This window comes from Mesorhizobium loti (assembly GCA_014189435.1).
Taxonomy (GTDB): domain Bacteria; phylum Pseudomonadota; class Alphaproteobacteria; order Rhizobiales; family Rhizobiaceae; genus Mesorhizobium; species Mesorhizobium loti_G.
This window is the reverse complement of the sequence record CP050293.1, coordinates 2,011,666-2,242,351: the sequence shown is the minus strand read 5'-3', so window position 1 is coordinate 2,242,351 and position 230,686 is coordinate 2,011,666. Positions and strand designations below refer to the sequence as shown.

The 230,686-nt window shown below is 62.5% G+C and carries 199 protein-coding genes, 4 tRNA genes, 13 pseudogenes and 1 riboswitch (2 of these 217 running past the window's edge); of the genes and pseudogenes, 93 read left to right on the top strand and 123 right to left on the bottom strand.

Annotation, left to right across the window (positions count from 1 at the left end; all coding sequences use genetic code 11):
* The 6 genes from topA to HB777_10750 all read left to right on the top strand — a co-directional run.
* Positions 1-417, top strand: the 3' end of a protein-coding gene (gene topA / locus HB777_10775; GenBank protein ID QND64345.1) for a type I DNA topoisomerase. 2,220 nt of this gene lie to the left of the window's left edge; the window shows 417 of its 2,637 coding nt (coding positions 2,221-2,637); the start codon falls outside the window, past its left edge; it ends in the stop codon at positions 415-417.
* 6 nt (positions 418-423) lie between these two features.
* Positions 424-2,730: a ribonuclease R gene (gene rnr, locus HB777_10770; GenBank protein ID QND64344.1), complete on the top strand. Its 2,307-nt coding sequence runs from the start codon at positions 424-426 to the stop codon at positions 2,728-2,730.
* Complete coding sequence (locus tag HB777_10765) at positions 2,730-3,176, top strand: DUF983 domain-containing protein (GenBank protein ID QND64343.1); 447 nt, start codon at positions 2,730-2,732, stop codon at positions 3,174-3,176. Before rnr ends, HB777_10765 begins: the two co-directional genes overlap by 1 nt.
* An 86-nt stretch (positions 3,177-3,262) precedes the next feature.
* The gene (locus tag HB777_10760) at positions 3,263-4,003 is read left to right on the top strand and encodes an NUDIX hydrolase (protein ID QND64342.1); all 741 of its coding nucleotides are present in this window, start codon (positions 3,263-3,265) and stop codon (positions 4,001-4,003) included.
* Positions 4,004-4,081: 78 nt separating this feature from the next.
* A complete protein-coding gene (locus HB777_10755; protein ID QND64341.1) occupies positions 4,082-5,260 on the top strand; it encodes an MFS transporter in 1,179 nt (392 codons plus the stop codon).
* Between the two features lie 110 nt (positions 5,261-5,370).
* Positions 5,371-5,829 (top strand): hypothetical protein, encoded by a 459-nt coding sequence (locus HB777_10750; GenBank protein ID QND64340.1) that lies wholly within the window; start codon positions 5,371-5,373, stop codon positions 5,827-5,829.
* A 120-nt stretch (positions 5,830-5,949) separates the two neighbouring features.
* Here the strand turns inward: HB777_10750 and HB777_10745 are convergent, their stop codons facing one another.
* Complete coding sequence (locus HB777_10745) at positions 5,950-6,927, bottom strand: ISNCY family transposase (protein QND64339.1); 978 nt, start codon at positions 6,925-6,927, stop codon at positions 5,950-5,952.
* Positions 6,861-7,136 carry a helix-turn-helix domain-containing protein gene (locus HB777_10740; GenBank protein ID QND64338.1) on the bottom strand — a complete coding sequence of 92 codons (276 nt, stop codon included), beginning with the start codon at positions 7,134-7,136 and terminating at the stop codon, positions 6,861-6,863. Before HB777_10740 ends, HB777_10745 begins: the two co-directional genes overlap by 67 nt.
* A 200-nt stretch (positions 7,137-7,336) precedes the next feature.
* On the opposite strand from HB777_10740, the gene rpmG reads away from it, so the two are divergent.
* Positions 7,337-7,504, top strand: a complete 168-nt coding sequence (gene rpmG, locus HB777_10735; GenBank protein QND64337.1) for a 50S ribosomal protein L33 — start codon at positions 7,337-7,339, stop codon at positions 7,502-7,504.
* Between the two features lie 231 nt (positions 7,505-7,735).
* Positions 7,736-7,948, top strand: coding sequence for a hypothetical protein (locus HB777_10730; protein QND64336.1), 213 nt, complete (start codon positions 7,736-7,738; stop codon positions 7,946-7,948).
* A gap of 327 nt (positions 7,949-8,275) precedes the next feature.
* Here HB777_10730 and ugpC read toward each other — a convergent pair whose 3' ends face one another.
* From ugpC to HB777_10695, 7 genes are all read right to left on the bottom strand, one after another.
* Positions 8,276-9,343, bottom strand: coding sequence for a sn-glycerol-3-phosphate ABC transporter ATP-binding protein UgpC (gene ugpC, locus HB777_10725; protein QND64335.1), 1,068 nt, complete (start codon positions 9,341-9,343; stop codon positions 8,276-8,278).
* Positions 9,344-9,347: 4 nt separating this feature from the next.
* Positions 9,348-10,196 (bottom strand): carbohydrate ABC transporter permease, encoded by an 849-nt coding sequence (locus tag HB777_10720; GenBank protein ID QND64334.1) that lies wholly within the window; start codon positions 10,194-10,196, stop codon positions 9,348-9,350.
* Positions 10,196-11,119: a sugar ABC transporter permease gene (locus HB777_10715; GenBank protein QND64333.1), complete on the bottom strand. Its 924-nt coding sequence runs from the start codon at positions 11,117-11,119 to the stop codon at positions 10,196-10,198. Before HB777_10715 ends, HB777_10720 begins: the two co-directional genes overlap by 1 nt.
* A 237-nt stretch (positions 11,120-11,356) precedes the next feature.
* Positions 11,357-12,634 (bottom strand): sugar ABC transporter substrate-binding protein, encoded by a 1,278-nt coding sequence (locus HB777_10710; GenBank protein QND64332.1) that lies wholly within the window; start codon positions 12,632-12,634, stop codon positions 11,357-11,359.
* Between the two features lie 29 nt (positions 12,635-12,663).
* Positions 12,664-13,851, bottom strand: coding sequence for a hypothetical protein (locus HB777_10705; protein QND64331.1), 1,188 nt, complete (start codon positions 13,849-13,851; stop codon positions 12,664-12,666).
* Positions 13,848-14,582 carry a FadR family transcriptional regulator gene (locus HB777_10700; GenBank protein QND64330.1) on the bottom strand — a complete coding sequence of 245 codons (735 nt, stop codon included), beginning with the start codon at positions 14,580-14,582 and terminating at the stop codon, positions 13,848-13,850. The genes HB777_10705 and HB777_10700 overlap by 4 nt, the downstream gene beginning before the upstream one ends.
* Before the next feature lie 138 nt (positions 14,583-14,720).
* Positions 14,721-15,416, bottom strand: coding sequence for a DJ-1/PfpI family protein (locus HB777_10695; GenBank protein QND64329.1), 696 nt, complete (start codon positions 15,414-15,416; stop codon positions 14,721-14,723).
* Positions 15,417-15,504: 88 nt separating this feature from the next.
* Between HB777_10695 and HB777_10690 the strand changes: the two genes are divergently transcribed.
* The gene (locus tag HB777_10690; GenBank protein QND64328.1) at positions 15,505-16,452 is read left to right on the top strand and encodes a GlxA family transcriptional regulator; all 948 of its coding nucleotides are present in this window, start codon (positions 15,505-15,507) and stop codon (positions 16,450-16,452) included.
* 73 nt (positions 16,453-16,525) lie between these two features.
* Here the strand turns inward: HB777_10690 and HB777_10685 are convergent, their stop codons facing one another.
* From HB777_10685 to HB777_10675, 3 genes are all read right to left on the bottom strand, one after another.
* Entirely contained in the window at positions 16,526-18,082 is a 1,557-nt protein-coding gene (locus HB777_10685; protein ID QND64327.1) for a hypothetical protein, read from the bottom strand.
* A gap of 465 nt (positions 18,083-18,547) precedes the next feature.
* Positions 18,548-19,921, bottom strand: a complete 1,374-nt coding sequence (locus tag HB777_10680; GenBank protein ID QND64326.1) for a PleD family two-component system response regulator — start codon at positions 19,919-19,921, stop codon at positions 18,548-18,550.
* Between the two features lie 33 nt (positions 19,922-19,954).
* Complete coding sequence (locus HB777_10675) at positions 19,955-20,326, bottom strand: response regulator (GenBank protein ID QND68731.1); 372 nt, start codon at positions 20,324-20,326, stop codon at positions 19,955-19,957.
* A gap of 244 nt (positions 20,327-20,570) precedes the next feature.
* Between HB777_10675 and HB777_10670 the strand changes: the two genes are divergently transcribed.
* The gene (locus HB777_10670) at positions 20,571-20,870 is read left to right on the top strand and encodes a DUF3572 domain-containing protein (GenBank protein QND64325.1); all 300 of its coding nucleotides are present in this window, start codon (positions 20,571-20,573) and stop codon (positions 20,868-20,870) included.
* On the top strand, positions 20,867-21,520 hold the full coding sequence (locus tag HB777_10665) for a hypothetical protein (GenBank protein QND64324.1): 654 nt from the start codon (positions 20,867-20,869) through the stop codon (positions 21,518-21,520). The genes HB777_10670 and HB777_10665 overlap by 4 nt, the downstream gene beginning before the upstream one ends.
* Before the next feature lie 12 nt (positions 21,521-21,532).
* Here HB777_10665 and HB777_10660 read toward each other — a convergent pair whose 3' ends face one another.
* Both HB777_10660 and HB777_10655 read right to left on the bottom strand, forming a co-directional pair.
* Positions 21,533-23,080 (bottom strand): hypothetical protein, encoded by a 1,548-nt coding sequence (locus HB777_10660; protein QND64323.1) that lies wholly within the window; start codon positions 23,078-23,080, stop codon positions 21,533-21,535.
* A 106-nt stretch (positions 23,081-23,186) separates the two neighbouring features.
* Positions 23,187-23,762 carry a GNAT family N-acetyltransferase gene (locus HB777_10655; protein ID QND64322.1) on the bottom strand — a complete coding sequence of 192 codons (576 nt, stop codon included), beginning with the start codon at positions 23,760-23,762 and terminating at the stop codon, positions 23,187-23,189.
* Positions 23,763-23,827: 65 nt separating this feature from the next.
* On the opposite strand from HB777_10655, the gene HB777_10650 reads away from it, so the two are divergent.
* Together HB777_10650 and HB777_10645 are read left to right on the top strand one after the other, a co-directional pair.
* Positions 23,828-25,156, top strand: coding sequence for a DNA polymerase IV (locus HB777_10650; protein ID QND64321.1), 1,329 nt, complete (start codon positions 23,828-23,830; stop codon positions 25,154-25,156).
* Between the two features lie 176 nt (positions 25,157-25,332).
* On the top strand, positions 25,333-26,889 hold the full coding sequence (locus tag HB777_10645; protein QND64320.1) for a long-chain fatty acid--CoA ligase: 1,557 nt from the start codon (positions 25,333-25,335) through the stop codon (positions 26,887-26,889).
* A gap of 201 nt (positions 26,890-27,090) precedes the next feature.
* Here the strand turns inward: HB777_10645 and HB777_10640 are convergent, their stop codons facing one another.
* Positions 27,091-27,597: a hypothetical protein gene (locus HB777_10640; protein ID QND68730.1), complete on the bottom strand. Its 507-nt coding sequence runs from the start codon at positions 27,595-27,597 to the stop codon at positions 27,091-27,093.
* A 203-nt stretch (positions 27,598-27,800) separates the two neighbouring features.
* Here HB777_10640 and HB777_10635 point away from each other — a divergent pair, with 203 nt between their 5' ends.
* Positions 27,801-28,682, top strand: coding sequence for a DMT family transporter (locus HB777_10635; GenBank protein ID QND64319.1), 882 nt, complete (start codon positions 27,801-27,803; stop codon positions 28,680-28,682).
* Positions 28,683-28,693: 11 nt separating this feature from the next.
* On the opposite strand, the pseudogene HB777_10630 reads toward HB777_10635, so the two are convergent.
* From HB777_10630 to HB777_10610, 5 genes and pseudogenes are all read right to left on the bottom strand, one after another.
* Positions 28,694-29,498, bottom strand: a pseudogene (locus tag HB777_10630) (ion transporter).
* A gap of 57 nt (positions 29,499-29,555) precedes the next feature.
* The gene (locus HB777_10625; protein ID QND64318.1) at positions 29,556-29,954 is read right to left on the bottom strand and encodes a nuclear transport factor 2 family protein; all 399 of its coding nucleotides are present in this window, start codon (positions 29,952-29,954) and stop codon (positions 29,556-29,558) included.
* Between the two features lie 182 nt (positions 29,955-30,136).
* Positions 30,137-30,514 carry a VOC family protein gene (locus tag HB777_10620; GenBank protein ID QND64317.1) on the bottom strand — a complete coding sequence of 126 codons (378 nt, stop codon included), beginning with the start codon at positions 30,512-30,514 and terminating at the stop codon, positions 30,137-30,139.
* A gap of 301 nt (positions 30,515-30,815) precedes the next feature.
* Positions 30,816-34,343, bottom strand: a complete 3,528-nt coding sequence (gene dnaE / locus HB777_10615) for a DNA polymerase III subunit alpha (GenBank protein ID QND68729.1) — start codon at positions 34,341-34,343, stop codon at positions 30,816-30,818.
* A gap of 102 nt (positions 34,344-34,445) precedes the next feature.
* Complete coding sequence (locus HB777_10610; protein ID QND64316.1) at positions 34,446-36,458, bottom strand: acetyl/propionyl/methylcrotonyl-CoA carboxylase subunit alpha; 2,013 nt, start codon at positions 36,456-36,458, stop codon at positions 34,446-34,448.
* 199 nt (positions 36,459-36,657) lie between these two features.
* Here HB777_10610 and HB777_10605 point away from each other — a divergent pair, with 199 nt between their 5' ends.
* From HB777_10605 to HB777_10580, 6 genes are all read left to right on the top strand, one after another.
* Positions 36,658-37,785, top strand: a complete 1,128-nt coding sequence (locus HB777_10605) for an S-(hydroxymethyl)glutathione dehydrogenase/class III alcohol dehydrogenase (GenBank protein QND64315.1) — start codon at positions 36,658-36,660, stop codon at positions 37,783-37,785.
* A gap of 67 nt (positions 37,786-37,852) precedes the next feature.
* On the top strand, positions 37,853-38,422 hold the full coding sequence (gfa, locus tag HB777_10600; protein QND64314.1) for an S-(hydroxymethyl)glutathione synthase: 570 nt from the start codon (positions 37,853-37,855) through the stop codon (positions 38,420-38,422).
* Between the two features lie 64 nt (positions 38,423-38,486).
* A complete protein-coding gene (locus tag HB777_10595) occupies positions 38,487-38,954 on the top strand; it encodes a YaiI/YqxD family protein (protein ID QND64313.1) in 468 nt (155 codons plus the stop codon).
* Positions 38,955-38,985: 31 nt separating this feature from the next.
* Complete coding sequence (locus HB777_10590; protein ID QND64312.1) at positions 38,986-39,663, top strand: DUF1345 domain-containing protein; 678 nt, start codon at positions 38,986-38,988, stop codon at positions 39,661-39,663.
* Between the two features lie 97 nt (positions 39,664-39,760).
* Positions 39,761-40,642 (top strand): cytochrome b/b6 domain-containing protein, encoded by an 882-nt coding sequence (locus HB777_10585; protein ID QND64311.1) that lies wholly within the window; start codon positions 39,761-39,763, stop codon positions 40,640-40,642.
* Position 40,643: 1 nt separating this feature from the next.
* Positions 40,644-41,435, top strand: coding sequence for a molybdopterin-dependent oxidoreductase (locus tag HB777_10580; protein QND64310.1), 792 nt, complete (start codon positions 40,644-40,646; stop codon positions 41,433-41,435).
* Positions 41,436-41,469: 34 nt separating this feature from the next.
* Here HB777_10580 and HB777_10575 read toward each other — a convergent pair whose 3' ends face one another.
* On the bottom strand, positions 41,470-42,258 hold the full coding sequence (locus HB777_10575; protein QND64309.1) for an Asp/Glu racemase: 789 nt from the start codon (positions 42,256-42,258) through the stop codon (positions 41,470-41,472).
* Positions 42,259-42,477: 219 nt separating this feature from the next.
* On the opposite strand from HB777_10575, the gene HB777_10570 reads away from it, so the two are divergent.
* Positions 42,478-43,758: a D-amino acid dehydrogenase gene (locus HB777_10570; protein QND64308.1), complete on the top strand. Its 1,281-nt coding sequence runs from the start codon at positions 42,478-42,480 to the stop codon at positions 43,756-43,758.
* Between the two features lie 8 nt (positions 43,759-43,766).
* On the top strand, positions 43,767-44,492 hold the full coding sequence (locus tag HB777_10565; protein QND64307.1) for a GntR family transcriptional regulator: 726 nt from the start codon (positions 43,767-43,769) through the stop codon (positions 44,490-44,492).
* A 19-nt stretch (positions 44,493-44,511) separates the two neighbouring features.
* Here the strand turns inward: HB777_10565 and HB777_10560 are convergent, their stop codons facing one another.
* Positions 44,512-45,513 (bottom strand): hypothetical protein, encoded by a 1,002-nt coding sequence (locus HB777_10560; protein ID QND64306.1) that lies wholly within the window; start codon positions 45,511-45,513, stop codon positions 44,512-44,514.
* Positions 45,514-45,805: 292 nt separating this feature from the next.
* Positions 45,806-45,892, top strand: a riboswitch (glycine riboswitch).
* Positions 45,893-46,041: 149 nt separating this feature from the next.
* Between HB777_10560 and gcvT the strand changes: the two genes are divergently transcribed.
* The 3 genes from gcvT to gcvP are packed head-to-tail and all read left to right on the top strand — an operon-like array spanning position 46,042 to position 50,344.
* Positions 46,042-47,142 (top strand): glycine cleavage system aminomethyltransferase GcvT, encoded by a 1,101-nt coding sequence (gene gcvT / locus HB777_10555; protein ID QND64305.1) that lies wholly within the window; start codon positions 46,042-46,044, stop codon positions 47,140-47,142.
* Positions 47,143-47,147: 5 nt separating this feature from the next.
* On the top strand, positions 47,148-47,516 hold the full coding sequence (gene gcvH / locus HB777_10550) for a glycine cleavage system protein GcvH (protein ID QND64304.1): 369 nt from the start codon (positions 47,148-47,150) through the stop codon (positions 47,514-47,516).
* Positions 47,517-47,533: 17 nt separating this feature from the next.
* Positions 47,534-50,344, top strand: coding sequence for an aminomethyl-transferring glycine dehydrogenase (gene gcvP, locus HB777_10545; GenBank protein ID QND64303.1), 2,811 nt, complete (start codon positions 47,534-47,536; stop codon positions 50,342-50,344).
* A 9-nt stretch (positions 50,345-50,353) separates the two neighbouring features.
* Here gcvP and HB777_10540 read toward each other — a convergent pair whose 3' ends face one another.
* From HB777_10540 to cpaB, 10 genes are all read right to left on the bottom strand, one after another.
* A complete protein-coding gene (locus HB777_10540; protein QND68728.1) occupies positions 50,354-51,529 on the bottom strand; it encodes a GGDEF domain-containing protein in 1,176 nt (391 codons plus the stop codon).
* Positions 51,530-51,693: 164 nt separating this feature from the next.
* Complete coding sequence (locus HB777_10535; protein QND64302.1) at positions 51,694-52,164, bottom strand: hypothetical protein; 471 nt, start codon at positions 52,162-52,164, stop codon at positions 51,694-51,696.
* Between the two features lie 141 nt (positions 52,165-52,305).
* A complete protein-coding gene (locus tag HB777_10530) occupies positions 52,306-53,139 on the bottom strand; it encodes a hypothetical protein (protein QND64301.1) in 834 nt (277 codons plus the stop codon).
* Between the two features lie 87 nt (positions 53,140-53,226).
* On the bottom strand, positions 53,227-54,189 hold the full coding sequence (locus HB777_10525; GenBank protein QND64300.1) for a type II secretion system F family protein: 963 nt from the start codon (positions 54,187-54,189) through the stop codon (positions 53,227-53,229).
* A 1-nt stretch (position 54,190) separates the two neighbouring features.
* The gene (locus tag HB777_10520; GenBank protein QND64299.1) at positions 54,191-55,156 is read right to left on the bottom strand and encodes a type II secretion system F family protein; all 966 of its coding nucleotides are present in this window, start codon (positions 55,154-55,156) and stop codon (positions 54,191-54,193) included.
* Positions 55,157-55,160: 4 nt separating this feature from the next.
* A complete protein-coding gene (locus HB777_10515) occupies positions 55,161-56,582 on the bottom strand; it encodes a CpaF family protein (GenBank protein ID QND64298.1) in 1,422 nt (473 codons plus the stop codon).
* Positions 56,579-57,793, bottom strand: coding sequence for a response regulator (locus HB777_10510; GenBank protein QND64297.1), 1,215 nt, complete (start codon positions 57,791-57,793; stop codon positions 56,579-56,581). The genes HB777_10515 and HB777_10510 overlap by 4 nt, the downstream gene beginning before the upstream one ends.
* Before the next feature lie 44 nt (positions 57,794-57,837).
* Entirely contained in the window at positions 57,838-58,107 is a 270-nt protein-coding gene (locus HB777_10505) for a hypothetical protein (protein ID QND64296.1), read from the bottom strand.
* A gap of 4 nt (positions 58,108-58,111) precedes the next feature.
* On the bottom strand, positions 58,112-59,557 hold the full coding sequence (locus HB777_10500) for a type II and III secretion system protein family protein (GenBank protein QND64295.1): 1,446 nt from the start codon (positions 59,555-59,557) through the stop codon (positions 58,112-58,114).
* A gap of 32 nt (positions 59,558-59,589) precedes the next feature.
* Positions 59,590-60,495, bottom strand: a complete 906-nt coding sequence (gene cpaB, locus HB777_10495) for a Flp pilus assembly protein CpaB (protein QND68727.1) — start codon at positions 60,493-60,495, stop codon at positions 59,590-59,592.
* 259 nt (positions 60,496-60,754) lie between these two features.
* Here cpaB and parE point away from each other — a divergent pair, with 259 nt between their 5' ends.
* Positions 60,755-62,815: a DNA topoisomerase IV subunit B gene (gene parE, locus HB777_10490; GenBank protein QND64294.1), complete on the top strand. Its 2,061-nt coding sequence runs from the start codon at positions 60,755-60,757 to the stop codon at positions 62,813-62,815.
* 45 nt (positions 62,816-62,860) lie between these two features.
* Positions 62,861-64,927 carry an FUSC family protein gene (locus tag HB777_10485; protein QND64293.1) on the top strand — a complete coding sequence of 689 codons (2,067 nt, stop codon included), beginning with the start codon at positions 62,861-62,863 and terminating at the stop codon, positions 64,925-64,927.
* On the opposite strand, the gene HB777_10480 is transcribed toward HB777_10485, so the two are convergent.
* A complete protein-coding gene (locus HB777_10480; GenBank protein ID QND64292.1) occupies positions 64,924-66,048 on the bottom strand; it encodes a DUF2336 domain-containing protein in 1,125 nt (374 codons plus the stop codon). The genes HB777_10485 and HB777_10480 overlap by 4 nt on opposite strands.
* A gap of 152 nt (positions 66,049-66,200) precedes the next feature.
* On the opposite strand from HB777_10480, the gene HB777_10475 reads away from it, so the two are divergent.
* A complete protein-coding gene (locus tag HB777_10475; GenBank protein ID QND64291.1) occupies positions 66,201-66,653 on the top strand; it encodes a MaoC family dehydratase in 453 nt (150 codons plus the stop codon).
* A 3-nt stretch (positions 66,654-66,656) separates the two neighbouring features.
* The gene (locus HB777_10470) at positions 66,657-67,538 is read left to right on the top strand and encodes a CoA ester lyase (protein ID QND64290.1); all 882 of its coding nucleotides are present in this window, start codon (positions 66,657-66,659) and stop codon (positions 67,536-67,538) included.
* A 2-nt stretch (positions 67,539-67,540) separates the two neighbouring features.
* Here HB777_10470 and HB777_10465 read toward each other — a convergent pair whose 3' ends face one another.
* The 3 genes from HB777_10465 to HB777_10455 form a co-directional block, all read right to left on the bottom strand.
* Positions 67,541-69,442, bottom strand: coding sequence for a hypothetical protein (locus tag HB777_10465; GenBank protein ID QND64289.1), 1,902 nt, complete (start codon positions 69,440-69,442; stop codon positions 67,541-67,543).
* Between the two features lie 157 nt (positions 69,443-69,599).
* Complete coding sequence (locus HB777_10460; GenBank protein ID QND64288.1) at positions 69,600-70,208, bottom strand: flavin reductase family protein; 609 nt, start codon at positions 70,206-70,208, stop codon at positions 69,600-69,602.
* Positions 70,209-70,793 (bottom strand): nitroreductase, encoded by a 585-nt coding sequence (locus tag HB777_10455; protein QND64287.1) that lies wholly within the window; start codon positions 70,791-70,793, stop codon positions 70,209-70,211.
* A 157-nt stretch (positions 70,794-70,950) separates the two neighbouring features.
* Between HB777_10455 and HB777_10450 the strand changes: the two genes are divergently transcribed.
* Positions 70,951-71,913, top strand: a complete 963-nt coding sequence (locus HB777_10450) for a hypothetical protein (GenBank protein QND64286.1) — start codon at positions 70,951-70,953, stop codon at positions 71,911-71,913.
* 21 nt (positions 71,914-71,934) lie between these two features.
* Here the strand turns inward: HB777_10450 and HB777_10445 are convergent, their stop codons facing one another.
* The 4 genes and pseudogenes from HB777_10445 to thrS form a co-directional block, all read right to left on the bottom strand.
* A complete protein-coding gene (locus HB777_10445; GenBank protein ID QND64285.1) occupies positions 71,935-72,249 on the bottom strand; it encodes a type II toxin-antitoxin system RelE/ParE family toxin in 315 nt (104 codons plus the stop codon).
* Complete coding sequence (locus HB777_10440; GenBank protein ID QND64284.1) at positions 72,239-72,514, bottom strand: type II toxin-antitoxin system ParD family antitoxin; 276 nt, start codon at positions 72,512-72,514, stop codon at positions 72,239-72,241. Before HB777_10440 ends, HB777_10445 begins: the two co-directional genes overlap by 11 nt.
* A gap of 111 nt (positions 72,515-72,625) precedes the next feature.
* Positions 72,626-73,564, bottom strand: a complete 939-nt coding sequence (locus HB777_10435) for a glycerol acyltransferase (GenBank protein QND64283.1) — start codon at positions 73,562-73,564, stop codon at positions 72,626-72,628.
* Between the two features lie 84 nt (positions 73,565-73,648).
* Positions 73,649-75,624, bottom strand: a pseudogene (gene thrS / locus HB777_10430) (threonine--tRNA ligase).
* 246 nt (positions 75,625-75,870) lie between these two features.
* Between thrS and HB777_10425 the strand changes: the two are divergent.
* Positions 75,871-76,707, top strand: coding sequence for an SAM-dependent methyltransferase (locus tag HB777_10425; GenBank protein ID QND64282.1), 837 nt, complete (start codon positions 75,871-75,873; stop codon positions 76,705-76,707).
* Positions 76,708-76,710: 3 nt separating this feature from the next.
* Here HB777_10425 and blaOXA read toward each other — a convergent pair whose 3' ends face one another.
* The 3 genes from blaOXA to HB777_10410 all read right to left on the bottom strand — a co-directional run bounded on the left by blaOXA (position 76,711) and on the right by HB777_10410 (position 78,301).
* Positions 76,711-77,538: a class D beta-lactamase gene (blaOXA, locus tag HB777_10420; GenBank protein QND64281.1), complete on the bottom strand. Its 828-nt coding sequence runs from the start codon at positions 77,536-77,538 to the stop codon at positions 76,711-76,713.
* 147 nt (positions 77,539-77,685) lie between these two features.
* Positions 77,686-78,057, bottom strand: coding sequence for a membrane protein insertion efficiency factor YidD (gene yidD / locus HB777_10415; GenBank protein ID QND64280.1), 372 nt, complete (start codon positions 78,055-78,057; stop codon positions 77,686-77,688).
* Positions 78,058-78,142: 85 nt separating this feature from the next.
* Positions 78,143-78,301, bottom strand: coding sequence for a hypothetical protein (locus HB777_10410; GenBank protein ID QND64279.1), 159 nt, complete (start codon positions 78,299-78,301; stop codon positions 78,143-78,145).
* A gap of 91 nt (positions 78,302-78,392) precedes the next feature.
* Here HB777_10410 and HB777_10405 point away from each other — a divergent pair, with 91 nt between their 5' ends.
* Positions 78,393-79,310, top strand: coding sequence for a LysR family transcriptional regulator (locus HB777_10405; protein ID QND64278.1), 918 nt, complete (start codon positions 78,393-78,395; stop codon positions 79,308-79,310).
* Positions 79,311-79,331: 21 nt separating this feature from the next.
* Here the strand turns inward: HB777_10405 and HB777_10400 are convergent, their stop codons facing one another.
* The gene (locus tag HB777_10400; GenBank protein ID QND64277.1) at positions 79,332-79,829 is read right to left on the bottom strand and encodes a cell envelope integrity protein TolA; all 498 of its coding nucleotides are present in this window, start codon (positions 79,827-79,829) and stop codon (positions 79,332-79,334) included.
* 2 nt (positions 79,830-79,831) lie between these two features.
* A pseudogene (locus HB777_10395) lies at positions 79,832-80,280 on the bottom strand (iron-sulfur cluster assembly scaffold protein).
* Between the two features lie 240 nt (positions 80,281-80,520).
* Between HB777_10395 and folE the strand changes: the two are divergent.
* From folE to HB777_10380, 3 genes are all read left to right on the top strand, one after another.
* Positions 80,521-81,156, top strand: coding sequence for a GTP cyclohydrolase I FolE (gene folE / locus HB777_10390; GenBank protein ID QND64276.1), 636 nt, complete (start codon positions 80,521-80,523; stop codon positions 81,154-81,156).
* A gap of 35 nt (positions 81,157-81,191) precedes the next feature.
* Positions 81,192-81,650, top strand: a complete 459-nt coding sequence (gene hisI / locus HB777_10385; protein QND64275.1) for a phosphoribosyl-AMP cyclohydrolase — start codon at positions 81,192-81,194, stop codon at positions 81,648-81,650.
* A gap of 84 nt (positions 81,651-81,734) precedes the next feature.
* Positions 81,735-82,706, top strand: a complete 972-nt coding sequence (locus tag HB777_10380) for a patatin family protein (protein ID QND64274.1) — start codon at positions 81,735-81,737, stop codon at positions 82,704-82,706.
* Between the two features lie 86 nt (positions 82,707-82,792).
* Here the strand turns inward: HB777_10380 and HB777_10375 are convergent, their stop codons facing one another.
* Positions 82,793-84,250: an MFS transporter gene (locus HB777_10375; GenBank protein ID QND64273.1), complete on the bottom strand. Its 1,458-nt coding sequence runs from the start codon at positions 84,248-84,250 to the stop codon at positions 82,793-82,795.
* A gap of 158 nt (positions 84,251-84,408) precedes the next feature.
* Here HB777_10375 and HB777_10370 point away from each other — a divergent pair, with 158 nt between their 5' ends.
* Positions 84,409-85,380, top strand: coding sequence for a helix-turn-helix domain-containing protein (locus HB777_10370; protein QND64272.1), 972 nt, complete (start codon positions 84,409-84,411; stop codon positions 85,378-85,380).
* Between the two features lie 52 nt (positions 85,381-85,432).
* On the opposite strand, the gene recJ is transcribed toward HB777_10370, so the two are convergent.
* The 8 genes from recJ to HB777_10330 form a co-directional block, all read right to left on the bottom strand.
* Positions 85,433-87,217 (bottom strand): single-stranded-DNA-specific exonuclease RecJ, encoded by a 1,785-nt coding sequence (gene recJ / locus HB777_10365; GenBank protein ID QND64271.1) that lies wholly within the window; start codon positions 87,215-87,217, stop codon positions 85,433-85,435.
* Between the two features lie 176 nt (positions 87,218-87,393).
* Complete coding sequence (locus HB777_10360) at positions 87,394-87,618, bottom strand: hypothetical protein (GenBank protein ID QND64270.1); 225 nt, start codon at positions 87,616-87,618, stop codon at positions 87,394-87,396.
* A 73-nt stretch (positions 87,619-87,691) separates the two neighbouring features.
* Complete coding sequence (gene glpX, locus HB777_10355; protein ID QND64269.1) at positions 87,692-88,675, bottom strand: class II fructose-bisphosphatase; 984 nt, start codon at positions 88,673-88,675, stop codon at positions 87,692-87,694.
* A gap of 204 nt (positions 88,676-88,879) precedes the next feature.
* The gene (locus HB777_10350; GenBank protein ID QND64268.1) at positions 88,880-89,047 is read right to left on the bottom strand and encodes a hypothetical protein; all 168 of its coding nucleotides are present in this window, start codon (positions 89,045-89,047) and stop codon (positions 88,880-88,882) included.
* A gap of 71 nt (positions 89,048-89,118) precedes the next feature.
* Positions 89,119-89,475, bottom strand: a complete 357-nt coding sequence (locus HB777_10345; GenBank protein QND64267.1) for a hypothetical protein — start codon at positions 89,473-89,475, stop codon at positions 89,119-89,121.
* Between the two features lie 138 nt (positions 89,476-89,613).
* Entirely contained in the window at positions 89,614-90,927 is a 1,314-nt protein-coding gene (locus tag HB777_10340) for a homoserine dehydrogenase (protein ID QND64266.1), read from the bottom strand.
* Between the two features lie 45 nt (positions 90,928-90,972).
* A complete protein-coding gene (locus HB777_10335) occupies positions 90,973-92,190 on the bottom strand; it encodes an LL-diaminopimelate aminotransferase (GenBank protein QND64265.1) in 1,218 nt (405 codons plus the stop codon).
* Positions 92,191-92,234: 44 nt separating this feature from the next.
* A complete protein-coding gene (locus HB777_10330; protein ID QND64264.1) occupies positions 92,235-92,738 on the bottom strand; it encodes a hypothetical protein in 504 nt (167 codons plus the stop codon).
* On the opposite strand from HB777_10330, the gene phaC reads away from it, so the two are divergent.
* From phaC to HB777_10315, 3 genes are all read left to right on the top strand, one after another.
* The gene (gene phaC / locus HB777_10325; protein ID QND64263.1) at positions 92,726-94,561 is read left to right on the top strand and encodes a class I poly(R)-hydroxyalkanoic acid synthase; all 1,836 of its coding nucleotides are present in this window, start codon (positions 92,726-92,728) and stop codon (positions 94,559-94,561) included. The two genes, HB777_10330 and phaC, sit on opposite strands and share 13 nt — an antisense overlap.
* A gap of 215 nt (positions 94,562-94,776) precedes the next feature.
* Complete coding sequence (locus HB777_10320; protein ID QND64262.1) at positions 94,777-96,015, top strand: YcbK family protein; 1,239 nt, start codon at positions 94,777-94,779, stop codon at positions 96,013-96,015.
* Between the two features lie 468 nt (positions 96,016-96,483).
* A tRNA-Glu gene (locus tag HB777_10315) sits at positions 96,484-96,558 on the top strand.
* A gap of 805 nt (positions 96,559-97,363) precedes the next feature.
* On the opposite strand, the gene HB777_10310 is transcribed toward HB777_10315, so the two are convergent.
* From HB777_10310 to HB777_10300, 3 genes are read right to left on the bottom strand one after another with little or no spacing between them, the layout of a single operon-like run.
* Positions 97,364-97,768: a pilus assembly protein gene (locus HB777_10310; protein ID QND64261.1), complete on the bottom strand. Its 405-nt coding sequence runs from the start codon at positions 97,766-97,768 to the stop codon at positions 97,364-97,366.
* Positions 97,758-98,198 carry a pilus assembly protein gene (locus HB777_10305; protein QND64260.1) on the bottom strand — a complete coding sequence of 147 codons (441 nt, stop codon included), beginning with the start codon at positions 98,196-98,198 and terminating at the stop codon, positions 97,758-97,760. The genes HB777_10310 and HB777_10305 overlap by 11 nt, the downstream gene beginning before the upstream one ends.
* A gap of 2 nt (positions 98,199-98,200) precedes the next feature.
* The gene (locus tag HB777_10300; protein QND64259.1) at positions 98,201-99,427 is read right to left on the bottom strand and encodes a hypothetical protein; all 1,227 of its coding nucleotides are present in this window, start codon (positions 99,425-99,427) and stop codon (positions 98,201-98,203) included.
* Positions 99,428-103,285: 3,858 nt separating this feature from the next.
* On the opposite strand from HB777_10300, the pseudogene HB777_10295 reads away from it, so the two are divergent.
* Positions 103,286-103,369 (top strand): annotated as a pseudogene (locus HB777_10295) (RNA-binding protein).
* 2,305 nt (positions 103,370-105,674) lie between these two features.
* On the opposite strand, the gene HB777_10290 reads toward HB777_10295, so the two are convergent.
* The 5 genes from HB777_10290 to HB777_10270 form a co-directional block, all read right to left on the bottom strand.
* Positions 105,675-110,687, bottom strand: a complete 5,013-nt coding sequence (locus HB777_10290) for a hypothetical protein (GenBank protein ID QND64258.1) — start codon at positions 110,685-110,687, stop codon at positions 105,675-105,677.
* A 317-nt stretch (positions 110,688-111,004) separates the two neighbouring features.
* A complete protein-coding gene (locus HB777_10285; GenBank protein ID QND64257.1) occupies positions 111,005-111,268 on the bottom strand; it encodes a hypothetical protein in 264 nt (87 codons plus the stop codon).
* Between the two features lie 220 nt (positions 111,269-111,488).
* Positions 111,489-111,785, bottom strand: a complete 297-nt coding sequence (locus HB777_10280) for a DUF982 domain-containing protein (GenBank protein QND64256.1) — start codon at positions 111,783-111,785, stop codon at positions 111,489-111,491.
* Positions 111,786-111,936: 151 nt separating this feature from the next.
* Positions 111,937-112,176: a hypothetical protein gene (locus HB777_10275; GenBank protein ID QND64255.1), complete on the bottom strand. Its 240-nt coding sequence runs from the start codon at positions 112,174-112,176 to the stop codon at positions 111,937-111,939.
* 112 nt (positions 112,177-112,288) lie between these two features.
* Positions 112,289-112,711, bottom strand: coding sequence for a hypothetical protein (locus HB777_10270; protein ID QND64254.1), 423 nt, complete (start codon positions 112,709-112,711; stop codon positions 112,289-112,291).
* Between the two features lie 202 nt (positions 112,712-112,913).
* Here HB777_10270 and map point away from each other — a divergent pair, with 202 nt between their 5' ends.
* Positions 112,914-113,741, top strand: a complete 828-nt coding sequence (gene map, locus HB777_10265; protein ID QND64253.1) for a type I methionyl aminopeptidase — start codon at positions 112,914-112,916, stop codon at positions 113,739-113,741.
* A gap of 33 nt (positions 113,742-113,774) precedes the next feature.
* On the opposite strand, the pseudogene HB777_10260 reads toward map, so the two are convergent.
* From HB777_10260 to HB777_10250, 3 genes and pseudogenes are all read right to left on the bottom strand, one after another.
* Positions 113,775-115,098 (bottom strand): annotated as a pseudogene (locus tag HB777_10260) (HAMP domain-containing histidine kinase).
* On the bottom strand, positions 115,095-115,862 hold the full coding sequence (locus HB777_10255; protein QND68726.1) for a response regulator transcription factor: 768 nt from the start codon (positions 115,860-115,862) through the stop codon (positions 115,095-115,097). The pseudogene HB777_10260 and the gene HB777_10255 overlap by 4 nt, the downstream one beginning before the upstream one ends.
* A 17-nt stretch (positions 115,863-115,879) precedes the next feature.
* Complete coding sequence (locus tag HB777_10250; GenBank protein ID QND64252.1) at positions 115,880-116,737, bottom strand: MipA/OmpV family protein; 858 nt, start codon at positions 116,735-116,737, stop codon at positions 115,880-115,882.
* Positions 116,738-116,990: 253 nt separating this feature from the next.
* On the opposite strand from HB777_10250, the gene radC reads away from it, so the two are divergent.
* The gene (gene radC, locus HB777_10245) at positions 116,991-117,749 is read left to right on the top strand and encodes a DNA repair protein RadC (protein QND64251.1); all 759 of its coding nucleotides are present in this window, start codon (positions 116,991-116,993) and stop codon (positions 117,747-117,749) included.
* 156 nt (positions 117,750-117,905) lie between these two features.
* Here radC and HB777_10240 read toward each other — a convergent pair whose 3' ends face one another.
* Positions 117,906-118,796, bottom strand: a complete 891-nt coding sequence (locus HB777_10240) for a LysR family transcriptional regulator (GenBank protein ID QND64250.1) — start codon at positions 118,794-118,796, stop codon at positions 117,906-117,908.
* Between the two features lie 83 nt (positions 118,797-118,879).
* Between HB777_10240 and HB777_10235 the strand changes: the two genes are divergently transcribed.
* From HB777_10235 to HB777_10215, 5 genes are all read left to right on the top strand, one after another.
* Entirely contained in the window at positions 118,880-120,211 is a 1,332-nt protein-coding gene (locus HB777_10235) for an aspartate aminotransferase family protein (protein ID QND64249.1), read from the top strand.
* A gap of 160 nt (positions 120,212-120,371) precedes the next feature.
* Positions 120,372-121,457 (top strand): extracellular solute-binding protein, encoded by a 1,086-nt coding sequence (locus tag HB777_10230; GenBank protein ID QND64248.1) that lies wholly within the window; start codon positions 120,372-120,374, stop codon positions 121,455-121,457.
* A 93-nt stretch (positions 121,458-121,550) separates the two neighbouring features.
* On the top strand, positions 121,551-122,642 hold the full coding sequence (locus HB777_10225) for an ABC transporter ATP-binding protein (GenBank protein QND64247.1): 1,092 nt from the start codon (positions 121,551-121,553) through the stop codon (positions 122,640-122,642).
* A gap of 3 nt (positions 122,643-122,645) precedes the next feature.
* A complete protein-coding gene (locus HB777_10220; protein QND64246.1) occupies positions 122,646-123,515 on the top strand; it encodes an ABC transporter permease in 870 nt (289 codons plus the stop codon).
* Positions 123,515-124,324, top strand: a complete 810-nt coding sequence (locus HB777_10215; protein QND64245.1) for a hypothetical protein — start codon at positions 123,515-123,517, stop codon at positions 124,322-124,324. Before HB777_10220 ends, HB777_10215 begins: the two co-directional genes overlap by 1 nt.
* Positions 124,325-124,527: 203 nt before the next feature.
* On the opposite strand, the gene HB777_10210 is transcribed toward HB777_10215, so the two are convergent.
* The 7 genes from HB777_10210 to HB777_10180 are packed head-to-tail and all read right to left on the bottom strand — an operon-like array spanning position 124,528 to position 131,840.
* The gene (locus HB777_10210; protein QND64244.1) at positions 124,528-125,454 is read right to left on the bottom strand and encodes an acetamidase; all 927 of its coding nucleotides are present in this window, start codon (positions 125,452-125,454) and stop codon (positions 124,528-124,530) included.
* 23 nt (positions 125,455-125,477) lie between these two features.
* Positions 125,478-126,431 (bottom strand): ABC transporter permease, encoded by a 954-nt coding sequence (locus HB777_10205; protein ID QND64243.1) that lies wholly within the window; start codon positions 126,429-126,431, stop codon positions 125,478-125,480.
* Between the two features lie 4 nt (positions 126,432-126,435).
* Positions 126,436-127,461, bottom strand: coding sequence for an ABC transporter permease (locus tag HB777_10200; GenBank protein QND64242.1), 1,026 nt, complete (start codon positions 127,459-127,461; stop codon positions 126,436-126,438).
* Entirely contained in the window at positions 127,461-128,999 is a 1,539-nt protein-coding gene (locus HB777_10195) for an ABC transporter ATP-binding protein (protein QND64241.1), read from the bottom strand. Before HB777_10195 ends, HB777_10200 begins: the two co-directional genes overlap by 1 nt.
* A gap of 59 nt (positions 129,000-129,058) precedes the next feature.
* Positions 129,059-130,072 carry a BMP family ABC transporter substrate-binding protein gene (locus HB777_10190; protein QND64240.1) on the bottom strand — a complete coding sequence of 338 codons (1,014 nt, stop codon included), beginning with the start codon at positions 130,070-130,072 and terminating at the stop codon, positions 129,059-129,061.
* A complete protein-coding gene (locus HB777_10185) occupies positions 130,072-131,079 on the bottom strand; it encodes a pyrimidine-specific ribonucleoside hydrolase RihA (protein ID QND64239.1) in 1,008 nt (335 codons plus the stop codon). Before HB777_10185 ends, HB777_10190 begins: the two co-directional genes overlap by 1 nt.
* Positions 131,080-131,087: 8 nt before the next feature.
* Positions 131,088-131,840 (bottom strand): cytoplasmic protein, encoded by a 753-nt coding sequence (locus tag HB777_10180; GenBank protein ID QND64238.1) that lies wholly within the window; start codon positions 131,838-131,840, stop codon positions 131,088-131,090.
* A 228-nt stretch (positions 131,841-132,068) separates the two neighbouring features.
* Between HB777_10180 and HB777_10175 the strand changes: the two genes are divergently transcribed.
* Positions 132,069-132,953: an alpha/beta hydrolase gene (locus tag HB777_10175; protein QND64237.1), complete on the top strand. Its 885-nt coding sequence runs from the start codon at positions 132,069-132,071 to the stop codon at positions 132,951-132,953.
* Between the two features lie 40 nt (positions 132,954-132,993).
* Positions 132,994-133,995: a LacI family transcriptional regulator gene (locus HB777_10170; GenBank protein ID QND64236.1), complete on the top strand. Its 1,002-nt coding sequence runs from the start codon at positions 132,994-132,996 to the stop codon at positions 133,993-133,995.
* Between the two features lie 114 nt (positions 133,996-134,109).
* On the opposite strand, the gene HB777_10165 is transcribed toward HB777_10170, so the two are convergent.
* Positions 134,110-134,861 (bottom strand): IS5 family transposase gene (locus tag HB777_10165; GenBank protein QND64235.1). Its coding sequence is split into 2 segments (ribosomal slippage): positions 134,110-134,531 and positions 134,531-134,861, totalling 753 coding nucleotides; the frame shifts between segments, so codons are not numbered across the junction.
* A gap of 326 nt (positions 134,862-135,187) precedes the next feature.
* Between HB777_10165 and HB777_10160 the strand changes: the two genes are divergently transcribed.
* From HB777_10160 to HB777_10130, 7 genes and pseudogenes are all read left to right on the top strand, one after another.
* On the top strand, positions 135,188-136,375 hold the full coding sequence (locus HB777_10160; protein QND68725.1) for a LacI family DNA-binding transcriptional regulator: 1,188 nt from the start codon (positions 135,188-135,190) through the stop codon (positions 136,373-136,375).
* Positions 136,376-136,447: 72 nt separating this feature from the next.
* The gene (locus HB777_10155) at positions 136,448-137,224 is read left to right on the top strand and encodes a cytoplasmic protein (protein ID QND64234.1); all 777 of its coding nucleotides are present in this window, start codon (positions 136,448-136,450) and stop codon (positions 137,222-137,224) included.
* Positions 137,225-137,314: 90 nt separating this feature from the next.
* Positions 137,315-138,085 carry a sugar ABC transporter ATP-binding protein gene (locus HB777_10150; protein ID QND64233.1) on the top strand — a complete coding sequence of 257 codons (771 nt, stop codon included), beginning with the start codon at positions 137,315-137,317 and terminating at the stop codon, positions 138,083-138,085.
* A 34-nt stretch (positions 138,086-138,119) separates the two neighbouring features.
* Positions 138,120-139,106, top strand: coding sequence for a substrate-binding domain-containing protein (locus HB777_10145; protein ID QND64232.1), 987 nt, complete (start codon positions 138,120-138,122; stop codon positions 139,104-139,106).
* Positions 139,107-139,153: 47 nt separating this feature from the next.
* A pseudogene (locus HB777_10140) lies at positions 139,154-140,099 on the top strand (ABC transporter permease).
* The gene (locus HB777_10135) at positions 140,096-141,055 is read left to right on the top strand and encodes an ABC transporter permease (GenBank protein ID QND64231.1); all 960 of its coding nucleotides are present in this window, start codon (positions 140,096-140,098) and stop codon (positions 141,053-141,055) included. The pseudogene HB777_10140 and the gene HB777_10135 overlap by 4 nt, the downstream one beginning before the upstream one ends.
* Positions 141,055-142,371, top strand: coding sequence for an ArgE/DapE family deacylase (locus HB777_10130; protein QND68724.1), 1,317 nt, complete (start codon positions 141,055-141,057; stop codon positions 142,369-142,371). The genes HB777_10135 and HB777_10130 overlap by 1 nt, the downstream gene beginning before the upstream one ends.
* Positions 142,372-142,423: 52 nt before the next feature.
* Here the strand turns inward: HB777_10130 and HB777_10125 are convergent, their stop codons facing one another.
* The 4 genes from HB777_10125 to HB777_10110 all read right to left on the bottom strand — a co-directional run bounded on the left by HB777_10125 (position 142,424) and on the right by HB777_10110 (position 146,912).
* A complete protein-coding gene (locus HB777_10125) occupies positions 142,424-143,701 on the bottom strand; it encodes a cytochrome P450 (GenBank protein QND64230.1) in 1,278 nt (425 codons plus the stop codon).
* Between the two features lie 12 nt (positions 143,702-143,713).
* Complete coding sequence (locus HB777_10120; protein QND64229.1) at positions 143,714-144,916, bottom strand: cystathionine beta-lyase; 1,203 nt, start codon at positions 144,914-144,916, stop codon at positions 143,714-143,716.
* 44 nt (positions 144,917-144,960) lie between these two features.
* Positions 144,961-145,992: an amino acid ABC transporter substrate-binding protein gene (locus HB777_10115; protein ID QND64228.1), complete on the bottom strand. Its 1,032-nt coding sequence runs from the start codon at positions 145,990-145,992 to the stop codon at positions 144,961-144,963.
* A 77-nt stretch (positions 145,993-146,069) separates the two neighbouring features.
* A complete protein-coding gene (locus HB777_10110; GenBank protein QND64227.1) occupies positions 146,070-146,912 on the bottom strand; it encodes an isocitrate lyase/phosphoenolpyruvate mutase family protein in 843 nt (280 codons plus the stop codon).
* A 110-nt stretch (positions 146,913-147,022) separates the two neighbouring features.
* Between HB777_10110 and HB777_10105 the strand changes: the two genes are divergently transcribed.
* From HB777_10105 to HB777_10070, 8 genes are all read left to right on the top strand, one after another.
* Complete coding sequence (locus tag HB777_10105; protein QND64226.1) at positions 147,023-147,928, top strand: LysR family transcriptional regulator; 906 nt, start codon at positions 147,023-147,025, stop codon at positions 147,926-147,928.
* A 118-nt stretch (positions 147,929-148,046) separates the two neighbouring features.
* The gene (locus HB777_10100) at positions 148,047-148,667 is read left to right on the top strand and encodes a cysteine hydrolase (GenBank protein QND64225.1); all 621 of its coding nucleotides are present in this window, start codon (positions 148,047-148,049) and stop codon (positions 148,665-148,667) included.
* A gap of 156 nt (positions 148,668-148,823) precedes the next feature.
* The gene (locus HB777_10095; GenBank protein QND64224.1) at positions 148,824-149,705 is read left to right on the top strand and encodes a cytochrome c oxidase subunit II; all 882 of its coding nucleotides are present in this window, start codon (positions 148,824-148,826) and stop codon (positions 149,703-149,705) included.
* Between the two features lie 21 nt (positions 149,706-149,726).
* Complete coding sequence (gene ctaD, locus HB777_10090) at positions 149,727-151,496, top strand: cytochrome c oxidase subunit I (protein QND64223.1); 1,770 nt, start codon at positions 149,727-149,729, stop codon at positions 151,494-151,496.
* A complete protein-coding gene (locus HB777_10085) occupies positions 151,493-152,197 on the top strand; it encodes a cytochrome-c oxidase (protein ID QND64222.1) in 705 nt (234 codons plus the stop codon). Before ctaD ends, HB777_10085 begins: the two co-directional genes overlap by 4 nt.
* A gap of 13 nt (positions 152,198-152,210) precedes the next feature.
* Positions 152,211-152,930, top strand: coding sequence for a bb3-type cytochrome oxidase subunit IV (locus HB777_10080; protein ID QND64221.1), 720 nt, complete (start codon positions 152,211-152,213; stop codon positions 152,928-152,930).
* A gap of 9 nt (positions 152,931-152,939) precedes the next feature.
* Complete coding sequence (locus tag HB777_10075) at positions 152,940-153,344, top strand: cytochrome C oxidase subunit IV (GenBank protein ID QND64220.1); 405 nt, start codon at positions 152,940-152,942, stop codon at positions 153,342-153,344.
* Between the two features lie 38 nt (positions 153,345-153,382).
* The gene (locus HB777_10070) at positions 153,383-153,856 is read left to right on the top strand and encodes an aminoacyl-tRNA deacylase (protein QND64219.1); all 474 of its coding nucleotides are present in this window, start codon (positions 153,383-153,385) and stop codon (positions 153,854-153,856) included.
* A gap of 56 nt (positions 153,857-153,912) precedes the next feature.
* Here HB777_10070 and HB777_10065 read toward each other — a convergent pair whose 3' ends face one another.
* The 5 genes from HB777_10065 to HB777_10045 form a co-directional block, all read right to left on the bottom strand.
* On the bottom strand, positions 153,913-154,725 hold the full coding sequence (locus tag HB777_10065) for a DUF2189 domain-containing protein (GenBank protein QND64218.1): 813 nt from the start codon (positions 154,723-154,725) through the stop codon (positions 153,913-153,915).
* 492 nt (positions 154,726-155,217) lie between these two features.
* Entirely contained in the window at positions 155,218-156,147 is a 930-nt protein-coding gene (locus HB777_10060) for a protoheme IX farnesyltransferase (GenBank protein ID QND64217.1), read from the bottom strand.
* Between the two features lie 149 nt (positions 156,148-156,296).
* A complete protein-coding gene (locus tag HB777_10055; GenBank protein ID QND64216.1) occupies positions 156,297-156,677 on the bottom strand; it encodes a cytochrome c family protein in 381 nt (126 codons plus the stop codon).
* A gap of 191 nt (positions 156,678-156,868) precedes the next feature.
* The gene (locus HB777_10050; protein QND64215.1) at positions 156,869-157,393 is read right to left on the bottom strand and encodes a hypothetical protein; all 525 of its coding nucleotides are present in this window, start codon (positions 157,391-157,393) and stop codon (positions 156,869-156,871) included.
* 165 nt (positions 157,394-157,558) lie between these two features.
* Positions 157,559-159,031, bottom strand: a complete 1,473-nt coding sequence (locus HB777_10045; GenBank protein QND64214.1) for a trigger factor — start codon at positions 159,029-159,031, stop codon at positions 157,559-157,561.
* Between the two features lie 374 nt (positions 159,032-159,405).
* Here HB777_10045 and HB777_10040 point away from each other — a divergent pair.
* A tRNA-Leu gene (locus tag HB777_10040) sits at positions 159,406-159,490 on the top strand.
* 152 nt (positions 159,491-159,642) lie between these two features.
* The gene (locus tag HB777_10035; protein QND64213.1) at positions 159,643-160,344 is read left to right on the top strand and encodes a class I SAM-dependent methyltransferase; all 702 of its coding nucleotides are present in this window, start codon (positions 159,643-159,645) and stop codon (positions 160,342-160,344) included.
* 104 nt (positions 160,345-160,448) lie between these two features.
* On the opposite strand, the gene HB777_10030 is transcribed toward HB777_10035, so the two are convergent.
* Genes HB777_10030 through HB777_10020 form a run of 3 tightly spaced genes read right to left on the bottom strand, consistent with a single transcriptional unit; the run spans position 160,449 to position 163,620 of the window.
* A complete protein-coding gene (locus tag HB777_10030; GenBank protein ID QND64212.1) occupies positions 160,449-161,894 on the bottom strand; it encodes an aromatic amino acid lyase in 1,446 nt (481 codons plus the stop codon).
* Between the two features lie 26 nt (positions 161,895-161,920).
* Positions 161,921-162,505, bottom strand: a complete 585-nt coding sequence (locus HB777_10025; protein QND64211.1) for a GDYXXLXY domain-containing protein — start codon at positions 162,503-162,505, stop codon at positions 161,921-161,923.
* Entirely contained in the window at positions 162,502-163,620 is a 1,119-nt protein-coding gene (locus HB777_10020; GenBank protein ID QND64210.1) for a DUF2157 domain-containing protein, read from the bottom strand. Before HB777_10020 ends, HB777_10025 begins: the two co-directional genes overlap by 4 nt.
* Positions 163,621-163,855: 235 nt before the next feature.
* On the opposite strand from HB777_10020, the gene HB777_10015 reads away from it, so the two are divergent.
* From HB777_10015 to HB777_09995, 5 genes and pseudogenes are all read left to right on the top strand, one after another.
* On the top strand, positions 163,856-163,996 hold the full coding sequence (locus HB777_10015; GenBank protein ID QND64209.1) for a DUF1127 domain-containing protein: 141 nt from the start codon (positions 163,856-163,858) through the stop codon (positions 163,994-163,996).
* A gap of 49 nt (positions 163,997-164,045) precedes the next feature.
* On the top strand, positions 164,046-164,186 hold the full coding sequence (locus HB777_10010; protein ID QND64208.1) for a DUF1127 domain-containing protein: 141 nt from the start codon (positions 164,046-164,048) through the stop codon (positions 164,184-164,186).
* 572 nt (positions 164,187-164,758) lie between these two features.
* Positions 164,759-166,177, top strand: a complete 1,419-nt coding sequence (locus HB777_10005) for a methylenetetrahydrofolate--tRNA-(uracil(54)-C(5))-methyltransferase (FADH(2)-oxidizing) TrmFO (GenBank protein QND64207.1) — start codon at positions 164,759-164,761, stop codon at positions 166,175-166,177.
* Between the two features lie 69 nt (positions 166,178-166,246).
* Positions 166,247-166,549: a type II toxin-antitoxin system ParD family antitoxin gene (locus HB777_10000; GenBank protein QND64206.1), complete on the top strand. Its 303-nt coding sequence runs from the start codon at positions 166,247-166,249 to the stop codon at positions 166,547-166,549.
* Positions 166,521-166,848 (top strand): annotated as a pseudogene (locus tag HB777_09995) (type II toxin-antitoxin system RelE/ParE family toxin). The gene HB777_10000 and the pseudogene HB777_09995 overlap by 29 nt, the downstream one beginning before the upstream one ends.
* 7 nt (positions 166,849-166,855) lie before the next feature.
* On the opposite strand, the gene HB777_09990 reads toward HB777_09995, so the two are convergent.
* From HB777_09990 to yajC, 6 genes are all read right to left on the bottom strand, one after another.
* Positions 166,856-167,809: a sterol desaturase family protein gene (locus HB777_09990; GenBank protein QND64205.1), complete on the bottom strand. Its 954-nt coding sequence runs from the start codon at positions 167,807-167,809 to the stop codon at positions 166,856-166,858.
* Positions 167,806-168,240, bottom strand: coding sequence for a hypothetical protein (locus HB777_09985; protein QND64204.1), 435 nt, complete (start codon positions 168,238-168,240; stop codon positions 167,806-167,808). The genes HB777_09990 and HB777_09985 overlap by 4 nt, the downstream gene beginning before the upstream one ends.
* An 82-nt stretch (positions 168,241-168,322) precedes the next feature.
* Complete coding sequence (locus tag HB777_09980; protein ID QND64203.1) at positions 168,323-169,165, bottom strand: phytoene/squalene synthase family protein; 843 nt, start codon at positions 169,163-169,165, stop codon at positions 168,323-168,325.
* 1 nt (position 169,166) lies between these two features.
* A complete protein-coding gene (locus tag HB777_09975) occupies positions 169,167-169,613 on the bottom strand; it encodes a hypothetical protein (protein QND64202.1) in 447 nt (148 codons plus the stop codon).
* The gene (locus HB777_09970; GenBank protein QND64201.1) at positions 169,588-172,137 is read right to left on the bottom strand and encodes a protein translocase subunit SecDF; all 2,550 of its coding nucleotides are present in this window, start codon (positions 172,135-172,137) and stop codon (positions 169,588-169,590) included. The genes HB777_09975 and HB777_09970 overlap by 26 nt, the downstream gene beginning before the upstream one ends.
* 51 nt (positions 172,138-172,188) lie before the next feature.
* Entirely contained in the window at positions 172,189-172,500 is a 312-nt protein-coding gene (yajC, locus tag HB777_09965) for a preprotein translocase subunit YajC (protein QND64200.1), read from the bottom strand.
* A 276-nt stretch (positions 172,501-172,776) separates the two neighbouring features.
* Here yajC and HB777_09960 point away from each other — a divergent pair, with 276 nt between their 5' ends.
* Positions 172,777-173,652, top strand: a complete 876-nt coding sequence (locus HB777_09960; protein QND64199.1) for an ATP-binding protein — start codon at positions 172,777-172,779, stop codon at positions 173,650-173,652.
* Positions 173,653-173,751: 99 nt separating this feature from the next.
* On the opposite strand, the gene HB777_09955 is transcribed toward HB777_09960, so the two are convergent.
* The 13 genes and pseudogenes from HB777_09955 to HB777_09895 all read right to left on the bottom strand — a co-directional run bounded on the left by HB777_09955 (position 173,752) and on the right by HB777_09895 (position 189,824).
* On the bottom strand, positions 173,752-175,272 hold the full coding sequence (locus HB777_09955) for a peptidoglycan DD-metalloendopeptidase family protein (GenBank protein ID QND64198.1): 1,521 nt from the start codon (positions 175,270-175,272) through the stop codon (positions 173,752-173,754).
* Between the two features lie 210 nt (positions 175,273-175,482).
* Positions 175,483-176,136: a protein-L-isoaspartate(D-aspartate) O-methyltransferase gene (locus HB777_09950; protein ID QND64197.1), complete on the bottom strand. Its 654-nt coding sequence runs from the start codon at positions 176,134-176,136 to the stop codon at positions 175,483-175,485.
* Entirely contained in the window at positions 176,133-176,891 is a 759-nt protein-coding gene (gene surE / locus HB777_09945; GenBank protein ID QND64196.1) for a 5'/3'-nucleotidase SurE, read from the bottom strand. The genes HB777_09950 and surE overlap by 4 nt, the downstream gene beginning before the upstream one ends.
* Positions 176,891-178,195 (bottom strand): serine--tRNA ligase, encoded by a 1,305-nt coding sequence (gene serS, locus HB777_09940; protein ID QND64195.1) that lies wholly within the window; start codon positions 178,193-178,195, stop codon positions 176,891-176,893. Before serS ends, surE begins: the two co-directional genes overlap by 1 nt.
* Positions 178,196-178,385: 190 nt before the next feature.
* Positions 178,386-179,261, bottom strand: a complete 876-nt coding sequence (gene tatC, locus HB777_09935) for a twin-arginine translocase subunit TatC (protein ID QND64194.1) — start codon at positions 179,259-179,261, stop codon at positions 178,386-178,388.
* Entirely contained in the window at positions 179,258-180,049 is a 792-nt protein-coding gene (gene tatB, locus HB777_09930) for a twin-arginine translocase subunit TatB (protein ID QND64193.1), read from the bottom strand. The genes tatC and tatB overlap by 4 nt, the downstream gene beginning before the upstream one ends.
* Before the next feature lie 29 nt (positions 180,050-180,078).
* On the bottom strand, positions 180,079-180,300 hold the full coding sequence (locus HB777_09925) for a twin-arginine translocase TatA/TatE family subunit (protein QND64192.1): 222 nt from the start codon (positions 180,298-180,300) through the stop codon (positions 180,079-180,081).
* A gap of 169 nt (positions 180,301-180,469) precedes the next feature.
* Positions 180,470-181,237 carry an SMC-Scp complex subunit ScpB gene (scpB, locus tag HB777_09920; protein ID QND64191.1) on the bottom strand — a complete coding sequence of 256 codons (768 nt, stop codon included), beginning with the start codon at positions 181,235-181,237 and terminating at the stop codon, positions 180,470-180,472.
* Entirely contained in the window at positions 181,234-182,034 is an 801-nt protein-coding gene (locus HB777_09915) for a segregation/condensation protein A (protein QND68723.1), read from the bottom strand. Before HB777_09915 ends, scpB begins: the two co-directional genes overlap by 4 nt.
* Before the next feature lie 62 nt (positions 182,035-182,096).
* Complete coding sequence (gene nagZ, locus HB777_09910; GenBank protein ID QND64190.1) at positions 182,097-183,116, bottom strand: beta-N-acetylhexosaminidase; 1,020 nt, start codon at positions 183,114-183,116, stop codon at positions 182,097-182,099.
* A 132-nt stretch (positions 183,117-183,248) separates the two neighbouring features.
* Positions 183,249-186,673 (bottom strand): annotated as a pseudogene (locus HB777_09905) (SPOR domain-containing protein).
* Positions 186,674-186,776: 103 nt separating this feature from the next.
* Positions 186,777-188,534 (bottom strand): arginine--tRNA ligase, encoded by a 1,758-nt coding sequence (locus HB777_09900; protein QND64189.1) that lies wholly within the window; start codon positions 188,532-188,534, stop codon positions 186,777-186,779.
* A gap of 75 nt (positions 188,535-188,609) precedes the next feature.
* Entirely contained in the window at positions 188,610-189,824 is a 1,215-nt protein-coding gene (locus HB777_09895; GenBank protein QND64188.1) for a deoxyguanosinetriphosphate triphosphohydrolase, read from the bottom strand.
* 105 nt (positions 189,825-189,929) lie between these two features.
* Here HB777_09895 and erpA point away from each other — a divergent pair, with 105 nt between their 5' ends.
* The 4 genes from erpA to HB777_09875 are packed head-to-tail and all read left to right on the top strand — an operon-like array spanning position 189,930 to position 191,858.
* A complete protein-coding gene (erpA, locus tag HB777_09890) occupies positions 189,930-190,277 on the top strand; it encodes an iron-sulfur cluster insertion protein ErpA (GenBank protein ID QND64187.1) in 348 nt (115 codons plus the stop codon).
* Positions 190,278-190,279: 2 nt separating this feature from the next.
* Positions 190,280-190,675 carry a glyoxalase gene (locus tag HB777_09885; GenBank protein QND64186.1) on the top strand — a complete coding sequence of 132 codons (396 nt, stop codon included), beginning with the start codon at positions 190,280-190,282 and terminating at the stop codon, positions 190,673-190,675.
* Positions 190,676-190,692: 17 nt separating this feature from the next.
* Positions 190,693-191,487 carry an exodeoxyribonuclease III gene (xth, locus tag HB777_09880; protein ID QND64185.1) on the top strand — a complete coding sequence of 265 codons (795 nt, stop codon included), beginning with the start codon at positions 190,693-190,695 and terminating at the stop codon, positions 191,485-191,487.
* A gap of 53 nt (positions 191,488-191,540) precedes the next feature.
* Positions 191,541-191,858, top strand: coding sequence for a hypothetical protein (locus HB777_09875; GenBank protein QND64184.1), 318 nt, complete (start codon positions 191,541-191,543; stop codon positions 191,856-191,858).
* A gap of 477 nt (positions 191,859-192,335) precedes the next feature.
* Here HB777_09875 and HB777_09870 read toward each other — a convergent pair whose 3' ends face one another.
* The 9 genes and pseudogenes from HB777_09870 to HB777_09830 form a co-directional block, all read right to left on the bottom strand.
* Entirely contained in the window at positions 192,336-193,175 is an 840-nt protein-coding gene (locus HB777_09870) for a sel1 repeat family protein (protein ID QND64183.1), read from the bottom strand.
* Positions 193,162-194,887 (bottom strand): annotated as a pseudogene (gene ilvD / locus HB777_09865) (dihydroxy-acid dehydratase). Before ilvD ends, HB777_09870 begins: the two are co-directional and overlap by 14 nt.
* A 290-nt stretch (positions 194,888-195,177) precedes the next feature.
* Positions 195,178-196,405 (bottom strand): annotated as a pseudogene (locus HB777_09860) (transporter).
* A gap of 393 nt (positions 196,406-196,798) precedes the next feature.
* Complete coding sequence (locus tag HB777_09855; protein ID QND64182.1) at positions 196,799-198,016, bottom strand: transporter; 1,218 nt, start codon at positions 198,014-198,016, stop codon at positions 196,799-196,801.
* 360 nt (positions 198,017-198,376) lie between these two features.
* Positions 198,377-201,160, bottom strand: a complete 2,784-nt coding sequence (locus HB777_09850) for a valine--tRNA ligase (GenBank protein QND64181.1) — start codon at positions 201,158-201,160, stop codon at positions 198,377-198,379.
* 219 nt (positions 201,161-201,379) lie between these two features.
* Positions 201,380-202,205 (bottom strand): annotated as a pseudogene (locus HB777_09845) (DUF2497 domain-containing protein).
* 220 nt (positions 202,206-202,425) lie between these two features.
* Positions 202,426-203,817 carry a TolC family outer membrane protein gene (locus HB777_09840; GenBank protein ID QND64180.1) on the bottom strand — a complete coding sequence of 464 codons (1,392 nt, stop codon included), beginning with the start codon at positions 203,815-203,817 and terminating at the stop codon, positions 202,426-202,428.
* A gap of 181 nt (positions 203,818-203,998) precedes the next feature.
* A pseudogene (locus tag HB777_09835) lies at positions 203,999-204,665 on the bottom strand (protein-L-isoaspartate O-methyltransferase).
* Between the two features lie 90 nt (positions 204,666-204,755).
* Positions 204,756-204,829 (bottom strand) — tRNA-Cys (locus HB777_09830).
* 227 nt (positions 204,830-205,056) lie between these two features.
* On the opposite strand from HB777_09830, the gene HB777_09825 reads away from it, so the two are divergent.
* A complete protein-coding gene (locus HB777_09825; GenBank protein QND64179.1) occupies positions 205,057-205,263 on the top strand; it encodes a hypothetical protein in 207 nt (68 codons plus the stop codon).
* A 25-nt stretch (positions 205,264-205,288) separates the two neighbouring features.
* Here HB777_09825 and HB777_09820 read toward each other — a convergent pair whose 3' ends face one another.
* Entirely contained in the window at positions 205,289-205,546 is a 258-nt protein-coding gene (locus HB777_09820; GenBank protein QND64178.1) for a hypothetical protein, read from the bottom strand.
* A 223-nt stretch (positions 205,547-205,769) separates the two neighbouring features.
* Between HB777_09820 and HB777_09815 the strand changes: the two genes are divergently transcribed.
* The 3 genes from HB777_09815 to HB777_09805 all read left to right on the top strand — a co-directional run bounded on the left by HB777_09815 (position 205,770) and on the right by HB777_09805 (position 207,291).
* Positions 205,770-205,844: transfer RNA gene (locus tag HB777_09815), tRNA-Asn, on the top strand.
* 130 nt (positions 205,845-205,974) lie between these two features.
* Complete coding sequence (locus tag HB777_09810; protein QND64177.1) at positions 205,975-206,721, top strand: hypothetical protein; 747 nt, start codon at positions 205,975-205,977, stop codon at positions 206,719-206,721.
* A gap of 318 nt (positions 206,722-207,039) precedes the next feature.
* Positions 207,040-207,291, top strand: coding sequence for a hypothetical protein (locus tag HB777_09805; GenBank protein ID QND64176.1), 252 nt, complete (start codon positions 207,040-207,042; stop codon positions 207,289-207,291).
* 452 nt (positions 207,292-207,743) lie between these two features.
* Here HB777_09805 and HB777_09800 read toward each other — a convergent pair whose 3' ends face one another.
* Positions 207,744-207,989 carry a hypothetical protein gene (locus tag HB777_09800; protein ID QND64175.1) on the bottom strand — a complete coding sequence of 82 codons (246 nt, stop codon included), beginning with the start codon at positions 207,987-207,989 and terminating at the stop codon, positions 207,744-207,746.
* Positions 207,990-208,209: 220 nt separating this feature from the next.
* On the opposite strand from HB777_09800, the gene HB777_09795 reads away from it, so the two are divergent.
* Entirely contained in the window at positions 208,210-208,641 is a 432-nt protein-coding gene (locus tag HB777_09795) for a cupin domain-containing protein (GenBank protein ID QND64174.1), read from the top strand.
* A 91-nt stretch (positions 208,642-208,732) separates the two neighbouring features.
* On the opposite strand, the gene HB777_09790 is transcribed toward HB777_09795, so the two are convergent.
* On the bottom strand, positions 208,733-209,188 hold the full coding sequence (locus tag HB777_09790; GenBank protein QND64173.1) for a carboxymuconolactone decarboxylase family protein: 456 nt from the start codon (positions 209,186-209,188) through the stop codon (positions 208,733-208,735).
* 282 nt (positions 209,189-209,470) lie between these two features.
* Here HB777_09790 and HB777_09785 point away from each other — a divergent pair, with 282 nt between their 5' ends.
* The 3 genes from HB777_09785 (at position 209,471) to HB777_09775 (ending at position 211,280) form a co-directional block, all read left to right on the top strand.
* Positions 209,471-210,229, top strand: coding sequence for a copper homeostasis protein CutC (locus tag HB777_09785; GenBank protein ID QND64172.1), 759 nt, complete (start codon positions 209,471-209,473; stop codon positions 210,227-210,229).
* Positions 210,226-210,723 (top strand): GNAT family N-acetyltransferase, encoded by a 498-nt coding sequence (locus HB777_09780; protein QND64171.1) that lies wholly within the window; start codon positions 210,226-210,228, stop codon positions 210,721-210,723. The genes HB777_09785 and HB777_09780 overlap by 4 nt, the downstream gene beginning before the upstream one ends.
* Positions 210,724-210,791: 68 nt before the next feature.
* Positions 210,792-211,280, top strand: coding sequence for a hypothetical protein (locus tag HB777_09775; protein QND64170.1), 489 nt, complete (start codon positions 210,792-210,794; stop codon positions 211,278-211,280).
* A 15-nt stretch (positions 211,281-211,295) separates the two neighbouring features.
* On the opposite strand, the gene HB777_09770 is transcribed toward HB777_09775, so the two are convergent.
* From HB777_09770 to HB777_09755, 4 genes are all read right to left on the bottom strand, one after another.
* Positions 211,296-212,318 carry an acyltransferase gene (locus tag HB777_09770; protein QND64169.1) on the bottom strand — a complete coding sequence of 341 codons (1,023 nt, stop codon included), beginning with the start codon at positions 212,316-212,318 and terminating at the stop codon, positions 211,296-211,298.
* Between the two features lie 276 nt (positions 212,319-212,594).
* Entirely contained in the window at positions 212,595-213,392 is a 798-nt protein-coding gene (locus HB777_09765; protein QND64168.1) for a xanthine dehydrogenase family protein subunit M, read from the bottom strand.
* 12 nt (positions 213,393-213,404) lie between these two features.
* On the bottom strand, positions 213,405-215,753 hold the full coding sequence (locus HB777_09760) for a xanthine dehydrogenase family protein molybdopterin-binding subunit (protein ID QND64167.1): 2,349 nt from the start codon (positions 215,751-215,753) through the stop codon (positions 213,405-213,407).
* Positions 215,754-215,867: 114 nt separating this feature from the next.
* The gene (locus HB777_09755) at positions 215,868-216,368 is read right to left on the bottom strand and encodes a (2Fe-2S)-binding protein (protein QND64166.1); all 501 of its coding nucleotides are present in this window, start codon (positions 216,366-216,368) and stop codon (positions 215,868-215,870) included.
* A 266-nt stretch (positions 216,369-216,634) separates the two neighbouring features.
* On the opposite strand from HB777_09755, the gene HB777_09750 reads away from it, so the two are divergent.
* The 4 genes from HB777_09750 (at position 216,635) to HB777_09735 (ending at position 226,090) form a co-directional block, all read left to right on the top strand.
* Positions 216,635-217,819, top strand: a complete 1,185-nt coding sequence (locus HB777_09750) for a hypothetical protein (GenBank protein ID QND64165.1) — start codon at positions 216,635-216,637, stop codon at positions 217,817-217,819.
* A gap of 14 nt (positions 217,820-217,833) precedes the next feature.
* A complete protein-coding gene (locus tag HB777_09745) occupies positions 217,834-219,174 on the top strand; it encodes a hybrid sensor histidine kinase/response regulator (protein ID QND64164.1) in 1,341 nt (446 codons plus the stop codon).
* A 146-nt stretch (positions 219,175-219,320) separates the two neighbouring features.
* Positions 219,321-225,587 carry a hypothetical protein gene (locus HB777_09740; protein ID QND64163.1) on the top strand — a complete coding sequence of 2,089 codons (6,267 nt, stop codon included), beginning with the start codon at positions 219,321-219,323 and terminating at the stop codon, positions 225,585-225,587.
* Positions 225,569-226,090: a hypothetical protein gene (locus HB777_09735; GenBank protein ID QND64162.1), complete on the top strand. Its 522-nt coding sequence runs from the start codon at positions 225,569-225,571 to the stop codon at positions 226,088-226,090. Before HB777_09740 ends, HB777_09735 begins: the two co-directional genes overlap by 19 nt.
* 94 nt (positions 226,091-226,184) lie before the next feature.
* On the opposite strand, the pseudogene HB777_09730 reads toward HB777_09735, so the two are convergent.
* Positions 226,185-226,424, bottom strand: a pseudogene (locus HB777_09730) (response regulator transcription factor).
* Positions 226,425-226,487: 63 nt separating this feature from the next.
* Between HB777_09730 and HB777_09725 the strand changes: the two are divergent.
* Together HB777_09725 and HB777_09720 are read left to right on the top strand one after the other, a co-directional pair.
* A complete protein-coding gene (locus HB777_09725) occupies positions 226,488-227,168 on the top strand; it encodes a transposase (GenBank protein QND64161.1) in 681 nt (226 codons plus the stop codon).
* Positions 227,169-227,280: 112 nt separating this feature from the next.
* Entirely contained in the window at positions 227,281-227,937 is a 657-nt protein-coding gene (locus HB777_09720; protein QND64160.1) for a hypothetical protein, read from the top strand.
* Between the two features lie 179 nt (positions 227,938-228,116).
* On the opposite strand, the gene HB777_09715 is transcribed toward HB777_09720, so the two are convergent.
* On the bottom strand, positions 228,117-228,800 hold the full coding sequence (locus HB777_09715) for a response regulator transcription factor (GenBank protein ID QND64159.1): 684 nt from the start codon (positions 228,798-228,800) through the stop codon (positions 228,117-228,119).
* A gap of 175 nt (positions 228,801-228,975) precedes the next feature.
* Between HB777_09715 and HB777_09710 the strand changes: the two genes are divergently transcribed.
* From HB777_09710 to HB777_09700, 3 genes are all read left to right on the top strand, one after another.
* The gene (locus HB777_09710) at positions 228,976-229,671 is read left to right on the top strand and encodes a fumarylacetoacetate hydrolase family protein (GenBank protein QND64158.1); all 696 of its coding nucleotides are present in this window, start codon (positions 228,976-228,978) and stop codon (positions 229,669-229,671) included.
* 4 nt (positions 229,672-229,675) lie between these two features.
* On the top strand, positions 229,676-230,326 hold the full coding sequence (maiA, locus tag HB777_09705; GenBank protein QND64157.1) for a maleylacetoacetate isomerase: 651 nt from the start codon (positions 229,676-229,678) through the stop codon (positions 230,324-230,326).
* Between the two features lie 113 nt (positions 230,327-230,439).
* On the top strand, positions 230,440-230,686 hold the beginning of the coding sequence (locus HB777_09700; protein ID QND64156.1) for a zinc-dependent alcohol dehydrogenase family protein. 794 nt of this gene lie beyond the right edge of the window; 247 of the gene's 1,041 nt are visible here — the first part of the coding sequence; it begins with the start codon at positions 230,440-230,442; its stop codon lies off the right edge, out of view.

Below are 230,686 nucleotides of genomic sequence, written 5' to 3'. Positions count from 1 at the left end.
GGCACCTATGCCAATCTCGAAAGCATCGAGGATGTGTTCTCGATCGGCCTCAACCGCGCCGTGTCGGTGATCGCCGAGAAACAGTTGAAGGGAAAGGGCGGCCGCAATGGCGGCACTGCCGCTGCGCTGAAGGAGCTTGGCGACCATCCCGATGGCGGCGGCAAGATCGTCGTGCGCGACGGCAAATACGGGCCTTACGTGAATTTCGGCAAGGTCAACGCCACCCTGCCCAAGGGCAGGGATCCGCAGTCGGTGACCATCGAGGACGCACTGGCGCTGATTGCCGAGAAGGAAGCCAAGGGCGGTGGCGGCAAGAAGCCGTTCCGCAAGGCGGCAGCGGCCAAGGCGCCTGCTGCCAAGAAAGCCACAGCCAAGAAAGCGGTCGCCAAGAAGCCGGCCGCGAAGAAAAAAGGGTAGGACAGCGTGGCGCGCAGGATCACCGGTAGGAGCCACGGCGATCCGCGCACCGCCGACACCAGGGCCAAGGTCAAGGACGACTACCGGCCCTCGCGTGACGAGATCCTGCGCTACATCGCCGAAAATCCTGATCGCGCCGGAAAACGCGACATTGCCAAGGCGTTCGCGCTGCGTGGCGACGACCGCATCTGGCTGAAGGACATCCTGCGCGACCTGCAGGACGAAGGCGTCCTGACCAAGGAGCGCAAGCAACTGGCCCGCGTCGGCGCCCTGCCCCATGTCGCCGTGCTCGACATTTTTGGCCGTGACGGCGATGGCATTTTGCTGGCGCACCCGGCCGAGGCCGTGGGCACCGGCGAACCGCCCGTCGTCTCGATCCGCGTCTCGCGTGGCGGCAGCGGCCCGGCGCCCGGCATCGGCGACCGCGTGCTGGCGAAGACCTTTCCGACCAACGAAGCGACCGGCCCCGCCTACACCGGGCGGGTGATGAAGATTTTCGAGAAGCGCAGCGATGCCGTGCTCGGTGTCTTCCGCATTCTGCAGGACGGCACCTTCCGCATCGAGCCGGTGGAACGGCGCCAGCCCGAACTGATCGTCGACAAGGAATTCCAGAACGGCGCCAAGAACGGCGATCTCGTCGAGGTCGAGCCCGCACGGGCCTCTCGCTATGGGCTGCCGAGAGCCAAGGTGCTCAACGTGCTGGGTTCGCTGACCAGCGAAAAGGCGGTCTCGATGATCGCCATCCACGCGCACGACATTCCGCATATCTTTCCGTCCGACGTCATCGCCGAGTCCGAAGCCGTCAAACCGGCGACGCTGGATCACCGCGAGGACTGGTGCGACCTGCCGCTGGTCACCATCGATCCCGCGGACGCCAAGGATCATGACGACGCCGTCTTCGCCACGCCGGATCTCGACGAGAAGAACCCGGGCGGCGTGGTCGCCACCGTCGCCATCGCCGATGTCGCCGCCTATGTGCGCTTTGGCACGGCGCTCGATCGCGAAGCGCTGAAGCGCGGCAATTCGGTCTATTTCCCGGATCGCGTCGTGCCGATGCTGCCCGAGCGCATCTCCAATGATCTCTGCTCGCTGCGCGAGGGGCAGGACCGGCCGGCGCTCGCCGTGCGCATGATCTTCTCGGCCGAGGGCCGCAAGCTCAGGCACTCCTTCCATCGCGTCATGATGAAGTCGGCGGCAAAGCTTGCCTACACCCAGGCACAGGCGGCGATCGACGGCGTGCCGGACGACAAGACCGGTCCGATCCTCGATACCGTGCTGAAGCCGCTGTGGGACGCCTATGCGATCCTGAAGCGTGGCCGCGATGGCCGCCAGCCGCTCGAGCTCGATCTGCCGGAGCGCAAGATCCTGCTCAAGCCGGACGGCACCGTCGATCGCGTCATCGTGCCGGAACGGCTCGATGCCCACAAGCTGATCGAAGAATTCATGATCCAGGCCAATGTTGCCGCGGCCGAGACGCTCGAAGCGAAGAAACAGGAACTGGTCTACCGCGTCCATGACGCGCCATCGCTGGCCAAGCAGGAATCGCTGCGCGAGTTTCTGCAGACGCTTGGCCTGTCGCTGGCTCGCGGTGCGCAGATGCAGCCAAGCCAGTTCAACGGCATCCTGGAACGCGTGCGCGGCGCCGACAATGAAGGCCTGGTCAACGAAGTGGTGCTGCGCTCGCAGAGCCAGGCCGAATATTCGCCCAAGAACATCGGCCATTTCGGTCTCAACCTCAGGCGCTACGCCCATTTCACCTCGCCGATCCGCCGCTATGCCGATTTGATCGTGCATCGCGGACTTATTGCCGCACTCGGACTGGGTCCCGGCGGGCTGACACAGGACGAAGCAGCACGGCTCGAAGATGTCGCAGTGCTGATTTCAGGCACGGAACGCCGCGCAATGGCGGCCGAGCGGGACACGGTCGACCGGCTGATCGCCGCTTATCTGGCGGAGCGCATCGACGACCGTTTCGATGCCCGCATCTCCGGCGTCACCAAATCAGGACTATTTGTCCAATTGCCGCAGTACGGCGCGGATGGTTTCATCCCGGTGTCAACATTGAACGGCGATTACTATATATACGACGAAACGGCCCGCTCCCTGTTCGGAGAACGCTCGGGCAAAGGCTACCAGCTCGCGGACCGCGTCGAGGTCCGACTCATCGAGGTGGCGCCGATGGCCGGCGCGATGCGCTTCGAGATGTTGACCGACCCGAAGCCTTTGCCGGGCTCCAAGCGGTCGTTTCACAAGGCCAAGGGCCGCGCCCGCGCGTCGCAAACGCGACCGGGTTCGCGCGGCAGGAGACGATGATGACAACAGCCATGGAAGAACAGGTTTTCGGCGGAGAACATCACTCGGGCCGGGCCGCACGCCCGCTGTGGACGGCGATAAAGCGCGGCCTGCTCGGCCGCTGCCCGCATTGCGGCGAAGGCAAGCTGTTTCGCGCCTTCACCAAGACCGTCGACACATGCAGCGTCTGCGGCGAGGAACTGCATCACCACCGCGCCGACGACCTGCCCGCCTATCTCGTCATCGTCATCGTCGGCCACATCGTGCTCGGCGCCTTCATGGGTGTCGAGGCGACCTCGACCTTGTCCACATGGCAGCACATCGCCATCTGGGTGCCGCTGACCATCCTTCTGTCGGTCGCGCTGCTGCAACCGGTCAAGGGTGCCGTCATCGGACTGCAATGGGCGTTCTATATGCACGGCTTCGGCGGCGAGCACGACGTGATCGAGCCGCATCCCGGAGCCTGAGTCGCAGCCAAGAATGCGGCCTGGCGCAACATACCGACCGTGAAAGGCCACTTTCGCTTGCCAGAAGTTTCCGCTAGGTCCTGCGCATGGACGGTATGACCAAGGCGGAAGTCGACAAGATCGAGCGGAGCATGATCGCCCATAGCGACCGGCCAATTCGCCCGCGCGACGCGGCAACCCTGATCCTGCTCGACCGCAAGGGCGATGACGTGCTGGTTCTGATGGGCCGCCGCCATGCCGGCCACGCCTTCATGCCGGGCAAGTTCGTCTTTCCCGGCGGCCGCACCGATCCGGCCGACAGCCGCATCCCCGTCGCCGCCGCATTGCACCCGGAGCAGGAAGCCAGGCTGATCGCCGGGCCGGGCCGCACAAGCGCCGCACGGGCCCGCGCCATCGCTCTGTCGGCCATCCGCGAGACCTATGAGGAAGCCGGATTGCTGATCGGCCGCAAAGGCGCTTTCGCCACGCCCAGGCCCGATTGGCAAGGCTTTGCCGAACACGGCGTGCAGCCTTCCCTGGACATGCTGCGCTTCGTCGCGCGCGCCATCACGCCGCCCAATCGGGTGCGCCGCTTCGACACGCGATTCTTCAGCGCCTGGCGCGACGACGTCGCGGTCGAACTGCCCGGTGGCGGCCCGACCAACGAACTCGAAGAGCTGGTCTGGCTGCCGCTTGCCAAGGCCAGGGAAGCCGACATACCCGACATCACCCGAATGATCCTGGACGAGCTGCAAAAGCGCCTCGCCCATGATCCGCTGTTGCGTCCAGGCGGTCCCGTGCCCTTCTACCGGCTTGTCCGCAACCGCTTCACCCGCGAACTTCTCTAGAGCAATTCCAGGAAAAGTGTGACGCGGTTTTCCGTCCGGAATTGCGTAAGATCAAAAAGACAGAGTATTCAGCATCCCATGACGGTCGATACCCAACCACAGGGCGACGAACGCGTACACTGGCTGCCGATGGTGGCGGCGATCTCGTCGATCAGCGTCGTCGGCATCGCCATCGGCCTCGGCATGCCGCTGCTCAGCGTCATCCTCGAAACGCGCGGCCATTCGGCCTCGATGATCGGCCTCAACACCGCCGTCGCCGGCCTCGCCTCGATCGCCGGCGCGCCGCTTGCGACGCCGCTCGCCATGCGCTTCGGCGTCGCCTGGACCATGATTGCCATGATCGCTACCGGCGCGCTGGCCTTTGTCGGCTTCCATTTCGCGCCCGATTTCTGGATGTGGTTTCCGCTGCGCATCGTGCTGCACATCGCGCTGACGGTGCTGTTCATCCTGTCTGAATTCTGGATCAGCACCTCGGCGCCGCCGCACCGGCGCGGCCTTGTCCTCGGCATCTATGCTACGGTTCTGTCGCTCGGCTTTGCCGCCGGGCCGTGGCTGTTCGCCCATCTCGGCAGCTCGGGCTTCAGGCCGTTCGGCGTCATCATCGGTCTGGTGACGCTGGCAGCCATTCCTGTGCTGGCGGCGCGCAACGAGAGCCCGTCGATCGCCTCCGACGGCGAGACCAGCAATTTTCTGCGCTACATCTGGCTGGTGCCGTCGGCGACCGCTGCCGTGCTGGTGTTCGGCGCGGTGGAAACCGGCGGCTTTGCGCTGTTCCCGATCTACGGCAGCCGCATCGGCTATTCCGAAGCCGACGCAGCCCTTCTCCTGACCATGATCGGCCTCGGCAATGTGCTGCTGCAAATCCCGATCGGCATGATCAGCGACCGCGTCAGCGACCGCCGCTATCTGCTGATTGCCTGCGCCACGGTCGGTCTCGTCGGCACCGTCTTCATGCCCTTCTTCGCCCAGAACTGGCATTTGATGGCCGCACTTCTGTTCGTCTGGGGCGGTGTCGTCGCTGCCATGTACACGATCGGCCTTGCTCATCTCGGCTCGCAGCTTTCCGGCCACGAACTGGCGTCGGCCAACGCCGCCTTCGTGCTGTGCTACGGCGTCGGCATGGTGCTCGGCCCGCAAGCGATCGGCATCGGCATGGATGCGTTCGGTCCGTCCGGCTTCGGCTGGTCGCTCGGCCTGTTCTTCGCCGCCTACATTGCCTTGGTCGCCGTCAGGCTGGTCCGCAAGATCCTCCTGTAACGCGACTGCCGTCAGCCCGGCATTCGCATTGGCCGATGACAGGCTGCTGACAGAACCGTGTCAGGAGCACAGGGCTAAAAGGGTGTCCCAAAACACTTGAGGACACTTCCATGATCGACAGCGGCTTTGAAACCACATCGCTACGAATGACACTGCTTCTGCTCGTAACCTTCCAGGCCCCGGCCGCCGATATCGACCGCATCATGGACGCGGTGGTCGCGATAGCGCCGCTGGCCATGGGCAAATATGACCGCAATGCCTATCAGTCGGCGCATGGCATCGAACGCTACAGGCCGCTTGACGGCGCGGCCGCCGGCGCCGAAACGGAATTGCGGCGGCGCCCCGGCACGGTCGAGGTCTCCTTCGAACTGCCGGACGACCAGGCACTGGCCGCCCGCGTCGTCGAGGCGATTTTCCAGGCTCATTCCTACCAGGAACCGGTGATCCGCATTCAGCCGATTCTCGCCAGCCGTTCCAAGGGGCTGGACGACCGCGCCAATCCGAATCGCTGGTGGAACACGACCGGGGACTGGAAGAAGGTGGCGGTGTCAGTGACGCAAACCGCATGATTTCCGCTCACCAGCGGGCTCAGGCGGGTCGCACGAGGCCTGCCGGGCTGTCGGTAGCTAATCAAGTTGTCCGGTTTGGTAGCACATCAATTGTCCGTTTCTGTTTTGCGTCGAAGCGGTTCACGCGGCCTGCCCTGTACGGGAGGTTTCTAGGATTGTAGCGCCGTCAGGCATGTATTGGGCGATGCGGCGCGGCCCATGAAAGATTGCAAGCGTGCCATCCGGGTACTGCCTGATCTTGACCGTGGCTTTGACGAAGTGATGTCGGATCGGACTTTGCGGCAGCTGCAATCGCAGCCGCGCGAAAGCGATTGTGTTGTCGCGGGCAACGACGCGCTCCTCCTCGATGCACAGGATCTGGGCCAATTGGTGCGGGTCGGCGGCGACAAAGGCGCAGTCTCCAACCGTGGCCGGCCTGGCGAAGCGTACATTGTGTGCCGGCAGATAGGTTTGTGCGATGAAGCGGTTTGCGGCCTGGATATCGGTAATGCCGGCCAGCGCCAGCTCCTTGGGCAACCGATCCTGCAAGGTGGAGAACATCCGCTCGGAGCGCCCCCTGGCTTCAGGCGAATAGGCGGGGATATGCTCGATGCCCAGATGCCGCAGCGCTCGCCCGACTTGGGTCAGCCGGCTCTTGTCGACCGCCTCGCCGGCCTTGAGCGTCACGAAATAGTGGCTGCCTCGATCGGTGTAGAAGCTCGACGGCAATCCCTTCGCGACAAAGGTCTCCAGAAGTCCCTGAAAGCTCGATGCCGTGCCTTCCTCCTCGATCAGAAAGGCCGAATAGATCGTGCTCGTGGCGTCGTCCATGGTCACGATCAGATCAAGCATTGGCTGGCTTTCCAGCCAGGCATGCCGGCTGCCGTCCTGATGCAGCATCATCCCTTCGCACGGCTTCCTTTCCCGCTTGCGCCGGTGAGCACCGCGCCGCTTGGCCCGGTCCACCAGGCCCGCCGCGTGAAGCTGCGTCTTGATGAAGGTGTAGCCCCAGCTGAAGTCGTGATCGCGCAGCAGGTGCTCGTGGAAGTGCTTCACATTCCAGCCAAGGTAGCGATGACGATAAAGCTCCAACATCTCCTCAATTGCTTCCGCAGGCACCCGACGCGTCGAAATCTTGCCCAAACGCCGGTCGAGCAACCAGCTTCCCCAGCCTCCTCGTAGCGGTCGCGGTAACGTCGGAATTGCCGCTCCGACATGCCCAGCAACTCACCGGCCTCCATCATCGAAAGATCGCCGCCATTCCAACGGCTCAAAACGTCCCGAAACTTCTGCATTCTCCGGCCCTGTAGCCATGCTGCCCGCTTCATCCCCAGCCTCCATCGGCTGCTGATAAAACCGGACAACTCATCTGCTACCTAATCCGGACAACTCATCTGCTTACGACACACAAGGCCTACCGGGCTTGACTTTCCGGGCGCGTTCTTTATGTGTCGCGCCAAGTTTCCCGCGTCCGGGTGTTTCCCCGTGCTCCAGCGGCCAAAACCCCACGAACAAACGGACTGATATCATGGCCAAAGCCGCAAACATCAAGATCAAGCTTCTGTCGACCGCCGACACCGGTTTCTTCTACGTGACCAGCAAGAACAGCCGCACCAAGACGGACAAGCTGTCGTTCCGCAAGTACGACCCGGTTGCCAAGAAGCACGTCGAATTCAAGGAAACCAAGATCAAGTAATCTGGGTTTTCCCTCTGCAATGCCGAAACGCCGCCCATTGGGCGGCGTTTTCGTTTGTAATCCCTCTGCACCTTCTACCGAACCTCGCCGGACGTTCCGAGCCCGCGCCATCCCACACCCGCGGAGTGTATCGTTTTAATACAATCGCCAATTGGTAGACTCGCACGACGGATAGGCAGTTAGTTTCAGCATCAGGCTAAAGGGGGGAATGCCTCGACCCGGGAGAAAACGATGTCCATTCAAAAAGGTGACTATCGAACCAACAGAGCCGACTTCGCGATTGCCGCGACGCATGGCGAAGTGCCCGCCGAAGACAGCATTCGAGACGAGAGCCTGGCAAGAAGAAAGAAGTCCCTGTGGCTAAAAGAGCGGCGATCAGCCAAGTCGGCCGAGAACCCAATGGACAGCTCGCCGCTGCCTAGAAGAATCCCTCGCGGTTATTAGGCTCCACAGCCGCCTTCCGCGATCGCACCATACCCGCACACCGCCGATTCGCCCATATTTGCAGAGGTCGCCGCTGGTATTGACCTCTCGTATGGCGGCCCTACTTCGTGACCAAATGGCTTCCGTTCTTTTTAGAAGGCGGCGGGACTAAGGTCTTGTGCGCTACACGCAAAGGTCTGAGGGGTCCTGTTAGGTTCCGGAAATGTCTGTTGGACGTTCCATTATTTTAGTCAATCGAGATATAATCTTCCCGTCTATTTCCCACCCGACATCAGCGCCAGATGCGGCCGTTCGTAATCTGCAGGTCTGCCGTCCGGGCTGAATTCCTCAGCCGATGCGATCACCGCTTTTCGGATCGAACAGATGCAGCGACTCCGGATCGGCGGCCAGCCGCACCACGTCGCCGGGCTTCACGCCGGCACGGCCCATGGCAAAGACGCAAAGCTGCTGGCTGGCCAGCTTGACGTAGAACTGCGTCGAAAGCCCGAGCGGCTCCACCACACCCACCTCGCCCTGCAGCGCGCCGTCATCCGCCAACTTGATATGCTCGGGCCGCAGGCCGACGGTGATGGCGTCACTATCCTTCAGCGGCAGGCCGTCCGGCAGCCGCAGCGCCTGGCCATCGGCCAGGACGGCCTCCGAGGTGCCGCCCTTGCGAACCGTCGCCGGCAGAAAATTCATGCCGGGCGAACCGATGAAACCGGCGACGAACATGTTGGCCGGCCGGTCATAGAGATCGAGCGGCGCGCCGACCTGCTGGATCAGCCCGTCATGCATGACGACGATCCTGTCGGCCATGGTCATCGCCTCGATCTGGTCGTGCGTGACATAAACCGATGTCGTCTTCAGCTGCTGGTGCAGCGCCTTGATCTCGGCGCGCATATGGACGCGCAGCTTGGCGTCGAGGTTCGACAGCGGCTCGTCGAACAGAAAGACCTTGGGGTCGCGCACGATCGCACGGCCCATGGCGACGCGCTGGCGCTGGCCGCCGGACAATTGCCGCGGCAGGCGCTGCAGGAACGTGTCGAGCCCGAGCCGCTTGGCGGCACCGTCAACCCTGGCGTCGATCGTCGTCTTCTCCGCCTTCTTCAAGAGCAGGCTGAAGCCCATGTTCTTCGACACGTCCATATGCGGATAGAGCGCATAGGACTGGAACACCATGGCGATGTCGCGGTCCTTCGGTGCGACGTCGTTGACCAGCCGCTCGCCGATGCGGATCTCGCCGCCGGAAGCCTCCTCCAGCCCGGCGATCATGCGCAAGAGCGTGGATTTGCCGCAGCCTGACGGCCCAACCAGGACGACGAACTCGCCATCGGCGATTTCAAGGTCGACAGCGTGCAGGACGCGGACGGCACCATAATCCTTGCGGACTTTTTCGAGCGTAACAGAGGCCATCGATCTATCCTTTGACGGCGCCGGCGGTCAGGCCGGTGACGAGATAGCGTTGCAGGAAGGCGAAGAAGATGCAGACAGGGATAAGCGCCAGGATGGATGCCGCCATCATCTGCCCCCAGTCGACGGCGAACTTGCCGATGAAGGTGAGCAGGCCGACCGCGAAGGTCTTCTGGTCGTCGCTGGAGATCAGCATCAGCGCGAACAAAAGCTCGCTCCAGGCGGCAGTGAAGACGAAGCCGAGTGTTGCGCCCATGCCGGGCAGCGTCAGCGGCACGATCACCTTGCGCATCGCCTGCGCGCGGGTGCAGCCGTCGATCATCGCCGCCTCCTCCAGATCCTTCGGGATGCCGTCGAAGAAGGACTGCATCAGGAAAGTGGCAAAGGCCGTGTTGAAGGCGGTGTAGATGATGATCAGCCCGGTCAGGCTGTTGATCAGGCCGATCTGACCCATCACGCGGTAGATCGGCGGAATGACCATCACCAGCGGAAAGGTCTGGGTCAAAAGCAGCATCAGCGCCAGGGCCGCCTTGCCGCGGAAGGTGAAGCGCGACATGGCATAACCGGCGAGCGTGGCGATGATCGTCACCAGCGCCGCCGTCGAGACCGATACGATGACGCTGTTGAGGAAATAGCGCGGAAAATCGGTGGCCTCGAGCACGGTGACGAAATTCTGCAGCGTCATATGCGATGGCCAGAAGGTGATGCCTTCGGAATAGAGAAGCCGCTCCGGCGTAACCGAGATCTTCAGCGTCCAGTAGATCGGGAACAGGGCAAACAGCACGTAAGCCGCGATTGCCGCGTAGAGGCCGATGCCGCCGAAGACGCGCTGCGAGGTTGAACGTCCTGCGATCATCAGACGTGCCTCACCAGGGTGCGGCGGATGCCGATCAGCGCAATCGCATAGGCAATGAGCAGCACCAGCAGCAGCACGGCCACCGCCGAGGCATAGCCCTTGTCGAGCGACTTGAAGGCGCTGACATAGATGTAGACCGGCACCGTGTTGGTCGAGCCGGCTGGCCCGCCCTCGGTCATGACGAAGATCAGGTCGGCGAAGGTGGCGATCCAGATGGTGCGCAACATCACGGTGATGGCGATGGTCGGCGCCAGGAACGGCAATGTCACCTTGGTGAAGCGCTGCCACGGCGAAGCGCCGTCGATCGCCGCCGCCTCATGCAGTTCCGATGGAATGGATTTCAGCGCCGCCAAGAGCGTGATGGCGAAGAACGGAATGCCGAACCAGATATTGGCGATGATCGGCCCCCACATGGCGGTTGAGGGATCGGACAGCACATTGGTCGGCTCGGCCTTCAGCCCCAATGCAAACAGCCAGTGCGGCAGCGGGCCGATGATCGGATTGAACAGCCAGGCCCAGGTCAGGCCCGACAGGAAGGACGGCACCGCCCAGGGCAGGAACACCAGGGCTTGTACAGCCTTGCGGCCGCGAAACGGCTTGTCGAGCAGCAGCGCCAGGCCAAGGCCGAGGAAGAACTGGAAAAACAGGCTGGCGACGGTCCACCACAACGTGTTGACCAGCGCCTGCCCCAGCACCTGATCCGACAGCATCGCCTCATACTGCCCGAGCCCGACATATTCGGACTTGAACGCGGAGAATTTGCGGAAGGAGTAGCTGATGCCGATGACCAGCGGCACCAAGAGCACCACGACCAGCAGGATGATCGCCGGGCTGAGATACAGCCATGGCTCGATTGCGGCGTGGGATAGCCGCTTGCGACGCGGCTTGCCGGCGGATCGTATTTCGGACACGGCGTAGGTCATTGGCTAAGGATCGGCTCCCTGGAGCGGCGTCGGGGACAGCGTCCTTCTCCCCGTCACTATACGGGGAGAAGATGCCGGCAGGCAGATGAGGGGCAGCGCGAACCTATCGAGGCATAGCGCCGCCCCTCATCCGGCCTTGTTTGTGCAAGTCGTTATCCCAAAACCGCTACGCACTTTTGGGCGACATGCATTCGGGCCACCTTCTCCCCGTGAACGGGGAGAAGGAAGAAGAGGCGCTTACTTCTTGTTCTTCGCCAGCCAGTCCTGCTGTTCCTTGGTCAGGAACGTGGCCCATGCGTCGGCCGCTTCCTTGGCCGTCTTCTGGCCAAGCAGCACTTCCTGAAAATTCTTGATCGCCACCTGGTCGACGAAGTTACCGAGGTTTTCCAGATGCGTCGGCGGGGTCACCATTTCATATTTGGAGGTATCGCTGAGCTCCGTGAACCAGCCCTTGAACTGCTCGGTCTTGAAATGGGGATCCTGGTCGGCGCCGTTGTGGATCGGGACGACGCCGACTTCCTTGGCCCATTCCAGATTGTCCTTAGGCGCCAAAAGCGTCGCCATCAGCTTCCAGGCATCATCCTTGTGCTGCGAGTTGGCAAACATCGCCCAGCCGGCATAACCCAGCGTCGGATATGACTTGCCGCTCGGCCCGACCGGCAATGGCGCCACCGCGAAATCGTCAGCGCTCATCTTGTCGGCGATGCCGAGCAGCGCGTCCGGATCCTGGTTGAGCATGGCGCAGGTGCCGGAATAGAAGCCGGTGACCGTTTCGTTGAAGCCCCAGCTCACCGCATCCTTCGGCGCCAGGCCGTCCTTGTACATGTCGGCCAGCATCTGCAGACCCTTGACCGAGCCTTCGTCGTTGATCGTCGAGGTGCCGTCCTCGTTGAAGTAGCCGCCCTTGCCGGCGGCGATGTTCATGAACATGTGCATGCCGTTGAAGGCGCCCGGCCCGCCGCGCAGGCAGTAGCCGTACTTGCCTGGGAGCGCAGAAATCTTCTTGGAATCGGCAATGAAATCATCGAGCGTCGCCGGCGGGCCATCGAGGCCGGCCTCCTTGAACAGTTTCTTGTTCCAGAACAGCGCGTTCACATAGTAGCCGTACGGGATCATGAACTGGGTGTTGTTGACGGTCGAGCCGAACTGCTTGGCGCGGTCGCCAAGCGTCTTGGCGTCGTCCCACTTGGCCATGTAGGGGCCGAGATCCTCGAGCTGGGCATTGTTGGCATAGAGGCCCATCCAGCGTTCCGGCATTTCGACGATGTCTGGCGTATCGCCGGCCTGCACCATCGTCAGGAATTTCTCGAAAGCCTGGCCCCAGGGCAGCGAGATCAGCTCGACCTTGACGCCCGGATTGGCCGTTTCGAACTCGGCGATCTGCTTCTTCAGGAATTCGGTGCGTGGCGGGCTGGTGATGACTTCGACCATTTTCAGCGTCGAATCGGCCGCAGCACTTCCGGCGGAAATCGCCAGCCCCGCAACGGTGGCAAGCATGATGGTCAGTTTTTTCATGTTCAAGACTCCCATTTTGAACCCGCTTGTTATTTTCTGGCTTTTTCGAAGGCCTGGGCGACATCCGCCCACAGGTCTTCGACACTCTCCAATCCGACATTGAAGCGGATGGTCCGGGGGCTGACGCCGAAGCGCGCCATCGAATTCAGGCCCGGCGTCTGCTCCAGCGACGCCTTGGCCGGCACGACCAGGCTTTCGTGCCCGCCCCAGCTGACACCGATGCGGAAATATTTCAGCGCATCGACGAAGACGGGGATGTCGATATCGTCCGTCACCTCGAAGGAGAACAGACCGGCATAGCCGGCCAGCGTCGCCTTGCCCGGGTGGTTCGAATAGACGGGATGGTTGACCCGCTCGACATTGGCATGCGCCTTCAGCCGTTCGGCGATGGTCAGGCCGCTTTTCATATGATGCGGCAGGCGCAGCGGCAGCGTGCGCAGGCCGCGCAGCAAAAGCCACGCCTCGAACGGCGACAGCTTGCCGCCGAGATACGAATAGGTCTGCTCGTTAATGTGCTTGATATGAGCGGCCGAACCCGCCACGACGCCGGCGACGGTGTCGCTGTGGCCACCAAGGTATTTCGAGGCCGAATGCAGCACCAGATCGACGCCATGCGTGATCGGCTTCTGGAACACCGGCGTCGCCCAGGAATTGTCGATCGTGGTGACGATGCCTTGCTCCTTGGCCAACCGCGTCAGATGCGAGATGTCCTGCAGCTCGAACATCATCGAGGTTGGGCTTTCCAGGTAGAGCAGCTTGGCGCCGGGCAGTGCCGCCGCCACCGCATCCGGGTCGGAACCGTCGACATAGTCGACCTTGATGTTGAGCCGCGGCAACAGCCGCTCGAACAGCCGGTAGGCGTCGCCATAGCAATTGCGCACCGCCACGATGCGCTCGCCCGCACCGACAAAGGCAAGCACCGTGGCACTGATCGCCGCCATGCCGCTGGAAAAGCCGCGCGCGGCCTCTGCGCCCTCAAGCGCTGCCACACGCGCCTCGAACTCCATCACCGTCGGATTGTCGCCTCGCGAATAGATCGGCTGCCTTCGTTTGCCGGCAAAGGTATCCGCCATCTCGGCATAGTTGGCGAAGGTGAACAGCGAGGTCTGGTAGATCGGCGGCACCACCGCACCACCGGGGAACGGTTCGTCATGCGCCAGCAGCGTCGCCGCCTCGGCAAGATAGTCGTGATCGAAACCGGATGGATGCTCGTTCATGTCTGGCTCGAAAGTTTGAGTTTGGCGGCACCGCGCTTGAGATCGTCCTCGACGGTGGCGATCAACTTGAGCGCCTCGGCACGGGCGCCCTGCGGGTCACGCGCGGCGATGCGTTCGTAGATGGTGCGGTGATAGGGAAAGCTGGCATGGCCGAAGTCGCGCACGCCGAGCGGATGCTCCCAGAAGCGATGGAACAATTCGTACATGGCGGCGATGATCTGCTCGAACAGCGGATTGCCCGAGGCCCGGTAGATCGCCTGGTGGAACTCCCAATCCTCTTCCGACGACATGCCGTCGCGCGTGCGGAACGCCTGCTCCATGATGTCGAGCTTGCGCGCGATTTCGGCGATGTCGGCCTGGCTGGCGCGTTCGGCGCAAAGAGCGGCGGCCTCCGCCTCCAGCGCGCGGCGGATCTCCATCGTCTGCATCAGGCTGGTGAAATCATTGCCGCCCGCCAGCGTCAGCGGCATGTGCAGCATGTCGGGCGAGACGGCCGCCTTGAGATAGGTGCCGCTGCCTTGCCGGCGCTCGACAAGACCGAGCCCTTCCCAGCGTGTCAGCGCCTCGCGCACCGTGTTGCGGCTGACCTTCAGCCGCTCGGCCAGAATACGCTCGGTTGGAAGCCGCTCGCCCGGCCGCAAGGCCTCGGCGCGCACAAAGCCCACCAACGCCTTCAGCACGGCGTCATCGCGCGCCGTCGTCTGAATGGGTGGCAGGCTGTTCTGGTCCACAAATCCTCCCCGAAACGCACAAGTGGTCCAATGGTCCAACCAATTCTGCACGGACGGAGAGACGTGTCAACAGCCGAAACGAGGACGAGCCGACCGGCGCGCCTTGGCGCCGTTCGGCCCGTCAGTTCAAGCTTGGCTTCAGGCCGGCGTAACGGCTGCGCGCGTGGCGCGCCAGCGCGCGAACATGTCCTCGCGAACCTGCCTTGAACTCGCGAGCCGACGCTTTGCTTCCGCCAGGACGGCAGGCGAAGCCTGTGCGGGCGTGCCAGATTGGAACGGAGGAGCCGGGGCATATTCGAGCGAGAGCTGCACCGTTTCGGCCTCGGTCCGACCGAGAAGCCTGGCGACCAGGGCGAGACCGAAATCGATCCCCGAGGTGACGCCGCCGGCGGTTATCAGGTTTCCGTCCTCGACAATTCGCTCGTCGACTGGAATGGCGCCGAACTCGGCGAGGAAATCATGCGCGTACCAATGCGTCGTCGCCCGCTTGCCTTTGAGCAGGCCGGCGGCGCCGAGCACCAGGGCGCCGCTGCATACCGAGGTGACATAGCGTGCCTGCGCTGCTCGTGCTCGCACGAAATCGAGGACGGTCCGGTCCTCCAGCAGCGGATTGACGCCGCCTCCACCTGGAATGCACAGCACATCGAGAGGAGGGCAATCGTCGAAGGTCACCGTTGGGTTGAGCGACAGCCGCGTCGACGACATCACTGGATTGCGATCGTTCCAGATCAATTCCACCTCGGCGCCCTTTGCCGATGCCAGGACTTCATAAGGGCCGGTGAGGTCAAGCTGCTGGACATTGGGGAAGACGAGGATGCCGAAACGAAGGGTCATGGAACTCTCCATAGGTTGACTCCAGCCAATCTAAGGCATGATGCTTTGGCACGATTGCCAATCACCCCTCGTTTCAAGCCATATCGCCATGCGCCATATCGAAATTCTTGCCTATCCCGACATCCAACTCCTCGATGTCAGCGGGCCGCTTCAGGTTTTCGCCAGCGCCAACGACTTCAGAACGCAGGCCGGCGAACCAGCTCCCTACGAGGTCGCGGTCGTCGCCGCCTCGCCGCGGATCAGGACATCGGCCGGCCTCGTGCTGGAGGCAGCGGCGCTGCCGATGCACGGGCTGGAGATCGACACGCTGATCGTGCCTGGCGGATGGGGCGTCAACGCGGCCTGCGAGGATCCCGAACTCCTCCAATGGGTCATCGGCCGCTCGCACGACGCCACGCGAACCGCTTCCGTGTGCAGCGGCGCCATGCTTCTGGCGACGGCAGGACTGCTCGACGGCCGGCGTGCGGTCACACACTGGGGACGCTGCGCCGAGTTCGCGCGGCGCTTTCCAGCGGTGCGCCTCGAACCCGACCCGATCTTCATCCGTGACGGCAATGTCTGGACGTCGGCAGGCGTGACGGCGGGCATAGATCTCGCCCTTTCCTTCGTCGAGGCCGACCTTGGCCGGCGCGTGGCGCTTGCGGTGGCGCGCGAGCTGGTGGTCTTCCTGAAACGACCCGGTGGTCAGGCGCAGTTCAGCCAGACGCTCAAGCTGCAACAAGGCGACGAACGCTTCGACCGCCTGCATGGCTGGATTCAGGACAATCTGGACGGCGACCTTTCGCTGCCGAACCTGGCCGAGCGCGCCAATATGAGCCCGCGCAGTTTCTCCAGGCACTATCGGGAGGCGACGGGCCGCACGCCTGCGCGCGCGATCGAGGAGATCCGGATCGAGGCGGCGCGACGGATGCTGGAACGGGGCCAGGCGGTCAACCAGACGGCCCGCCGCTGCGGCTTCGGATCGGAAGAGACGATGCGGCGCGGCTTTCTACGCGTCCTCGGCACAAACCCGCGCGATTATCGCGAACGCTTCTGATGCAGAGGCCTGCGGCACCATTCCTGGTCTAAAAGCGTATCGCGATCAGGAGATCGCGCCAGCCCGCTTTGATCTAACTCGCGGCAGGCTGTCCGAACCAGGTAGTCAAGGCCTCAGCCAGCCCCTCTCGGCTTCCCACCCCAACCCAAGCCACATAACCATCGGGGCGGATCAAGACGGCGTCGGGCGCGGTGACCGTTCCGAGAGCCGGGAGCTCCCAGGCACTGGCATACAAGGCGTCGATCTGCCGGACCCGGTCGGCCCAAAGCGCGATGTCGAGTCTGCCGGGCTCACCGAGGTTGAGGAGCAGCGGCCGCGCGTCGTGCAGCAAGGTGAAGAGCCGCAGCGGCCCGTTGGCGGTGACCAGATCGAGGTCGGGCATTCGCCGCCCAAGCAGGGGATGCCCCTCGCCGAGGTCGTAATGGACACCCAGGCCCGACATCTCGGCGGCGATCCGTTTGCGGGGCTCCTCCATGCCAAGCAACTCGGCAAAGATGTCGTTCAATGCCTTGGTGCGGTCATCCACGCGACGAAGCGCAACCTGTGCCATCGCGTTGCGCAACACGCGGGCGGCAATCGGATGACGCTCGGCGTGATAGCTGTCTAGGAGGCCTTCCGGTGATATCCGCTTGACCACCTGGGCCAGTTTCCACCCCAGGTTCACCGCGTCCTGCGCGCCAATGTTGAGCCCCTGTCCGCCCATTGGCGGATGGATATGCGCGGCGTCGCCGGCCAACAGGACGCGTCTGTCGCGATAAGCGGCGGCCTGTCGCGTCATGTCCGTGAACCGGGAGAGCCAGGTCGGGTTGTGGACCCCATAGTCGGTGCCGTAGACCGCGACGAGCGCCTCGCTGAGATCGCGCAACGTCGGTTCGCCTCCGATGGTCAGTTGCCTCTCGGTCAGCACGACACCGACCCGGCCGCCCTCCTCGATCTTGCCTATCGCATGGATACCGTGGGCGTCGCTGCGAAAGCCCCATGCCGGCTCTTCCGACATCTCGACCTCGGCAATCATCCAACTCATCGTCGGATCCTGTCCAGCGAACTCGATGCCCGCCGCCTTTCGAATTACGCTGCGCCCGCCGTCGCAGCCGACGAGATACTGCGTCCGCAATCGTTGGCCATCGGACAGTTCGGCATCGACGCCGCCATCATCCTGCGCGAAACCCGTAACGTCCTGTCCGCGATAGATCGGCACCTGCAACCCGCTGATCCAGTCGGCCAAGATCCGCTCGATATGGTTTTGCCGCAGCGCCAGCAGATAATTGTGCCGCGTGGGAAAATCGCTGATGCCCAACCGGATCATGTGGAAGCCCACGGACGGCGATGTCTGTCCCTGCGAGAGGAAACGATCGGCGATTCCGCGCTGGTCGAGCACCTCGATGGTGCGGGCGTGCAGGCCGCCTGCGCGCAAGCCGATGAGTTCCTGGTTCGGGCGCCGCTCGACAATGGCAGCATCGATGCCCGCCAACGCCAGTTCGCCTGCCAGCACCAGCCCCGTTGGACCGCCTCCGGCGATCACCACCGCATGATCTGAGATCACCATCGTCACTCCCGTTTTGCGAACCTTGGTTTGGGTCGTGGTTTTACGGGAGGAACCGGGTCTTGCCGCAAGCCCGTTGTGCGCCATATGTATGAAGTGGAGAGGGTACCCTTTCCCGCATCGCTGGCTGCCACGAACAAGCTTCTCGCACGGTGACAGCGTACGGAACGGCCATCGCCGTCGTGTCCCAAAACGATATCCGGATTTTCACACGCAAAAACGCAGAGGCTTCCGTGCTTTGGCACGGAGCTCTGATGTTCGTTTGGAAAGAAGGGGGCCGGTCGGCGTTTGGCAGCGGTACGAGGAGGCCACTAAGTGCCAGCGCCGGCCGGCCGACCCCACGGACCCAGGAGATGCGGCGGACCTGAGCATCATGGGGTATTCTGGGGATCGGAGCCGGCTGTCTATCCTCGTGCCGGCTTCGTCTTGGCCTGCACACTTGCGCAAGAGCATATGAAAATCAACAGTTTCTTAACCAAGGCTCGCGAATCGCTTGGATTAAGGTAAACGGGTAACCCTGTCGGGTTGACAGGATAATCAGGCTTGGAACCGTTACGCCGCCTTGGCGACGACGCGGTTGCGGCCGCCGCTCTTGGCTTCGTAGAGCGCGAGGTCGGCACGCTTCATCAGCGCCGCCACCGTATCCACGCCCTTGAGCACCGACGACACGCCGACGCTGACTGTGACTTCGATCGTCTTGCCGTCCTGGCCGATGGCAAAAGGCGCCTGGGCAATTTCGGCGCGAATGCGTTCGGCCACCTTCTCGGCCACCGCGCCCTCGGTGTCCGGCATCACCACGACGAATTCCTCGCCGCCAAAACGGCAGGCAAGGTCGATACCCCTGACATTCTTGCGCAGCCGCCGCGCAAATTCCCGCAACACTTCGTCGCCGCCGTCATGGCCGTGCGCGTCGTTGATCGATTTGAAACGGTCAAGGTCTGTGATCATCACCGACAGCGGCCGGCGCCGTGCCACGGCGCGATCGAACAGCGTCTGCAGATGGCTGTCGAGATAGCGGCGGTTGTGCAGCCCGGTCAGGCCGTCGGTCACCGCCATTTCGATGGTCTGGGTGACGCTGGCGCGCAGCTGGTCGTTGTAGCGCTTGCGGCGCACCTGGGTGCGCAGCCGTGCCGTCAGCTCCTGCTGGTCGATCGGCCGCATCAGATAGTCGTTGATGCCGAGTTCGAGGCCGCGGATGATGCGTTCCTCCTCGCCCTCATCCGCCAAAAGAATGATCGGCACGAAACGGGTGCGATCGAGCGAGCGCAACTGCGAACAGAGCCTGAGCGGATCGAAGTCGGCGAACGCGGTCGAGATCATCACGCATTCATAGGACGTCTCGGCGGCCTGGAAGAAGCCGGCATGCGGATCGCTGGAGACGTCCAGGTCGGCGCGGTCGCGCAGCATCTTCTGGACGCGCTCGACGGATGATTTGCGCTCATCGATCAAAAGCACTTTCGGAATCGTGTCCTCGGACGCGAAATTGCGGCTCAAAAGCTCTTCGATGCCGATGTTGCGCGTCGTCGAGGCGCGCAGCCGCAATTCGTCGGTCAGCGACTTCAGGCGGACCAGGCTCTTGACGCGCGTCATCAGCTGCAGGTCGTTGACCGGCTTGGTCAGGAAATCGTCGGCGCCGGCCTCGAGCCCGCGTACGCGGTCGGAAACCTGGTCGAGCGCGGTGATCATCACCACCGGAATGTGCGATGTCGCCGGATCGCTCTTCAGCCGCCGGCAGACTTCGAACCCGTCCATATCAGGCATCATCACGTCGAGCAGCACGACATCGACCTTGCCGTTCTCGCAGGTCTCAATCGCATCCGGCCCGTTGGTGGCCGTCAGCACTTCGAAATATTCGGCCAGCAGCCGAACTTCCAGCAGCCGCACATTGGCAGGGATGTCGTCGACGACGAGGATCCGCGCAGTCATTTCACAAGGCTCCGGCTCGGCTGAAAAGATACATCACGCATCACCCAGATAGGATTTGATGGTTTCGATGAAACGCGGCACCGAGATCGGCTTCGAAATATAGGCCTCGCAGCCACCCTGGCGGATGCGTTCCTCGTCGCCCTTCATCGCAAAGGCGGTCACCGCTATGACCGGGATGACGTGCAGCTCGTCGTCCTCCTTCAGCCATTTGGTCACTTCAAGCCCCGACACTTCAGGCAGTTGGATATCCATCAGGATGAGATCCGGCCGGTGCTGGCGCGCCAGATCGAGCGCTTCCAGACCGTTGCGGGTGCGCACGGTCTCGTAACCGCTTGCCTCGATGAGGTCCCGAAAGAGCTTCATGTTGAGCTCATTGTCCTCGACGATCATGACCTTCTTCGGCATCGATATCCCGTCCCGGTCGTCCTTCCGTTCGAAGGCGACCGTCATGCGCCCATGTCTAGACGCACCAAACCCTGCTTCACTTTACGGCAATATGATTGACGAAACGGAAATCCGCGGCTGGAAAACAGCGCAAATTCCACCTCGTCCCTACGCGTCCAAAGGGCGCGCCACGCTCTAATGGCTTGCCGCTAGCAGCTCTTGCCATTACTGCGGGAGAGACTCATTCCACACACCGAAGGTAGTGATGGCAAACGCAGCGTCAATGCGCGAAGAAGCGGAATCGATTGCCGTGAAGGCCCTGGGCTTCGTCGCCTCCGATCCGGAGTTGTTGCCGCGCTTTCTGGCAATCACCGGCATAGAGGCGCATTCGATCCGCAAAGCCGCGAGTGAACCGGGGTTCCTGGCCGGTGTCCTGCAGTTCATTCTCGCCCACGAGCCGACGCTGATGCGCTTTGCCGAGGAAACCGGCACGCCGCCGGCCGCTGTCGGCAAGGCCTTGCGGTCGCTGCCGCTGGGCGACGACAACCACGAGCATTCGACATGAGCGATGATCCCGAAACCGCGCGCCAGATCGAGGAACTTGCGGCCGACGACCGGCCGCTGCTGGTGCTCGACGTCGACGACGTCGTGCTCGAATTCATCCGCCCGTTTCCGAATTTCCTCAAGGCGCGCGGCTTCGGCCTGACGCTGGCCTCCTTCCGGCTGACCGGCAATATTGCCGAGACGGCGAGCGGGCGCCTGATCGAACAGCCCGAAGTCACGGCGATCCTAGGCGATTTCTTTGACGCGCAAGCCGACTGGCAGAGCGTCACCGACGGCGCGGCAGAGGCCCTGGCAGGGCTCGGCGACCGCGCGGAAATCATCTTGCTGACGGCCATGCCGCACAGACACCGTGCCGTGCGTCGTGCCCATCTCGATGCCCTCGGGCTAAACTACCCGCTTCTGACCACCGAAATGGCCAAGGGACCGGCAGTGGCCAAGCTGCGCGGCAAGGCCGCCAGGCCGGTGGTCTTCGTCGACGATCAGCCCCACAATCTGGCGTCGGTGCGGGGATCGGTCGCCGACGCCGAACTCATCCACCTGATGGCCGACAATTCGTTGCGCGCGTTCCTGCCGCCGGTCCCGGATGATGTCATCGTCGTCGAGGACTGGCATGAAGCCGCGCCGAAGATCGCGAGCGCGCTGGGGCTCTAAAGCCCCTAGCCCTTAAGGGTTCAGTTTCGCCCCTGCCCCGCCATTGTCGCTACCGCTGGCGTCTCCACCGTCATCGTCCCCGCTGTCACCATCATCCACGCTGTCGTCCACGGCCGGATCGGCGGGCTTCAGCATGACGCCGTTGACGGTGACCGAACCATCGGCCATGGCATTGACGATCCATTCCAGCCGGCCGTCAGGCAGTGTCTTGCCAAAACCTTTCGCCATGAGGGCGACAGGCACATATTGCGCCACCTCCGGTTCCGACTTTGCCGCCTCCTGCAGGCCTTCGATCATCTTGTCGAAGCCGGTGACATCGACCGTCACCTTTCCTTCGGGCTTTTCGCCGGGGAACGTCATCTCGCCTTCCAGCGCGATCTCCGTGTCCTTGTTCTTCATGGTGCTGTGGCCGAGGACGACCTTCGGCGTCTTGGCCATGAAGTCGGCTTTGAGCTGCTCGCCGAATTCGGCCGACAGCGGCGGATCCTGATTGAGATCAAAGGCTTCAATCGCCTTCTTCGCCATGCTGTCGAGGTCGATATTGGCGCCGCCGAAGTTCAGGTCGATATCGGTGGGCAGCAGCGCGACGCTCCAGCTCGGCACAAGCTGCCGCGGCACGGTCAGCCCCGACGCCTTGATGCCATAGGTGATCTTGCCGTTCTGGGCGACGCCGTCGGTGGCGAACGCAGTGCTGAGCTGGGTGGCGCCGAAATTGCCGACCGGGCTTTCCACCGCGAAATCCTTGAAGCCATAGGTTCCCTCGACACGCTCCCAAAGCGGCAAGGCGGCGAGCAGAAGCGATTTGAGCTGCGCCTGGTTGGCCTTCAGCGTCGCTTCGTTTTCATTGGCCACGGCAAATGCCAGGAGATCGAGCAACGGCCTTGTCCGCACGCCCTTGCCGCTGGCTTCGACCGACAGTTCCGGCGATTTGAGGGTGACCGGGAATTTCAACCCGCTCTCCGGATCGTCGAAATTGATCGCTTCGACAAAGCTCGACACCTTTTGCGAGGTCGTGAAATCGACGCCGCCGGTCGCGGACTTGGTCGCGGCAATGGTCGCGGTGCCGGCCCCGGTGCTGGCTTCCATGTGCTGCTTGGCATCCTTCGATGCCATGGTCATGCCGGCCATCGAGCTGGTGCCGCTGGTGAAGGCCGCCAGATTGGGATCGTAGACGCCCGAGCCCTTGCCGTCCTTGATCGAAAACTGCGTGCTTTGCAGCCCCTCGGGCCCGTTGAAATCGAAAGAGGCGCTCTGCGAAAAATCCATCGAGACATCCCAGGCCCCATCGCTGCGCGGCTTGACGATCAGCGCGTAGGGCGCAAAGTCGAATTTCAGCAGCTTCTGGTCCGGGAATGATGCGGCAAGCGCCTTGAAATCAAACAGTATCTTGTAGGCGCCGCCTTCGAGCGAAACCTTCAAAATGCCTTTGTCGATCGCCTGCTTGCCGACATAGCGGGACAGGTCATCGGACAATTGCTTCGCACCCTGGCTGTCGACGGTCTGACCGAGAGCAGGTGCACTCAACGCAAGAAGGAACACGAATGGCAGGGCACGGTTCACGCGAATTCTCCGTTTTGGCCTTGAAGGAACGCTTCGTTCGTCTGGTATGAAATTACCACTGCAACCGCAAGGTGAGATCAACAAGGCGCCAGTGCGAAAAGACTCGTCAAAGCACCAGCCGCATCAGTGGCCGGCCCGCCTTGCGTTCCACAAGCCTCTCGAAACCAGCCTTCTCGAAGACCCGCGACGAGCCGACGAACAGGCCGATCGAACGTGAATCGCGCGACAGGTTTATCGGGCAGGCCTCGACCAGCCGCGCGCCGTTCTGGCGGGCGAAATCGATGCCGCTTTCGACGAGGCGATGCGTGACGCCCCTGCCGCGCGCCTTGCTGCGGATGAAGAAGCAGGAAATCGCCCAGACGGCCGGATCCGCGGCGTCGGCAGGATCGACCGGTGCCGACCCCCTGCCCTGATTGTTCCATTCGGGCACGTCGGCGCGCGGTCCGATCTGCATCCAGCCGACCGCCTGACCATCCTCGAATGCCAGCAAACCCGGTGGCGGACCGGCTTCGATGCGCGCCTTGATATGGTCCTTGTTGCGTTCCCGGCTGCTCTCGCGGCGCACCGCCGGTGCCAACCGGAAATGCGTGCACCAGCAGCCGTAGCAGGCGCCCTGCTTGCCGAACAGGTCCTCGAATTCAGCCCAAAGCTCAGGCGTAAGCGGCGCTATGGTCGTGCTCATGAGTTCTCCCCAGGCCAGCCTTGTCGCTGGCCTTGCACTGTCGTACCATTGCTTCTGTTCTCTTTATGTTCGCAGCGATGGCGGCCCCTGTCAACAATCCCGATCACGGTTTTTGCCGCGACTGCCTGACGTTTCAGCGCAGCCAGACGCGCCGCTGCGAGCGCTGCGGCAGCCCCCGGCTTGCGCGTCATGCCGAACTCTACCGGCTGCATCTGGCTCATATCGATTGTGACGCCTTTTATGCGGCGATCGAAAAGCGCGACAATCCGGCGCTCAAGGACAAGCCGCTGATCATCGGCGGCGGCAAGCGCGGCGTCGTCTCCACCGCTTGCTACATCGCGCGCATCCAGGGCGTGCGCTCGGCAATGCCGATGTTCAAGGCGCTCGAAGCCTGCCCCGAGGCGGTCGTCATCAGCCCCAACATGGAAAAATACGTGCGCGTCGGCCGCGAGGTGCGCGCCATGATGCAGGCGTTGACGCCGCTGGTCGAGCCGCTCTCCATCGACGAGGCGTTTCTCGACCTCGCCGGCACCGAACGGCTGCATGGCCTGCCGCCGGCGGTGGTGCTGGCGCGCTTTGCGCTGGCGGTCGAGAAGGAGGTCGGCATCACCGTTTCGGCCGGCCTGTCCTATTGCAAGTTCCTCGCCAAGATAGCCTCGGACTTCCGCAAACCGCGCGGCTTCTCAGTCATCGGCGAAGCCGAGGCGGTCGGCTTCCTGGCGGCGCAGCCGGTGACCATGATCTGGGGCGTCGGCAAGGCGTTCAACGCCACGCTGGAGCGTGACGGCATCCGCACCATCGGCCAGTTGCAGCAGATGGATCGCGGCGACCTCATGCGCCGTTACGGCACGATGGGCGACCGGCTCTACCACCTTTCGCGCGGCGAGGACGTCCGCCGCGTCGATCCCGACCAGGACGCCAAGAGCGTATCGGCCGAAACCACCTTCGACACCGACATCGCGTCGCTGGACGAGTTGGTCGCGGTGCTGAGGGGCCTTTCGGAAAAAGTCTCGGCACGGCTGAAAAAGTCCGGCATTGCGGGGCGCACCGTGGTGCTGAAGCTGAAGACCCAGGATTTCAAGCTGCGCACGCGCAATCGCCAGCTCGGCGACCCGACCCGGCTCGCCGACCGCATCTTCCAGACCGGAGTGGAGCTGCTGCGCAAGGAAACCGACGGCACGAAATATCGGCTGCTCGGCATCGGCGTCAGCGACCTCTCGGACGATGACAAGGCCGACCCGCCCGACCTGGTCGACGTCCAGTCGCGCAAGCGCGCCATGGCCGAAGGCGCCATCGACACCCTGCGCGACAAGTTCGGCCGCAAGGCGGTGGAAACCGGCTACACCTTCGGCAAAGGCCGCGATGCCCACCCGCCGGAACCGCTGGAGGACTGAGGCCTTCAGATGCGCCGCAAGTCGATCCGGCTCATATCGATCTGGCCCATTATGACGTTCTTGCCGATCCGGGATCGGCGCCAGTAGCAGTTACCGAGGCGATTGTGGCAGTGCCTTGACCTCGGCCTTTCGCCGTTGTTTGCTGGCGGGCCTGATGATCGATCCGGGGGTGGTCCATGTCTATCGCTGGCATTCTCGATCGGGCAGCCCGGATTGCACCGAACGCGGTTGCGATTGCACACGGACCCCGCGCGCTTCACACATATGCGGCGCTGAAAGCCCGCTCAGAGGCAATTGCCGGATTCCTCAAGAACCGGCTGAATCTGGCCGCAGGCGAACGCGTCGCACTCCTGATGAAGAATGCGCCCGAGTACGTCGAGGTGATGTTCGGCATCTGGAAAGCAGGCTTGGTCGCCGTGCCGATGAACGCGAAGCTGCATCCCCGGGAAATAGCCTACATGCTGGAGCATTCGGGCACGACGGCGGCATTCGTGACGGTCGACCTTGCCGGCGCGCTTAACGAGGCGGGGCGCTCTGTCCCGAGACTAAAGAGCATCATCGACGTGGCGAGCAGCGAGTACAGCGATGCACTGAAATGCGAAGCGATCGAAGGCCGATGGGCGGCCCTTCCTGAAGACCTGTGCTGGCTCTTTTACACGTCAGGTACCACCGGCCGTCCGAAGGGGGCTATGATCACCCATCGCAACATACTGGCAATGTCCGCCAGCTACTTCATTGACATCGACATGATTGCGCCGGGCGATTCGATCCTGCACGCAGCACCCATGTCGCACGGCTCGGGGCTCTACATCTTTCCTCATGTGTTGGGCTTGGCTACTCAAATCATCCCCGAATCTGGCGGCTTCGATCCGCTGGAGATTCTTGAACTGGCTAAGGTGCATCAGAGACTCAGTCTTTTCGCGGCGCCGACCATGGTGCACCGGCTCGTCAATCATCCGGCAATTGGCGACTCGGATCTGTCGGGGTTGAAAACGATCATCTACGGCGGCGCGCCCATGCTGGTGGAAGACGTCAAGCGCGCCCTGGATGTGCTGGGTCCGCGCCTCGCGCAGTTGTACGGCCAGGGGGAGGCCCCAATGTGCATCACCGGGCTCGCCAAACGTTTCTACGCCGACCGCTCGAACCCCAGGTGGGAGGCGCTGATCGGATCGGCAGGCTTCCCGCAAGCTGTCGTCGACTGCGCGGTGATGGATGCAGACGACCGGCCGCTGCTAGCCGGCGAGATGGGCGAGATTTGCGCGCGTGGCGAGTCGGTGTTCGCCGGCTATTGGCAGAACGAGGAAGCTAGCGCGGCCGCGCTACGCAACGGCTGGCTGCATACGGGCGACGTCGGGGTCATGGACAAGGACGGGTTCCTGACACTGCTCGACAGATCGAAGGATCTGATCATCTCCGGCGGCAGCAACATTTATCCTCGGGAAGTCGAGGAGGTGCTGCTGAAGCACGAGGCCGTCTCTGAAGTTTCGGTTGTCGGCCGCCCTCACGCCGAGTGGGGAGAGGAGGTTGTCGCCTTTGTCGTTGCAAGGCCCGGCAGCAACCCGACAGCAGCCGAACTTGACGCCTTGTGCCAAAACCATATCGCACGCTTCAAGCGGCCGAAGGCTTACCGATTCCTCGCCGAGCTGCCGAAATCAAGCTATGGGAAGACCTTGAAGCGCGAACTGCGCGACATGCTGGCGGAGGAGACTTGGCGCGACACTGCGGTGAATTAATTCCAGGCCGCAGGATGACGCTCTCGACAGTGAGGATGATCAGCCGGATGACGGCGGCCCAGTCGAATGCGGCGACTAGCGGTTGCGATAAAGGTCGCGGCTTGCGAGATAGCGCGCATGGCACCTGCCCCCTCGCCCGCAACGTCATCCATTACACCAGCTAGGCGGCCTGGCTCGCGCTGATTCAGGTCAGGCCATCCGTCAGGTGCGCGTCAGATCGATCCTGCTCGTCACCACGCTCTTGCCGGTTTTCGGATCGGTATCGATAACCGTCAGCCGGATACCGTTCTCGCCTCGCTTCTCGACCGTCATCTGGGCCTTGCGGTCACCGTTGACTTCCTTGGCCCAGCGGATGCCAAGATTGATCGCGTTGCCCGAACGGCTGCCGGTCAGCTGTGCCGGCCCGGTACGAGAGCCGACATAAATGCCGCTGTATTTCGCACCCGTGACCTTCAGATTGGCACTGATGGCCCGCGACACCACCACGAGACCGCGGCAATTGCCATCCAGCGAGAGCGAGGTTGAGGTCGCGTTTGACTTGAAGCTGCAAGATACACCAACGTTCGGCACATCCGTGGTTACCTGGACAGTACCCTTGCCGGCGAAATTGCCCTTGAACGACTGGAGAAATTTGGTCTCGTCGGCATGTGCCGCGCCTGCTCCAAGCAATAGAACGCCAGCAAGCGCGAATTGCGCGAATGATCTCATCGAAGCTCTCCTCGTCAATCTTGGAAACAGCGGGACGGCCTGCAACACGATGCACGGCTGAATATCGGGACTTAACGCCCTTTGCCGTGGCAGGTTCCGCTCGCCACATGACTGTTTTTGCAGCATCCAGCCGTTGCGACTGGCCCAGAAGAAGGCAACGGCTAGCGATTGCGGCAGAGGCCCTGGCCTGCGACATAGCGCGGATGGCACCTGCCCCCTCGATTCCAAAGGCCGCGTTCTGGATGGCGCTGTCGATTGCCTCGTTCCTGGCGATGTCGGTCGCCGGCCGCGCCACGACAGCCGAGCTCAACGTCTTCCAGGTGCTGGAACTGCGCTCGGTGATCGGCTTTTTCATCCTTCTGCCGCTGGTGATGACGAGCGGCGGCTTTCCAGCCATGCGCACGCAGCGCCCCGTCGCCCATATCGCCCGCAACATCATCCACTATACCGGCCAGGCGGCCTGGCTCTACGCCTTGACGCTGATCCCGCTGGCCGTGCTGATCTCGATCGAATTCACCACACCGATCTGGACGGCTATCCTGGCGGTGATTTTTCTCGGCGAAAGGCTCTCGCGGCCAAGGCTCGCAGCGATCGTGCTGGGGCTGATCGGCGTGGTGATCATCGTGCGCCCCGGAGCCGGCTCGGTCGATCCGGGACATCTCGTCGTGCTCGGCGCCGCCGTCTGCTTCGGCATCTCGGTGGTCACGGTCAAGTCGCTGACGCGGACGGAGAGCGTCGTGCGCATTATCTTCTGGATGCTGATCATCCAGTCTGTGGTCGGCCTGGTTCCGGCGCTCTGTACGTGGCGCAACCCGCCGCTGGCGCTATGGCCATGGATCGTACTGATTGGCTTCACCGGCATGTCGTCGCATTTCTGCATGGCCCGCGCGCTTGGCTATGCCGATGCCACCGTCATCTCGCCGATGGATTTCCTGCGCGTGCCACTGTCGGCGCTGATCGGCTGGTTGCTCTATAGCGAGCAGATCGACGCCTTCACCGCCGGCGGCGCGCTGCTGATCCTGATGGGCAATTTGCTCAACCTTCAGCGAAAGGCGATAAGGCCGGCCGACGTGGCAGCGTCGTAACACCGCGCCGGTCAGTTCCCGTCGTCGGGTATGTTGAGAAGATGGCCGCACGCCTTGCAATGCACGGCATCCGGCTCATGCCGCTGCAAGCCGCATTGCGGACAGGGAAAGAACACCTTGGACGGCCGGAAGATCGCCTGCGCCAGCCTGACGAACAGCGATATGCCGATGATCATGGTGACGATTGCGGTCAGCTTGCCGGCTATGCCGGGCAGCACGATGTCGCCGAAGCCGGTCGTCGTCACCGTTGCAACGGTGAAATAGAGCGCGTCGATGTAGTTTTCGAGGCCGGCGCCGGTGCGGAAGAAGAAGGTGTAGACGAAGCCGGTGATGACAAACAGGAACGTCAAAAGGTTGATGACAGCGTGGCTGGCCTCGCGCCACGGCCTCAGGCCGCGCATCTCGAAATGCCGCCAGAGCGAACCGCTGCGCGACAGCGACCACAGCCGCAGGATGCGCAGGAAGGCGAGATTGGCGAAAGCCGTCGGCATCAGCAACGTCAGCAGGATGAAGACATCGACCCAAGACGTCGGCTGCTTCATCAGCCGCAGCATGTCGTTGGAGGCGAGCAGCCGGGCAACCAGGTCGGCGGCGACGAGAGCGGCCGCCGAATAGTCGAGCCAGAGGAATGACGGCTTGTCCTGGAGAACCGGCGTCGCGATGAAGAAGGCAATGATGGCGAGGTCGATGACGACAGCCACCAGCTGGAACCGGAAAGCGGCCGGCGTGCGCCCATGATAAAGCTTGCGCAGCCGGTTTGCGCAGCCGCGTCATCGCCGAATTTTCCTGCAATCCGTCCTTGCCCGCCATTTTCATGAGGATTGCGTAGCGTCCGCAGCCAAGGCCGTCCAGTGGCTTAAGCTGCGGGATCCCTCAGCCTTGCACCACTGTGCCATCTGGTCCGACAAGACCCCAGGCGGTGGCGGTATCGTAGAAGAACTGTTCCTTGGCGATGCGATCACCGCGCCACTGCTGAAGCGCCACCTCTTCCAGGCGCCTGACGGTGCCGTCCTTGTCGATCCTGTCGAACGTCCAGCGGATAGCGACATTGTCGCCGTCGACCAGAAAAATCTGGACCGGATGCGTATGCATCTTCTGGATCCGTTCCAGAACCGATTGCTCCCGTGCCATCAGCGCTTCCCTGCCGCTGCGCGGGGCGCCGAGATTCTCCTGCATGGTCGCATCGTCATGGTAGAAGTCGGCGATCGCCGTGACATGGCTGCCTTCGACCACTTCCTTGAGGAAGGTTTCAACGCGTTCGCGGCTGGGCATGGGACAAGTTCCTTTGTCGGCTAGCGGCGCGGCCGCAGCGCTGATTTTAAGGTGGATTTCGAAGAACCAGTTTCACGGTCTTTCGAGCGTGTTCAGGGCATGTGGTGCAAACCAGCTCCACTTCAACCACGCCCGGTGTCCTGGCCCTATTGCGCACGACGTCAGGCCTAGCTAGCGCAAACTCAATCCGCGATGTGCTGGCCGACATCTATGCGATTGCCGTCGGGATCCTCGAAGACGAAAGCGCGCAAGCCGTAGTCATGATCACGCAAGCCCTTGACGATGCGAAGACCGTGCGCCTTGCAGACATCGTGCAAGGCGTTGACGTTCTCGACCATCATGTGCGCGACATTGAAATGCGCCGCGCGGTGATCCTTCTGCAAGGTCAAATGCAGTTCGGCGTCGTCACGTTTCAGGATCATGAAGCCGACCGGATCGCCATTCTCGAATGTCTTGGAAAAACCGAGCACGCCACAATAGAAGGCGATGGCCCTTTGCATGTCACGGACAGGCAGCATGGCGGCAACACGTCCGAAACGGATGGAGCTTGTGTCGTTCATCGTAACCTCGAAAGATTCGGAAGCCTCGCCTGCTGCATGGACGGTGCCATATCAGCAGTTCCGGTTCCTGATTATCGGTTCGATGAGACGGTGCCCACGGGATTAAAGGTATAGACGGTTTTGCGTGCCGGTAAACAGGTTCGCCTGAAGGACCGACCAAGGTGTGTTGAGATTCAGGTCAGGCCGAGTCGAAAACGGTGGGTTTCGAGAACCGGAGCGGAGCGGACGTCTGGGTCCGTGAGCACCGGAAGCGCAGAAAACCATCGTTTGCAGGCCGGCATCACCTGAATATCAGCACAGCTTACACCAGTTCCACTTCGACCACGCCGGGCACCGCGCGCATCGCCGAGGCGATCTGTGGCGAAATACGGTAGCGGTTGGGCAACTCGATCTCGATTTCCCCCTCGCCCTCTTCCTTGATCAGCACGAAACTGACCTGCCCCTCGCCCCTTACAGTCAGTTGGCCGGCCAGCGTGTTGATCGGCGTGGCGTTGCGGACGAAAATGCGCAGGGCCTTCTGGATACGGCTTGCCTCGTCCTCCAGCGATTGTACCGAGTTGATGCGCAGATTGACGCCTTCCGGCCTGTCCTCGGCCGCAACCGTGATAACGACGGAGCGGCCGGCCTCGAGCAGGTCGCGGTACTGCGCAAGTCCTTCCGAAAACAGCACGGCTTCGTACTGACCGGATGTATCGGAAAAGGCGATGACGCCCATCTTGTTGCCGGTGCGCGTCTTGCGCTCCTGCTTGGATGTCACCGTCCCGGCCAGACGTCCTGCGGCGGCGCCGCGCTTGACGGCCGCCGAAAACTCCGCCCACGTCTGCACCCGCATCTTCTGCAGGGCCGCCTTGTACTCGTCGAGCGGGTGTGCCGAGAGATAGAAGCCGACCACCTGGAATTCACGGTGCAGCCGGTCGGCGGCGAGCCACGGGTCCGTCGCCGGCAGATTGAGCGCCTGCGACTGCGCGCCGAGCGAGGCGCCGAAGATGTCGTGCTGGCCGGAAACCGCGTTCTGCTGCGCCAGCGACGCCAGCCCCATCATGCGTTCCACGCCCGCCATCATCGACGCGCGGTCGTGGCCGAAGCAGTCGAGCGCGCCGGCCATGATCAGGCTTTCGAAGACGCGCTTGCCGACGATCTTGGGATCGACCCGCTCGCAGAAATCGGCGAGGTTCTTGAACGGCTTTGCGCCACGCTGAGCAACGATGTGCTCCACCGCCGCGTCGCCGACGCCCTTGAGCGCTGCCAGCGAATAATAGATGCGGTTCTCGCCGACCTCGAAGGCACGGAAGCTCGATATCACCGACGGCGCCAGAACCTCGATGCCGAGGCGCAGCGCGTCCTGGCGGAAATCGGCGAGCTTGTCGGTGTTGCCCATGTCGAGTGTCATCGACGCCGCCAGGAACTCGACCGGATAATGCGCCTTGAGATAGGCGGTCTGGTACGAGACGACCGCGTATGCCGCGGCGTGCGATTTGTTGAAACCATAGTCGGCGAACTTGGCCAGCAGGTCGAAAATGAAGTCGGCTTGCGGCTTGCCGACGCCACGCTCGACCGCGCCGGAGACGAAGCGCTCGCGCTGCTTGTCCATCTCGGCGCGGATCTTCTTGCCCATGGCGCGGCGCAGCAGATCGGCTTCGCCGAGCGAGTAGCCCGACAGCTCCTGCGCGATCTGCATCACCTGTTCCTGGTAGACGATGACGCCTTGCGTCTCCTTCACCAGATGGTCGATCTTGGGATGGATCGACGCCATCTCCTCCTCGCCATGCTTGCGGGCGTTGTAGGTCGGGATGTTCTCCATCGGCCCCGGCCGGTACAGCGCGACCAGCGCGATGATGTCCTCGATGCAGTCGGGCCGCATGCCGATCAGCGCCTTGCGCATGCCCGCACTTTCCACCTGGAACACACCAACCACCTCGCCGCGCGACAGCATGGCATAGGTGTCAGGATCGTCGAGCGGGATGGTCGCCAGGTCGATCTCGATGCCGCGCCGGCGGATCAGCTTCACCGCCGTTTCCAGCACCGTCAGCGTCTTCAGGCCGAGGAAGTCGAACTTTACCAATCCGGCCTGCTCGACATATTTCATGTTGAACTGGGTGACCGGCATGTCCGAGCGCGGATCGCGGTACATCGGCACCAGTTCCGACAGCGGCCGGTCGCCGATGACGATGCCGGCGGCGTGGGTCGAGGCGTGGCGGTAGAGGCCTTCCAGCTTCTGCGCCATGTCGAGCAGCGTCTGGACGATCGGCTCCCTCTCGGCCTCTTCGGCAAAGCGCGGCTCGTTGGCGATGGCGTCGGCGAGCTTGACCGGATTGGCCGGATTCTGCGGCACCATCTTGGAGAGCTTGTCGACCTGGCCATAGGGCATCTGCAGCACGCGGCCGACGTCGCGCAGCACGGCGCGCGCCTGCAGCGTACCGAAGGTGATGATCTGGCCGACCTGGTCGCGACCGTATTTCTGCTGGACGTAGCGGATGACCTCCTCACGTCGATCCTGGCAGAAGTCGATATCGAAGTCGGGCATCGACACGCGGTCGGGATTGAGGAAGCGCTCGAACAGAAGCGAGAAGCGCAGCGGATCGATGTCGGTGATGGTCGTCGAATAGGCGACCAGCGAGCCTGCGCCCGAACCGCGTCCCGGCCCGACCGGAATCCCTTGCGCCTTGGCCCATTTGATGAAGTCGGCAACGATCAGGAAGTAGCCGGGGAACTTCATCTTGGTGATGATGCCGAGCTCGAAATTCAACCGCTCGCGATATTGCTCGACCGTGTAGCCGGCTGTCGGGCCATGCGCGGCCAGCCGCGCGTCGAGCCCCTCATGCGCTTGGCGGGCCAGTTCGTCGGCTTCCGCCTGCACGGCAGCCTCATTGTCGGCGACATCGCCGCCGGTAAAGCGCGGCAGGATCGGGTTGCGGGTCTTCGGGTAGTAGGAGCAGCGCAGCGCGATCTCGACCGTGTTGTCGATCGCCTCCGGCAGGTCGGCAAACAGCCTGGCCATATCGGCCTGGCTGCGCAGGAAATTGTCCGGCGATAGCCGGCGGCGGTTGTCGACTGCAACGACCGACCCCTCGGCAATGGCGATCAGCGCGTCATGCGCATCATAGTCGTCGCGGGCCGAGAAGAACGCCTCGTTGGTGGCGACCAGAGGCAGTTCATGCGCATAAGCCAGGTCGATCGAGGATTTCTCGATCACGCGGTCATAGCCGGACACCCGGTCAAGCTCGACATAAAGACGGTCACCGAACATCGCCTTCAGGGTCAAAAGCCGTGCTTCGGCCAGATCGCGGCGGTCTTCCTTGAGTGCAATGCCGATCGGGCCGCGCGGCCCACCGCTGAGGCAGATCAGCCCGTCACAATAGCCTTGCATCATTTCGGTGGTCAGGTGCACGGCCTCGCCTGGCGGCGTTTCGAGGTAAACGCGGCTGACCAGCCTGACCAGATTGGAATAGCCGGCCTCGGTCGCGGCGAGCAGGACGACTGGCCGCATATCAGGGCCTTGCCGCCGGCGGTCACGCTGGCCATCGCTGTTTTCGCCGGAAAAGGCGAGCGCGGTCTGGCAGCCGATGATCGGCTGGATGCCGTCCTTCACCGCCTTCTGGGCGAACTCGAGCGCGCCGAACAGATTGTTGGTGTCGGTGACAGCAATGGCCGGGGCTTCGTCCTTGACCGCGTGAGCCACCACCTTGCCGATCTGCAAGGCGCCTTCCAGCAGCGAATAGGCCGAATGCACGCGCAGATGAATGAAGGGCCGCGCCGGCGCCTCCGGCCGCGCCGCAGCAATCGCTGCTTCGCGCTTCAGGGGATCGCGGGGAAGTTTTTCGTCGGCCATGGTGCTGCGTGAAGGTCCTGAGTCGATAGACATGTATTGTCCGGGACCGCGCGGTGCCAGTCCAGCACAAACGACTGCTGACCACAGGCTTGCCGTGCCTGCTCAGGCAAACTCCATGATCACCGCATCCACGGCGAGGCTGTCGCCCGGCTTGGCGTTGAGTTTGGAGATGACCAGATCGCGTTCGGCGCGCAGCACGTTTTCCATCTTCATCGCCTCGACAACCGCCAGCGTCTCGCCGGCCTTGACCTCCTGGCCTTCGGCAACGGCAATCGACACGACAAGGCCAGGCATCGGGCAAAGCAGCAGGTTCGACGTGTCCGGCGCCACCTTTTCCGGCATCAGCCTTTCAAGCTCGGCGGTGCGCGGCAGCATGGCGCGCGCGGTCACGGACATGCCCTTCCAGGCAATGCGAAAGCCATTGGCGACCGGCCTGATCTGAGCCGTAACCTTGCGCTGGCCGACCGTGCCGCGCCAGATCAGATCGCCCGGCCGCCAGTCGGAGGCAACGGTCAGAGCCTTGCCGCCCTCGATCGACAGATCGACCTCCATCGGGATGGAAATCATGCCCTCGAGGATCGACGCCGACAGATAGTCATCGCCGATCTTCACCACCCAGTCGCGCTTCAGCGCTCCCGAATGCGGCGCCAGGCGCCCGCCCAGCCGGTCGAGCCGGTCACGGCGCAGAAGCTCCACCGCGGTCGCAATCGACGCCAGCACGGCTTTCTCATCGTCGTTCGGTACGACGGGCGCGAAGCCGTCGGGGTATTCCTCGGATATGAAAGCGGTCGATATCCGCCCTTCCCGCCAGCGCGGATGCTGCATCAGGGCAGCCAGGAACGGAATGTTGTGCTCGATGCCGTCGACGACGAAGCTGTCGAGCGCTTCCGACATGGCGTCGATGGCTTTCAGACGCGTCGGCGCCCAGGTGCACAGCTTGGCGAGCATCGGGTCATAGAACATCGAGATTTCGGAGCCCTCGGTGACGCCGGTGTCGTTGCGGATGACGACATCGCCGAACTGTCCTTCCTCCGGCGGCCGGTAGCGCGTCAGCCGGCCGATCGAGGGCAGGAAATTGCGGTAAGGGTCTTCGGCGTAGAGCCGGCTTTCCACCGCCCAGCCGTTCAGCTTGACGTCGCTTTGCCTGATGGCGAGCTTCTCGCCGGCGGCGACGCGGATCATCTGCTCGACCAGATCGATGCCGGTGACGAGCTCCGTCACCGGATGCTCGACCTGCAATCGTGTATTCATTTCAAGGAAATAGAAGTTCTTGTCCTTGTCGACGATGAACTCGACCGTACCGGCGCTCTGGTAGTCGACGGCCCTGGCCAGCGCCACCGACTGCTCGCCCATGGCCTTGCGTGTCTCGGCGTCAAGGAAGGGCGACGGCGCCTCTTCGGCGACCTTCTGGTTGCGGCGCTGGATCGAGCATTCGCGCTCGCCGAGATAGAGCGCGTTGCCATGCGCGTCGGCCAGCACCTGGATTTCGATATGGCGCGGATCGACGACGAATTTCTCGATGAAGACGCGGTCGTCGCCAAACGAACTCTTGGCTTCCGAGCGCGCGCGGTCGAAGCCGTCGCGCACTTCAGACTGGTCCCAGGCGATGCGCATGCCCTTGCCGCCGCCGCCGGCGGAAGCCTTGATCATCACGGGATAGCCGATCTCGCCGGCGATCTTTTCGGCATGGTCGGCATTCTCGATGACGCCGAGCCAGCCGGGCACAGTGGAAACCTTGGCGGCGTTGGCGAACTTCTTCGATTCGATCTTGTCGCCCATCGCCCTGATCGCCCTGGGCTTCGGGCCGATGAAAATGATGCCCTCCGCTTCCAGCGCTTCACAGAAGGCCGCCCGCTCGGACAGGAACCCGTAGCCGGGATGCACGGCCTGCGCACCGGTCTCCTTGCAGGCGGCGATGATCTTTTCAGGCACGAGATAGCTCTGAGCCGCTGGCGAAGGTCCGATATGCACCGCCTCGTCGGCCATCTCGACATGCACGGCATCGCGATCGGCATCGGAATAGACGGCAACCGTGGCGATGCCCATCTTGCGCGCCGTTTTGATGACACGGCAAGCAATCTCGCCACGATTGGCGATCAGGATTTTGGTGAACATGCTGAGGTCATTCCCCTCCGGTCGGTCGTTCCTTTTATGGCCTGTGCTTGCAGGGTCAAGCCGACCATGCAAATCACTGCCTTTCAATCGATTTGCGATTCCAATTCATCGCTGTGGCCCAGTCTTGGCGGCAGCTTCCAGTTGATCGCATCGCCAAAACCTGAAACCGTGGAAAAAAATTCGCATTGGAGGACGCCTGATGAAAACCCGCGCCGCTGTCGCTGTCGCCGCCGGAAAGCCGTTGGAGATCATGGAGGTCGACCTCGACGGTCCGCGCGAGGGCGAGGTGCTGGTCGAGATCAAGGCGACTGGCATCTGCCACACCGACGAATTCACGCTGTCGGGCGCCGATCCCGAAGGCCTGTTTCCGGCCATCCTCGGCCATGAGGGCGCCGGCGTCGTTGTCGATGTCGGCAAGGGCGTCACTTCGGTCAAGAAGGGTGATCACGTCATCCCGCTCTATACGCCCGAATGCCGCCAGTGCCCGTCTTGCTTGTCGCGAAAAACCAATCTGTGCACGGCGATCCGCGCCACGCAGGGCCAAGGCCTGATGCCGGATGGCTCGTCGCGCTTCTCGATCGGCAAGGACAAGATCTTTCACTATATGGGCTGCTCGACCTTCTCCAACTTCACCGTGCTGCCGGAGATCGCGCTGGCCAAGGTCAACCCCGAAGCACCTTTCGACAAGATCTGCTACATCGGCTGCGGCGTCACCACCGGCATCGGTGCGGTCATCAACACCGCCAAGGTCGAGCAAGGCGCAACGGCGGTCGTCTTCGGCCTCGGCGGCATCGGCCTCAACGTCATCCAGGGCCTGAAACTTGCCGGCGCCGACATGATCATCGGCGTTGATCTCAACAACGACAAGAAAGCCTGGGGCGAGAAATTCGGCATGACGCATTTCGTCAATCCGAAGGAGATCGACGGCGATGTCGTGCCGCACCTCGTCAACATGACCAAGCGCGGCGCCGACCAGATCGGCGGCGCCGACTACACATTCGACTGTACGGGCAGCACCAAGGTCATGCGTCAGGCGCTCGAAGCCTCGCATCGCGGCTGGGGCAAGTCGGTCGTCATCGGCGTTGCCGGCGCCGGCCAGGAGATCTCGACGCGGCCGTTCCAACTGGTCACGGGACGCACGTGGATGGGCACTGCCTTCGGCGGCGCACGCGGCCGCACCGATGTGCCGAAGATCGTCGACTGGTACATGGACGGCAAGATCCAGATCGATCCGATGATCACCCACTTGCTGAAGCTCGAGGACATCAACAAGGGTTTTGACCTCATGCACGAGGGCAAGTCGATCAGGAGTGTCGTGGTTTACTGAGGAAGACCACAAGCCGCCGACCAACCGGCCTGCGACCTCTGTGGTTCACAAGTGGGAGGAGAAGAAAATGGCGGAGAAACTGCATCCGAAAATCGACAATGGCTTGCCCAGGGAAAGCGCAAGCTTTGCCGGCGGCACGCTGGTCTGCGCCTGCACCAGCAAGCCGGTGAAGGTGAAGGTCAAGGGTCAGATCGCCCACAATCATGCCTGCGGCTGCACCAAATGCTGGAAGCCGGAAGGCGCGGTGTTCTCGGTTGTTGCTGTGGCCGGCACCGGCGACGTCACCGTCACCGAGAATGGCGACAAGCTCAAGGTGGTCGACCCCTCGGCACTGATCCAGCGCCATGCCTGCACCGTCTGCGGCGTCCACATGCACGGACCGGTCGAGCGCGACCACCCGTTCAAGGGCCTGTCCTTCATCCATCCCGAGCGCTTCGAGGAGGACGGCTGGTCGCCGCCGGGCTTCACCGCCTTTGTCTCGTCGATCATCGAGTCCGGTGTCGATCCAAAGCGGATGGACGGCATCCGCTCGCAGTTGAAGACAATCGGGCTGGAGCCCTATGACTGCCTCAATCCCGGCCTGATGGACTATATCGCCACCTGGACGGCGAAGAAGTCCGGCGCTTTGCCGGCCTGATAGTCGTGAGATTTCAGGTATGGGGCCGGACAAGTTTCCGGCCCCTGCTCGTTTTGGAGAGACAATGCCCGCACCCGCCATTCTCGTCGACGCCGACGCCTGCCCGGTCAAGGCCGAGGTCGAAAAGGTCGCCGAGCGCCATGGCGTCGTCGTCACCTACGTCTCCAATGGCGGTTTGCGGCCATCGCGCGATCCGATGATCCGCAATGTCGTCGTCTCAAAGGGCGCCGATGCCGCCGACGACTGGATCGTCGACAATGCGCGGACCAACGATATCGTCATCACCGCCGACATTCCGCTGGCCGCCCGTGCGGTGGCGCTCGGCGCGCATGTGCTTGGGCCGACTGGACGTCCTTTCACGCCGGAAACGATCGGCATGGCGGTGGCAATGCGCGATCTCAAGCAACATTTGCGCGAGACCGGCGAAAGCAAGGGCTACAATGCCAGCTTCGCCCCACAGGACCGTTCGCGGTTTCTCGGCGAACTCGACCGCATCTTGCGGCGCGCGCTGAAATCCGCCACACCGCAATAGAAACCGAGCGCCATCCAAGGTTGGAACCGCCATGGCTGCCGAAATCCCGATGAAGCCTCCCATGCGGCGCCACATGCTGTTCGCGGTATCGGCATGCTTCGGCGTTTTGGCGCTCCTCACGGCGTTGCTGCTGCACGCCCCGCTCGCCTATTCGATCGGCGCCAACGCCTTCTTTGCCGCCTACGTCATCCTTGTCGTCGCCCAGATGCCGAAGTTCACCGGCAAATATCTGAGCAAAAATGCGCGCGCCACCGACCAGCCAGTGCTGGTCATCTTCGCCGTGACGCTCGTCGTCGTCGGTTTTGCCACCTTTTCGCTGTTCCAACTGATCAACCAGAAAGACAGCGCCCACCCTGTCGAACTCACCTTCGCGCTGCTGTCGATCCCGCTCGGCTGGTTCACCATCCATGCCATGGCAGCGCTCCACTATGCGCATGTCTACTGGATGGACGGCGATGCGGTCGATGCCGAGACCAAGAAGAAAATTCCGGTCGGCGGACTGCTGTTTCCTGGCGACAAGCGACCGGAAGGCTGGGATTTCCTCTACTTCTCGACCGTCATCGGCATGACGGCGCAGACCGCCGACACCAACATCTCGACGACGCATATGCGTTGTGTAGTGCTGGTCCATTCGATTCTGTCGTTCTTCTTCAACACCGTCATCGTCGCCGCAGCCGTCAACCTCGCCGTCAGCCTGGGCGCTCCGTAATAAATCCGTGATCGGATGAAACATTGGTTTGGATCGCGACGTATCAGGAGGACAATGCACGCGCAGGCCACGCCGCGAGGCCGGGAGACGAGACAAGATGGAATCCGTTGCCAGAAGCCAATCCGCCGCCGGTCCAGGCGCTTCGGCGTCGAACGAAAAAACGCTGATCTACCGGCAGTCGCGCTGGACGCGGCTGACGCATTGGCTTTGGGCCATCTCGCTGTTCTTCATGCTGCTGTCGGGCCTGCAGATCTTCAATGCCCGCCCGCAACTCTATATCGGCAAGCAGTCTGGCTTCGAGTACAACAACACCATCTTCGCCATCGGCGCGGAAAACACCAACACCGGGCCACGCGGCTACACGGAGATCTTCGGCAAGCGCTTCGACACCACCGGTGTGCTCGGCTGGTCGGGCCCGGCCGGCCAGGAGACGTCCCGCGCCTTCCCGTCCTGGGCGACGATCCCGTCCTACTATGATCTCGGCACCGCCCGCGTCGTCCATTTCTTCTTTGCCTGGATACTGACCACGACCTTGATCGTCTGGCTGGTCGCCAGCACTGTGAACGGCCATCTGCGGCGCGATCTCGCGCCGCGCCTCGATGATCTCAAGCGGCTGCCGCAGGACATCATCGACCACGCCAAGCTCAAATTCCACCACACGCGGGAATACAACACGCTGCAGAAGATGGCCTATGGCGGTGTGCTGTTCGTGCTGCTGCCGCTGATGATCATCACCGGCCTTGCGATGTCGCCCAGCATGAATTCGGTGCTGCCGTTCCTCAACGATCTGCTCGGTGGCCGGCAGACGGCGCGCACCATCCATTTCACCGTCATGGTGCTGCTGGTCGCCTTCTTCGTCGTCCATATCCTGATGATTCTCGCCGCCGGCCCGATCAACGAGCTGCGTTCCATCATCACCGGCTGGTATCGCACCGACCCTCCCGCGCATGACGACAAGACAGCCGAGAGGAGTGTGTAACATGGCGAAGTTTGAGATCAGCCGCCGCAAATTCCTGACCGGTGCCGGCCTTGGCGCCTCCGGCATCATGCTGTCGGGCTGCGATGCTTTCGACAGCCAGTTGAGCATTGGCGGCGGCCTGCGCAGCTTCCTCGAAAACGCCAATGGCCTGACATACCGGGCGCAACGCCTGCTTGCCGGACGCGATGCGCTGGCGCCGGAGTTTTCCGAGGCCGACATCCGCCAGCCGCAGCGGCCGAACGGGGTCACCGCTCCCGATGACGACGTCTACAAAGGCTTGCTCGCCAACAACTTCGCCGACTGGCGGCTGGAGGTTTCAGGCCTCGTCGAAAAGCCGCTGTCGCTTAGCCGCGAGCAGCTTCAGAACATGCCGAGCCGCACGCAGATCACGCGTCATGATTGCGTCGAAGGTTGGAGCTGCATAGCCAAATGGACCGGCACGCCGCTGTCGCTGGTGCTGGACCAGGCGGTGGTCAAGCCGCAGGCGCGCTACGTCATGTTCCATTGCCTCGACACGATCGACCGCAGCCTGTCGGGCGACATCAAATATTACGGCACCATCGACCTGATCGATGCCCGTCACCCGCAGACGATCCTTGCCTACGGCCTGAACGGCAAGCCGCTGCCGGTCGAGAACGGTGCACCGTTGCGCGTCCGCGTCGAGCGCCAGCTCGGCTACAAGATGCCGAAATACCTCTACAAGATCGAACTCGTCGACGGCTTCGCCACTGTCGGCGGCGGCAGGGGCGGCTATTGGGAAGACAATGGCTATGACTGGTACGGCGGGATCTGAACCGCATGCCGCAAACGCCGCGCCTCTGAGATGACTAGTGGCGAAACAGCTCGCCTTTTCCGGCAATCTGCTCACCAATGCCGCCAAGCCGCAGCATATGCCAGGCAAGTGCATGGTTGCTCGAGGTGACCGGTTTCCCCAGTTCCTTCTCGACCTCCTCGATGATCCGGGCAACGCGCATGCTCGTGCAGGAAACGAACACGGCCTCACAGTCGCTCGACGCGCCGATTTCCAAAATGGCCTGCTTGACCGATGCCGGCGTGATGCGCGCAACGACATTGTCGTCGGCCTCATTGAACGAGCCCATGACCGGAATATCCATCCCCCGCGCCATCAGCGATGCACGCAGGGAATGATTGATTTTGGCGAGATATGGGGTGAGCAGCGCGATCCGTGAGACGCCCAGGGCCTTCAGCGCGGCGCGCGCCGCCGTCACTGGGTTGGTCACCTGTACGCCCGGCAGCACCTCGTGGACGCGCGCGGCGACCTTGTCCTCGCCGATGACAAGTGCTCCCGACGTGCAGGCAAAGCCGATCACATCGAACTTGACGTCCGGCAAAAGCCCGACCGTGCCGGGGATCACCGCCGACATCTTCATCAGGTTCTCCGGCGTGATCTCGACATCGCTGTAGAGCCGCGCCTCGTACAGCGCGATGTCGCGCGCGGGCAGCGCATAGCGGAATTCATCCTCGATGGTCTGGTCGGTCCGAAGCACGAGCAGGCCGAGATTGGCGCGGGTGCCGATACCGTCATCTGTCTTGAATGGAATGTGTTCCTTGTCGAGGACAAGCGTGTCGTCGGCGCGGGTAACCGGGGCGTCCATGGTTCAGTCCCCTTCCTGATACCAATCGGAATTGTCGACAATAGAAACGGCAACATTGCCAAAGGTGTCAAGGGCTCCGTGCCGATTTTGGAGCCGGGAAACGCTGGAATTATGGGCCAAAGTAGATCGCTTGTCAGTCGCCGCCTTTGCGCCGTTGACAAAGATCGGCGTCTTCCTATTGAATTGTCGACAATAGAGCGACAGCCATTTGGGACAGCAATGCGCGTATTGATCTTGGGCGGGGGCGTGGTCGGGATCACCACTGCCTATCAGCTGCAAAAGGATGGCCACGCGGTCACCGTTCTCGAGCAGGCACCGCAGGTGGCCGAGGGCGCGAGCTGGGCAAATGCCGGCATGATCGCGCCTGGCCATTCCTTTGTCTGGTCATCGCCAGCCGCCCCAAAAATCCTGCTGAAGTCGCTGTTCCAGAAGGACCAGGCGCTTCGCTTCAAACTCTCCGCCGACCCGCATCTCTACAGCTGGTCGCTGCGCTTCCTCATGCAATGCACGGCCGCCAAAGCGCGTCGCAACACCCTCCTCAAACATCGGCTTGCGGTCCATTCCCAAGCGGTCCTTCAGGCGGTCGTCAGGGAGGAAGCGATACAGTACGACAGGACGTCGGCCGGCATTCTGTACTTCCACCGCAGCCGTCAGGCGCTCGACAAGGGCGTCGCCAACATGCGCCTGCTGGAGGCTGACGGCCAGGAGATACGCATTGTCGACGCGCAGGAAATCATTGACCGCGAGCCGGCGCTGGCTTCGTCGCGCGGCAGCATTGCCGGCGGCATATTGTGTCCGACCGACGAAACCGGCGACGCCGCCAAGTTCGCGCGCGTGCTGGCGGCCATCGTCGAAAAGAGGGGCGGCAAGATCCTGACGGACACCAGGATCGTCGGGATAGAACGCAGGAACGACGCGATCACCCGGGTCGTCACCGACAAGGGAGAGGTGTTGGCCGACACCTACGTTCTGTGCCTGGGCGCGGAAAGCCCGATCCTCGCCCGCAAGATCGGCCTTGGCCTGCCGATCTACCCGATCAAGGGATATTCCCTGACCATTCCCATCGTCGACCAGGTCCTGGCTCCAAAGCTTCCCGTGATCGATGAGCACAACCTCGTTGCCATCACGCCGATGGGCGATCGCATCCGCGTCACCGCCACCGCGGAATTTGCGGGCTATGACCGCAGCCACGAGCCTTCGGATTTCACCTTCATGAAGCGCGTCGCGCAGGAGCTGTTTCCGCGCGGTATCGCCTATGATCGCGCCGAGATGCGGGCCTGTCTGAGACCCATGACGCCCGACAATCTGCCGATCCTCGGCCTGCGCAACATCAAAAACCTCTGGCTGAACACCGGTCACGGCCATATCGGCTGGACGATGGCGCATGGATCGGCCCGCATCGTCGCCGATCTGATCGCCGGCCGAGCTGCACCAATCGCCCTCGATGGTATCCTTCCCACACAGGCGCGGTTCGCCGAACCAAGCGCCGCAAAGGCTTGACCGACGCCATGCTCCGACCCAGGCAAAGCAACCAGGACAACAATGCGGCGTTGGCATCCAAGCCGATCAAGACCGGCCCGCGTGTCTATGAAGAGATCCGTCGCATGGCGATGGACTATCGCTTCAAGCCGAACGAGCGCATCAACGAAGTGGCGCTTGCCGCGAGGCTGAATGTCAGCCGCAGCCCGATCCGGGAGGCCCTCCAGCGGCTGGTCACGGAGGAACTCATCACCTTCCAGACCAATCGCGGCTTCTTCTGCCGCGGCTTCGATGTCGACGAGGTCGTCAATCTTTCCGATGTGCGGGCCGTGCTCGAGGAGCGCTCCGTCAGGCTGGCGGTCCAGCGCGCGACCAATGAGGAACTCGCCGCGCTCGTCGACTGGTGGACGCGCACCATGGCGCGCGCCGACTCATTTTCCAGCACTGAGCTGACCGCCAGGGACGAGGAATTTCACATCCGCATCGCCAGGCTGTCAGGCAATCCCGAACTGGCGCGCATGCTCGAAGGCATCAACACGCGCATCCATTTCGTCCGCAAGATCGAAGTGGAGAAGCACCGGCGACTGTCGACGACCTATACCGAACACAGCGAGATCGCCCGGGCCATGGTCAGCCGCGATGCCGACAGGGCAGCCAGGCTCATGCATGACCATATCGCCATCAGTGTCGCCGACGCCATGTCGACCGTTCGCGAAGGCCTGGCCCGGATATATATCGATATCGGCCAGATCTGATCAGGCAACCCTTTGCCGGTCAGGCGACCTTGTCGAGCAGCGGCCTCAGCGCCGGGTGGATTTCCGGCGAGGCGTGCTTGATCAGGGTCAGCAGCGCGCGTTCGTTCTCGTAGAGAGGCCTGTCCACGCCGATATGCTCGATCAACCAGCCGGCTTCGCCGGCATCGATCGTCTCGGCGCGGCGCGCCAGGGCCTCGGCCGCCCTGTTCTTGGCTTCCCACTCGGCCTCGATGTCGCCTGGAGACCGATAGGCCTCCATGATGCCGGCAAGGCCGCCGGAGATCATGCGGCTGAAGAAGCCGCCGATTTCCGGGTCGGCATGTTCGAGAAAGGCATCACGACGCAGCGCCACATCGCGCGTCGGCGCTTCATAACCGGCCGAGCACATGACGAAATTGGCAATCGCCTTGACGAACAGCTCATTCCAGGACGGATCGTTGTGTCCTTGAGCAGTCCGCTCATTGATCTTGAACAGCACCTCTGCCTCGGCGCGCGTGATGGCAATGTTGCCGTCGCCGCCATGAGCATGGAGTATCCGGCGCAGCAATTCGACCTCGGCCTTGGCGATCAACCCAGGGACCAGCGCACCGCCGAGCATCAGCGGCCCCTTGCCGTCGATGACGGCATGCGCAACCTGTTGCAGCGCATAGACGCAAAGCTGGCCCGGCGACGATCTCGCCTCTTCCAGCACGTGGACCAGCAATTCGAGCTCGGTCCGGCTGTCGACCATGCCATCGCGAGAGATCGTACGGATCAGCCAATCGGCATTGTCCTGCGAGATATAGCCCGACGGCTTTTCCTGGTGGACGATATAGTCGGTAACCGCCTCGATGAAGAAAGGCGGCCATTCCCGGCATTTGTCCTTGGCCGTGGCGTCGAGCGCAAACAGCGCCTCGGCCTCGCCGCGCGTCACCACGCCGTCGCCGAACACCTCATGGCGCAGCATCGCCACGTCCTCAGCAGCGATGCTGCTTTTCGAGGTCAGCCCGGCCACCGGCGCGCTCATGATCAATTCGCCCATTTGTCGTCCCCGTCCGCTGCCGGCAAGGCCGGCCCCATAGCGTCATGCCTGCCAACATATCAGCAGTGTCTTGAAAAACCGGCAAACGGCGTGGTTAGCGAAGACTTGTCGGCCAATGCATGTCGCCCAAAACTGTGCAGCGGTTTTGGGTGAACGACATGCATCAAAACAAAGAGCTAAAGCGCATCGCCTGAAGCCGTTTCAGCGCAACGCGCTTTAGATGTCGCTGACAGGTGACAAGCCGTCGCGCACAAGCTATGGATGGCGCGTCGAGGACTCAGGGTCTGAGTCCTACCTGTTTGCGGGAGAGAGCAGCGAAAGCTGCCGCCGAAGGGGAAATCGCCCGAAATCTCTCAGGCAAAAGAACCGTAGACGGGAAAGACACTCTGGAAAGTCGGGGCTTGCCCCCGCGCCGAAGGTGTAAGCGCCGCTGACAGAGTTCCGGTTGCGCGAGTCTCTCAGGCTTCAGACAGAGGGGCACGGACTGGTCGCCATTCGCGACCGATTGCGTGCGACTCTGGAGACGACATGACGGGCGACGACACAAAACACCTTCCTCTCGAAGATATCCACATGGCCGCCGGTGCGCGCTTTGGCGCCTTTGCCGGCTGGTCGATGCCGCTGACCTATCCGGCCGGCGTCATGAAGGAACACCTTCGCACCCGCGAGCAGGCCGGCCTGTTCGACATCTCGCATATGAAATTGTTCGAGGTGAGCGGACCCGAGGCGGTTTCGCTGCTCAACCGCGCTTGCCCACTGGATGCCGGCGCGCTCGAGATCTCGCATTCCAAACTGTCCTTCTTCCTCAATGAAGCAGGCGGCATTCTGGACGATCTGATCGTCACCAGGCTTGGCGATATCAGGTTCATGGTGGTCGCCAATGCCGGCAACGCCGTGGCCGACGAAAAGCATTTGCGTGCGCTTGCCGCTGATTTCGACGCCAGGGTCGAGCCGCTCGACCGCGTCTTCCTCGCCATCCAGGGTCCTGAGGCCTGGGCTGCTCTTTCCCGCGCCGGCATCGAGACCGGTTCGCTGCTGTTCATGCACGGGGTCGAACCGCGCAAGAACTGGTTCATGAGCCGCTCAGGCTATACAGGCGAGGACGGTTTCGAAATCGGCCTGCCGGAGGCCGATGCGCGCGATCTCGTCGCGAAGCTGCTCGGCGATGAACGCGTGCTGTGGATCGGACTGGCCGCCCGCGACAGCCTGCGGCTGGAGGCAGGGCTCTGCCTGCATGGTCAGGACATCACGCCGGAGATCGATCCGGCCAGCGCCGCCTTGATGTGGGCCATCCCGAAGGACGTTCGCGCTTCCGGTGCTTTCATCGGCGCCGACGCGCTCCGCGCCGCCGTGGAACGAGGCCCTGCGCAAAAGCGCGTCGGGCTGAAGCCGGAAGGCCGCCAGCCGGTGCGCGCCGGTGCCGCGCTCTTTGATGCCGACGGCAATCCCGCCGGCCATGTCACGTCGGGCGGCTTCGGCCCCTCGGCCGGCCATCCGGTCGCCATGGGCTATGTCGCGGCACCGCTGGCCAAGCCAGGAATACGGGTCTTCGCCGATGTGCGAGGCACGAAAATCCCAGTCGACATCAGCTCCCTGCCCTTCACACCACATCGCTACCGCAAAGGATGATCTCAATGGCAACGACCTATTTCACATCAGATCACGAATGGCTCCGCGTCGAGGGTGGCATCGCCACCGTCGGCATCACCGACTATGCCCAAGAGCAGCTCGGTGACCTCGTCTTCGTCGAACTGCCGGAGACCGGAAAGAAATTGACCAAGGGCGATACCGCCGTCGTGGTCGAATCCGTCAAGGCGGCTTCCGATGTCTACGCGCCGGTCGATGGCGAGATCACCGAAGCCAACGGCACGCTGTCGTCGGACCCGTCGCTGGTCAATTCGGCGGCAACCGGGGCCGGCTGGCTGTGGAAGATGAAGCTTGCCGACGCAAGCCAGCTCGCGGGCCTCATGGATGAGGCCGCCTACAAAGCCCATATCGGCTGATATCAGGACGGATTGACATGACCGCAGCACTCACTCCCTTCTCGGCCCGCCATATCGGCCCGAGCGTCAACGATGTCAGAGCCATGCTTGCCGTGATCGGCGTTCCGTCCGTCGAGACGCTGATCAGCCAGGCCGTGCCACAGTCGATCCGCCTCGACTTGCCACTGACCCTGCCCGCACCGGCCAGCGAAGCGGAAGCGCTGGCCGAATTGTCGGCGACCATGGCCAAGAATACGGTGCTGAAGAGCTTCATCGGCGCCGGCTATCACGGCGTCCATGTGCCACCGGTGATCCAGCGCAATTTGTTCGAGAACCCGGCCTGGTACACGGCCTACACGCCGTATCAGGCCGAGATCAGCCAGGGCCGGCTCGAAATGCTGTTCAATTTCCAGACGCTGGTCACTGAACTGACAGGCCTGCCGGTAGCGTCGGCCTCGCTGCTCGATGAGGCGACCGCCGTGGCAGAAGCAGTCGGCATTGCGCTGCGCCACCACCGCGACAAGCGCACCAAGATCGCACTTGCCGGCACGCCACATCCGCAGACGCTGGACGTTGTGCGTACCCGCGCCGAGCCGCTCGGCATCGAGATCGACGGCGAGACGATCGACGACAACACCGCTGCTTTGCTCGTCTCCTGGCCGGATACGTTTGGCGTCTATGGCGACCACAAGGCGGCGATCGACAAAGCGCGTGCGACCGGCGCCATCGTCGTCTTCATCGCCGACCCGCTCGGCCTGGCGCTGACCGATGCGCCGGCGAAACTTGGCGCCGACATTGCCGTCGGCCCGATGCAGCGTTTTGGCGTGCCGATGGGCTTTGGCGGGCCGCACGCCGCCTATTGCGCCGTCTCCGACAGGCTGACGCGACTGATGCCCGGCCGCCTCGTCGGCCAGTCGACAGACAGCAAGGGGCGTCCCGGCTACCGGCTTGCCTTGCAGACACGCGAACAGCATATCCGCCGCGACAAGGCGACCTCCAACATCTGCACCGCGCAGGCGCTGCTCGCCAACATGGCGACCGCCTATGCGATCTGGCATGGCCCCGCCGGGCTGCAGGCGATTGCCGGGCGCATCCACACGCTGGCCAATCGTCTGGCAAGCGGCCTCGAAGCGGCAGGCGTGTCGGTGATCGGTGCCAGCCGTTTCGACACGGTGACGGTGGAGACCAAGGGCAAGGCGGCGCAGATCGCCACTGCGGCTGAAAAGACCGGCCGGCTGCTGCGCGTCATCGATGCCGACCATGTCGGCATCAGCTTCGACGAGACCTCGACCGATGCCGATCTCGATGCGATCGCGGCCCTGTTCGGCGCCAAGGCCGCTCCGTCGGCCGACAGCACGGTGCCCGGCAAGCCGCGCGGCAAGGAATTCATGACCCAGCCTGTTTTCCGCGAAAACAAGTCGGAAACCGAGATGATGCGCTTTCTGCGCCGGCTGGCCGACAAGGACCTAGCGCTCGACCGCACCATGATCCCGCTGGGATCCTGCACCATGAAGCTCAACGCGGCGGCGGAAATGATGCCGGTAAGCTGGCCTGAGATCGCCAATTTGCATCCCTTCGCGCCGGCAAGCCATTCGGCCGGCTATCGCGCCATGATCGGCGAACTGGAAGGATGGCTGTCGGAGATCACCGGCTTCGACGCCGTCAGCCTGCAGCCCAATGCCGGCAGCCAGGGCGAGTATGCCGGCCTGCTTGCAATCCGCGCCTATCATCGCTCGCGCGGCGAAGGCCATCGCACCGTCTGCCTGATCCCTTCCTCCGCGCATGGCACCAATCCGGCGAGTGCGGCGATGGCCGGCATGAGCGTTGTCGTCGTGCGCTGCCTGGAGGACGGCAATATCGACATGGACGATATGAGGGCCAAGGCCAACGAGCATTCCAAGAATCTCGCGGCGCTGATGTTCACCTACCCCTCGACACATGGCGTCTACGAGGAAGGTGCACGCCACCTCTGCGCGCTGATCCACGAGCATGGCGGCCAGGTCTATTTCGATGGCGCCAACCTCAACGCCCTGGTCGCCTTGGCGCGGCCCGCCGATATCGGCGCCGACGTCTGTCATATGAACCTGCACAAGACCTTCTGCATCCCGCATGGCGGCGGTGGCCCGGGCATCGGTCCGATCGGCGTCAAGGCGCATCTGCAGCCCTATCTGCCAGGCCATGTCACCGAGGGTTCGGCGCATGCCGTGTCGGCCGCGCCATTCGGCAGCGCTTCGATCCTGCCGATCACCTGGATGTATATCCGCATGATGGGCGCCGCCGGACTGAAGCAGGCGACGGAGACCGCCATCATCTCGGCCAACTACGTGGCGACACGGCTCGCGCCGCACTTCCCGCTTCTCTACAAGGGCAGGCACGATCGCATCGCGCATGAATGCATCCTCGACACCCGCGTGCTCAAGGACAGCGCCGGCATCAGCGTCGACGACGTCGCCAAGCGTCTGATCGACTACGGCTTCCACGCGCCGACCATGTCCTTCCCGGTCGCCGGCACGCTGATGGTGGAGCCGACCGAATCCGAGCCCAAGCGGGAACTCGACCGCTTCTGCGAGGCGATGATCGCCATCGCAGGCGAGGCGGCGAAAGTCGCCAAGGGCGAATGGCCTTTGGCCGACAATCCGCTGGTCAACGCGCCGCACACCGCCGCCGAGGTGCTGGCCGGCCAGTGGACCCATCCCTACTCGCGCCTGGAGGCGGCCTATCCCGCCGGCGACGCCGACATGGCAGCCAAATACTGGCCGCCGGTGTCACGCATCGACAATGTCGCCGGCGACCGCAACCTGGTCTGCTCGTGCCCGCCCCTGTCGGACTATCTGGGAGCGGCCGAATAAACTCTCAGACTACGCTGAGCGCAAGGCCGGCTCGACCGGGTCGGCCTTGCTCATTCTTTTGCGGCTGATGACGCAATTTCGTCCGGCGCGTTTGGCGGCATAGAGCGCCGCGTCGGCCTCGGCGAGCACGTTGTCCAGGCTGCTGCCGCTTGCCTCGCCAAAGCCGATGCCGCCGCTAACCGTGCTGCGCAACTTGCCGAGCTGAGTGGCAACAATTTCGGTGCCGAAGGCAACGCCGATCTTGCTGGCGAGATCGTAGGCCTTTTCGTCCGTCATCCGCGACATGACGATTGCGAACTCCTCGCCGCCCAGGCGAAAGGCGTCGACGCCGGTCCTGGCGTATCTCTTGATGACAGCAGCAAAACGGCACAAAACCTGATCCCCGACCGGGTGACCATAGACATCGTTCGTCCGCTTGAAGTGGTCGAGGTCGAACATCACGATGGACATGAACGGACCGAAACTCCGCTCGCCGTAGAGCGACATCAGCCCTCGCCGGTTCATCAACCCCGTGAGTGGGTCGGTCATGGTCTCCGCCTTCAGCTCGATCTGCGCCTGCAGATGGTGGAGGGAGAGCGTCAATGCGCCGAGCCCGGTCATGCAGGCCACCGCCACGACGGAATTCAGTCGTTCGGCCCAGTTGTCGGGCGCGACCGCGAGCGTCCATTGCCCCTTGCTCAGCAGAACCACGCCGCAGAGCGCGAACGACACCGCGCAGGTGCCGCTCAGAAACGAAACCACCAGCAGGATGCGGCGATCGTGACTGCCGTTGATCCAGAACATGATACCGATCGCCGACAGCAGCGCCGTCACCGTGGTGTAGGTGATGATGAAGCCGACGCCATCAAGGCCCAGAAAGGTCACGGCGGCACAGATGGCCATGGCGGCAAGCGCCGGTGCAATGGCGCGTCTGTAGCCGTGCACGCCCAGATATTGCATGGCCGACACGCAGAGGATCAGAAACCCTAGGGTGAGCAGCGCAAGCACGATCTGACAGAGCAGCGGATCGGGATCCTTGGTGTATCGCCAGAACAGGATCACATGCGCGACCAGCACCAGAATGCCGCACGCCACCGTCAGCACGAAGCCTGCCTTGGGCGCGGTGAACCAGATCGCAAACATGGTGACGCTGAGGCAGATGCCCGACAGCGCGGCTGCGAGCAGGAGCGAACTGAAGTCCAGCATATCGGGCAAGGGCCTCTCGAGCGTCGGCGGTTACGCCGTATTCTAGGTCAGCGGCAGCCCTCAGACATGGTTTTCCGCCGATCTTTCGACGCAACCTGCCGATAGGGTTTACAAAGCGTCGATGCCTCATGTCCCGAAACCGGACCTGGGACGCAACGACCGGATCAACCCTTGTTCAAGAGAGCGAGGTTGGCGTTGACGACAGTAGGATCGGCCATGCCGGCCTTCGCTTCGAGCAGCAGCGCCTTGGCCTTCTTGCGATTGCCGCGCAGCAGTTGCGAATAGCCCATGTTGTTGACGATCTGCGGCTTGCGGCCGGCGACTTTCAAAAGCTGGCCGTAGGCACGGTCGGCGAAGTCGAAGCGGCCGAGTTCGTCATAGGAAGCAGCGAGCCCCATCCAGGCCTCCGCATTGTCGGCCTTCAACTCGACGGCCTTGCGAAAGTGCTTTTCGGCGAGGCCGTAATTGGCGTCGCGAAACTGCGCCTTGCCTTGCGCCAGATCGGAGGTGTCGATGTCTTTTGCCGCCGGTTGGATAGCGGTGGTCTTGGTCGTGTCGACGCCACTCGACGTACAGCCAGACATCATCAAGACGGCCGCCAGCGCGGCCATTGCCGTGAACTTACTGTGACGCATGCCCCTGCCTCATCGCCCGATTTGCCGGGTCGTTCTTCAGGAGACACATTATATCAGCGACGCTTAAACTTTGGTGCCGAAACGTCACCAAAATTTGGTTTCGGGCACACCAGCCATTAACCACGGATGCCAGCTGCGTTTTCACGGCGGCCCCAGCGCCTTGAGCGGCTCCGGAACCGGATAGCGGCTGCCGTCATAGCGCAGCCGATAGGTCCGCGTCACAGACTTGCCGGGGTGGGATTGGCACTCGCCATCCTTGTCGACAGAAGGTTCGTCGGTATCGGTCCGCTCGACCGCGGTGATGTCGTGATAGTCGTGGTGACTCGCCCGGCTCATCGCCAGGCTGACCTGGCTGGAATGAAAGGATCCGGCGCAATTGCTATCGCCTTCACCGCCATTGCCGGCCACGACGAGGCCGTCGAGCACCATCCGCAGGGCATCGTCGTCGAGGGCATAGAGCCGCAGGCCGGTTTGACTGAAGGGATTGACCTGCGAATGATTTGCCATGTCGATGCGCAGGCCAAAGGCCGTGACTTTGGGCGCCAGCCCATAACGGCCGGTATCGAATTCGATGCCGCGGATGGCGATGGCATCGTCGCTCATCAGCCCGGGCTGCAGCAGGCGCTGGCGCACCTGCTGGCTCTTCCTGTCGACGACCAGAAGCTCGATATCGCCAACATGCTGGCCTTCGACGGATTGGGCGCTGTCGATCAAAGGCACTGCGACCAACAGCAGGTTGTCGTGAGCGGGCCAGATCTTGCACACCAGCCCAGGCGGGTCATAGTCCGAGTGCGTCAGGGCGATGCTGGTGTGAGGCTCAAGCGTGAACGAGGCGCCGTCGGCGCTCTTTCGAGCCTTGGGATAGGCCTGCTGCACCAAGGCGGCAGCATCGCCGCAATCGCTGGCCGCAGCCCAGGCGGGCGACAAACTGGCCGCAGCGAAGCCGAGAAAGAGGATGCGCAACAGCATTCGCATGGGCTTCTCACGTTATAGGGCCGAGTTCGGGCAGGATGCAGAACAATGGGTTGTCAGCCCCTCGTTGGGGCTTTCGTGGGGCGCTCGCTAGTGCGCCGTCATTTTGACGATGACTGGAATCGCCGCAATCATCAACACCACCGGCAGGATGCACACCACCACCGGCACCGACATCTTGGCCGGCAGGGCGTGCGCCTTTTCCTCGGCGAGCGACATGCGCTTGTGGCGCATGTCGTCGGAAAAGACGCGCAGCGCTCCTGACAGGCTGGTGCCGAGTTCCTTGGACTGTTGCAGCAGCGTGGCGAAGGAGCGCACCTCGTCCAGGCTGAGGCGGTCGGCGAGCGCCTTCAGCGCATCGTCAAGGCTGCGCCCGGCCCGCAGCTCCAGCGACACCAGCTGCAGGTTCTGGCTCAGCGCCGGATAGGTCTTGGCGAGTTCCTTCGAGACGCGCTCGATGCCGGCCTCCATGCTCATGCCGGCGTCCGAGCAGACGATCATCAGGTCCATGAAATCGGGAAAGCCGTTGCGGTATTCACGCCTGCGTTCCCGCACTTTCTGGCTCAGCACGAGGCCGGGCAGGAAATAGCCGGCCGCTCCCGACAGGATGACGAATGTCCAGCGGCTGGCCATCGTCGCGTCCGGGCTGGCCATCCACCGGTTGAGCACAAACACGCCGATTGCCGTGCCGATCATCGCGGTGAAGCGGATCAGGAAGAACATGCCGACAGCGCGCGGCTCCATATATCCCGCCTGGATGAGCTTCATGCGCAGCCGGGCGACATTTTCCGGATCGCTCTTGGCGTAGAATTCCTGGGCCCGCTTCACCGCCTTCTCGCGCACGACGCCGGTATTCTTCTTCTGCACCGGCTCGGGCTTTGCGGCCACCGGACCGTTGTCGACCCTGAGCCGGCGCATGACCTCATTGCGATCGCCCTTCGCCGCCATCATCGGCCATGCAACAGCGGCAGCGCCCGCAGCCAGCAGCAGAATGGCCACCGGCATCAACGAGGTCGGCGCGAGCGAGGCGAGGAATTCGATGAAACCCTGCATGTCAGAACTTGAAATTCGACATTTTGAACATCATAAAATTGCCCAGCATCAGCCAGGTGATCGACCCGCCAAGCAGGTACCAGGTCTTCGGCTCACCCCAGACGTCGCGATAGAAGCTCGGCATCAGCGCCATGATAGCGGTAAACAGCAACGCCGGCACCGCCGTCAGGATGTAAGCCGACATCCGGCCCTCTGTCGCGATGGCGCGCACCTTGCGGCGCAGCTTGCCGCGCTCGCGGATCGTCAGCGCCAGGCCGTCGAGGATCTCGCGCAGATTGCCGCCCGAACTGGTCTGGATCGAGACCGCGGTGACGAACAGCGGCAGATCCTCCTGGCCGACCCGGTCGAACAGCGAGTTCAGCGCCGAAACCAGATCGGAGCCATAGGTCACTTCGTCGGCGATGACGCCGAACTCGGTGCCGATCGGGTCGGGCATCTCGCGCGCCACCATGGCGATCGCCACCGGCACCGGATGGCCGGCCTTCAGGCCACGCGTGATCAGTTCCAGGGCCTCCGGCAGCTGCATGCCGAACCGCTTCAGCCGGCGCTTGCGCTTGAAACGCAACGTCAGCACCGGCAGCACCGGCACGAGCACCACAAACAGCCCAAGTCCCATCAGCGGTGGCAAGCCGTACCAGATGGCGACCAGACCAGCGGCGAATGCCACGCCGCAGGTGATCATCAGGAATTTCGACAGCGGCATGATCATGCCCGACTGGGTTCGCAGAGCGCGGAATCGGTCCGGCGAAAACAGCGGCGTACCCGCCTCAAGGCCCCGCTCCTTGCGCAGCTGGACGAGCACCTGCTCCTGCCTGATCTTGTTTTCCTGCAGCTTCATGCGCCGGTTGATGGCGGTGCGCTTGTCGCTGCGGCCGGCATAAAGCAGGTAGCAGGCCTCGGCGATCAGGATGCCGGTCAGTGCAGCCGCGGCATAGACGACGTAGATCGCGCTGAGCCCGTCGAACACTTGGCTACTCCTGCGGCCGGCCGGGTTCGAAATATCGCCCGGGGAACTCGATGCCCATGGCGCGCAGATCCTCGAGGAACCGCGGCCGGATGCCGGTCGCCTCGTAATAGCCGAGGATCTTGCCGTCGGCCTCCATGCCGGTACGCACGAAGCGGAAGATCTCCTGCATCTGGATGACATCGCCTTCCATGCCGGTCACCTCGGCGACGCTGGTCACCTTGCGCTTGCCGTCGGACAGGCGCGTCAACTGGACGATCAGGTCGAGCGCACTGGCGATCTGGCTGCGGATCGACTGCACCGTCATCGGCATGCCGGTCATGCCAAGCATCTGCTCAAGCCGCGAGATGGCGTCGCGCGGCGTGTTGGCATGGATGGTCGCCATAGACCCTTCGTGACCGGTGTTCATCGCCTGCAGCATGTCGAAGGCTTCCTCGCCGCGGCACTCGCCGAGAATGACGCGATCGGGGCGCATGCGCAGCGCGTTCTTGACCAGGTCGCGCTGCTTCAGCTCGCCATGGCCTTCGATGTTGGCCGGCCGCGTTTCCATGCGCGCGACATGCGGCTGCTGCAATTGCAGCTCGGCCGCGTCCTCGATGGTGATCAGCCGCTCATCTTCCGGAATGAAGGCCGACAGCGCATTGAGCATGGTCGTCTTGCCGGTGCCGGTGCCGCCCGAAATGATCGTCGTCTTGCGGGCATGCACGGCCGCCGCCAGCACTTCGGCCATGTTCTGGGTGATGGCGCCGAATTCGACCAATTTGTGCAGGCCGAGCTTGTTCTTGGAGAATTTGCGGATCGACACCAGTGGTCCGTCAACCGCAACCGGACGAATGGCAGCGTTGAAACGCGAGCCGTCCAGCATGCGGGCATCGACCATCGGTTGCGATTCGTCGACGCGGCGGCCGACCGCGGCAACGATCTTGTTGACGATGCGCAAGAGATGCGCCTCGTCCTTGAACGGAATATGGACCGGCTGCAGCTTGCCCTTCTTTTCGACAAAGCAGTTCAGGTGGCCGTTGATCAGGATGTCGTTGATGTCGGGGTCCTTGAGCAGCGGCTCGAGCGGACCGAGACCGACCATCTCGTCGACGATGTCGTCGACCAGCGCATCAAGCTCGATGGTGTTGATCGCCATCCGCTCCTGCTTGGTCTTTTCCGACACGAAATCATGCACTTGCCGGCGCATCTCATCCTTGGGCAAACGCTCCAGCGCGACAAGATTGATCTCCTCGAGCAGCAGCCGATGGATGCGCACGCGCGCGTCAAGCACCTTGTTGGCATTCTTTGCCGGCGCCGCTTCCGGCTTTGCCGGCAAAGCCTTGCGGTTCGTCGGAATGACGACGGCATGATGGGCGACCGGCATTAGCTCGGCAGTGCGCTGCGGACGCGCATCGCGGTTCTGCAAGGTGGAAAAGCGGCTGGTCATCCGGCCTTCCTCTTCAACAATCCACGGCCCATGCCAAACAGCGAGCGTGATTTCGCCCGGGTTGGGATCGCTTCCTCCGGCAGGATGATCTTCTTCAGATCGTTGATGACATTGGCGTTCGGATCGATCTCGTGCAACGGCACGCCGCGATCGACCGCCTCGCGCACCAGCCGGTAGTTGTTGGCGATACCACCGACGAAATGCTCGCCGAGGATTTCCTGGACGTCCGCCTGCTTGATGCCGTTGTCGAACATCTTCTGTTCGAAGCGATTGACGATGACGTTCGGCTTCACTTCCTTGCCGGCGGTCTCGTAGACCGCCTGGATCAGCCGCTGCGTATGGCGCAGGCACGGCACCGTCATTTCCGCGACGATGTAGAGCTTGTTGGAACCGAGCAGCACCGTCTCCGTCCATGGAAACCAGGTGCGCGGCATGTCGATGACGACATTGTCGAAATAGGCCGAAACCAGGTCCAGCATGCGCACCACGACATCGGTCTTGAACGAGCGCATTTCCGAGGGATGCGTCGGCGCCGCCAGCACACAAAGCCCGCTGGCGTGCTTGGACAGCATCACGTCGAGCAGTTGCCGGTCGAGGCGCTCGGGCTGGTTCTCGATTTCGGTGATGTCGAAGCGCGGTTCGAGGTCGAGATATTCGGCGCAGGCGCCCTGCTGGAAATTGAGGTCGACGACGCAGGTCGAGGCGCCGCGCGTCACCGAATGATGCAGCTGGAAAGCGGTCTGCAGCGCCAGCGTCGTGGTGCCGACGCCGCCCGCGGCCGGCATGAAGGTATAGATCTGCGACTCGGTGTTTTCTTCGCGCCCGGGCCCTTGCAGCGCCCGCACCACGGAGCGCACGAGATCGGCGGTGGTGATCGGCTTGACCAGGAAATCCGCGACCTTGAGCTGCACGAGGATGCGCACCGCGGCCGCGTTGAACTCCTGCGTGACGACGACAACCGGCACCTTGTCCTCCAGCCGGCGCATGATGCGCTGCAGCGACTCGACCTCCTCCAGCCTAGCCGCATCCATGTCGACGATGATGGCGCCGAAGTCGGTTTCCTGGATCTCGCCGCGCAGCTCCGTGACGTTCTTCTCCACTGAAGAGAGCTGGATGATCTCGGAGGCGGCGAATGCGGTTCGCGTGTCCTGCACAAAGGTCCCGTCGGTCGATACGAGCAGGATCTTCCTGGTCTTGATGCCGTTTGCCATTCTATCAGCCTGTCAGGTCGCCCGATGGACCAGTTGCCGTTGAATCAGTTGCTCGTGGTGGATTGCGACGCCTTCGCACCGGCTGCCTGGTCGGGTGTGACAGCCGCCGCGCTGCCTCGCTGGGCGGGCACCAGAAGCCTGGTGTTCTGGACCCCGTATTTCCAGGGATCGACCATCTGCATGACGGTGTTGGCGGCCTGCGCTTCGCCGGCGCCGATCGTCGGCCCTTCGCTGCGCACATAATCGTCGCTGGTGCAGCCGGCGGCAAAACCGGACAGCAGCAGGGCTATGCTCGATCTCAAGACCAGACGCATGGCTTCAGTCCTTCGGCAGGTCGAGGAAATGCCCGACAGTGGTGACGGCAGCCGGCTGCGCGACACTGCCGTCGGCCATTGCCAGCGCGCGATTGGCGTCGGACGTCTTCACTTCCTCGGTGTTGTTGAGAAAATAGTCGGCGTTGCTGGCCGGCTGCGTGCCGTCGGTCGGCTCGACGAGCTTCTTCGACGGATCGACCGGCTTGACCAGATAGGGCGTGACGATGATGACCAGGTCGGTCTCGCGCCGCTGATAGGATTTCGAAGAGAACAGCGCCCCAAGCACCGGCATCTTGCCGAGACCGGGAATGCGCGAGGTGGTGATGTCGTTTTGCGACTGCAGCAATCCAGCGATCATGAAGCTCTGGCCGTTCTTCAGGTCGACCGACGTCCTGGCGCGGCGCACGATGAAGCCGGGAACCGAGATGGTGCCGATATTGTAGGAGGCCGAGGCGTCGATCGAGGAGACTTCCGGCGCGATGTCCAGGCTGACCAGCCCGTCCTTCAGGACGGTCGGCGTGAAATCCAGGCTGACGCCGTATTTCTTGTAGCTGACCGAGATCTTGCCGTTGTCCTCGGAGACCGGGATCGGGAACTCGCCGCCGGCGAGGAAACTCGCCGTCTGGCCGGACCGGGCGATCAGGTTCGGCTCGGCCAACCGACGGGCAAGACCGCGTTCTTCCAGCGCCTTGATGGCGATATCGATCGACACGCCATTCGACAGCAACCGGCCGATGATCTCGCCGGTACCGGCCGTCGGCACTGTACCCGGATCGAGCGAGACGTCGCGGCCACCAAGGCCATAGGCGAAATTGGCGGCGTATTTGGCGCCCAGATCCTGGCCCGCCTGGCGGTTGATCTCGACGAAGCGGACGTTGAGCTGGACCTGCTGCGACGACGAGATGTTGACCGAGTTGATGACCTCCTCGGTGCCGGAAAAGCGCGTCGCGATCTTGTTTGCCTTTTCGGCTGCGACCGCGTCATCCGCCTCGCCCGACAGCACGACCCGGCCATTGGCCGAGCCGACCTTGATCCTGGCATCCGGCACGCTGGCGCGAATGGTGCTGGCCAGTTGGTCGGTGTCGAGCGTCACCTCGATGTCGATGGTGCCGACAAGCTGCTTCTTCTCGTCGAACAGCGCGATACCGGTGGTGCCGAGATTGTTGCCCAGCACATAGAAGGATTTGTCGGTCAGCGGGTTGACGTTGGCGATCTCCGGGTCGCCGATGACGATCTGGTAGAAGGCGGCACTGGTCATGATCGTCTTCGGCTTGCCCTTGGCAACCTTGATCGACGCATTCTTGGTCGACGACACATAGACGATATCGTTGTCGGCCCTGGCGCAAGTGCCGAAGGCCAGCATCGCGGCGGCAGCCAGCGAAGCAGCGGCGGCCACGGTGCGCAAAACGCGCAACCGTCCCATGACCCGATATGTGATCAGCCCAAACATTGTCCCGTCCCTCACCCAGTCCCCACTGGCTTCTATTTCTGGTCCGGCGAAGGAACCTGGTATTCCTCGGCCTTTGTGCCGCGCGTTACGATGACCGTCTTGAACTTCGGTTTCTCCGGCTCTTTCACCACGGCATCGAACAACGAACTGGCCGCGGCCTGGACGTTCGAGGCGACCGATCCACCGAAGGAAGAGATGGTGGTGACGCCGTTCTTGCTGTCTCCGCCTTCGCTGGAGGACCGAAGCGACAAGGACAAGGTGCCGACGGTGCGGGCAAGCGCCACTTTCTGCGCGCCGTCGGTCGTCACCTCGATGGTCACGGAATTGGAAATCTGCGGCGTGGTCTGACGCTCGTCGGCGCCCTGCCCGACGCTCAGCACCTTGGCATCGGCGACAACGATCTCGGAGGTGACGGTGGAACCGGCAGCGCCCTGAGCGTTCTTGGCCACTTCCTGGATTTCGCCGGCATCGCGTGTCAGCACGACATCGACCCGGTCACCCGGCGTGACGAAGCCGCCAACTCCGGCGATCTCGTCGGTGCGGATGGTCACCGCCCGCATTCCGGGCGTCATCATGTTGGAGAGCGTCGCGCGGCCATTAGGCCCGGACAGCTTGGTCAGCAGCACGGGTTCGTTGACCTCGATCGGCGACAGCACCACGCGGCTGCCGTCGGCGAGCAACGCATTGATGGTGGTGAAGGCGCCCTGCGGCACGGACCCTTCCGACCACGGAATTTCGCTAAGCTGCGCCCGGTCGAGTTCCATGCCGTAACGCAGCGGCGCATTCGCCACCACGATGGTCTTGAACTCTACCTTGGGCACAACAGGTGCCGGGATCGACGCCGTCTTCTCTTCGGAATCGGCCTTGGCCTGGCTTTTGACCCAGAAATCCGCGGCAAAGATCGAGATCGCGCCAAAAACGGCGGCGATGCCGATCATCGATATGGCCTTGCCCCTCACGCCGAAACCCCTGATGCCCGCAGTTTCTTGTTTTGTTGGGCTTAACCCTAGGCGGCATTGTTAAAGAATCAGGAATTTTGCGCGGTGGTATTAGATCTATTTCCGCCGGCTTGGTTATCGAATGGTTTTGGGGTAAGAGGGGCCAGATCCCCGAACGGAACAGGAACCTCGGTCGCTTGGCGCTGAAAAGCGTGGCAGTATCGCGAGGTGATTCGCAGCACCGGACCCTATGGCAGGCATGGACGACAACAACGATCTCTTCGGCAATATGGACAAGCAGCCGCAGCCGGCTCGCCCGGCGGATCCGCTGGTGCAGGCCACCAAGCTGGTGCAGGCCACCAAGCGTCCTGCCGCGACCAAGGATGGCAGCGAAGGCTATAGCGCCGCCGACATCGAGGTACTGGAAGGGCTGGAGCCGGTGCGCCGCCGGCCAGGCATGTATATCGGCGGCACCGACGACAAGGCGATGCACCATCTGTTCGCCGAGGTCATCGACAATTCGATGGACGAAGCGGTGGCCGGCCATGCCACCTTCATCGATGTCGAGCTCTCGGCCGACGGCTATCTCGCCGTCACCGACAATGGCCGCGGCATCCCGGTCGATCCGCATCCGAAGTTCAAGAAGCCGGCGCTCGAAGTTATCATGACGACGCTGCATTCGGGCGGCAAGTTCGACTCCAAGGTCTACGAGACATCGGGCGGCCTGCATGGCGTCGGCGTGTCCGTGGTCAACGCGCTGTCGGACCATCTCGAGGTTGAGGTCGCGCGCGGCCGTCAACTCTATCGTCAGCGCTTTTCGCGCGGCGTTCCCGTGACCGGCCTGGAGCAGTTGGGCGAGGTCCACAACCGGCGTGGAACAAAAATCCGCTTCCACCCCGACGAGCAGATTTTCGGCAAGGGCGCGGCGTTCGAACCGGCGCGGCTCTACCGGATGACGCGCTCGAAAGCCTATCTGTTCGGCGGCGTCGAAATCCGCTGGACCTGCGATCCGTCACTGATCAAGGAAAAGGATCAGACTCCGGCCAAGGCTGAATTCCATTTTCCCGGCGGCCTGAAGGACTATCTCAAGGCATCGCTCGGCGACGATTTCCAGGTGACGCGCGAGATTTTCGCCGGCAAGAGCGAGAAACAGGGCGGCCATGGCTCGCTCGAATGGGCGGTGACCTGGTTCGGCGGCGACGGTTTCATCAATTCCTACTGCAACACCATCCCGACCGGCGAAGGCGGCACCCACGAGGCCGGCTTCCGCAACGTGCTGACGCGGGGCCTGCGCGCCTATGCCGATCTCGTCGGCAACAAGCGCGCCTCGATCGTCACCTCCGAAGACGTCATGATCTCGGCGGCGGGCATGCTGTCGGTGTTCATCCGCGAGCCGGAATTCGTCGGCCAGACCAAGGACAGGCTGGCGACGATCGAGGCAATCCGCATCGTCGAGACCGCGATCCGCGATCCGTTCGACCATTGGCTGGCCGACAACCCGCAGGAAGCGTCGAAGCTGCTCGAATGGGTGATCGCACGCGCCGACGAGCGGGTGCGCCGGCGCCAGGAAAAGGAAGTGTCGCGCAAGAGCGCGGTGCGCAAGCTGCGGCTGCCGGGCAAGCTCGCCGACTGCACGCAGAATGCCGCGGCAGGCGCTGAACTGTTCATCGTCGAAGGTGACTCGGCCGGCGGCTCTGCCAAGCAGGCGCGCGACCGCGCCAGCCAGGCCGTCCTGCCGCTGCGCGGAAAAATCCTCAACGTCGCCAGCGCCGGCAACGACAAGCTTGCCGGCAACCAGCAAATCTCGGACCTGATCCAGGCGCTCGGCTGCGGCACGCGGTCGAAATACCGCGACGAGGATTTGCGCTACGACCGCGTGATCATCATGACCGACGCCGACGTCGACGGCGCCCACATCGCCTCGCTGCTGATCACCTTCTTCTACCAGGAGATGCCGGCACTGGTGCGTGGCGGCCACCTTTATCTCGCAGTGCCGCCGCTTTACTCGATCAGGCAAGGCGGCAAGGTCGCCTATGCCCGCGACGACGCGCACAAGGACGAGCTCCTGCGCACCGAGTTCACCGGGCGCGGCAAGGTCGAGCTTGGCCGCTTCAAGGGCCTGGGCGAGATGATGGCCGCGCAGCTCAAGGAAACCACCATGGACCCGAGGAAGCGCACGCTGCTCAGGGTCGATGTGAACGAAATCGATTCGGCCACCAAGGACAGGGTCGATGAGCTGATGGGCACCAAGCCGGAAGCCCGCTTCCGCTTCATCCAGGAACGTGCCGAATTCGCCACGGCGGAAGTGCTGGATATCTAGCCGCCAGCCGGTCCATAACAAGGCTCCAGTTGCGGAGACGAGCATGTGACCTGGGCGCGACTGAAAACCTATTTCGAAACCAGTCTGGCCGGGTTGGCGCAACCGACGCGCTCGGACTGGATTTTTGCTCTGCGCACCGTTTCGGCCGGCCTGATTGCGCTGCTGGCCGCCTATGCGCTGAAGCTCGACCACCCGCAATGGGCCATGATGACGGTGTTCATCGTCGCCCAGCCGGTTGCCGGCATGGTGCTGGCGAAGGGCTTCTACCGGTTGCTCGGAACGCTTGTCGGCGGCGTCGCGGCGATCGGCATCACCACCGTTTTCGGCACCGGCCCCTGGGTGCTGGTGACGGTGCTTGCCGTCTGGATCGGCATTTGCACCTTCGTCTCGTCGCTGCTGCGCAATCCCGAAGCCTATGGCGCCGCCCTTGCAGGCTACACCGCGATGATCATCGGCCTGCCCGCCTTCGGACAGCCGCACCTTGTCGTCGACCTCGCTGTCGCACGCTGTGCCGAGATCGTGCTCGGCATTGTCTGCGCTGGCCTGACCAGCCGGCTGATCCTGCCAAAACTGGCAAGCGACGCCATCATCTCGCGGTTGAAACGCTGCATCCTCGATCTCGCGACATACGCGGGCGGCGCGTTCTCCGGCGGCGATCCGGCAACGCTGTCCGGCCTGCACCGAAAGCTGGTCACTGACACCCAGACGCTTGGCGAAATGCGCGCCTATGCCAGGCTCGAGGCGCCGAGCTTCGCACCGCGTGCCCATCCGGTCCGGCGCACCATAGGACAGCTGCTCTCGGCGCTGTCGGCGGCACGCGCGCTGCATTCGCACGCTGCCCCTAAGAACGCCGCACTCATTCCGGTGCGTTCGGAGTTGCAGGCCCTTGTCAGCGAACTGGCGGCCAAGCCAGGCGCGCTGGATGACACCGCACCCTGGGTGGCGCGGCTCGACACCATCTCGGCCAAGGCCAGGCAGATGCCCGATGCCTCGACCGACCAGGGCGACGACAGGGTCGGTACCATCACCCGGCTCACCATCGCCGCCGATTTCGCCGAGGCGCTCAAGCAGGTGCTACGCGGCCTCGACGCCTTGCGCGCGCCTGCCACGCGCCCGGTCCGGGGCAGCAGGCAGCCTGCGCTGGTGGTGCATCGCGATTACCCCGGCGCGTCGCGCAACGCCGTGCGCGCTGCCCTTGCCACGCTGCTGGTCGCGGCCTTCTGGCTAACCACCAAATGGTCGGAAGCGGCCGGCACCGTCATTCTCGTTGCCGTCGTATCAAGCCTGTTTGCCGCTCGCCCCGATCCCGTGCAGGTGGCCTGGGGCTTCTTCAAGGGAACGCTGCTGGCGCTGCCCTTTGCCTTTCTCGTCGGCCAGATCGCGCTGCCCGCTTTGCCCGGCTTCGGCTGGTTCATGCTGTTTGTCGTGCCTATCCTTGTACCGACAGCGCTGGCCATGGCCAACCCGCGCTATGTCGGGGTGGCGACGGCCTTCGCCATCAATTTCCTCGCCTTCCTCAGCCCGCATCAGGCGATGATCTACGATCCCGGCCCGTTCTTCGCCGGTTCGGCGTCGATCCTGGTCGGGATCCTACTGGCGATTGGTGTCTTCATCGTCGTGCTGCCCGCCGATCCATGGCTCGCGGCCAACCGTATCGTACGCGCCATGCGCGAGGATCTGGCGCGGCTTTGCCTGCATGAGCGGGTGCCGAGGCGCTCGGCCTTCGAGAGCCTCGCCTATGACCGCATCAACCAACTGATGCCGCTGGTGCAGAACGCCGGCAGGAAGGGCGATGCGGTTCTGGGCGGCGGCGTCGCCGCCGTCACCGTCGGCCTGGAGATCCTGCGGCTGCGCGACGCAAGCCAGGGCCATGCCATCCCGTCCGAGACCGCGCTTTCGATTGCCAATTTTCTAAGAGGGCTGGCGCGCGAACTTCTCTTCCGCGCTCCCGGCGATCCGCAGACCTCGACTGTCGCCGTCGCCCGCCAATATGCAGCTGGTATCGCCCAACGAAACGGTCCCGGCGAGATGCTGCAGATCGCGGCATCGCTGCGCATCATCGCCGCCGCGATGGAGGATTTTCCGGACTTCTTCGCGAGGGATAAAGGCTAAGCAGCCGCTATCGCCAGAGCGTGGCCCCGCGCATTCTCGCGCAGTGCATCGAGATGGATCGACTTGACCAGCGCGGCGAGATCACCCTCGGCGGACTGGCCACCCACCTCTTTCAGCATCAGCCAGCTGACCTCCTGCACACCGGCGACGCGCTTGCCATTAGCGACCTCGCGCCAGATCTTCAGCGCGCGCAGGATGATGGCGTGCGTGGCAGCTGCGAGGCCGGCGCTGCGGAACAGCGCCTGCAAGGCAACGTCGTGCCCGCCGGCCAGCAGCGCCCTCACCCTCTGTTCGGACTGCTGGCTGAGCGCGACCAGCGCCGAGCCGAAGAAATCGACCTTGCCATGCGCGATGGTGCGGATGAGGAAGCTCGCGGTGAGATCGCCGCGCAGCCTGAGATGCTCGATCAGTGCTGCATGTTCTTCCTGGCGCGTGCCCTCGATCAGCGTCACCGAGGCCTTGACGCAGGCGTCGCGCATGACGCGGTCGGCTCGCGCAGCGCCCATCAATGCCATCACCAGTGGCGACGTTTTCAACATCTCGCCGAGCTTGACGAGCAGCATATGCCGGCAGTCGGCAGGCAGCCTGATATCCGAAATCAGCGCCTCGCGCACCAGGGGCAGATGCCCGTGCCGTTCGGCCATGCGGCGGAAACTGAGCGAAGCGATGTCGGCGCCGCTGTTGGCGAGCAGCACGGCACAGGCCTCCGCCTCGCCGATCTCGGCGATGGCCGCCGACAGCGCCATCGAGACAACAGGCCGGTCGGCGATCAATTTTTGCGTCGCCTTCGGACTTGAGGCCACGCGGTTGATCAGATCGGCGTCGGTGAGCAGCGGCGAGCGCGCCAGCACCACGCCGGCGACTTCCGGCTGGTCGGAGGCCAGCACGCTGATGATCTGCAATGGCGCGTGGGGGCTCATCGACAACGCCTCGGCCATCGCCAGTCGCACCTTCGACGAGGCATCGTCGAGCAGCAGCGTCAGCGCCGCCTCGGCGGCACAGCGGTCCTCGAATGGCAGGTCGGAATTGACGTAGGCTCGGGCCAGCGCGCTGGCCGCGGCGGCGCGCTCCGACACCCTGGCCGTGTAGATCCATTTCAGGAAATGCGAAACAACAACCATGCCCGTCTGCTTACGCCCCTTGCCAGAAGGTTCTGGCCCCGGTCAGGACCGTAGGCAAAATTGGTTTACGAAGGGTTCACCATGTTCATTAACTGGCTTGCGAGCCCTGAATGCAGCGCCTATCAACCGTCAAACGGTGAAGGAGACAGAAAATGGCCGGGCTTTATCTCGAAGAGTTCGTCGTCGGTCATGTCTTCCAGCACACGCTGCGCAAGACCGTAACCGAAAGCGACAACATGCTGTTTTCAGTGATGACGCTGAACCCGCAGCCGCTGCACATCGATTTCGATTTTGCCGCCAAGAGCGAATGGGGCAAGCCGCTGGTCAATTCGCTGTTCACGCTCGGCCTGATGATCGGTATTTCGGTCAATGACATCACCGTCGGCACCACGGTGGCCAATCTCGGCATGAAGGAAACCGTGTTTCCGCATCCGGTCTTCCATGGCGACACCATCCGGGTCGAGACGACAGTCATCTCGGTGCGCGAGTCGAAATCGAAACCCGATCGCGGCATCGTCGAATTCGAGCATCGCGCCTACAACCAGCATGGCGATCTCGTCGCCAAATGCACCAGGCAAGCGATGATGCTGAAGAAGGCGATCTGACGCATGCGTTCGCTGCTGTTCGTCCCGGGCGATTCACAGAGGAAGCTGGAGAAGGGCTTTGGCGCCGGCGCCGACGTGGTCATCGTCGACCTTGAAGATTCCGTGGCGCCGCACAACAAGGCGCTGGCGCGCGAGGTGGCGGCGCGCTTCATTGACGAACACAGGGCGCAAACCAATTCGGCGATCTATGTCAGGGTCAACGACCTGTCGACCGGGCAGACGGATGACGATCTGGCGGCGCTCGTTTCAGCCAGGCCGGACGGAATCATGCTGCCGAAATCGAACAGCGGCCAGGATGTCCAGCAGCTTTCGGCCAAGCTGAGGGTGCATGAGGCCGAAAACGGCCTGCCCGACGGTGCGATAAAGATCCTGCCGATCATCACCGAAACCCCGGCAGGCGTGCTGGCGGCCGCGACCTATGCCGGGACGAGCGCGCGGCTTGCCGGCCTCACCTGGGGCGCGGAAGACCTGTCGGCGGCGATCGGCGCGCGCACGGCCCGCGACGAGCATGGCCACTACACGGACGTGTTCCGCCACGCTCGCACCATGACCATACTTGCCGCTGGTGCTGCGGAGGTCATGGCGATCGATACCGTCTTTCCGAATTTTCGCGACATGGCCGCCTTCCAGGCGGAATGCATGGAAGCCGAGCGCGATGGCTTCACCGGCAAGATGGCGATCCACCCCGATCAGGTGCCGGTCATCAACGCCGCCTTTACGCCGTCACTCGAGGCGATGAGACAATCGGCGGCAATCGTCGCCGCGTTCGCGGCAGCGGGAAATCCCGGCGTCGTCGGCATCGACGGCAAGATGTACGACCGCCCGCATCTGCGGCTGGCCGAACGACTGCTGGCGCGGGCAAAGGCGGCAGGTGTTTCGGCTTAGTCTCAGTCCCGCGCCAGCACGATGATCCGGTCCTCCGGCAGATAGGCCAGCGCTTCCGACTTCAGCGGGTTGACGGTGACGCCGCCCAGCGCCCGCTGGTCGGCCTCTCCGGCGCGGATGCGCCGGTAACCGATGGCGATTTCGCCGCGCAACCGCGCCGATTCCGCGATCGTCCAGAAGGTCACTGGCTGGTCGATGACGACATAGTCGGCGACCGGACGCATGTAGATTTCGGAGCCCTTCTCGTCGAGCAGGTCATCGAAGATCGCGGCGAGGTACTGGTTTTCGGACGCCTGCGCCAGCATCAGGCTGACCAGCCGGTTGCTGACGACGAAATCATCGGCCTTGGTCACCGCCGCAAGCTCTCGGTTGCGCACGTCGATCATCTCGCTGACGATGCTGATATGCATGCCGGCATCATCGGCGATCTTGCGCAGATGCAGCAGCGTCACCAGCGTGCGCGTATCGGCGGGTTGCGCTGCCATGGTTTCGCTGTAGCCGAGGACGAGCACGTGGTCGTAGGAAGGCACGTCCAGGCTTGCCAGCGCGGTGCTGCTCGACGTGTCGGTGACGCGACAGGAGGCCGCCAGATTGTCGCCGACGACCGGCAATTCGGCAACTTGCTGCTCGAGGCCTGATGTATCCGCGGCGATGGTCAGGATCGAACCAGGCGCGACGTAGCGCGACAATTCATAGGTGATGATCGGACCGCGCCGGTTCCAGCCGAGGATCAGCGTGCGCTCCGGCTTCGCCTCGATGGGACGCGGACCGAGGATCGCCGCAGCGTTGGTCTCGACCCGGGCACTTCCCAGCTTTATCGCGGCATCGTCCTCGGCGATGATAATGGCGCGCATGTCCTTGCCGATCACCAGGTCCGACGGCGGGTTGAGATTGACACGCCCCTCGCGATCGCAAAGCCCGATCAGCGCGCAGTGCTCATACGCCATCACCGCCTCGCCGAAGGTCTTGCCGGAGAGATCCGGCTGCTCGGTCGTGTAGATTTCGCAGCCGTCGAAATCGAGCAGCTCCGAATAGACGCCGCTGAGACCCGACTGCCGGCTCGAATGGACGACGATGCGCGAGATGAGCTGGTCGGCCAGCACGAGCTGCACCTCGGCTCCGCCGACGACACGGGCGACCTCGGCGTTCTTGCCATCGCGGATCTCGGCGGCGATGTTGTAGGGGTCGGTGCGCCGGCTCGGGTCGTTGACCAGCGCCAGAACCGTCTTGATGACCTGCGAATCCGGATCGTCGCCGTCCGGCGACAGCACGATGACCGACCGCGAGGTCTGCGGATTGACGATGGCCAGATCGTAGAGATCGGTCGGGTCGCCGCTGCGGCAGATGATGCGCGTGTTGCCCAGTTTGCCGACCTTGGCCGCGATCTCGTCCTCCATCTCGACCTTGTCCATATGGGCCATCACGACGATGCGCGGACGGCGGCGGCTGGCGTTGGCAATGACGAGTTCGGAAATGACGTCGAAGATCGACGGCGACCAGTTGAGGATGATGGTGTGATCGGCCTCCAGCACCCGCGAACGGCCCTTGCGCAGTTCGTCGAGCTTGCTGTCGACGCCGGCGCTGAGCACGCCGATAAGGGCCGACACGACGAAGATGCCGGCAAGCGTGACAAACAGCATAACGAGGCGGAAGGCCCAGCCTGTGTCACCGCCCATCGTGCCGGAATCGAGCGTGCGCATCAGCGATTCCCAGAACGCTTCGACAAAGTTCAGCGGCTCGCCGCCCTCCGGCGCGATGCGGGTCACCGCAAGGAAAGCCGCGGCAGCGATGATGATCAGCAGCGAAGCGACGGCGAGCCAGCCGATCAGCGCGATCGGACCGGCGGCCATGCTCTTGTCGAACCCGTAGCGCAGCCGGGTTCCCAGCGAATCTCGTTTCTTCATGTCGCCCGCGCCCCGCAATATCCCCAAGGTCGATGCGTAACCCCAATGCATCGCCGAAGCCGCTCTCTTAGCCTGTGTTCAGATAAAGGGGAATCGCTTTCGCGTGCTCACGGCTATGGAATCCACCGTCGCCGCGGACGGCAGCGGAACCCAAGGTCTAATCCTTGTCCCAGCGCGGCCGGCGCATCGAAAACACCTCGTCGACGCTGGCATAGTCCATGTAGCCGAGACGAGCGACATTGCCTGCCTTGGTGATGTCGAACAGGCCATCCCTAAGGAAGGCATCGTCGATATGCACGCCGACCACTTCGCCGGCAACGATGACGGCGCTCGTCGCCGATCCGTCCAGAGCCTTTGGCCGAAAGACTTCCGTCACCCGGCATTCGAGCGCGGCCGGCGCTGCCGCCACGCGTGGCGGCGCGACCAGCCGAGACGGCGCCATGGCAAGATCGGCATAGACGAACTCATTGACGCCGCGCGGTGCATTGACCGATGTTCGGTTCATCTTCTCCGCAAGATCGCGGCTGACGAGATTGGCGACAAACTCGCCGGTCTCCTGGGCGAAGGAGGCGCTGTCCTTCTCGCCTTCGGAGGAAAACCAGACGATGAACGGTCGCGTCGAGACGGCATTGAAGAAAGAATACGGAGCGAGGTTGATCTCACCAGCCCCGTTCAGCGTCGAAATCCAGCCGATCGGACGCGGCGCCACGATCGCCTTCGAAGGGTCGTGCGGCAGACCGTGGCCCTTTGAAGGTTCGTAGAACATTCAGCCCACCCACGGCCCCGAATAGTCGCCGTAAAGCTTTACCGGATCCGGCCGCGGCCGCTCCGGCGCCGGGCCGGCATAGGAGCCGATATGGATGAAGCCGATGACCCGCTCCTGCGGCGCCAGTCCCAGCAGCGCCCTGCCCTCCGGCACATCCGAATACCAGTTGCTGATCATGTTGGTGCCATAGCCCAGCGCATTGGCTGCTATCATCAGGTTCATCGCCGCCATGCCGCCCGACAGGAACATTTCCCATTGCGGGATTTTTGGATTCTCCCTGGGGATGGACACGACGCCGATCACCAGCGGCGCGCGCGAGAACCGCGCCAGTTCCTGGTTGCGGCGGCCTTCCGGCAAGGGCCCCTCCCGCTGCTCTGCAAGGGCTGCCAGTTGTCTGCCGATCTCGACGCGGGCGTCGCCACGGTAGACAATGAAGCGCCAGGGCTCAAGTCGGCCATGGTCGGGCACCCTGGAGGCGGCCGCGACCATCGTCGCGATCTCCGCATCGCTCGGCGCTGGTTCCTTCAGATCAGGGATCGGCGCGGAGTTTCGGGTCAGCAGGAAATCGATGATCGGCGACGCCATGGGCGCAAGTCTCCTAGACATTCTGTTTTGAGCTGAAGCGCACCATCGGGAATTCGGGCGGCTCGGGCATTGGCGCGGGATACGCCGGACGGAAGAGTCGTATCGATCGGACTCTTAAGCCTTGAAATTGCCACCGCCATGGGCTTCAACGCAAGGCATGTTTGAGGGGACTGTCCGTCTTTTCCTGGTCTGGCTCGGCGCCCTGCTGTTCATGGCGCCGGTTTCGTTCGCCGTTGCACAGAACGTCGACGGTGTCAGCGACCTGAAGCTTCCGGGAATTTCCAGCTATGCGACGCCGAAAGGCGAGACGTCACTGGCGCTGAGCGGCGGCGGCGCCATCACACTCTCCGCCCAGTTGACCGACAAGGGTTCCGACATCACGCGCGGCATCGTCTGGCGTGTCTTCAAGCCCGAAGCCGTCAACGGCAAATTGCCGATGGTCGCCTCCTCCCATGGCGGCACCGCCGTCTTCCAGCTCGAACCCGGCAGCTATCTGGTTCATGCCTCCTACGGCCGGGCCGGCGCCACCAAGCGCATCACCGTCGGCAAGGACGCCAAGCGCGAGAGCCTCGTGCTCGACGCAGGCGGCCTCAAGCTCGACGCCGTGCTGTCGGGCGGCGTGCGCATTCCACCGAAGAAACTGCGCTTTTCGATCTACGAGGGCACCGCCGAGGCCAACGGCGACCGCGCGCTGATCATTCCCGATGTCGAGCCCAACAGCGTCGTGCGGCTCAACGCCGGCATCTACCATGTCGTCTCGACCTATGGCGCGGTCAATGCGGTCATCCGCTCCGACATCCGTGTCGAGGCCGGCAAGCTGACCGAAGCGACCGTCGAGCACCACGCCGCCGAGATCACGATGAAGCTCGTGCGCGAAACCGGTGGCGAGGCGATCGCCGACACGTCCTGGTCGCTGCTCAACGAGTCCGGCGATCCGATCAAGGAAACCGTCGGCGCCTTCGCCTCGATGGTGCTGGCCGAGGGCGACTACACCATCATCGCCAAGAACCGCGACCGCATCTACCAGAAGGATTTTACGGTCGTAGCCGGGCAGAACCAGGAGATCGAGGTTCTGGCCACCGAGGCCGCGGCGATGGATCCCGAAGAAGGCGCGGATTAGTTCGCAATTCCACCAGAAGAATCAAGTGTCTGCGTCATCCTCTGAACCGGCAGGATAATCCTGTCCGCCGTAGAGCACGCGCAGGATGACCACGGTGCCACCGTCGACCCGGAAAACGATCGACACGCGGCGTTCAAAGCCGACGATGCGGACGCCGGGGCCAACGGTGTCGCGCACGGTCCCGCGCTCCGGGAAGGTGGACAGCGCCATGCACGCAGCCTCTATGCGGTCGACATAGTCGCCGGCACGCCGACTCCCGCTGTCGTTTTCGATGTAGTTGTAGATGGCGAAGAGGTCGGCTTGGGCCGCCGGTCTGAAGACGACCTTATGTGTCACGCTTGGAGGCCTTCATGCGGTCCGCATGATGGGCGCGCAGCGCTTTGAAGACGTCTTCGGCCGGGATGTCCGGACGCGGGTCGTCAAGGGCCTCCTGGACCTTGGCGCGCATGATCGCGGTGATGGTCTGCTCCTCGCGGTCGAGGGCGCGCAGCGCGGCGCGCATGACCTCGCTGGCCGAGTCGTAGGCACCCGACGCCAGGCGTGCGTCAACGCTGGCCTGCTGGCGGCCGAGGGTCACAGTGATCGGTTTGCTGGTTCTCATGGCAAGTTCTTTCCTTGCCCCGATATATATAGCAGGTGACGTTACAGTGTCATACTATTTTTCGCAACGGCCGGCCAAGACTCGGCCCCTGTGAGCCGGATATTTGTTTGCTCAAGCCGCCAGCTTGGTTCGCGCCGGTAAGAACGGAATCCGACGGCGCGCCACAACTGGCGCCAGGTCGAACACGCCGCGGTAAAGCCGGTCGAGCAGCGCCTTGCGGTCGCGCAACGGCTCCAGCTCATTCCAGCTCAGCACATCGCCGACGCGCACGTCTATCGCCTTGCCGGACAGCCGCGCGAATTCGTGGATGAGCAGCGACATGCGCAGCGTCAGCGAGGCCTTGCCGACGAATTTCGCCACCCGGCCGTCGCGCTCGGCCATGTTCATCGGCCCGCTGACCAGATGGAACAGCCTGCCGTTCTGCCCGGAAAAATGCATCGGGATGACCGACGCCTTGGCGTCCTGGACGAGACGGGCTGGAAACATCTTCCACGGCAAGTCGCGTGCACGGCCAAAGCCCTTCGGCGCGGTGGCGACACCGCCGGCCGGAAACACCACGATGGTGACACCCTCTTTCAGCAACCGCACCGCTTCGTGGCGCACGGCCATGTTGTTCTTGAGCGCGTCCTTGGTCTCGGAAAAGTCGATCGGCAGCGAGTAAGGCTCCATCTCGCGGATCTTGAGTAGGTCCTTGTGGATCATCACCCGGAACGGGCGTCCGAGTTGCTCGACCAGCGACAGCACGGCAATGCCGTCACCGATGCCGAACGGATGATTGGCGACGATCACCAGCGGCGTATCCGGCAATTGCGCCGGCGGCCATTGATCCGATGTCCGCACCCGCACGTCGATCAGGTCGAGCATGCGGCTGAACACGCGTTCGCCGGTCGGCACGACCTGGCGGCGCCAGAAATCATAGAGCGCGGTGTAGCGGTCGCGGCCCGACAGGCCTTCGACCGAGTGAATGAACCAGCGCGTCAGCGCCGGCTGGCGCGGATTCGCATAGGAAAGCTCGGGAAAGGGTCGTTCGCGCAATTTCAGCTTGAGCATAGGGGCTCGTTACAAGGCCGGCGTGACAGGGATATGAAAATGGCGGTGGATCGCTCCACCGCCATTTGGTCGAAACTATGCCAATCAGGCCGCGCGTTTGCGCCGGCGGTCGGGCGTGATCGCTTCTTCGGTCAGTTGCGCGATCGCCTGGTCAAGGCCAAGCGATTCCTGGTCGCGTGAGCCCAGCCGGCGCATGTTGACCGTCTGCTCCTCCGCCTCCCGCTTGCCGCAGACGAGGATGACTGGAACCTTGGCCAGCGAGTGCTCGCGGACCTTGTAGTTGATCTTCTCGTTGCGCAGATCCGCTTCCGCCAACAGCCCCGCGGCCTTCAGCTTTGCCACCACCTCGGTCGCATAGCCGTCGGCGTCGGACGTGATCGTCGCCACCACCACCTGCAGCGGCGCGAACCACAGCGGGAAGTGGCCGGAATAGTTCTCGATCAGGATGCCGAGGAAGCGTTCCATCGAGCCGCAGATGGCGCGGTGCACCATGACAGGCTGCTTCTTCTCGGAATCCGAGCCGATATAGAAGGCGCCAAAGCGCTCCGGCAGGTTGAAGTCGACCTGCGTCGTGCCGCACTGCCATTCGCGGCCGATGGCATCCTTCAGCACATATTCGAACTTCGGCCCGTAGAACGCGCCCTCGCCCGGATTGATCGAGGTCTTGATCCGATTGCCGGATCTTGCCCTGATCGTCTCCAGCACGTTGCCCATGATCGCCTCGGCATGGTCCCATGCCTCGTCGGTGCCGACGCGCTTGTCCGGCCGTGTTGAAAGCTTGACGCTGACTTCTTCGAAACCGAAATCGGCATAGGTCGACAGGATCAGATCGTTGATGCGCAGGCATTCCGCCGCCAACTGTTCCTCGGTGCAGAAGATATGCGCATCGTCTTGAGTGAAACCGCGCACGCGCATCAACCCGTGCAATGCGCCCGACGGCTCGTAACGGTGCACATTGCCAAATTCTGCAAGTTTTACGGGTAGATCGCGATAAGACTTCAACCCATGCTTGAAAATCTGCACATGGCCCGGACAGTTCATCGGCTTCAACGCGAAGACGCGGTCGTCATCGGTGTCGTCGCCGGCGACCGTCACCTTGAACATGGCGTCGCGATACCAGCCCCAGTGGCCTGACGTCTCCCACAGGCTCTTGTCGAGAACCTGCGGCGCGTTGACCTCCTGATAGCCCTGCTCGTCGAGACGCCGGCGCATGTAGTTGACCAGGTTCTGGAACATCTTCCAGCCCTTGGCGTGCCAGAAGACTACGCCCGGCCCCTCTTCCTGGAAATGGAACAGGTCCATCTCGCGGCCGATCTTCCTGTGGTCGCGCTTCTCGGCCTCCTCCAGCATCATCTGGTAGGCTTCGAGCTGCGCCTGGTCGGCCCAGGCCGTGCCGTAGATGCGGGTCAGCATCGGGTTGTTCGAGTCGCCGCGCCAATAGGCGCCGGCCACCTTCATCAATTTGAAGGCGTTGCCAATCTGCCCCGTCGAGGCCATATGCGGGCCACGGCAAAGGTCGAACCAGTCGCCCTGCGCATAGATCTTGAGATCCTGATCCTCGGGAATGGCGTCGATCAGCTCCAGCTTGTAGCGTTCGCCCTTGTCGGCAAACACTTTTTTGCCTTATCGCGCGACCAGACCTCTTTGGTGAACGGCTTGTTGCGCGCAATGATCTCGCGCATCTTCTTCTCGATCACCGGAAAATCGTCAGGCGTGAACGGCTCGTTGCGGGCGAAGTCGTAATAGAAGCCGTTCTCGATCACCGGCCCGATGGTCACCTGCGTTCCCGGCCACAATTCCTGCACGGCTTCAGCCAGCACGTGGGCGGTGTCGTGGCGGATCAGTTCCAGGGCGCGCGGGTCGTCGCGGGTGACGATCTCGACCTTGCCAGACTTGCCGAGCGGATCGCTGAGGTCGCGCACGACGCCGTCGATCGAGTAGGCGACCGCCTTCTTGGCCAGCGATTTCGAGATCGATTCGGCCAGGCCGGCACCAGTCATCGCTGCGTCGTATTCGCGGACGGAGCCATCGGGAAATGTCAGGGAAACGGAATTCAGCATCATGTATCTCCTATCCAGTCCCGCAAACGAGCGCGGGTGGTTGAAATGCATGTCGCCCAAAAATGGTTTTGGAGATACGACATGCAAAGAGTAAGCCGGATGCGTCCGGCAGCGGGCGGGTTTTAGAGGCAGTGCCGGCCCAGGTAAAGAGCGCTGACTGGTGTAGCTTAAGGAAATGTCGCCAAGATGTCGCAGGCCCGTCACCCAGGCTTGCGGATAGCCCCGCAATCGTCTGGAATTGCCGACATGGAAGACGCAACACCCAGCCGAACCGCCCTTGGCGTCGCCCGCATGAGGGCACTCCATCAGTTTTCACCGCAGGCAGCGCTGTTTCGCGATCCCTTCGCGATCCCGATTCTGGGTGAGGCTGCTCCCGCCGCACAAGAGCTTGAGCAGGAAGACGAACGCAGCCGGCGCATGCGCCTGTTCGTGACCGCGCGCGCCCGCTTTGCCGAGGATTGGCTGGCAGCGGCGGTGCGTCGCGGCATCAGGCAACTTGTTGTGCTTGGCGCGGGCCTCGATACGTTTTCGCTGCGCAACCCGTATCCGGATCTCAGCGTGTTCGAAGTCGACCACCCGGCCACGCAAGCCTGGAAACGCAAATGCATCGCCGATAGCGGCCTTGCCGAGCCACCCGCTACCAGATTCGTGCCGGTCAATTTCGAGCGGCAAAGCCTGTCCGCGGAACTGGTTGCGGCCGGTTTGCAGTCGACCGAGCCGAGCTTCTTCATCTGGCTGGGCGTTGTTCCCTATCTGACGAAGGAATCGATCTTCAACACGCTGTTCTGGATAGCCGACGTCCCCGGCTCGGAAGTCGTGTTCGACTACAGCGAACCGGCTGAGAACCGCGATGCGGCGGGAAAGGCCGCCCTCGCCTTCCATGCGGCGCGTGTCGCTTCTGTCGGGGAGCCATGGATCAGCTTCTTTGTTCCGACAGAACTGGCGAAATCCTTGGGTGAGTTCGGCTTCGACGAGATCGAAGACATCGAGAGCGGCGATATCGCCGCCCGCTTTTCCGGGGCGCCGAAGGGAATGACGAACAATTCCGGCGGCCACATCATCCGTGCCCGCCGAACCGCCTGAGACTCATTTCACCAGCAGCGGCAGATCCTTCAGGAACGCGGCCCGGGTCTTGAGGCCCTTCGGCATATCGGTGCGGTTGGTGTCGACGACAAGCCGCGCAAAGACGATCTTGCGGCCATCCTTTTGCGCCCAGCCGACGAACCAGCCAAGCGAGCGCTTGTCCTGGACCTTGTCGGCGTCGTTGCGCAGCCTGGTGCTGCCGGTCTTGCCTTGCACCGTCCAGCCTCCGGCCTGGAAGGTCGGGATGATGGCCGATGTCATCTCGTAGGCCCTGGCCGAGACCGGCAGCTTGCGGGCCAGCAGCTTGCGCAGGAAATCGACCTGCTCGACCGGTGTGATCTTCAGGGAAGAATTCACCCAGGACTGGGTCAGACCATCATTCTTGCCAGGATTGCCGGAAACGTCGGCGTTGCCATAGTCGAATTTGGAGACATAGGAGGCAAAGCTTTCCGACCCAAGCTTGCGGGTGATTTCCCTGGAGAACCAGATAATCGAATCGCGCTCCCAGATCACCGGATCGACGGTCTTCTGGTCCCGTTTCACCGCGTTGAATTCAGGCTTGTAATCCCAGCTCGGCGTGTGCTCGTCGTTCAGGATCCCGCTGTCATAGCCGATCAGCGACAGCGGCACCTTGAACGTCGATGCCGGGCTGAACCTCTGGTCGCACATCCCATCCTGGTAAAGCGCCTTGCCGCTCGCGGCATCAACGATCAGCGTGCAATGCACATCCCCCAGCGGTGCCGATTGAGCGCGCAGCGGAAATCCCAGCAGCCAGGCGAGCAGGAACAGGATCCCGGCAAAGATGAAGGGAAGACGGTCGAAATTGCGCATTTTCTGCTCGCTCCAGAAGGGGGTTCGCGAGCGGCTTAGCGGGGTCTCTTGTCTCGATTTTGTCTCAAATGCGCAGTCTTTGTGCAGGCTTGTATTAACCCTACCAGATCGTAAACGCGCAGTGCCGCCGGGAGATGACCGGCGCCATCAGCCCGCTTCGCCACGCTTGCTGCCGATCCGCCAGTACCGCCACGGCGTGAACCAGAGATAGCGCTCCGCCAGCGCTTCCGGCACGCGGTCGATGCCATGCGTGCCGAATGGCCCACAGCGCAGCACGCGGAAAAATCCCATCCAGCCGCCGGCCCACAAGCCATGGCGGGCTATCGCCTCATGCGCATATTCCGAGCAGGTCGGCAGATGCCGGCAGGAATTGCCGACAAAGCCGGACAGCGTCAGCTGGTAAAGGCGCACGAGCGACGTGCCGAGCAGGCGGCCCGGCGTCTTGCGCCACGGGCCGGGCCAGTTGCGGCCGCGCTTTGGCGGTCCGGCACTATGGGCATGCCCATGTTGGTCGCGCACCACAGTCTCCGTATCGCGTTGCCCAAGCGATAGATGTGGGCTTCGTCAGGAGAACGCAATCCCCGCTCCTTGCGCGCTCCCATCCTCACGAGCGGAAACGGCGAAACGGCTGCCTGTCCGTCGAAGGCGCCCAGCGGCCGGAACAGGTCGGCTCTTCGCGGCGTTTTTCACGCTGTCTTTCGTCGCGCCATTGAAACGTTGCGATCCGCATGACATCGCCAAAGATGCTCAGCAACTGGATCATGATCGGTCTCCTTTGACATGGATTAGACCGCCGCTGGCCTTCGCCTTCAAACGAGTATAATTTCCACTTCGGATAATCCTGGGTTATGCGAATGAAGCGCGGACGCTTGCCGCTGACGGCATTGAGGAGTTTTGAGGCGGCTGGCCGGCATCTGAGCTTCAGCAGGGCCGCCGAGGAGCTTTTCGTCTCGCAGGCGGCAATCAGCCGGCAGATCCGCGAACTCGAAACCTTCCTGCGCCAGCCCCTGTTCGAACGCCATCATCGCCGTGTCGAACTGACCGACGCCGGCCAGCGTCTGCTGGATCAGCTCGTCAGAAGTTTCGACGCCATCGACACCTTGCTTGGGGACCTGGTAGCGACGCCGGCGCAGTCCGTGGTTCGCGTCAGTGTCGAGCCGTCGCTTGCATCCGTGTGGCTGGTCCCCCGGCTCAATCGATTTCGCCAATTGCGGCCCGATATCGACGTCTCTCTCGAAGTCGATCCAAGGCTGATCGAGTTCCGCAGCGATCAGCCGGAGCTTGCCTTGCGCTTCAGTGCGCATGCCGCCTCGTGGCCGCGCAGCCAGGCTGAGCGGCTTGCCTCGACAGTCGATTCGCCGGTTCTGTCGCCGGCGCTGCTTGCCTCGGGCCCTGCCCTCGAGAAGCCCATCGATCTTCGTCGCTACACGCTTTTGCACGAGGAGAACCGTCAGGGTTGGGCGCGCTGGTTCGAAGCCGCTGGCGTACCGGCCGATGCCGTACCGGCGCGGGGTCCGATGCTGGCGGATGCGTCGCTTTCAAAGCAGGCCGCCCTGCTCGGACACGGCGTGGCGCTGGGCGATCTCTTGCAGATCGGCGGCGAAATCGCATCCGGCGCTCTGATCAAGCCGTTCGACATCGATGTCGCATCCGGCGCCTATTGGCTGGTGGCCAGAAGCTTGCGCGATCTGTCCGAGCCGGCCGCCGCGTTCGCCGACTGGCTCAGAAGCGAGTTCGCCGAAAGCAGACGGGTGCTGGAAGCGCAGGCTTGAACCCTACCGGCCGGGCTCCCGCTACTTTGTCTTCTTGCTATATTTTTCGAAGAGTTTGTCGAGCTCATCCGCGGCCGGAAGCTCGCCCGGCGAGGCTTCTCCCGGGTTGAATGTGAGGATGACATCGCGCCACATATCGTAGTGGGCGGCATATGATGTCAGCCTGGGAAATGGCGCGCAGCGTGCGATAGCCCGGACGGCGGACTCGGCCACCTTGTCCAGCGGCGGCGTTACAGGGCTGACGATTTTTGGCGGGCCGGCGAGTGACCCATCCTTGTTCAGGCTGATCTGAACGCGTGCAACGCTTCTGGTGTTTGCAGGTATGTTCCAACACACCTGGATGGCCTTCATGAGGTAGTCGCCGATATCCCGCTGGATTGCCATGTCAGCGTCGGCGCGGCTCGAGCCGCCGCCCGACACGAGTGAAACGGCAAGGCTGGAGGCGAACACCAGGCTCCGGAAACAACGATTTCGCTTGCCATCGCCAACCCCGCGCACCGTGGAAAGAGCAAATCCCAAGGTCAGGCCGCTTCTTCGGCGCGCTTCTTCTCGATCTGGCCGATTGCGTCGACCACGGCATCGAAAGTCAGCATGGTCGAGGCATGACGGGCCTTGTAATCGCGCACCGGCTCCAAATATCTGAGGTCCGCGAAGCGACTTCGTCCGGCGGTGCGCCATTTTCCTTCAGCATCTTTAGCATGGTGTCGCGCACCGCGCGCAATTCCTCGGCACTCGCGCCAACGACATGCTGCGCCATGATCGAGGACGACGCCTGGCCGAGCGCGCAGGCCTTTACGTCATGGGCAAAGTCCGTGACCACGCCATCGCGCATCTTGAGGTCGACGGTGACGGTCGAGCCGCACAGCTTGGAATGCGCCTTGGCGCTCGCGTCGGGATGATCGAGACGACCGATGCGGGCGATGTTTCCGGCAAAACCGAGAATTTTCGCATTGTAGACGTCGTTTATCATTATTTTCCAATCCGTCGCCGCCAAGCGAACAGCGATTGCCGCTGTCGTGTCTTCCTTTCGCTCGTCATGACCATATATAATGCTGGCAGTCCGGTATCGACAAGACAACGAAAGCCAGTGTCCTTGCCGGGAAGTTCACGCCACTTACGGGGCTGGAAACGGGGCGAGTTTCCGACACCGAAAGGTCGTGGTCCGTTCAACTCGTTCCTCCGCCGAGAGGGACTACGGGAGACGCCTTTTATGGATGCCGTCATCAAGAAACTCATGCCCCAGTCAGCCTATATGGAGAAGCCGGTTACCGACCGGCCGAGCGAAGCCGAAGTCGAGGCCGCCGTGCGCACGCTTTTGCGCTGGACAGGCGACAATCCGGACCGCGAAGGGCTGATCGACACGCCAAAGCGGGTGGCCAAGGCCTACCGCGAAATGTTCGGCGGCTACGACATGTGCCCCGCCGAGGAGCTTGGCCGCACCTTCGAGGAGGTCGCCGGCTACGATGACCTGGTCATCGTCAAGGACATCACCTTCCATTCGCATTGCGAGCACCACATGGTGCCGATCATCGGCAAGGCGCATGTCGGCTATCTGCCGGATGGCAAGGTTGTCGGCCTATCCAAGATTGCGCGCGTGGTCGATATCTTCGCCCACCGCCTGCAGACTCAGGAGGCCCTGACGGCTCAGATCGCCGGCGTCATCCAGGACGTGCTCAATCCGCGCGGCGTCGCCGTCATGATCGAGGCCGAGCACATGTGCATGGCCATGCGCGGCATCCGCAAACAGGGTTCCACTACGCTGACCTCGACCTTCACCGGTGTCTTCAAGGACACGCCCGAAGAGCAGGTTCGTTTCGTAACCATGGTGCGCGGCGGCGGGGCGTAAGCCCCCAGCCGACGTCGCTAGATCAAGGACCGGCGATGTCGGCACTGGAATTTCCAAAAGCTCCTTCTGACAAGAAGGCTCTCGAAGAAGGCGCGGTGTTTTCACCGCGCTTCGACGCTGCCGGGCTGGTCACGGTCGTCGTCACCGACGCCGCGGACGGCATGCTGTTGATGGTTGCGCACATGAATGCGCAGGCGCTGGCGCTGACACTGGAGACAGGCATCGCCCACTACTGGTCTCGCTCGCGCAACGCGCTGTGGAAGAAGGGCGAAACATCGGGCAATTTCCAGCATGTCGTCGAGATGCGCACCGATTGCGATCAGGATGCTTTGTGGCTGCACGTCAAAGTGTTGGGCCACGACGCAACCTGTCACACCGGCCGGCGTTCATGCTTTTATCGGACGGTGGGGCTGGTCGATGGCAAGGGGACGCTTGCCGACGACGGCAGCAAACCGCTGTTCGATGCGGAAACGACGTATCGGAAGCCTTTGTGAACCATTTAACATTCACAAACCACTCATATTCACTATTCTCAAACGTACTTCCTGTAGAAAGGGAGTGGGACAAGGGAGATTATGATGCTCGAGTGGGCGTCATTGCGTAACAGACCAGATGTCAGGGAGGCCAACGGCCTGTCCTCGTCAGGCGGCGCGTCCGAAACGAACCCTCCCAAGAAAACAGGTATTTCGCTCGCCTTGGGCGGCGGCTGCGCTCGCGGCTGGGCGCATATCGGCGTGCTGCGCGCGCTGGATGAAGCCGGCATCGAAGTGTCGATGATCGCCGGCACCTCGATCGGCGCGCTGGTCGGCGGTTGCTACCTTGCCGGCAAACTGGACGAGCTCGAAGAATTCGCCCGCAGCCTGACCAAGCGACGCATCTTCGGCCTGCTCGATCTCAATTTGCGCGGCAGCGGCCTGTTCGGCGGCATGAAGCTCGACGCCCGGCTGCGCGAGCACATGGCCGGCATTCGTTTCGAGGACCTGGCCAAGCCGTTCGTCGCAGTCACCTCCGAAATCCGCACCGGCCACGAGATCTGGCTGTCGAGCGGCTCGCTGATCACAGCCATGCGCGCTTCCTACGCGCTGCCAGGCGTGTTCGAGCCGGTGAATTGCAACGGCCGCGTGCTGGTCGACGGTGCCCTGGTCAACCCGGTGCCGGTTTCGGTCTGCCGCGCTTACGAGCAGCCGCTCGTCGTGGCGGTCAATCTTCACTACGACCTGTTCGGCCGCGCCGCGGTGATAAAACACAGCGCCGGCGAGCTGGTTATCGAAAAGGACGCGCCAAGGCCCGGCCAGGTCGACGCTGAGCGCCAGTCGCATCAGACCAGGCTCGGCATCACCGGCGTCATGGTCGAGGCCTTCAACATCATCCAGGACCGCATTTCGCGCGCCAGGCTTGCCGGCGATCCGCCCGACATGTCGCTGCAGCCGAAGCTCAGTCATATCGGCCTGACCGAGTTCCACCGCGCCGACGAGGCGATCAACCTCGGCTATCAGGCAACGATGGCCCAGATCGGCGAGCTGACCCGGCTGCAGTCCGTTCTCGCCTGACGCATCTCTCCCAATCCATGGAAACAAAAAGTTGAAGCGCGTCGACTGAACTCGACGCGCTTCAAGCACCGGCGACCGAGGACAGATCAGCGGGCAGCTTCCGCAGAAGCGGCGGCGTCCTGAGCTATCCCCGGATTCTGCTTAAGCATCAGAGCCAGCACCGAACCGAGGAAAACGGCGGCGGCGGCGAACAATCCTGCCATACGCAATCCGTTGACGATATCCGATGCGGCAGCGGCCTCGCCGCCCAAACCGACATTGGCCACGACGAGAACAGCGGCAAGACCCAAGGCCGCGCCGATCTGCAAGGAGGTCGACCCCAGCGCCGACGCGACCCCCTGTTCGTTGGCGGCAACTCCGGAAGCGGCGGCTACGAAAAGCGTCGTAAAGGCGATACCACCACCGAAACCGTAGATGAGGATCCCAGGCAGCACGGCCCAATACGAACCGCCTGGCGACAGCGCAAGAGCGATCGCCACCAGCCCGATCCCATAGATGAGCATGCCGGCGAACATGGTGGCGCGAGTCCCCCATTTGGTGAGCAGCAGCGCGGCGCCCTTGCCGCCACCGATCATCGCCAGCACACCAAGCGGAACGAATGCCAGGCCGGCGGCCAGCGCATTGTAGCCGAGCAGGTTCTGAAAATAGGTCGTGAGGATGTAGTAACCCGAACTCAGCGCCATGTGATGAAAGAAACTCACCCCCATGGCCGTGACGAGGCTGCGATTGGCAAACAGCCGCAGTGGCGCGAGCGGATCGCGCACGCGTCTCTCGATGAGAATGAACGCACAAAGCAGCAGCACGCCAATCACAAGCGATCCAGAGCTGCGAACCGTATTCCAGCCCACCTCGGGCCCGCTGGCCAGACCGAACACCAGCAATGTCGCGGCTGCCGTGACAACCAGCGCACCCGGCAGATCAAAACTCCGCCGCTGGCCTCTGCCCACCGGATCGGGTGCCAGAAGAGCCGGTGCAGCGATAAGAGCGGCGCCCAAAGCCAATGGAACGGTGAAGAAGAAGACCGCTTGCCAACCCCAGCCATTGGTGAGGACACCTCCGATGATCGCACCGGCCGCCAGGCCACCACTTCCCGTGGCGCCCCAGACCGCCAGCGCCCGATTGCGTTCGGCACCTTCCGCGAAGCTCGTGTTGATCAGCGCCAGCGTTGCGGGAAACAGAAGCGCCCCACCCAAGCCCTGAACGGCCCGAGCGATCACCAGCGTGAGAGCGTCAGGTGCAAATCCGCCGGCAAAGGACGAGACGCCATAGAGCACGAGCGCCAGCATGAACATGCGCCGTGGGCCGAGCCGATCGGCCGCCCGACCGCCGAGCAACAAGAAGCCGCCGAAAGCCACGGCGTAGGCGCTTACCACCCATTGCAGCGACTGCGGCGTAAAGCCGACATCCCGGCCGATATCCGGCAGCGCGACATAGACGATGTTGTAGTCGATCGCGATTATGAACTGCGCGAATGCCAGCAGCGCGAGCCTGAGCCCGGACCAGCGTGGTGCTCCCGTATCGATTTGATTCAACGATTTCTGCATTTGCATCTTCCCAGTTATGGATTCCGCAGCCTGCTCTTCGACAGCGAGGCCCGCATGCGGCTACCCTGGAGGCGCAGCGCCTGTTTCGGAATTGGCATTTTTGACAAAGATTGTGCTAAACTTGCCATCCAAAGATAACGACACCGGGAGTGCCGCGAATGGCTGCCAAATCTATCCACGTGGTGATCTGGCTGCCGTCCGATTTCTATTCGGCGGTTGTCTCGACGCTGGTCGAAATGTTTCAGCTCGTGAATGACGTCTGCGGTTCACAGGTTCTTTCCTGTGAGTTCGTTTCCAGGGCGCCGCCCGCAATTTCGACGGCTGGAATTTCTTTCCCTGCGAAGACGCAACCGTCCCGAAAAATGGATGTGTTGATCCTCATCGCGATGCCGGGTGTCGAGATTCCCGAACTTCTGCGCTCGCTTGACCAGGAGAGCGAGTACTCAAAACCGCTGATCGCGCTCGCACAACAACAGGATGCAATCATCGCGGCACATTGCGGTGCATGTTATCTGCTCGCCGATACAGGCCTGCTGGACGGCAAGCGCGCGACGATATCCTGGTGGCTGAAATCCCACGTAAGCAGCCGATTTCCGCAAGTTCAATGGGACTCGTCGCGCATGCTTGTTCGCGACGGTCGCCTATACACCTGCGGCGGCGGATTTTCAGGACTGGAACTCGCCAAGGCCTTGCTGATCGATCTGGGTTTCTCGAAGGAGGAGCGGATCGTCCGAAAGCTCTTGGTTCTCCCGCCTTCGCGTAAATTTCAGAGCCCCTACGAATTCCCACTCGAAGAACTGCCGAAAGAGACCAATCCGCTGGAGACCAAACTGCGTGAACTCACGGAAAACAAAATACGGGAAATCGATTTGAGCTCTCTCGCGGCGGGACTTGGCATGTCTGCGAGAACGCTGTCTCGCAGATTTGCCGGTGACCTCAAGACCACGCCGGGAAAATGGATCCAGGAAAGACGGCTTGAATTGGCAAGGTCGCTGCTTGAGGGAACGAAGCTAAGCATCTCGGAGATCTGCTATCGGGTGGGCTACCAGGATGTCGCTTCGTTCAGCCGCACTTTTTCCAAGACGACCGGAATGGCGCCGGGCGAATTTCGAAAGCAGATACGATCATAGATCGCCCAAGGCGGCTTTGCCGCGCAAGCTACGGTTCGGTCCCACAAGAACCTCACGCCCGCGCCGCATCGGTGATGCGAAATTGCACCGTGCGGTTGCCGTTCCAGTAATTGCCCGACAGCGAACCGGCGACGTGGATCGTCTTGCCCCGGTTCTTGAACAGGAATTCGCCAAGGGCGGTGTCTACGGCGCGAAAGGCGATCGCCTGGATGCGGCCGCCGCTTTCCGATTGCAGCTCGACACGGATGTGGTTGGTGCCGACCGGCCTGGCGTCCGCCAACCGATGACGCGGCAGCGCGAAAACGGGTGCTGCGTGCCCGGCACCGAACGGTCCAGCCTTTTCCAGCGCGTCGAGCAGACCGAGTGTGGCGCCTTCGGCGGCAAGCGCGCCGTCGATCGCCAGGCTTTCCTCGCCTTGCAGCCGGAACACATCGGCCGCCGCCCGCTCTTCGAAAAACGCCCTGAGCTCGCCAAGCTTCGCCCGCTCCACGGTGATGCCCGCCGCCATGCCATGGCCGCCGCCCTTGACGATCAGCCCGGCATCGGCCGCCTCGCGCACCAGCCGGCCGAGGTCGAAACCCGACACCGAACGGCCCGAGCCGGTGCCGATGCCCACAGCGTTGAAGGCGATGGCGAAGGCCGGCCGCCGCGCATGATCCTTCAGCCGCGAGGCGAGCAGGCCGACAATGCCCGGATGCCAGCTGTTGCTGGCGGTGACGACGATCGCCGGGCCATTGCCGCCGGCAAGCTCTGCATCGGCCTCGGCGCGCGCTGCCGCGAGCATCTCCTGCTCCATCAGCTGCCGTTCCTGGTTGAGCCGGTCGAGCGTCTCGGCAATGGTGCGCGCTTCGACCGGATCGTCGGTCGCCAGCAGCCGGCTGCCAAGTGCGGCATCGCCGATGCGCCCGCCGGCATTGATGCGCGGGCCGATCAGATAGGCCAGATGGAAAGTGCTGATCGGCTCGCCGATCCGCGACACTCGTGCCAGTGCCGCCAGCCCTTCGTTCTTCTGCTGGCGCGCCATCTGCAGCCCCTTGACCACGAAGGCGCGGTTGACGCCGGTCAGCGGAACCACGTCACAGACGGTGGCCAATGCCACGATATCGAGCAGCGAAAGCAGGTCCGGCGGTGCGGCATCGGGCATGCGGGCACGCAGGATCTTGGCCGTCTGCACAAGGGCGAGGAAGACCACGCCGGCGGCACAGAGATGGCCCTGCCCTGAAAGGTCGTCGTCGCGGTTGGGATTGACGACGGCAATTGCCGCCGGCAAGGCACCGCCGACCTGGTGGTGGTCGAGCACCACGACATCGGCCCCGGCCTCGTTGGCGGCATCGATGGAAACGGCGCTGTTGGTACCGCAATCGACAGTGACGATCAGTGTCGCGCCACGCGAAACAAGTTCGCGCATGGCGTCGGGGTTGGGTCCATAGCCCTCGAAAATACGATCCGGGATGTAGATTTCCGACGGCACCGAGAAATGCGTGAGGAACCGCTTCAGCAAGGCGGACGAGGCGGCGCCGTCGACATCATAGTCACCGAAGATCGCCACCTTTTCCCTGGCCATCACCGCGGCGGCGATGCGCGCCGCCGCCCTGTCCATGTCGGTCAGCGATGCCGGATCCGGCAGAAGGTCGCGGATCGTCGGGTCGAGAAACCGCTCGGTCTGCTCGGCGGTGACGCCGCGACCGGCAAGCACCCGCGCGACGATGTCGGGCACGCCATGGCCTTGCGCGATGGCGAGCGCGATCATGTCCTGCCGCTCGGTCAGCCGGTGCTCCCAGGAGACCCCGGTAGCCGACTGCCTGACATCGAGGAAGAGGCGTTTTTCGCCGGTCATACGCTTTGCCAACTCATGATTGGCCGCACGATAGTGCATGTCGCCCAAAAGTGTGCAGCGGTTTTGGGACAACGACATACATAAAAGCGCGCCGCGTGAACGCGATGCGCTTTAGGCCAAAGGCAGGCAAAGCCAAGCGGTTCACGGGTGCGCCGTCGCGGATGATGTCAAGAAAACTACGCTTTCCGCTTTTCAGCCTGGCGCCGAAGCCATTCGTCGGCCGCATCGCCCATCGTCTTGTCCGCACCGTCCTTGAGCCAGGCCATGAAAGGCCGGTCGAACCTGAACGCATCGCCGCATTCCCGGGTGAGAAAGCGGCGCACGTTCTGGGTGTTGCGATAGGACTTCGTGATCGCGGTGGCGCGCGAAATCGGATCCGCGTGCCAGTCGAACGGTTTCATCGTCAAATCCTTGCAGCCAGCATCGGATGCGCCCGAATGGCTAACAATTGCAAGGTGGCTTCGCAAGCGAGCGTCAGAACTTATCCAGGTCCTGATGCCTGGCCTTGATCTCGCGCACCGTCCGCGACGACGAGCGCAGCACGATCGTGTGGGTGGTGATGTAATTGCGGCCGAACTTGACGCCAGCCAGCATGTTGCCGTCGGTGACACCGGTGGCCGCGAACAGCACGTCGCCGCGCGCCATGTCCTCGGTCCGATAGACCCGTTTCGGATTGGAAATACCCATCTTTGCAGCACGTGCGACCTTTTCCGGCGTATCGAGGATCAGCCGGCCCTGCATCTGGCCGCCGGTGCAGCGCAGCGCGGCCGCCGCCAGCACGCCCTCGGGTGCGCCGCCAGTGCCGAGATAGATGTCGATGCCGGTTTCTTCCGGATCCGTGGTGTGGATGACGCCGGCGACATCGCCGTCGCCGATCAGCCGGATCGCAGCGCCCGTGGCGCGTACGGCATCGATCAGCTTGGCATGACGTGGCCGGTCGAGGATGCAGGTGGTGATATCCGATATGGCGACGCCCTTGGCCCGGGCGAGATTGGCGAGGTTTTCTGCCGGCGAGGCATCGATGTCGATGACGCCGTCCGCATAGCCCGGACCGATGGCGATCTTGTCCATATAGACATCGGGCGCGAACAGCAGGCTGCCCTTTTCGGCGATCGCGATGACGGCGAGCGCATTGGGCAGGTTCTTGGCGCAGATCGTCGTGCCTTCGAGCGGATCGAGTGCGATATCGACGGCCGGACCTTTGCCCGAGCCGACCTCCTCGCCGATATAGAGCATCGGTGCCTCGTCGCGCTCGCCCTCGCCGATCACCACCGTGCCCTTGATGGCAAGCCGGTTGAGTTCCTGGCGCATGGCATCCACGGCGACCTGGTCGGCGGCCTTTTCGTCGCCGCGCCCGCGCAGCCTGGCGGCCGCGACGGCGGCCCGTTCGGTGACGCGCACCAGTTCCATGGTGAGTATCCGGTCAAGACCGGCGACGATGTTCTGGGCCACATTCATCTGGTGATTTCCTCGTTGGCAATGCGGCCTCCCGCCGGAGGCGGGCCTGTTTTGTCAAACGAGCATGACAACGGCAAGACCCACCGAAAGTTTTATCGAATAGCCAGCAATATCAATCGATTAAACCGCATTTTGAAACGACGCCGGCCCGGTCAAAAGGAACCGGGCCGGCTTGGAAAAATGAAAATCGGCGCCCTTCGCGGCCTAGAAAACCGCGAGGTATTTGAGCAGCGAAATGATGCCGATGATGATCACGATGATCTGGGCGATCTGCCTCATGCGGGCATCGAGCGGCAGACGCTGAACCAGATAGAGAACGAGGATGATGACGAGGAATGTGATCAGGATGCTGATCAACGCGGATGAAGCCATGGTGCCCTCCTTAAAATAATGTGCTGAAAACAGGGAAATGGGCCGGAGAAACCGGCCCTATCGCGCCGTGGTCAATACCAGCGGCGCGACGTATCGTTCGTCGACTGGCCAATGGCGAAACCGGCCAGAAAGCCGAGCAGGCCGATCACGGCGACCACGGCTGTCGTCGTACCTGGATTTTCGCGCGCGACTTCCGAAACAGCATGGGCCTGGCTGCGCAGCTGTTGGGCGGTTCGCGACGCACGGGTAGCCGCCGTGTCGTAGAAATCGGAAGCCTGTTCGCTGGCGTCATCGAGCATTTCCGCGCCCCGCGCCGAAATGCTCTTGTTGATCTTGGTGATCTCCTTGCGCAGTTCGGCAATCTGCTTTTCCAGCGTCTTCTGGATATCGTCGATATCAGGAGTGTCGGATTTGTTGGTGTCGGCCATGAAGCGGCTCCCTCTGGTTGCTGACCAAGAGAACGGCGGCGGCGCGAATTCGTTCCGGCCGGAAGCGGCTGTTTGCCGTCAGGCCGGACCTCTATGCCCGTGGGTTTCTTGTCCCACGCGGGCTATCGGGCGGGAAAACTACCCTGCCCGCTCGATGCGGATGACCTGCGGCTTGTCGGTCAGATGGCCGTCCTTGGTGATGCCGTCGACGGCCTTGCGCACGGCGGCCTCGGTCGTCTCGTGGGTGACGAGGATCACTGTCTTCTGTGCTGCCGCCTCGCCGTTGACCGCGTGCTGGACGATCGATTCCAGCGAAATGTCGTTGTCGGCCATACGCTTGGCGATTGCCGCAAACACGCCGATGCGGTCATGCACGGTCAGCCGGATGAAGTAGCCGCCGGCATGGCTGCGCATCTGCGCCTTCTTGTACGGTTTCAGCTCCTTCGCCGGCCGGCCGAAAACCGGACCGTGCTGGAAGCCGGGCCGGCTCTTGGCGATGTCGGCGATGTCGCCGATGACGGCCGAGGCGGTGGCGTTGCCGCCCGCACCGGGGCCGGACAGCAGCAGCTCGCCCAAAATGTCGGTCTCGATCGCCACCGCATTGGTGACGCCATGCACCTGCGCGATGACCGAGGCGGTCGGCACCATGGTCGGGTGCACGCGCTGCTCGATGCCGCTCTCGGTGCGCTGGGCGACACCAAGCAGCTTGATCCGGTAGCCAAGATCGCCGGCCGCGCGGATGTCGGCCTGGGTGATGTTGGAAATGCCTTCCATGTAGATGTCGTTGGCGGCGATCCTGGTGCCGAAGGCAAGGCTGGTCAGGATCGACAGCTTGTGCGCGGTGTCCTGGCCCTCGATGTCGAACGTCGGATCGGCCTCGGCATAACCCAGCCGCTGCGCGTCCTTCAGGCAGGCGTCGAACGAGATGCCCTCGGCCTCCATGCGGGTCAGGATATAGTTGCAGGTGCCGTTGAGGATGCCGAACACACGGGTGACCGAATTGCCGGCCATCGCCTCGCGCATCGTCTTGATGACCGGGATGCCGCCCGCCACAGCCGCCTCGTAATTGAGCAGCACGCCCTTCTTCTCGGCGATCTCGGCCAGCGCCACGCCATGCTTGGCCAGCAGCGCCTTGTTGGCCGTGACGACGTGACGGCCGGCTTCGAGTGCCGCCTTCACCGATGCGCGCGCCGGCCCCTCGTCGCCGCCGATCAGTTCGACGAATACGTCGATTTCGGCGGTCTGGGCCATCTTGATCGGATCGTCGAACCACTTTGCCGAGCTGACATCGACGCCGCGATCACGCTTCTGGTCGCGCGCCGACACAGCGGTGACGATGACGTCGCGACCGCACTGGCGGGTCAGCTCCGCCGCCTTGTCGCGCAGCACGCGCGCCACCGACGCGCCAACCGTGCCGAGGCCGGCAATTCCAACACGCAATGCTTCAGCCATGTCCGGCGACGTCCCTCAAGTCAGATCAAATTGCGTGCGGCAAACTTACCGGTGAGCGGAAAGCGGAACCACATTGTTGGGTTGCTTGGCGCTGGTCGCCAGGAAGCGCTTGATGTTGCGCGCCGCCTGCCGTATCCGATGCTCGTTCTCGACCAGCGCAATGCGCACGTGATCGTCGCCATGTTCGCCAAAGCCGACACCGGGCGCCACCGCGACGTCGGCATGTTCGATGAGCAGCTTGGAGAATTCGAGCGAGCCGAGATGCCGGAACGGCTCCGGGATCGGCGCCCAGGCGAACATCGACGCCGCCGGTGCCGGAATGGTCCAGCCGGCGCGGCCGAAGGCATCGACCATCACGTCGCGGCGCTTGTGATAGATGTCACGGACCTCGGCGATGTCGGCGCCGTCGCCGTTGAGCGCGTGTGCCGCCGCCACCTGGATCGGCGTGAAGGCGCCGTAATCGAGGTAGGATTTCACTCGGGTCAGGGCCGAGATCAGCCGCTCGTTGCCGACGGCAAAGCCCATGCGCCAGCCCGGCATCGAGAAGGTCTTCGACATCGAGGTGAACTCGACGCAGACGTCGATCGCGCCCGGCACCTGCAGCACCGAGGGCGGCGGATTGCCGTCGAAATAGATCTCCGAATAGGCAAGGTCGGACAGGATGATGATGTCGTTCTTCTTGGCGAAGGCGACCACGTCCTTGTAGAAATCGAGCGAAGCGACCAGCGCCGTCGGGTTCGACGGATAGTTGAGGATCAGCGCCAGCGGCTTCGGGATCGAATGCTTGACGCCGCGCTCGAGCGCCGGAATGAAGCCGTCGTCCGGCTCCACCTGCAGCGAGCGGATGACGCCGCCCGACATGATGAAGCCGAAGGCATGGATCGGATAGGTCGGATTCGGGCACAGGATCACGTCGCCAGGCGCCGTGATTGCCTGCGCCATATTGGCGAAGCCTTCCTTGGAGCCAAGCGTGGCCACCACTTGCGTATCGGGATTGAGCTTCACGCCGAAGCGGCGGGCATAGTAAGCGGCCTGGGCACGGCGCAGGCCCGGAATGCCGCGCGACGAGGAATAGCGATGCGTGCGCGGATCGCGCACGACCTCGCACAACTTGTCGACGATGGCCTTGGGCGTCGGCAGGTCCGGATTGCCCATGCCGAGGTCGATAATGTCGGCGCCGCGCGAACGGGCGCTGGCCTTGAGCCGGTTGACCTGCTCGAAGACGTAAGGCGGAAGCCGGCGGACCTTGTGAAATTCTTCCATGGCAGTTCCAGACAGCAAAGGGGTATTGGGCGCGCGCTATATACTTATTTGCAGGTAGGGTCGAGGGCGGGGTCGCATTTGGCTTCGATCTGCTTCAGCGTTTCGTCGCCATGCTTCTTGGCGAGATCCGTGAGCGCCGCCTGGTTGGCGACCTTCGGACCGCCGCCTTTGGCCGCCTGCGCATTCTCGTCCGCCTTCAATTGCGCCAGCTTGGCGTTCTTCTCGGCTTCCGTGAACTGCGCCGCCGCCACTTGCGGCTTGATGTTGAGGTTCGGAAAGGTGCCGGTATCCTTCGGACCGGTGTCCGCAGCAACGGACGTCGGGCCGTTTGTGTTGGTGCTTGAGCACCCGGCAATCCCCATGAGCACAACGGCCGCGCCGATGCGGCAAAAACGTCCAGCGCTGAAAAAAACAGTCTCGCCAATATTAATCGTCATATTGTTTCCTTGGCAGCCGAGGTAGAGCGAGATTGGACCCGGTCGGATGTCCCATGTTAATATGTCAAGAAAAGGCCTCGGGAGGAACCCCGCCAACCATGTCCAAAACACCCGATTCGGGCAAAGCGGAAGATGACGAGCCTTCGACCGTCGAGCAATATCTGGTGAAGGACCCGGAACGCTTCGCCCTGAACATGGCGCGCATGATCGAGCAGGCCGGCAAGGCCGCTTCCGCCTGGGCCGAGCCGCGCGAAAAAGGCGACGTGCGCGATCACGTCGCCGAGCCGGTTGTCGACATGGTGAAGACCTTTTCCAAGCTCAGCGAATACTGGCTTTCCGATCCGCAGCGCGCGCTGGAAGCGCAGACGCGGTTGTTCTCCGGCTACATGACGGTCTGGGCCAACGCCATTCAGCGCACCAGCAACGCCGCGGAAGAAACCGAAGACGCCGTCAAGCCGGAGCGCGGCGACAAGCGCTTCCTCGACCCCGAATGGGGCCGCAACGCCTTCTTCGATTTTCTCAAGCAGGCCTATCTCGTCACCTCGCGCTGGGCGGCCGATCTGGTCGAGCACGCCGAAGGTCTGGACGAGCACACCCGCCACAAGGCCGGCTTCTACGTCAAGCAGGTGTCCAACGCCATCTCGCCGTCGAATTTCATCCTCACCAATCCGGAACTGTTTCGCGAAACCGTCGCCTCGAATGGCGAGAACCTGGTGCGCGGCATGAAGATGCTGGCCGAGGACATCGCCGCCGGCAAAGGCGACCTGAAGCTGCGCCAGGCCGACTATTCACCCTTCGAGATCGGCAGGAACATCGCCACCACCCCCGGCAAGGTGGTTGGGCGCAGCGATGTCGCCGAGATCATCCAGTATGACCCGGCGACCGAGACGGTGCTCAAGCGGCCGCTGCTGATCTGCCCGCCATGGATCAACAAGTTCTACATCCTCGATCTGAACCCGCAGAAATCCTTCATCCGCTGGGCGATCGAACAGGGCCACACCGTGTTCGTCATCTCCTGGATCAACCCGGACGAGCGCCACGGCGCCAAGGGCTGGGAGGCCTATATCCGCGAAGGCCTGCAATATGGCCTCGACACGGTCGAGAAGGCCACTGGCGAACGCGAGGTCAACGCCATCGGCTATTGCGTCGGCGGTACGCTTTTGGCGGCCGCGCTGGCACTGATGGCGCGCGAGGGCGACGACCGCATCAAGTCGGCGACCTTCTTCACCACCCAGGTCGACTTCACCTATGCCGGCGATCTGAAAGTGTTCGTCGACGAAGAGCAGGTCGCGGCGGTGGAAAAGTCGATGAGCGAAAAGGGCTATCTCGACGGCACCAAGATGGCGACCGCCTTCAACATGCTGCGCTCGGGCGACCTGATCTGGCCCTATGTCGTCAACAACTACATGCGCGGCAAGGATCCCCTGCCCTTCGACCTGCTCTACTGGAACGCCGATTCGACCCGCATGGGCGCGGCCAATCACTCTTTCTACCTGCGCAACTGCTATCTCGAGAACAACCTCTCGCAAGGCATGATGGAACTGGCGGGCCACACGGTTTCGCTCGGCGACATAACCATCCCGGTCTACAACCTCGCCTCCAAGGAAGATCACATCGCGCCGGCGCTTTCGGTGTTCCTCGGCTCGAAATATTTCGGCGGCAAGGTCGACTACGTGATGGCAGGATCGGGCCATATCGCCGGTGTCGTCAATCCGCCGGCATCCAACAAATACCAATACTGGACCGGAGGAACGCCAACGGGCGACTTCGGCCAATGGGTGGCCAAGGCCACCGATCATCCAGGATCCTGGTGGCCGCACTGGCAGAGCTGGATAGAGGCTAAGGACAACACCCGCGTGCCTGCCCGCAAACCCGGCAAGCATATGAAAACCTTGGGCGATGCTCCCGGTACCTATGTGAAGGTGCGTGTGTAACGGACTGTAATGTCTGGTGAGTTGACGGGCCGTCAAAAGCGGGCGAAATGGTGTCGTCAACCATCGAGCAGCCGTAATTCGGCAATCACTGCAAAAATACTTCCAGGCTTGCGGATTTGACACAGGTCTCGTTTCCGGATCGGAGACAACGGTCACCTTGGCAGCGGCGTATGCGTGCCGCACCAGGATATGCCGACCGGACATCGAGGGGGAATTTGACTTTGAAATCAGCAGGATGGAGCCTCGCAAAGGGAGAACGCCGCGCCATTGTGGCAGCGCTCTGTTCCTTGCTTCTGGCCTCCTGCACCTCGGCTGGCGACCCGACAATGTCGGTCGGAATGCCCGGCTACAATGCCACCGCATCGGACATAAGTACTGCCTCCAGCGGCAAGGCGACCGTCACTTCCGATTCGACCGAGCAGACGACCGTGATGACGGCAAGCGATACGGCGCTGCCCGAGAAGGTCGCCTATGTGCCGATGGCCAATCCCGCGGCCGCCTTTCCGCTGACCACTCCGGCCGGCGCCGAAACGATCGTCGGCACCACGCCGCAGTCGCTGACGCAGCAGGCGCAGACGGCGCAGCAGAACGACGCGGTTGCCCAACAGATCGCTGCCGCAGATGCCGGCGTAAACGCGCCCAAGCCAGCCGCCGCCCCAGCCATGAACAATCCGGTCTATGTGACGGCTGGCGAGATGCCCCAGGCCGAAGCACCAAAGAAAAAGGGCTTCCTGGCCTCGATGTTTGGCGCAACGCCCGCCTCGGCGACACCAGCCCCCCTCATCAACAACGCCCGGTCGAGCGAACAGCCCGCGGAGCAAGCCAAACCGGCGACGGCAGCGGCAAAGCCGATCATCACGCTCGCTTCGGCCGATTCCACGGCAAAACCGGTGCAACTGGCTTCGCTCGGCGACGAGAGCGGCCATATCACTGGTAGCGACGCCCTGCCCGGCGTGCGCCAGACAGCCCTGTTCGAAATCAAGCGCAAGTCCGGCCTCGACGACGAAAGCGACGTCGACCTCAACGAGGATGAGGGGCCGGTCGGCGGCTCCTATCAGGTTGCGTCCGCCGCCGGCATGGCCCGCCTGGCGCCCAACGGGCTGCTCAAGCAGAACGAGAGCGTCGATGTGGCCTGCCTGAAGCCGTCGCTGGTGCGCGTGCTGAAGACGATCGAAGGCCACTACGGCCGCAAGATGACGGTGACATCAGGCTATCGCGACCCGGCCCGCAACCGCCGCGCCAACGGCGCCAAGAATTCGCTACACATGTATTGCGCCGCCGCCGACATCCAGGTGCCCGGCGTTTCGAAATGGGAGCTGGCAAGCTACATCAGGACCATGCCCGGCCGCGGCGGCGTCGGCACCTATTGCCACACCGAATCCGTGCACGTCGATGTCGGCCCCGAGCGCGACTGGAACTGGCGCTGCCGCCGGCGCAGCGGTGGCGACGGCTAATTCTTCGGCGCAGACGATCTGGGGTCTGTTGGCAGGCAAGTTATTCTGGCGGACCATCTCTGACGTTCGGGTCCTATGGACCGTCGCAGACGTTTGGGATTGGCCGAAGCCTCCCGACTTCGTCATCGCTGGGCGAAGCAGGAGCGAAGCTCCGTCGCGGAGACCCTGGGATCCATGCCGCGACCTTGGCCGAAGAATGCGGCGGAACAGAATTCTGGACCGTGGTGACGCGTCGGAGTCGCGGCATGTATCCCTTGGGCTGCGGAGCAGCTCCAGGGGTCCGCGCCGCGTCGCTGCGCTCCTTGCTCCGCCCGTGGATGACGAAACGATGGTGTCGCCGCTAATCATCAAAGCCTGCCAACCCTCGCGAAATCGCTGATTTGGCAGGCCCGGAAAAAAGTTGTCCAACGTGGCACCTGACGGGTTGCCGGTTGCGCACAACGCCAGTATAAGCCGCTTCGTCTGAGCGCGCCCATCGTCTAGCGGTTAGGACACCGCCCTTTCACGGCGGTAACAGGGGTTCGATTCCCCTTGGGCGTACCAGATATTTCACACGCAACTTGCAATTGGACATGCCCCGGCCGGTTGGCGCTACCGCGAGGACGGCATTGCGTGTGAGAGCCAATGCTGAAACGGGAGTCCGCCGTTAGGGCGGCCTCCCTCAGCGCTTCAACTCGGCGTCCGCCAAGACGACGTCAAAAGCCAGTTATGATCCAAGGATTCGAGTCGTATCCAAGGCGCGGCTCTGCCTTTGCGCCGCTATCTTCCGGTTTGGCAGTTCCGGTAAAACTGCAGTCCAGATTTGGAACGGGCTTCTTGGTTGACGGCTTGGCTGAACACAAGGCGGCGGCGTCACTGACCGCCACCTTCTTCTCCTTGGCAACCGCAACACCAGTCGCTGCGAACACGACAGCCGCGCAAAATATAGCCACTCTCATTGGAACCCCCACAATGCACACTCCGAGAAATGCCCGGACATGACGTAACGTCATCTTTATATTAGCATTAACGAATATATAAGATAGCCCTATGCCATCGAAAGCCGGCCGGCGTGCCAGGCTTGCGTCACGTGACCGCCAAAAGCGGCGCCGATCTGGACACCAGCCGGCATGAGTCGCATTCTGCTCATGGGAGACGGGCGTGGATAAACTAAACATAGGAGCTGATCAGGCTAAACGCTGGCGAGACCGAGCCCTGCGCGGTCGCCGGAGGCGTCTATCGCACAACGTCGTGTCGTGGGCGCTGATCCTGACAGCGATAATCATTCTCTGTGGTCTGATCGCGCTCAAGGCGTACAAATAAGCAGAACCCCAGCGCGCGGTCTCGTCGATCGCTATCCTGCCAGAGCCTAGCCGCCGACCAGCGGCACGGTAACGGTTGTCGCGTAGTTGATGGGGAAAGCGCTGAAGTAAGGGAAGTCGATGACGAACGCATAGGTGGCGGTCAGATGCGCCATGCGGAAGCCGCCGCTCGCCGGGTCGATGGCGATCGTGACGTTCACGTCCTTAAACCCCAAGGCCTGCAATTTCTGCGTGGCGATCGATTGGATGTCGGCCTGGGTCAGCGTGTTCTTAAGCTGCAACGAGCGCGAGGACGTCTCCAGCGTATAACGAACACTGGAGACCGAGTGCATCGACCAGCCGAAGGCGAAGATCCCGAACAGCAGCATGACGAGGAAAGGCGCGATCAGCGCGAACTCCAGCCCGGCCCCGCCCGATCGATCCCACCTGAACGCGCTTCCCCTAGCGGACACGGATCATCTCCTGGTGACCGATCGTGGTGGAAGCAGCAAAGGCGCCGAAGGCAATGGGCGGCACCCAGGTGGCCGACGCCTGTATCTGGACATAGATCGACGGCACCTTCGGCCCACTGCACATGGTGGAAGCGTCGACCACGGTCGTCCCGCACATGCGGATCCGGCCTAGCGTGACCTGGCCGTCCTCCGGCCGATTTTCCCAGCTGGCAATGGCAACGGCCTGGATCGCCGCATCATCGGTCGATCCGCTCATGACCAGGTTCGCGGCGGTCTTCACACCGGCACGCATGGACAGCGAACTCGTTACGTAGGACCAGCCGTCCAGAATGCCAAGCAGCACAAGGCACAGGATGGGCAGCACCATCGCGAACTCGACCGCCGCAACGCCCGCATCATCGCCAAGGATCGGCCTCGCTCGGCGTTCCACGGCTACTCTGCCAGTGCCACGGACCGCGCGGCTGGAATGTTGGGCACTCCAAGGCTCGAGCAATCCTGATTGATGGTTGAGTTGCCGGACCATTGGATCGTATTGGCGACGACCCGGGTGCAGCCGCCATTGCCCGAGAAGTTGCCAAGGTAGTTCACTTGCTGCTTGGGGAAGTAGATGGCTCCGGTCAGCAGCGAGTCCGCTGTGCCGTTGAATGTGCTGGATGCGCTGGTACCGGTCCTGTCGCCGTAGAAGAGAACGCCTGAATAGCTGCCCGAAGTCGGCGCGCTGAGCTGCACGGAGGCATTGCCATTCATGCTGACTGTCGAACTGCCCGACATGAAGATGGTCACCCCGCTGCCGGTGATGGCCGCGTTGGCGTTTATCTTGAAGCTGCCTTGGACAACATAGACGCCAGGCGAAAGCGAGACATTGCCCTTTAGGTTCATGCCGCTGCAATAGGTGCCTGGACTGAGCGTTGCCTTGTTGTCGTTCAGGCAGGGGGTCGAGGGCGTCGGAGCCGGCAGGTCGACAAATGGATCGGCGGCAGGCAGCGCCTGGGTGATCGGGACCGCGCAGACGGTCGTAACGGGATTGCTGAGGGAGACACCGCCCGCCGATAGCAGACAATCGGCCTGGAGGCCCGCCGAGCCCTGAAGCTTGATGGCGTCCGAGGCGATCGAGTTTGACATCACGGAGCAGCCGATGAGCTTCACGCTGGTGCTGCCGGAAAACAGCGCCGCCTGCGAAGCGGATGGATCGAGCGCGAGCATGCAGGCGCTCGAGGCGTCGGTGATGAGCGCCACCGCCCTCGCCTGTTCGGGAACCTGGGCCTGCGTGAAGATCAAGGTGAACATCCGGTCGAGCTTCTGGCCGACGATCACCTCGACCGCTTTCTTCGCCGTGTTCGGTCCGGACGCCGGCGGCGTATTGACGACGATCGTGCCCGAGCCCAGCCCATTCGACGCTGCCGACTGGGTCGCGGCCGCGATGATCGTCGGCTTGTCTGAACCCGAGACCTGTTCAAGCGCGCCGGCATAGGCGGCGGCATCGGCCGTCGCCTGCAATCTCAGGCTGTTGTAGTACCAATAGGAGGTCTCGACACCGAAGCCGGCGGCGCCGACGACGATCGGCAAGGTCAAGGCGAAGATGGTGGCAACATTTGCGCCCGTGCTCCGGCGCATACCGTCCGTTGTGAGCCGAATTCGGGTTAAGCAATTGAAGGCCATGACCTAGATTAGAAAGCACGCATGTATGAACGAATGGCTAAAAAGTTTCGTTCATTTTTGATCAGTGATCTATTGGCTTCCAAAAGAAGGGTTCATTGGCTGATCGACGGACATTGAAGGCAGAAAGACGACCAAAAAAGCACGCATCCCGCGTGGACGGTTGCCAGCAATAGTTTATCGTTTGCTAACAATGCAGTTGCAGAAATGGCGTCAAGTGACCCGCTGTGGGGCAGAGTCGCCACCCGCTCGCAACAAGATTTGATGCGCGGCAACCGAACCAGCTCCGCCGGGTAGCGTGCCGGCGAATGACTCGTGTCCTCCCCCTACCAGTCCACCCTGAACCCGACATTGCCGCCATAGGTCTGCACCCGGTCGGCGAACTTGCCGTCGAAGGTGGCGAACACCGATGTGTTGCTGCCCCAGTTCAGCTTGACGCCAGCGTTGACGGCGACGGCGTCTTCCGCCGCCGCAGCACCCTGGACGACGAAGGCGTAGCCAGGGGCTGCCTGGAAGCCTGGTTCGACCGAGCGGTCCGGCTTGAACTCATGCAGCCAGGCCGCGCGCCCCCAGGCCTGCAGGGTCGTGGTCTCGCCGACAGCCACCGTCGTGTCGAGCTGCAGGCCGAGCGAGACCGGCAACGAGATCACTGTGCGATGCTCGAAGTCCAGCCCGAGCGCACCGTCACTCGGCGACTTTTCCGAGAAACCCTGCATCGCCAGCGCTTGGAACTGCAGCCCGGCGAACGGCGTGATGGCGCCTGCCCCGACCGGCTGCCGCCAGCCGGCCTCGATTGTGGTGCCGAAGCCGGCGCTCATGAAATCGCCGGTCCAGTGTTCCCTAGATATCGCCGGCACCGGGTTGAGCGGATCGGGCGCGCCGGGAACCGAGGTGAAGCGGTCGGTGGTGTTGGAGTAGAGGTCCATCGCCAGCGAACCGTTGATGTAGAACTGTCCCCATTTGCGCGCGCCATAGGCGCCGGCATGACCGCCGATGACGTTGCCGGAGGTTTCGCGGTCCGGCAAGGCAAAGGATGACGCGACACCGCCGAGCGCGAAACCCATCAGGATGTCGGGATCGCCCTGCGAGTCGAGGCCGGCGGCAAAGTTGCCGGACTTGTAGCCGAGGCCCGCACTGCCGACGACGGGATCGCCGGAAACGACGCCCGAATTGCCGCCGGCCGTCGCCCAGTAATTCCAGCGTCGCTCATCCGGCGCCTTCGCCATGGCATTGAAGGGATTGGCTTTGCCCGGCGCTTCCGCATAGGCCGTCTCCGGCACCGCCACCGACTGGGTCATCGGATCTGTTGCCATGCCCATGCGCCAGGCATCCGACTGCCGGTTCATCGCAGTCAGGAAGGTGCCGTTGGCGTCGAACTCCGGTTGCTGGAAGCCGCTGACGCCCTCGCCCGAGATGGTGTCGTAGACCGCGCCAAGCTGGTCGAGCGTCGGGATGTAGAAGATCGCGCTGGCGATCTTGGTGAAGTTCGGCGACGTCAGGTCGGTCTGGATCGCATTGATCGCCGAACCCACCGCCGTCTGGTTCTCGGTCAGGCCGGTGCGGGCGAAACTGATGTCGACATTGAGGACGATGTCCTCGGGATTGGGATATTTCAGCGAATACTGCGCCACCGCGCTCGGTACGGCATTCAGCTTCAAACCCTTGTCGGTCACGCCGCCAAGCGCATGCAGGATGATGTAGTCCTCGTTGCCTGGCGAGGCCGCACCTGGCTCCATGATGTTGATGTTGACGAAACCATTGACGTCGGCCGTTCCCGTCACATCGATCCGGTCGGCCTCGGGGTCGAGATCGAGGTCGAGCAGATAGACGCCGGTGGCCGCTTGCGACCAGCTGCCGTTGACCTCGGTGGTCATCACGCGGTCGAGCCCGCCGGGTGCCGCCAAGCCGTCATTGTTGAGCTGACCGGTCAGGCCGAGATCGACCGTGTCGCCCATCAGATAGAGGGCAGTGGCCTTGTTGTTGAAGGTGTTGAGGCCGCTGCCAAGCCCGACCGACCCGACTGTTGCGAAGTAATTGTCGAACGTGTCGTTGCCGCCGCCGCCGCGCATCGCATAGCCGTCGATCAGCTGCACCGAACGGACGAGACCATTGTTGGTCAACACATTGTTGTTGCCGTCCTTGAAATTGACGCCCGCACCCCCGCCAGAGCCGCCGGTGATCTTCACGCCGGTGGCGATGGTCACCTTGATATCGCCATTGCTGGTGCCGCCGGCGCTCTGCTCCATCAGCGCGAAGGAATTCTTGCCGGTCACGTCGAGGTCCGCCGTCTGCGTGAACTCGATGCCGCCGCCGGTGCCGCTGCCGCCGGCCGAGCCGGAAAAGCCCTGCGGGGTCGAGTTCGCGTTCATCCTCAGGCCGAGCAAGTCACCGGTATGGCCGCCGACGCCGCCGCCGCCGCCGATGCTCTGTCCGAACACGCCGACCGAATTGTCGCCGGTGATCACCATGGCGACATTGCTGTTGATGGTGACCTTGCCGCCATTGCCGCTGCCGCCGTTGACGGCCTCGATGATGCCGTCGGTACCGGCCGTCACCACGCCGCCGCCGCCGCCGACCGATTGCGCGAAGATGCCGACCGAACCGTCGCCCGTCAGCGTGATGTGGCCGGTGTTGGTGACGGTGACGTCACCGCCCGTGCCGGTCGCGCCGGTGTCGCCGCCGATGAACACCGGTGGCCCGATCGTCGCCGCGATCGCGGTTCCGCCTGTGCCGCCGCCACCGCCGACCGACTGCGCGAAGATCGCCACCGAATTGTCGCCGTCGAGCTGCATGGCGCCGTTGTTGATGACGGTGACAATGCCGCCGTCGCCGCCGGCCGCGCCCTTGCCGCCAAGCGCGATGGAGAGGCCGGCCGCGCCGGCGGCCACCGAATAGGCCGCGCCGCCATTGCCGCCGCCGCCGCCGACCGACTGCGCCATGATGCCGGTCGAGCCGAAGCCCTGCGTGTGGATGATGCCGTCGCTGAAATTGGTGACGTTGACGTCGCCGCCCTTGCCGTTGGCGCCACCGGCGCCGCCGATACCGAAGGTGAAGGCGCCCGGGCTGAGAGCCGCGGAAACGCTCATGGCGCCATTACCGCCACCGCCGCCGATCGATTCGGCAAAGATCGCCACCGACGCATCTTCAATCGTGGTGATGCGGCCATGGTTGTTGACGGTGACGACGCCGCCGTCGCCCGAACTGCCGCCATTGCCACCAACGCCGATCGCGACCGGCACGATGCTGGCGGCGAACGCGCCGCCGCCATTGCCACCGCCACCGCCGATCGACTGCGCGAAGATGCCGTGCGCACCCAAGCCTTCGACGGTGATCGCGCCGGCGGCATTGTTGGTCACGGTGACGTCGCCGCCCTTGCCGGAGCTGCCGCCCTTGCCGCCGACAGCGATGAAGCCGATCGCCCGTCCGCCCGAGCCGCCGCCACCACCGACCGACTGGGCGTTGATGGCATCGGCGCCGGCGCCGTAGGTGTGCAGGACGTTGGAATTGGTGACCGTGACGACGCCGCCGGCACCGCTCGAGCCCCCCGAACCGCCGATCGCGATCAGCGCCGGGATCGAGCCGGTGACGCCGCCATTCTTGCCGCCGCCGGAGCCGCCGCCGCCGCCAACCGACTGCGCCTGGATCGCATAGGAATCGATGCCATGCGTCTCGATCATTGCCACATTGGCAACATCGACCGCGCCACCGCCACCGCTAGAGCCACCACTGCCGCCGACACCGAGCGCGGTGATACCGAGTGAGCCGCCGGCGCCACCGCCGCCGCCAACCGACTGCGCGAAGATGCCAACGGAATCATCGGCATGGGTGAGGATGCCGCCGTAATTGTTGACGATGACATGGCCGCCGGCGCCTGAAGCGCCGCCGCCGCCACCGATCGCCAGCAGCGCGCCCGCGCCACCGCCGGAACCGCCGCCGCCACCAACCGACTGGGCGAAGATGCCGGCCGAATGCCCCAGTTGAGGATCCACGGTCGGACCGTCGGCGCTTGGCGCCGTCGGCGTTGTGCCGAAGGTCTCGATCGTGGCCATGGTCACCTGGGACAGATCGAGCTTGCCATTGGTGACGGTAACGGCGCCACCATTGCCGCTCGCACCGGCGCTGCCACCAAGACCAACGGTGCCGAGCGCGCCGGCCATGCCGTCGCCACCGTCGCCGCCGCCACCGCCGATCGACTGGGCATGGATGCCGTCCGACTTCTGGCCATGCGTGGTGATGATGCCTTCATTGCTGACGATGACAGTGCCACCCGAGCCGCCGCCCGTACCCGAACCGCCGATGGCGACCGAGCCGGAGCGCTTCAGGCTGGATGTGCCCAGAGGCGCGAGAAGAATTGTCGGATCCAGCGGCACATAGGGAATGGCGACAAGGCCGGTGGTGCCGATATAGGCATCGCCGCCCATGCCGCCGCCGCCGCCGATCGACTGGGCGACGATGCCCGATGACTTGTCGCCATGGGTGGTGATGAAATCGTAGTTGGAGACGTCGACGGTGTTGCCGTCATTGGCCGTTCCGCCTGCCCCGCCGACCGTCGCCTGCAGGTTCCAGTTCGGCTTGCCGCCGGCCGGTTCGCAGATCTTGGCTGTCGTGCATCTCGCACCCAGCTGCAGCGAGATCGAGTTCGAGCGACCGCCGGTGCCGCCGCCGCCGCCGATCGACTGCGCCAGGATGCCGAACGCGCCCATGCCGGAGGTCTCGATGCCGCCATGCTGCTCGATCGTGACCGTGCCGCCCTTGTTGCCGTTGCCACCGGAGCCGCCGACCGCGACGCTGACATTGGCCTGCGTACCGGGATTGTTGCCGGAGAGGCCGAGCACGCCGGTGATCGCATTGCCGCCGGAGCCGCCGCCGCCGCCGATTGACTGGGCGAAGATGCCGTAGGCGCCGTCGCCATTGGTAACCGTCTGTCCGGTCGCCAGCAGACCGGTCTGCAGCAGGCCGTGGTTGGTCACGACGACGTCACCGCCATAGCCGCTGTCGCCGCCAAAGCCGCCAACGCTGACGCCGACATTGAGATTGGTTCCGGTGCCGAGCGAACCGATGGCTGCCGAGACGGCCATGCCGCCATTGCCGCCGCCGCCGCCGACCGACTGCGCCTGGATGGCATGCGCTTCGATACCATAGGTCGAGACAGCGCCGGTGTTGTCGATCGTCGCCTTGCCTGCATTGCTGCCGACGCCGCCAAAGCCGCCGACGCTCGCCGACAAGGTCTTGGCATCGGTTCCCGCGATGACGCCTGAAATCGACATGCCGCCATTGCCGCCGCTGCCGCCGATTGACTGGGCGAAGAGACCGACCGCCTGGTCGCCTCCGGTGATGGTCGCGCCGTGGCGCGTCACCAGCACGTCGCCGCCGGCACCGCCGCCGCCGCCCACGCCACCGACGGAGGCGCTGATCTGGTTGCCGTTCTCGCCAAGGCTGAGGCTGGTGGTGACGCTGAGGCCGCCATTGCCGCCGCCGCCGCCGACCGACTGCGCCAACACGCCGAACGCCTTGATGCCGGTGGTCTGGATGATGCCGGTTGAGTCGACCGTGACGTTTCTGCCGTCGCCGGCCGAGCCGCCCAGGCCGCCCAGAGAGGCCGAAATTGCCGCCTTGGTGCCTTGCCCCTTGCCGAGCGTACCGTTGATCGCTGCCGCAAACGAGAAGCCGCCGCTGCCGCCGCCACCGCCGACGGATTGCGCAAAGATGCCGTTGGCGCCGGCGCCTTCGGTCAGGATGTTGTCGACCGAGGTGACGGTGACGGCCTCGCCGTTGCCAGCACCGGCGCCGAAGCCGCCGATGGAGATACCGATTGCCGCCTTGGCGTTCGGACCCGTGACCGACAGCGCGCCGGAGAACCCGCCATTGCCGCCGCCGCCACCGACCGATTGCGCCATGATGCCGTTCGCGTCACCGCCCCGGGTGTGGATGGTCGCATTGCTGTTGGCGAGCGTGGTGCCGACATTGCTGTTGACGATGACCGCGCCGGCATCCTTGCCGAGACCACCGAAGCCGCCGATGCTGACGCTGGCGCCGCCGGTGCCGTCGACCGTCATGTTGCCGGCGATGGAGAAGCCGCCATTGCCGCCACCGCCACCGATCGACTGCGCCAGGATGCCGTTCGAAAGATCCCCCGTGGTGTCGATCGTGCCGGTGTTGTTGACGGTGACCAGCTTGGAAATACCGCCACTGCCGCCCTTGCCGCCAACCGACACCGAGGCGCTGCCTTGCTTGCCGGCGCCAGACAGCGTCACGACAGCGCCGCCATTGCCGCCGCCGCCGCCGACAGACTGCGCCAGGATGCCGTTCGAATTGGCTTTGATGGTGACAATGTTGCCGATCGAGGTGGCCGTGACGACATCGCCATCGCCGCCGCCGCCGCCCGTGCCACCGACACCGACGCCGATCGCGCCGCCATCGCCGACAATGGCGAGCGCGCCCGTGAAACCGCCATTACCACCGCCGCCGCCCACCGACTGCGCCAGGATGCCGTCGGCCTTGCTGCCTTCGGTGCGCAGATTGCCGGTGCTGGTGACGGTGACCGATTTTGCATCGCCGCCGGCGCCGCCTCCGCCGCCGAGAGCGACCGCAGGCTGCCCTTGCCGCCCAGGCTGCCCGCGACCGCGAAGCCGCCATTGCCGCCGCCACCGCCGACCGATTGCGCGAAGATCGCATGCGAGCCATCGCCATCGGTCTCGATATTGCCATGGCTGTCGACGGTGACGATGTTGGCCTCGCCGCCGCTCGTTCCCGAACCGCCGACACCGACGCTGCCGGCAAGATCCTTGCTGCCCGAGAGCGCGATGGCGAAGCCGCCATTGCCGCCGCCGCCACCGACGGACTGCGCCAGGATGCCGAAAGAGTCTTTTCCATTGGTCAGGATGTTGTTGTAGCTGTTGACGTTGACCATGCCGGCATTCGACGCCGCTCCGCCGCTGCCACCGACACTGACGCCCAATCCGCCGCCGCCCAGCCCAATGCCGAGGCTGCCGGCGAAGCCGCCGGAGCCGCCGCCGCCGCCGACCGATTGCGCGAAGATACCGGACGAATTGTCACCCTGTGTCCAGATCGTCGCGGCGTTGCCGGCTGGCGCCTGCAACACCGGCTGGCCGTTCAAGGCAACGTTATAGCTGTTGACGATCACATTGCCGGCGATCGAGCCCGTCGCGCCCGCACCGCCGATACCGACACCGATGCCGGCATTGCCGGTGGTGGCCGAACCGGCGACGGCGAAGCCGCCATTGCCGCCGCCACCGCCGATCGACTGCGCCAGGATGCCATTGGAGAATTTGCCTGTCGTCGTGATCGTGCCGGTGCTTGTCACCGTGACGGCCTTGCCGACGCCGCCGATGCCGCCCTTGCCGCCGATCGCCACCGACGCCGTTGCCGCATCCGGATCGCCGAGCGCGCCGCTGACAGCCACGCTGAAGCCGCCATTGCCGCCGCCGCCGCCGATCGACTGCGCGATGATGCCGGACGAATTGTCGAAATTGGTCGAGATGTTGCCGGTCGAGGTGACCGTGACGATGTCGGCGCCGCCACCGCCGGCGCCATTGCCGCCAAGCGCCACGCCGACCGCGATCGACTTGCCGCCGCCGAGTGTACCGGCAAAGCCGCCATTGCCGCCGCCGCCGCCGACCGATTGCGCCAGGATGCCCGCGGCGCCGGTGCCCCGCACGTCACCGGGCGAGAAATCGGCACCGGTCGAAATGTTGCCTGTCGAGATGACGGTGACGCCAAGCCCATTACCGGCCGCGCCGCCGCTGCCGCCAAGCGCGACACCGATGCCGGCGTCCCTTCCCAGTGCGAGCGATACGGTCGAGCCGCCATTGCCGCCACCGCCGCCGACCGACTGCGCCAGGATGCCGATCGCCTGGTCGCCGGAGGTGGTGATGTTGCCGGTCGAGGTGACATGGACGACATCGGCATTGCCGCCGCCCGCACCCTTGCCGCCGAGACCGACGGCGGCGCTCGCGCCCTGCAGCGTGATGGCGGCGGCGCCGGCGAAACCGCCATTGCCGCCGCCGCCGCCGACCGACTGCGCCAGGATGCCGATCGATTGGTCGCCATGCGTTTCGATGTTGCCGGTCGAATTGACCGTCACCGAACCAGCCGTCTGGCCGGTTCCGCCAGTACCGCCGACGGCGACCGAAGCGCCCAACGCGCCTGTCGTAAACGTACCGGCGACGCTGAAGCCGCCATTGCCGCCGCCGCCGCCGATCGATTGCGCCAGGATGCCGTCGGCCTGTTTGCCGTAAGTGGTGATGTTGCCGTAATTGTTGACCTCGGCATGCTTGCCTATGCCGCCTTTCGCGCCGCTGCCGCCGATCGAGACCGAGGCCGAACCGCCGGCGCCACCATAGGAGCCGGAGCCGCTCAGCGTCACGGCAAAGCCGCCATTGCCGCCGCCGCCGCCAATCGACTGCGCCAGGATGCCGATCGAGCCGTCGTCGATCGTCAGGATGCTGTTTTGCGTGACGACATTGCCGACTTTCTTGCCATTGTTGACGGTTGCCGTACCCGCATCGCCGCCGCCACCGCCCGTGCCGCCGAGATTGACGCCGACACCGACAAGACCACCGGCGGCGATGCCGCCGGAGAACCCGCCATTGCCGCCGCCACCGCCAATGCTTTCTGCTTGGACGCCGACAGCGTTCTTGCCTTCGGTGACGAGATTCCAGGTGCCCGCATAGCTTGTGGTGACCGCATGATTGGCGCCGTCGGCATTAACGGTGACGTTACCGGCTTTGCTGGCGTCTCCGCCCGAGCCGCCCAGGCCAACGCTGGCTGCGCCTGCGCCAAGCGCCGCAGAAACGGTGAAGCCGCCATTGCCGCCGCCGCCGCCGATCGATTGCGCCAGGATGCCGGTCGAATTGTCGCCCTTCGTGTGGATCGAGCCGGAGCTGCCAACGATGACGTCGGCGCCGGCACCGCCGCCGGCGCCCTTGCCGCCAATGTTGACCGCAATACCGACCGCGCCGCCGATGGCGCCGCCGATCGAATAGCCGCCATTGCCGCCGCCACCGCCGACCGATTGCGCGACGATGCCGCCGGCATTGTCGCCGGCCGTCGAAATGTCGCTGAGGCTCGATACGGTGACGAGTTTCGATGCGCCGCCCGCGCCACCATTGCCGCCAATGCCGATCGCCGCGGCGAATGTGCCGGTAGCGTTGATCGCAACCGCGATTGCCGCGCCGCCATTGCCGCCCGTACCGCCGATCGATTGTGCGAAGATGCCCCGAGAGCCGTTTCCATAGGTGGTCAGCGACCCGGCGGTCTCCACCGTCACGGTATTGCCGTCGCTGGCGTTGCCCGCGGCCCCGCCCATGGCGAGCGCAAGCGCTCCCACCGCACCCGAAACCGAGAATCCGCCATTGCCGCCGCCGCCGCCAATCGACTGCGCGAAAACGGCATCCGACATGTCGCCATGGGTGATGATCGAGTAAGCGGTATCGTTGGCGTCGCGCAGCACTTCCACCGCGCCGGACGTTCCGCCGCTGCCGCCCGAGCCGCCAAGCGCGACGCTGAAGCCGATGCCGCCGGCGAAAGCGCCGCCGCCATTGCCGCCGCCGCCACCGACCGATTGCGCGAAGATGCCGGCCGAGTTGACTGCATCCGCCGAGGTCATGCCGGCCTGGGTTGCGATCTTGCCGGTCTCGATATCGCCGGCATTGGTGACCGTCACCCGAGCGCCGTTGCCGCCGGCGCCGCCGGAACCGCCGGCCGAGAACAGGCCGCCGGAGGTGCCGCCATTGCCGCCGCCGCCGCCGACCGACTGCGCGAAGATGCCAGCCGACTGCTTGCCGTCGGTGCTGATCGAACCGGCCGCGGTGTTCACCACCTCGACAATGCCGCCATTAGTGGTCGAGGCACCATTGCCGCCGAGCGAGACGAGGCCACCCGAATTGCCGCCATTGCCGCCGCCGCCGCCGATCGACTGCGCCAGGATGCCGTTCGATTCCTGACCATGCGTGATGATCGCGCCCGAATTGGTGACGCCGACCGTCACGACATTGGCCGGGCCGCCATTGCCGCCGAGACTGCCGCTGCCGCCCGAGGCGAACAGGCCGAAGTTCGAGCCGCCGTCGCCGCCACCGCCGCCGATGGTCTGGGCAAGGATGCCTTGCGAATTGTTGCCCCAAGTGGTGATCGCGGCATTGTTGGTAACCTGGACGATGCCGCCATTGCCGCCATTGCCGCCGCCACCGCCGGAGGAGGAGAACAGGCCGAAACCACCGGCGCTGCCGCCGCCGCCGCCGCCGATCGATTGGGCGGCGATGCCATGCGAATAGATGCCATACGTGGTGATCGTCGTGCCTGCGCCTGTGAAGACATTGGCGTTGCCGCCGCTGCCGGCGGGGCTGCCGCCGCCCGGGTTGAAGACCAGGCCGCCGCCGCCGCCGCCATTACCGCCATGGCCGCCCTGGCTGATGGCGACGATGCCTGCTGAATAATTACCCGACGTCTCGACGCTTCCGCCGTTGAAGTTGACGGTAGCGTCGCCGCCGACACCGCCCAGGCCGCCATCGCCGGCATCGCCCGAAATACCCTTGGCATCACCACCATCGCCGCCATCGCCGCCGACACTGCTCGCGACGATGCCTGCATTCGGGCATCCCGTGGGCAGCACGCAATTGTTGCTGGTTTTGACGGCTCCAGTGACGTTGACGGTGACGGTGCCGCCATCGGCGCCGTTGCCGCCATCGCCACCATCCGAAAAGACATAGCCATTGCTGCCATTGCCGCCGCGGCTGCCGTTCGAGGCGCCGAGCACGCCGATGGTGCCGGTTGCGATCACCGCGCCGCTGCCCGACACATTGGCATCGGCTCCCGGCTGGCTGTAGTTGACCGTGAGTGTCGGGCCGGAATTGCCCGACGGCCCACCAGCGGCCTTGACCGGTGGCGCGATGCAAGTCGTCCCGGGCGGCGCGCCGCCGGCGACCGCGCAGCTCTCGGGTTTCGCCGGATCGGTCTGTGTGGCTGGCGTTTCCGGCGTGATCGTGCAGTCGGCCGCGTTGCCGGTGCTGCAGGTGTAGTGCTGGACTTCCGTTGCCGGCGCCGGGCTCGATCCCGTACCGGTCAAAGATATCCGGCTGGGATCGATCGTCAGCGTGTTGACGTTGAGCGTCGTGGTGCCGGGTGCGGTGAAACTGAGGTCGGCGGGAGATGATATTGCATCGGTGCAATTTTCGACATTGCCGCTGGCAGAAACGCAAGCCGCTCCGGCCCGGTCGGTGGAGCCCAAGAGCAACGCAGACACCATGAGCAATGCCACGGCCGCCAGTGTCGCCAAACCTGAAATACCGAGAAATCTCTGTCTCAACCACTTTGAGACAACGCGAGACTCGACTGCTCTCGATCGAACACGAGTCATCTTCACCCCCCAGACCCGCGCCGCATCGGCACGAATCACCCCTTGCCAATGCAATCTATCAGATTGCAGCAGCAACGGAGGCTCCCAAGAATTGAGGCGATGTAATTTAGGTGCGCTGTTGCCGACCTGGCACAGAAATCACAGAAATGACCGGATTTTACGCACTAATTGAGTAAATATTAGAGTCAAAATCGGCGATATTTTCTTCAAGCGGAAAGAATTGGCATCGACTCCGCGACCGTATCGGCCGACATTTCTCTCTGTACGGCCAGGAAAAACCTGCGTACTTCATCGCCGGCTGCGGTTCTGTCCCTGCCGGATCCGACCACAAGATCGAGCAACTCCGACGCCTTGGCTCTCCAGAAGGAGGTGGCGGTCTCGCCATGCAGGTTGCAAAGTTTGGCAGCAACCTCTCTGACCAAGAATACCTGACGGTCGATCGGGAATGCACGAACTTTTTCTGGGGACATCTTCCAAACCATGAGACTGACGCAACGAATCAACCATTGCCAACAGGCAATGGCGTAGCCGGGAAGGTGGAAACGGAAGCTTAACGGCGCCGATATCGGTGCAGCGTGTTGCAGTCGTCGGGACGAAAAAGGCGCAGCCCTGCGCTCACGACATCGCCGTGTGGGTTCAAACGCGATCGTTGGCGTAGCAAATCGGGGCAGGCGAAACGGGCGACGGCCCTCAGGCCTGGAGCGCCCTCGCCTCGCCGCCGCGCTTGCGCGGCGTCATCATGTCCCTGGCTATCAGTCCGCTCGCGCGGCAAAACGCCATGAACGCCCGGCACGCGTCCTCGGTCTTGACCACGTCCACCGTGGCGCCAAAGCAGGCGTTGAACGCTTTCTGATAGATCGGGCCCTGACGGCGCGCAGGCCAGTCCTGGAGAAAATCGAGCGCCTGTTCGACGCCGTAGATCTCCTCGACTGGCAGGCCGGGCGCGGGTGCTATGCGCACCGGCACCTCGAATTGCAGTCTGTCCATTTCCTGTCTCCCGAACTGGCGTCACCGCAGCAACGCCGTTCGTCGTCAAAAGTTGCTTTGACCGGCTTTTGACCCAGAAATGTGTCGTCACTTGGGTCGCTGAACCGCTACGTCGCCCAAAACGATCGAGGATATGCTTGGGCGACTGCGCTCACTGGTTCGCCGGATCCGTCTCCGCGTCGAAAGCCATGCGAATGGCGGTGATCAGCACAAATATCGTCGGCACGGCGAAGATGCCGCCGAGGACAAGGGCCGCCATCGCCGACAGGCCGAGAGTCTCGGCAACCGCCCAATACACGGTTCCGATGCAGATGAGCGCCTGGACGGAGAGAAACGCGGCAGCCGAGGCCGCGCGCGACAGGGTTTTGAAAGTCTTGATGCGTTGTTGCATTGAAATGGTCCGGAAATGACGCGCCGAGCGACCGCGGCGCGGCCGACAGCCGCCGCACGATCACGACGCGAACAGGGATAGCGATGAGGTGAAGGGTGCGGTTCTGGACCGCTCAGGCTGCGATGGACGGCGGTGCGCGCGGCTGGTTGGTGCTCGCCCTGGGAACCGAGGACGCCCCGTATCCCGAAACAACCGCTCCCGCGGGCGTCCGTTCGATCCAAAGGAAGACAATGTCGGGGGCCGGCAGAGCGGGGTGGCCGCCGGCGAACTTGACCAGGGCCGGACGGACGGCGCGAACTTCCAGCGCTTGCGCCTTGCCGGCGACACGCAGCAGCGCCGCCACCTCGCCGGACCGCTCGACACCGACGCTGGCGCCACTCAGCGCGCCATCCGCGAAGGTTGGCGCCACCGGTCGGCCGAAGCACAGCATCGCCAGCAGCACCATGCCCATCAGGCATGAGCAGGCTGCCGTCAGCGGCGCTTCAAGCCATCCAGCTTGCCTGGTCGCCGTGAAGGGGCGCGATCTCGAAAACATCACCCGCCCTACCGCACGATGGCCAGAAAGGGGAAGCAAACCGGGCAAAACCCGGTAAGACATTACCCCATGCAAGGCGAATATCCCGAAATGCACGGCTGCATCAGGCAGTTCTTCCTTGAACCTTTTGCCCTCAAGTGCCAAATCTGGGGAGATTTTCACGTCGGCTCTCCTGCAGGGCCCTACCGGCTACACGGACAAAATGGTCACCTATCTCGACGCCGCCACGGCACCACTCAGAAACACTGGCCAGATTCGCCTCTATGGCGAGGACGGCTTTGCCGGCATGCGCAAGGCATGCGATCTCACCGCGCGCTGTCTCGACGAACTGGTGCCGATGGTCGAACCCGGCGTCACCACCGAAACCATCGACCGCTTCGTCTTCGAATTCGGCATGGACCATGGCGCGCTGCCGGCGACACTCAACTATCGCGGCTACACGAAATCGTCCTGTACCTCGATCAATCATGTCGTCTGCCACGGCATTCCCGACAACAAACCGCTCAAGGATGGCGACATCGTCAACATCGACGTCACCTACATCCTCGACGGCTGGCACGGCGATTCCTCGCGCATGTATCCGGTCGGCACGATCAAGCGCGCCGCCGAGCGCCTGCTCGAAGTCACGCATGAATGCTTGATGCGCGGCATTGCGGCGGTCAGGCCCGGCGCACGCACCGGCGCCATCGGCGCCGCCATCCAGACCTTTGCCGAGGGCGAGCGCTGCTCGGTGGTGCGCGATTTCTGCGGCCACGGCGTCGGCCAGCTTTTCCATGACGCACCGAACATCCTGCACTATGGCAGCGCCAATGAGGGCGTCGAGATGCGGCCCGGCATGATCTTCACCATCGAGCCGATGATCAATCTCGGCCGGCCGCACGTGAAGGTTCTGTCGGACGGCTGGACTGCGGTGACGCGCGACCGCTCGCTGTCGGCGCAGTACGAGCACACGATCGGCGTGACCGACACCGGGTGCGAGATTTTCACCCTGTCGCCCAAAAAGCTCGATCGCCCCGGCCTGCCGGCTTAAAGCGCGTCGTCTTACCCGGCACGAGACCGTCTATCACGGTTGGGCGCTTGGACCATTCGGCAGGTCGATGGTGACGACCAGTCCGTTGGGTTGGTTGTCCTGCAATTCGATCCTGCCGCCGTGCCCCTGGACGATGTCGGCAACGATCGAAAGACCCAGGCCGAAGCCATGCTTCGATGCAATGCCGCGCGATGCGTCTTCCTTGAAGAATGGTTCGAAGACGCGGGCGCGCGCCGTCATCGGAATGCCCGGGCCGTCGTCGCCGACCGTGATGCGTGCCGCTGTGTCCGTCACCGTCAACGCGACCGTGACATTGCCGGCGAATTTGACCCCGTTGTCGCAGAGATTGGCGATCGCGCGCGCCAGTGCATTGGGCTTGCACCAGCCCAGAAGCCGATCCGGCCCGGAATATGACACCGGAAACCCGACATCGGAGAATTCGGCGCAGACGGTTTGCAGAACGCTGGCAATGTCGGCGCGCTGCAGCTTCTCCGTCGAAACATCGTTGCGCAGATAGGTCAGGGTCTCGTCGATCAGGACTTCGATGTGCTGGACATCGGAGAGGATCGCGGTTCGAACGGGGCCATCATCCATGCGCTCGGCGCGAAGCCGCAGCCGCGTCAAAGGCGTACGCAGATCATGACTGACGCTGCGCAACATGCGCGTGCGGTTTTCGATCATCGCCCGGATACGCGTTCTCATCCTGTTCAGGGCACGCGCCAGCCCGACCATCTCAATGGAGCCGCGTTCGACAAAAAGCTGGTCGCTATTCTCGATCTCGGCCGAACCGACTGCCGCCGAGATGCGCTTCAACGGGTCCGTCACGGCCCACACCGCAAACAGCCAGATCAGGACGGGCAAGGCGACGAAAGCCATGAATCTGTAGAACGAGGCACGGACGAAGCCTGATGTCAGCCAGGAATCGGGCATGCCGAAATGAGCCAGGACGTCCCGCCGGTCGAGGTCGATGACAAACGCGTATCGGCCGCCGATCCTTATCCAGCGCCCATCAACCGCCCCCCCTGTCGATGCGGAAAAGCCATTCGATACTTCGCCATTGCAAATAGGAATAGGGAATGCTGCGGATCTGCTCCTTGGGCAGCACCTCGAAATCAAAACCAGCTCGCGCAGTCGTCGCCAGAATTGCGCCACGCACTTCCGCTGGCGTTTCGCGCAACAAGGCAGCGACAACGGCCGCTCGCCTGGCGCTATCTTCCACAGCGGGAAGGTCGACGTTCTCTATGAAACTCTCGACGACCGATCCGACGGACATGATCACAATCACCGCGATGAAAATGATTGCCGCAAACTGCCCACGCACGGATTGGGGCAGGAAACGGCGGACGAACCCCCTCATGCTTCCTCCACCGTCGCGGTGAAGATATAGCCACCCAGCCGAACGGTCCTGAGAAGCACCGGATCGCGCGCGTCCTTTTCGATCTTCTGGCGGATCCGGCTGACATGCACATCGACGCTTCGTTCGATCGGTCCGGCAAGCCCGGCATGGGTCACGCTGAGAAGTTCCTCGCGCGAGAGAACTCGGCCCGCATTGCGGCAGAAAGCAAGCAGCAGGTCGAATTCATGCGTCGTCGTCGCAACCCGGGCATTGCTCGGATCATGCAATTGCCGACGGATGGGATCGAGGCGCCAGCCGTTGAAGCGAAGCACCTTCGACCGGTCCCGCTCGTCGGGCGCATAGGCCGTGCGGCGCAGCAACGCCCGTATCCGGGCCGTCAGCTCGCGCGCGCTGAATGGTTTCGTCACATAATCATCCGCGCCGATTTCCAGTCCGAAGATACGGTCGATTTCTTCTCCAAGCGCGGTCAGCATCAAGATCGGAATGTTGGTTCCCGCACGAAGACGGCGGCAGATGTTGAGACCGTTTTCACCCGGCAGCATGACATCGAGCACGATGAGATCGAATTTCTGGTTGCGAAGCGCGGCATTCATCTGGACGCCGCTCTCGGCGATTTCCACGATCATGCCGTTATCGGTGAGCGTCTCACCCAGCATGCGCGCGATCTCGATATCGTCTTCGACAATGAGGATCCGCCAACCTTGCCTCGCCGATTTGAACCCGGCGTCCAGATCGCTCCGGCTCGAGTTTGCCGCGGCCTGCATTGTTAGCGGTGTGGGCATTAAAACCTGTATCCGACGAGAAGCATCCCGGAAGGCTGGATCTTGTCGACGACAACAGGGCTGTCGGCGGCGTCACCCACAAGAATGCCGACCCCCGCCTGGCCACGCACCATCCAGTTCTGGTTGAGCATATATGTGGCGGAGACGGAAAAATCGGCGCGCTTCAAGCCGGCGCCGGCATCATAGCGCGCCAGCCCCGAGCGGGCCGCCTGTTCCGGCGTGACGCCAAAATAGGCCTGCATGTAATTCTCGTCGGCAAAGACGACGGATGCGCTGGCGCCGATCATCAACGATTGCGACAGAGGCTGGGTCACCTCGATGCCGACCGTGCCCAACAGGCCATCGCTGCCGCCGATGGTCTTGTCCAGTTGTGCGAAGATTTCAGCCGGGCCGAACTTCACCGCGGCCTTCGCGCCGACTGTTGCGCCCATGTCGACATCGCCCAAGCCGCGCAGATGATCGGAGTCGTCTTCCTTGCGGCCCATCTCATAGCCAAGCCGCGCACTCAATGCGAACGGCCCCTGGTCATAGACGGCGATGTTGGCGCCCGTCGGATCGATCGTCACCGTGTCGCGGAATGTCGCCGTGACAAAAGGCACCGGCATGATCTCGAACTCGTCGCTGCCCTCGTATTTGGGGGCGATGATGGCGCCGCCACCAAGCACGACATGCCAGTCGGCCAGTTTCTGTTCGATGCGCCCGAAACGGGAAGGCTCGGGCGGCGGGGTGAAATCATCGGTATCGACGGCAATGGCGTCGGCCGCCAGCACGACCCCCGAATGCGTTGAAAACAGGATTGCCATCGCCGCAAGAGAGGCCCGGCCGGCGAACAGTCCAGAATCGATCTTGGCGAACATGCGTGCTCCAGAACAGCGAGGCCGTGAGCCCCTGATGCTCTGACTATTTCAGGTGAAAGTGGCTGCATGCGTGAAGTGATGTTAAGTTTTGTTGCGCAATCTTGGTCTCATCTTGGCGCCTGTCCGAGAGAATCCCGACGTTGACAACACAAGCCGGCATGAGACCCGCGCCGGGCGTCTCAACGCTTGCAGAACAGAACGGTTTTCAATCCAGCCCAGAACGGTTTTAATGTTCGCATCGGAGGGGCGGCATATGGGGAACACCAGCGACGACGACGAGCGGAGTTTCTTCGCCGAAGTGCCGATGCGGCCAGCGGCGAAAGCCAAGGCGGCAGACGAAAAGCCGCATTATCTCGGCCATCGCGACCGCCTGCGCGAGCGCTTTGCCTCGGCGGGTCCGGATGCCCTGCCCGACTACGAATTGCTGGAACTTCTGCTGTTTCGCCTGATCCCCCGCGCCGACACCAAGCCGGTGGCCAAGGCATTGCTGGCACGCTTCGGCACGCTGGCCGAAGTTCTTGGCGCGCCTCTTGGCTTGCTGCAGGAGGTCAAGGGCATCGGCCCGGCGGTGGCGCTCGACCTGAAGATCGTCGCCGCGACGGCGCAGCGCATGGCGCGCGGCGAGGTCCACGGCCGCGAGATCCTCTCGTCCTGGCAACAGCTTCTCGACTATTGCCGCTCAGCCATGGCCTTCGAGGCGCGCGAGCAGTTCCGCATCCTGTTCCTCGACAAGAAGAACGCGCTGATTGCCGACGAAGTGCAGCAGACGGGCACGGTCGACCACACACCGGTCTATCCGCGAGAAGTGATCAAGCGCGCGCTCGAACTCTCGGCGACCGCCATTATCCTGGCCCACAATCACCCGTCAGGAGACCCAACGCCATCACGAGCCGATATCGAGATGACGAAGGAAATTATCGAGACCGGCAAGCGGCTGGGCATTGCCGTGCATGACCACATCATCATCGGGCGCAAGGGGCATGCAAGTATGAAGGGATTGTTGCTGATCTGACGGGCGTCGTCTCTCGGATCGACGCGCTTCGATGCATAACAATCCCGCTCGGTATCGGGCAGTTTGGATCATCTCTAGACTCTGTTTCGCCACCGACCCGGGCGTTCGAACACATCCAGTGACAGAACGTGCCCCACAATGCCCCGATTGAATATTTCAGCCTTTGGAAACGCGGTTTACAACCGAAATGAAATCCGCGACCAGCTTGTTTGGCGTGCCTCTGTGGCCGATGGCGATGACGCATTCGCGCATGTCGAGGATCGGCCTGAAGACCACGCCCGGCCGTGCGTAGTATTGCGCGGTACTGTCGGCGGTGATGCTTATGCCGCGGCCGGAGGCCACCGCTTGAAGCTCGGATTCGACAGTGGCGGCCTCGAACACAACTTTCGCCGGCCTATCGATGCGGTAGTCATTGGCCAGCCAGTAGTCGCGCCATACACCCGCCACCGGCGCGGCGACGATCGGCTCGTCGAGTATGTCGTCGAGCATAACCGTCTCCTGCCGACTGAGGCGGTGCCCCGTTGGGAGGCACGCGACGCATTTCTCGCGTGCGATTTCGACAATATCGATGCCGTCGAGATCGATCGGTGGCCGGATGATGCCACAATCGACCTTGCCGTCCCTCAAACCGGCAGTCGGATCCGAGAAATCAAACTCCTGCAGATGCAAGGTGGCTCCCGGACGAATTCGTTCAAACTCTCGAATGATCGCTGGAATGAACTGCACCGCGGTACCGATCATATAGCCGACACGCAATTCGTTCTTGAGCACGAGTTGCAGCGACCTTGCCTCGACATAAAATGCTTCAAGCGACTGGTTCAGCGTCCGCGCCCCGATCAGCAGTTTTTCGCCGGATGGCGTCAGGCTGACGCTACGGGTTGTGCGTTCGAACACTGGAAAGCCAAGGGTCTCCTCCAATTGGATGATGGTCTGCGACAGGGCTGGCTGCGAAACACTCAGCTTTTCGGCAGCCCGCGCAAAGCTCCTCTCATTCGCGACGGCGATGAAGGAGCGAATGTGCCGGACCTGGATATTCATAAGCGTCACGAATTAATCGTTCAGCTATTCGTCCTTGTTGTCAAGCGGTCCACGCCGATAATCGGTCACATCCCAATAGGTTGAGGTGAGCCATGAATATCAGCCAGACAGACACGTCTCATTCCAGGAACATCTTGGAACACGGTAAGCGATCGCTGATCCACGATCCATTGGGAGGCGACGAAGCAAAGATTACGCTGGTGCGCGCCAAGGGGTCGCATGTCTGGGACGACCAGGGCCGCCAATATCTCGACTGCACCTCCCAGGCGTGGTCGAACAATCTCGGCGCCAACGATCCACGTGTGGTGGAAGCGGCGATCGCCCAGTTGCGCGAAATCACCCACGCCCGGCCGAACTTCAACACGATCCCGCTGCTCAAGCTCACCGCGAAGCTGCGCGAGATCTCGCCCGGCGACTTGAATCGCGTTGGCTATTGCCTGCACGGCAGCCTGGCCGTCGAAATGGCCATGAAGCTTGCGTTCAAGAACAAGCCTGGTCGCCACAACATCATCGTGCTGCAGGACGCCTATCATGGCCGTTCGCTGACCACGATGGCAGCGAGTTGGCCGCATCCAAACAACCCTTTCCTGCCGATCCAGCCGCGCTTCACCCGTGTGCCGCATCCGGATCCCTATCGTCCGCGATTGGGCATGGACGTCGAGATGGAATCAAAACTCTGTCTGCGACTGCTGGAAGAGACGATCCACAAGGGTGTCGATGGCGGTGTCGTCGCCATCATGATGGAGCCGATCCCAGGCAATGGCGGCCATATCGATCTGCCGCTGTCGTTCCTGAGAGGCGTGCGCGACATTTGCGACCGGAACGACATCATCCTGATCTGGGACGAGATCCAGAGTTGCTTTGGCCGCACGGGTGCGATGTTCGCGGCCGACTATTTCGGCATCGTTCCCGACATCATGACCTTCGGCAAGGGCATCAGCGGCGGTTTCCCGTTGGCCGGCATCCTGGCGAGCGAGCGGCTGACCGGTTTCGAATCGGGCGAGGATGCGCTGACCTTCGGTCAGTTTCCGGTCGCGATGGCGGCGGCCGTCGCCACGATCGACGCGATCATCGCCGACGATCTGTGCGGCAAGGCACGCGACCACGGCGCCTTCGCGACACAGCGTCTCCACGAGATGGCGGACCGCCGCAAGCTGATTGGCGATATCCGCGGCCCTGGCCTGTTCGTCTCGCTCGAACTCGTCAAGGACCGGGTCAGCAAGGAGCCGGCCATGAAGGCCGCCTCGGAAGTCTACCGGCGCGGTCTCGAGAAGGGCGTGCTCTTTGGCGAAAGCCGCTATGCCGGCCTCGGCAACCTGATCAAGGTGAAGCCGCCGCTGGACTGCACGCATGAAGACATGTCGCACGCACTCGACGTGCTCGACGATGTGCTCGGCTCGATCGAGGCCGACGGAATCGCATAACCGGCACCACAAGCCGGAAGTATCGGGAGGATCGAGCCTCAACGTACACAACACCATGAAATTAGTACGCAGATACTAACAACGAAAAGGGGATCACCATGCAGGAAAAAAGATCAACAGACGGACCGTTCTGGCCGCCGGTGCCGGCGCTGCGCTATGCATGCCGTTCATCCGGCCCGCCTGGGCGCAAAAGCAGACGGTGCGGGCGCTGATGTGGGAGGCCTATGTCCTTCCCGACGTCGTTTCGAAGTTCGAGGAAGAGAACAACGTCAAGTTTGTCGCCACTTTCTTCGATGGCAATTCCGAAGCTTACAACAAACTGCGCGTCGGCGGTGCCAAGGAATTCGATCTGGTCCAGGCTGACGGCTTCTGGCCGCAGCTCTATTTTCGAGACGGACTGATCCGCAGTGTCGACTACGCACAGGTGCCGAGCGCGGCAAACTACCTTCCGGAATTCCATGCCGAAAAATTCAAGGTGCTGACCGACCCGGCATCCGGCAGCAAGATCGGCTATCCGTTCTGCTGGGGCGCCTATGGCATCACGTACAACGCGGCGGTCGTCGCGCCGGAGAAGACGGGTACGATTGAATGCATGTTCGATCCCGCTTTATCGGGCCAGTTGTCCACCAGCTCGCGTTTCGAGGAAAACATTGCCCTGGCGGCATTGTTGGTGACGCATCGCTTGGGCTCGCGTGAGAAACCGCGCCCCGACGGAAAGCCTTTCAACCCATATGTCCTGACCGATGAGGAACTTGAGGGTGTCAAGAAATTGCTGGTCGAACAGAAGGCACTGCTTCTGACCCGCTATCAGGACAATCCGACATTGTTCCAGCTTCTGCAGAGCGGCGCCGTGGTGGCGGCGACCGAGTTCGCGCAGGTATTCCGGCAACTTCTGACGGCCAAGGACGCCAATCCGAAGCAGGATTTCCGCCATACGCTCAAGATGAAGGAAGGCGGGCTGGGCTGGGTCGACACGTGGCTTGTAACGTCCGGTGTCGAGGATGGCCCCAAGCTCGACCTGTGCAACAAGTTCATCGACAGGATGATCTCATCGGAGATCATGAAGCGGATCGGCGAAGTGGCCGGCTGCTCGACCACCATCGATCTCAGGGCGATCTCGACCGAGGAAGAACGCAAGCTCTATCTGATGGACCGGTCGAGCGAGATCGCGGATCTTTTCATGTTCGATCAGCCATCCTCTCCCGAGAAATGGGAGCGAGTTTGGTCTAACGTCCAGGCAGCCTAACTCGCCCGTCACCTCCCAAGCGATGACGGTATCCTCCGGTGGGGCGTTTGCCCTGCCGGAGGGACCACGGCCCTCAATGTCAGGTATTCCAACATGAATCAGAGCCAAGACGGCACCGAGGCCCCCTACATCCGGATTGCCAATATTTCGCGCCAATACGGCCAGGTCCGCGCGCTGCACGATCTCAGCATCGACATTGCCAAGCATGAGTTCATCGCCATTCTCGGCCCCAGCGGTTCAGGCAAAAGCACCCTGCTCAGGCTGATTGCGGGACTTGACCGGCCCACCGCGGGTCGCATTTTCTTCGACGGCGCCGACGTCACCGACCTGCCGCCGCACAAGCGCGGCATCGGGATGGTGTTTCAGGAATTCCTGTTGTTTCCGCATCGCACGGTTCGCGAAAATCTGGCCTTCCCGCTGCGGATGACCAACCAGCCGCCGAAAATGATCCTCGAGCGCCTCGACTGGGCCGAGTCCATATTGTCGCTCAACGGACTGATGGACAGATACCCCAATCAACTGTCCGGCGGCCAGCAGCAGCGCGTCGCGCTCGGCCGTGGATTGGTCACCCACCCCACTCTCTTGCTGCTCGATGAGCCGCTCGCCAATCTCGATCGTGAATTGCGCAACGAAATGGAAGTGGAAATCCGCCGCTATCAAAAGCAACTCGGCATCCCTTTCGTCTATGTGACCCACAATCAGGAGGAAGCGCTGTCGATGAGCGACCGCGTCGCCGTGATCAACGGTGGCAAGCTCGAAGCCCTCGGCGAACGGCAGTTGATCTACGACCATCCGCCGACGCCTTTCGTCGCGCGCTTCGTTGGCAAGTCGACACGCTTTGACGGGGCGTTCGATGCAACCTCCAAGAGGGTCGATCTGCAGCGTTACAACTATTCTTTCCCTTATGAAGAGGTTGCCGAGCGCAAGGGCAACGCCCGCGTCGAGGTCTTCGTCAAGAACGAGCGCTTCGAACTGTTGCCATCAAGATCGGGGGGTGCCGGCATTCCCTGCACTGTCGCCGACGTGGTGCTGAGAGGACCCTTCGTGGAATACATCCTCGAAACCGAGGCCGACGAGCGCATTATCGCCGTGCAGCCCAAGCGAGAGGAACCTCTGGCACTCGGAACCAAGCTTTCGCTGTCGTGGAACCCCTCACAGTGCCACGTATTTCCGGCAGGGAGGTGAATGATGTCCGAGGCCGAAAATAGGCTTAACAGGCGCCTGTTCCTGCACATACCAACTGTCTTCCTGGTCATCTTCTTCGTCCTGCCCTTGATCGCACTGGTCGTTTTGAGCTTCTGGCAAACCGAGAACTACAAAATCGTCCGAGAATGGACGGCGATGAACTATGTGACGCTCGCGACCGAGCCAGCTTATTTCATTTTCTTCATACGTTCGCTGTTCATGGCGATCTTCGTTTCAGTATTCTCGGTCGTCGTCTCCTGGCCGATCGCCTTCTTCATCGTGCGCTACGGGGGTCGCTACAAGCTGATCCTTTCGCTGTTGCTTGCCGTGCCGTTCCTCTCTGGCGAAGTGCTGCGCCTTATCGCCTTGCAAGGCATGTTGGGGCCGACCGGCTTGGTCAACGGGGTGCTTTTGAAGCTAGGGGCCGCACCGCTGCGCTTTATCATGTATTCGAATTCGGCCACCTTCATCGCATTGGTCTATCTCTACCTGCCCATGGTGGTGACGACGATCTATCTGTCGCTCTTGAATTTCGACTTCCGGTTGGCGAGTGCTGCAAGCGCCTGCGGCGCCAACCGTTTCCGGATATTTTCGGAGATCGTCTGGCCCCTCAATCTGTCAGGCACGATCGTCGGCTTCCTCCTCTGCTTCATCCCGACGCTGTCGGCCGCGCTGGCGCCTCGCTTCCTCGGCGGTCCAAACGGCGTTCTTTATGGCATGTCGATCGCGCAGCAGTTCGGCGAGTCCGGCACATGGGCGCTCGGCGCCGCCATGGGTGTCGTGCTCTTCTTGTTTTCGATGCTTGTGCTCGGTGTGTTCAGCCTCGGAATCGACCTGCGCCGCACAGGCTTCACCGGAATGGGACGACAGTGATGTATGCACAGGCAAGCAATGAAAGGCTGACGAAGTGGCTGATGGGCGCGATCCTGGTGATAGCCTATGCGTTCCTCTACATGCCGATCGTCCACATTCTGTTCGCCTCGTTGTCGACGCGGCCGAACTTTCCCTATCCTCCGGAATTCAACTACGGGAGCTACATCAGGCTCTACACCAATACGGTATACCAGGACGCATTCCTGAACAGTCTGATCATCGCGACCTGCACGTCGATCCTATCGACCGTCCTGGGCTTCCTGGCGACGGTAGGGGTGTTGCGATTCGGCGGTCGTAAAGCGCTTCTCTACGCGGCCTTCTTCGCGGGTCCTTTGTTCGTATCCGAGATCCTGCTCGGCATCTCGTCCATGTCGCTCTACTATCTGGTCTTCGAACTGCAGGGCAACATGGTCACCGCCATCATCGCCAATTCGGTGCATTGCTTTTCGTTCTGTTTCCTGATCATGGCCGCCCTGCTCTACCGCTACGATTGGCGCATGAACGAGGCAGCCGTGGTCTGCGGCGCTTCGCCGGCACGCGCCTTCTACGAGGTGATGCTGCCGCTGACCTGGTCGGGCATATTGGGCAGCCTGATCGTAGCCTTCGTGCTGTCGCTCAATGGCCTGGACATCTCGTTCTATTTGCTCGGCGCCACGCCTACCATGCCGTCGGTCGCCTGGGGCGCACTGCGCTACGGCGTCAAGCCGGAACTCTATGCGCTTTCGTCGATCATCAACATTCTGGTGTTTGCCGCGATCGCGGTGCTTTATCTCGTCGCCCGGTCGGACAGAAAACAGCAGGCCGAGTGACATGTCAGGCTTGTGGCGCCCACGAAATTCGGGGGCCCGCTCTGCCGGAACTTTCGGTAGCCTGATCTGGCATTCGTCTTGTCGCTAGCGGATTGGACATCGCGTTGCATCTTGTTAGGCGGTGCCTCCGCCAAATGGCAGAGAAGCCGTTCGGCGGGGACGCTGGCCACGCGATGACAACAGCCGAACCGCCTGAAGTATCTTCAGATGGGCAACGCGCTCTTTGGCATCGAACACAGGACGCTGAACGACGGGTTGACCAGATTTCCGACGCGCAATTTGCAGCACTGGCTGACGAGCTGGTGCGCGTCCATCAGATCCAGTCTTGTCCGCCGCGCCACCCACCGGACCAGGCCGGATGCGGCGATCCGGACGGCGTCTTCGACTGGTCGTGCACAGCCGATGACGCCGATATGGCTGGCGGTTTCCAGCCGCGGCCAATCGAAACCGTCTTCGGGCGCCAGCCGCTCGATTGAAAGTGTCGTGTTGAAGGCGCCTTCGATCGCGGTGCCCGCGATCTCGCCGTCGCCCTGGGCGTAGTGTCCGTCGCCGATATAGACATGGCCGCCATCGACATTGGCGCGAAGATAGAGCGTGGCGCCCGGCCCGAGATCGGGAATGTCGAGATTGCCGCCGAAGTCACCCGGGACGACGCCGAGACGGACTTCGCCATGCGCCGGCGCGACCCCCAGCGTTCCATGAAATGGCTGGAAAGGGACTTGCAGCCGGGCGCCGGAACGCGTTGGCGTGACAAGCGAGGTCCGGTCGGCGTCGAACCTCCAGATCCAGACACGTTCATCCTGCGGCTGCTGAAGGTTTGGATTGGCACGCGTGCCCGAGAGCAGCCCGAAATCCGGCGAGATCGTCGCGACGCCCCAGTCGCGGGCGGGCTCCAACGCTATCAGGCGGATGGCGAGAATGTCTCCGGCGACAACGCCGTCGACGGCAATCGGCCCGGTCAGTGGATTGACCTTCGGGTACGGTGCAACCTCGCGCGGTCGGCCGTCGACATCGGTCAACCTGCCGGAAAAGCAGTCCTCCGTGTAAACGGTGAAGACCTCCCCGGGGCGCACGGTCCTGCGAGGTGCATGGCCGCCGAAATGAAACACGAACTCGTCTTCTCGCTGCATATGTTGGCCGCCTTGTGTGATAGTCACAATTTTGGACGTTGCGGGTCGGATGACCCGCTTGCCGGCGCTGGTTCGAGAATCCTGGCCGGGCGGTTACGGATATGAAGCCGCCAGCGCGCGAACGTCAGCCCGAGAATGGCCGCGAGATAGGGCAGCATCAGAACGAATTGCGAAGGGATGGCGAGCGCCTGGAGGCGGTCGCCCAAAGCCCCGAAGAAGCCGAACAGCACCGCCGCCGCAGCCGTTGTCCAGGGCAAGCCGCCGCTGAACAGAGTCGCGGCAAGACCGATGAAGCCGCGACCGCTGGTCATTTCCGGGAGGAAGAAGTGCAGCTTGTCCATCGAAATCTGCGCGCCTGCCAGACCGGCCAGGAGGCCGCTGATGGCAAGCGCCAGCGCCTTCATGCGCGCAACGTCGATGCCGGCGGAGCGTGCCGCATGTTCATCCTCGCCCGAGGCGCGCAGATAAGCGCCGATCGGCGTCTTGTAGAGGAAGATGGAACATGCCGGTACGGCCAGGAACGCCAGGACGACGATGACACTCTGCCCCTCCAGCGCCGGACCGAGCACCGGCACATAGGAAAGCGTGCCGGCCGGAATGTGCCAGAGATCGGGAAAGGTAATCGGACGCAGGCCACCCGGGCTTCGATAGAACCATTCCAGCGCAAACAGGCTGCCGCCGGCAGCCAGAAGGTTGATGCCGAGGCCGGCAACAATGAAATCCGCGGAAAACCGCAAGGTCATCAGCGCCAGAAGCTGTGACATGAGGATCGACGCAACCAGCGCGCACAAGAGCGCGAGCGCTGCACTTCCGGACGCGTTGCCGACGGCAATGGCCGTGAACGCGGCCACCAGCATCATCCCCTCGACGGCGACGTTGAGGATGTTGGCCCGCAGCGTGATCATCGCCGCCAGGGCCGCCAGCACGATCGGCGAGGATTGTTCGAGCACCGAAGCGAGAAAGGAGACGTATGCCATCCGCTCAGCCCCGTGCACGGGCGCTGAGCCGCGCCGTCATCAACAGCACGAGAAGGCCGGTGAGGAGATTGACCAGCGAACGCGGCACGTCGGTGGAGATCTGCATGTAGGCGGCGCCGTTGATGATCATGGCATAGAACAAGGCCGTCGCCAGCGCGCCAATCGGGTGGATGCGCGCGAGCAACGCGCATGTGAGACCAACCAGCCCGTAGTTGGGAGAAAAATTCTGCTCGAAGCGATGGCCGATCCCCAGCACGTAGAGCGTACCCGCCAAACCGCCGAACCCGCCGGCCAGCAGCATGGCCATGACGATGCGCTTGTCGGCAGGAACGCCGATGGTCGTGGCAAAGCGCAGATTGGTGCCTGATGCACGCAGTTGCGCGCCCCATTCCGTCCTGAACAATGCCACCCAGCTCAGCACCGCCAGCAGGGCTGCGACGATGATGCCGCTGGTGGCGCCCGGCACGCCGGGAAACGCCGGAAGCCATATCTTTTGCGGCAGCAAGGCGCTTACGGCGCCGTAGCTGGTCGGATCGCGGATGACCTGATTGGCGAGATAGGAGGTGAACAACAGCACAATGATGTTCAGCATCAGCGTCGTGACGACTTCGTCGACGGCAAGCCTGACCTTCAGCACCGCGGGAATCCAGCCGAGAAACGCGCCGGCCAGGATGCCGCCCACGACCACCAGCGGAAACAACACAACCGCCGGAAGGCTGGACAGGGAGACCCCGATTACGGTCGCTGCGATTGCGCCGGCGTAAAGTTGGCCTTCGCCGCCGACGTTGAAGACGCCGGCCCGGAACGAAAAGATCACGCCGAGTGCGATCAGCGTCAACGGCGTTGCGCGGTTGAGGAACAAAGCGAAATTGCCAAGCGAATCGAAATTGGCCAGAAGCAGGTCGCGATAGGCGCGGACCGGTTCGTCGGTGATGGCGGCAACCAGCACGAAGCCGATGACGAGCGTCAGCGCGATCGCAGCGACCGGCGCGCGGATGGCTTTCAGCAGGTCGATGACGGCGCGGCGCATCAGTTGACCGTCCCGAGCGAACCGTTCATCAGCGCACCGACCGTCACTTCATCGGCATCGTCGCGCTCCAGGACCCGCAAGAGCTTGCCTGAATACATCACGCCGATCCTGTCGGAGAGCGCGAAGATCTCGGACAGTTCGGACGATATCAGCAGCACGGCGCGGCCGCGATCGGCGGCCGCCATGATGCGCTCGTAGATGAATTCGGCGGCGCCGATATCGAGGCCTCGCGTCGGCTGGCTGACCACCAGAAGCGCGGGATCGCGGTTCAGTTCCCGTGCGATGACGATTTTCTGCATGTTGCCGCCTGACAGGCTGCCGACCGGCGTCGAGGGTTGCGCGCCTCGAATGTCGAACTCCGCGATCTTGCCTGCCGCGAACGTGTCGACCCTGTCGGTGCGCACCAGCCCGTGCCTGGTCAGGCCGGCAAGCCTGTAGTTGGTCGCGGCCAGATTCTCGCCGACGCTCATGGTGACGCTGAGGCCACGATCGAGGCGATCCTCGGGGACGAAGCCGAGGCCGGCTTGCTGGCGGCCTGGCACGCCGACACTGGTGACATCCCTGCCGTCGAATTCGATCGACCCAGCCTGGATATCGGTGAACCCGGCGATGACTTCGGACAGCTCGGTTTGCCCGTTGCCGTCGACACCGGCAATGCCGACGATCTCACCAGCCCGGACCTCGAGTGAAATGTCGTCGAGCAGCCGCCTGCCGGCGGCGTTGGCCACCGCGACATGGCGAAGCCTGAGCTTGGTGGCGCCGAAGGCGCGCTTGCGCGACTGACCGGCGCGGCCGACGAGAAAAACATCGCGGCCGACCATGTCGCGAGCAATGTCGGCCTCGCTGACGTCGCGCGTCAGATGCGTCGATATGGTCTTGCCGTGCCGCAGCACCGTCACCCTGTCCGACACCGCCTTCACCTCACGAAGCTTGTGGGTGATGAAGAGGATCGTCCGGCCGCGTGAACGCAGCCCATCGATGACGTTGATCAGCTCGTCGACCTCCGGAGGCGTCAGCACCGCGGTCGGCTCGTCCAGGATCAGCAGTTCCGCGTCGAAGGCGAGCGCCTTCAGGATCTCGACACGCTGACGCTGTCCGACAGACAGGTCGCGGACCGGCGCCTGCGGGTCTAGGCCGAAATTGTAGCGCTCTATGAGCGCCGCGGCGCGCGCGACCATGGCGCGCCGGTCGGAGAAGATCGCCAGCCGGGTGACGTGCCGGCCGAGGAAAATGTTTTCCGCGACCGTCATCGAGGGGACCAAGGTAAAATGCTGGTGGACCATGCCGATGCCGAGCCGGCTGGCGGCGATCGGACTGGCGATCTCGACCTTGCGACCGTCGAGTTGAATGACACCCGCGCTCGGCTGGTGGATGCCGGCCAAAATGTTCATCAAGGTGGATTTGCCCGCGCCATTCTCACCACAGATGACATGGACTTCGCCGCGCCGGACGCTCAGCTCGACATCCCGCAACGCCACCTTCTCGCCAAACGTCTTGGCGATCCCCGAAAGGTGCAGGATTTCATCCGAGCCGGTCATGGCACAAATCCACCAACAAGATGACGGGCGGGACCGAACCCGCCCGTCTGCTTTCAAGTCTACTTGAAGGCCGTCTCGACCTTAAGCGCGCCGCTGACGACTTTTGCCTTCGCCTCGTCGATCTTCGCCTTTACCGAGGCCGGCACCAGGGCATCGTTGTAGACCAGGCCGACGCCGTTGTTGGCGAGGCCGTAGATCTTGAGCTTGCCGAACTCGGCCTTGCCGTCGCGGACCTGCCCGATCGAGTCGTAGATCGAGTTGCCGATCTGCTTCAGCATCGAGGCAAGGACGTTGTCGGGGTGCAGTCCGTTCTGGTCGGAATCGACGCCGATCGCATATTTCTTGGCGTCCGCCGCACCCTTCAAGATGCCGAGGCCCGCGGGACCGGCGACGTTGTAGACGACATTGGCGCCATTCTCGATGGCGGTCTTGGTGAGGTCGTAGGCCTTCTGGGCATCGTTGAAATTGCCGATGAAGATCACCTGGACTTCGATGTTCGGCACCACCGTCTTGGCGCCCTGCTTGAAGCCGACGATGAAGTCCTGGATGACCGGCAGATCCATGCCGGCGACCACCGCGATCTTCGGCTCACCGGAGGAAAGCGGGAACTCCGCCTTGTCCGTCGCCGCGATCGCCGCGAGCGCTCCGGCGAGATAGGATCCCTCGTTCTGCGCGTATTTCACCGAAAGAACGTTCGGCAAATCCAGTTGATCGTCGAAGAAGACATATTTCTGTTCGGGATGCTGCGGTGCGACCGCCGCCAGATTGTCGTGCATGTTCGGCCCGGTGAAGATGATGTTCCATTCACCGGAATTGGAGACCGCCTCGAGATTCTGGCGCCACAATTGCGGATCGCTCGGCGAGGCCTGCAGCAGACGCGTGCGCACGCCGTCAGCCTCCGCACGCGCAAAGCCGGTTGCGGCATTGTCGTTGAAACCCATGTCGCCCAGATTGTCGCTCATCACATAGACGGCGCTGAGCTTGTCTGCCGCGTTGGCCACGCCCGCCATGATCGCGACGGACAGCAATCCGCCGGCGACGCCGGCCAGTAACTTCGAAAGGATTCTCATCATCATCGTGTTCCCTGTTGTTGTATCGTTTGATGTGCTGCTGGAATTGCCTTGCTTGCTTCGACATCGCCGAGTTGGAGTGCCGCGATCGACGCGATCGACGCCAAAAGAGCCTCCTGCGTGGCCGCGACGTCGAACTCGATCACCACGTCGCAGTTGGCGGGTTTGTCGGACCTGCCGAGAAAATCGACGACGGTACGGCCATAGTTCAGTCCCGGCGCCGTCTCGATGTCGACGCGGGCCCTGACGGTTCTCGCAATCCCCGGCTGCGCCGCCACGAGCACGGCGCAGGGATCATGCAGCGGCGCTTCGGCCGGCGTGAGCACATTCGGCCGGTGCGTTGCGCGCAGCGACGCCAGCAATTCCGCGGCCAATTTCGCGGCGGGCGCGCCAAGTGCCGCGACGCGATCGATCAGCGCGTTCGTGATCGGTACGGTGCCACTGGCGTCCACCGGGACCATGGTCAACGCAATGCCCGAGCCATAGACGATCGCCGCCGCCTCGGGATCGCACAGGATGTTCCATTCGGCTGCCGCCGTCTTCGTCCCCAGACCCCACGCACCGCTCAGCGTGACGATCCTGCCGATCAGCGGCTGGATCTGCGGGTAGCGGCGCAAGGCAAGGGCAAGATTGGTCAGCGGTCCGGTCGTGACGATCGTCAGGCCGGGATGCGCGGCAGCCTCGGCTGCAATCCGGTCGACGGAATGCCGCGGGTCCAGTTCGACGCGCCCCAGATCGTCGCGAGCGGGGTCGAGCGCGCTCTCCATATCGAGAATGCGGGCGATCAGGCGCTCGCGAAGCAGCGGCCCGACCGAGCCTTCGCAGACGGGCGCAACCAGCGGATAAGCCGCTGCGACGGTAATTGCTGCATTGATCGCGGTCCGGTCGCTCGCAAGATGCCCGGCCCCTGTGGTTACGGCCAGAAGCCGAACGGCCGGATGCCCCAGCGCGGCCAGGATGGCGAGTGCGTCGTCGTTGCCGGGGTCGCAGTCGTGCAGAAGGTCAAGCATCGGCGCCGTCAACCGCGACCTGTCCAGGCGACGAGATTGCACCACATGGCCTTGTAGCCGGGCCAGTTGGTGAATTCGGCGGGACACCAATGCGGGCTGCAGTCCGACATGAAGGCAGCGGTGCGGCCCTTGCCATGCTCGGTCAAGGCCAGAAGCGGATCGTCGCCGATCGTCGCCAGCAGCTCCGCGCCTTGCGCCAGCGTCACGCGATTGTAGCCGAGCAAGGCCGGCAGCGGCCCCTGCACCCCATGGAGCACAGGATGGGCATCGCGGACGATTGTGCCGACAACGCCTTCGGGATGTTCGCGCCGGTCGTCCGTCGCCATGAGGCGAACGGGAAGACAGGTCTCGACCGGCGTATCCTTCCAGCAGCCCTTGGCCTCGATGCCGGTGAAGGTCAGATAGCCGCCGACCATGATCAGTCCGCCACCGCCCTTCACGTAGTCCGCGATCACGTCCAGCCTGTTGGGCGACCGCTGCGCGTGCAGCCAGGTTTTTGGCGCGAGCAGCAGCGTGTTGGCGCCGATGTCGCTCAGGATCACGGTCGCGTATTTCCGCAACCCGTCGACGGTGTCGGGAAAATCCGTGGGGGCGGCATGGTTCTGGATGACATCGACCTGGTAGCCGCCGGCCTCGAGCGCGGCCTTGAGGATGGAATAGCCCTCGCCGAACGATGTCGTGGTGAAGGAATCAAACCCCTTGGTGTGCGTCGCCGTCGTGAACCAGGTCTCGCCGACGATCAGGATCCTCTTGCCATTCATCGCATTCTCCAGACTTGGTCGCGTCGCTTATCGGAGGCTGGTGGCACCTGGGCGACGGACCAGATGCTCGACATTGCCTCGTTTAGATGCTATCTACACGAGTAGAATTGGTCTTGCAAGCACGGTTAGCCGAAGTGCCGGCGCAAAAAGAGTGTCCTGCCACAGGCTGGACGCGACGGGATCTCTGCGCCACGCTGCGTGCGCAGATGAGAGCGAAAGGGTGTTCGAATGCCGCTGTACCGTCAGTTCGAAACGCAGGAACAGCTCGACTGGGAGTACAGGCCGGAGCTCAGGATAGACGACCCCAAGGCGTTCGAGAAAATCATCGCCGGCCGCATTGCGGAGGCCGAAGCGGCGAGAAAAACCCTCCACCGCACGCCCGACGTCCCCTACGGGCCAACCCGCATGGAGAAGCTCGATATCTATCCCGCCAACAAGGCCGGCGCGCCGATCGTGGTCTTCATCCATGGCGGCTACTGGTTCGACGGCCGCCTGAAAAAGGAGAACTACATCTGGGTGGCCAAGGGCTTTACCGGCAATGACGTCACCACCGTCATCATCGACTACGACGTTTGCCCAAAGGTCACCGTCGACGAGATCGTGCGGCAGTGCCGGGCCGCGATCGCCTGGACCTACAAGAACGCCGCCACGTTCGGCGCCGACGGCAACCGCATCTATGTGACCGGCAACTCCGCCGGCGGCCATCTGACCGCGATGATGGCGGTGACCGATTGGGCCAACGACTACGGGCTGCCGGCGGACGTCATCAAGGGAGGCTGCCCGATCAGCGGCCTCTATGACATCGAACCCTTCCAGTACACGTGGATCCAGCCGAAGATACAGTTCAACGGCCAGCAGATCAGGCGCAACAGCCCGATACTGCACGTGCCGCACAATGGGATACCGCTGCTCGTCAGCTGGGGTTCCAACGAGAGCACGGAATTCTGGCGGCAATCGCAGGAGTTCTGCGCCGCCTGGCAGGCGATGGGCAACAAGGCCGAGGCCCTTCCGCAGGAAGGCTGCGATCATTTCACCGCCATCAGTGCCTTTGCCGACAAGGAAAGTTCCTTCTTGAAGCAGATCGTGAAACACATGCATGAATGCTGGGCCTGAGGACACGGAAAGTCGGTTTCCCGGGAGCAAGGCAGGTGTGATGGTCACCCGATCGGATGTTGCAAGGCGCGCCGGAACCTCGACAGCCGTCGTAAGCTATGTCGTCAATGACGGCCCCCGGCCCGTCGCCGCCGAAACAAGGCAGCGCGTGCTCGACGCCATCGCCGCGCTCGGCTATCGCCCGAACCGCGTCGCCCAGGCCTTGCGAGGGCAACGCTCGCGCGTCCTCGGCCTGATCGTCCCCGACATCTCAAACCCATTCTACGCCGAACTGGCCCGGGTGATCGAGAACTGCGCCGACCTCTCGGGATATACGCTCGTGCTCGGCAACAGCGAGCAGGATGCGCATCGTGAGCTGCGCTATGTCCGCACCTTTCTTGACCGGCAGGTCGATGGCCTCTTTCTGATCAGCGGCAGCAGCTCCGATGAATTGACCGCCCTGTTCTCGGAGATTGCCATTCCCTTCATCCTGCTCGATCGCCGCCTCAACTATGCGCCGAACGCCTTTCTGCTCGCGACCGACAGCTTTGCCGGCGCGGTCACCGCAACGCGGCATCTTCTCTCGCTCGGCCACACCGACATAGCAGCGCTTTGCGGCCCCGTTCGAGTGCCAAGCGAGCGCGCACGAGGATACGCGCATGCAATGGTCGATGCGGGCCTCAAGCCGGTCCTGCATCACAGTCAGGAGTACGACCGCCAGTCATCCTATGAACTGGCCCGTGTCATATTGGCGGCGCCGGAAAGGCCGAGCGCCATCTTTGCCACCTATGATCTGGCCGGGATCAGCATTTTACGCGCCGCGGCGGATCTGGGGCTGAAACCTCCAGCTGACCTTGCCGTCGTCGCCTATGACAACATCCTGGAAGGACAATACACCGTCCCTCGCCTGACGACGGTCGCCCAGCCAACCGAAGAGCTGGGCAGCAGCGCCACCAGACATCTCATCGGCCTGGTCGAAGGCAACATCGAAGTCAAATTTGGGATGGAATTCATCGTGCCAAGGCTGATCATACGGGAAAGCTGTGGCGGAACCCGCAACTAGAGCAATTCCAGGAAAGTGCGAAACGGTTTTCCGTCCGGAATTGCGTCAAATCAACGGGATAGAGCGGTTTGGCGTTTCCGTTAAACGGTAAACCGCTCTAAGGCTTGTTGAGATTCAGCGTGAGTTTATGACGGCGGCTGCGAGATTGATGAAGGCTGCAAAGCTCTGATCGGTTTTGTCGGCGCGCATGGCGATACGCTTGAATTCCTTGAGCTTGCAGAAGAAGTTCTCGATCAGATGGCGCCATTTGTAGAGTTCCTTGTCGAGCGGCAGGGGAAAAGTACGACGTGAGTGCTGTGAAATAACGATCTTGGCGCCGCGCTCATTCAGGTCGGCAATGATGGTGTTGCTGTCGAAGGCTTTGTCGGCGATCAAGCCGCCGAAACAGACACCATTGATGAGCGGTGCAACACCCACCGTGTCGAACCGCTGGCCGGGCAGAAGAACAAAGCGCACAAGATTGCCAAGTGCATCGGTGAGTGCCAGGATTTTAGTTGTCATGCCGCCTTTGGAGCGGCCTATGGCCTGGCTTTGAGTCCCCCTTTTGCGCCCTGTCCATGGCGGTGGACCTTGACGATGGTAGCATCAACCATGGCGTATTCCATGTCCGGCTCATCCGAGCAGGCCTCGAAAAGCCGAATGAAAACATCGGCTTTGACCCAATCGCGGTATCGCTTGAAAACCGTGTTCCAGCTCCCGAAGAAGGCTGGGAGGTCGCGCCACGGACTTCCTGTCCGCACGATCCAAAGCAACGCTTCGATGAAGCGGCGATTGTCACCACCACTTCGTCCGGGATCGGCTGGTTTACCCAGACAATGCGGTTCCATCTTCGCCCATTGGGCGTCCGTCAACACAAGTCGTTCCATCCAAAGCTTGAATCACAATCCAAGCTCAGGGGGAATCCCGAATCTCAACAAGCCTTAGGCGGCCATGCCCGTGGCACGCGATAAAGCAGGCCCTGCCCCGAACGTCGATCACGCCGGCCGATCAAACAAGATGCAGAAATTTTGCCTGCACAATCTTTTGCCGAAAATTTGAAAATTGTTCAATCACAGAACGAACGATCCCAAAAACTGCTTTTACCCGGTGTAAGATTCCAAGAATGACGAACGCCGTCCAATTTTTTAGAAGATAATTCCGTTGAGGCGTCGCATTTTCGCTGCTACCGTTTTGAAACGCTTCAATTGGAACTCTGCAAGTGCAACGCAAGCGCCCGACCATAGCAGATGTCGCACGAACCGCCGGTGTCTCCATCGGCACGGTATCGAACTTCATCAATGGAACGGCCAGCCTGAAGGAAGGCACGCGCGACCGCATCGAAAAGGCGGTTGCCGCGCTGATGTATCGGCCGAGCTCCTTTGCCCGCTCACTGCCGGGCCGCGCACCGCACAGGCCGAAAAACCTCGACCATCTGCCAAGACTCCTGGTCGCCGGTCGGGTGAGTGTCGACTTCCTGTGCCGCGTCGACGTGTTGCCGCATCGCGACGACCGCATCACCGCCAGCCATATCGAAAAGGCGTTGGGCGGGCCGGCGGCCAATCTCGCGGTTGCCGCCGCCGGCGTCGGTGCCCCCTACGCTCTTGACGTCGAACTGGCGACGGCAGTCGGTGAGGACCCGGAGAGCGACTGGGCGCTCGGCGCGCTTTCGAAACTGGGCGTCCACGCTCTGCCGATCCGCAGCACGCCCAACAACCGCCTCTCGCAGGCGATCGTGATCATCGAGCGCAACGGCAGCCGGACGATCATCAGCGAACCGTTCGAGCTTGGCGAAGTCGACCTGACCGCCAATCTGGATATCCAGCCCCAGCAGCGTCCGGCCTGCCTTCATATCGAAGGCTTCCACTATGAGACGATGACCGCCTCCATTGCGCGCTTTCATCAGGCCGGCTGGAAGGTGAGCCTGCATTCGGCTGGCCTGCCGAAAAGCGCGCGCACGCCGGAAACCTTTACGCAGATGGTCAAACAGATCGACCTGACCTTTATCAACGACGTGATGATGCGGGAGATTTTCGACTTCCGCACCCGCATCGCGTCAATGATCGAAGAAGTGCGGCTGATGCTGTCACGCATCAAGGCGCGCGGGACGGTGGTGCTCACCCTCGGCGAATTTGGCGCGGTCGTCTTTCCGGCAAATGGCGGCCCGCAGATCGAGGTGCCGGCACTGCCGGTCAATCGCGTCGATGCAACAGGCGCCGGCGACAGCTTCGCCGGCATCTTCCTCAGCCTCTGGCTGCACGGCGCGTCGCTGGACGATGCCGCGCGCTATGCGGCGATCGGCGCAAGCCTGACGACAACAGTCGAAGGCGCGCAGGGTTACATTGCGGACTTTACGACATTGCAGGCTGCCGCCCTGGCGAACAACGCCATGATGGCAAGCTGAATCAATGGCTTATCGACTTTTTGACATCCAGCAGACAGCCGTCCCATCCGGCGAAATCAGGAGAGCATGATCATGGCGAAAACAAAAGTCCTTCTGGTCGGCGAGAGCTGGATGAGTTCGGCAACCCACTACAAGGGCTTCGATCAGTTCGGCAGCGTCACCTTTCATCTGGGCGCAACACCCCTGGTCGACGCCTTGAAAGACAGCGAATTCGATCTCGACTACATGCCCGCCCATGAGGCCGTCGAGAAGCTGCCTTTCACCATGGAGGGCCTGTCGCAATACAGGGCGATCATCCTGTCCGATATTGGCGCGAACTCGCTGCTGCTTCATCCCGACGTCTGGCTGCATGGCAAGACGGTGCCCAACCGGCTCAAGCTTCTGCGCGACTGGACGCAGGCGGGCGGCGGCCTGATCATGATCGGCGGCTACTTCAGCTTCCAGGGCATCGACGGCAAGGCGCGCTGGCATCGCACGGCGGTCGAGGACGCGCTGCCGGTGACCTGCCTTCCCAACGACGACCGGCTCGAAATTCCCGAGGGCTTTCGCCCCGAGATCACTGGCCCCAGGGATCACCCGATTTTTGCCGGCATCGAAGGCGAGTGGCCGCTGCTGCTCGGCGCCAACGAGGTCATCGCCCGTGATCGGGACGATGTCGAGGTTCTGGCACGGCTGCCGCAGGACCAGGGCGGCCATCCCCTGCTGGTCACCGGGCGCCATGGCAAGGGGCGCACACTGGTCTGGACATCGGATATCGGCCCGCACTGGCTGCCGAACAGTTTCGTCGAATGGCCTGGTTACGCCAGCCTTTGGACCAACGTGCTGCGCTGGGTCAGCAAGGCTGTCTAATGCATGTCGCCCAAAAGCGCGCAGCGGTTTTGGGGCAAACGACATGCATAAAAACAAAGACAAGCTGATCAGCACCACCGGGGAATCGCCATGACAGAACCCTTTCTTGTCGCCAGAAACATCGCCAAGCGCTTCGGCGCGCTGACCGCGCTGGCAAATGTCAACCTGGAGATCCGCTCCGGCGAGGTGCTGGCGCTTCTCGGCGACAATGGCGCGGGCAAATCGACCTTCATCAAAATCCTGGCGGGCGCTCATCCACCCAGTGATGGGGAACTCGTCATCGAGGGAAACCCGGTCGCCTTTCACTCGCCCAAGGATGCGGCAGCATCCGGGATCGCGACGATCTTTCAGGAACTGGCGCTCTCGGAGAACCTGTCGATCGCCGAAAACGTCTTTCTCGGCCGCGAATTGAAACGCTCCATTTTCGGCATTCCCTTTCTCAAGCGCAAAGAAATGCGCCAGCGTGTCGACGGCCTGCTGAAAGAACTCGACGCCCACATTTCCGATCCGGAAGCACCGGTCGGCAGCCTGTCGGGCGGTCAACGCCAGGCTGTCGCCATCTGCCGCGCGCTTAATCTGAACGCCAGGCTGGTCATCATGGATGAGCCGACGGCAGCCCTTGCCGTTGCCGAGACGCGCAAGGTCCTGGCGCTGACGCGGCGGCTTGCCGCGCGCGGCTGCGCCGTCGTCCTCATCAGCCACAACATTTCCGAGGTCTTCGAGGTTGCCGACCGCATCGTGGTGTTCCGGCGCGGCCGCAAGGTGGCCGAACGGCTGGCCGCCGACACCAATCACGAGGAAGTCGTTTCGCTCATAACAGGCGCTCATCCCGACGTGCGGGCGCTCGAAAAAACAAACTGAAACGCACGTCATTTCCAGAGAGGATCAAACCACAATGCTTTCACAGTTCAAGAAAGTGCTCGCAGCCTCCGCACTGTCACTCGTCGTAGCGACGGCAGCGCATGCCGCCGACAAACACAAAGTCGCCTTCGTCCCGCAGCTGATCGGCATCCCCTACTTCAACGCCATGGAAGCCGGCGGCAATCGCGCCGCCAAGGACCTCGACGTCGACTTCATCTATTCCGGTCCCGTCGACACCAACCCGGTCGACCAGCTGCAGATCGTCCAGAACCTGATCGATCAGGGTGTCGAGGCGATCTCGGTCAGCGTCCTCGATGCCTCCAGCATCGCGCCCGTTGTCGAGAGCGCCAAGGCGAAGGGTATAAAACTGTTCACCAGCGACAGCGATGCACCCGACAGCGGCCGCGCTGTCTATGTCGCCCAGGCGACCGACGAAGGCCTCGGCACGACGATCGTCGACGAACTCGTCAAGCGCGTTGGCGAGGACGCGACAATCGGCATCGTTTCCGGCGAAGCAACGGCCTCCAATCTCAACGCCTGGATCGGCTTCATGCAGAAAGAGGCCACCGCCAAGTATCCAAAGCTGAAGCTGCTCGCGCCGCAATTCGCCGGCGGCACGGCCGAGCGCGCCGCGCAGATCTCCGGCGATCTGATGGCCGCCAACCCCGATATCAAGGCCATCATCGCCGTTGCATCCTCGACATGCCCGGGCGTTGCCCAGGCCATCGAGACCGCCGGCAAGATCGGCTCCGTCATCGGCGCCGGCTACTGCAGCCCGAACACGGCACGCTCCTATTTGAAGAGCGGCGCCTTCGGCTTCACGGTGCTCTGGGATCCCGAACAGCTCGGCTATCTCACGGTCTGGGCCGGCAAGCAGCTGATCGACGGCAAGACCTTCGAGGCGGAGAACAAGATCGCCGGCCTGGAAAAGCCCGTCACCTATGACGCCGCCAAGGGCATTCTGCTGCTCGGGCCGCCGGCCATCTTCACCAAGGACAATGTCGACAAGTTCAACTTCTGAGCTGTGACATGAACGCGGTGCGACAGTTTGGAAACGGTGTCTTCTCCATGAACGGGCGGGAGTGGTCTCTGCTTGTCGCCTGTTTGCTGGCGATCGTCATCTTCTCCGTCGCATCGCCCCACTACGCCACATCAGGCAATGCAGCCACGGTCCTGCGCAACAGCGTCGAGCTGCTGCTGATCGGCCTTGGCATGACCTTGCTGCTCGCCATGGGCGGTATCGATGTCTCGATCGGCATCGTCATGGGGCTCGCGGCCATCGCCATCGGTCGCGTGCTCGGCGCCGACGGCAGTCCGCTGCTGGCGCTCGTCATAGGCCCGCTGGTCGGCGCGCTGCTCGGCTGTGTCACAGCCGCCGTCGTCGTTCTCGGCCGCGTTCCGGCGATTGTCGGAACGCTCGGCCTGCTCGGCGTCTACCGCACCGCTGTTTGTCCTTCTCGGCGGGCAATGGCTTTCCGGACTGCCCTCGAGCCTCACAAATCTGCTTGCAACCACCGCGCTCGGCGTCCCCGTCCCTGCGCTGGTGATTGCCGTTGCCTATCTGGCCGTCTGGCTGGCCTTGCGGCGAACCCCCTATGGGCTGCATTTGCTGGCGATCGGCAATTCGGAGGAGAAGGCGCGCCTGTCAGGCATCCCGGTGATCAAGGTCCGCTTTATGACCTTCGTCATCAGCGGCGTGCTGACCGGCATTGCCGCCACGTTCTATGTCGCCACCTACCGCAATGTGGAAATGACGATCGGCAGCACGCTGGCGCTCGATGCCATCGCGGCGGTCATTCTTGGCGGCACCAGCATCTTGGGCGGCAAATGCAGCCTGATCGGCACCGTGCTCGGCGTGCTTCTGCTTAGAATTCTCCAGAACGGATTGCTTTTGATCGGCGTGCCCTCGCTCTGGCAGCCGGTCGTGACCGGCGTTCTCATCATCGGCGTGCTCGGCTTCGAAGCCGTTTCCAACCGCTTCCCATTGGCCCAGCTCCGGCGAGCCCGCGCATGAAGACGCTCCGGAATTTGCAGGGACCCGCCCTCACCTTGGCACTGCTGTGCGGGCTTTGGCTGATCGTGATTGTTGGCCTGCTGGCGCTCAAGCCTGCGGTCTACAATCTCGGCACCGTCACCACCGTCCTTCAGTTCTCGACGATCCTGGCCCTGGTCGGCCTTGGACAAGGACTGGTCATCATGGCCGGTGGCGCCGGCATCGACCTCTCGGTCGGCGGCGCGGTGTCGCTGTCCGCCATCGTCGCGATGCTTTGCCTCAAGCTGGGATTACCGCCGGTCCTGCTGCCTGTCGTCTGCATCCTGGCCGGCGCGACGCTCGGTGCCTTGAACGGATGGCTGGTGAACGGGCTCGCCCTTCTCCCCTTCATCGCAACGCTCGGCACCTTCTTCGTCTATTCCGGCGCAGCACTTGCCGTCACCGGCGGCGCCGCCCAGGCGGGCGTGCCTCCATGGCTTCTCCTGTGGGGGCGCGGCGTCGTCATGGGCATTCCCCTGCCCTTTCTCACCCTTGCCATCCCCTGCTTTGCGCTGGCCGGCCTGGTGCTGCTCTCGACGGCCTGGGGGCGCTGGATCTACGCCATGGGCTTCAACGAACGCTCGGCCAGGCTGGTCGGTATTCCGGTCGATCGCGTTCGCTTCATCCTCTACGCCCTGAGTGGCGCGCTCGCCGGCGCCGCCGGGCTCGTCTCGATCGCCTGGCTCGGCAGCGGCAGGCCCAATATCGGCCAGAACCTCGAACTCGAATCACTGACTGCCGCCATGCTGGGAGGCATCGCCATCACCGGCGGGCGTGGCGGCGTTGGCGGCGTGTTCGCGGCCGTCCTGCTGCTGGTCACGCTAAAGACCGGCCTTCTGCAACTGAACATCAACACGGTTTGGCAGGTGGGGATTGTCGGCGCCCTTCTGGTTTTCGTCCTTCTCGCCGACCGACTTTCCCAACGTTGGAGATCATGATGCCGTCCATGGAAGAGATCATTGCCGCGCGCGTCGAAGCAAGTGCTGACCGTATTGTCGAAACGCTGAGCGATCTCGTCGCCTTCCCCTCGATCGTGAAATCCAACCCAAAGGAGGCCGGGCCCGGCGAGCGCGATTGCCAGCTGTATCTGCAAAAACGCATCGAGGCGCTCGGCTTCTCGACCGATCTGTGGGACCCGGATGGCCCGGCACTCTACGAAAAATACAAGGGGCGCGCCGGCGCCAACAAGGGCAGGACGTTCGAGGGCCGGCCCAATCTCGGCGGCGTCTTGAAGGGCACCGGCGGCGGGCGGTCCATCATGCTCACCGGCCATATCGATGTCGTCCCGCCGGGCGCCGCCGGCCACTGGACAACCGACCCGTTCCAGCCCGTCCTCAAGGACGGATTTCTGCACGGCCGCGGCACGGTTGACATGAAAGGCGGCGTCGCCTGCATGCTGATGGCCGTTGAGATCCTGAAGGGACTCGACATTCCCTTGTCGGGCGACGTCGTCTTCACCACCGTCGTCGACGAGGAGATCGGCGGCATGGGCTCGCTGGCCATGGTTGATCGCGGCTTCCACGCCGACGCCGGCATCATGACCGAACCAACCGCGAACAAGATCGCACCGCTCTGTCACGGCATTCTGTGGGGCAAGATCATCATCGACGGCATCGGAGGCCATGCGGAACTGACGCCCAATGCCTGGTATTCGAGCGGCCCGGTCGATGCGGTCCAGCTTTGCCGGCAAATCCTCGACGGCATCGACATCCTCAACCGGCGCTGGATGTTCGATCCCCGAAAGAACCATCCGCTGATGGACCTGCCCAACCAGATCATCGTCACCCAGATGAGCGCCGGCGAACATCCCTCCTCCATGGCAGGGCGCGGCGAGATCATCATCGACGCCCAGTATCTGCCAAGCGAGCATGACGAGTTCAAACTGGGCGGCAACGTCAAACGCGAAATCGAAGAGCACATCGCCAATGTCTGCCAGGCGGACCCCTACCTGCGCCGGCACCCTGCCCGCGTCGAGTGGATCCTCGACGCCGACTGCGCCGAAATCCCGTCGGACAATCCGTTTGTCGGCGTCTTCCAGGAGGCCGTCAGGCAAGCCAACCTGTCGCCGGTGCTGAGTGGTTTTGGCGCGCACAGCGACATCGGCCTGCCGACCGGCCTTGGCGAAACCCCGACCGTCAACTTCGGTCCTGGCGATCCGGCGCAGGCGCATCAGCCGAACGAACGCGTTTCGGTGCGCGATCTCGTCGATTGCACCAAGGCAATTGCAATTGCCGTCGAAAAATGGTGCCGCTAGCAGCGGCAACACAAATCGGGCGCTGCAGCTGATTTGAGCGCCATTCATCTCTTCAGGACCTGAAGACCGGCATGCGGACATGGGCGGAGGGCCGATAGGTCACCCGCGTCCCCAGACCTGCGACCTCTGTTCCCCGGTCAAGCAACCGGTTCACGGCGGCTTCCGCGATCGTGGTCGCCAGCCGATCGCTTGGGCAGGCATGCACGCCGGCGCCGAACTCCATATATCGTCTATGGTCGCGAAACATGTCGAAGCGATCCGGATCGGGGTTGAGTGCTGGATCGCGGTTGGCCGCGGCCAAGGTGACGATGATCATGTCATCCGCCTGCATCGCCTGCCCGGCCACGACGCCATCGCGGGCCACGAAGCGAAGGGTGCTGTGCGTTATCGGATCGAACCGCAGCACCTCTTGGATAACCTGCCCAAGCAGCGTGCGGTCGCCGCGAACGGCCGCCAGCGCATCGGGATGGCGCGCCAGCGCGACAAGCGTCGAGCCGATCAGCGCTGACGTTCCGGCAAAGCCTTGCGCCATCAACCCTATGCCGTTGGCGACCACCAGATCCGCATCCAGCCGGCCTGAACGGGCCGCTTGCCGCGACAGCACGGCAAAGAGCGAACCGTCATCGTCGCGCAGAGCCCCAAGCATGCCGCGAAACAGATCGAGCAGCTTGGCAGAACTATCGGCGCCGGTTTGCAGAATGGCAGGGGTGAGCGATGGAACACCCGTAACCGCTGCCGTTGCAGCCGCGCCGTAGTCGCCCATCCAGCGTGAGACGTCCGAAAAGCTGGTAGCTGGAATCCCAAGCAGGCTCATGATGAATTGTGCCGGCAAGGCAGAGACGAACTGGTTCAGCCGCTCGCCGTCGGCCTCAGGCTTGACGGTTGCCGCCAGGTCTTTCGCCAGATCATCGGCAAGCTCAGTGACGCGTCGTTGGCTCAAGCCTTCGAGCGCGGTCGTCACGGTGCTTTTCAACGGACAGTGAATCTCTCCATCGTTCATCCGCACGAGGCGGCAGAAAATCTCGGCGACGGGCGTACCGATCAGCGGCTCGGGCACCGGGCTGACCGCCGGCCTCGTCAGGCAAAGCGGGCTGGTCAGCACAGCGTTCACCGCCGCCGCACTGACGGCGACCCACGGCCCGGCCGGCCCCTCTCGATAAATCGGCTCGCCCGATACCAGGCGCGCATAGAAGGGATAGGGATCGGCGTGCGCCGCCGCTGCCCGCACGTGTGTGGGCTCATCAGTGACCATGCCGCGCGGCATGGCCGAACCACGGCTCACTGTGTTGAGCGTCTCGGATGCGTCAGCATTGTCCTGCGGATTGGCCACGTCGAATCTCCTTCATAAAACCGATTGATCGACACCTGGCTGGCCTGCGCGTCTCGCCGCTCTCAATCCACGCGCCAGATCCTGCTTGAGATCCTCGATGTCTTCGAGGCCGATTTGCAGCCGGATCAGCGGGCCCTCGAAATCACCAGCGGCGAAGGTTCGATCCGCGAGATCGGCCTGCATGGCGAGGCTGCTATAGCCGCCCCAGGAAAAGCCCAGGCCGAATATCTTGAGTGCATCGAGAAATGCGTGCGCCTGTCGGTCGCTTGCAAGAACAATCGAGAAGACCCCGCTGGCTCCGGAGAAATCGCGCTTCCAGATGGCATGGTCGCGATGGCCCGAAAGGGCGGGATGGAGCACGCGCGCAATGCCCGGCTGATGCTCGAGCCATGACGCGATCTCGATCGCGCTTTTCTGATGATGGGCGAGCCGCACTCCCATCGTCCGCAGGCCACGCAGGACCTGATAGGTGTCATCGGGCGCAGCGGGAATCCCGAGCGCCAGGAACATCTCCCAGAGCCGTGACCAGGTGGCGGCATTGGCGGAGACCGTGCCAAGCAGCAGGTCGGCATGGCCGCCCGGATATTTCGTCGCCGCTTGGATCGAGATGTCGACGCCATGCTCGAGCGGCCGGAAGAACAGCGGTGTCGCCCAGGTGTTGTCCATCATGACCACGGCATTGCCGGCATGGGCGGCTCTGGCGATTGCCGGAATGTCCTGCACTTCGAATGTGTTGGATGCCGGAGATTCGGTGAAGACGACCTTGGTGTTGGACCGCAACAGCCGTTTGATGCCGGCACCGATGCGGGGCGCGTAATACTCGACCTCTACGCCCATGCGGCTCAGCACGAGATCGGCGAACTGGCGGGTCGGTGCATAGACGGAATCCGTGATCAGCGCGTGATCGCCGACCGACAGAAAGGCCAGCATTGGCAGGGCGACGGCCGCCTGGCCCGACGGAACCAGGACCGTGCCGGCTGAGCCTTCCAACGTGTCGATGGCACGGCAAAGTGCCTCGGTGGTCGGCGTTCCATGTGTCCCATAGATGTATTTCTGGTCCCGCTTCGCCATCGTTCGAGCGTCGGGGAAGAGCACTGTCGATGCATGCACCACAGGCGGATTGACGAACCCGAAATAGCCACTCGGCTCGTAACCGATATGCGCCAGCCGCGTGTTCATACCCGCCTGCGTCAGGCATTTTCCGTCAGGCATCATGTGATCTCTCGGCGGTTGCGCGGCTGGAATTGTGGCTTGCGGCATCAACGCAGAGGCGGCGCATATTGCAGACCGCCATTGGTCCACAACGCGTTGATGCCACGGGCGATCTTCAATGGGCTTCCGGCACCGACATTGCGTTCGAAGACCTCACCATAGTTGCCGACATGCTTGATGATGCGGGCAACCCAGTCGCTGTCGAGACCAAGGTCCGCGCCCAGCTTGCTGTCCGCCTCCTGGCCGAGCACACGCTTCACCTCGGGATTGCCGTTGACTTTCATGTCGTCGACATTGGCCTGGTCTATGCCCAATTCCTCCGCCGTCACCATCGCGTAATGCGTCCAGCTGACGATATCGAACCATTTGTCGTCGCCCTGGCGGACTGCCGATCCAAGCGGCTCCTTGGAAATGACCTCGGGTAGAACAATGTGGTCGGCCGGATTGGCAAGCGTCAGACGGACGCTGTACAGCGCCGACTGGTCAATGGTGACGACATCGCAACGCCCGGAATCATATGCGGACCGGATTTCCTCGAGCTTTTCAAAAACGACGGGATTGTACTCGATCTTGTTGGCCCTGAAGTAGTCGGCAACATTCAGCTCGCTGGTCGTGCCCGTCTGGATACAGACCGAAGCGCCGTCCAACTGCCGGGCCGACTTTACCCCGGGCAACTTCGCGGAATTGATCATGAAGCCTTGGCCGTCATAGTAGTTGACGGCGCGGAAATTCAGGCCAAGGGCCGTGTCGCGGTTGAGCGACCAGGTGGTGTTGTATTGCAGCATGTCGACCTCGCCCGACTGAATGGCCGTGAACCGCTCCTTGGCCGACAAGGGGAAGAACTTCACCGCCTTGGGGTCGTCGAAAATCGCGGCCGCCACCGCGCGGCACAGATCGACGTCGAGACCGGACCACTCGCCCTCGTCATTGGGTGCTGAAAACCCGGCAACACCTGTGCTGACGCCGCATTTGACGAAGCCGGTGGCCTTGACGTTCTCAAGCGTGTCCGCTGCCGCCGGCAGCACGAATGCAAGCAGCGGCACAGCAAGCACCAGTCTCAGCAACTTGGTCATTTTCATTCCCCCTTTGTTGTGTTGAGCACATGCATTTTCGATCGGAGCACTGGGCTACCGATCTCCACGCACTCGCGATCCGATTATCTTGAGAAGAGAGCGTTCAGCTCCTGCTGACCGATCTGGTCGGCCGCGAAAGTGATGGTGCCCTGGTCACACAATTCGCGGACACTGCGGCGAACAAGGCCAAGTGCCGATCGTGCTATGCTGCCGCCGAGGCTGACCCGTTTCACACCGATGTCGAGCAACGCCGGCACACTCAACGGAACGGTGCCCCAACCGATGACAATGTTGACCGGACCATTGATCTCGCGGACCAGGGTCCTGATCGTGTCCAGATCGTTGGGACCGCATGGATACACACAGTCGGCCCCTGCCTCGAGAAACAGGTTCGCGCGTCTTATGGCTATCTCCAGCGGATCAGGCAGACCGACAAGGAATGCGTCGATCTTGGCGTTCAGGACAAAGGCGCCGCCGCTTGCCTCGATCGCGGCTCTTGCCGCCCGTATGCGATCGACCGCAAGCCCCTCCTCGTAAAGGCCTTCGCTACGAGGGTTGTTGTCCTCGATGTTGCCGCCAGCCAGGCCCGCCGCCATCGCAAGGCTTACCGTTTCGGCAACCGATTGCGCATCGGCGCCGTAGCCGTCCTCTAGATCGCCATTCACCGGCAAGGCGACGGCGTCGACGATCTGCCGAAGTCGTTGGAACATCTCCTCGCGCGTCAGCACCGAGCCCGCATCGCGAATGTCAAAGTCAGGCTTGCCGAGTGAGAACGCGATGCCGGCACTGGTGGTGCCGATCGCCGGTACGCCGCCATCCGCCAGGACGACCGCGCTTCCCGCGTCCCACGCATTTGGCATGACGAAACCACGCTCGACCGAGTGTATCGCCTTGAACGCTTTCGCCTTCTCGATCTGTGTGGCCATCAGCGGATCTCCTCTGCAATTCACAAGCGAGGACACTGCTATTTGGCTTGACGGCATTCGTCCAATTTCTAATATCTCTCCACCTCATAGATTTTATTTATAGGCAAGAGATGGACGCCGAGGCACTGAACACGTTTCTGACGGTCTACCGGCAGCGTGGCTTTTCGACTGCAGCCCGCGTTCTGAACCGGACACAGCCGGCCATCTCGCATCGTATCAGCCTGCTGGAACAGGAACTTGGCATGCCGCTCTTCGAGCGGATGTCCAATGGCATTGCGCTAAGCCAGGCGGGGCGCGTCCTGCTGCCTTATGCGGAGCGCGCGCTTGCTGCCCTCCAAGATGCAGAGACAGCCGTACGAGCGCTCAAGACCGAAAATGCTGGCCCCGTGTCGCTGGCGGTCGTGGGCACTCTGGCCAGCACCAGCCTTACCGCCATCCTGAAGCGGTTCGCAGCCGGTCATCCCTCGGTGGACCTGGCGCTGCGGACGGTCCGCAGCACCGAAGTCAGCGATCTGGTGCGGCGCGGCGAAGCCACCATTGGCATTCGCTATGACCGGGATCGCTCAGCTGACCTGCGATATGACTGCCTTGGCGTGGAAAGATTGCTGGTCGTCTGCTCGACCGACCATGCCTTGGCCGGCCGTTCGATCCCGTCGCTCGCCGGATTGGTCGACGAGAGGTGGATAGCCTTCCCGGAAATCCCGGGACAGCGCGAGATCTGGGCTTCGCATGTGTTCAGCATTTTCCAGACGCTTGGGCTCGGCGACGTCGACTGGACGCCTGTCGACAGCCTGACCGCGCAGAAGCGTCTCGTCGAAGCAGGCTTTGGCCTCGCCTTGATGACAGAAAGCGGTGTCGCGGAGGAGCTCGCCGCCGGAACGCTCGTCGCCATCGACGTGGCGGACCTGACGCCCACCATTCCAATTTTTGTGGTGACGCGTCGTGGTGGTTTTTTGAGCGCCGCCGCTAGCAGATTGCTGGACCTGCTGGGCACGGGCTTTCTGGCCAAGGATTGAACAGCGGCTTCTTGGAGTTGGTTGAATGGACCGACCTCTAATCGCCGGCTGCACCCTTGCAATCGACGTCGAGAAATGGTGCCGCTGACGGCGACAACACTAACGGGACGGATGGACAATGGCTGAGCTCAGCAAGCAACCATGGCCCCTCGACAAGGAGCGCGCGGCGCTTCTGGTCATCGACATGCAAAGGGATTTCGTCGATCAGGGCGCCGTCATGGAGGTGGCGGCGGCGCGCCACAGCATTCCCGCCATGCGGCAAGTCATCGACCTCTGCCGCACGACAGGGATACCGGTCATCTATACCAGGCATGTTCTCAGCGACGGTTTCGATGTCTCGCCGCTGGAGACGACATATCAACCCAGGCTGAAGATATCAGGCATGCGCGAAGGCAGCCCCGGCATGGAGATCGTGGCCGAGCTTGCGCCGCTGCCTGGCGACGTCGTCGTCGACAAGCACCGCTACGACGCGTTCTACAACACGCGTCTCGACACGGTGCTGCGCAACATCCGCGGCACCGGCAAAGTGGACACGGTCATCATCATCGGCACTGTGACCAGCATCTGCTGCGAATCGACCGCGCGCAGCGCTTTCATGCGCGACTACAAAGTCGCCTTCATCGGTGATGCCAATGGCGGGCTGGACGAGCCCTCCCACAACGCGACGCTCGACGTTATCGGCAAGGTTTTCGGGCGCGTTTTGACGGCTGAGGAACTCGCGGAAGAGATTCGCAGCTGAGCGAGGCCCTTCTCAAAGGGTCGCGACGGCAAAAAAGGCGGCATTTTTCCCGTCAAGATAGTCGGCTCTAGAATTGCGACCCCAAATCAAGCTATGATGCGCTTGGTATTTCCCGGGACGGCTTCGCGCCCCTTGGAATACTGGGAGGAACGGGACATGGCCGTAGCGCTTGTACTCGTTTTGATCGTCGTGGGCTCAGTGTTGTTTCACCTCCTGAGCCCATGGTGGTGGACTCCGATTGCCTCGAACTGGGCCTATATCGACAACACCATCATCATCACCTTCTGGATCACCGGCGTCGTCTTCGCCGCCGTCGTCCTGTTCATGGCCTATTGCGTCTTCCGCTTCCGTCATCGGGAAGGAAACAGGGCGGCCTACGAACCGGAGAACAAGCGGCTCGAATCGTGGCTGACCATCGTCACCGCGGTCGGGGTCACGGCGTTGCTGGTTCCCGGCCTGTTTGTCTGGAGCCGGTTTGTCAACGTCCCGAGCGACGCAACCGACGTCGAAGTCGTCGGCCAGCAGTGGCAGTGGAGTTTCCGTCTGCCCGGCAAGGACGGCAAGCTTGGCACGTCCGACACCCGCGACGTCACCGCTGACAACCCGCTGGGCGTGATTGCCAGCGATCCCAATGGTCAGGACGATGTCGTGGTCGAAGCGGCTGATCTGCATCTGCCAATCGGCAAACCGGTCAAGATGCTGCTCCGCTCGATCGATGTGCTGCATGATTTCTATGTGCCGGAATTCCGCGCCAAGATGGACATGATCCCGGGCACGGTCACCTATTTCTGGTTCACCCCGACCAGGACCGGAACCTTTCAGGTCTTGTGCGCCGAACTTTGCGGCCAAGGGCATCCTTTGATGCATGGCGTGGTCATGGTCGACACGCAGCAAGACTACGTGGCCTGGCTTGGCCAGCAGCAGACTTTCGCCCAGTTGTCGGCACCCCAGCAAACGGGCTCGGCGGACCAGGCGTCGGGCAAGATGGCGTCAGGTTTGAAAATTGCAGCAAGGCTCGAAACGGTCGGGTCTCGCTGAAAAGGACACGGAGGTGTTCCTATGGTCGACATCACGCCTGCAGATGGCATCCCACCGGCCGAAGTCGCGGAAATGGAACTCTACCATCCGCACAGTTGGTGGACGAAATACGTCTTCTCGCAGGACGCCAAGGTCATCGCCATCCAGTATTCGGCGACGGCAACGGGTATAGGCTTGGTCGCCCTGGTTCTATCCTGGTTGATGCGGCTGCAACTCGGATTCCCTGGCACGTTCGACTTCATCACCCCGGAAGCTTACTACCAGTTCATCACCATGCACGGCATGATCATGGTGATCTACCTGCTCACCGCCCTCTTCCTCGGCGGCTTTGGCAACTATCTGATCCCATTGATGGTCGGCGCGCGCGACATGGTCTTTCCCTATGTCAACATGCTGAGCTACTGGATCTACCTGCTTGCCGTGCTGGTTCTGGTGTCGAGCTTCTTTGCGCCCGGCGGACCGACGGGGGCCGGCTGGACGCTCTACCCGCCGCAAGCCATCATGAGCGGCACACCAGGCGGCCAGGACTGGGGCATCATCCTGATGCTCTCCTCGCTGATCCTGTTCATCATCGGCTTCACGATGGGCGGCCTGAACTATGTGGTGACGGTGCTGCAGGGCCGCACGCGCGGCATGACAATGATGCGCCTGCCGCTGACCGTCTGGGGCATCTTCACCGCAACCGTCATGGCGCTGCTCGCCTTTCCCGCGCTGTTCGTCGCCAGCGTGATGATGCTGCTTGACCGCGTCCTCGGCACCAGCTTCTTCATGCCGGCGATCTCCGAGATGGGCGAGCAACTGCAGCACAATGGCGGCAGCCCGATCCTGTTCCAACACCTGTTCTGGTTCTTCGGCCATCCCGAGGTCTACATCGTGGCGCTGCCGGCCTTCGGCATCGTATCCGACCTGATCAGCACCCATGCGCGCAAGAACATCTTCGGCTACCGGATGATGGTCTGGGCCATCGTCGGCATTGGCGCGCTGAGCTTCGTGGTCTGGGCGCACCACATGTATGTCAGCGGCATGCACCCCTATTTTGGTTTCTTCTTCGCCACCACGACGCTGATCATCGCCATTCCGACCGCCATCAAGGTCTACAATTGGGTGCTGACCCTATGGCGTGGCGACATCCATCTCACCATACCTATGCTCTTTGCCCTCGCCTTCATCGTCACCTTTGTCAACGGCGGGCTGACCGGCCTGTTCCTCGGCAATGTCGTCGTCGATGTTCCGCTGTCCGACACGATGTTCGTCGTGGCCCACTTCCATATGGTCATGGGCGTCGCCCCGATCCTCGTGGTTTTTGGCGCGATCTACCACTGGTACCCGAAGGCTACTGGCCGGATGCTCAACGAGACCTTGGGCCGGTTCCATTTCTGGGTCACCTTCCTCGGCGCCTACCTGATCTTCTTCCCCATGCACTACCTCGGCCTGATGGGTGTGCCGCGGCGCTATGCTGAACTGACCGACATGACTGTTATGACGGAGTCGGCACACCATCTGAATTCGTTCATCAGCATCATGGCTTTCATCGTCGGCTTTGCCCAAATGGTGTTCCTGTTCAATCTGATCTGGAGCATCCGCCATGGCCGCGAGGCCGGCGGCAATCCGTGGCGGGCCACGACCCTCGAATGGCAGACGCCGCAAACACCGCCGGCCCACGGCAATTTCGGCAAGGACCTGCCGATCGTCTATCGCTGGGCCTATGACTACAGCGTGCCGGGCGCCAAGGAGGACTTCATCCCGCAGAACATGCCGGGCTCCTTCGGCCCCTCAAGGGAGCCGGCATGAGTGTCATCCTGGTCTTCCTGCTCGTCATCGCCGGCTTCGCCGGATGGTGGCTTTCGCACCAGAGGCTGATGACCAAGCCATGGCTCGAACAAGGCCTGGCCAGCGATTTTGTCGGCTTCGACCGGTCGGCGTTGCCCACCGCCAAGATCGGCCTCGGTGTCTTCCTCGCCGTCGTCGGCTGCCTGTTCGCGCTCTTCACCAGCGCTTATTTCATGCGGATGGCGGTGTCGGACTGGCAGCCGCTGCCGCTGCCGGGGCTGCTCTGGCTCAACACAGGCGTGCTGGTCTTGAGCAGCGTCGCGCTGCAATGCGCTGTCGTCGCGGCGCGCAAGCGGCAGGTCGACATGGTCCGGCTCGGCCTTGTCACGGCCGGGCTCACGGCGCTCGCCTTCCTGATCGGACAGCTCATCGCATGGCGACAGCTGACCGAAGATGGCTATCTGCTGAGCTCCAATCCAGCCAACAGCTTTTTCTACCTGATCACCGGCATGCATGGCCTGCACATAGTGGGCGGGCTGGTGGGCCTCGGCAGAACGACCGCCGGCGCCTGGAATGGAGCGCGGCCGGAGCGGCTTCGTCTCAGCGTCGAACTGTGCGCCATGTACTGGCATTTCCTGCTCTTCGTCTGGCTCGCCATCTTCGCGCTGCTGGCCGGTTGGGCCGCGACGTTCATCGACATTTGCCGACAGTTGCTGACCTAAGAGGATCAAGCGGATGGCAGAGACACTGACGCATATCGGCCAGACGGAGCCTCGGCCCGCAGGCTGGCAAGGCATTGCAGCCGACTGGTCCTCGGATCAGCGCGCGTTCAAGAACGTGTCCTGGGGCAAGGCCATGATGTGGATCTTCCTGCTCAGCGACACCTTCATCTTCGGCTGCTTCCTGCTCTCCTACATGACCGCGCGCATTTCGACCCGCGTGCCGTGGCCCAATCCGAGCGAGGTCTTTGCGCTTCGTATCGGCGGCTCGGATATCCCGCTGATCCTTATTGCCATCATGACCTTCGTGCTGATCTCAAGCAGCGGAACGATGGCCATGGCGGTCAATTTCGGCTACCGCCGCGACCGCCGCAAGACGGCAATCCTCATGCTTCTGACCGCGGCGCTCGGCGCGACCTTTGTCGGCATGCAGGCCTTCGAATGGACCAAGCTGATCACTGAAGGGGTACGGCCCTGGGGCAATCCCTGGGGCGCCGCCCAATTCGGTTCGTCTTTCTTCATGATCACCGGTTTCCACGGCACCCATGTGACGATCGGGGTGATCTTCCTGGTCATCGTGGCGCGAAAGGTGTGGCGCGGAGATTTCGACACCGGACGGCGCGGCTTCTTCACCAGCCGCACCGGCCGCTACGAGAACGTCGAGATCATGGGGCTGTACTGGCATTTCGTCGATCTGGTCTGGGTGTTCATCTTCGCATTCTTCTATCTTTGGTGAGAGGCAGACATGGCTGAAGCAACCGCAAACGGCCTCGGACAACACGCACTTAACGCTGGTCATGCGCATGAGGCCCCGGCGACGGGCACCGCCTATGCGGAGGTTCACCAGGAACACCCGATCAAGCTCTATCTGGTGGTCTGGGCGTGGCTGTTCATTCTCAGCACCTGCTCGTACCTGGTCGATTATTTCGGTCTTCACGGCTATCTCAGATGGTCGCTGATCCTGATCTTCATGATCCTCAAGGCAGGGCTGATCGTCGCCGTCTTCATGCACATGGCCTGGGAACGGCTGGCGCTGACATATGCGATCATCCTGCCGCCGATACTGGTGCTGGTGTTCGTGGCAATGATGGTGTTCGAAGCCGACTATACCCTTTTCACCCGGCTGGCGTTTTTCGGATCCGGGCCCTGATGCCCCATGCGTCGCGAACTCCGGCAAGGGAGGCCAAGATGACGATCGCAAACAGACTGAAGGACTTCATCGACGGCAAGGGAATTTCCTACGACACCGTCGCTCATCATCGCACTTCGACAAGCCGGCAGTCGGCGATAGCCGCGCATGTGCCCGGCAGCATCATGGCGAAATCCGTGGTCGTTCACCACGAGCTTGGCTATACGCTGGCCGTGGTTCCAAGCACCCACAGGATCGAACTCGGCAGGTTGCAAGACGTCATGAACAAGCGTCTCGGACTTGCCTCCGAAGACGAGGTGGTTTCGCTCTTCGGCGATTGCGACACCGGCGCCATCCCACCGATCGGCGCAGCCTACAATGTGCCGGTTATTGTCGATGAAAGCCTCGGCGATGCCGCCGACGTCTATTTCGAAGGCGGCGACCACAAAACGCTGGTGCATGTCAGCGGCAAGGACTTTCGCAGCCTGACCATGGGCGCATACCAAGCCCGCTTCAGTCACCCGGCTTACTGACGGCTTCGATCAACCTTGCACCGGCGCCCTCGCCGGTGCGGTGAGGCAGAATGTCCTCAACTCGCCGGTCTGGCGGGTGACTCCACGACCTTGCGGTAGACATGCCAGGTGGCGTGACCGAGGATCGGCAACACGACGGCCAGCCCGGCGAACACCGGCAGCGAGCCGATGATCAGGGCGACGGCGACAATCAGTCCCCAGACAGCCATGGTGATCGGGTTCGCCAGCACTGCACGCACCGAGGTGTGGATGGCTTCGTAGGCGCCGACGTCACGGTCGAGCAACAAGGGGAAGGCGATAACCGTTGTGCACAACACGACCACGGCGAAGACGAAGCCGATGGCGTGCCCCAGGATAATCAGCGTCCAGCCGCGTCCGGTGGCAAATATCTCATTGATGAAGCCGGATATCGATTCCGGCGGAGCCGGGCCGAAAAGATATTGGTAGAACATCTGCGCCGTCAAAAGCCAGGTGATGAAGATTGCAAACAGCATGATCCCGACCGCCGCGATGGCCGGCAGCGCCGGGGAATTCCTGACGTCGAAAGCGTGCCTCCAGGAGGTGTCGAGCCCAGCTTCCCGTCTGCGGCTGATTTCATAGAGACCTATCGCCGCGAATGGGCCAATCAGCGCAAAACCGGAAACCAGCGGAAACAACAACGGCAACGCATTGGCGCCCGAAGTCCAGGCGGCGAGCACAACGCCCACGAGCGGATAGATCAGGCAGAGAAAAACGATGTGCGACGGTTTGACCATGAAATCGTCGACGCCCCGCTTGAGCGCGTCGAAAAGGTCGGAAACACCGATTTTTCGAATTCTGGTATGTTCCAGCGTCTCGCTGGCGCCTGCTATCACATGAAAGCTTGCCATGACCGTTCCTCCAGACCTGGTCCGGTTAGGTCGCGGTTTCGCGGTGCTGCCGTTCTGCGTCATGGCCACGCAAAACCGCGACCTGCACCGCAATCAACATACTCTCTTGCCAGAGACTTGTCGCCCTTTGTCGGAAGAGCTCCGGCGGCCTGGCTAGCTCCGATGGTCTTTTTTCGATATTCTCGCACAGCGCCGTGCGCCCTTTCATGGGCGCGTAAAGGACGCTGTACGGCGTTGATTGGCGCATGATCTTTCCGAAAATCGATCCCGATTTTCAGGATCATACGCCAGGTCAAAGGTAACGGTCATGGACGGAAGGACGCTTCTCATACTCGGCCTTGGCATCGCTGCCCTGCTGATCCTGGGATTCTGTGCAATACCATCGTGATGTTCGAGCCAATCCTGATCTGCAACGCCTTCAATGCAGAAGTTACAGACCGGCCATCTCCACCCCCGATGGGTATTCCGACAAATGCGGCCATGCCGTCAACCTCAGGCTGACATGAACGCTCGCATTGCGACGGTGTCGGCAAGCAGTATGGCAAAGATTGCGAAAAGATAGAAAATCGAGAAGGCAAACAGCGCCTTTGCAGGCTTCGTCTCCTTGTCCGGAGCGACCAGAACCTTCCAGGCCTGCCAGATGAAGCCCGCGCCCAATGCAGCCGAAACAATTCCATAGAACCCGCTCGCGAATCCGAACGCCCAGGGCAGCACGCCGACTGGCGCCAGGAGCAGTGAATAGGCGAATATCTGTTTTCTGGTCGAGGCCTGGCCAGCTACGTTCGGCATCATCGGGATGCCGGCGGCGGCGTAATCGCCGACCTTGAACAGTGCGAGCGCCCAGAAATGCGGTGGCGTCCACAGGAAGATGATCAGGAACAGGATGAGGCTTTCAACGCCGATGGCGCCGGTTGCGGCCGCCCAGCCAATCACGGGAGGAAGAGCGCCCGCCGCGCCGCCGATAACGATGTTCTGCGGCGTCGAGCGCTTCAGCCACATCGTATAGATGACGACGTAGAAGAAGATGGTGAAGGCCAGCAACGATGCGGCAAGCCAGCCCACGAGCACGCCGAGCATCATGACCGAAAGCGCGGAAAGCCCCAGGCCGAAGCCGAGAGCTTCGCCCGGCATGACGCGGCCCGACGGAACCGGCCGCTTTGATGTGCGCGACATCAGCGCGTCGATGTCCGCGTCGTACCACATGTTCAGAGCCCCGGCCGCCCCTGCCCCGATCGCAATCGCACCGATTGCAATCACGGCGATGACCGGATTCATCGCGCCAGGCGCCGCCATCAGGCCAACGAAAGCGGTGAATACGGCAAGCGCCATGACCCGCGGCTTCAAAAGCGCGAAGAAATCACCCGCCGTCGCTTCCGAGAGGCGGATGCCGGTATCCTTGAGGCGGTTTTCCCTAGTCGACATCTCGGACCGATGGAAGCAGGCAGCCTAGGCCATGATCCCGAACTGAAGGCGCGCGCGAAAACTGAAACCCGGTCATTGCTTACGCCGCCCTTCGGTTTGGATAAGATCACAGTAAAACAAGATGTTAGACGCATGGCGGAGGAGCCAGGTCATTTGGAGAACGTTTTCAGATAGGCAATGACGTTGGCCACGTCTGCATCGTTCTTGAGGCCGGGAAACGCCATCTTGGTCCCTTTGACCATGGCCTTGGGATCGTGAAGATAGGTCGTCAGTGTTGGTTCGTCCCATTTGACGCCGGATTTGCCGGCCGCAATCATGGCATCGGAATATTTGAAATCCGGATGCGTACCGGCGGTGCGGCCGATGACGCCGTGCAGCGACGGACCGATCTTGTTCTTGTCCTCGTCTGCGATGTGGCAGACCTTGCATTTGGTGAAGACCTTCTCGCCAGCCGCAGTATCCTGAGCCTGGGATGGATTGGCGACGAAGGTTGCAACAGACACGACGGCGAAAAACGCGACCAAGCGCATGGCATTTCCTCCCTGATCGTCAAATGTGCCCGAGACGATCTGCGCATGCCGGTCCCACCAGCGATACGCCTTGCACGGCAGAACAGATTATCCGCTCCCCCCAAATGGAATTGCGGCATCTATATACCACCGAATCTGGCCGGCAGGTAGACGAGGTCGACCGTACAAAGGTTTAGGTGGTCCGCAGTGGCTCAAGGTACATCGGTGTTGCAGCTGCCGGCGACCTGGTTGACCGCTTCGCCGAACCCGGCGAGGTCGAAATCAGCCTCGCCGCGTCCCGACAGCAGCCCGAACCGCCACGAAAGCTGGAGCCGGTTCGCGGCGACAAGGCGCCTGATGCCATCGGCGCCATCGCGCACCAGCATCCTGCCACGCGGCCCGACCGACCAGCTTTCATCGAACTTGCTGCCCTGGTCGAGCGTGACCGACATGGTGATCTTGCGGCTGGCCGAGACGCCGTCGTTCAGTTGCAGCCATTCGGTCCAATGCGGCTCGCCGTTTGCCCGGCAGGCAATGGTCAGGATCGGGCTGTAGCTCAAGGCGCCGCCGCCGGTGATCAGCTTGTTGGTGGCGTACACGGAAGCCTTGACGAGGCCGTCTTCGCCCGTTTCGAACCGCCAATTGTCAGGCACCGTATCGGCTCGGGCAATGCCGCAGACCGAGACAAGGACCAGCGCGATTGCCGCAGCGTGTCTCAATTCGACGAACAGTCTCAACACGCCCTCCAACAGCCAAGCGGCTTTCAATAAGAGCGCAGATAATGATCAAAGCTTGGTCGCCACAGGCCGTCGCTCGCGAAGCGTGCCGTCTGTTGCAGTTTGGCAACGAAAAAGGCCGCCTCGAGGGCGGCCTTTCCTGGTTTCAGCGGAGCGCTGGTGTTGTCAGGCGTCCTTGTCGGCCTTCTTCTTCGGCGCTGCCTTCTTCTTGGGCTCTTCCGCGTCGTCGGCCTTCTTGTCGTCGGCCTTCTTGGCGGCGGCTTTCTTCGCCGGCTTCGCCTTGACGACGGTTTCGTCCTCTTCGTCGTCGGCCATCAGCTCTTCCTTGCTGACCTTGACGTCGGTGACCGAAATCTGGCCGAGCAGATGGTCGACCACCTTTTCCTCGAACATCGGCGCCCGCAGCGTGTTCAACGCTTCCGGGTTGTTGCGGTAGAACTCGAAGACTTCCTGCTGCTGGTTGCCCGGATAGCGGCGCACCTGCTCGAACAGGCCGCGCTGCAATTCCTCGTCCGATACGGTGACACCGGCCTTCTCGCCGATTTCAGCCAGCACCAGACCGAGACGCACGCGGCGCTCGGCAAGACGCAGATACTCGGCACGCGCCTCTTCTTCCGTCGTCTCTTCGTCGGCGAAGGTGCGTCCGGCCGCTTCCAGGTCACGATTGACCTGCGCCCAGATGTTGTTGAACTCGGCGTCGACGAGCTTCGACGGCGCCTCGAACGAGTAGGACGCGTCGAGCTGGTCGAGCAGCTGGCGCTTGACCTTCTGGCGCGTCATGGCGCCGAACTGGTTCTCGATCTGGCCGCGCACGACGTCGCGCAGGCGCTCCAGCGACTCCAGGCCGAGGTTCTTGGCGGTCTCGTCGTTGATTTCCAGCGCGCCGGGCTGGGACACTTCTTTGACGGTGACGTCGAAGGTCGCTTCCTTGCCGGCCAGATGCGCCGCCTGGTAGTTCTCCGGGAAGGTCACGGTGACCTGCTTTTCGTCACCGGCCTTGGCGCCGACAAGCTGATCCTCGAAGCCGGGGATGAACTCCTTCGAGCCCAGAACCAACGGCTGATCGGTGCCGGCGCCGCCATTGAAGGCCTCGCCGTCGATCTTGCCGACATAGTCGATGGAGACGCGGTCGCCATTGGCGGCCTTGCCGGTCTTCGGCTCGTAGCTGCGCGCCGATTCGGCAACGCGCTGGACCTGCTCGTCGATGTCGGTATCCGGCACGTCGAACACCTGGCGTGTCACCTTGATGTCGGAAAAGTCCTTGATCTCGATCGCCGGAATGATCTCGTAGTTGAGGCGGAACTCGAAGTCGGCGCCGCCGGCCAGGATCTTCTCGGCTTCCTTCTCGTCCTCGGTCATGATGACTTCGGGCTGCATGGCAGCCTTTTCGCCACGCCCGGTGATGATCGAACGGGTCGAATCATTGAGGATCTCGTTGACCACTTCGGCCATGAACGACTTGCCGTAGACCTTGCGCAGGTGCTGCACCGGCACCTTGCCGGGACGGAAGCCGTTGATGCGGACCTTGTTCCTGGCATCCGAGAGCCGCGCCATCAGCTTGGCTTCCATGTCACCGGCCGGCACGGTGATCTTGATCTCGCGCTTGAGACCGGAGTTGAGCGTTTCGGTGACCTGCATCGTAAAACCTTTGTTTTCACCAATGAGACTGCCACGGCCTCTGCCGTTTACAGCCTGCCGGTATATTCTTGCCGGGAATGGCTTTTGGTACGGAACCTGGCGATTTGACCGAAAATACGGCTCAAACTCTCCCAAACTGCGTTCCAAAATGTGAATAAGTTCTTGTTTTTCCTACTTCTTATCACATTCTGTAGAAGCGGATCGTCGCGTCCCGTCACATTTGACACGCCTTTTGTCACAGGCGAGGCTAATTTTCAACAGTCTTCGCATTCCGGCGAACAACCAACAATGGCCCTGACCCGACATCTTGTCTCTGACCCACATCTTGGCTCTGACATTGACAGAATGATGGCTACATGTGATTGCCGGTCCATGCGGATGTGGCGGAACTGGTAGACGCCCTGGATTTAGGTTCCAGTGCCGAAAGGCGTGGGGGTTCGAGTCCCTTCATCCGCACCATTCACACCTTGGCCGTTTTACCTGCCTACTCCTGTTCCCGACTCTGTCTTTCCTTGGCGCAGCCCTGCGCCTGACGAAAGTCCTACCGATTGATCGCTTGAGACATAGCCCACAATGAGATCAACTCATTGCGGGGAAATGGCGGGACAACAATGACACTTGAATACTGGAACAAGGCGCACATCTGTGGCCTGCTCTCGGTTCGCTTCGGGCTCACGAGCTATCTTGAAATCAACACGAGCACCACTGGCTTCAGGTACGCGGAAGCACGGCAATTGGGTTTTCAGCCCTGCATGCGTCTGGTCTATCGGGCGACTGAGCCGCCGCTCGATGGCCTCCCTGTCGATTTCACCTCCGCAGATGAAGATATCGCCGCATGCCTCGAAGACACGCGCCTGAAGGGACAGACGTTCGACCTCGTCTTCGTTGATCCGCATCACACATACGAGTGCTCGGCGCGAGACATCAGGGAGGCTTACCGCATGGTCGCGCCCGGGGGTGCCGTGGTGGTGCATGATTGCCTTCCCCCTGACCGGGCGGCAGCCAATCCCGCTTTTTTCCACGGCGAGTGGTGCGGCGTGACCTACAAGGCATACATCGATTTCGTTCTGGGCAATCCGGATCTCGACTATTTCACCGTCGATGCCGATTACGGTTGTGGTGTCATTTTGAAGCCCGCGGGAACTGGCGCGAAGATAAAGAACTGGCTGCGCGCCAGGCGCGCTCGGGGATTGAAAGCCGAGTGGCTTGCGATCGGCAATGATTTCGATGCGGCGTTCGACAAGCTTGTCAGCAACAAGACAAGACTTTTGCGCCTGGTCGATTTTCGCCTGCTTCGCAGAAAGCTTGGCTGAAACGATCGTCGGCCAGCCCCTTATCAACGGCACTATGAAGCGGTGACATGGTCGACGATTTTGTTTGCGTCGACCAATCCCAGCATTGCCCCAAGAGCTTTAGGCTACGCCTCGAACACTCGGCCTGTGAACCACTCGGCCAGCTTTGCAAGCTCCGGCCCCAGCACACGATCGTCGTCGACAGGCGGCACGATATCTCTGACCTCAGCGACGAATGATTGCAGCGCCGGCGGCGTGCGTTGCGTGACATACAGCGCTTGCGAGGCGATCATCGCCAGCATCGCCATGGCCGCGTCGACGCAGCGCCCGGCGGTTGCTTCCTTGGTCCAGGCGAAGAACGCCGTCGTGGCGACATCGTCCTGCCCGGCGCCGGCTGATTCTGTGCCCGGAATGAAGGTGCGCTGCGCGGCCAGCTTGGCTTGTTCGAGATAGCCGGTGATCGCCATCGGCACGTAGCCGACATTGCCGTGGCCGTCGCTGTCGGCTGAGTGTCGTCCGGTCATCAAAAGGTCGGGCAGCAACGACACCTTGCCGTTCAGCAGTTTTGAGGCGTGACGGTCGCAGAGCAGGCAGATGTCGGCCCATATCGCCGCCAGATCGTCCAGCGCCGGCGTCGCCATGGCGTTGTGATAGCCGCCCGTGCTGATGCACCGACCGAGCGGATGTGTGTCGTCGGGCGGGATGTAGACCGGATTGTCCGATATCGAGGCCAGCGACACGGTGGCCGCCCGCTCCGCCGTCGCCAGCGCACGATGCGCCTGACCGAGGACGCGCGGCACGATGCGGTAGCTGACCGGAGCCTGATAGTTGCGTCGCCCATCGCCGGCGCCGACCAGAAATTCCCGCAACCCCTGCAGGGCAGCCGCTTCATGCTCATCGCCCCAAAGCGCATCGAGGGCTGCGTCGTAGTGTTCGAGCGGGGCGCGAAAGGCTTCGATCGACAGTGCGAACACCTTGTGCGCCATCTGGAGGCGGCGGCGCGCCGCTAGCGCTGCATCGGCCACCAGGGCGGCGGCACAGGGCGAGCCGTTGATCAGCGAGCCCCGTTCCTTGACCTCCAGGTCGAAGCGTGTCGAAAGCTCGGCAAACAGCGGATAGAGCGCCAGGATCTCGCCGGCGCCGCCCTGACCCGAGGCCGGCACCGTTGGCATCGGTCTGCCGTCGAGCATTGCGGCAACGGCGAGCGCGATGCGCGGCGTTGTGGCGGCGTTGCCTTCGATGAAGTTCGTCAGGCGGGCAAGCACAATCGCCCTGACCACGCGATCCGGCAAGGCATCGCCGAACGAGGTGGCGGCGGCAAACGCCTTGATGCGCGCATGGCGGTCCCGCTCGTCAGGTTCGAGCTTGCGGCTCGCCAGCTCCCCCATGGCGGTGGTGACGCCATAGATGACCGGTGGCGGATCGGTTTCAATGAGCTTGAGGAACGAGGCCCGGCATTCGGCAATGCGCTGCAGGGCCTTCTCGCCGATCTCCACCGTGTCCTTCCTCCAGGCGACGCGGAAAACAGTGTCGAGGTTGATGTCCTCACGCGTCGACAGGCTAACTGGCATGCTTCACACCACGGCAGGTACGGATACTAATAGAGCGGTTCCTCGAACAGCGTCTTGTCGCCGTCCACCAGCGCCTTGATCTGCGCGGTGCCGTCGCCGGCAAGCGCGAGGCGGATGCCGAACGGGCGCACCCGCATGTCGTTCTGGATCGCCATCCCCTCGCCTTCCGGCAGATAGAAGCGCTCGATGCCGTAGTCCGGCGCGATGGTCATGCCTTCTCCGCGAAGGTCCCAGCCCTCGGCGACGTGACCGACAATATCAGCCTCGTCGGCAGCGGCCGGCGTTGGCGCCTTGCCGAACCAGGCGGTCGTCGGCTGCCAATAACCGTCGGCGCCCTTCTTCAGGCGCACGACAATCGAGGTATCGTCGCTGGACAATTTGTCGGGCGGAATGTTGGCGATCATTTTCACCGGTATGCGCGAAATCTCGTAGCCAAGAATAATATAGTCGCCGCGCAGGAGGTCGCGCGGATCGACAGGCTCGATCTTCAGCAGCACTTCCTTGCCGTTGCGCAGGATCGCCGCCCGGCCGGCGATGATCCAGCTCAGGAAGCCTATCTGGACGAGCGCCAGCACCAGCGCCGAGATAACAAGTCTCTTCCCGGTCATCATGCTGTGGCTCCCTTGGCAACTGCGCCCTTCATGCGTTTTTCCACGCGGATGATGACCAGCGCAAGGATGCCGAGCAGCACTGCGGCGGCCAGGAAGAAGCCGGCCGTATCGAGCATCGATTGCAAGGTCACCACATAGATGATGGCGAGTTCGAAGGCGAAGCCGAGATAGGCAAGCCAGCGCAAACCGCGGCTCTCCCGTCCTGCCAGCACGATTGCCGCGACAATGCCGGCCAGCGCGACGACCGAGGCGATTGCGAAACCATTGTTGTAGGTGCTTTTGCCGGCCAGTTCGAACTGGATCATTGCCAGGCCGGTGAGGAAGCCGAGCAGCGCATGCAAGGGTAAGCGGCCGCCGAGTTGCATGATCCTGTCGATCGGGTCGGGCGCGAAGACCGAGGCCGCGAACAGCAGCGCTGAGACGACCACCAGCGGGATCGCCACCTGCAGCGTGTCGTGGTTGGTGACCAGCAGCACAAGATAGAACAGCACCGACAGGATGATCAGGTGCCGCGCCGGCTGGCTGCGGGTCCAGAACGAGACGGCAAACAACACGATCGCCATGACGACGAAGCCATGTGGAAATTCGCTGCGGCTGTAATAATCGAAGCCTTTGAGGAACAGCCAGGCATCGGCGATGCCGACCGACGCCACGGTCAGCGGGTTCGAACGCAGCGCCACCGCCGCCAATGCCGTGCCGGCGCCCCAGGTGACGAGAGCCGATGCCTCGTCGCCGGACAAATGATACATCTGGCCGATCAGCGCGATCGAACCGCCGAAAGCCGCTGCCGCCACGATCCACAGCGCCTCGCCGATCGCCGCATGGTCGCGCATCTTCAACAGCGCGCCGCCGACATAGCCGCCAAGGATGACGGCAAAGAGTGCCAGAACGCGCGCCAGCCGCGGGATCGCGTCCCAGTTGGCGGCGACGAAAATCAGGATGGCGGCGCCGAACAGCAAGGCGGCCATCATCGCCAAGATCGAGCCGAAGCTGAGCGACTTCCGCTCGTTGGCCTCGACATCGCGTGCCAGGGAATCGGCAATGGTGGCGTCGATCAGCCCGGCCTGCCGCCAACGCGCGATATCCGCCCTGACCCGCGACGAATAGCTCGCCATGCTGCTTCTCCCCCAGTTTGGTCTTTTTTCAGCCGATCCGGTCAAGCCGTTGACGCCAAGGCATTTTCCGATTCGGGTTTCTTTGTGTCAGGTCCGTGAACGCTCGTTAATGCTGCATTGCACAATTTGCATTGCTGCCATGCAGCCATAGCGCTTTTAAATCGATATGGGTCCGCCTATTTATGGTTCGTACACGAACGGAATGATCCGCAAGAAAGACGAAACGAGAACTACCATGAACCTGATCCGCAACTACCGCAACTGGCGCCGCTACAGGGACACCGTGTCCGAGCTGAGCCGCCTGAGCAACCGTGAACTGACCGACCTCGGCATCAGCCGCAGCGACATTCCCTACGTCGCTCGCAAGGCGGTCTAATTCTTCGGACCGCAAATGGTCCGAACCAGTTTTGAAAAAGAGAACGACAATGAACCTGATCCGCAACTATCGTAACTGGCGCGTTTATCGCGAGACGGTTACCGAGCTGGGTCGCCTTTCGAACCGCCAGCTGCATGACCTCGGTATCGTCCGCGACGAAATCAAGATCATCGCCCGCCGGGCGATCTAACCAGAATTTCGCCAGGGTCGACCTCCTCCCCGACCCTGACGGATCCGGTCAACCTTCACCTCCTCCCGAGGGTTGACCACCAAAACGGCGCCCGCCGCACCTCCTCCCGCGGCGGGCGTTGTTTCCCCGGGGCAAAACGAATTTTTGCCCCAAAGGCTTCGCCCCTTGTAAAAATGGCGAAACAGTTTTCGTCAAAGCCGACCTCCTCCCCGGCGATGACGAATAGGCCCGACCTTCACCTCCTCCCGAAGGTTGGCCACCAAAACGGCGCCCGCTGCACCTCCTCCCGCGGCGGGCGCTGTTTCCCCGGGGCAAAACGAATTTTGCCCTAGAGGCTTCGCCCCTTGTAAAAATGGCGAAAGAGTTTTCGTCAAAGCCGACCTCCTCCCCGGCGATGACGAATATGGTCGGCCTTCACCTCCTCCCGAGGGTCGACCCCAAAAACGACACCCGCCGGACCTCCTCCCCCGGCGGGTGTTGTTGTTTTCAGGGGTTGATTTCTTCAGCAGCAGTTTGCGCCGCGTCACGCACGGCAATTGCAATCGCCGCACCAAGCGATTATTCCGGCGCTCATGAGCAAAAATCCCATCCACATCATCGGCGGCGGCCTCGCCGGCTCCGAAGCTGCCTGGCAGGCAGCGCAAGCCGGCGTTCCCGTCATCCTGCATGAAATGCGGCCCGTGCGAGGCACCGATGCGCACAAGACCGATAGCCTGGCCGAGCTGGTCTGCTCCAATTCCTTCCGCTCCGACGATGCCGACAACAACGCCGTTGGCCTGCTGCACGCCGAAATGCGGCTGGCCGGCTCATTGATCATGAGCGCAGGCGACGCCAACCAGGTGCCTGCCGGCGGCGCGCTTGCCGTCGACCGCGATGGATTCGCCGATGCCGTGACGAAAAAACTCGAAGCCCACCCGCTGATCACCATCCAGCGCGAGGAAGTGCCAGGTTTGCCGCCGGCGGATTGGGACCAGGCGATCGTGGCCACCGGTCCGCTGACCGCGCCCTCACTAGCCCAGTCGATCGCGGAAGCGACCGGCGCCGATGCGCTCGCCTTCTTCGACGCCATCGCACCAATCGTCCATTTCGACACGATCGACATGGATACCTGCTGGTTCCAGTCGCGCTACGACAAGGTCGGACCGGGCGGCACCGGCAAGGACTACATCAACTGCCCCATGGACAAGGACCAGTACCTTGCCTTCGTGCAAGCGCTGGTCGACGGCCAGAAGACTGAATTCAAGCAATGGGAAGGCACGCCCTATTTCGACGGCTGCCTGCCGATCGAGATCATGGCCGAGCGCGGCGTCGAGACGCTGCGCTACGGGCCGATGAAGCCGATGGGGCTGACCAATGCGCACAATCCGACGGTGAAGGCCTATGCCGTCGTCCAACTGCGGCAGGACAATGCGCTGGGCACGCTCTACAACATGGTCGGTTTCCAGACCAAGCTCAAGCATGCCGAGCAGGTGCGCGTCTTCCGCACCATACCGGGTCTCGAAAACGCCGATTTCGCCCGCCTCGGCGGCCTGCACCGCAACACCTACATCAACTCGCCGACCTTGCTCGATGCTTCTCTGCAGCTGAAGTCGCGCCCAGGCCTGCGTTTTGCCGGCCAGATCACCGGCTGCGAAGGCTATGTCGAAAGTGCCGCCATCGGCCTGCTCGCCGGCCGCTTCGCCGCCACTGAGCGGCTTGGCCAGGCACCGTCGCTGCCGCCGCTCACCACCGCTTTCGGCGCCTTGCTCAACCACATCACCGGCGGCCACATCGTCTCGGACGACGAGCCGGGAAAGCGTTCCTTCCAGCCGATGAATGTGAATTTCGGCCTGTTTCCGCCAGTGGAAGCCCCGAAGACGGAGGGCAAACGCATGCGCGGCAAGGACAAGACATCAGCCAAGCGGCACGCCATCACATCGCGCGCACGCGCCGATTGCCGACAATGGCTGGGACTGCCGGCGCAAACGGAAACAGCCGAAGCGGCGGAATAGCTTGCTGTTCTGATGGACCTCTAGCGTACGGTAAGATACTATCCTACTTTACGCTCAAACGAGGCATCCATGGAATCCGCCGAAAAACTCTCCGTCACCGTCACGCCTGCCATGGCTCGCATGATCCGTGAAAAAGTCGAGGACGGCTCCTTCGGATCGGCAAGCGAAGTCATCCGCGCCGCGCTTCGCGCCTTCCAGCGCGAAGAGGACGAACATGCCGAGCGCATGGCGTCGATCAGGGCGCGGGTAAAGGCTTCGATCGAGGACAAAAGGCCTGCTGTTCCGCTCGACGAGGCGATCGACCGGGTAAAGAGCCGGATTTCGCAACTGGCGAGAGAGAGCGATGATCCAGCGTCTCGCCGTCGTTCTTAGCGAAAATGCGATCTCCGACCTCGAAGCGATTGGCACCTACATCTTTGAGAACAGTGGCAGCGAAAATATCGCCAACGGTTTTGTCGATCGAATCAAGGATCGTTGCCAGAACATCGGCAATGCTCCTCGCGGTGGCCGCCCACGCGGCGACATCTTGCCGGGACTACAGAATCGTCCCGTTCGAACATTCCGCCATCATCGCCTATGTCATGGACAATGATCTCGTCCATATCGTCAACGTCTTCTATGGCGGACGTGACTACGAAGCGCTGATGCGAGATAGCGGCGAACCGTCTTGATAGACGACTACTTCGCCGGCTCGGCATTCGCCGCCGGTAACCCCGGCTTGCCTGCCTCATCAGGATTTCTTCTGACATAGGCAGCCTTCAGGCTTTCCGACGTTTCGCGCGAGCCGTCATGGCTCCAGCCAGGCGGCTTGATCAGGTAGTTCAGGCGATCGCTCAAGGTCAGCCCCGGCGCAAAGGCATCCCTGAACATGCCGATCCATTCATGGAACGCCACTTTCAGCGGATTGAAGGTGCCGAGATTCCTGACGATGCCATAGCGCGGCCGGTCTTCCTCCAGTTCCCCGACGAAGGTGCCGAACATGCGGTCCCAGATGATCAGCGTGCCGGCATAGTTGGCGTCGAGATAGCGTGGATTGGTGGCGTGGTGGACGCGGTGGTGCGACGGCGTGTTGAAGATGAATTCGAACCAGCCCCACATCTTGCCGATGGTCTCGGTGTGGATCCAGAACTGCCAGACCAGGTTGAAGCCGAAGGTGAAGGCAATGACCGCGGGATGAAAGCCAAGCAGCACCAGCGGCGCCTGCAGCACGAACATGAAGGTGAACAGGCCGGTCCAGCTTTGCCTGAGCGCCGTCGACAGATTGTAGTGCTGGCTGGAATGGTGGTTGACGTGCTCGGCCCACACCCAGCGCACCCGGTGCGCGATACGGTGATAGACGTAGTAGCGCAGATCATCGAGCAGGAACGCGGCGAGGAACACCCAGACCGACAGGCCGAGATTGAAGATGCGGAATTGCCAGAGCCACAGCAGCGCCCAGTAGGACACCACGCCAAGCAGCAGCCCGGCAACGACATTGCCGGTGCCCATCATCAGGCTGGTCAAGGTGTCGCGCGTCTCGAACGAGCCCCTGGCGCGGCCGCTGCGCACCAGCCAAAGCTCGATCAGGATCGCGACAACGAAGAACGGGATGGCCAGTTGGGTGACCTGCGGGAAATTGTAGTCGCCCATCACGCGGCCTCCCTGGTGGAATTCGAGTGTTGCGGCTCAAGCGCTTGCAGCAAGCCTTGCGCATCCGTTGCGCTGGCAAAGCGGAAGCGGCCGCCCTTCCAGGTGAAATCGGCGAGCCGCAGCGAGACCATATTCCCGTCTCCTGCGTTCAAAACCGCAACACCCTGAGGCGTGACGATGCGCGTCAAGAAGCAGTCGCCGATGCTGTGAACGATACCAATGCGCCCTCGCCCGATATCCAGAAACGCCGTCCTGGCGTCCGCCGTCAGGCGAACCACCGCCGCGATCTCGTCGGGAAAATCCTCGGCGAATCGGCTCAATGCCTGATCGGCGCCACCGAGCGTCGCCGTCTTGCTGCCGCCGGTGAAATGCACCGCCGCAACCGACAGCGCGATGCCAAGGGCGACGATCGCGACCAGCAATGGCAAGCTCATGGATCGGTATCTCCTCCGGCCGGCCTGTTGTCTGCGGCAACAGTTCTGGCTCGGAAAGCTCTTAGCATGATTGACGTTTACGTCAAAGTGCCGCCCAACCCTTGGTCGCACGACGCAGCAGCAGCCAGTGCCGGCGCAAGGCAGACAGCCGCGCCACACCGTCGAGCGGCGAGCCATTCTCCATCTTGCCGAGATAGGCGCGCGACAGGGTCAACGGCAGAAATGCCGGGCGTAGCGAAACCGGCAAGGCCGATGCGCCCCGTTCAAAGGCGGTGAGATGCTCCCGCGCCAGCGCCATCATCGCCGCCACCGCGCGCTTGGCGCCGGGACCGCCGTCACCAGTGATGAATTCCTGCGGCGAAGAGCCGGCCGCAGCGAGGATATCGGCCGGGACAAAACACTGTCCGCGCCTGCGGTGCAACGGCAACAGCAGCAACAGGCCGGTCATCGCCTGCGCACAGCCTGCCCTGCCCGCCAGTTCGGCAAAGCGCGGCGCCTCGACGGGATCGAGCGTCATCGCCGCAAGCTGGATGAGTGCCGCGGCCGTCTCGCCGCAATAGCCTTCCAGATCGGTGCGCGACGGCATCGGGTCGTCGTAGAGGTCGAAAATGCGCGCATCGAGCATGTTCTCGAAGGCCAGTTTCGGCAGATTGAATGTCGCTATGGTGGCATTCAAGGCTACGGCTGTGGGATGGCCGGCGCCCGCCTCGCCGCCGGCGGCAATGACATCGCGCCACCATTGCAGCCGCACCTCGCCAGGCAACGCCTCATGGATGCGATCGCGGATGCCTGCGATCTCGGCATTGAAGGCATAGAGCGAAAACAGCGCGTCGCGCTTGTCCGCCGGCGCGTAAAGCGCGGTCAGATAGCGGTCATGGTCGGCGGCGCGCACCGCGTCCATGACGATTTTGGCATTTTGAGACATATCAATCGACGGCAATGAGCGCGGCGGCCACGGCGCGCTCTTCCGCCAGAAGGACATTGTAGGTCCGCACCGCGGCGCCGGTCGACATCGGGTCGGACGCGATGCCTGCCGCCTTCAGCGCGGCCCGCAGTGCGGTGGGCAATGGCCTGAGATCCCTGCCCATGCCGACCAGCAGGATCTCGACCTTGTCGGCCTCAGTCAGCAGCCTGTCGAAATCCGCCACCGTCAGCGCCAGAGGATCCGCCGGCTCCCAGCCATGGATGCCGGATGGCAGACAGAGCAGCGAGCCGCGATGCGACATGTCCGCAAAGCGGAACCCGCCATTGCCATAGGCTTCGATCGGCGCGCGGCCTGGAAAATGCGCCTCGCGGATGACGATGCCTTTGCTGGTCACCGTTTTGTCACCCCTTCGGGGCGGCGCGTCAGGTCGCGACCGCCTTGCCGCCATTGACCGGCTTCTCCTCGTCGGACGAAGCCTGCGGCCGCAGCTTGAACAGGATCAGCAGCGGTGCAGCGATGAAGATCGACGAATAGGTGCCGAAGACGACGCCGAACAGCATGGCCATCGTGAACGAGCGGATCACCTCGCCGCCGAACAGCACCAGCGCCAGCAGCGCCAGGATCGTCGTCACCGAGGTCAGCGTCGTTCGCGACAGCGTCTCGTTGATGGCGTTGTTCAACAGTTGCGGCAGCGGCATCCGCTTGTATTTTCGCAGATCCTCTCGAACACGGTCATAGACCACGATCGTGTCGTTCAGCGAATAGCCGATAATGGTCAGGATCGCCGCCAGCGATGACTGGTTGAACTCCAGTCCGGTGATGACGAAGAAGCCAAGTGTCATGACCACATCGTGCACCGTCGCCACGATGGCGCCGACCGCGAACTGCCATTCGAAGCGGAACCAGACATAGACCAGGATGCCAAACAACGCGACCAGCATGGCGATCGTGCCTTGCTTGGCGAGTTCGCCCGAGACAGTCGGTCCCACCACTTCGACGCGGCGGAAGTCATAATTGTCCTGCAGCTCGCCGCGCACCTTGTCGATGACCGTCTGCTCGGCATTCTCGCCGCCATCCTGCGAGCCGACACGGATCAGCACGTCGTTCGGATCGCCGAACTGCTGCACCTGGACTTCGCCGATGTTGAGTTCGGTCAGCCGCCCGCGAATGTCGGCGATGTCGGCGTTGCCGGTCTTGGCCTTCACCTCGATCAGCGAGCCGCCCTTGAAGTCGATGCCGTAGTTGATGTCGACGGTCATGAACAGCACGACCGAAAGCACCGAAAGGATGCTCGACAGCGCGAAGGTCCAGCGGCGGATGCCCATGAAGGGGATCTTCGTGCCGGGCGGAATGAAAGTCACCGGCGCCTTCGGCAGTTCCTTCGGGCGGGCCCGGCGCAGCCAGATCGAGACCAGCAGGCGGGTGAAGGTGAAGGCGGTGAAGACCGTCGTCAGGATGCCGATGGCGAAGGTGATGGCAAAGCCCTTCACCGGCCCGGTGCCGAGATAGAACAGCACCACCGTCGCGATCAGCGAGGTGACGTTGGAATCGACGATGGTCGCCAGCGCCTTGGTGAAACCGGTATCGATCGCCTGGATCACCGAACGGCCGTTTCGTCGTTCCTCGCGGATACGTTCATAGATCAGCACGTTGGAATCGACCGCCATGCCGATGGTCAGCACGATACCAGCAATACCAGGCAAGGTCAGCGTCGCGCCGAGCAGCGACAACAGCCCGACGATCATCGCCACGTGCACCGCCAGCGCGATGTTGGCGAGGAAGCCAAGGAAGCCGTAGGCCACGAACATGAACACGACGACGAGGATCGAGCCGATGATGCCGGCGACCTTGCCGGCATGGATGGAATCCTGGCCGAGACCAGGACCAACGGTACGCTCTTCGATAACCGTCAGCGTCGCGGGCAAGGCGCCGGCGCGCAGCAACACGGCGAGGTCGTTGGCGCTCTGGGCGGTGAAATTGCCCGAAATCTGGCCGGTGCCGCCGAGGATCGGCTCACGAATCTGCGGCGCCGAGATCACCTGGTTGTCGAGGATGATGGCGAACAGCTTGCCGACATTCTGCGAGGTCGCCTGGCCGAAACGCGCTGCACCCTTCGAATCGAAGCGGAACGAAACCACCGGCTCGTTGTTCTGCGAATTGTATGTCGCCTGCGCATCGACGAGATTTTCACCCGAAACGATGACGCGGTTCTCGATCAGATAGGGAACCGGCGGATCGTCCTGCGAATACAGTACCGACGAGCCGGCAGGCGGACGGCCATTGAGCGCGTCCTGCACCGGCATCGACTGGTCGACCATCTGGAAGGTCAGCTTGGCGGTCTGGCCAAGGATTTCCTTCAGCCTTTGCGGGTCCTGAAGACCCGGCACCTGGACAAGGATACGGTCGTCGCCCTGCCGCTGCACGATAGGTTCAGTCGTGCCGAGTTCGTTGACGCGGCGCTCGACCACCTCGATCGACTGCGCCAATGCGGTCGATGTGCGGTATTTGATGCCGGCGTCGGTCACGTTGAATTTGAGCAGGCCGGGCTCGGAATCGTCGAGCGTCATTTCCTGGATGGAGCCGCCGGTGAACAGGCCGGCAGCGACCGGATCGGTCAGCGTCTTCAGCGCCGTCTTGGCGGCATCGATCTGGGCGGGATCGGTGATGCGGACCTGCAAGACCCGTCCCGTGCCGGCAAGGCCGGTATAGCCGATCTTGGCGTCCCGCAGCAGGGTGCGGATTTCGTCGCGCGTCGTCTCCAGCCGGTCCTTGATCAGATCATTCTGATTCATCTCCAGCAGGATATGCGAGCCGCCCTGCAGATCGAGGCCGAGCGTCATCTGACGCTTCGGCACCCAGCTGGGCAGTTGGGCCAAGGTGCTTGCGGGGATGAGATTGGGCGCGGCGAGGATCACTGTGATGGCCACGGCCACCCAGATCAGGATCATCTTGAAGCGCGAAAAATACAGCATATGGCGTCGTCCGTCAGAGCGTGTCCGCGGATCGCTCCGCCTGAAATTGGATTACTTCTTGGCGTTCTGGTTGGCCACCGGCTCGCCCTTGACGCGCACATCGGCGATCGTCGAACGGAGCGCCGTCACCTTCAGGCCGCTGCCGAGGTCGATCTCAAGCTCGTTATCGTCGATCACCTTGGTCACCTTGCCGACGAAACCGCCACCGGTGACGACCGTATCGCCGCGACGGACCGCCGCCAGCATCTCGCCGCGCTTCTTCAACTGCGTGCGCTGCGGCCGGATGATCAGAAAATACATGATCACGAAAATCAGGACAAACGGCAAAATGCTGATGAACATATCGGGAGAGGCGCCGGGCATCGAAGTACTCCTGAATTTTGAAAAAAGCCGCGAGGCGGCCCCGTGAAATTTGGCCGGAATATAGTCGGTAAAGTTCTCAATGCAACTGCGGGACCGGGCAAATACGCTGCTTTTCCGGCCTGTTGGCCCGTGTTACAGCATGGCATCGAAGGCCGCGACCCGGTTTTTGGAAAAGATCGCGCTCAAACAAAAGGTTGGCGGCGGTTTCGAAACTGCGGGAATCGAATAGGTTCCGGCGTCGCACCTCCCTAAAAGCCAAGACAAAAAGACGTAGAAATGACCGACAGCAGCCTAGATGCACTCAACCAGAAACTCGACCGGCTGATCGAGGCGGTCAGCCGCCTCGCCCCGCCGCCGGTGCCTCAAACCGACCTCGGCGAGGCCGACTGCTTCGTCTGGCAGGCCGATCCCGGCTATCTGGAGCCGGTGCGCAAGGTCAACCGCGTCGACATCGGCCTGATCCGTGGCGTCGACCGCGTCCGCGACATCCTGGTCGACAACACCGAACGCTTCGCCGCCGGCTATCCGGCCAACAACGTGTTGTTGTGGGGCGCGCGCGGCATGGGCAAATCGTCGCTGGTCAAGGCCGTGCATGCGGAGATCAACGCCAAGGCCAAGTCCGACCTGCCGTTGAAGCTGATCGAAATCCATCGCGAGGACATCGACACGCTGCCGAAGTTGATGGGATTGCTGAAGGCAGCCCCTTTCCGCTTCATCCTGTTTTGCGACGACCTCTCCTTCGACCATGACGACACTTCCTACAAGTCGCTCAAGGCAGCGCTCGAAGGCGGCGTCGAGGGCCGCCCGGTCAATGTCATCTTCTATGCCACCTCGAACCGCCGGCATCTGTTACCGCGCGACATGATCGACAATGAACGCTCGACCGCCATCAACCCGTCCGAAGCGGTCGAGGAAAAGGTGTCGCTGTCGGATCGCTTCGGCCTGTGGCTCGGCTTCCACAAATGTTCGCAGGACGAGTATCTCGACATGATCGACGGCTATGTCAGCCATCATGGCCTGGCCATCGCCCCCGAGCAGTTGCGCGCCGAGGCGCTGGAATGGGCAACGACGCGCGGCAGCCGCTCGGGCCGCGTCGCCTGGCAATTCACCCAGGACCTGGCTGGACGGCTCGGCAAACCGCTCAAGGACTAACCCGTCTCGAAGCCGAACTGAAAAAGCCCGTTCCTTGCGGAACGGGCTGAGCCGGCGGGCGGACTGGAGGTCAGACGTCCCGCAAATTGCTTTTTTCTTCTATTCGAGATAGCCGGACGGATCGACCGGGGCGGAGTTCTTGCGCACTTCGAAGTGCAGCTTCGGCGAGTCCGTCGTGCCGCTCATACCCGACAGCGCGATTTCCTGGCCGCGCTTGACCTTCTGGCCGCGCTGCACCTCGATCGAGCTGGCGTGACCGTAGACGGTGACCAGGCCATTCTCGTGACGCACCAGCACCGTGTTACCGAATTCCTTGAGGCCGTCGCCGGCATAGATGACGACGCCGTTCTCGGCCGCCTTGACCGGCGTGCCCGAGGGCACGGCGATGTCGACGCCGTCCTTGCCGGAGCCGAAACCGGAGATCACACGGCCGCGCACCGGCCAGCGCATCTTGCCGATGCCGGTGGCGTCGGGCGCGACTGCATCGTCGTCCTCGGCCTGCTGGATGACCTTCGAATCTTTCTTCGGCGGCGTGTAGGACGCCAGCGTTTCCGAAGGCGTGGTCTTTGCCGCTGGCTGCGTGGTGGCCGTGGTCACCGGATCGATCTTGGCCGGCTTGGCGCTGGCGACCGTCGCGGTCCCACCGGCCGGCACTTTCAGCGTCTGGCCGATCTTGAGCAGTCCATCCTTCATCCCGTTGGCCTGCTTCAGCGCGGTGGCGCCGACGCCGGTCTTCCGGGCAATAGAAGAAAGCGTATCGCCCGATTGGACCGTGTAGGTGCCAGCGGCACCGGTTGCCTTGGCTGCCGCCACCTGCGGCTTGGGCTGCTTGGGCTGGCTTGCTGCGGCCGACGTGTCGACCTGAGCGGCGGATTTACCTTCCTTGAGCTTCGGCTGCTGCGGCAGAACGGCGACCTTGTCCGGCGCCGTGGCGGGCAGATCGTGCTTGCCGTCCTTCGCCGGCTTGGCATCGGCGACCTTCGCCTCGCCCTTGCTCGAATAGGCATAGGCCGGGATGACCAGCTTCTGGCCGGTCTTCAGCCCCTTGGTCGCGCTCAGCCCGTTGACCTTCATGATGACGTCGGACGGCACCTTGTAGCGCTGCGCCAGGCCGCCAATCGTTTCGCCGTCCCGAACGACAATCTCGGTTGCATGCGGTTTACCAGAGGATGCCACGCGCGGCTCATCGGGCTGCGCAACCTTGAAAGGCGATGCGGCCGGAGCGACGGTGCCTGTCGTGGTCCTGTCGACATGCGGCGCCGGAGCCAATGCAGTGCGTACCGGCTTTGAGGCAGGCGCCAGTGCGGGAGCCGGCTGTGCCTGGGCAACGGGCGGCGGCAGCGGCCGCGTCGAGACCGGCTCCAGGCTGGAGCGGCTGACCGACTGTGTGTGACTGCCATCGATCGGAGCGGCGGCGACATCGCCCGGATAGGGCTGCTGTACGGCGTCCTGCTTGTTGATGATGGTGCGCTGATTGTTGGTCGAGGATGTAAAGACGTCATCGACGCCATTGAACCGCGAAACCTGGGAACTGCACCCCGCAGCAGCACCCGCGACCATCAGTATGGCGCAGCCTCGCGCCAGATTGCGACCGCTTGTCTTCAAAACACTGAGTTGCATCGCACTAACCCGCACATACCCGGTACAAACTAGGCATGATTAAAGCGCGTTAATGTTACTCGACGGTTAACCCCATGGAATCCGACGCAATTTTTCTTAAAATATTAGAGAGCGAGCCGAGGGGAGATTTCAGGTCAGGCAAGCCGGAGCCGAAGACAGGCGCGCGAAGCGTCCACTTGCAGCGCGGCATCACCTAAAAATCGACATACGCTAGATAATAGCGGCGACACTGCGCAAAATCGGCTGCAGGCGGACAAGGCCGATGTCCTCGCGCTCGAACCGGCTGCCGACCTTGGTCAGCTTGGCCAGCACTTGTTCGCCCTCCTCGGGTCCGATCGGGGCGATGACGATGCCACCGCTCGACAATTGGTCGAGCAGGAAGCGCGGCAGGCTGTCGAAGGCAGCCCAGGCGACGATGCGGTCGAACGGCCCTTCATTCGGCAAGCCGCCGGAACCATCGGCGTGGCGCACGATCACATTGCCGATGCCGAGCGCCTCGAAACGCTGCCTGGCCTGCTCGACGAGCGTCTTGTAGCGATCGGTGGTGACGACCCGCGCCGCCAGCCGCGACATCACCGCCGCCGTATAGCCGGAGCCGGTGCCGACCTCGAGCACGCGGTTGCCCTGCTCGATGGCGAGCGCCGCAATCACCGCCGCCTGCATGTCGGCGCCTTCGATCGCCTCGCCGCATTCGATCGGCAGCATCCGGTCCGACCAGGCGATCTGATGGAATTGAGCAGCCAGGAAACCGCGCCGCGGCGTCGCCTCGAAGGCCGCGATCAGTGCCTTCGGCACCGTCCCCCGGCCGCGCAGGCGCAGCAGAAAGGCGGCAAAGCCTTCGCGGTCATCGATCCCCTGGTTCATGCAAGCGCCTTGCTCAGTTGGTCACGGATTTCATGCGCGGTGAGGTCGAGCTGCAGGGGCGTCACCGACACCAGCCTGTTGCGCAGGGCGTAGAGGTCGGTGCCTTGCTTGCCTTCGACCGGCTCGCGGCCGAAACGCAGCCAGTAGTAAGGCAGGCCGCGCCCGTCGCGGCGCTCGTCGACCCACAGGCTGTGCACGAGCTTGCCTTGCGAGGTGACCACCGTGCCGGCGACCTCCTCGGGCGTGCAGTTGGGAAAATTGACGTTGAGCAAAACACCGTCAGGCAGCGGCGTCGCGACAAGCTTCTTCAGCAATGCCGGCGCCAGCGCCTCGGTCGTCTCGTAAGGGACGACGCGATCCTCGCCGACATAGCTGTAGCCCTGGCTGAGCGCGATCGAGCGGATGCCGAGCAGCGCGCCTTCCATGGCGCCGGCGACGGTGCCGGAATAGGTGACGTCGTCGGCTATGTTGGCGCCGGAATTGATGCCGGACAGGATCAGGTCGGGTGCGCCGGGCAGGATCTTCTTGACGCCCATGATGACGCAATCGGTCGGCGTGCCGCGCACGGCAAAGTGCTTCTCGCCGATCTTGCGCAGCCGCAGCGGCTCCGAGATCGACAGCGAATGCGCGTAGCCGGACTGGTCCTGCTCGGGCGCCACCACCCAGACGTCGTCGGACAGTGTGCGCGCGACGCGTTCGAGCGACGCCAGGCCCTCGGCATGAATGCCGTCGTCATTGGTCAGGAGAATGCGCATTATTTCGCTTCGATCTTTTCCAGACCGCCCATGTAAGGCCGCAGCACTTCAGGAATGGTTACGCTGCCATCCTCATTCTGGTAGTTTTCGATGACGGCGATGAGCGCGCGGCCGACGGCGGTGCCGGAACCGTTGAGCGTGTGGACGAAGCGGTTGCCCTTGCCGTCTCTGTCCTTGTAGCGGGCGTCCATGCGGCGCGCCTGGAAATCGCCGCACACCGAGCAGGACGAGATTTCGCGATAGGCGTTCTGGCCGGGCAGCCAGACCTCGATGTCATAGGTCTTGCGCGCGCCAAAGCCCATGTCGCCGGTGCACAGCGTCATGGTGCGGAACGGCAGGCCGAGCCGCTTCAGCACTTCCTCGGCGCACTGCGTCATCCGCTCATGCTCGGCGAGTGACGATTCCTGGTCGGTGATCGACACCAGCTCGACCTTGTAGAACTGGTGCTGGCGAAGCATGCCGCGCGTGTCGCGCCCGGCCGAACCCGCTTCCGAACGGAAGCACGGCGTCAGCGCGGTATAGCGCAGCGGTAGCTTTTCATGCGCGGTGATTTCTTCGCGCACGAGGTTCGTGAGCGGGACTTCGGCGGTGGGGATCAGGCCAAGCCGGCCATCGCCATGCTGGACAAAAAAGAGATCCTCCTCGAACTTCGGCAGTTGGTTGGTGCCGAACAGAACCTCGTCGCGCACCATCAGCGGCGGGATAATTTCTTCGTAGCCATGCTCGGTCGTGTGCAAATCGAGCATGAACTGGCCGAGCGCGCGCTCCATCCGCGCCAGCCCGCTCTTCAGCACGGTGAAGCGCGACCCTGACAACTTCGCCGCCCGCTCGAAATCCATCATGCCGAGCGCTTCGCCGATCTCGAAATGCTCCTTCACCCAGTTCGGCCGCGTCGGCGCCTTGCCGACGACGTGCTTGACCAAATTGTCATGCTCGTCCTTGCCGACCGGCACGTCATCGAACGGCACGTTGGGCAGCACCGCCAGCGCATCAGTCAGCGCTTTGTCGAGCTCGCGTTCGCGCGCCTCGCCATTCTGGATGAAGGTCTTGATCTCGCCGACCTCGGCTTTCAGCCTTTCGGCAAGCGCCGCATCGCCCGAACGCATGGCGTTGCCGATTTCTTTCGAGGCGGCATTGCGGCGCTCCTGCTTGGTCTGCAGCTCTGTGACGTGTTCGCGCCGCGCCTCGTCCGAGGCGATCAGCTTGTCGACCGTGGACTGCGCCTCGCCGGCCGACCACGAGCGCTTGACCAGCGCCTCGACAAGGGCCTTCGGGTTGTCGCGAATCCATTTGATGTCAAGCATGGTTTGAACGCTCCTCGGGTAGCATGTCGCCCAAAAGTGCGCAGCGGTTTTTGGACAACGACATGCTTCAAACAAAACTGAAACGCATCGCGTGGATAGCGATGCGTTTCAGCCAGAGGGCGTAAACCGCATCCTTGATCGATGCAAGATGAGGCTAGGCTGAGGCTGCCGTTTTCCACGCAGCCCGGTGTTACGAGGCTGCCGGCGCCGGAGGCTCGTCCGGAGCTTTGTCCGCCACGGTTTCCGCCGCGTCCTGCTTCTCACGCGCCACCCGCTGCTTTTCCTGATCGCGCTCGATCAGCCGGGCAGCCCAGATGGAAACCTCGTAGAGAAGGATGGTCGGAATGGCCAAACCGATCTGGCTCATCGGATCAGGCGGCGTCAGCACAGCCGCGACGACGAAGGCAATGACGATCGCCCATTTGCGCTTCTCGGCCAGCCCCTTGGACGACAGCATGCCGACGCGTGTCATCAGGCTGGTCACCACCGGCAGCTGGAACACCAGGCCGAAGGAGAAGATCAGCGTCATGATCAGGCTGAGATATTCCGAGACTTTCGGCAGCAGCGAGATCTGCACCTGATCGTCGGTGCCGGCCTGCTGCATGGCGAGGAAGAACCACATCACCATCGGTGTGAAGAAGAAATAGACCAGCGACGCGCCCATCAGGAACAGGATGGGCGATGCGATCAGGAACGGCAGGAAGGCGTTGCGCTCGTTCTTGTAGAGGCCGGGCGCAATGAACTTGTAGATCTGCGTGGCGATCAGCGGAAAGGCGATCACCATGCCGCCGAACATGGCGAGCTTGACCTGGGTGAAGAAGAATTCCTGCGGCGCGGTGTAGATCAGCTCGACCTTGTGCGGATCGAGCCCTGCCCATTTCGTCGCCCATTTGAACGGGATCACAAGCAGGTTGAACAGCTTCTTGGCGAAGAAGAAACAAACCAGGAAGGCGACAAAGAAGCCGCCGATCGACCAGATCAGCCGCCGGCGCAACTCGATCAGATGCTCCATCAGCGGCGCCGACGATTTCTCGATCTCGTCCTTTTCGGTGTCCGAAACGCTCACTTGGCGGCTCCAGCCGTCTTCTTGGCCACCGGCTTCTTCGCCGGAGCAGGCTTCGGTTCGGCTTTCGCCACGGTCTTGGTCGCGATTACCTTGGCCGCAGCAGGCTTGGCGGCCTTGGGCGTTTCAGGCTTTGCTGCCGTCACGGTCTTCGCTGGGGCCTTGGGCGCAGGCGTGGCCTTCGTGGTGACCGCTTTCGCTGGCGCGGCAGCCTTTGCGCCGGTTGCCGAAGCCTTGGCAACCGGCGTCGCCTTTGCCGGCGCAGGCTTGGCTGCTTTCTTCGCCGCGGACGCCTTCGGCGCCACAACCGGTTCCGTCGGCAGTGACGACGTCACCACCGATTCGTCGGTCATTGCCGGGAAAATCGGCGCTGCCGGTGCTGCTTCCGGCCCGTTGACGCCAGGCATGGTCGTTGCACCGTTCTTCAACGGCTCGGCCGCCTGCGGGGTCGAAGCGGCAGGCGTTGCCGGATCAACCGCCGGCTTCGGCTTCATCGCCGCGTCGACGCCGGAGCGAACGTCTGCCGCCGCCTGTTCGAACGGATTGAGCTGCTTCCTGATCTCGGCCATCGGACTGAGACCCCTGAGCTCGTCGACCGACTTCTTGACGTCGTCGAGCTCGGCTTCCTTGAGCGCCTCGTTGAACTGTTTCTGGAAATCGGACGCCATGGCGCGCAGCTTCGCCGTCGTGCGGCCGAAGGTGCGCAGCATATTGGGCAAATCCTTAGGCCCGACGACCACGATCATGACGATCGCGATGACCAGCATTTCGGTCCAGCCGACTTCAAACATGGCACTCTGTTCCGACTAGAACCTTTGGCTCAGCTCTTGCTGGCTTTTTCCTTCGCGGCCGCAACGGTCTCGTCGGCGCGATGTTCGACGGTGCGCTTGTCTTCGGCAACGTCGTCGTCGGCCATGCCCTTCTTGAAGCTCTTGATGCCCTTGGCCATGTCGCCCATCAGCTCGGGAATCTTGCCGCGGCCGAACACCAAAAGCACGATCACCAGCACGATCATCCAGTGCCAAATCGAAAATGAACCCATAGCAAATCTCTCTCGAATGTTTTCCCTGGCGATGATCTATGCGTTTTCGCGTTGGGATTCAAACACAACTGCGACAGAGTTTATGAAAGGGTGACGGATGTCACGCATTTTCGACGAGAAGGCCCGCTACGAATCCGCGCATCCTCGACAGATCGGCGGCTAATGCCAGTCAATCTTCCGTGACGCGCGGCGTCAGCAGGCCGAGTTCCTCGAGATCGATGTCGGTCAGCGCATCCTCGTCGTCGGTCAGCGCATCGGGATCGGCCGGCGGCAGCGGAATGGCGAAATTCGACGGCATGCGGCCCGAAAGCAGGCCGGCGCCCTTCAGTTCCTCCATGCCGGGAAGATCGCGGATCTCCTCCAGCGCGAAATGGTCGAGGAAGGTGTCTGTGGTGCCGTAGGTGACAGGGCGTCCCGGCGTCTTGCGCCGGCCGCGCATGCGCACCCATTCCGTCTCCAGCAGCGTGTCGAGCGTGCCTTTCGAGGTTTCGACGCCCCGGATGTCCTCGATCTCGGCGCGCGTCACCGGCTGGTGATAGGCAATGATCGCCAGCACTTCGAGGGCCGCGCGGGAGAGCTTCCTCTGTTGGACAGTATCGCGGCTCATCAGGAAAGCGAGATCACCGGCCGTGCGGAACGCCCAGGCGTCGCCGATACGCACCAGATTGACGCCGCGCCGCGCATAGATCTGCTGCAGCTCGGCCATGGCCAGGGCGACGTTGATGCCGTCCGGAAGGCGTACCGCAAGCTGCTTTTCGCTGACAGGCTCGGCGCTGGCGAACACGATCGCCTCGGCCATGCGCACGGCTTCCGCCAGATGCAGCCGCTCGGCCGGATTGTGTACCTTTTGCTCGGCCGGGTCCTGGGAAAGCGACTCCTCTTCGGATTCATCGCCGACTTTGAACGGGATAACCGAAGCGTTGGCGCGTTCGCTCATGATGCCACCTCGACTGCCTTGATTGCCTGCGTGCGGCCGCGCAGATAGATCGGCGCGAACACTTCATCCTGCCGCATGTCCATCGTGCCTTCGCGCACCAGCTCCAGCGTGGCCGCAAACGAGCTGGCGATCGCCGTGCGCCGCTCCTCGGGGCTGGTCATGTACACGATCAGAAAACTTTCCAGCGTCGTCCAGTCGCTCACGGCCCCGACCAGACGGGTCAGGATATCGCGCGCGTCCTTGAGCGACCAGACACCGCGCCTGGCGATCGTGACATTGTTGATCGCCTGCTTCTGCCGTTGCTGGGCGTAGGCGGTCAAGAGATCGTAGAGCGAGGCCGAATAGGCGTTGCGCTTTTCGACGATGACCATTTCCGGCATGCCGCGCGCGAACACGTCACGGCCAAGCCGGTTGCGGTTGACCAGGCGCGCCGAGGCGTCGCGCATGGCTTCCAGCCGCTTCAGCCGGAACTGCAGCACCGCCGCCAGTTCCTCGCCGCTTTCGCCCTCGTCGCCCGGCTGCTTGGGGATCAGAAGCTTCGACTTGAGGAAGGCCAGCCACGCCGCCATCACCAGATAGTCGGCGGCAAGCTCGAGCCTGAGCGCCCTCGCCGTCTCGACAAAGGTCAGATATTGCTCGACCAGCGCCAGGATCGAAATGCGCGCCAGATCGACTTTCTGGGTGCGGGCAAGATGCAGCAGAAGGTCGAGCGGACCTTCGAAGCCGGCCACGTCAACGACCAGCGACGGGTCGCCGGTGACGCGTGAATCGTCATTCTCGGCCCACAGACGGTCCATCGGTGCGGCCTTCGCGGCCTTGCTTTCCAATGTTTCCGCCACTGCCTGTCACTTTCCCTTTGCTATGCCACCGCATCGAAGTAGGTGGCGAATTCGGCACGTATTTCGGTTTCTTCGACCGTGTCACGGTTCTTTATATAGGTCAGCGCCCGCTTTGCGCGCTCCAGCGACGTGCCCTCAAGCCCGGTGGTGCGCGACGCAATGCCGGCCATCTCCTCGAAAACGCCATTGCAGTGAAGGACCAGATCGCAGCCCGCCGCAAGGATCGAGGCCGCCTTTGTCGGGAAATCCCCAGAAAGTGCCTTCATCGACGTGTCGTCGCTCATCAGCAGCCCGTCGAAGCCGATTTCGCGCCGGATGATCTCGTCGATGACCTTGCCGGAGGTGGTCGCCGGGTTGTTTGGGTCGATCGCGCTGTAGACGACATGCGCCGTCATTGCCATCGGCAGATGGTTGAGCTCCCTGAACGGGGCGAAATCATGCCGCTGCAGATCGCTGAGCGAGGCATTGACCACAGGCAATTCGAAATGCGTGTCGGCAAAGGCCCGGCCATGGCCCGGAATATGCTTCATGACTGGCAGCACGCCGCCTGCCATCAGCCCTTCCGCCGCGGCACGGCCAAGTTCAATCACCGGTCGCGGGTCCTTGCCATAGGCACGCGCACCGATGACATCACTGGCGCCTTCGATCGGCACATCGAGCACCGGCAAGCAATCCGCGGTGATGCCGTAACGCAGCAGGTCGAAAGCATGCAGCCGCGCCATCAGCCACGCTGCGCGGGCGCCGGCATCATGATCGTCGCGCCACAGCGCGCCGAGCGCGCCACCGGCCGGATAGTTCGGCGCCAGGGGTGGCCGCAGGCGTTGCACACGGCCGCCTTCCTGGTCGATGAACACCAGCGCGTCCGGACGCCCGATGCAGTCGCGCATCGAGGCGACCAGATCGCGGATCTGTTCGGTCTCGCCGATGTTGCGCGCAAACAGGATGAAGGCCCACGGGCATTCATTGCGATAGAAATTGATTTCTTCGCGGGTGAGCGATTTCCCGGTACAGCCGAGGATCATGGATTTTGATTCGGTCATCTCAGGAGTCTAAAGCTTCGCGCGATCAAAGGGAATCATCCGGATCACGAGCGGTCAAACGCCAGGTCTGCTTTCCCCATGAAAAAAGCCGACGCGGTGACCGCGCCGGCTTTTGATTGGTTGGCTCCGGCTTTAGCGCGAGACGAAACAGTTGCCGCCGGCGGCCTTGTAGCTGGTGCACAGATTGATCGCGTCATTGCGCGACTGGGCCGGAACGCGCACGCGGTAGAACGTGCCCTTGCCGGCGATCTCGGCCTTGACGATGTTGGCGGTACGCCCGGCGAGCACGCTGCCGTAGCGGCGCTGCAGATCCTGGTAGCTCGACTGGGCGCTTTCGACCGTCGGCTGCGAAGCGATCTGCATCGACCACGAACCACCGCCGGTCGCGGTCGATGCCGGATCGATGGATGCAACCTGATCGGGCTTGACCTCGCCAACGACGTCGACCGGCTGGTCGGACGGACGCTGCGGCGCGAGTGGAACCTTTGCCGGCGTGTTGGCCGACTGTGTGCTGGAAGACTGGGCCTTGGCCTCAGCCTTAGGCTTGGCCGCCGGCTTGAGGGCCGGCTCGTCGTCCGCCTGGGCGGCGGCGGGCGCCACGGTGCCGGTCTGGTCCGCATCGGCTTGCGCCGTCGGGGCGACATGCTGCGGCGCCGGGTCGACCGGCTCCGTTACGGCCACTTGCGGGGCGGCGGGTGCTGGATCTTCACGCGGCACCAGCGAACCGTCCGACTTGACCACCATGGTCCTCACCTTGCGCGGTGCAACGGCGACGACATCGGCATTGGTGCCCTTGTCGGCCTCCTGCAGCACCTGCGCGATGCGGTCCTCGGACTTGGGCGCGGCCGCCATGTTGTCGGCCGAAGCGTCGCCGACCGTTGGCGCGGCATTGTCGGCCGTTGGCGCGGCGTTGCCGACATCGGTTCCAACGGCACCTGCGTTCTGGTTCGGCGAAAGATCGATGGCGCGGGCTGTATCCTTCGCCTGCACGTCCACCGGCTCTTCGGTGTTGGTGACCAGTTTTTCCTGGACCGGCTCGGCGGGCTTCGCCCCCTGACCGCGTCATAGACCTTGTTGTCCTGGTTCGGCACCACGGCGCCGCCCGGATTCTCCGGCTTGACCTTGATCGGCGCGTTGTCGGCCTTGACGATCACCGGCGCATCGCTGCCGCCCTTGCCGCCGAAAGATAGCGCAAAGGCCCCGAGGCCGCCTGCGACCGCCACCGCGCCGACAATCGCGGCGATGAACAGGCCACGTCCGCGCGAAGGCCTCGCGGCCTCGCGCTCGCCGAGACCCGGAACAGCCATCGCCTCGTCGAGTTCGGGATCGTAGTCCAGTTCATCGACGGTGAAATCATCCGCCTGTGAAACCGGCTGGCTGCCGGGCAGACTGTCGAGATCGAAGCCATCGGAGGCATCGGCATAACCCGTGGGCGCCGCCGCGCGGGCAGATACTTCCATTGGCCGCGCCGCATAGGTTCGCGCTTCCGGCTCATAGCCCTGCTTGACACTATCATAGCCCTGCTTGACACTATCATAGCCCGGGCTGACGCTGTCATAGCCCGGCTTGACACTGTCATAGCCCGGCTTGAAGCCAGTGGCGTAGGAATCATCGTCGTAAGACGCGCCGGCCATGCTGCCTGCGGGAGCGGCAGCGACCTCCACCGCGTTCATCTCGGAGAGAAGGCCGGAGAACTCAGCGTCGAGATCGTCATAGCCAGACGTCGCCGGCTGATCTTCCTCGAAGTGCAGTTCGGGAATATCGAGATCGTCCGCCAGCGCCACGACACGCTCGGGCACATCGACTGTCTCGACATCGGGCATGTCTTCGTAGCGCGCGGACTGGCGCGATTGCGGCGCCGCCACAGGGGCTGCGGGCGCGAAGGTCTCGACCGGCTCGGCCGAACGGTAGGACGGCACCGCGGCGACTGCCGGCGCTGCGGCCATGGATGCCATCGAAGCGGCCGGCTGAGCGCTGAACGCAGGCTGAGCGCTGAATGACGGCTGCTGCGGAACCGGCGTCACGCGGCTCCATGAACGGGTCGGCTCTGTCGGTGGGGAACGCTCCGCCAGCCAATCAAGCGAATCCGCCGAATTGTCCCGGGAAGCTGCCACGTCATGCGGATCGAGGCCTTTGGCCAAAGCCGCGTCGAACGCATCATTGTCGAAATCGATATCGCCATGTCCGGCGGTGTTCAGGCTCGGATCCTGGTCCTCAACGTCATCAAGCACAAGATCGTCGAGATCCGCATCGACCGCCTGGGCATCTGCAAGGTGCTGAGGCTGTTCAGCCGCAGTTTCATCGAGATCCCACTCGAGGTCGCCGACAAGATCGGCCGGTTCCTCGGCGGTCTCTGCCTCTTCGACAACAGGCGACGGAGCGGCGACAACCGGCTGGGCGGCGACAGCCTCCCTGGCAACCGGCGCCGTGCGCGCGGTCATGGCGCCCAGCAGCGCATTCAACTCGTCTTCCAGGCTTCGTTCGTCCGCGATCGGGGCGTGCACCGGCTCGGCCATATCGGCGGCTGGCGCCACCGGCTGGACCGTAGCGGCGGCTATTTCTGCTACCGGCTCTTCCACTGTTTCGGCAAACGTATCGTCGAAGTTCAGGTCGAGAGCATCATCCGACACAGCTTCAGGGCTGGGAGTCTCGCCCTTCGCATCCACGGTATCGGCAAGCACATCATGCGCTTCCGGCTCGTCGAAGGCGACCGGCTCATCAGCGCGAACGTCAAAATCCATGTCGACATCAGCCATGGCGTCGTCGAAGTCGCCGGCAAAATTCTCGTCGGAGATTGCCTGGGCGTCATGCGCAGCCGCCTGCTCCGGCATGGGATACTCGACGGGATCGGCAGCCATGTAGGACTGTTCCGCCGCCGAATGGTCGTCGAGCATCAGCTCGTCTTCGAGCGAGATCGCAACCGCATCGTCGAATTCATGATCGGAAGCGGGCTCGACCGAAGCTGGCGCGGCGGCGGCAACAACGTGCTGGGCCTCCTCGGCTTCCTCGTCGATCCGAAAATCCTGGTCGAGCGACGCGGCAAGCTCGTCCGCCATCGGCTGATCGTCCTCGAAGGGCGAGACATCCTCAAGTGAACTGGCGACGGCATTGTCGAAATCGGACTCGAAAGCCGGCTCGACCGACGGCGCAGGTTCAGCGGCGCCCGCATGGCTGGCGCCGGCTGCGTGGTCGTCTACTTCGTCCAGGTCCAGATGGAAATCATCGTCGAGCGACAGCGAAAGCTCGTCGTCCATCGCGCTGGCGTCAGCCGCTTCGAACGCCGGCTCATGCGCGAATGTCGGCTCATGCGCCTCGGCAACCGGAGCGGCGTCGCTGTCGTCAGCGCCGAACTCGCCCATCATTTCCTTCTCGAGATCAATATCGAAATCGCCCTCTTCCGCCACGTGATCGGCGGCTGGGGCTTTCGGCTGGACGGGCGATTGCGGCTTGACCGGCTGGCGCGGGTCGAATCCCATGATCCTGGTCAGTTCCGCGAACGGATCATCGTCAGCGATGTCGTTGTTGTCGGCTACTCTCAGCTGGGTTCTGTCTGCCATTATTGTTCCCGAACTCGCACTCATTCGGACGCCATGGACGTCGCGTAGGGTTGGCCCTTACCAGCGCAATGTGGGCAAAAGGTGACAGGTTATTTAGTCAAACCTAACGCATTTCGGTGGGCGCGGCGGCTCCGATCAACGTCAGGCCGGACGTCAAAACGTCCGAAACAGCCTGCACCAGCCCTAGTCTGGCATGCGTCAATTGTCGGTCGTTAACCTTAACAAAACGTAAGTCCGGATTATCCGTGCCACGGTTCCAGTGTCCGTGGAAGCTGGAGGCCAGATCATAGAGGTAAAATGCCAGCCTGTGCGGCTCGAGCGCAAGTGCCGCGGACTCGATCAGGCGCGGATATTCGGCGAGCTTGCGGATCAAGCCGATCTCGCCCTCGTCGGTCAGCAAAGCCGCGGCCGACGCCAGGCTGTTGCGGTCGAAATTGGCTTCGCCCAGTTGCTCGCTCGCTTGACGGAACACCGAATGGCAGCGCGCCGAGGCGTACTGCACATAGAACACCGGATTGTCCTTGGACTGCTCGGTCACCTTGGCAAAATCGAAATCCAACGGCGCATCGTTCTTGCGGTAGAGCATCATGAAGCGGATCGCGTCGCGGCCGACCTCCTCCACCACTTCGCGCAACGTCACGAAATCACCGGACCGCTTCGACATGCGCACCGGTTCGCCCTCGCGAAACAGCTTGACCAAATTGCACAGCAGCACGGTGAGCTTCACCTCTTCGCCGGCAATCGCCCGCGCCAGGGCTTCCAGCCGCTTGACATAGCCGCCATGGTCGGCGCCGAGCACATAGATCAGGTCGACGAAACCACGATCGACCTTGTCCTTGAGATAGGCGACGTCGGCGGCGAAATAGGTGAATGCGCCATCCGACTTGACCAGCGCCCGGTCCATGTCATCGCCGACCGCGGTCGAGCGGAACAGCGTCTGCTCGCGATCCTCCCAATCGTCGGGCTTCTCGCCCTTGGGCGGCGGCAGCTTGCCCTTGTAGATATGGCCTTTCAGCGTCAAATCGTTGATCGCCGAGCGGATCTTCTTGGCATTGTCGGCGTGCAGCGTGCGCTCGGAGAAGAACACGTCGTGATGCACGTTGAGCATCGCCAGATCCTCTCGGATCATCGCCATCATCGCATCGATGGTGCGGTCCTTGACGATGGCGAGCGCCTCGTCATCCGGCATCTGCAAAAGCGAGCGGCCGAATTCCGTGACCAACGCCTGGCCGACTGGCACCAGGTAATCGCCGGGATAGAGACCGGCGGGTATTTCGCCGATGTCGTCGCCCAGCGCTTCGCGGTAGCGCAGGAAGGCGGAACGGCCGAGCACGTCGATCTGCGAGCCGGCATCGTTGATGACATATTCCTTGGTCACGTCGTAACCGGCGAAGGCCATCAGATTGGCGAGCGCGTCACCAACCACGGCACCCCGGCAATGGCCGACATGCATCGGCCCCGTCGGATTGGCCGAGACATATTCGACATTGGTCTTCCGGCCAGCGCCGACCGTCGAGCGGCCGTAGTTGCGGCCCTCGCCGAGCAGTGCGGTCAGATGTGTCTGCCAGAAGCCGTCCTTGAGCCTGAGATTGACGAAGCCAGGACCAGCCACTTCCGTCGCCGCGACATCCTTGTCGTCGCGCAGCGCTTGCGCCAGTCTTTCGGCCAGCGCACGCGGATTCTGGCCGGTGGGCTTCGCCAGCACCATCGCCGCATTGGTCGCCAGGTCGCCATGGCTGGCGTCGCGCGGCGGCTCGACGGCAATGCGCGACAAATCAGGCGAAACGCCATCATTGTCTTTCAGATCAAGCGCTTCGACGGCTTTTATGATTCGCGCGGTGAAATCGGCGAAGATGTTCATTTGTGTGACTCTGGGGTCTGGCTCTGGCGGCTTTGCAGCGAATCCGGCTCGTTGGCCGGCAAAATCGAGCCCGCCCTAGCTCAATTCCGGCGTATGGTCAAACAAACGCCGGTGTTCCTTGAGCGCGTAGGTGTCGGTCATGCCTGCCAGGAAGTCGGCGACGCTGCGTGCCTTGATGCGATCGTCAGCCCGATCCAACCCCTCACGCCAGCCGTCCGGCATGGCGCGCGGATCGGCGAAATAGGCGTCGAACAGATCCTTGACGATCTGCTCGGCATCCGTTCGCACCCGCATCACGTCGGCATGCCGATAGAGATGCTTGTAGAGAAAGGCCTTCAGTTCTTTCTCCAAGGCGGCCATTTCTGTCGAGAAAGTCACCATCGTCTCGCCTGCCGCTCTCACCGCATCGGCGCTCCGCGGACTGATACGTTCGAGATTGGCCGTGGTGGAGACTATGACATCCTCGACCATGGCGGTGATCTGCCGCCGCATCAATTCATGACCGGTGCGCACATCATCAAGGGAGGGATAGCGTTCGCGCACGCCTTTCAGGATCGTTCCCGGCAGTGACACCGTCTCCAGCATGTCCAGCGTCAAGAGCCCTGCCCTCAACCCGTCATCGATATCATGCGTGTTGTAGGCAATATCGTCGGCGATCGCCGCGCACTGCGCCTCGATGCCGGCAAACCGGTCCAGTTCGAGGTCGTGCAACTCAGAATAGTCACGGATCGCCTGCGGCACCGGCCCTTTCAGACCCTTGCCGCTGGCGTCCGTCAGCGGCCCGTTGTGTTTGACCAGGCCTTCCAGCGTCTCCCAGGTCAGATTGAGGCCGTCGAACTCGGCATAGCGCGCCTCAAGCCTTGTCACGATGCGCAGTGATTGCGCGTTGTGGTCGAAGCCGCCCCAGGCGGCCATCTTCTCGTTCAGCGCGTCCTCGCCGGTATGGCCGAAGGGCGTGTGGCCGAAATCATGCACCAGCGCCACCGCCTCGGCCAGATCCTCGTCGCCGCGCAGCGCCCGCGCCAGGGCGCGCGCGATCTGCGCCACTTCGATCGAATGGGTCAGCCGGGTGCGGTAATGGTCGCCCTCATGCGCGATGAAGACCTGCGTCTTGTGTTTCAGCCGGCGGAACGCCGTCGAATGGATGATGCGGTCGCGGTCGCGCTGGAACGGCGTGCGGGTCGGGCTTTCCACCTCGTCGAACAGCCGGCCGCGCGACTTTGCCGGATCGCAGGCATAGGCGGCGCGTGGCCGATAGCCGAATCCGATGTCACCCAACTCATTGGTCATGGCTGATGCTGCCGCAGTTGACTTAGCTTAGATAATTTGGGCCTGGTTGACTTGGCCCCTCGCGCTTCATACCTATCATGTGAAACCGAAAGCAAGGTGACGCCCATGGGCGCTGATGCCAAGACTGCCATGAAAGTCGATATGACCGAGGCCGCCGCCAGGCGGATCGCCAAGATTGTCTCTGGCGAGGCCGGCAAGACGGCGCTGCGCGTTTCGGTCGAAGGCGGCGGTTGCTCGGGCTTCTCCTACAAGTTCGACCTGGTCGACACGCGCAATGACGACGATGTCGCGATCGAGAAGGACGGCGCCACAGTGCTGATCGACGACCTGTCGCTGGTCTATATGGGCGGCTCGGTGATCGACTTCGTCGACGATTTGATGGGCCAGTCGTTCCAGATCCGCAATCCAAATGCCGTCGCCTCCTGCGGCTGCGGCACGAGCTTCTCCATATAGAAATGCATGCAATCGGCGCGGTCCGTCAGATCGCGCTGTCGGCCGGCCGCAACCTGGACGTGACGCTGGCTTTCTGGTGCGACGTACTCGGTATGGCTGTCCACGCGCGCTTCGATCCGCCGGGCATCGCCTTCATCATGGCCGGCGATATCAGGCTGCTGTTCACCGACGGCATCCCGGCTGGAACCGTCTATCTCGACATAGCTGGCCTTGAGGACTTCCATGCTCAGGCGAAAGCTTCGGGCGTGCCCTTCACCGCGCCACCGACGCTTGTCCATCGCGACACCGACGGCCAGTTCGGCCCGGCGGGGGAAAGCGAATGGATGGCCTTCCTAAAGGACCCGGCAGGCAATACGATCGGACTGGTCGAACGCCATCCGCCGCAAGAGCCCAACTGAACAGCATCGAGACCGTCATGAAAATCGTCACCTGGAACATCAACGGCGTGCGCGCCCGGATCGGCAACCTGACCCATTGGCTGACCGAAAGCGCGCCTGACATCGTCTGCCTGCAGGAGATCAAGACCGTCGACGAGCAGTTCCCGCGCGCCGAGATCGAGGCGCTCGGCTACAATGTCGAAACCCATGGCCAGAAGGGTTTCAACGGCGTCGCCATCCTGTCGAAACTGCGATTCGACGAGGTTAATCGTGGCCTGCCCGGCGACGATGCCGACGAGCAGGCGCGTTTCATCGAAGGTGTTTTCTCCACCGACAAGGGCGCATTGCGTGTCGTCTCGCTCTATCTGCCGAACGGCAACCCGATCGATGACGAGAAGAAGTTTCCCTACAAGCTGTCCTGGATGGCGCGGCTGGAGCGCTGGGCCGAGGAGCGATTGAGGCTCGAAGAGGCGCTGGTGCTGGCCGGCGACTACAACGTCATTCCCGAGCCGATCGACGCGCGCTTTCCGGAGAACTGGCTGGGCGACGCACTGTTCCAGCCACAGACGCGGCAAGCCTTCCGGCGGCTGCTCAACCTTGGTTTCACCGAGGCGGTGCGCGCGGTCACCGACGCGCCCGACACCTATACGTTCTGGGACTATCAGGCCGGCGCCTGGCAGAAGAACAACGGCATCCGCATCGACCACCTGCTTTTGTCGCCGGAAGCCGCCAACCGGTTCTCATCGGCCTCGATCGAAAAGCATGTGCGCGCCTGGGAAAAACCTTCCGACCACGTGCCCTTGGCGATCGATCTAGCGCTGCAGCCGGCCTGACAGCGGCTAAACCCTCATATCGCCACATTTCGCGCCGTTCATTGCGGGCCAGCATGGCGGCTGGGGTTCCCATGACCATTCGATTTTCTCTTTGTCCGATCGGCCTGGCATTTGCCATGGCCGCTCCTGCGGCGGCACTTGCCGATCAGGAATGCCTGGCCAATGGAAAATCCTACCAGCTTGGCCAGGTCGCCTGCCTGACGGTTGCCGACCAGAGCCACCTGGCCCGCTGCGACATGGTGCTCAACAACACCTCGTGGACGAAGGTCGCGGACAGCTGCCCCGCAAACACGATGGCGCCGCACCTGCACGTCACGCCGATCTCGACGCCGGCGCCCAGCATGGTGCCGACGGAGCCGACCGCGAATTGATTTTCCGCAGCCGTCGCCTCGGACGGGCCAAACTTGCAAAGCCCGCGCCGCGCTGGTCGACCCCCACTCCGTCTCGGCTTCGCCGAGCCACCTCTCCCCCGATCGACGGGGTAGAGGAAAGGCGCCAAGCTTTTTGCCGTCAACGCTCGTCCAGAAACGCTCCCTTCCTTTCCCTCCGGAGGGGGAACGGTGGCGCTGCGAAGCAGCGACGGATTGGGGGAACCACCTGGCAATCAAGCCTCGGGCCGATCAGTCATGCCAATCACAGAAAATGTGTGCATAGCGTGGCGTAGAACGGGGAGAAAGAATCTGGCCGCAACGCCGCGCCGTCTCTGCAACACCGGTGATTGGCGAAAACAGCGACGAGAGCGTCCTTGGCACCGTTTACGGGGAGAAGATGGCGGCAGCCAGATGGGGGGGCGGCGCAGGGCTTCGAGATTGAGTTCATCGCTTAAACAGGCAAGCAGCTATACGCCCCTACTGGTCCGCGTTGTTGCCCTTGGTGAGGATGTCATCAGCCAGCGAGATCGCGGTGCGGCGGTCGGCTTCGCCTGCGGTGGCGAATGCCTCCTCCTGCATGCCGCGGATCCAGGGCTGATCGGCCGGCGAAGCGCGTTCGAGCGCTGCCGTCATCATCGCCAGGCCGCGAACGATCTTGCCGCTCTGGAACAACAGGTGGCCAAGCGTCGCCTGAGCGCCGGCATGGCCCTTCTCGGCGGCAAGCTGGAACCAGCGCCCGGCCTGCTTGACGCTGGCCTTCACGCCGCCCTCGCCCTTAAGGAACATCTGCCCCATCTCGAACTGCGCGTTCGGATTGCGGTAGTTGGCGGCGGCGCGCATGTAATATTCCTGGGCCGCCACCTCGTTCTCGGTGACCGGGCTGCCCGGAATGCCCGTGCGCAGATAGTCGCCAAGCGCCACCAGCGCGTCGGAGACATAGCTTTCCTCGGGCGAGCCGGGCTCGACATCCTGGTCGACGATCTCCGAAAAGAACTTGAACGCCTCATAGTCGTCGCGCGCCACGCCATCGCCCTCGGCATACATGCGGGCAAGCTTCCAGGTGGCGCCGATCTGGCCGTTCTCGGCGGCGTATTTATAGGCCTCGGCGGCCTGTTCCTTGTGGCCGTTCTTGTAGGCGGAGAAACCGAACTGGAACACCGCCCAGGGGCTGGATTGCGGCTTCACGCCGGTCTTGTCGTCGAACACCTTGTCGTCGAAGGCCATGGCCTGGCCCACGGCGCCAAAGGTCGCGCCAAAAGTGGCGATCACGACCAGTGCCGAAAAGACAGACGACCTCAACAACTCAGATATCCGCATAGCAGTGTGTTTCTTTCGCACCGCCCGGATGGGTCACCGCGCCATCACGCGCCGGCCCTACCGTCTGTGCATATTTCCATATCGCGCCCGACTGATAGTCGGTCGTGCGCGCCTTCCAGGTCTTTGCCCTCTCCACCAGTTCGCTATCGGACAACGCCACATCGATCGTGCCGTTCACCGCGTCGATCGAGATCAAATCGCCATCCCGGAGCAGCCCGATCGGACCGCCCACGGCTGCCTCGGGGCCGACATGGCCGATGCAGAAACCGCGCGTCGCGCCCGAGAAGCGCCCGTCGGTGATCAGCGCCACCTTGCCGCCCATGCCCTGGCCGTAGAGCGCTGCTGTCGTCGACAGCATCTCGCGCATGCCAGGACCGCCGCGCGGCCCTTCGTAACGGATGACGAGAACCTCGCCTTCCCTGTAGTTGCGATGCGTCACCGCCTCGAAACATTCCTCTTCCGAATCGAAGCAGCGCGCCGGGCCGGAGAACTTCAGCTCCGCCATGCCCGCGACCTTCACGATCGCGCCTTCGGGAGCCAGGTTTCCCTTCAAGCCCACGACACCGCCGGTTTGGGTAATAGGTTTGTTGGCCGGGCGGACCACATCTTGATGTTCATTCCAGGCAACGTGCTGCATGTTTTCGGCCAAAGTACGGCCAGTCACGGTCAGGCAATCGCCATGCAGATAGCCGTGGTCGAGCAGCGTCTTCATCAACAGCGGAATGCCGCCGGCCTCGAACATGTCCTTGGCGACATATTTGCCGCCCGGCTTGAGGTCGGCGATGTAAGGCGTCTTCTCGAAGATCTTCGCCACGTCGAACAGGTCGAACTTGATGCCCGCCTCGTGCGCGATCGCCGGCAGATGCAGTGCCGCGTTGGTCGAGCCGCCGGTTGCCGACACCACGGTCGCCGCGTTTTCCAGCGCCTTCAGCGTGACGATGTCGCGCGGCCGGATATTTTTCGCGATCAGTTCCATGATCTTTTCGCCCGAGGCGAAATTGAAACGGTCGCGCATCTCGTAAGGTGCCGGCGCGCCGCAGGAATAGGGCAGCGCCAGGCCGATCGCCTCGGCGACGGTGGCCATGGTGTTGGCGGTGAACTGGGCGCCGCAGGAGCCGGCCGAAGGACAGGCGGCCTGCTCGATCTCAAGCAGTTCGGCATCGTCGATCGTGCCGACCGAGTGCTGGCCGACCGCCTCGAACACGTCCTGCACGGTGATCTGGCGGCCGCGATAGCTGCCGGGCAGGATCGAGCCGCCATAGATGAAGATCGACGGCACGTTGAGACGCACCATGGCCATCATCATGCCGGGCAGCGACTTGTCGCAGCCGGCCAGCCCAACCAGCGCGTCGTAGCAATGGCCGCGCATGGTGAGCTCGACCAGAATCGGCGATGACCTCGCGTGACACCAGCGACGATTTCATGCCCTGGTGGCCCATGGCGATGCCGTCGGTGACGGTGATGGTGCAGAATTCGCGCGGCGTGCCGCTGGCGGCAGCTACCCCCTTCTTGACCACCTGCGCTTGACGCATCAGCGAAATGTTGCAGGGCGCCGCCTCGTTCCAGCAGGACGCGACGCCGACCAGCGGCTGCGCGATCTCGGCCGCCGACAAGCCCATCGCATAGAGATAGGAACGGTGCGGCGCACGCGCCGGACCGACGGTCACATGGCGGCTAGGGAGCTTAGCCTTGGAAATGACTTTGGCGTCCATACTCTTCCTTGCCGCGGGCGGTGCGGCCTGCCCCCTCGCCGAGCCTTTTGGCGCGTGTCCCGAGACAAGATCGAGGTGCGCCGGGTTTATGGCGGGAAATGGGCAATTTCCCCGGTCTGACTTCTAGCGCAGGGGTTGTTCAGAAAGTGTTGCCAAAACGTCACAATCGCACGAGGTGGCCACAGTGCGGCTTATATGCAACGCAGCTTGGATACCGGGGCGCACAGGCGATGCAGGCTTAAACAAAAAGGCCGGGCAATGCCCGGCCTTTTGCTAGAATTTTCAATCGTTTAGAACTTGATCTTGATCCCGCCGGAAATTGCCGTGACCAGATCGTTGCCGAAATCGTAGCTGGCATCCTCGCCTGCGACATAGCCGTTCTCACCAGCCAACTCCCCTGAGTGGCCGCTGGTCAGCACGCCGATCGCTCCAGCAAGCCGCACTTCGATATTGGGCCGCGGCGTATAGGCGACACCGCCGCCCAGCGTCCACGTATCGGTCTGCGCTCCGTAGCCGTGCGAGGTACCACGATCCCAGGAGAGTTGGCCGGCGGCGCTCCACTGATCGTTGAATTTGTGGCCGATGCCACCGGTGACGGTCCAGCCATCACGATACATCAGGTCGAGCGACGTCACTTGACCCGGACCGTTCGTGAAGCACAGCGCAGACGGAGCTTGGGGGGGTCGGGCAGATCGGAACACTTTGCAGCACACTCCAGTTGACCCACTTGATCGAGCCGAAAGCAAGCCAGTCGGGCGCGATGCCCGATTGAAACTTCAACTCCAGCGAGTCGGGCATATGCTGCGTCGAGCCATAAATCGCCTGAGATCCAAGTGGCGTCGTAAGTGTGCCGGAGATGTTGTCGAGCTTGACCTGTGAATTGTAGACCAAGCTGGCGCGAAGCGCGATCTCAGGGATTTCGTAGGCAACGCCGGCGCGCCAGCCCCAGCCATTGGCCGCCAGGTCGACGCGGCCGATCGGTGACGGCCCAATTGGATTGAAACCCACCAAGCTTTCCTTGAAGCCTGAAATATCCTGGTAGAACACGCCGCCGATAAAACGGAGCTGGCCCTTACCGACATCGAACTTGTAGGAGCAGGTGCCGGCGTAGTTATTGCTCGTGATATTCGTTTCGACGTTAGAAAACGCGCCATTCCACGACGTGCCAGGGGCTGTGTGGGCACCCCACGGCTGCGAATAGTCGACCATACAGTCGACGCCTTGCACAACCTGGACCTTGGCGCCGATGCGCGGAACCCAATAACCTTCGGCGCCATCCGCCGACGTGCCCAAGCCGAGATTGGCTCCGCCCGGACCGCGCGCATTCTCGTACTTGCGATCCGGCATCACGTACGTCGCTTCAGCTTCCGTGGCGAACGGCGCAGGGTCAAACAAAAGATCGATGTCGTAGCCGCCGCGCTCCAGACCGCCGGCATGCGCCGAACTCATCGCCGTCCCGATCAAAGCCAGCGAAAAGCACCCCGCCCCAAGCAGTGCTTTCAGTCGCAGGTTGTTCATGAGTCTCTCCCCCAAATCGAACACAACCTAAGCAAGAACCAATTCGCGTGGGTAGCGCAACAACGATTTCAAGAGGCGTACATGTACATATTTTGAGAAAATGAATTCTCTCTGCCGTGGCCATCAATGCCGCGGAGCCGAAATGCCCATTGGCGCGCAAAGCACGGTTGAAAACCCAAGGAAATCAGCCGAAACCAGCGCAAACATAACATCGTCAGTAGCTAATTTGTCCGCTGTTACATTATGGCAACAATGCGGCGAAAACTTCCGTTTACGTCAACCGTGACGTGACGGAATGCTTGTTCTGAACGACTCTGTCGGCGCCAACCGCAAGGGTCGGGCAAACAAAAAGGCCGGGCAATGCCCGGCCTCTCGCTCGAATTTTTCAGAACCCTAGAATTTGATCTTGACCGAAGCTGAGCCTGCCAAGAGCAGATCGTTGCCATAGGTGTAGGTTACAGCATTTGCCGTGTCACCGACACCGGTGAAGGTCGACGATCCGCTGGTCAGCACGCCGATCGAGCCCCCAAGCCTGACTTCCACTTTGTCGTTCGGGGAATAAGAAATGCCCGTCGCCACAGCATACGTGTCTGATTGATAACCGGAGGTCGTCGAAGTTCCACGATCCCATGTCAGTGAAACCAGACCCGATATCTGGTCAGTAAACTTGTGACCAATACCGCCCGAGATCGTCCATCCGTCGCGATACAGCAGATCGAACGAAACGGGCGAGGCAGTACCGAACACAGGGCTACGCACGCCATTGATTGGAATGATACCAAGTTTGCTCCACTGCTGCCAGCGGACGGAGCCAAAGGCCAGCCAGCCTGGCGCAATACCGCTCTGCAACTTGAGTTCGAGAGCCTGGGGTATCTCGGCGGAGGCGGATACCGGATATACTCCGGTAGAGCCAGGCACGAGGTTCGCTGGAAATGTTCCGCTGAAGCCTGTCGTATCGACGGTTCCAGACAGTCCGTCATATTTGTAGCTGGAATAATACATCAAGCTGCCGCGCAGGGCGATCTCTGGGATTTCATAAGCAGCGCCCGCGCGCCAACCCCATGCAGAGTCCGATAGCTGGAATTTCCCGAGACCCGTGTTGCCAAAAGCTAACAGGGTCTGACGGGACAGAAAGGCATCGACATCCTGGTAGGAAACGCCGCCGATGAATCTAAAGGCGCCCTTGCCGACATTGAACTTGTAAGAGCAGGTGAGGCCGTAATCGTTCGTTTTGACCGAGTATTTGACCGCGGTTGTCGAATACGCGTTGTTGGTTCCGTAATCCGCGTCAGCGCCATAAGGCTTAGAATAGCTTGCGAGACAGTCTACCGCCTCGAAAATGTTGGCCTTGATCCCAATGCGAGGTACCGCATAGTCACCACCGACATCGACTTCCGACGTCGACAGGCCCGAACCGTCCAGACGCTGCACATTCTTGAGCTTGCGCTGTGGCGACACATAGGTGACGCCGGCATCAAACGAATATGGTGCCGCATCAAACAACTGATCGATGTTGACGCCGCCACGATCGAAGCCGCCAGCGCTGGCCGCTGACACAACGAGCGAAAAGCACCCTGCTCCCAGCAGTGCGTTCAGACGCAGATTGTTCATGAGTGTCCTCCCCGAATAACTAGTGCATCAAGCTAGAACCAATTCAGGTTAACGGTGCAACAACGAATTCGAGAAGCGTACACGTACAGTTGATCGGAGTGCGTTTTCGCAAAGTTCCGGCGTTCCCCATAAGACCGAAAACCCGGCACTTGCGTGCAAATGGACAAATAAAATCGGCGAAACTTCTGCAAAATGGCCCCTAAAAAGGGTGTTTTGCGGGGTATACAGCCCCATTGTTACATTATGGCAACAATGGGGCTAAAACTTCCGTTTACGTCAACATTAACGCAACGGAATGCCCATTTTCGAGGCAAAACATCACCATTTTAGAGAGAGCTAAAGTCTCTCGAATCTGCCCCCTCACACGGCATCACGAACCCGGGTCAACGCCACCGATAGCTTGTCCTGCGCATCGCGGTATTCGGCGAGCTTTTCACGCTCGGCATCGACGATTTCGGCCGGCGCGCTGGCGACGAACCTTTCGTTCGACAGCTTCTTGTGCAGGCGCGCGATTTCCTCGGTCACCTTGGCCAGTTCCTTCTGCAGCCGTGCCGCCTCGGTGGCGAGATCGATCAGGCTGCCGAGCGGCAGGCAGATCGTCGCCTCGTTGAGCACGATCTGCGCCGAGCCCTTTGGCGCGACATCGGCCAGCGAGATGTCGCCGACCCGCGCCAGCCGCTTGATCGCAGACTCCTCGCGAACCAGCCGTTCGCGTGTCACAGCGTTGGCGCCGACCACGACCAGCGGTGCGATGGCTGCCGGCGGCACGTTCATCTCGGAGCGCACGGAGCGGATGCCGGAGACGAGGTCGACCAGCCAGTTGATGTCGGCGGCGGCCTCGGCGTCTTCGAAGTCCGGGGACGGCCATGCCGCATGGCAAAGCAGCGACGGCCGCTCCATGCCTTCGCCAGCGGTCTGCGCCCACAGTTCCTCGGTCATGAACGGCATCATCGGATGCAGCAGCTTGTAAATCTCGTCCAGAACGAAGGCGACGCAGGCGCGGCTTTCGGCCTTGGCCGCCTCATCGGTGCCCATGAACACCGGCTTCAGCAGCTCCAGATACCAGTCGCAGAACAGGTTCCAGACGAAGCGGTAGGCAGCGCCTGCCGCCTCGTTGAAGCGGTATGAGGTGATGCCGTCCGTGATTTCGCGCGCGGCCCGCGTCAGTTCGGTCAGGATCCAGCGGTTGACCGCCAGCTTGGCGTCGTTCAGCCAGAATTCGTCATTGCGCGCGACCTCGTTCATCTCGGCAAAACGCGTCGCGTTCCACAGCTTGGTACCGAAATTGCGATAGCCGGCGATGCGCGCCGGGTCGAGCTTCACGTCGCGGCCCTGCGCCGCCATCACCGTCAGGGTGAAGCGCAGCGCATCGGCGCCGTATTCGTCGATCAGGTCGAGCGGATCGATGACGTTGCCCTTCGATTTCGACATCTTGGCGCCGTTCTTGTCGCGCACCAGCGCATGGACATAGACGGTGTGGAACGGCTCCTCGTCCATGAAGTGCAGGCCCATCATCATCATGCGGGCGACCCAGAAGAAGATGATGTCGAAGCCGGTTACCAGCACGTCGGTCTGGTAGTAGGTCTTCAGTTCGGGCGTCTCATCGGGCCATCCCAAGGTCGAGAACGGCCACAGCGCCGACGAGAACCAGGTGTCGAGCACATCCTCATCGCGGGTCAGGATCTCGCCCGGCTTGTAGTTCTCGAGCTTGTCCTCGACCCAGGCCTTCCATGGGCCTTCCAGCGCCAGATAATATTCGATCGCCGCACCAAGGGCCTCCTCCTCGGTCTTCTCGACGAAGACACGCCCGTCCGGCCCGTACCAGGCCGGGATCTGGTGACCCCACCAGAGCTGGCGCGAGATGCACCAGGGCTGGATGTTCTCCATCCAGTCGAAATAGGTCTTTTCCCAGTTCTTCGGCACGAAGTTCGTGCGGCCCTCGCGCACCGACGCAATCGCCGGCTTGGCCAGTTCCGCCGCATTGGCGTACCACTGCTCGGTCAGGAACGGCTCGATCGGCACGCCGCCGCGGTCGCCATGCGGCACGGCATGGCGATGCGGCTCGACCTTTTCGAGGAAGCCGCCTTCTTCCATCAGTTCGACGATCTTCTTGCGCGCGACGAAACGATCGAGGCCGTCGAGCCCATCCCAGACCGCCTGCCGCTCCGGCGTCACCTCGAGACCGGCAAGGAAATCCTCATTGTCCTTGAGGCTCACCGCCGCCTCTGTGGTCAGGATATTGATCGCCGGCAGCTTATGGCGCTTGCCGACCTCGAAGTCGTTGAAGTCGTGCGCGGGCGTGATCTTGACCGCGCCAGAGCCCTTTTCCGGATCGGAATATTCGTCCGCCACCACAGGAATCTTGCGGCCGACGATCGGCAGGACGATGTTCTTGCCGACCAGATGCCGGAAGCGCTCGTCGTCGGGGTGCACGGCGACGGCCGTATCGCCCAGCATCGTCTCGGGACGAGTCGTCGCCACGGTGATGAAGGTTTCCGGGTTTTCCGGGTCGAAGACCTGGCCCTCTATGGGGTAGCGGAAGTGCCAGAGGTTGCCGTTGACCTCCTGCTGCTCGACCTCGAGATCGGAGATCGCGGTCAACAGCTTGGGGTCCCAGTTCACAAGGCGCTTGTCCTTGTAGATCAGCCCTTGCTTGTAGAGCGTGACGAACACTTCGAGCACGGCCTTGGACAGGCCTTCGTCCATGGTGAAGCGTTCGCGTGACCAGTCGGCCGAAGCGCCGAGCCGCTTCAGCTGGTTGAAGATGGCGCCGCCGGATTCGTCCTTCCACTCCCACACTTTCTCGATGAACTGCTCGCGGGTCAGGTCGCGGCGATGGATCTGCTTCTCCATAAGCTGGCGCTCGACCACCATCTGCGTGGCGATGCCGGCATGGTCCATGCCCGGCTGCCACAAGACGTTCTTGCCGCGCATGCGCTCGAAGCGCACCAATATGTCCTGCAGCGTGTTGTTGAGCGCGTGGCCCATATGCAGCGAGCCGGTGACGTTCGGCGGCGGGATGACGATGGTGAAGGCCTCCGCCCCCTCCTCGGCCCCGGCACCGGCGCGAAACGCGTCGGCCTCTTCCCAGACTTTGGCGATCTTCGGCTCGACGGTTTTGGCGTCGTAGGTCTTTTCAAGCATGGGAAAATGGTCCGCGCTGTCGGGAATTTTGCTGGTCCGGTGTAAATCGGAAGGTTTTGGCCAAGTCAACCGCAACGGCTGTCTCGGCTCATCACAGGCAAATAGGCGTGGCCTTGGTCATTTCAACGGAAAGCGATCCATCGTCCTGCCAACAAGCTGACCTCACCAAGAGAGACGGCGCCACGAGGGCGCCGTTTCCTTAGGCAATCGGGATGGGAACTACTGCGCCCCGCGCGCCACGCGCTCGATCTCCTCGCGCACCAGCCTTTCGACCAGTGTCGGCAGATTGTTGTCCAGCCAATCCTGCAGCATCGGCCGCAGCATCTCTTCGGCCATCTCGTCGAACGTCTTCTTGCTGCGGCTGGCAAACGCATCGGAAAGCTCGCCGAAGGCGGCGGCGACCTGCCGGCCGGTGTGCTCGGAAACGATCGCCGGACGCGGCGCGTCGCTTGCCGCCACCGGCCTCACCACGCCTGCATCGGGACGAGACGGCTCGACGGGTGCTTTTGCAGTCGGTTCGTCCCTTGGGTCCTCCACCGGGGGCTGGGCGACCGTCTTGCGGGCCTCGCTCCTGTCCGACACCGCCCTCGCCTGCTCACCAACCGCGGCGATCTCGCGCCGCCAGTCGGCGACGGGGGCACCGGCAGCAGGGAAAGGACGCGATTCTGGTGCGTCGACAGTGGCCGGCTCGGCGGCAACGCGGGCGCCGACCTCGGCAAGTGTCATCGATGGCCTTGCCGGGGCGGGGATCGGGGCGCACCGGCGTTTCCGGGCGCGCGATCACCGGCTCGGCCGCCGGCAATTGTGCCTGGACTTCCGCCAGCGTGACCGGCTTCCTGACCTCGGGGGCAGCATGCAGGTCGGCACGAAATGGTTCGACGTCGGGAGCTGCATCGGCGCTCGATACGCGCTCCAGATCCTGGATCAGCTCATCGGCGTCACCCGGCTGCTTGCGCCCACCGTCGCTGTCCTCGATGATCCGCCTGATGGAAGCCAGTATCTCTTCCATGGAAGGTTCGCGCTGTGCGCTGCTTGCCGTTGCCATCGTCACATCCGCCGCCTTTGTGACCCCTGTGGATTTCCGTTCCGGCAAAGCCGGATCGAATCATGGCGACAGCGTAACCGACAGAGCGCCGCACGAGAATCCCCAATCTGGGGACTTGTGGGATTTCAACAGATTAGCGCGATCCAGAACCCAAGAGCAGCGGAGCAAAGCAAAAGAGTCCGCTCAAACAGGGAGACGGCGAAATCCGGGCCAAGCGCCCTCAGCGGCCGTCCGGCGTGCGCAGGCCGTACCACTTGTCCTTGACCGCGTTGTAGTGCTCTTCAGGCTTGTATTTCGTCACCTGCAAGCCAAGACGGTCGACGGACAGACGGCCTGTCGCCTGCAGGATGGCGTAGCTCGCCACCACCACATCATGCTCATAGCCGGCCTGGTTGATCTGGGCGGTGATGACCGTCGCCTGCGCGTTGAGGACGTCGAGCGTGGTGCGCTGGCCGACATTGCGTTCTTCGATGACGCCGTTCAGCGCCAGCTTCGCGGCCTCGATCACTTGCCTGTTGGCCGTCAGCTGCTGCTGCGCGGCGGTGTACTCGGTCCAGGCGGCGGTGACGGCCTGGCGCACCTGGTCACGGCTGACGTCGACCTCGATGCGGGCCTGGCTGAGCGATTCCTTGTCCCGGCGCACGATGGCCGAGGTGCGGCCGCCCGAATAGATCGGGATGGTCAGGGTTGCCCCGACACTGGCCGAATTGGTCGTGCCGTCCTGCGAACCGACGCCCGGCAAGGGCGAGGTATTGCGGTAGGCGCTCGAAACGCCGGCGGAAGCCGACAATTGCGGCAGCAACGCGCCTTCGGCCGACTTCACCGAAAACGAGGCGGCATCGACCAGATGCTGGGTGGCAAGGATGGCCGGGTGTTCGTTCGAGGCCACCCCGACGGCGGCGGCGAGGCTCGACGGCAACAGCTTTGCCACTGGCGAGGCGCCCTTGAGCTTGCCCGGCTCGTCGCCGACGATCTGGCGGTAGAGTGCGGCACTTGCCAGCGCCTGCGCCCGGGCAGCACTCAGCGATGCCACGGCGGCGGCGCGCGAAGCATCGGCCTGCGCCACGTCTGTGCGCGTGCCTTCGCCAACCTCGAAGCGCGAACGCGCCGCGCGCGCCGTCTCAGTCAAGAACTGCAGGTTCTGCTCGGTCAACACGGCGACCTGCCGGTCGCGAATCACGTTCATATACGCTTGGGCCGCGCTGAACAGGATGCCCTCTTCGGTGTTGCGCAGGCTTTCGACCGACGCGCGGACCTGCGCTTCGGCGGCTGCGACATTGTTCCTGGTCTGAAAACCATCGAACAGCGTCTGATTGATCTGGACGCCAAAATTGCCGGTGGTCAGCCGCACGCTTGAGTTGGTGCCGTTGAGATGGCTGCTCGAATAGTCGATTTCCGCCGAGCCGGTGACAGTCGGGCGCCAGCCCGACTTGGCGATGGCGACACCCTCATCGGTGACACGGACGCCGGCACGGGCCGAATTCAGCGAAGAATTGTACTGATAGGCCTTTGCAAGCGCGCCGGAGATGCTTTCGGCCGAGGCGGCCAGTGGGGACAGCATGGTCGCCGAAACGAGGACGGCGGTGAAAAGTGACTTGCGTACAGACGGCACGGTTAAACCCTCATTCGTTTTCCATGGGAACCGCGCCGCGCCAGCTTCTCCTTTGAGCAGCCGTAGCGGCGTGTTTCATGTTCCCTGCTGCTCAGCCCCAAAGTGCCCCCAGTCTGGGATCAGCAATGATCGTTCAAATGCAAGCGACCATGACAAAGCCTCTGCTGCAAGGCAAAATCATTCAGAACTCGAAGGCACGAATACGTTCAAATCCCGGTAGTGGCTTAATTGCCGCATTAAACGCACGTCTTCCGGTTACAACCCCCCGGCCTTAAAAAAAGTTTGGCCACGCCGGAATTGCCCAGCCCTTCAACCGCGACGAGTCGGCCGCCTTCGGCAAGCTGGTCGAGCAGCGGCGCCGGCACTTCCGCGACACTGCCGCCGATGAAGATGACGTCATATGGCGCCTTGGCGGCATGCCCTTGCGGCAACGCCCCCTGGACAACGGTCACATTGCCGCAGCCAAGCGCCGAAAGAGTCGATCTGGCGGTCTCAGTCAGCGCCGAATCGCTTTCGAGCGCCACCACGGATCCGGCCAGCCGCGACAGGATCGCCGAGGCGTAGCCCGTGCCGCAGCCGACATCGAGCGCCGAATCGGTCGAATTGATTTCGGCCAGCTGGATCAGCTTGGCCAGCGGCGAGGCTTCCATCAGGTAGCGCGCGCCATCGGCGCCGGCGGCAATACGGATGTCCTCGTCGATATAGGCGAGATCGCGCTGGGCGGCGCCGACAAAGGCCTCTCTTGGCACGACAAGCATGGCGTCGAGCAGCGGCGCGCTGGTCACATCGGTGGTGCGAACCTGGCCATCGACCATTTTGACGCGAAGCTCGGAGAAATCAGCGCTCATGTTCCAACCAATCCGCTTGCCGCGCCAGAACCGCGGTTCGTTATGTCAGGAACTTCAGGCCCCAGCGCTGCTGCGCGGGGGCCCGGGCATTGGAGGCCTCGCCCGGAATCGAACCGGGGTGCAAGGATTTGCAGTCCTCTGCGTAACCACTCCGCCACGAGGCCTCGTTGCTCCCGGCGTTCCACCCGGTTCCAATAGGTTGCGGCGAAAATGCCGTCAAGCGGCCACCGTGCATTCCGAACGGTTTCCTCGGCGCCAGTTCCGGGCAGCATCCGTCAAATCCTCATTACCGAGGCAACACAACGGCATATTAGCGGATTGTTAAGCATGGCCTGCCGCCGGAAGAAACGCATCCACGGCTCACGCGTTGAGCACGCCAGGAGGCAAAGCCATGCGCCAGGCAACGGTGATAAAAGCCAAGAACGCGTCGTCCAGCCTGTCTTTGCCGCAGTGCGGAGAGCTTTTGCACTACGCCATCGACCGCCTGTCCATAGAAGGTGCGGGCAGCCTGTCGCCGCACGACAGGGCAAGGCTTGCCTCAGCCGCGGCGATTCTCAAGCAGATCCACGAGGCACTGGAAGAGCACGCCGCCCGCTGAAGCGGGCCTCTTCCGATACCGACCGTCAATCCGGTCGGCGGCGCCGTTCCCACCAGACGACAAAGCGGCGTCGGTGACGGCGCACCATGGCGAACTCATAGGACAGCACCAGCAATCCGAGCGGAACCATCCAGAAGCCGAGGATCGGCAGGAACCCGAGGATGCCGCCGATGGTCAGCAGGAAGCCGATGGTGATTCTGAGCCCGCGCGAGCGCGGCATCTTGAACTCACGCCCGAAAACCGAGATTTTTCGCGCCGGCATCTGGTTGTCTTGTGCTGTCATCGTTTCGAAAAATTGACCCGTTTGATCGCTCAGGAGCATCGTTAAACCAAAGCCGCAGCCGCGCTTTCGGTTCCCTGCCCCCTGCCAAGACGGCTAATATGAGGGCATCCCTCGACGATTGCGAGAAACCCCTGCGCGAAAAAGCCTCGGAAAAATGCGAAATGCTTCTTTGCAAAGCCGAAAAGGGCAGCTATAGGCTGCGCCACTCACATAAGAGCCCCGTTCCCCGGTAGCTCAGTGGTAGAGCAACCGGCTGTTAACCGGTTGGTCGCTGGTTCGAATCCGGCCCGGGGAGCCAATTTGTTTGTCTTGCCATTTCCCGTCCCATGCCTTCGACTTCCTGTCCGGTGTTTTCGACCGTGCGGCAGGGGCTTGGCGGCGCCGTGGCTCCGATAGCGCGGCCCACCCCGGTTCGATAGGAAGTGCAGATGCCAACACGTTCCATACGCTCCATGTGCTGGAGATCGAACATCAACACCAGGCTCGTCGCTGCGCAGGCGGCCGTCCTGCAGTCGTTTGACCTCGATCTCATCCAGGACGTCACGGAGAGCGAGCCGCATGACCACTGGCTTCAGAGAACCACCGAGCAGCTCGCCGAAAACGAGAGCGTACTCTATCTCGACATAGACGCCTTCCCGCTGAACCGGACTGTCGTGGAACGGGCGTTCGAGGCGGCAGAGCGCGGCGAGATATTCGGCGCCGCCCAGGCAGCGAACCATCTCGATCCGGCGTTCGTCTATGCAGGCCCGATGTTTCTCTGCTTCTCCAAGAAAACCTGGATCGACCTCGACCGCCCTTCCTTCTCTCCCGACAGCAAGTTCGACGTTGCGGCACGGCTTTCCCAGGCAGCGTTCGACCGCGGCGTTCCTGTCCATTTGCTCAATCCAAGCTTTGTCGGCCTGCCGAGATGGCCGCTCGCCGGCAGAGGTTGCCTGGGGACGGCCACCTTTTACGATGGCTGCTTCTTTCATCTTTTCCAGAGCCGCTCCCTGCCGGACAGCGCCGACATAGTGGCAATGGTCGCCGATCCGATCCTGCGTGGAGAAGACCCCGATTATCTCGCAATCCATCACCGCTTGAATTCGATAGGCGGCCAGCTTGGGATGCATGCGAAGCGCAAATGGATGCGGCTGAAGAGCAAATGGGCGCGGATCAAGAGCAAGCAGCGGCTCTAACCTTCAGCCGCTGCGGGCTGCACGCGCCGAGATACGGCTGGAGCGTAGAACCTCGGCCGATCTCGTCAGGGTTTCTTATCGCCGTTTGGATTGGGTACCGGTGCCTCTCGCGCGTCTCGCGGTGGCGGATCGACGTGTTCAAGCTCTGGCGGTGCATCTTTGTCGCGACGCTGGAGATCTGCCTTCTTCGCTTCGGCCTTCGGTGGCGGTTCTTTGTTTGCATAATCTACTTAACCGGAATCCGCGTCTCTCGTTCCCGCTGGGGCGCCGAAAACTGAAAGCCGGAGGAACCGGAGGCGTTGAAGAGCGTTCTCCCGCATGCTCAAGAAAATCGCCCTCGCTGCCGTGCTGTTCCAGGTCGCCGCCTTCTCGGCTCTGCTAACTCAGACGGTTCTCTTTGCGTCATCCACCGCTACCCAGGCCGCCAGCGTGCAGCCGGGGACATCCGTCGCGGTCACGGAGAAAGAATGCGCCAAGGCGACGTGGCCAGATATTCCCGATCATTGCCTCAAGCGGATTGAGGGGAGGAAACTCATCACGACGACCCTGGTGGTGGCCGGGCAACAATAGCCCGCCGTTGCAGGCGTGGATCAATCTTGCAAAGCTTGTGCCGCCCAACCAGCCCTTGCCGTCGACGCCGGCCATCTCTCCGCTCATCATCAATCCACCCAGTTTAAGTCAGGGCGCTGCGCTTGAAAGCGCAATGATTCCTGCTACTTGCGGCGTGGGGACAATGTGTTTTGGTTGGGCAAGAATTGGCAATGGTTTCAGTGGATATGGAATGCCTGTGCTGTCATGGCAGCGGTAGGGTTTTCGCCTGCTCCAGATGGTCTGCGTCGAATGGGCATGTTGCCCGCAAGGCACCCATCGGACAGGTTGCCCCGGAAAGACGATCGCCTGCTCAGGATGTGCCGGCCTGGGGACGCTGGCGGAGCCGCCGCTGAGAGCCGTCGCATAGCCCATGATCGGGGCCACATTCCGCTGATGACGAGCGCGGCCCCGACGCGCCTGAACGGTTTATCTTACACCACCGGTGGTTCTTCAGGTGGTGGCGTCAAAACCGTGATGTCCATCCTGGCGATCTTGGATGCCGCGCGACCTTGCGCACCAGCATCCACGTCACCAGTTGCGGCAACCATGATTTTGGCGAGATGACCAACCGAGTCCGCGCTGCGACCTGGCGCAAAACCTTCGCCCGTTTCGGGCTTTCCCACTGCCGTTGGTTTTTCCGGTATTTGCCGATGTTGATTTGCGATCGCGGAAACCATTGAAACCTCCTGTGGTAACGCCTCGAACCTTATATTAGCTCTGACTGTTGTGAGGCTGACCTGGCGACCCCTGTGCCAACAGCCGCACTCATCACCGACCCGCTCTTGGCCGCTAGCCCAACTCTGCCGCATCGCACGAGGTCCACTGGACCCGGCGCTCAGCGCTAACTTGCACGCGGCTGACCGCCGCGCGATGCTGGCGCTTGGGTTGGAGAGAATCATGCGAAAAATTCTGATGTCAGGGCTGCTGTTCGCGGTCGCCATTTCCGCACACCCGGCTTGGGCGCTGGACAGCAGCGGCACGCCTGTAGTGGTGACGCCACTGGCATCACGCACGACGACCGCGTCCGGCCAGCCGATCACGCTGCCGCAGAAGAACGTGCAGGTGCTGGTGTCGACCTACGACATCGCGCCGGGCGCGACCTTGCCGGTCCACAGACACCCCTTCCCGCGCTACGCCTATGTCCAGGCCGGGACGCTGCAGGTCACCAATGTCGAGACCGGCAACAGCAACACGTACAAGACCGGCGATTTCATCATAGAAATGATCGGCCAGTGGCATCAGGCCACCAATATCGGCGATGGTCCCGTCAAGCTGCTGGTGATCGATCAGGTCGAGGAAGGCGCCAAGAACACTGAGCTGCGCCAGTAGCGGCCAAGGCCGGTATCCGTGCCCTGAGGCCGGGAGGAGGCGCTCCGCGCTTCGCCGCATCGTTGCGCACAGCCCACCCTGCCCCAAGCGCTTACCCCCAGGAGCCGACCATCTGCCGTGTCGTGGCGTTCAGTCGGTTGAAGGCGTTGATGAGCGCAATCTGGATGACCAGCGCGGCGAGCGCCTTTTCATCATAATGCCGGGCGGCCTCCTCCCAGACGTCGTCCGGCACCGCGTCCGGCCGGTCGGCAAGCCGTGTGCCGGCCTCGGCCAGCGCCAGCGCCGCGCGTTCCGCATCGGTGAAGTAAGGCGTCTCCCGCCATGCCGCCAACGCAAAGATGCGCTCGTCCTTTTCGCCGGCCTTCTTCAGTTCGCGCGCATGCATGTCGACGCAGAGGGCACAGTTGTTGATCTGGCTGGCGCGCAGATGGATCATCTTGCGCGTCACGTAAGGCACACCGGCCGCCTCGGTCGACTTGTCCAGCGCCAGCAGCGCCTGCAGGGAGCCGGGGATGAGGACGGCGGGGTTCTTGATCCTGGCTTGCATGGTCTTCTCCTTTGAAATCCTTTGAAAAGTTTCGTCGGGGCGTGTTTTGCCGCCCGGAAGCATGGCATCCGGATTTTCGAGTTTGAAAAGATTTCTCGGCTGCAACGCCGTGATGTCAGCCAATCCATAACTGATTGGCTATGGATTACTCATAACTATATGGTTATGGGAATGTCAAGCACGGAAATACCGCCTGGCCCAAGTGGCGGCGGGCTGTTCGCGCTTTCGCACCAACGGGCCCGATGCTAGGGCTGGCGACGACATCATGGATAGGATCGCCCCTTGACCAGAGAAACTCGCCTGCCGCTGATCGAAATCTGTGTCGAAGGCATTGACGGCCTGTTGGCAGCACAAGCTGCCGGCGCCGACCGGGTCGAACTGTGCGCCAGCCTTGTTGAAGGCGGAATCACGCCGAGCCTCGGCACGGTGCGCGCCGCCCTCGACCAGGCAAGTGTGCCGTTTCACGTCATGGTGCGGCCGCGCGGCGGCGATTTTCTCTACAGCGAAACCGAGTACGCCTCGATGCTCGCCGATGTCTCGGCACTGCGCGAGCTCGGCGTGCCGGGCGTGGTGTTCGGCTGCCTGAACGCCGATGGCACCATGGACGAGGCGCGCATGAGCGAACTGACGCAAGCCGCCGGCGCCTTGAACGTCACCTGCCACCGCGCCTTCGACATGACGCGCGACCCGGCCGAGGCGCTCGAATCGCTGATCCGCAGCAAGGTCGGCCGCGTGCTGACCAGCGGCCAGCGCGACACCGCGATCGAAGGCTTGCCGCTGTTGGCGGATCTGGTGCGGCAGGCCGGCGACCGCATCGTCATCCTCGGCTGCGGTGGGCTCGATTTGCACAACATCGCCGAAGTGCGCAGCAAAACCGGCCTGTCCGAAATGCATTTCGCCGCGCTGAAGGATGTGCCGAGCGCCATGGATTACCGCAATCCCCATGTCGGCATGGGCGGCTCCGACCTCGACCGCGAGTATCGCAACACGCTGACCGACACGCCACTGGTGGCGGCGACCATCGCGGCAGCCAAGGCATGACCGCAGCCCCTGCCCCGATAGCCCATGTAGCGGCCGAAGACGAAGCGGCGATCCTGGCGCTCAACAACGAGCATGCCGCCGAACTGTCGTGGCTGGAGGCTGAGCGGCTGTCTTTCCTGCTTGGCGAAGCATTTTACGCGCGCCGCATCGGCGATCTCGAAGCCTTCATCATGACCTTCGACCAGGACGCCCGATACGACAGCCCGAATTTCCTATGGTTCCGCGAACGCTACGAGCGCTTCGTCTATGTCGACCGGGTCGTCGTTGCGGCAGACGCGCGTGGCCGCGGTCATGCCCGCCGGCTCTATCAGGACCTGTTCGACCATGTCGCTCGCGCCGGCCACACACTGGTCACCTGCGAGGTCAACACCGACCCGCCCAATCCCGCCTCGGATGCCTTCCACGCCGCGCTCGGTTTCACTGAGGCCGGTGACGCGGTAATCCACGGCGGCAAGAAAGCGGTGCGCTACTACGTCAGGCAGATCACCGCCTGACCCGCCGCGCTGGTCACACAAGGAAGCCAGAGCTAATGTAGGTGTTTCCGCCAACCGGAGGAAACGCGATGCCGAGCAACGTCTTCCGCTTCGACGAAAGCTGGCACATCCCAGAAGGCACGCCGCAGGAAGTGTGGGAGGTGCTCTCGGATGCCGAGTTGCTGCCGCTCTGGTGGGGCGACGTCTACAAGGAAGTGGTGCCGCTCGACAGCAAGGGCAAGGCGACCATCGGTTCGCGTGCAAGAGCCAGGGCTCGTGGCGCCCTGCCCTATGAGTTGAATTTCATCATCGAAGCCGCGGAACTCGAACCCGGCCGGCTGGTGGTGGTGAAAACGCTTGGCGATTTCGACGGGCTGTGGCGGGCGGAGTTGTCGCCATCCGGCACCGGCACCCATGTGCAATTGACCTGGCAGGTCACGGTTCTGAGGCCGATCCTCAAATTCCTCGCACCGCTCCTGCGGCCGGCCTTTGCGTGGAACCATCGCTGGACGACGCCGCGCGGCGAAACCGGCCTGCGGCGGTATCTTGAGGCGCGGAAAAACAGTCCCTCGGCCTGACGAAACCGGCGGTATTCACCAGTTGCGGTTGAGCCATTCTCGCGCCGGGCGCTCGATGAGATAGTAGCTGCACAGCGCGCAGGCAAAGACGCCGGCCAGCATCGGGATCGGCGCGCTGCCTTGCTCATAGACGAATTTGTAGAACGGCTGCTGCCACAGATAGAGCGAGTACGACCACAGCCCCAGCGTTGCCATCGGCCAGGAGGACAGCAATCCGGAAAAATACCGTGGGCTGAAATCGAGCACATTGACGGCCAGAGCCAGCAGCGGGACGGCCAAGAGATAGTGGATCGGCGTCGGCACCGGATCGAGAAACAGCAAAACGGCGCAGATCGATGCCGCCAGGGCCACATGCTGGCCCCTCAGGACCGCCGGCAGCCTGCCATCGGCTTTGAGCAGGCAGATCGAAGCCGACAGCAGGATCGACGCGATATGCACGTCGGTGCGCCAATAGGTGGCTTCGTAGTCCAGCCCGAAGACCCAGTACGAAACCGCGCCGTTGGCCATGGCAAGCAGGGCCAGCGCCAGGAGCAGCACGACGACGCGAGAGCGGCTTGAGACGACGACGCTGATCAGCGCCAGGATGATATAGGCGTGCTCCTCGATGCAGAGCGACCAGATATGGTCGAGCGCCCCTGCCCGCGTCACGAGAATGCCGGCATAATTGTAGGTGAATGTCAGCGCCGTCAGCGCCGCCTTCCATTTGAAGGCGATGAACGTGCCGGACAGCGCAATCATCGCGACGACCACGAAGACCAGAAGAGCCGGATAGATGCGGGAAAAGCGGCGCTTGAAGAATTTCTTCAGCGGGTAGCGTTCGATGAACAGGATCTCGCCCATCAGCCGGCCGCTGAGCACGAAGAAGAATTCGACGCCAAGCACGCCGAGATTGATTCCGGGAACGGGAAAGAAATGGCCGATCAGCACCAGGGCGATCGACAGGCCGCGCCAGCCGTCGAGATAGGCCAGTCTTGTCCTGGCCGGTCTGTCGGCGACGGATCGGGACGGAACGGCGTGCGTCGCGGAGATGTCGGTCATGCCGATCCTTTCGCATTGGACATGCGAAAGGGCACGGCGGTACATTCCGAACCCGGCTCGCATTCCCGCCCCAGGCCATATTGCAGTGCAATATCGTTTTGTGCAAGTGCGAGATCGCTGCCGGATCAGTTCCGAGTAAAGTATCGGCGGGAATTGCTTCAAGCAGAGGATTGCCGCGCGGCGGCGAATCCATCAGCAAATGGACGGATACAGGTCGCCACACATGAAAAAGGGGCCACGGAGGCCCCTTTCCTTGTCCGCGACGACCAGCCGGTGTCAGGCGTTGGCTGCCGCAACCGCGCGCTTGGCCATCACCGCGATCAGATTGGCGCGGTAGTCGGCCGAGGCGTGAATGTCGGTCATCAGATTCTTCGCCGGCACTTTCACGCCGTCGAGTGACGAGGCCGCGAAATTCTTGGCCAATGCCGCCTCGATCTCCTTCGAGCGGAAGACGCCGTCGTCGCCGGCGCCGGTGACGGCGACGCTGACGCCATCCTTGCCCTTGGCCACGAACACGCCAACGATGGCGTAGCGCGATGCCGGGTTGCGGAATTTTTCGTAAGCCGCCTTGGCCGGCGCGGTGAAGGTGACGGCGGTGACGATCTCACCATCCTTCAACGAGGTCTCGAACAGGCCCTTGAAGAACTTGTCCGCCGCGATCTGGCGCTTGTTGGTGACGATGGTGGCGCCCAACGCCAGCAGCGCCGCCGGATAGTCGGCCGCCGGATCGTTGTTGGCGATCGAGCCGCCGATCGTCCCCTTGTGGCGCACCGCCGGATCGCCGATCAGCGATGCCAGATGGGCAAGTGCTGGACAGGCCTTCTTCAGCTTCTCGTCATTGGCAACGGCGTGATGCGTGGTCGCGGCGCCGATGGTGACGGTCTTGCCCGACACCTTGACGCCCTGCAGCTCCTTGATCCGCGACAGGTCGACAAGGTCGGACGGTGCGGCGAGCCGCGTCTTCATCGCCGGGATCAGCGTCATGCCGCCCGACAGCAGCTTGGCGTCACCCGTCTTGATCAGCTTGGCGGCATCAGTGACCGAGGCGGCGCGGTGATAGTTGACCGAATACATGCTCGTTCCTCCTCAGTGTTTCGCCGCGCGGATCGCAGCCCACACGGTGGACGGCGAAGCGGGCATGGCAAGATCATTGCTGCCGATGGCGTCGGTGATGGCGTTGATCACCGCCGGCGGCGAGCCGATGGCGCCGGCCTCACCGCAGCCCTTGATGCCGAGCGGATTGCCCGGGCACGGCGTGTTCGAGGTCGAAACCTTGAACGACGGCAGGTCGCTGGCGCGCGGCATGGTGTAGTCCATGTAGCTCGCGGTCAAAAGCTGGCCGCTGTTGTCATAGTGGGCGCCTTCGAGCAGCGCCTGGCCGATGCCTTGCGCCAATCCGCCATGCACTTGGCCCTCGACGATCATCGGGTTGATGATGTTGCCGAAGTCGTCGGCGGCGACGAACTGGATGATCTCGGTCATGCCGGTTTCCGGGTCGACCTCGACCTCGCAGATGTAGCAGCCGGCCGGGAAGGTGAAGTTCGACGGATCGTAAAATGCCGTCTCCTTCAGCCCGGGCTCCATGCCGCCCGGCAGATTGTGGGCGGTGTAGGCGGCGAGCGCCATCTGGAACCACGGTACGTTCTTGTCGGTGCCGGCGACCTTCAGCGCGCCGTTCTCGATGATGATGTCGCCCTCGTCGGCTTCGAGCAGGTGTGCCGCGATCTTCTTGGCCTTGGCCTCGACCTTGTCGAGCGCCTTGACGATGGCCGACATGCCGACAGCACCCGAGCGCGAGCCATAGGTGCCCATGCCCATCTGCACCTTGTCGGTGTCGCCATGCACGATCGAGACGGAATCGAGTGGCACGCCGAAGCGCTCGTTGACCAGTTGCGCGAAGGTCGTCTCATGGCCCTGGCCGTGGCTGTGCGAGCCGGTCAGCACCTCGATCGTGCCGACGGCATTGACGCGCACCTCGGCACTTTCCCAAAGGCCGACGCCGGCGCCGAGCGAACCAACCGCCGCCGACGGCGCGATGCCGCAGGCTTCGATGTAGCAGCTCATGCCGATGCCTCGCAGCAGGCCCTTCTTGGCGGCGGCGGCCTTGCGCTTGGCAAAGCCGGCATAGTCCGACGCCTTCATCGCCGCGTCGAGCGAAGCCGCGTAGTCGCCGGCGTCATAGCACATGATGACCGGCGTCTGATGCGGGAACGAGGTGACGAAGTTCTTGCGGCGCAACTCGGCCGGTGAGACGCCGAACTGACGCGCGGCGGTCTCCATCATGCGTTCCATGACGAAGGTCGCTTCCGGCCGCCCTGCCCCGCGATAGGCATCGACGGGCGCGGTGTTGGTGTAGATCGCCTTCACATTGGCGTGGATGGCGGGGATGTTGTACTGGCCTGACAGCAGCGTCGCATAGAGGTAGGTCGGCGTCGCCGACGAGAACAGCGACATGTAGGCGCCGAGATTGGCTTTGGTCTCGACCTTCAGGCCAACAATCCTGTGGTCCTTGTCGAAGGCCATTTCGGCATGGGTGTGATGGTCGCGGCCATGCGCGTCGGTCAGGAAACTCTCTGTACGGTCGGCCACCCATTTGACCGGCACGCCGGTTTTCTTCGACGCCCACAGGCAGACGATCTCTTCGGGATAGATGTAGATCTTCGAGCCGAAGCCGCCGCCGACGTCGGGCGCAATCACACGCAGCTTGTTTTCCGGCGCGACGTTGTAGAAGGCGCTCATCACCAGCCGCGCCACATGCGGGTTCTGCGACGTCGTCCAGCAGGTATAGTGATCTTCCGCCTTGTCGTAGTGGCCAAGCGCGGCGCGCGGCTCCATGGCGTTGGGCACCAGCCGGTTGTTGATGATGTCCATCTTGACCACATGGGCCGCGGTCTTGAAGGCTGCGGCCGTGTCGTCGGCATTGCCGATGTCCCAGTCGAAGATCAGATTGTTGTCGGCCTCGGGGTGGATCTGCGGCGCGCCCTTGTCCATCGCCTTGGAGGCATCGACGACGGCCTTCAGCTCCTTGTAGGTGATCTCGACCGCCTCGGCGGCGTCGCGCGCCTGCCCCTTGGTCTCGGCCACGACGATGACCACGGCATCGCCGACATAACGGACCCGGTCGAAAGCCAGTGGCGACCACGCCCCCATCTTCATCGGCGAGCCGTCCTTGGAATGGATCATCCAGCCGCAGATGAGGTTGCCTATGCCGTCGGCCTTGAGCTCCTTGCCGGTCAGCACGCCGATGACGCCGGGCATGCCTTGAGCCTTTTTGACATCGATCTTCTTGATCTGCGCATGCGCGTGCGGACTGCGCACGAAGGCCGCATGTTTCATGCCGGGAACCACCATGTCGTCGACGTAGCGGCCGGCGCCGGTGATGAACCTTTTGTCTTCCTTGCGCGCGACCCGAGCGCCAACACCTTCAATGCCCATATGAAATTCCTCCCGAGATTGTAGGGGAGTAGGTGAATAGGGCAGTACGGCAGTAGGGAAAAATTGGCTCCGATTCCCCTATTGCCGTACTGCCTTACTGCCCTACTGCCTCGTTCATGCCGCTTGTTTCGCCTTGCCCTTCGCCACCTTGGACATCGTCTTCGATGCGGCGAGAATCGCCTTGACGATGTTGTGGTAGCCGGTGCAGCGGCAGATGTTGCCTTCGAGCTCGGCGCGCACCGTCGCCTCGTCGAGGCCTTCGGGGTGGCGGCTGATCATGTCTGTCGCCGTCATGATCATGCCTGGCGTGCAGAAGCCGCATTGCAGCCCGTGATGTTCCTTGAAGGCGGCCTGCACCGGATGCAGGTCGGCGCCATTGGCCAGGCCCTCGATCGTCACCACGGTCGAGCCGGAGGCCTGCACCGCGAGCATCGAGCAGGATTTGACCGCCTTGCCGTCGACATGGACGACGCAGGCGCCGCATTGCGAGGTGTCGCAACCGACATGCGTTCCGGTAAGGCCGAGATTTTCCCGCAGGAAGTGAACCAGAAGCGTTCGGTCCTCGGCAGCACCGCTGACCCGTTTTCCGTTCACCATCAACGAAACGTCCGACATGAATCCTCCCTGGGTATCAACCTTGGTCATCACGCTGCTGACGCGGTGTTGGCGCATCAGCCATCCGTTATTCGTACACCGCACAACGCACAAAAAACAGCACGTCGCAAAACGCGACACATTGTACTTTCGGTCATGACCGAGCCCAAACATGCAGTCCCGGTCGCCCCATTGCCAAACTACCGATTGAGGGCAACAATGTTGGCCGACGCCCGCGCGCCAGAAGCATGTAAAAACAGCCGCGCACAAAAAATGCGTCGGAGGAAATGCGGAGAACATCGCTGGCCAGTTCACGGACGCGCTATGCATGCGGCCTGTCGGCGCTCACCACGGACGAGCCCGACATGGAGGCGTTCGCCAGGGCGATCGCGCAGGAGGCAGCCGCCATCGACGCCGGCTTTGCCCTGCTGTTCTTTTCCCAGAGCCTGGTCGAGGCCAGCACCCTTTCCGAGGCGCTGATGACCCACGCGCCGGCGCTGCACCACGCCGGCTGCTCGACCGCCGGCGAGATCACGCCGCAAGGCCTCGAGGATGGCCACGTGCTCGCCATGCTGCTTCCGTCCGCCACGTTCACCGCCGTCAGCGTGATGGTCGACAATCTGTCGTCGTCAGGCATGGACAGGATCACCAGCGAGGTCGAGGCCTTGCGGCGATCATTGCGCGCGCGACTGGGTTGCGACCGCACCAAAGGCACGTTCGCACTCTGCTTCATCGACGGGCTCTCCTATGCCGAGGAAGCGGTGAGTTCGGCCATCCATTGGGGTCTCGACGACATACCGCTGCTTGGCGGCTCGGCCGGCGACGATTTGAAATTCGAGACGACGCGCCTGATCTCGAACGGCAAGGTCACCTCCGACAGCGCCATCATCGTGCTGATATCAACCGAAATTCCCTTCCATGTCTTCAAGACCGACAATTTCGTTCCTACCGACGAAAAGCTGGTGGTGACGGCGTCCGATCCCGATCACCGCATCGTGCGCGAATTCAACGCAACCAATGCGGCGGAGGAGTATGCCGCCTCGGTAGGCATCATCCCGCAGACGCTGACGCCGCTGAGCTTTGCCTCGCATCCGGTGGTGGTGAAGGTGGGCGGCGAATATTACTGCCGGTCGATCCAGAAGATGCATCCCGACGGCTCGCTGTCGTTCTTCTGCGCCATAGACGATGGCGTCGTGCTGTCGATCGCCCAACCCAAGGACATGGTCGAATCGACGCGCGCGGCACTGCGCGATGTCGAGGAGAGGCTTGGCAGCATCGACATGATCCTCGGCTTCGACTGCGTGCTGCGCCGGCTCGATGCGCGCAACCGGCAAGTGTTTCGCGATATCTCGGAGCTCTACCGGGTCAACAATGTCATCGGCTTCGGCACCTATGGCGAACAGTACCGGTCGATGCATCTGAACCAGACTTTTACCGGCATCGCCTTTGGCGAGCGCCAGGCGGCGGAATAGGACGGCGCAACGAGATGCCGCTGCGGGACATAAACGATCTTGAAAAGCTGAAGAAGATCAACGCGGCGCTGGTCAGCCGCGTCGAGCGCTCGATGGACCAGCAAGGCAACGCCTTCTCGCTGTTCCAGACCGCGATTTCGCTGGAAAACCGGGTGCGCACACGCACCGAGGAGCTGCACTCGACCTTGCGCCGGCTGGAGCAGTCCAACATCGACCTCAGCGCCGCCAAGGAAAACGCCGAACTGGCGAACCTGTCGAAAACCCGCTTTCTCGCCGCCGCAAGCCACGACGTGCTGCAGCCGCTGAACGCCGCCCACCTTTCGGTTTCGGCGCTCGCCGAAGTGCAGACCAGCGACGAGGGCAAGAAACTGGTGCGGCAGGTCGAGCGCTCGCTGGAGACGATGGAGGACCTGCTGCGCACGCTGCTCGACATCTCCAAGCTCGATGCCGGCGTGGTGCAGCCCGACATAGGCGACGTCAGCCTGGAGGCGCTGTTCTCGTCGCTGCGCTCGGATTTCCTGCCGGTGGCGGAACTGAAGGGGCTGTCGCTGAAATTCCGGCCGGTCAATGCCGTGGTGCGCTCCGACCGCACGCTGCTGCGCCGCATCCTGCAGAACATTCTGTCCAACGCGCTTGGCTACACACGCTCGGGCGGCGTGCTGGTCGGCACCAGGCATCGCGGCGACACCATCCGCATCGACGTCGCCGACACCGGCTGCGGCATTCCCGACGACCAGCGCGAGGCGGTGTTCGAGGAATTCCATCGCGGCACCTCGTCGGCCAATGCCGAACTGGACGGCGGCGGTCTCGGGCTGGGGCTGGCCATCGTGCGCCGCATGGCCAGCGCGCTCGGCCATCCCGTGACGTTTTCATCGAAGGTCGGGCGCGGCACGATCTTCCACATCGATGTTCCCGTCGGCATCGGCGCCCCGGCCGACGCCATCGCCAGCCTTGCCGACATGGAACGGCCGCGCGGCTACGGCCTGTTCGGCACCAAGGTGCTGCTCGTCGAGAACGATATCGAAGTGCTGCAGGCCATGACCTTCCTGCTCGAACGCTGGCAATGCCTGGTGCGGGCCGCGACCTCGACCGACGATGCCCTCGACATGCTCGGCGACACCGACTGGGTGCCCGATATCGTCATTGCCGACCAGCACCTCGACGGCGGCGATCTCGGCACCGCCACCATCGCCGAAGTCCGCGACTATCTCGGCCGCGCCGTGCCGGCGCTGATCGTCACCGCCGACAGTTCCGAAGCCGTCGCCAAGGCGGCCCGCGCCGGCGGCATAGAACTGATGCGCAAGCCGCTGAAGCCGGCACAATTGCGGGCGCTGCTGGCGCATCTGTTGGCTTAGAACCCCCCTCACGCGCTATTTCGATCGTCTTGAAAGGTGCGCGTCCTCCCGCAAATAAGTCTGTGGATATTCCTGATGTGACGGCTTGGTGTCGTATCGGCCAAGTGAAGGAGGAATATCCTAGAGCAACTGGGTCGGGGGGATTCATGAACAGGTTGCTTGTTGGCGCGGTTTTTCTTGCCGCTGGTGTATTCGGCGCGGATACATCTTTCGTCTCTTATATTAGGGGAAATGCAGGCATAAGTGCTCTTGCGCAAGAAGCGCAAAGCACTTCGCCTCACCTTGGCGCGCCTGCCGGCTACGGCAATGGCGGCGCGGCTCTGGGCAGCGGGAAGCCGGCCAATGGCACGCCAGCGTCAGGTGGGGTGGCCACCGGTAATCCGGATGCGGCGGCCAAGATTGGCGCCAAGCCGGCCGATGCCAAGGCAACCGACGCCAAGCCGACAGATGCCAAAACCACCAACACAAAGACGACGGATGCCAAATCCGGCACGGCCGCGAAGCCGACCGATGCCGAAGCAGCGCCTGAAGCGCTGGCGGCGGCCGCGACGGCTGCCGAGACTGACAGCGGCGCTGCCGAGGCTGTCGGCACGCCGAAGGTGGATCTGCCGAAGGCTGGCGGCAACGGCAACCTTGGCTATTCCATCGGCATCGATGTTACCGCGTTCCACGGCATCGAGCCGCAGATCGCGCTCACCTACAACTCGTCGCGCAAGACCAAGCTTGGCGGTCTCTACCAGGGCTGGCTGGGCTATGCCTGGGGCCTCGATGGGTTTGATGTCATCGAGCGGGCAAGCCCGGGCTATGGCATGCCTGCCTTTGATGGCAACGATATCTACCTGCTCGACGGTCAGGCGATGGTCGCCTGCACCGCCGGCATGATATCGCCGTCCTGCGCGACCGGCGGCACGCACGCGACCGAGAATGAATCCTATCGCCGCATTGCGTACAACGGCACCGCCAGTGAATGGAAGGTGACGGACAGGGATGGCACTGTCTCGGTTTTCAAGTCGGTCGGGGTCGTTGCAGGTTCCTCCGCGCCCGACGCAAACCTCGCCTTCGCCTACCGCTGGGTGCTGACTTCGGTCACCGACACCAATGGCAACACCGTCACCTATGGCTACTCTTGCCCGACAGTGCCGGTCTGCTACCCCACGACGATCAGCTACAACGGCACAGGCGGTGCAGACATCGCGGACGGCGCGTTCGTCTGGCTTCACTATGAGCAGAGGCCAGATACGATCCTGATGGGCAATGGTCTCGGCATTTCCGAGACGAACTTGCGCTTGAAGACGATCAGTGTCTGGGTCAGCCATAGTCTGCGTGGCGCCTACAGGATGATCTACGACCAGGCGCCATTCTCCAACGCCTCGCGGCTCACCAAGGTTGCCCGCTTCGGCAGCGAGTGGACTGTCGCATCCAACGGCGACATCACTGGCAGTGGCAGCTCGAAATGGATCGGCCAGATGGCCTATCAGGACGCGGGCTGGAACTACACAACCGTCAACACGCCGATCTACGAGCACATCCCGGCGTTCGGCGACAATCCAAGCTATGGGAACCCACAAGAAGCCCGAGACGTCAACTTCGATGGCCGCGATGAGCTTTGTTGCGCATATTCGGAGACGACAACGACGACTACGAATGGCGGCGGCGGATCGAGTGGAGACCACACTCAATATAAGACAAGAACATCACAAAATTATAAGAGAATAATCAAATTTGGCATCGATGGAGCCCCGTCGGATGTAAAGACATTGTTTGCCGGCACGACGTCGACCACGACGACAAACAATGCCAGCGTTCCTGGATGGGCGAGCCCCCCTGGTTTGACCGCACTCGATCCCGGACGCTTTCTGGCCACCAAGAACGCGGTGGATTTTGCCCAGTATCAGCAGTCGAGCGTGGATTACTGTCATAGTACACATGACGGTCAGGTCTGTACCTCCCAGTATTCAGCCACCCCCTCTCTGGTGTTGACAGACGCCAATCTGGCGATGACCACGGTTCCTTGCAATCCAGCACCCGCCGGATATGAGTCCGTATGCAGCAGCTTGCCCAGCTACAGCAATGTGTCTTCACCTCCCGTAAGCCCGTCGTTTGTGGCTGACACGAATGGCGATGGAATCGATACGCTGGAATTTAAAGGCGGCACTTTTTCCGATACGATCATGGGCGTTGGGGATTTTCTCGGCAATGGCAAGCAACAGCCGTTGTTCATGACGAGCAATTCTCTGAAGAAGGGCGTCCTTTCCAGCGGCAAATGGCAAGCTGGCGGAACGGCATTCGGCGTCCCTTGCGCGTTTACCACTTTGCTCCCTGGCTCGTGCGTCTTCGCCGACATCAATGGGGACGGCGCAACGGATATTGCGAGATACAGGGCCAGTGTCGACGAGATCACCGTCTACTTGTCGACAGGTATCGGCTTCAAAAGCTACGCGACTGCCACCAATATTTTAGGCGGCCAAGCCATCCTGGGTGACTTTGATAATGATGGAAGGACCGACGTATTTACGCTGAGCGACAGCGTCGATGTCCCTCCAGGCCAAATACGGTCAGTCAAGGTCTACTCCCTCCAACCGTCCTCATCAGCGGCCTACGTTGCGGTCAACCTCCCTAGCCCGGCAACGATGGTTGCCGTCGGAACCGTGATCGGCGACTTCAACGGCGATGGTCTGCCTGACTTCACCAACTACAGCAGCATGATCATCTCGAACGCCGGCACCGGCAATCCGAACCTCCTGCGTTCAGTGGTGACGGAACTCGGTGGAACGGTCGCGGCGGAATACGCGCCGTCGTCGACCTGGGTGAACAACTACCTGCCGCAGGTGGTGCATGCGGTGTCGAAGCTTTCGGTGGGCGACGGCCGTGGCCAGACGGCGGTGAGCACCTACACCTATGCCGGCGGCAAATACGATCCCGCGGCGCGCAAGTTCCTGGGCTTTGCCTCGATCGTCGAGACCAGACCGCTGGCCAATGGCGAGACGGCGCCCTCGAAGATCGAGACCACCTATCGGCAGGATCTCGCAAGCTACGGCCTGCCGTCGCTGACGGTGTGGAAAGACGGCACAGGTGTCGCCCACAAGCAAGTGGCGGAGACCTATGCGGTCAACACGGCGACCAAACCCTACACGGTGCAGAACACGGCGACCGACACCACGCTGACCGAGAACCTAACGCGCACGCTCCGGGTCGAGCGCGGCTTTGACACCTATAACAATGTCATCAGCCTCAAGGACTATGGCCGCACCGATCTCAGCGGCGACGAGACCTGGACGGAACGCTTCTTCTCGCCCAACACCAGTGCTTACATCGTCACGGCCCCGATCGCCGAGCGTACGCATGCCGGGCTCACCAGCACCGACCCCTATGTCAGCTACAGGCATAATTTCTACGATGGTAGCACCGACATCTGGGCGGTACCGGCCAAGGGCAATCCGACATGGGTGGTGACCTTCAGCGATGTCTCCTCTGGTAAGCTGGTACATCAGTATTTTGCCTATGACGCCTATGGCAACAGGATCTCGGCCACCAATGGCCTCGGTCACAAGACCGAGTGGGATTATGACGCGACCTATCATCTCTATCCGGTAGCCGAGCGGGCACCGCGCTATTTTGCCACCGGCGGCCAGACGGCTGACACGCGCTTTGTCTCGACCGCCACCTACAATGCCGTATGCGGTCTGCCGGCGACGAAGACCGACCCAAACGGCATCATCAAGACCTTCACCTACGATGCGTTCTGCCGACCCTACCAGGTCTCACAGAACGTGCTTGGCGCCTATGCCAGAACGCAGTTGGTGAACGAAGGCAATCCAACGGCGCAAGCGCTGATCAAGTACACGCCGCTGCCCAATGGCGCTGGCGAGGATTTTACCATCTCCTGGTATGACGGGCTTGGCCGGGTCTATCGCGTGGAAACGCCCGGTGAGACGGCGGCTGGGCCAAGGCGAATTGCCGATACCGACTACGATCCGCGCGGCAATGTGCTGCGCACCGCCTTCCCGCGCTTTGTCGACGATGCCGCGCAATGGACCACCAACTTCTACGACTGGGCCGACCGGCTGATAAAGACGGTCAATCCGGATGCGAGCCAGCGCAGCTACCTGCACGACATGGCCACCGCGGCCGGCACGCCCAACCCTCGGCTTTACGGGGTGACGCTGACCGACGAACTCGGCCACCTGACCAGAACCCCGTCGACGACACGCGGCGACATTGCCGCCTTCATCCGCGATCAAGCCGGCCTCAACCTAACGGAGAGCCGAGGCTACGATCTTCTCGGTCGCCTGATCGGCGTCACCGATCCCGGCGGCTCGACCTGGACCTACACCTACGACATGGTCGGCAACCGGCTGTCGGCGTCGGATCCCGATCTGGGCACCTGGACCTATGTCTATGATGCCGCCAACCGCCTGATCAGCCAGACCGATGCCAGGGGCACGGTCACCACCCTCGCCTACGACCAGATGGACCGGTTGACGCTGAAGACGGCAACCGCGCCTGGCGGCAGCCCGGTGACACTGACGCAGAACACCTATGATCAGGCGGCGGCAGGTTATTACAACATCGGCCAGCTGACCCGCTCGGAAAACGCTGCTGCCGTCCAGCTCTACAATTATGACGGTCTCGGCAAAATTGCCCGCCAGGATGCCACCATCGCAGGCATCACCCACACTACGGTCACCGTCCGCGACGGCTCCGGCCAGACTGTGTATGCTCAGTATTTTCCCGTTCAGCTCGACTTCGGTTCGAACGCCAACCGCCTGCGATATACCGCAGCCAACCAGCTCACTGCCGCTCCCGGCTTCATCCCCTCGACGCTCTACGAGGCTGACGGCCAGACCAGGGAGATCACCTACGCCAATGGCGTCAAAACGTCCTTCACCTACTCGCCGACCCGCCGCTGGCTGACGAGGATAAGCACGGCACTCGGCGCCACCCCGCTGATGGACCGGCAGTATGTGCGCGACAATCTTGGCCGCATCACCAACATTATCGGGCTGACGCCCGCCGGCACAGGTAGCTGGAACTATGTCTATGACAACGCCGACCGGCTGATCTCGGCCGACAATCTCGGCGACAACACGCTGGACGAAACCTTCGTCTATGCCGCCAACGACAATCTGACCTCGCGCACCCGTGTCGCCGGCACCTATGTCTATCCCTCGGCGAACTCCGCTCGTCCGCACGCGCCGATCTCAGTCGGCGCCAACGAGATGGCCTATGACGCCAACGGCAATCTGACCTCCGACGGCAGCCGAACGCTGATCTGGGACGAGGCCAACCGTCTGAAGACGGTCACGCGCGCCTCCAACACCGTCAATCTCGCCTACGGACCTGACGGAGCGCGAGCCAGGAAGTCATCGAGCTTCGCGACGACGCTCTATCCCGACGCCAATGTCGAGATCAATCCGGCGACGCCGGGCGCGGAAATATACACCCGCTACCCCCACCCCGACATCAAGGTCGTCGGCACCACAAAATACTTCCTGCACCGTGAGCACCTCGCCTCGGTGCGCCTGGTCACCGACATCTCAGGCAATATTGCCGAGCAGACCTACTACGCCACCTATGGCGAGAGCCTCATCACCGGCTTCCAGACGCAAAAGGGCTACATCGGCGAGCGCTTCGATCCCGAGACCGGGCTGCTGTATCTCAACGCGCGATATATGGATCCGGTGCTGGGGCGGTTTATCTCGCCGGATGATTGGGATCCGACATTGCCGGGGGTTGGGACCAATCGGTATGCCTATGCCCAGAATGACCCGGTCAACAAAAGCGATCAGAATGGGCATGGAGCCCTGGATGCGGTCAATGCTTACAATGCCGCGAAGGGCTTGTTGGGGGGCAACGAAAGGCAGGGAGGAGGTACGGACAAATCCACTTCCCAATCATCGAGCGCACCAGACGACACATCTGGCCCCCCCTCGCTCCTCGACAACGCTCGGAAAGCATACCTTGCGCACGGAAAATTGACACTTGGGGCGTTGATCACTGCCGGTTCAATAGGTTTCGGAGTTGGATCGGATTTAGTCACGGATGGCGCGGCGGTGCCGGCAACTACAGCGCCGGCAGTCGCAGGGGCTGCATTGGGCACTGGGCTGATGGCCGATGCGATGAAGGACCTCAAGGAAGCAATTTTTGGTCCATCGCATATGTCTAACAATGCGTCGAAATCACAGAACACCGAAAAGTCACCGAACCAATTGAACAAGGAAATTGAGAAAGGTAGAGCTCCAAAGGGTGCGGAACGTGTCGATATCGGCAAAATTAAGGGAGAGCAAACTCACATCCACTTTGATGACGGTTCGGCTCTTAATAAGGATGGAACTTGGAAACACGGATCCAGCGATCTATCAGAATCAATGAAGAGTTGGCTTGGTCAAAATGGATGGGCGTTACCGAAATGACAAAAAAAAACACTATCTATTCATGGTTGGATCGCGCGATCTCCAATCGAGATGGAAAAGAAAAATCTGCACATTTGACTGATTTTTTGGAATATACGCCAAGATTATTAGTCGGTGTCGATTTTGCGAAGTATGTATACGACATTGTTGAGACACCTGACATCTATCTGAGAGAAAGCGATGAAAAAGACGTAAATATTTTTATAGTTGTCTATATTCCAATTGGAGCTTCGAATGAGATTAACCTGTTTAGCCAAGATATATGGCAAAAATTAAGACCGATGAAAGAGCCGCCGTCGCTTTATGTGTTTAAAAGCGAAATTTTTTTCGATGAAAATATGGAGGAGTATAGAAGACCTATCTCAATCCCATTTCAATGCGATCCAAGCGATTGTGCGCTATTTAGGTCTTTCAGGGATATGGAGGCGATCGCTAAAGAATGGGAGTTCACGACGGGTATTTACCTCATAAAAAAACTGCTCGACCGTCGGGAATTACGGTGACAGTGCACTTTTTCTCTAGGTTGCCCGGCTATCGTTGTGAGAGCGCCCCCGCTCCGCTTCGCGGGACGACCCTCGCATGCGAGGACGGCGGGCCTCAAAACCCAGCCTGATCGCGAAACAGCTCCGCATTGTCCAGCTTCGAAACCTCGATCACCGCTTGCGTGCGGCTGTAGACATTGAGCTTACGCAATATCTCCGAGACATGCGCCTTAACCGTGGTCTCTCCCACCTGCAGTTCATAGGCGATCTGCTTGTTGAGCAGGCCCTGGCGCAGCATCTGCAGCACGCGCAGCTGTTGCGGCGTCAGCGTTGACAGGCGCTGCACCATGTCGGAATTACGGTGACAGTGCACTTTTTTCATGTTCACCCGGCCCCTCGCTATGTGTAGATTGACCGCATGGCCCGCCTCGCCCGCATTGTCGTTCCCGGTCTGCCGCACCACGTAACCCAGCGGGGTAACGGGCGCGCCAAAGTGTTTTTCACGCCCGAGGACTATGCGCTCTACAAAAACCTCCTGGTCGAGCATTGCCGCGTCGCCGATGTTGGCATCTGGGCGTGGTGCCTGATGCCGAATCATGTGCACCTGATCCTGACGCCGGCCGACCCGGATGGCTTGCGTCGTGCGCTCGCCAAGGTGCACCGCACCTATGCGGGGACCATTCACGCGCGGCAAAAGAAAACCGGGCATTTCTGGCAAGGCCGCTTCGGCGCCGTCGCGATGGACGAGAATCACCTTTTGTCGGCGGTACGCTATGTCGGGCTGAACCCCGTGCGCGCGCGACTGGTGAAACAGGCGGCGGATTGGCCCTGGTCAAGCGCTCGGGCACATCTGACGGACGAACCCGACGGTGTTACGGACCTAGGGCCGATGAAGGACCGGTTGCCGTCGTCGACTGGGCTGTTCGATCTGCTCGAGACGGATGTCGCGACTTTCGACGCCCTGCGTAAGGCCGAGAGCATCGGTCGGCCGGTGGGCGGCGAAGCATTTCTGAACCGGATTGCCGGCCAACTTGGAAAAGCCGTGAAGCCGGGAAAGCGAGGCAGGCGGCGAAAAGAAAATAGTGCACTGTCACCGTAATTCGTAAATCAACGCCGGAACGAGCAAAAGATGAACAGTGGCAATGATTCTCAGAGAGATCTTGACCATCAGGATCGAATAGATAGAGAGGTTGGCTTTCTAGGTCAGATAAATGATAAAAAGAAAGGCTACTGAGATGCCAGATAGCGCTGAAGAAATATTTAGAAAGATCATGGTCGGTGGCCCTCACAGGGGGTTAACTAATGACTTGCTTTTCCATCTACACAAAGGGTTCCGTGTTGACGTCATTCGCGACTTGATTAAATCGGATAACCCGCACGCAAGCAGTGCGGGAGTGTTCCTGCTTGAGGAAATGCGAGAAGCGGCAGCATCGCTCAGGGATGTGGCATTGGAGCTAAACAACAGTCCAGACGCATGGCGCCGGAGAGTTTTTGTGCGCTTTGCGGCCTCCATTGCAGAAGTAGATGATGATGTTTTGAAAAAGGTCTACGAACGCTTAGGTGACCTAGATTTAAGTGTAAGATGCGCAGTCATTGAGTGGGTTGTGCTCGCCTCCGTGAAGGATACCTTAAGCTTGTGCAAATTGGCTCTTTTCGATTTTGGTGGAGGCCTGAATGACGCAATAACAAAGCTATCAACTTTGGATCCAGAAAGAAGAAGGGATATTAGAGCCCTCTATATCGGTCTTCTTATGAAGAATGGGGTCAAGAGTGATATTATATTTGATAAAGTAAAATTTGAAGATAGTTTTACTGTATGCTATTTTTCAACTAAATTCGGAAAGCGAAAATTGAAGTTTTCACCTTAGGAATTGTGGCGACAGGCGCATCTGGCAGGTGAGCCCGATGGCGTTACCGATCGGAAACGCGGTGACAGTGCACTTTTTACCATGTTCGCCCGGCCATTGTTGAGCGTGGTGGGTGCGGCGCGCCCCCCACCCCGCTCCGCTTCGCGGATCGACCCTCCCCACAGGAGGGAGGGTAAAGATCAAAACCCCGCCTGATCCCTGAAAAGCTCCGCATTGTCCAGCTTCGAAACCTCGATCACCGCCTGCGTGCGGCTGTACACATTGAGCTTGCGCAAAATCTCCGACACATGCGCCTTGACCGTCGTCTCTCCCACCTGCAGCTCGTAGGCGATCTGCTTGTTGAGCAGGCCCTGGCGCAGCATCTGCAGCACGCGCAGCTGTTGCGGCGTCAGCGTCGACAGGCGCTGCACCATGTCGGCGCGGTCGACGCTTTCGGCGTCGGGCGTGCGGCCTTCATAGGTTTCCGGCACATAGATCGCGCCTTCCATCACCGAGCGTATGGCGGCGGCAAGGTCGCTCTTGCGCGCCGATTTCGGAATGAAGCCGGCAGCACCATAGGACAGCGCCTCGGAAATGATCTTCGGCTCCTCATGGCCCGAGACGATCACCACCGGCAGGCGCGGATAGCGGGTCCTGAGCTGCAGCAGGCCTTCGAAGCCGTGCACGTCGGGCATCGAGAGGTCGAGCAGCGCGAGGTCGAAAGGCTTGGCGCCGGCCAGCAGATCGAGCGCCTCGGTGATCGAGCGCGCCTCCACCGTGTCGACTTCCGGATAGGCCATCTGCACCGCGCTGTGCAGCGCCTCGCGAAACAGCGGGTGGTCATCGATGATCAGGAACCGGGCGCGATCGTGTGTGGCGGTCATGGGGGTTCATTTCAGTTCGTGGGCGATGAGAATAACCCCGCCACCATGGCCAGATTATTGCCAAATAGTATATCGCCATCTCCGGCGGAAAGTGCTGCCGGCACTTTCTCGGCCAAATCGCCTTGCCCGGGCGCCCAAATCGGTCGAATGTTCCGGCAACCAGGCAGAGACCCACATGACAGACTTCGTCCTTCCCCTGCCCGCGATCCCGTCTGTGGCCGTTGCGGGCTCGTCCGAGCGTTTCGCGGTGCGCCGCATCTTCTGCGTCGGCCGCAACTACGCGGCGCATGCCCGCGAGCTCGGCAATGACGAGCGCGATCCGCCCTTCTTCTTCACCAAGCCGGCCGACGCGGTGGTCGATTCCGGCACTGATATCCCCTACCCGCCGCTGACGGCCAATCTGCATCACGAAATCGAACTGGTCGCCGCGATCGGCAAAGCCGGCTTCCGCATTCCCCGCGAACAGGCGCTGGACCATGTCTGGGGTTATGGCGTCGGCATCGACCTCACCCGCCGCGACCTGCAGGACGAGGCCAAGAAGGCCGCCCGTCCGTGGGACTGGTCGAAGGCGTTCGACCGCTCCGCGCCTTGCGGCCCGCTGACGTCAGCACAAAAATCCGGCCATCCGCAGAAGGGCCGCATCTGGCTCGCCGTCAACGGCAAGGTCAGGCAGGATGCCGACCTCTCCGAGCTGATCTGGCCGATATCGGACATCGTGTCGATCTGCAGCGAGGCGATGGAGCTGGAGCCCGGCGACCTGATCTTCACCGGCACGCCGGCCGGTGTCGGCGCGGTCAGCCCCGGCGACACGATGACGGGCGGCGTCGACGGCATCGGCACGATCGAGATAACCATTGGCCAGCCGAAGTGAGCGCATGAGCGAACTCGTCCTGCACAACTACTATCGCTCCTCCACCTCCTATCGGGTGCGGATCGCGCTGGAGATGAAGGGGCTGAGCTACGACTACGTCCCGCATCATCTGCGCCACGGCGAGCATCTGGAGCCGGCCTATCTCGCGGTCAATCCGCAAGGGCTGGTGCCGGCGCTGATCCTCGGCGACGGCACGCTGCTGACGCAATCGCTGGCAATCATCGAATTCCTCGACGAGACAAGACCGGAGCCACCGCTGCTGCCGAGGGATGCGGCCGGCCGGGCACGGGTGAGAATGCTGGCGCAGATGATCGCCTGCGACATCCACCCGGTGAACAATCTGCGCGTGCTGACCTCGCTGCGCACCCTGTTCGGCGCCGGCGACGAGGACATCACCAACTGGTTCCGTCACTGGGTGAACGAAGGCTTTCAGCCGCTTGAAAAGATCCTGGCTTCGTCACCCGAGACCGGAGAATTCTGCCATGGCGACGCGCCGGGCCTGGCTGACATCTGCCTGGCCGCGCAGATTGCCAGCAACGCCCGCTTCGGGGTCGATCTGACGCCCTACCCGACGATCGCGCGCATCAACGCCGCCTGCATGGCGCTGCCGGCCTTCCAAAAGGCCGCGCCCCAGAACCAGATCGATGCCGAATAGGCTTCATCGGCCCACGCGTGGCGTCGGCGCCGGAGGTCTGGCGGAATCGATTTCCGCTTGACCGGACAGGGAATCGGCTATCGTTTCCCAGCTGCAGCAGGGTGGAGTGACCGATGAGAGCCGTCGTCTTCGAGAAATTCGGCGAAGCGCCGACGATCCAGACCGTTCCCGATCCGAAGCCGGCCGCCGATGGCGTCGTCATCAAGGTCGAGGCGACCGGCCTGTGCCGCAGCGACTGGCATGGCTGGATGGGTCATGACGACGGCATCACGCTGCCGCATGTGCCGGGCCACGAACTGGCCGGCATCGTCGTCGCCGCCGGCAAGCAGGTCACCCGCTGGAAGGCCGGCGAGCGCGTCA

Excerpts from the sequence above, each read along its gene's own strand:
- HB777_10765 (QND64343.1), top strand. The coding sequence starts at position 2,730 with ATGACAACAGCCATGGAAGAACAGGTTTTCGGCGGAGAACATCACTCG.
- HB777_10760 (QND64342.1), top strand. The coding sequence starts at position 3,263 with ATGGACGGTATGACCAAGGCGGAAGTCGACAAGATCGAGCGGAGCATG.
- HB777_10755 (QND64341.1), top strand. The coding sequence starts at position 4,082 with ATGACGGTCGATACCCAACCACAGGGCGACGAACGCGTACACTGGCTG.
- HB777_10750 (QND64340.1), top strand. The coding sequence starts at position 5,371 with ATGATCGACAGCGGCTTTGAAACCACATCGCTACGAATGACACTGCTT.
- HB777_10740 (QND64338.1), bottom strand. The coding sequence starts at position 7,136 with ATGAAGCGGGCAGCATGGCTACAGGGCCGGAGAATGCAGAAGTTTCGG.
- rpmG (QND64337.1), top strand. The coding sequence starts at position 7,337 with ATGGCCAAAGCCGCAAACATCAAGATCAAGCTTCTGTCGACCGCCGAC.
- HB777_10730 (QND64336.1), top strand. The coding sequence starts at position 7,736 with ATGTCCATTCAAAAAGGTGACTATCGAACCAACAGAGCCGACTTCGCG.
- ugpC (QND64335.1), bottom strand. The coding sequence starts at position 9,343 with ATGGCCTCTGTTACGCTCGAAAAAGTCCGCAAGGATTATGGTGCCGTC.
- HB777_10720 (QND64334.1), bottom strand. The coding sequence starts at position 10,196 with ATGATCGCAGGACGTTCAACCTCGCAGCGCGTCTTCGGCGGCATCGGC.
- HB777_10715 (QND64333.1), bottom strand. The coding sequence starts at position 11,119 with ATGACCTACGCCGTGTCCGAAATACGATCCGCCGGCAAGCCGCGTCGC.
- HB777_10710 (QND64332.1), bottom strand. The coding sequence starts at position 12,634 with ATGAAAAAACTGACCATCATGCTTGCCACCGTTGCGGGGCTGGCGATT.
- HB777_10705 (QND64331.1), bottom strand. The coding sequence starts at position 13,851 with ATGAACGAGCATCCATCCGGTTTCGATCACGACTATCTTGCCGAGGCG.
- HB777_10695 (QND64329.1), bottom strand. The coding sequence starts at position 15,416 with ATGACCCTTCGTTTCGGCATCCTCGTCTTCCCCAATGTCCAGCAGCTT.
- HB777_10690 (QND64328.1), top strand. The coding sequence starts at position 15,505 with ATGCGCCATATCGAAATTCTTGCCTATCCCGACATCCAACTCCTCGAT.
- HB777_10685 (QND64327.1), bottom strand. The coding sequence starts at position 18,082 with ATGGCGCACAACGGGCTTGCGGCAAGACCCGGTTCCTCCCGTAAAACC.
- HB777_10680 (QND64326.1), bottom strand. The coding sequence starts at position 19,921 with ATGACTGCGCGGATCCTCGTCGTCGACGACATCCCTGCCAATGTGCGG.
- HB777_10675 (QND68731.1), bottom strand. The coding sequence starts at position 20,326 with ATGCCGAAGAAGGTCATGATCGTCGAGGACAATGAGCTCAACATGAAG.
- HB777_10670 (QND64325.1), top strand. The coding sequence starts at position 20,571 with ATGGCAAACGCAGCGTCAATGCGCGAAGAAGCGGAATCGATTGCCGTG.
- HB777_10665 (QND64324.1), top strand. The coding sequence starts at position 20,867 with ATGAGCGATGATCCCGAAACCGCGCGCCAGATCGAGGAACTTGCGGCC.
- HB777_10655 (QND64322.1), bottom strand. The coding sequence starts at position 23,762 with ATGAGCACGACCATAGCGCCGCTTACGCCTGAGCTTTGGGCTGAATTC.
- HB777_10650 (QND64321.1), top strand. The coding sequence starts at position 23,828 with ATGTTCGCAGCGATGGCGGCCCCTGTCAACAATCCCGATCACGGTTTT.
- HB777_10645 (QND64320.1), top strand. The coding sequence starts at position 25,333 with ATGTCTATCGCTGGCATTCTCGATCGGGCAGCCCGGATTGCACCGAAC.
- HB777_10640 (QND68730.1), bottom strand. The coding sequence starts at position 27,597 with ATGAGATCATTCGCGCAATTCGCGCTTGCTGGCGTTCTATTGCTTGGA.
- HB777_10635 (QND64319.1), top strand. The coding sequence starts at position 27,801 with ATGGCACCTGCCCCCTCGATTCCAAAGGCCGCGTTCTGGATGGCGCTG.
- HB777_10625 (QND64318.1), bottom strand. The coding sequence starts at position 29,954 with ATGCCCAGCCGCGAACGCGTTGAAACCTTCCTCAAGGAAGTGGTCGAA.
- HB777_10620 (QND64317.1), bottom strand. The coding sequence starts at position 30,514 with ATGAACGACACAAGCTCCATCCGTTTCGGACGTGTTGCCGCCATGCTG.
- dnaE (QND68729.1), bottom strand. The coding sequence starts at position 34,343 with ATGGCCGACGAAAAACTTCCCCGCGATCCCCTGAAGCGCGAAGCAGCG.
- HB777_10610 (QND64316.1), bottom strand. The coding sequence starts at position 36,458 with ATGTTCACCAAAATCCTGATCGCCAATCGTGGCGAGATTGCTTGCCGT.
- HB777_10605 (QND64315.1), top strand. The coding sequence starts at position 36,658 with ATGAAAACCCGCGCCGCTGTCGCTGTCGCCGCCGGAAAGCCGTTGGAG.
- gfa (QND64314.1), top strand. The coding sequence starts at position 37,853 with ATGGCGGAGAAACTGCATCCGAAAATCGACAATGGCTTGCCCAGGGAA.
- HB777_10595 (QND64313.1), top strand. The coding sequence starts at position 38,487 with ATGCCCGCACCCGCCATTCTCGTCGACGCCGACGCCTGCCCGGTCAAG.
- HB777_10590 (QND64312.1), top strand. The coding sequence starts at position 38,986 with ATGGCTGCCGAAATCCCGATGAAGCCTCCCATGCGGCGCCACATGCTG.
- HB777_10585 (QND64311.1), top strand. The coding sequence starts at position 39,761 with ATGGAATCCGTTGCCAGAAGCCAATCCGCCGCCGGTCCAGGCGCTTCG.
- HB777_10580 (QND64310.1), top strand. The coding sequence starts at position 40,644 with ATGGCGAAGTTTGAGATCAGCCGCCGCAAATTCCTGACCGGTGCCGGC.
- HB777_10575 (QND64309.1), bottom strand. The coding sequence starts at position 42,258 with ATGGACGCCCCGGTTACCCGCGCCGACGACACGCTTGTCCTCGACAAG.
- HB777_10570 (QND64308.1), top strand. The coding sequence starts at position 42,478 with ATGCGCGTATTGATCTTGGGCGGGGGCGTGGTCGGGATCACCACTGCC.
- HB777_10565 (QND64307.1), top strand. The coding sequence starts at position 43,767 with ATGCTCCGACCCAGGCAAAGCAACCAGGACAACAATGCGGCGTTGGCA.
- HB777_10560 (QND64306.1), bottom strand. The coding sequence starts at position 45,513 with ATGGGCGAATTGATCATGAGCGCGCCGGTGGCCGGGCTGACCTCGAAA.
- gcvT (QND64305.1), top strand. The coding sequence starts at position 46,042 with ATGACGGGCGACGACACAAAACACCTTCCTCTCGAAGATATCCACATG.
- gcvH (QND64304.1), top strand. The coding sequence starts at position 47,148 with ATGGCAACGACCTATTTCACATCAGATCACGAATGGCTCCGCGTCGAG.
- gcvP (QND64303.1), top strand. The coding sequence starts at position 47,534 with ATGACCGCAGCACTCACTCCCTTCTCGGCCCGCCATATCGGCCCGAGC.
- HB777_10540 (QND68728.1), bottom strand. The coding sequence starts at position 51,529 with ATGCTGGACTTCAGTTCGCTCCTGCTCGCAGCCGCGCTGTCGGGCATC.
- HB777_10535 (QND64302.1), bottom strand. The coding sequence starts at position 52,164 with ATGCGTCACAGTAAGTTCACGGCAATGGCCGCGCTGGCGGCCGTCTTG.
- HB777_10530 (QND64301.1), bottom strand. The coding sequence starts at position 53,139 with ATGCGAATGCTGTTGCGCATCCTCTTTCTCGGCTTCGCTGCGGCCAGT.
- HB777_10525 (QND64300.1), bottom strand. The coding sequence starts at position 54,189 with ATGCAGGGTTTCATCGAATTCCTCGCCTCGCTCGCGCCGACCTCGTTG.
- HB777_10515 (QND64298.1), bottom strand. The coding sequence starts at position 56,582 with ATGACCAGCCGCTTTTCCACCTTGCAGAACCGCGATGCGCGTCCGCAG.
- HB777_10510 (QND64297.1), bottom strand. The coding sequence starts at position 57,793 with ATGGCAAACGGCATCAAGACCAGGAAGATCCTGCTCGTATCGACCGAC.
- HB777_10505 (QND64296.1), bottom strand. The coding sequence starts at position 58,107 with ATGCGTCTGGTCTTGAGATCGAGCATAGCCCTGCTGCTGTCCGGTTTT.
- HB777_10500 (QND64295.1), bottom strand. The coding sequence starts at position 59,557 with ATGTTTGGGCTGATCACATATCGGGTCATGGGACGGTTGCGCGTTTTG.
- cpaB (QND68727.1), bottom strand. The coding sequence starts at position 60,495 with ATGATCGGCATCGCCGCCGTTTTTGGCGCGATCTCGATCTTTGCCGCG.
- parE (QND64294.1), top strand. The coding sequence starts at position 60,755 with ATGGACGACAACAACGATCTCTTCGGCAATATGGACAAGCAGCCGCAG.
- HB777_10480 (QND64292.1), bottom strand. The coding sequence starts at position 66,048 with ATGGTTGTTGTTTCGCATTTCCTGAAATGGATCTACACGGCCAGGGTG.
- HB777_10475 (QND64291.1), top strand. The coding sequence starts at position 66,201 with ATGGCCGGGCTTTATCTCGAAGAGTTCGTCGTCGGTCATGTCTTCCAG.
- HB777_10470 (QND64290.1), top strand. The coding sequence starts at position 66,657 with ATGCGTTCGCTGCTGTTCGTCCCGGGCGATTCACAGAGGAAGCTGGAG.
- HB777_10465 (QND64289.1), bottom strand. The coding sequence starts at position 69,442 with ATGAAGAAACGAGATTCGCTGGGAACCCGGCTGCGCTACGGGTTCGAC.
- HB777_10460 (QND64288.1), bottom strand. The coding sequence starts at position 70,208 with ATGTTCTACGAACCTTCAAAGGGCCACGGTCTGCCGCACGACCCTTCG.
- HB777_10455 (QND64287.1), bottom strand. The coding sequence starts at position 70,793 with ATGGCGTCGCCGATCATCGATTTCCTGCTGACCCGAAACTCCGCGCCG.
- HB777_10450 (QND64286.1), top strand. The coding sequence starts at position 70,951 with ATGTTTGAGGGGACTGTCCGTCTTTTCCTGGTCTGGCTCGGCGCCCTG.
- HB777_10440 (QND64284.1), bottom strand. The coding sequence starts at position 72,514 with ATGAGAACCAGCAAACCGATCACTGTGACCCTCGGCCGCCAGCAGGCC.
- HB777_10435 (QND64283.1), bottom strand. The coding sequence starts at position 73,564 with ATGCTCAAGCTGAAATTGCGCGAACGACCCTTTCCCGAGCTTTCCTAT.
- HB777_10425 (QND64282.1), top strand. The coding sequence starts at position 75,871 with ATGGAAGACGCAACACCCAGCCGAACCGCCCTTGGCGTCGCCCGCATG.
- blaOXA (QND64281.1), bottom strand. The coding sequence starts at position 77,538 with ATGCGCAATTTCGACCGTCTTCCCTTCATCTTTGCCGGGATCCTGTTC.
- HB777_10410 (QND64279.1), bottom strand. The coding sequence starts at position 78,301 with ATGATCCAGTTGCTGAGCATCTTTGGCGATGTCATGCGGATCGCAACG.
- HB777_10405 (QND64278.1), top strand. The coding sequence starts at position 78,393 with ATGAAGCGCGGACGCTTGCCGCTGACGGCATTGAGGAGTTTTGAGGCG.
- folE (QND64276.1), top strand. The coding sequence starts at position 80,521 with ATGGATGCCGTCATCAAGAAACTCATGCCCCAGTCAGCCTATATGGAG.
- hisI (QND64275.1), top strand. The coding sequence starts at position 81,192 with ATGTCGGCACTGGAATTTCCAAAAGCTCCTTCTGACAAGAAGGCTCTC.
- HB777_10380 (QND64274.1), top strand. The coding sequence starts at position 81,735 with ATGCTCGAGTGGGCGTCATTGCGTAACAGACCAGATGTCAGGGAGGCC.
- HB777_10375 (QND64273.1), bottom strand. The coding sequence starts at position 84,250 with ATGCAGAAATCGTTGAATCAAATCGATACGGGAGCACCACGCTGGTCC.
- HB777_10370 (QND64272.1), top strand. The coding sequence starts at position 84,409 with ATGGCTGCCAAATCTATCCACGTGGTGATCTGGCTGCCGTCCGATTTC.
- recJ (QND64271.1), bottom strand. The coding sequence starts at position 87,217 with ATGACCGGCGAAAAACGCCTCTTCCTCGATGTCAGGCAGTCGGCTACC.
- HB777_10360 (QND64270.1), bottom strand. The coding sequence starts at position 87,618 with ATGAAACCGTTCGACTGGCACGCGGATCCGATTTCGCGCGCCACCGCG.
- glpX (QND64269.1), bottom strand. The coding sequence starts at position 88,675 with ATGAATGTGGCCCAGAACATCGTCGCCGGTCTTGACCGGATACTCACC.
- HB777_10350 (QND64268.1), bottom strand. The coding sequence starts at position 89,047 with ATGGCTTCATCCGCGTTGATCAGCATCCTGATCACATTCCTCGTCATC.
- HB777_10345 (QND64267.1), bottom strand. The coding sequence starts at position 89,475 with ATGGCCGACACCAACAAATCCGACACTCCTGATATCGACGATATCCAG.
- HB777_10340 (QND64266.1), bottom strand. The coding sequence starts at position 90,927 with ATGGCTGAAGCATTGCGTGTTGGAATTGCCGGCCTCGGCACGGTTGGC.
- HB777_10335 (QND64265.1), bottom strand. The coding sequence starts at position 92,190 with ATGGAAGAATTTCACAAGGTCCGCCGGCTTCCGCCTTACGTCTTCGAG.
- phaC (QND64263.1), top strand. The coding sequence starts at position 92,726 with ATGTCCAAAACACCCGATTCGGGCAAAGCGGAAGATGACGAGCCTTCG.
- HB777_10300 (QND64259.1), bottom strand. The coding sequence starts at position 99,427 with ATGGCCTTCAATTGCTTAACCCGAATTCGGCTCACAACGGACGGTATG.
- HB777_10290 (QND64258.1), bottom strand. The coding sequence starts at position 110,687 with ATGGTGTCTGCGTTGCTCTTGGGCTCCACCGACCGGGCCGGAGCGGCT.
- HB777_10285 (QND64257.1), bottom strand. The coding sequence starts at position 111,268 with ATGTCCCCAGAAAAAGTTCGTGCATTCCCGATCGACCGTCAGGTATTC.
- HB777_10280 (QND64256.1), bottom strand. The coding sequence starts at position 111,785 with ATGGACAGACTGCAATTCGAGGTGCCGGTGCGCATAGCACCCGCGCCC.
- HB777_10275 (QND64255.1), bottom strand. The coding sequence starts at position 112,176 with ATGCAACAACGCATCAAGACTTTCAAAACCCTGTCGCGCGCGGCCTCG.
- HB777_10270 (QND64254.1), bottom strand. The coding sequence starts at position 112,711 with ATGTTTTCGAGATCGCGCCCCTTCACGGCGACCAGGCAAGCTGGATGG.
- map (QND64253.1), top strand. The coding sequence starts at position 112,914 with ATGGTCACCTATCTCGACGCCGCCACGGCACCACTCAGAAACACTGGC.
- HB777_10255 (QND68726.1), bottom strand. The coding sequence starts at position 115,862 with ATGCAGGCCGCGGCAAACTCGAGCCGGAGCGATCTGGACGCCGGGTTC.
- HB777_10250 (QND64252.1), bottom strand. The coding sequence starts at position 116,737 with ATGTTCGCCAAGATCGATTCTGGACTGTTCGCCGGCCGGGCCTCTCTT.
- radC (QND64251.1), top strand. The coding sequence starts at position 116,991 with ATGGGGAACACCAGCGACGACGACGAGCGGAGTTTCTTCGCCGAAGTG.
- HB777_10235 (QND64249.1), top strand. The coding sequence starts at position 118,880 with ATGAATATCAGCCAGACAGACACGTCTCATTCCAGGAACATCTTGGAA.
- HB777_10230 (QND64248.1), top strand. The coding sequence starts at position 120,372 with ATGCCGTTCATCCGGCCCGCCTGGGCGCAAAAGCAGACGGTGCGGGCG.
- HB777_10225 (QND64247.1), top strand. The coding sequence starts at position 121,551 with ATGAATCAGAGCCAAGACGGCACCGAGGCCCCCTACATCCGGATTGCC.
- HB777_10220 (QND64246.1), top strand. The coding sequence starts at position 122,646 with ATGTCCGAGGCCGAAAATAGGCTTAACAGGCGCCTGTTCCTGCACATA.
- HB777_10215 (QND64245.1), top strand. The coding sequence starts at position 123,515 with ATGTATGCACAGGCAAGCAATGAAAGGCTGACGAAGTGGCTGATGGGC.
- HB777_10210 (QND64244.1), bottom strand. The coding sequence starts at position 125,454 with ATGCAGCGAGAAGACGAGTTCGTGTTTCATTTCGGCGGCCATGCACCT.
- HB777_10205 (QND64243.1), bottom strand. The coding sequence starts at position 126,431 with ATGGCATACGTCTCCTTTCTCGCTTCGGTGCTCGAACAATCCTCGCCG.
- HB777_10200 (QND64242.1), bottom strand. The coding sequence starts at position 127,461 with ATGCGCCGCGCCGTCATCGACCTGCTGAAAGCCATCCGCGCGCCGGTC.
- HB777_10195 (QND64241.1), bottom strand. The coding sequence starts at position 128,999 with ATGACCGGCTCGGATGAAATCCTGCACCTTTCGGGGATCGCCAAGACG.
- HB777_10190 (QND64240.1), bottom strand. The coding sequence starts at position 130,072 with ATGATGAGAATCCTTTCGAAGTTACTGGCCGGCGTCGCCGGCGGATTG.
- HB777_10185 (QND64239.1), bottom strand. The coding sequence starts at position 131,079 with ATGCTTGACCTTCTGCACGACTGCGACCCCGGCAACGACGACGCACTC.
- HB777_10180 (QND64238.1), bottom strand. The coding sequence starts at position 131,840 with ATGAATGGCAAGAGGATCCTGATCGTCGGCGAGACCTGGTTCACGACG.
- HB777_10175 (QND64237.1), top strand. The coding sequence starts at position 132,069 with ATGCCGCTGTACCGTCAGTTCGAAACGCAGGAACAGCTCGACTGGGAG.
- HB777_10170 (QND64236.1), top strand. The coding sequence starts at position 132,994 with ATGGTCACCCGATCGGATGTTGCAAGGCGCGCCGGAACCTCGACAGCC.
- HB777_10155 (QND64234.1), top strand. The coding sequence starts at position 136,448 with ATGGCGAAAACAAAAGTCCTTCTGGTCGGCGAGAGCTGGATGAGTTCG.
- HB777_10150 (QND64233.1), top strand. The coding sequence starts at position 137,315 with ATGACAGAACCCTTTCTTGTCGCCAGAAACATCGCCAAGCGCTTCGGC.
- HB777_10145 (QND64232.1), top strand. The coding sequence starts at position 138,120 with ATGCTTTCACAGTTCAAGAAAGTGCTCGCAGCCTCCGCACTGTCACTC.
- HB777_10135 (QND64231.1), top strand. The coding sequence starts at position 140,096 with ATGAAGACGCTCCGGAATTTGCAGGGACCCGCCCTCACCTTGGCACTG.
- HB777_10130 (QND68724.1), top strand. The coding sequence starts at position 141,055 with ATGCCGTCCATGGAAGAGATCATTGCCGCGCGCGTCGAAGCAAGTGCT.
- HB777_10120 (QND64229.1), bottom strand. The coding sequence starts at position 144,916 with ATGATGCCTGACGGAAAATGCCTGACGCAGGCGGGTATGAACACGCGG.
- HB777_10115 (QND64228.1), bottom strand. The coding sequence starts at position 145,992 with ATGAAAATGACCAAGTTGCTGAGACTGGTGCTTGCTGTGCCGCTGCTT.
- HB777_10110 (QND64227.1), bottom strand. The coding sequence starts at position 146,912 with ATGGCCACACAGATCGAGAAGGCGAAAGCGTTCAAGGCGATACACTCG.
- HB777_10105 (QND64226.1), top strand. The coding sequence starts at position 147,023 with ATGGACGCCGAGGCACTGAACACGTTTCTGACGGTCTACCGGCAGCGT.
- HB777_10100 (QND64225.1), top strand. The coding sequence starts at position 148,047 with ATGGCTGAGCTCAGCAAGCAACCATGGCCCCTCGACAAGGAGCGCGCG.
- HB777_10095 (QND64224.1), top strand. The coding sequence starts at position 148,824 with ATGGCCGTAGCGCTTGTACTCGTTTTGATCGTCGTGGGCTCAGTGTTG.
- ctaD (QND64223.1), top strand. The coding sequence starts at position 149,727 with ATGGTCGACATCACGCCTGCAGATGGCATCCCACCGGCCGAAGTCGCG.
- HB777_10085 (QND64222.1), top strand. The coding sequence starts at position 151,493 with ATGAGTGTCATCCTGGTCTTCCTGCTCGTCATCGCCGGCTTCGCCGGA.
- HB777_10080 (QND64221.1), top strand. The coding sequence starts at position 152,211 with ATGGCAGAGACACTGACGCATATCGGCCAGACGGAGCCTCGGCCCGCA.
- HB777_10075 (QND64220.1), top strand. The coding sequence starts at position 152,940 with ATGGCTGAAGCAACCGCAAACGGCCTCGGACAACACGCACTTAACGCT.
- HB777_10070 (QND64219.1), top strand. The coding sequence starts at position 153,383 with ATGACGATCGCAAACAGACTGAAGGACTTCATCGACGGCAAGGGAATT.
- HB777_10065 (QND64218.1), bottom strand. The coding sequence starts at position 154,725 with ATGGCAAGCTTTCATGTGATAGCAGGCGCCAGCGAGACGCTGGAACAT.
- HB777_10060 (QND64217.1), bottom strand. The coding sequence starts at position 156,147 with ATGTCGACTAGGGAAAACCGCCTCAAGGATACCGGCATCCGCCTCTCG.
- HB777_10055 (QND64216.1), bottom strand. The coding sequence starts at position 156,677 with ATGCGCTTGGTCGCGTTTTTCGCCGTCGTGTCTGTTGCAACCTTCGTC.
- HB777_10045 (QND64214.1), bottom strand. The coding sequence starts at position 159,031 with ATGCAGGTCACCGAAACGCTCAACTCCGGTCTCAAGCGCGAGATCAAG.
- HB777_10035 (QND64213.1), top strand. The coding sequence starts at position 159,643 with ATGACACTTGAATACTGGAACAAGGCGCACATCTGTGGCCTGCTCTCG.
- HB777_10030 (QND64212.1), bottom strand. The coding sequence starts at position 161,894 with ATGCCAGTTAGCCTGTCGACGCGTGAGGACATCAACCTCGACACTGTT.
- HB777_10025 (QND64211.1), bottom strand. The coding sequence starts at position 162,505 with ATGATGACCGGGAAGAGACTTGTTATCTCGGCGCTGGTGCTGGCGCTC.
- HB777_10020 (QND64210.1), bottom strand. The coding sequence starts at position 163,620 with ATGGCGAGCTATTCGTCGCGGGTCAGGGCGGATATCGCGCGTTGGCGG.
- HB777_10015 (QND64209.1), top strand. The coding sequence starts at position 163,856 with ATGAACCTGATCCGCAACTACCGCAACTGGCGCCGCTACAGGGACACC.
- HB777_10010 (QND64208.1), top strand. The coding sequence starts at position 164,046 with ATGAACCTGATCCGCAACTATCGTAACTGGCGCGTTTATCGCGAGACG.
- HB777_10005 (QND64207.1), top strand. The coding sequence starts at position 164,759 with ATGAGCAAAAATCCCATCCACATCATCGGCGGCGGCCTCGCCGGCTCC.
- HB777_10000 (QND64206.1), top strand. The coding sequence starts at position 166,247 with ATGGAATCCGCCGAAAAACTCTCCGTCACCGTCACGCCTGCCATGGCT.
- HB777_09985 (QND64204.1), bottom strand. The coding sequence starts at position 168,240 with ATGAGCTTGCCATTGCTGGTCGCGATCGTCGCCCTTGGCATCGCGCTG.
- HB777_09980 (QND64203.1), bottom strand. The coding sequence starts at position 169,165 with ATGTCTCAAAATGCCAAAATCGTCATGGACGCGGTGCGCGCCGCCGAC.
- HB777_09975 (QND64202.1), bottom strand. The coding sequence starts at position 169,613 with ATGGCGGCAAGGCGGTCGCGACCTGACGCGCCGCCCCGAAGGGGTGAC.
- HB777_09970 (QND64201.1), bottom strand. The coding sequence starts at position 172,137 with ATGCTGTATTTTTCGCGCTTCAAGATGATCCTGATCTGGGTGGCCGTG.
- yajC (QND64200.1), bottom strand. The coding sequence starts at position 172,500 with ATGCCCGGCGCCTCTCCCGATATGTTCATCAGCATTTTGCCGTTTGTC.
- HB777_09960 (QND64199.1), top strand. The coding sequence starts at position 172,777 with ATGACCGACAGCAGCCTAGATGCACTCAACCAGAAACTCGACCGGCTG.
- HB777_09955 (QND64198.1), bottom strand. The coding sequence starts at position 175,272 with ATGCAACTCAGTGTTTTGAAGACAAGCGGTCGCAATCTGGCGCGAGGC.
- HB777_09950 (QND64197.1), bottom strand. The coding sequence starts at position 176,136 with ATGAACCAGGGGATCGATGACCGCGAAGGCTTTGCCGCCTTTCTGCTG.
- surE (QND64196.1), bottom strand. The coding sequence starts at position 176,891 with ATGCGCATTCTCCTGACCAATGACGACGGCATTCATGCCGAGGGCCTG.
- serS (QND64195.1), bottom strand. The coding sequence starts at position 178,195 with ATGCTTGACATCAAATGGATTCGCGACAACCCGAAGGCCCTTGTCGAG.
- tatB (QND64193.1), bottom strand. The coding sequence starts at position 180,049 with ATGTTTGAAGTCGGCTGGACCGAAATGCTGGTCATCGCGATCGTCATG.
- HB777_09925 (QND64192.1), bottom strand. The coding sequence starts at position 180,300 with ATGGGTTCATTTTCGATTTGGCACTGGATGATCGTGCTGGTGATCGTG.
- scpB (QND64191.1), bottom strand. The coding sequence starts at position 181,237 with ATGAGCGAACGCGCCAACGCTTCGGTTATCCCGTTCAAAGTCGGCGAT.
- HB777_09915 (QND68723.1), bottom strand. The coding sequence starts at position 182,034 with ATGGACCGTCTGTGGGCCGAGAATGACGATTCACGCGTCACCGGCGAC.
- nagZ (QND64190.1), bottom strand. The coding sequence starts at position 183,116 with ATGACCGAATCAAAATCCATGATCCTCGGCTGTACCGGGAAATCGCTC.
- HB777_09900 (QND64189.1), bottom strand. The coding sequence starts at position 188,534 with ATGAACATCTTCGCCGATTTCACCGCGCGAATCATAAAAGCCGTCGAA.
- HB777_09895 (QND64188.1), bottom strand. The coding sequence starts at position 189,824 with ATGACCAATGAGTTGGGTGACATCGGATTCGGCTATCGGCCACGCGCC.
- erpA (QND64187.1), top strand. The coding sequence starts at position 189,930 with ATGGGCGCTGATGCCAAGACTGCCATGAAAGTCGATATGACCGAGGCC.
- HB777_09885 (QND64186.1), top strand. The coding sequence starts at position 190,280 with ATGCATGCAATCGGCGCGGTCCGTCAGATCGCGCTGTCGGCCGGCCGC.
- xth (QND64185.1), top strand. The coding sequence starts at position 190,693 with ATGAAAATCGTCACCTGGAACATCAACGGCGTGCGCGCCCGGATCGGC.
- HB777_09875 (QND64184.1), top strand. The coding sequence starts at position 191,541 with ATGGCGGCTGGGGTTCCCATGACCATTCGATTTTCTCTTTGTCCGATC.
- HB777_09870 (QND64183.1), bottom strand. The coding sequence starts at position 193,175 with ATGCGGATATCTGAGTTGTTGAGGTCGTCTGTCTTTTCGGCACTGGTC.
- HB777_09855 (QND64182.1), bottom strand. The coding sequence starts at position 198,016 with ATGAACAATCTGCGTCTGAACGCACTGCTGGGAGCAGGGTGCTTTTCG.
- HB777_09850 (QND64181.1), bottom strand. The coding sequence starts at position 201,160 with ATGCTTGAAAAGACCTACGACGCCAAAACCGTCGAGCCGAAGATCGCC.
- HB777_09825 (QND64179.1), top strand. The coding sequence starts at position 205,057 with ATGCGCCAGGCAACGGTGATAAAAGCCAAGAACGCGTCGTCCAGCCTG.
- HB777_09820 (QND64178.1), bottom strand. The coding sequence starts at position 205,546 with ATGACAGCACAAGACAACCAGATGCCGGCGCGAAAAATCTCGGTTTTC.
- HB777_09810 (QND64177.1), top strand. The coding sequence starts at position 205,975 with ATGCCAACACGTTCCATACGCTCCATGTGCTGGAGATCGAACATCAAC.
- HB777_09805 (QND64176.1), top strand. The coding sequence starts at position 207,040 with ATGCTCAAGAAAATCGCCCTCGCTGCCGTGCTGTTCCAGGTCGCCGCC.
- HB777_09800 (QND64175.1), bottom strand. The coding sequence starts at position 207,989 with ATGGTTTCCGCGATCGCAAATCAACATCGGCAAATACCGGAAAAACCA.
- HB777_09795 (QND64174.1), top strand. The coding sequence starts at position 208,210 with ATGCGAAAAATTCTGATGTCAGGGCTGCTGTTCGCGGTCGCCATTTCC.
- HB777_09790 (QND64173.1), bottom strand. The coding sequence starts at position 209,188 with ATGCAAGCCAGGATCAAGAACCCCGCCGTCCTCATCCCCGGCTCCCTG.
- HB777_09780 (QND64171.1), top strand. The coding sequence starts at position 210,226 with ATGACCGCAGCCCCTGCCCCGATAGCCCATGTAGCGGCCGAAGACGAA.
- HB777_09775 (QND64170.1), top strand. The coding sequence starts at position 210,792 with ATGCCGAGCAACGTCTTCCGCTTCGACGAAAGCTGGCACATCCCAGAA.
- HB777_09770 (QND64169.1), bottom strand. The coding sequence starts at position 212,318 with ATGACCGACATCTCCGCGACGCACGCCGTTCCGTCCCGATCCGTCGCC.
- HB777_09765 (QND64168.1), bottom strand. The coding sequence starts at position 213,392 with ATGTATTCGGTCAACTATCACCGCGCCGCCTCGGTCACTGATGCCGCC.
- HB777_09760 (QND64167.1), bottom strand. The coding sequence starts at position 215,753 with ATGGGCATTGAAGGTGTTGGCGCTCGGGTCGCGCGCAAGGAAGACAAA.
- HB777_09755 (QND64166.1), bottom strand. The coding sequence starts at position 216,368 with ATGTCGGACGTTTCGTTGATGGTGAACGGAAAACGGGTCAGCGGTGCT.
- HB777_09750 (QND64165.1), top strand. The coding sequence starts at position 216,635 with ATGCGGAGAACATCGCTGGCCAGTTCACGGACGCGCTATGCATGCGGC.
- HB777_09745 (QND64164.1), top strand. The coding sequence starts at position 217,834 with ATGCCGCTGCGGGACATAAACGATCTTGAAAAGCTGAAGAAGATCAAC.
- HB777_09740 (QND64163.1), top strand. The coding sequence starts at position 219,321 with ATGAACAGGTTGCTTGTTGGCGCGGTTTTTCTTGCCGCTGGTGTATTC.
- HB777_09735 (QND64162.1), top strand. The coding sequence starts at position 225,569 with ATGGGCGTTACCGAAATGACAAAAAAAAACACTATCTATTCATGGTTG.
- HB777_09725 (QND64161.1), top strand. The coding sequence starts at position 226,488 with ATGGCCCGCCTCGCCCGCATTGTCGTTCCCGGTCTGCCGCACCACGTA.
- HB777_09720 (QND64160.1), top strand. The coding sequence starts at position 227,281 with ATGATAAAAAGAAAGGCTACTGAGATGCCAGATAGCGCTGAAGAAATA.
- HB777_09715 (QND64159.1), bottom strand. The coding sequence starts at position 228,800 with ATGACCGCCACACACGATCGCGCCCGGTTCCTGATCATCGATGACCAC.
- HB777_09710 (QND64158.1), top strand. The coding sequence starts at position 228,976 with ATGACAGACTTCGTCCTTCCCCTGCCCGCGATCCCGTCTGTGGCCGTT.
- maiA (QND64157.1), top strand. The coding sequence starts at position 229,676 with ATGAGCGAACTCGTCCTGCACAACTACTATCGCTCCTCCACCTCCTAT.